Annotated in this window: 204 protein-coding genes and 4 riboswitches (2 of these 208 cut by a window edge); of the genes, 140 read left to right on the top strand and 64 right to left on the bottom strand. The window is 52.4% G+C overall.

Annotated elements, in window-relative coordinates:
- From LY85_RS06080 to LY85_RS06030, 11 genes are all read left to right on the top strand, one after another.
- On the top strand, positions 1 to 1,654 hold the 3' portion of the coding sequence (locus LY85_RS06080; protein WP_141825898.1) for a glycosyl hydrolase family 65 protein. Its footprint begins 644 nt before the window's first position; only the last 1,654 of its 2,298 coding nucleotides appear in the window; its start codon lies off the left edge, out of view; the stop codon is at positions 1,652 to 1,654.
- On the top strand, positions 1,655 to 2,302 hold the full coding sequence (pgmB, locus tag LY85_RS06075) for a beta-phosphoglucomutase (RefSeq protein WP_141825897.1): 648 nt from the start codon (positions 1,655 to 1,657) through the stop codon (positions 2,300 to 2,302).
- A gap of 349 nt (positions 2,303 to 2,651) precedes the next feature.
- Positions 2,652 to 2,798 (top strand): DUF255 domain-containing protein, encoded by a 147-nt coding sequence (locus LY85_RS06070; RefSeq protein WP_141825896.1) that lies wholly within the window; start codon positions 2,652 to 2,654, stop codon positions 2,796 to 2,798.
- Positions 2,799 to 3,346: 548 nt separating this feature from the next.
- Positions 3,347 to 5,734 carry a pyruvate formate lyase family protein gene (locus tag LY85_RS06065; protein ID WP_141825895.1) on the top strand — a complete coding sequence of 796 codons (2,388 nt, stop codon included), beginning with the start codon at positions 3,347 to 3,349 and terminating at the stop codon, positions 5,732 to 5,734.
- Positions 5,715 to 6,698, top strand: coding sequence for a glycyl-radical enzyme activating protein (locus LY85_RS06060; protein ID WP_141825894.1), 984 nt, complete (start codon positions 5,715 to 5,717; stop codon positions 6,696 to 6,698). The genes LY85_RS06065 and LY85_RS06060 overlap by 20 nt, the downstream gene beginning before the upstream one ends.
- 257 nt (positions 6,699 to 6,955) lie before the next feature.
- Positions 6,956 to 7,600, top strand: a complete 645-nt coding sequence (locus tag LY85_RS06055; protein WP_141825893.1) for an N-acetyltransferase — start codon at positions 6,956 to 6,958, stop codon at positions 7,598 to 7,600.
- 158 nt (positions 7,601 to 7,758) lie between these two features.
- Positions 7,759 to 8,289: a GNAT family N-acetyltransferase gene (locus LY85_RS06050; protein ID WP_185741125.1), complete on the top strand. Its 531-nt coding sequence runs from the start codon at positions 7,759 to 7,761 to the stop codon at positions 8,287 to 8,289.
- 95 nt (positions 8,290 to 8,384) lie between these two features.
- Positions 8,385 to 8,885, top strand: coding sequence for a hypothetical protein (locus LY85_RS06045; RefSeq protein ID WP_141825891.1), 501 nt, complete (start codon positions 8,385 to 8,387; stop codon positions 8,883 to 8,885).
- Positions 8,886 to 9,056: 171 nt separating this feature from the next.
- Complete coding sequence (locus LY85_RS06040; protein ID WP_141825890.1) at positions 9,057 to 9,917, top strand: PhzF family phenazine biosynthesis protein; 861 nt, start codon at positions 9,057 to 9,059, stop codon at positions 9,915 to 9,917.
- Positions 9,918 to 10,105: 188 nt separating this feature from the next.
- On the top strand, positions 10,106 to 12,145 hold the full coding sequence (locus LY85_RS06035; protein ID WP_141825889.1) for a thioredoxin domain-containing protein: 2,040 nt from the start codon (positions 10,106 to 10,108) through the stop codon (positions 12,143 to 12,145).
- A gap of 63 nt (positions 12,146 to 12,208) precedes the next feature.
- The gene (locus LY85_RS06030) at positions 12,209 to 12,652 is read left to right on the top strand and encodes an NUDIX domain-containing protein (RefSeq protein WP_141825888.1); all 444 of its coding nucleotides are present in this window, start codon (positions 12,209 to 12,211) and stop codon (positions 12,650 to 12,652) included.
- On the opposite strand, the gene LY85_RS06025 is transcribed toward LY85_RS06030, so the two are convergent.
- Complete coding sequence (locus LY85_RS06025; protein ID WP_141825887.1) at positions 12,649 to 13,221, bottom strand: HD domain-containing protein; 573 nt, start codon at positions 13,219 to 13,221, stop codon at positions 12,649 to 12,651. The two genes, LY85_RS06030 and LY85_RS06025, sit on opposite strands and share 4 nt — an antisense overlap.
- A 252-nt stretch (positions 13,222 to 13,473) precedes the next feature.
- Between LY85_RS06025 and LY85_RS06020 the strand changes: the two genes are divergently transcribed.
- Positions 13,474 to 14,229, top strand: a complete 756-nt coding sequence (locus LY85_RS06020; protein WP_038325317.1) for a tRNA threonylcarbamoyladenosine dehydratase — start codon at positions 13,474 to 13,476, stop codon at positions 14,227 to 14,229.
- Positions 14,230 to 14,252: 23 nt separating this feature from the next.
- On the opposite strand, the gene LY85_RS06015 is transcribed toward LY85_RS06020, so the two are convergent.
- On the bottom strand, positions 14,253 to 14,948 hold the full coding sequence (locus LY85_RS06015; RefSeq protein ID WP_185741124.1) for a response regulator transcription factor: 696 nt from the start codon (positions 14,946 to 14,948) through the stop codon (positions 14,253 to 14,255).
- Between the two features lie 167 nt (positions 14,949 to 15,115).
- Here LY85_RS06015 and LY85_RS06010 point away from each other — a divergent pair, with 167 nt between their 5' ends.
- From LY85_RS06010 to LY85_RS05950, 13 genes are all read left to right on the top strand, one after another.
- Positions 15,116 to 16,963: an efflux RND transporter periplasmic adaptor subunit gene (locus LY85_RS06010; RefSeq protein ID WP_141825885.1), complete on the top strand. Its 1,848-nt coding sequence runs from the start codon at positions 15,116 to 15,118 to the stop codon at positions 16,961 to 16,963.
- Entirely contained in the window at positions 16,960 to 18,321 is a 1,362-nt protein-coding gene (locus LY85_RS06005; RefSeq protein WP_141825884.1) for an ABC transporter permease, read from the top strand. Before LY85_RS06010 ends, LY85_RS06005 begins: the two co-directional genes overlap by 4 nt.
- A gap of 14 nt (positions 18,322 to 18,335) precedes the next feature.
- On the top strand, positions 18,336 to 18,998 hold the full coding sequence (locus LY85_RS06000) for a hypothetical protein (protein WP_141825883.1): 663 nt from the start codon (positions 18,336 to 18,338) through the stop codon (positions 18,996 to 18,998).
- Between the two features lie 17 nt (positions 18,999 to 19,015).
- The gene (locus tag LY85_RS05995) at positions 19,016 to 19,705 is read left to right on the top strand and encodes an ABC transporter ATP-binding protein (protein WP_038325314.1); all 690 of its coding nucleotides are present in this window, start codon (positions 19,016 to 19,018) and stop codon (positions 19,703 to 19,705) included.
- A gap of 19 nt (positions 19,706 to 19,724) precedes the next feature.
- Complete coding sequence (locus tag LY85_RS05990; RefSeq protein ID WP_141825882.1) at positions 19,725 to 20,351, top strand: hypothetical protein; 627 nt, start codon at positions 19,725 to 19,727, stop codon at positions 20,349 to 20,351.
- A gap of 477 nt (positions 20,352 to 20,828) precedes the next feature.
- Positions 20,829 to 22,427, top strand: a complete 1,599-nt coding sequence (locus LY85_RS05985) for an ABC transporter substrate-binding protein (RefSeq protein WP_141825881.1) — start codon at positions 20,829 to 20,831, stop codon at positions 22,425 to 22,427.
- A 120-nt stretch (positions 22,428 to 22,547) separates the two neighbouring features.
- Positions 22,548 to 23,564 (top strand): ABC transporter permease, encoded by a 1,017-nt coding sequence (locus LY85_RS05980; RefSeq protein ID WP_038325311.1) that lies wholly within the window; start codon positions 22,548 to 22,550, stop codon positions 23,562 to 23,564.
- A gap of 6 nt (positions 23,565 to 23,570) precedes the next feature.
- The gene (gene nikC / locus LY85_RS05975) at positions 23,571 to 24,485 is read left to right on the top strand and encodes a nickel transporter permease (RefSeq protein WP_141825880.1); all 915 of its coding nucleotides are present in this window, start codon (positions 23,571 to 23,573) and stop codon (positions 24,483 to 24,485) included.
- 15 nt (positions 24,486 to 24,500) lie between these two features.
- Complete coding sequence (locus tag LY85_RS05970) at positions 24,501 to 25,487, top strand: ABC transporter ATP-binding protein (RefSeq protein WP_141825879.1); 987 nt, start codon at positions 24,501 to 24,503, stop codon at positions 25,485 to 25,487.
- Positions 25,480 to 26,463 (top strand): oligopeptide/dipeptide ABC transporter ATP-binding protein, encoded by a 984-nt coding sequence (locus LY85_RS05965; RefSeq protein ID WP_141825878.1) that lies wholly within the window; start codon positions 25,480 to 25,482, stop codon positions 26,461 to 26,463. The genes LY85_RS05970 and LY85_RS05965 overlap by 8 nt, the downstream gene beginning before the upstream one ends.
- 194 nt (positions 26,464 to 26,657) lie before the next feature.
- A complete protein-coding gene (locus LY85_RS05960; protein ID WP_141825877.1) occupies positions 26,658 to 27,263 on the top strand; it encodes a DUF4879 domain-containing protein in 606 nt (201 codons plus the stop codon).
- A 34-nt stretch (positions 27,264 to 27,297) separates the two neighbouring features.
- A complete protein-coding gene (locus tag LY85_RS05955; protein WP_141825876.1) occupies positions 27,298 to 27,735 on the top strand; it encodes a hypothetical protein in 438 nt (145 codons plus the stop codon).
- 423 nt (positions 27,736 to 28,158) lie between these two features.
- Entirely contained in the window at positions 28,159 to 29,328 is a 1,170-nt protein-coding gene (locus LY85_RS05950; protein WP_141825875.1) for an iron-containing alcohol dehydrogenase, read from the top strand.
- Between the two features lie 111 nt (positions 29,329 to 29,439).
- On the opposite strand, the gene LY85_RS05945 is transcribed toward LY85_RS05950, so the two are convergent.
- A complete protein-coding gene (locus LY85_RS05945) occupies positions 29,440 to 30,510 on the bottom strand; it encodes a kelch repeat-containing protein (RefSeq protein ID WP_185741123.1) in 1,071 nt (356 codons plus the stop codon).
- A gap of 161 nt (positions 30,511 to 30,671) precedes the next feature.
- Between LY85_RS05945 and LY85_RS05940 the strand changes: the two genes are divergently transcribed.
- The 15 genes from LY85_RS05940 (at position 30,672) to LY85_RS05870 (ending at position 47,910) form a co-directional block, all read left to right on the top strand.
- Entirely contained in the window at positions 30,672 to 31,373 is a 702-nt protein-coding gene (locus LY85_RS05940; RefSeq protein ID WP_141825873.1) for a 4Fe-4S binding protein, read from the top strand.
- A gap of 19 nt (positions 31,374 to 31,392) precedes the next feature.
- Entirely contained in the window at positions 31,393 to 32,979 is a 1,587-nt protein-coding gene (gene hcp, locus LY85_RS05935; RefSeq protein ID WP_141825872.1) for a hydroxylamine reductase, read from the top strand.
- Between the two features lie 11 nt (positions 32,980 to 32,990).
- On the top strand, positions 32,991 to 33,332 hold the full coding sequence (locus LY85_RS05930; protein WP_141825871.1) for a cupin domain-containing protein: 342 nt from the start codon (positions 32,991 to 32,993) through the stop codon (positions 33,330 to 33,332).
- 255 nt (positions 33,333 to 33,587) lie between these two features.
- Entirely contained in the window at positions 33,588 to 34,013 is a 426-nt protein-coding gene (locus LY85_RS05925; RefSeq protein ID WP_347562412.1) for an Hsp20/alpha crystallin family protein, read from the top strand.
- A gap of 161 nt (positions 34,014 to 34,174) precedes the next feature.
- Positions 34,175 to 35,314 (top strand): DNA repair exonuclease, encoded by a 1,140-nt coding sequence (locus tag LY85_RS05920; protein ID WP_141825870.1) that lies wholly within the window; start codon positions 34,175 to 34,177, stop codon positions 35,312 to 35,314.
- Positions 35,304 to 38,384 carry an AAA family ATPase gene (locus LY85_RS05915; protein ID WP_141825869.1) on the top strand — a complete coding sequence of 1,027 codons (3,081 nt, stop codon included), beginning with the start codon at positions 35,304 to 35,306 and terminating at the stop codon, positions 38,382 to 38,384. Before LY85_RS05920 ends, LY85_RS05915 begins: the two co-directional genes overlap by 11 nt.
- A 271-nt stretch (positions 38,385 to 38,655) precedes the next feature.
- Positions 38,656 to 41,211 (top strand): diguanylate cyclase, encoded by a 2,556-nt coding sequence (locus LY85_RS05910; protein ID WP_185741122.1) that lies wholly within the window; start codon positions 38,656 to 38,658, stop codon positions 41,209 to 41,211.
- Between the two features lie 240 nt (positions 41,212 to 41,451).
- Positions 41,452 to 42,393, top strand: coding sequence for an alpha/beta hydrolase (locus tag LY85_RS05905; RefSeq protein ID WP_038325298.1), 942 nt, complete (start codon positions 41,452 to 41,454; stop codon positions 42,391 to 42,393).
- A gap of 78 nt (positions 42,394 to 42,471) precedes the next feature.
- Positions 42,472 to 43,233 (top strand): ParA family protein, encoded by a 762-nt coding sequence (locus LY85_RS05900; protein WP_038325297.1) that lies wholly within the window; start codon positions 42,472 to 42,474, stop codon positions 43,231 to 43,233.
- A 6-nt stretch (positions 43,234 to 43,239) separates the two neighbouring features.
- Positions 43,240 to 43,704 (top strand): late competence development ComFB family protein, encoded by a 465-nt coding sequence (locus LY85_RS05895; protein ID WP_141825867.1) that lies wholly within the window; start codon positions 43,240 to 43,242, stop codon positions 43,702 to 43,704.
- A gap of 26 nt (positions 43,705 to 43,730) precedes the next feature.
- Positions 43,731 to 44,693 (top strand): YegS/Rv2252/BmrU family lipid kinase, encoded by a 963-nt coding sequence (locus LY85_RS05890; RefSeq protein WP_141825866.1) that lies wholly within the window; start codon positions 43,731 to 43,733, stop codon positions 44,691 to 44,693.
- On the top strand, positions 44,690 to 45,466 hold the full coding sequence (locus tag LY85_RS05885; protein ID WP_141825865.1) for a phosphatase PAP2 family protein: 777 nt from the start codon (positions 44,690 to 44,692) through the stop codon (positions 45,464 to 45,466). The genes LY85_RS05890 and LY85_RS05885 overlap by 4 nt, the downstream gene beginning before the upstream one ends.
- Positions 45,467 to 45,559: 93 nt before the next feature.
- Positions 45,560 to 46,576: a peptide-methionine (R)-S-oxide reductase MsrB gene (gene msrB / locus LY85_RS05880; RefSeq protein WP_141825864.1), complete on the top strand. Its 1,017-nt coding sequence runs from the start codon at positions 45,560 to 45,562 to the stop codon at positions 46,574 to 46,576.
- 51 nt (positions 46,577 to 46,627) lie between these two features.
- The gene (locus LY85_RS05875; protein WP_141825863.1) at positions 46,628 to 47,137 is read left to right on the top strand and encodes a GNAT family N-acetyltransferase; all 510 of its coding nucleotides are present in this window, start codon (positions 46,628 to 46,630) and stop codon (positions 47,135 to 47,137) included.
- 44 nt (positions 47,138 to 47,181) lie between these two features.
- Entirely contained in the window at positions 47,182 to 47,910 is a 729-nt protein-coding gene (locus tag LY85_RS05870) for an HAD-IB family hydrolase (RefSeq protein ID WP_141825862.1), read from the top strand.
- Between the two features lie 129 nt (positions 47,911 to 48,039).
- Here the strand turns inward: LY85_RS05870 and ilvD are convergent, their stop codons facing one another.
- From ilvD to LY85_RS05855, 3 genes are all read right to left on the bottom strand, one after another.
- Positions 48,040 to 49,695 (bottom strand): dihydroxy-acid dehydratase, encoded by a 1,656-nt coding sequence (ilvD, locus tag LY85_RS05865; protein WP_141825861.1) that lies wholly within the window; start codon positions 49,693 to 49,695, stop codon positions 48,040 to 48,042.
- A 136-nt stretch (positions 49,696 to 49,831) separates the two neighbouring features.
- Positions 49,832 to 50,518, bottom strand: coding sequence for a FadR/GntR family transcriptional regulator (locus tag LY85_RS05860; protein ID WP_141825860.1), 687 nt, complete (start codon positions 50,516 to 50,518; stop codon positions 49,832 to 49,834).
- A 155-nt stretch (positions 50,519 to 50,673) separates the two neighbouring features.
- Positions 50,674 to 51,276, bottom strand: coding sequence for an XRE family transcriptional regulator (locus LY85_RS05855; RefSeq protein ID WP_141825859.1), 603 nt, complete (start codon positions 51,274 to 51,276; stop codon positions 50,674 to 50,676).
- A gap of 158 nt (positions 51,277 to 51,434) precedes the next feature.
- Here LY85_RS05855 and LY85_RS19220 point away from each other — a divergent pair, with 158 nt between their 5' ends.
- The 4 genes from LY85_RS19220 to LY85_RS05840 all read left to right on the top strand — a co-directional run bounded on the left by LY85_RS19220 (position 51,435) and on the right by LY85_RS05840 (position 55,497).
- Complete coding sequence (locus LY85_RS19220; protein ID WP_185741121.1) at positions 51,435 to 51,602, top strand: hypothetical protein; 168 nt, start codon at positions 51,435 to 51,437, stop codon at positions 51,600 to 51,602.
- Positions 51,603 to 51,672: 70 nt separating this feature from the next.
- Positions 51,673 to 53,448 carry a methyl-accepting chemotaxis protein gene (locus tag LY85_RS05850; protein ID WP_185741120.1) on the top strand — a complete coding sequence of 592 codons (1,776 nt, stop codon included), beginning with the start codon at positions 51,673 to 51,675 and terminating at the stop codon, positions 53,446 to 53,448.
- 65 nt (positions 53,449 to 53,513) lie between these two features.
- Positions 53,514 to 54,209, top strand: a complete 696-nt coding sequence (locus tag LY85_RS05845; protein ID WP_038325291.1) for a TrmB family transcriptional regulator — start codon at positions 53,514 to 53,516, stop codon at positions 54,207 to 54,209.
- A 7-nt stretch (positions 54,210 to 54,216) separates the two neighbouring features.
- On the top strand, positions 54,217 to 55,497 hold the full coding sequence (locus LY85_RS05840; RefSeq protein WP_141825857.1) for a diaminopimelate decarboxylase: 1,281 nt from the start codon (positions 54,217 to 54,219) through the stop codon (positions 55,495 to 55,497).
- A 78-nt stretch (positions 55,498 to 55,575) separates the two neighbouring features.
- Here LY85_RS05840 and LY85_RS05835 read toward each other — a convergent pair whose 3' ends face one another.
- The 3 genes from LY85_RS05835 to LY85_RS05825 all read right to left on the bottom strand — a co-directional run bounded on the left by LY85_RS05835 (position 55,576) and on the right by LY85_RS05825 (position 57,243).
- Entirely contained in the window at positions 55,576 to 55,950 is a 375-nt protein-coding gene (locus tag LY85_RS05835) for a desulfoferrodoxin family protein (protein ID WP_141825856.1), read from the bottom strand.
- Positions 55,951 to 56,033: 83 nt separating this feature from the next.
- On the bottom strand, positions 56,034 to 56,849 hold the full coding sequence (locus LY85_RS05830; protein ID WP_141825855.1) for a family 1 encapsulin nanocompartment shell protein: 816 nt from the start codon (positions 56,847 to 56,849) through the stop codon (positions 56,034 to 56,036).
- 25 nt (positions 56,850 to 56,874) lie between these two features.
- Positions 56,875 to 57,243, bottom strand: a complete 369-nt coding sequence (locus LY85_RS05825) for a demethoxyubiquinone hydroxylase family protein (protein WP_141825854.1) — start codon at positions 57,241 to 57,243, stop codon at positions 56,875 to 56,877.
- A 237-nt stretch (positions 57,244 to 57,480) separates the two neighbouring features.
- Positions 57,481 to 57,565, top strand: a riboswitch (ZMP/ZTP riboswitch).
- A 74-nt stretch (positions 57,566 to 57,639) separates the two neighbouring features.
- Between LY85_RS05825 and pflB the strand changes: the two genes are divergently transcribed.
- The 5 genes from pflB to LY85_RS05800 all read left to right on the top strand — a co-directional run bounded on the left by pflB (position 57,640) and on the right by LY85_RS05800 (position 62,334).
- A complete protein-coding gene (gene pflB / locus LY85_RS05820) occupies positions 57,640 to 59,871 on the top strand; it encodes a formate C-acetyltransferase (protein WP_141825853.1) in 2,232 nt (743 codons plus the stop codon).
- On the top strand, positions 59,871 to 60,587 hold the full coding sequence (gene pflA, locus LY85_RS05815; RefSeq protein WP_141825852.1) for a pyruvate formate-lyase-activating protein: 717 nt from the start codon (positions 59,871 to 59,873) through the stop codon (positions 60,585 to 60,587). The genes pflB and pflA overlap by 1 nt, the downstream gene beginning before the upstream one ends.
- A gap of 200 nt (positions 60,588 to 60,787) precedes the next feature.
- Entirely contained in the window at positions 60,788 to 61,282 is a 495-nt protein-coding gene (locus LY85_RS05810) for a flavodoxin (protein ID WP_141825851.1), read from the top strand.
- A 49-nt stretch (positions 61,283 to 61,331) separates the two neighbouring features.
- Complete coding sequence (locus tag LY85_RS05805) at positions 61,332 to 61,874, top strand: glutathione peroxidase (RefSeq protein ID WP_141825850.1); 543 nt, start codon at positions 61,332 to 61,334, stop codon at positions 61,872 to 61,874.
- 7 nt (positions 61,875 to 61,881) lie between these two features.
- Positions 61,882 to 62,334, top strand: a complete 453-nt coding sequence (locus LY85_RS05800) for a MarR family transcriptional regulator (protein WP_141827992.1) — start codon at positions 61,882 to 61,884, stop codon at positions 62,332 to 62,334.
- Between the two features lie 81 nt (positions 62,335 to 62,415).
- On the opposite strand, the gene LY85_RS05795 is transcribed toward LY85_RS05800, so the two are convergent.
- Positions 62,416 to 62,889 (bottom strand): GNAT family N-acetyltransferase, encoded by a 474-nt coding sequence (locus LY85_RS05795; RefSeq protein WP_141825849.1) that lies wholly within the window; start codon positions 62,887 to 62,889, stop codon positions 62,416 to 62,418.
- A gap of 63 nt (positions 62,890 to 62,952) precedes the next feature.
- The gene (locus LY85_RS05790) at positions 62,953 to 63,867 is read right to left on the bottom strand and encodes a ketopantoate reductase family protein (RefSeq protein WP_141825848.1); all 915 of its coding nucleotides are present in this window, start codon (positions 63,865 to 63,867) and stop codon (positions 62,953 to 62,955) included.
- A gap of 407 nt (positions 63,868 to 64,274) precedes the next feature.
- Here LY85_RS05790 and LY85_RS05785 point away from each other — a divergent pair, with 407 nt between their 5' ends.
- The 5 genes from LY85_RS05785 (at position 64,275) to LY85_RS05765 (ending at position 73,378) form a co-directional block, all read left to right on the top strand.
- Positions 64,275 to 66,926, top strand: a complete 2,652-nt coding sequence (locus LY85_RS05785; RefSeq protein ID WP_185741119.1) for a cation-translocating P-type ATPase — start codon at positions 64,275 to 64,277, stop codon at positions 66,924 to 66,926.
- Positions 66,927 to 67,680: 754 nt separating this feature from the next.
- Positions 67,681 to 69,951: a diguanylate cyclase gene (locus tag LY85_RS05780; protein ID WP_185741118.1), complete on the top strand. Its 2,271-nt coding sequence runs from the start codon at positions 67,681 to 67,683 to the stop codon at positions 69,949 to 69,951.
- A gap of 71 nt (positions 69,952 to 70,022) precedes the next feature.
- A riboswitch (Fluoride riboswitch) is annotated at positions 70,023 to 70,096 on the top strand.
- Positions 70,097 to 70,159: 63 nt separating this feature from the next.
- The gene (locus tag LY85_RS05775; protein WP_141825845.1) at positions 70,160 to 70,699 is read left to right on the top strand and encodes an inorganic diphosphatase; all 540 of its coding nucleotides are present in this window, start codon (positions 70,160 to 70,162) and stop codon (positions 70,697 to 70,699) included.
- 141 nt (positions 70,700 to 70,840) lie between these two features.
- On the top strand, positions 70,841 to 72,637 hold the full coding sequence (gene ade, locus LY85_RS05770; protein ID WP_141825844.1) for an adenine deaminase: 1,797 nt from the start codon (positions 70,841 to 70,843) through the stop codon (positions 72,635 to 72,637).
- 51 nt (positions 72,638 to 72,688) lie between these two features.
- Positions 72,689 to 73,378 carry an aspartate/glutamate racemase family protein gene (locus LY85_RS05765; protein WP_141825843.1) on the top strand — a complete coding sequence of 230 codons (690 nt, stop codon included), beginning with the start codon at positions 72,689 to 72,691 and terminating at the stop codon, positions 73,376 to 73,378.
- Positions 73,379 to 73,611: 233 nt separating this feature from the next.
- On the opposite strand, the gene ileS is transcribed toward LY85_RS05765, so the two are convergent.
- Positions 73,612 to 76,722: an isoleucine--tRNA ligase gene (ileS, locus tag LY85_RS05760; RefSeq protein WP_141825842.1), complete on the bottom strand. Its 3,111-nt coding sequence runs from the start codon at positions 76,720 to 76,722 to the stop codon at positions 73,612 to 73,614.
- Between the two features lie 607 nt (positions 76,723 to 77,329).
- Between ileS and LY85_RS05755 the strand changes: the two genes are divergently transcribed.
- Entirely contained in the window at positions 77,330 to 79,069 is a 1,740-nt protein-coding gene (locus LY85_RS05755; RefSeq protein WP_243122495.1) for a bifunctional diguanylate cyclase/phosphodiesterase, read from the top strand.
- Positions 79,070 to 79,087: 18 nt separating this feature from the next.
- On the opposite strand, the gene LY85_RS05750 is transcribed toward LY85_RS05755, so the two are convergent.
- Both LY85_RS05750 and LY85_RS05745 read right to left on the bottom strand, forming a co-directional pair.
- Complete coding sequence (locus tag LY85_RS05750) at positions 79,088 to 79,708, bottom strand: response regulator transcription factor (protein ID WP_141827990.1); 621 nt, start codon at positions 79,706 to 79,708, stop codon at positions 79,088 to 79,090.
- Positions 79,708 to 80,775 (bottom strand): histidine kinase, encoded by a 1,068-nt coding sequence (locus tag LY85_RS05745; RefSeq protein ID WP_141825840.1) that lies wholly within the window; start codon positions 80,773 to 80,775, stop codon positions 79,708 to 79,710. The genes LY85_RS05750 and LY85_RS05745 overlap by 1 nt, the downstream gene beginning before the upstream one ends.
- Before the next feature lie 195 nt (positions 80,776 to 80,970).
- Here LY85_RS05745 and LY85_RS05740 point away from each other — a divergent pair, with 195 nt between their 5' ends.
- From LY85_RS05740 to LY85_RS05730, 3 genes are read left to right on the top strand one after another with little or no spacing between them, the layout of a single operon-like run.
- Positions 80,971 to 81,903 carry an ABC transporter ATP-binding protein gene (locus tag LY85_RS05740; protein ID WP_141825839.1) on the top strand — a complete coding sequence of 311 codons (933 nt, stop codon included), beginning with the start codon at positions 80,971 to 80,973 and terminating at the stop codon, positions 81,901 to 81,903.
- 11 nt (positions 81,904 to 81,914) lie between these two features.
- A complete protein-coding gene (locus LY85_RS05735; protein ID WP_141825838.1) occupies positions 81,915 to 83,054 on the top strand; it encodes an ABC transporter permease in 1,140 nt (379 codons plus the stop codon).
- Entirely contained in the window at positions 83,041 to 84,204 is a 1,164-nt protein-coding gene (locus LY85_RS05730; protein ID WP_141825837.1) for an ABC transporter permease, read from the top strand. The genes LY85_RS05735 and LY85_RS05730 overlap by 14 nt, the downstream gene beginning before the upstream one ends.
- 166 nt (positions 84,205 to 84,370) lie before the next feature.
- Here LY85_RS05730 and LY85_RS05725 read toward each other — a convergent pair whose 3' ends face one another.
- Complete coding sequence (locus tag LY85_RS05725) at positions 84,371 to 84,733, bottom strand: YccF domain-containing protein (RefSeq protein WP_038325272.1); 363 nt, start codon at positions 84,731 to 84,733, stop codon at positions 84,371 to 84,373.
- 168 nt (positions 84,734 to 84,901) lie between these two features.
- Between LY85_RS05725 and LY85_RS05720 the strand changes: the two genes are divergently transcribed.
- The 6 genes from LY85_RS05720 to LY85_RS05695 all read left to right on the top strand — a co-directional run bounded on the left by LY85_RS05720 (position 84,902) and on the right by LY85_RS05695 (position 91,401).
- On the top strand, positions 84,902 to 85,423 hold the full coding sequence (locus LY85_RS05720; RefSeq protein WP_038325271.1) for a type 1 glutamine amidotransferase domain-containing protein: 522 nt from the start codon (positions 84,902 to 84,904) through the stop codon (positions 85,421 to 85,423).
- A 60-nt stretch (positions 85,424 to 85,483) separates the two neighbouring features.
- A complete protein-coding gene (locus tag LY85_RS05715; RefSeq protein WP_141825836.1) occupies positions 85,484 to 86,680 on the top strand; it encodes an aldo/keto reductase in 1,197 nt (398 codons plus the stop codon).
- A 175-nt stretch (positions 86,681 to 86,855) separates the two neighbouring features.
- Positions 86,856 to 88,214, top strand: a complete 1,359-nt coding sequence (locus LY85_RS05710; RefSeq protein ID WP_243122494.1) for an MATE family efflux transporter — start codon at positions 86,856 to 86,858, stop codon at positions 88,212 to 88,214.
- A 181-nt stretch (positions 88,215 to 88,395) separates the two neighbouring features.
- The gene (locus LY85_RS05705; protein ID WP_141825835.1) at positions 88,396 to 89,484 is read left to right on the top strand and encodes an NAD(P)/FAD-dependent oxidoreductase; all 1,089 of its coding nucleotides are present in this window, start codon (positions 88,396 to 88,398) and stop codon (positions 89,482 to 89,484) included.
- A 211-nt stretch (positions 89,485 to 89,695) separates the two neighbouring features.
- Entirely contained in the window at positions 89,696 to 90,724 is a 1,029-nt protein-coding gene (locus LY85_RS05700; protein WP_185741117.1) for a lysylphosphatidylglycerol synthase transmembrane domain-containing protein, read from the top strand.
- A gap of 62 nt (positions 90,725 to 90,786) precedes the next feature.
- Positions 90,787 to 91,401, top strand: coding sequence for a DedA family protein (locus tag LY85_RS05695; RefSeq protein ID WP_038325267.1), 615 nt, complete (start codon positions 90,787 to 90,789; stop codon positions 91,399 to 91,401).
- A 60-nt stretch (positions 91,402 to 91,461) separates the two neighbouring features.
- On the opposite strand, the gene LY85_RS05690 is transcribed toward LY85_RS05695, so the two are convergent.
- Positions 91,462 to 91,944, bottom strand: coding sequence for a chemotaxis protein CheW (locus tag LY85_RS05690; RefSeq protein ID WP_141825833.1), 483 nt, complete (start codon positions 91,942 to 91,944; stop codon positions 91,462 to 91,464).
- Between the two features lie 306 nt (positions 91,945 to 92,250).
- On the opposite strand from LY85_RS05690, the gene LY85_RS05685 reads away from it, so the two are divergent.
- From LY85_RS05685 to LY85_RS19210, 4 genes are all read left to right on the top strand, one after another.
- Entirely contained in the window at positions 92,251 to 93,360 is a 1,110-nt protein-coding gene (locus LY85_RS05685; protein ID WP_141825832.1) for a DUF362 domain-containing protein, read from the top strand.
- A gap of 143 nt (positions 93,361 to 93,503) precedes the next feature.
- Positions 93,504 to 93,668 carry a hypothetical protein gene (locus LY85_RS19215; RefSeq protein ID WP_170949920.1) on the top strand — a complete coding sequence of 55 codons (165 nt, stop codon included), beginning with the start codon at positions 93,504 to 93,506 and terminating at the stop codon, positions 93,666 to 93,668.
- A complete protein-coding gene (locus tag LY85_RS05680; protein WP_141825831.1) occupies positions 93,665 to 93,874 on the top strand; it encodes a heavy metal-associated domain-containing protein in 210 nt (69 codons plus the stop codon). Before LY85_RS19215 ends, LY85_RS05680 begins: the two co-directional genes overlap by 4 nt.
- Positions 93,875 to 93,892: 18 nt before the next feature.
- Positions 93,893 to 94,036, top strand: coding sequence for a CPC_1213 family protein (locus LY85_RS19210; RefSeq protein WP_185741116.1), 144 nt, complete (start codon positions 93,893 to 93,895; stop codon positions 94,034 to 94,036).
- Between the two features lie 62 nt (positions 94,037 to 94,098).
- Here LY85_RS19210 and LY85_RS05675 read toward each other — a convergent pair whose 3' ends face one another.
- Positions 94,099 to 95,394 (bottom strand): phosphodiester glycosidase family protein, encoded by a 1,296-nt coding sequence (locus tag LY85_RS05675; RefSeq protein ID WP_141825830.1) that lies wholly within the window; start codon positions 95,392 to 95,394, stop codon positions 94,099 to 94,101.
- Positions 95,395 to 95,853: 459 nt separating this feature from the next.
- Here LY85_RS05675 and LY85_RS05670 point away from each other — a divergent pair, with 459 nt between their 5' ends.
- From LY85_RS05670 to LY85_RS05650, 5 genes are read left to right on the top strand one after another with little or no spacing between them, the layout of a single operon-like run.
- Complete coding sequence (locus LY85_RS05670; protein WP_243122493.1) at positions 95,854 to 96,687, top strand: bifunctional hydroxymethylpyrimidine kinase/phosphomethylpyrimidine kinase; 834 nt, start codon at positions 95,854 to 95,856, stop codon at positions 96,685 to 96,687.
- Between the two features lie 18 nt (positions 96,688 to 96,705).
- Positions 96,706 to 97,371, top strand: coding sequence for an amino acid ABC transporter permease (locus LY85_RS05665; protein WP_038325262.1), 666 nt, complete (start codon positions 96,706 to 96,708; stop codon positions 97,369 to 97,371).
- Positions 97,352 to 98,017: an amino acid ABC transporter permease gene (locus LY85_RS05660; RefSeq protein WP_141825828.1), complete on the top strand. Its 666-nt coding sequence runs from the start codon at positions 97,352 to 97,354 to the stop codon at positions 98,015 to 98,017. Before LY85_RS05665 ends, LY85_RS05660 begins: the two co-directional genes overlap by 20 nt.
- 11 nt (positions 98,018 to 98,028) lie before the next feature.
- Positions 98,029 to 98,784: an amino acid ABC transporter ATP-binding protein gene (locus LY85_RS05655; protein WP_141825827.1), complete on the top strand. Its 756-nt coding sequence runs from the start codon at positions 98,029 to 98,031 to the stop codon at positions 98,782 to 98,784.
- 2 nt (positions 98,785 to 98,786) lie between these two features.
- Positions 98,787 to 99,635 (top strand): cysteine ABC transporter substrate-binding protein, encoded by an 849-nt coding sequence (locus tag LY85_RS05650; RefSeq protein ID WP_141825826.1) that lies wholly within the window; start codon positions 98,787 to 98,789, stop codon positions 99,633 to 99,635.
- Between the two features lie 50 nt (positions 99,636 to 99,685).
- Here the strand turns inward: LY85_RS05650 and LY85_RS05645 are convergent, their stop codons facing one another.
- The 5 genes from LY85_RS05645 to LY85_RS05630 form a co-directional block, all read right to left on the bottom strand.
- A complete protein-coding gene (locus LY85_RS05645) occupies positions 99,686 to 100,285 on the bottom strand; it encodes a nitroreductase family protein (protein ID WP_141825825.1) in 600 nt (199 codons plus the stop codon).
- Between the two features lie 61 nt (positions 100,286 to 100,346).
- On the bottom strand, positions 100,347 to 100,490 hold the full coding sequence (locus tag LY85_RS19205; RefSeq protein ID WP_185741115.1) for a hypothetical protein: 144 nt from the start codon (positions 100,488 to 100,490) through the stop codon (positions 100,347 to 100,349).
- Between the two features lie 269 nt (positions 100,491 to 100,759).
- Positions 100,760 to 102,238 (bottom strand): HAMP domain-containing sensor histidine kinase, encoded by a 1,479-nt coding sequence (locus LY85_RS05640; RefSeq protein WP_243122492.1) that lies wholly within the window; start codon positions 102,236 to 102,238, stop codon positions 100,760 to 100,762.
- Positions 102,216 to 102,896, bottom strand: a complete 681-nt coding sequence (locus LY85_RS05635; RefSeq protein WP_141825824.1) for a response regulator transcription factor — start codon at positions 102,894 to 102,896, stop codon at positions 102,216 to 102,218. The genes LY85_RS05640 and LY85_RS05635 overlap by 23 nt, the downstream gene beginning before the upstream one ends.
- 21 nt (positions 102,897 to 102,917) lie before the next feature.
- Positions 102,918 to 103,469, bottom strand: coding sequence for a ubiquitin (locus tag LY85_RS05630; RefSeq protein ID WP_141825823.1), 552 nt, complete (start codon positions 103,467 to 103,469; stop codon positions 102,918 to 102,920).
- Positions 103,470 to 103,893: 424 nt separating this feature from the next.
- On the opposite strand from LY85_RS05630, the gene glpK reads away from it, so the two are divergent.
- From glpK to LY85_RS05600, 6 genes are read left to right on the top strand one after another with little or no spacing between them, the layout of a single operon-like run.
- Entirely contained in the window at positions 103,894 to 105,384 is a 1,491-nt protein-coding gene (glpK, locus tag LY85_RS05625; RefSeq protein ID WP_141825822.1) for a glycerol kinase GlpK, read from the top strand.
- A gap of 54 nt (positions 105,385 to 105,438) precedes the next feature.
- On the top strand, positions 105,439 to 107,166 hold the full coding sequence (locus tag LY85_RS05620; RefSeq protein ID WP_243122491.1) for an NAD(P)/FAD-dependent oxidoreductase: 1,728 nt from the start codon (positions 105,439 to 105,441) through the stop codon (positions 107,164 to 107,166).
- Positions 107,163 to 108,410, top strand: a complete 1,248-nt coding sequence (locus LY85_RS05615) for an FAD-dependent oxidoreductase (RefSeq protein ID WP_141825820.1) — start codon at positions 107,163 to 107,165, stop codon at positions 108,408 to 108,410. The genes LY85_RS05620 and LY85_RS05615 overlap by 4 nt, the downstream gene beginning before the upstream one ends.
- 12 nt (positions 108,411 to 108,422) lie before the next feature.
- Positions 108,423 to 108,782, top strand: a complete 360-nt coding sequence (locus LY85_RS05610) for a DUF1667 domain-containing protein (RefSeq protein ID WP_141825819.1) — start codon at positions 108,423 to 108,425, stop codon at positions 108,780 to 108,782.
- 48 nt (positions 108,783 to 108,830) lie between these two features.
- Entirely contained in the window at positions 108,831 to 110,240 is a 1,410-nt protein-coding gene (locus LY85_RS05605) for an FAD-binding oxidoreductase (RefSeq protein WP_038325249.1), read from the top strand.
- Complete coding sequence (locus tag LY85_RS05600; RefSeq protein ID WP_141825818.1) at positions 110,237 to 111,361, top strand: hypothetical protein; 1,125 nt, start codon at positions 110,237 to 110,239, stop codon at positions 111,359 to 111,361. Before LY85_RS05605 ends, LY85_RS05600 begins: the two co-directional genes overlap by 4 nt.
- 91 nt (positions 111,362 to 111,452) lie before the next feature.
- On the opposite strand, the gene LY85_RS05595 is transcribed toward LY85_RS05600, so the two are convergent.
- A complete protein-coding gene (locus tag LY85_RS05595) occupies positions 111,453 to 112,220 on the bottom strand; it encodes a DeoR/GlpR family DNA-binding transcription regulator (RefSeq protein ID WP_038325247.1) in 768 nt (255 codons plus the stop codon).
- Between the two features lie 588 nt (positions 112,221 to 112,808).
- Here LY85_RS05595 and LY85_RS05590 point away from each other — a divergent pair.
- Both LY85_RS05590 and LY85_RS05585 read left to right on the top strand, forming a co-directional pair.
- A complete protein-coding gene (locus LY85_RS05590) occupies positions 112,809 to 113,831 on the top strand; it encodes a hypothetical protein (RefSeq protein ID WP_141825817.1) in 1,023 nt (340 codons plus the stop codon).
- 177 nt (positions 113,832 to 114,008) lie between these two features.
- A complete protein-coding gene (locus LY85_RS05585; RefSeq protein ID WP_038325246.1) occupies positions 114,009 to 114,191 on the top strand; it encodes a hypothetical protein in 183 nt (60 codons plus the stop codon).
- A 33-nt stretch (positions 114,192 to 114,224) separates the two neighbouring features.
- Here LY85_RS05585 and LY85_RS19200 read toward each other — a convergent pair whose 3' ends face one another.
- Positions 114,225 to 114,398 (bottom strand): hypothetical protein, encoded by a 174-nt coding sequence (locus LY85_RS19200; protein ID WP_185741114.1) that lies wholly within the window; start codon positions 114,396 to 114,398, stop codon positions 114,225 to 114,227.
- A gap of 160 nt (positions 114,399 to 114,558) precedes the next feature.
- Here LY85_RS19200 and LY85_RS05580 point away from each other — a divergent pair, with 160 nt between their 5' ends.
- Positions 114,559 to 114,816, top strand: coding sequence for a hypothetical protein (locus tag LY85_RS05580; RefSeq protein ID WP_038325245.1), 258 nt, complete (start codon positions 114,559 to 114,561; stop codon positions 114,814 to 114,816).
- Between the two features lie 153 nt (positions 114,817 to 114,969).
- Here LY85_RS05580 and LY85_RS05575 read toward each other — a convergent pair whose 3' ends face one another.
- Positions 114,970 to 115,401 carry a hypothetical protein gene (locus LY85_RS05575; protein ID WP_141825816.1) on the bottom strand — a complete coding sequence of 144 codons (432 nt, stop codon included), beginning with the start codon at positions 115,399 to 115,401 and terminating at the stop codon, positions 114,970 to 114,972.
- Between the two features lie 317 nt (positions 115,402 to 115,718).
- Between LY85_RS05575 and LY85_RS05570 the strand changes: the two genes are divergently transcribed.
- The 16 genes from LY85_RS05570 (at position 115,719) to LY85_RS05495 (ending at position 132,877) form a co-directional block, all read left to right on the top strand.
- The gene (locus tag LY85_RS05570; protein WP_141825815.1) at positions 115,719 to 116,702 is read left to right on the top strand and encodes an ROK family protein; all 984 of its coding nucleotides are present in this window, start codon (positions 115,719 to 115,721) and stop codon (positions 116,700 to 116,702) included.
- On the top strand, positions 116,699 to 117,346 hold the full coding sequence (locus LY85_RS05565) for an SIS domain-containing protein (protein ID WP_141825814.1): 648 nt from the start codon (positions 116,699 to 116,701) through the stop codon (positions 117,344 to 117,346). Before LY85_RS05570 ends, LY85_RS05565 begins: the two co-directional genes overlap by 4 nt.
- Before the next feature lie 34 nt (positions 117,347 to 117,380).
- Positions 117,381 to 118,994 (top strand): response regulator, encoded by a 1,614-nt coding sequence (locus LY85_RS05560; protein WP_141825813.1) that lies wholly within the window; start codon positions 117,381 to 117,383, stop codon positions 118,992 to 118,994.
- Positions 118,995 to 119,009: 15 nt separating this feature from the next.
- Positions 119,010 to 120,035 carry a sensor histidine kinase gene (locus LY85_RS05555; RefSeq protein WP_141825812.1) on the top strand — a complete coding sequence of 342 codons (1,026 nt, stop codon included), beginning with the start codon at positions 119,010 to 119,012 and terminating at the stop codon, positions 120,033 to 120,035.
- 1 nt (position 120,036) lies between these two features.
- Positions 120,037 to 121,518 carry an ATP-binding cassette domain-containing protein gene (locus tag LY85_RS05550; protein WP_141825811.1) on the top strand — a complete coding sequence of 494 codons (1,482 nt, stop codon included), beginning with the start codon at positions 120,037 to 120,039 and terminating at the stop codon, positions 121,516 to 121,518.
- A gap of 164 nt (positions 121,519 to 121,682) precedes the next feature.
- Positions 121,683 to 123,200 (top strand): sugar ABC transporter ATP-binding protein, encoded by a 1,518-nt coding sequence (locus LY85_RS05545; RefSeq protein ID WP_141825810.1) that lies wholly within the window; start codon positions 121,683 to 121,685, stop codon positions 123,198 to 123,200.
- A gap of 27 nt (positions 123,201 to 123,227) precedes the next feature.
- Positions 123,228 to 124,262 carry an ABC transporter permease gene (locus LY85_RS05540; protein ID WP_038325224.1) on the top strand — a complete coding sequence of 345 codons (1,035 nt, stop codon included), beginning with the start codon at positions 123,228 to 123,230 and terminating at the stop codon, positions 124,260 to 124,262.
- A gap of 42 nt (positions 124,263 to 124,304) precedes the next feature.
- On the top strand, positions 124,305 to 125,291 hold the full coding sequence (locus tag LY85_RS05535) for a substrate-binding domain-containing protein (RefSeq protein WP_141825809.1): 987 nt from the start codon (positions 124,305 to 124,307) through the stop codon (positions 125,289 to 125,291).
- Between the two features lie 118 nt (positions 125,292 to 125,409).
- Positions 125,410 to 126,378 (top strand): ROK family glucokinase, encoded by a 969-nt coding sequence (locus tag LY85_RS05530; protein ID WP_141825808.1) that lies wholly within the window; start codon positions 125,410 to 125,412, stop codon positions 126,376 to 126,378.
- A 249-nt stretch (positions 126,379 to 126,627) separates the two neighbouring features.
- The gene (locus tag LY85_RS05525) at positions 126,628 to 127,863 is read left to right on the top strand and encodes an ammonium transporter (RefSeq protein ID WP_185741113.1); all 1,236 of its coding nucleotides are present in this window, start codon (positions 126,628 to 126,630) and stop codon (positions 127,861 to 127,863) included.
- Between the two features lie 20 nt (positions 127,864 to 127,883).
- Positions 127,884 to 128,225 carry a P-II family nitrogen regulator gene (locus tag LY85_RS05520; RefSeq protein ID WP_141825806.1) on the top strand — a complete coding sequence of 114 codons (342 nt, stop codon included), beginning with the start codon at positions 127,884 to 127,886 and terminating at the stop codon, positions 128,223 to 128,225.
- A gap of 141 nt (positions 128,226 to 128,366) precedes the next feature.
- Positions 128,367 to 128,464: riboswitch (TPP riboswitch) on the top strand.
- A 30-nt stretch (positions 128,465 to 128,494) separates the two neighbouring features.
- Positions 128,495 to 128,592, top strand: a riboswitch (TPP riboswitch).
- 51 nt (positions 128,593 to 128,643) lie between these two features.
- Positions 128,644 to 129,447: a bifunctional hydroxymethylpyrimidine kinase/phosphomethylpyrimidine kinase gene (gene thiD, locus LY85_RS05515; protein ID WP_141827985.1), complete on the top strand. Its 804-nt coding sequence runs from the start codon at positions 128,644 to 128,646 to the stop codon at positions 129,445 to 129,447.
- On the top strand, positions 129,444 to 130,757 hold the full coding sequence (thiC, locus tag LY85_RS05510; protein ID WP_141825805.1) for a phosphomethylpyrimidine synthase ThiC: 1,314 nt from the start codon (positions 129,444 to 129,446) through the stop codon (positions 130,755 to 130,757). The genes thiD and thiC overlap by 4 nt, the downstream gene beginning before the upstream one ends.
- A gap of 29 nt (positions 130,758 to 130,786) precedes the next feature.
- A complete protein-coding gene (gene thiM, locus LY85_RS05505; protein WP_141825804.1) occupies positions 130,787 to 131,605 on the top strand; it encodes a hydroxyethylthiazole kinase in 819 nt (272 codons plus the stop codon).
- Positions 131,595 to 132,230: a thiamine phosphate synthase gene (gene thiE / locus LY85_RS05500; RefSeq protein ID WP_141825803.1), complete on the top strand. Its 636-nt coding sequence runs from the start codon at positions 131,595 to 131,597 to the stop codon at positions 132,228 to 132,230. The genes thiM and thiE overlap by 11 nt, the downstream gene beginning before the upstream one ends.
- A complete protein-coding gene (locus LY85_RS05495) occupies positions 132,227 to 132,877 on the top strand; it encodes an HAD family phosphatase (protein WP_141825802.1) in 651 nt (216 codons plus the stop codon). Before thiE ends, LY85_RS05495 begins: the two co-directional genes overlap by 4 nt.
- Positions 132,878 to 132,906: 29 nt before the next feature.
- Here LY85_RS05495 and LY85_RS05490 read toward each other — a convergent pair whose 3' ends face one another.
- The 5 genes from LY85_RS05490 to LY85_RS05470 all read right to left on the bottom strand — a co-directional run bounded on the left by LY85_RS05490 (position 132,907) and on the right by LY85_RS05470 (position 138,755).
- Complete coding sequence (locus LY85_RS05490) at positions 132,907 to 134,262, bottom strand: GH1 family beta-glucosidase (protein ID WP_141825801.1); 1,356 nt, start codon at positions 134,260 to 134,262, stop codon at positions 132,907 to 132,909.
- A 40-nt stretch (positions 134,263 to 134,302) separates the two neighbouring features.
- A complete protein-coding gene (locus LY85_RS05485) occupies positions 134,303 to 135,163 on the bottom strand; it encodes a carbohydrate ABC transporter permease (RefSeq protein ID WP_141825800.1) in 861 nt (286 codons plus the stop codon).
- Positions 135,160 to 136,113 carry a sugar ABC transporter permease gene (locus LY85_RS05480; RefSeq protein ID WP_141825799.1) on the bottom strand — a complete coding sequence of 318 codons (954 nt, stop codon included), beginning with the start codon at positions 136,111 to 136,113 and terminating at the stop codon, positions 135,160 to 135,162. Before LY85_RS05480 ends, LY85_RS05485 begins: the two co-directional genes overlap by 4 nt.
- 90 nt (positions 136,114 to 136,203) lie before the next feature.
- Positions 136,204 to 137,652, bottom strand: coding sequence for a carbohydrate ABC transporter substrate-binding protein (locus LY85_RS05475; protein ID WP_141825798.1), 1,449 nt, complete (start codon positions 137,650 to 137,652; stop codon positions 136,204 to 136,206).
- Between the two features lie 74 nt (positions 137,653 to 137,726).
- Positions 137,727 to 138,755, bottom strand: coding sequence for a LacI family DNA-binding transcriptional regulator (locus LY85_RS05470; protein ID WP_038325202.1), 1,029 nt, complete (start codon positions 138,753 to 138,755; stop codon positions 137,727 to 137,729).
- Positions 138,756 to 139,185: 430 nt separating this feature from the next.
- Here LY85_RS05470 and LY85_RS05465 point away from each other — a divergent pair, with 430 nt between their 5' ends.
- Positions 139,186 to 141,621: a glycosyl transferase gene (locus tag LY85_RS05465; protein ID WP_141825797.1), complete on the top strand. Its 2,436-nt coding sequence runs from the start codon at positions 139,186 to 139,188 to the stop codon at positions 141,619 to 141,621.
- Between the two features lie 273 nt (positions 141,622 to 141,894).
- On the opposite strand, the gene LY85_RS05460 is transcribed toward LY85_RS05465, so the two are convergent.
- The 4 genes from LY85_RS05460 to LY85_RS05445 all read right to left on the bottom strand — a co-directional run bounded on the left by LY85_RS05460 (position 141,895) and on the right by LY85_RS05445 (position 146,373).
- Positions 141,895 to 142,728: a carbohydrate ABC transporter permease gene (locus LY85_RS05460; RefSeq protein ID WP_038325199.1), complete on the bottom strand. Its 834-nt coding sequence runs from the start codon at positions 142,726 to 142,728 to the stop codon at positions 141,895 to 141,897.
- Between the two features lies 1 nt (position 142,729).
- Positions 142,730 to 143,605 carry a sugar ABC transporter permease gene (locus LY85_RS05455; protein WP_038325198.1) on the bottom strand — a complete coding sequence of 292 codons (876 nt, stop codon included), beginning with the start codon at positions 143,603 to 143,605 and terminating at the stop codon, positions 142,730 to 142,732.
- Between the two features lie 70 nt (positions 143,606 to 143,675).
- Positions 143,676 to 144,968, bottom strand: a complete 1,293-nt coding sequence (locus LY85_RS05450) for an extracellular solute-binding protein (RefSeq protein ID WP_141825796.1) — start codon at positions 144,966 to 144,968, stop codon at positions 143,676 to 143,678.
- A gap of 73 nt (positions 144,969 to 145,041) precedes the next feature.
- A complete protein-coding gene (locus tag LY85_RS05445) occupies positions 145,042 to 146,373 on the bottom strand; it encodes an alpha-glucosidase/alpha-galactosidase (RefSeq protein ID WP_141825795.1) in 1,332 nt (443 codons plus the stop codon).
- 452 nt (positions 146,374 to 146,825) lie between these two features.
- On the opposite strand from LY85_RS05445, the gene LY85_RS05440 reads away from it, so the two are divergent.
- The 4 genes from LY85_RS05440 to LY85_RS05425 all read left to right on the top strand — a co-directional run bounded on the left by LY85_RS05440 (position 146,826) and on the right by LY85_RS05425 (position 151,410).
- Positions 146,826 to 147,821: a LacI family DNA-binding transcriptional regulator gene (locus LY85_RS05440; protein WP_141825794.1), complete on the top strand. Its 996-nt coding sequence runs from the start codon at positions 146,826 to 146,828 to the stop codon at positions 147,819 to 147,821.
- 108 nt (positions 147,822 to 147,929) lie between these two features.
- Positions 147,930 to 150,479 carry a PEP/pyruvate-binding domain-containing protein gene (locus LY85_RS05435; RefSeq protein WP_141825793.1) on the top strand — a complete coding sequence of 850 codons (2,550 nt, stop codon included), beginning with the start codon at positions 147,930 to 147,932 and terminating at the stop codon, positions 150,477 to 150,479.
- A gap of 195 nt (positions 150,480 to 150,674) precedes the next feature.
- Positions 150,675 to 151,160, top strand: a complete 486-nt coding sequence (locus tag LY85_RS05430) for a methylglyoxal synthase (RefSeq protein WP_141825792.1) — start codon at positions 150,675 to 150,677, stop codon at positions 151,158 to 151,160.
- 19 nt (positions 151,161 to 151,179) lie between these two features.
- A complete protein-coding gene (locus tag LY85_RS05425; RefSeq protein WP_141825791.1) occupies positions 151,180 to 151,410 on the top strand; it encodes an HPr family phosphocarrier protein in 231 nt (76 codons plus the stop codon).
- A gap of 124 nt (positions 151,411 to 151,534) precedes the next feature.
- Here LY85_RS05425 and LY85_RS05420 read toward each other — a convergent pair whose 3' ends face one another.
- The 6 genes from LY85_RS05420 to LY85_RS05395 form a co-directional block, all read right to left on the bottom strand.
- Positions 151,535 to 151,897, bottom strand: coding sequence for a NifB/NifX family molybdenum-iron cluster-binding protein (locus LY85_RS05420; protein WP_141825790.1), 363 nt, complete (start codon positions 151,895 to 151,897; stop codon positions 151,535 to 151,537).
- A 167-nt stretch (positions 151,898 to 152,064) separates the two neighbouring features.
- Positions 152,065 to 152,541, bottom strand: coding sequence for a DUF134 domain-containing protein (locus tag LY85_RS05415; RefSeq protein WP_141827984.1), 477 nt, complete (start codon positions 152,539 to 152,541; stop codon positions 152,065 to 152,067).
- Between the two features lie 130 nt (positions 152,542 to 152,671).
- A complete protein-coding gene (locus LY85_RS05410; RefSeq protein ID WP_141825789.1) occupies positions 152,672 to 153,778 on the bottom strand; it encodes a GTP-binding protein in 1,107 nt (368 codons plus the stop codon).
- Positions 153,779 to 153,866: 88 nt separating this feature from the next.
- Positions 153,867 to 154,688, bottom strand: coding sequence for a TIGR03943 family protein (locus LY85_RS05405; RefSeq protein WP_141825788.1), 822 nt, complete (start codon positions 154,686 to 154,688; stop codon positions 153,867 to 153,869).
- Entirely contained in the window at positions 154,688 to 156,256 is a 1,569-nt protein-coding gene (locus LY85_RS05400) for a permease (RefSeq protein WP_141825787.1), read from the bottom strand. Before LY85_RS05400 ends, LY85_RS05405 begins: the two co-directional genes overlap by 1 nt.
- A gap of 216 nt (positions 156,257 to 156,472) precedes the next feature.
- Entirely contained in the window at positions 156,473 to 157,465 is a 993-nt protein-coding gene (locus LY85_RS05395; protein WP_141825786.1) for a YeiH family protein, read from the bottom strand.
- A 203-nt stretch (positions 157,466 to 157,668) separates the two neighbouring features.
- Between LY85_RS05395 and LY85_RS05390 the strand changes: the two genes are divergently transcribed.
- The 6 genes from LY85_RS05390 to LY85_RS05365 all read left to right on the top strand — a co-directional run bounded on the left by LY85_RS05390 (position 157,669) and on the right by LY85_RS05365 (position 164,626).
- On the top strand, positions 157,669 to 158,550 hold the full coding sequence (locus LY85_RS05390) for a LysR family transcriptional regulator (protein WP_141825785.1): 882 nt from the start codon (positions 157,669 to 157,671) through the stop codon (positions 158,548 to 158,550).
- A gap of 186 nt (positions 158,551 to 158,736) precedes the next feature.
- Positions 158,737 to 159,681, top strand: coding sequence for an AraC family transcriptional regulator (locus tag LY85_RS05385; protein ID WP_141825784.1), 945 nt, complete (start codon positions 158,737 to 158,739; stop codon positions 159,679 to 159,681).
- A gap of 117 nt (positions 159,682 to 159,798) precedes the next feature.
- A complete protein-coding gene (locus LY85_RS05380; protein WP_141825783.1) occupies positions 159,799 to 161,595 on the top strand; it encodes an ABC transporter ATP-binding protein in 1,797 nt (598 codons plus the stop codon).
- The gene (locus tag LY85_RS05375; RefSeq protein WP_141825782.1) at positions 161,585 to 163,321 is read left to right on the top strand and encodes an ABC transporter ATP-binding protein; all 1,737 of its coding nucleotides are present in this window, start codon (positions 161,585 to 161,587) and stop codon (positions 163,319 to 163,321) included. The genes LY85_RS05380 and LY85_RS05375 overlap by 11 nt, the downstream gene beginning before the upstream one ends.
- 154 nt (positions 163,322 to 163,475) lie before the next feature.
- Entirely contained in the window at positions 163,476 to 164,174 is a 699-nt protein-coding gene (locus LY85_RS05370) for a 2'-5' RNA ligase family protein (RefSeq protein WP_141825781.1), read from the top strand.
- Positions 164,175 to 164,179: 5 nt separating this feature from the next.
- Positions 164,180 to 164,626 (top strand): low molecular weight protein-tyrosine-phosphatase, encoded by a 447-nt coding sequence (locus tag LY85_RS05365; RefSeq protein WP_141825780.1) that lies wholly within the window; start codon positions 164,180 to 164,182, stop codon positions 164,624 to 164,626.
- Between the two features lie 80 nt (positions 164,627 to 164,706).
- Here LY85_RS05365 and LY85_RS05360 read toward each other — a convergent pair whose 3' ends face one another.
- The gene (locus LY85_RS05360) at positions 164,707 to 166,074 is read right to left on the bottom strand and encodes an FAD-binding oxidoreductase (RefSeq protein WP_141825779.1); all 1,368 of its coding nucleotides are present in this window, start codon (positions 166,072 to 166,074) and stop codon (positions 164,707 to 164,709) included.
- Positions 166,075 to 166,323: 249 nt separating this feature from the next.
- Here LY85_RS05360 and LY85_RS05355 point away from each other — a divergent pair, with 249 nt between their 5' ends.
- Together LY85_RS05355 and LY85_RS05350 are read left to right on the top strand one after the other, a co-directional pair.
- Complete coding sequence (locus LY85_RS05355) at positions 166,324 to 167,052, top strand: nitroreductase family protein (protein WP_141825778.1); 729 nt, start codon at positions 166,324 to 166,326, stop codon at positions 167,050 to 167,052.
- Positions 167,053 to 167,156: 104 nt separating this feature from the next.
- Positions 167,157 to 168,362 carry a YibE/F family protein gene (locus LY85_RS05350; protein ID WP_185741112.1) on the top strand — a complete coding sequence of 402 codons (1,206 nt, stop codon included), beginning with the start codon at positions 167,157 to 167,159 and terminating at the stop codon, positions 168,360 to 168,362.
- Between the two features lie 274 nt (positions 168,363 to 168,636).
- Here the strand turns inward: LY85_RS05350 and LY85_RS05345 are convergent, their stop codons facing one another.
- Positions 168,637 to 170,493: a cation-translocating P-type ATPase gene (locus tag LY85_RS05345; protein ID WP_141825776.1), complete on the bottom strand. Its 1,857-nt coding sequence runs from the start codon at positions 170,491 to 170,493 to the stop codon at positions 168,637 to 168,639.
- A gap of 122 nt (positions 170,494 to 170,615) precedes the next feature.
- Positions 170,616 to 170,891: a metal-sensing transcriptional repressor gene (locus LY85_RS05340; protein ID WP_141825775.1), complete on the bottom strand. Its 276-nt coding sequence runs from the start codon at positions 170,889 to 170,891 to the stop codon at positions 170,616 to 170,618.
- Between the two features lie 453 nt (positions 170,892 to 171,344).
- Here LY85_RS05340 and LY85_RS05335 point away from each other — a divergent pair, with 453 nt between their 5' ends.
- The 5 genes from LY85_RS05335 to LY85_RS05315 all read left to right on the top strand — a co-directional run bounded on the left by LY85_RS05335 (position 171,345) and on the right by LY85_RS05315 (position 177,597).
- A complete protein-coding gene (locus tag LY85_RS05335; protein WP_141825774.1) occupies positions 171,345 to 171,566 on the top strand; it encodes a hypothetical protein in 222 nt (73 codons plus the stop codon).
- 162 nt (positions 171,567 to 171,728) lie between these two features.
- Entirely contained in the window at positions 171,729 to 173,105 is a 1,377-nt protein-coding gene (locus tag LY85_RS05330; RefSeq protein WP_141825773.1) for a PhoH family protein, read from the top strand.
- A 178-nt stretch (positions 173,106 to 173,283) separates the two neighbouring features.
- Positions 173,284 to 175,017 (top strand): metallophosphoesterase family protein, encoded by a 1,734-nt coding sequence (locus LY85_RS05325; protein ID WP_141825772.1) that lies wholly within the window; start codon positions 173,284 to 173,286, stop codon positions 175,015 to 175,017.
- A gap of 145 nt (positions 175,018 to 175,162) precedes the next feature.
- Positions 175,163 to 177,232, top strand: coding sequence for a class B sortase (gene srtB / locus LY85_RS05320; RefSeq protein ID WP_141825771.1), 2,070 nt, complete (start codon positions 175,163 to 175,165; stop codon positions 177,230 to 177,232).
- A gap of 185 nt (positions 177,233 to 177,417) precedes the next feature.
- The gene (locus LY85_RS05315; RefSeq protein ID WP_141825770.1) at positions 177,418 to 177,597 is read left to right on the top strand and encodes a TraY domain-containing protein; all 180 of its coding nucleotides are present in this window, start codon (positions 177,418 to 177,420) and stop codon (positions 177,595 to 177,597) included.
- Between the two features lie 219 nt (positions 177,598 to 177,816).
- On the opposite strand, the gene LY85_RS05310 is transcribed toward LY85_RS05315, so the two are convergent.
- The gene (locus LY85_RS05310) at positions 177,817 to 178,272 is read right to left on the bottom strand and encodes a DMT family transporter (RefSeq protein WP_243122489.1); all 456 of its coding nucleotides are present in this window, start codon (positions 178,270 to 178,272) and stop codon (positions 177,817 to 177,819) included.
- 14 nt (positions 178,273 to 178,286) lie between these two features.
- The gene (locus tag LY85_RS05305; RefSeq protein ID WP_141825769.1) at positions 178,287 to 178,709 is read right to left on the bottom strand and encodes a DMT family transporter; all 423 of its coding nucleotides are present in this window, start codon (positions 178,707 to 178,709) and stop codon (positions 178,287 to 178,289) included.
- A 151-nt stretch (positions 178,710 to 178,860) separates the two neighbouring features.
- Between LY85_RS05305 and LY85_RS05300 the strand changes: the two genes are divergently transcribed.
- Both LY85_RS05300 and LY85_RS05295 read left to right on the top strand, forming a co-directional pair.
- On the top strand, positions 178,861 to 179,532 hold the full coding sequence (locus LY85_RS05300; protein ID WP_141825768.1) for a cyclic nucleotide-binding domain-containing protein: 672 nt from the start codon (positions 178,861 to 178,863) through the stop codon (positions 179,530 to 179,532).
- 66 nt (positions 179,533 to 179,598) lie between these two features.
- On the top strand, positions 179,599 to 180,834 hold the full coding sequence (locus LY85_RS05295; RefSeq protein ID WP_141825767.1) for an MFS transporter: 1,236 nt from the start codon (positions 179,599 to 179,601) through the stop codon (positions 180,832 to 180,834).
- A gap of 103 nt (positions 180,835 to 180,937) precedes the next feature.
- Here LY85_RS05295 and LY85_RS05290 read toward each other — a convergent pair whose 3' ends face one another.
- Positions 180,938 to 181,174, bottom strand: a complete 237-nt coding sequence (locus LY85_RS05290) for a hypothetical protein (RefSeq protein WP_141825766.1) — start codon at positions 181,172 to 181,174, stop codon at positions 180,938 to 180,940.
- Between the two features lie 157 nt (positions 181,175 to 181,331).
- Here LY85_RS05290 and LY85_RS05285 point away from each other — a divergent pair, with 157 nt between their 5' ends.
- The 6 genes from LY85_RS05285 (at position 181,332) to LY85_RS05260 (ending at position 190,553) form a co-directional block, all read left to right on the top strand.
- Positions 181,332 to 182,285 (top strand): 2-dehydropantoate 2-reductase N-terminal domain-containing protein, encoded by a 954-nt coding sequence (locus LY85_RS05285; RefSeq protein ID WP_141825765.1) that lies wholly within the window; start codon positions 181,332 to 181,334, stop codon positions 182,283 to 182,285.
- 411 nt (positions 182,286 to 182,696) lie between these two features.
- Complete coding sequence (gene kdpA / locus LY85_RS05280; protein ID WP_141825764.1) at positions 182,697 to 184,436, top strand: potassium-transporting ATPase subunit KdpA; 1,740 nt, start codon at positions 182,697 to 182,699, stop codon at positions 184,434 to 184,436.
- Between the two features lie 12 nt (positions 184,437 to 184,448).
- Positions 184,449 to 186,518: a potassium-transporting ATPase subunit KdpB gene (gene kdpB / locus LY85_RS05275; RefSeq protein ID WP_141825763.1), complete on the top strand. Its 2,070-nt coding sequence runs from the start codon at positions 184,449 to 184,451 to the stop codon at positions 186,516 to 186,518.
- A 14-nt stretch (positions 186,519 to 186,532) separates the two neighbouring features.
- Complete coding sequence (kdpC, locus tag LY85_RS05270) at positions 186,533 to 187,138, top strand: potassium-transporting ATPase subunit KdpC (protein WP_141825762.1); 606 nt, start codon at positions 186,533 to 186,535, stop codon at positions 187,136 to 187,138.
- Positions 187,139 to 187,153: 15 nt separating this feature from the next.
- Positions 187,154 to 189,856: a sensor histidine kinase KdpD gene (locus tag LY85_RS05265; RefSeq protein ID WP_141825761.1), complete on the top strand. Its 2,703-nt coding sequence runs from the start codon at positions 187,154 to 187,156 to the stop codon at positions 189,854 to 189,856.
- Entirely contained in the window at positions 189,849 to 190,553 is a 705-nt protein-coding gene (locus LY85_RS05260) for a response regulator transcription factor (protein ID WP_038325137.1), read from the top strand. Before LY85_RS05265 ends, LY85_RS05260 begins: the two co-directional genes overlap by 8 nt.
- 91 nt (positions 190,554 to 190,644) lie before the next feature.
- On the opposite strand, the gene LY85_RS05255 is transcribed toward LY85_RS05260, so the two are convergent.
- From LY85_RS05255 to LY85_RS05235, 5 genes are all read right to left on the bottom strand, one after another.
- A complete protein-coding gene (locus tag LY85_RS05255) occupies positions 190,645 to 191,772 on the bottom strand; it encodes a DUF4317 domain-containing protein (RefSeq protein ID WP_141825760.1) in 1,128 nt (375 codons plus the stop codon).
- Between the two features lie 318 nt (positions 191,773 to 192,090).
- Entirely contained in the window at positions 192,091 to 193,323 is a 1,233-nt protein-coding gene (locus LY85_RS05250; protein WP_141825759.1) for a TolC family protein, read from the bottom strand.
- A 69-nt stretch (positions 193,324 to 193,392) separates the two neighbouring features.
- Positions 193,393 to 194,562, bottom strand: a complete 1,170-nt coding sequence (locus LY85_RS05245; RefSeq protein ID WP_243122488.1) for an HlyD family efflux transporter periplasmic adaptor subunit — start codon at positions 194,560 to 194,562, stop codon at positions 193,393 to 193,395.
- A gap of 18 nt (positions 194,563 to 194,580) precedes the next feature.
- Positions 194,581 to 196,896 (bottom strand): ABC transporter permease, encoded by a 2,316-nt coding sequence (locus LY85_RS05240; RefSeq protein ID WP_141825758.1) that lies wholly within the window; start codon positions 196,894 to 196,896, stop codon positions 194,581 to 194,583.
- Positions 196,890 to 197,591 carry an ABC transporter ATP-binding protein gene (locus tag LY85_RS05235; protein WP_038325129.1) on the bottom strand — a complete coding sequence of 234 codons (702 nt, stop codon included), beginning with the start codon at positions 197,589 to 197,591 and terminating at the stop codon, positions 196,890 to 196,892. Before LY85_RS05235 ends, LY85_RS05240 begins: the two co-directional genes overlap by 7 nt.
- Positions 197,592 to 197,925: 334 nt before the next feature.
- Between LY85_RS05235 and LY85_RS05230 the strand changes: the two genes are divergently transcribed.
- Together LY85_RS05230 and LY85_RS05225 are read left to right on the top strand one after the other, a co-directional pair.
- Positions 197,926 to 198,486 (top strand): TetR-like C-terminal domain-containing protein, encoded by a 561-nt coding sequence (locus tag LY85_RS05230; protein WP_141825757.1) that lies wholly within the window; start codon positions 197,926 to 197,928, stop codon positions 198,484 to 198,486.
- Positions 198,487 to 198,759: 273 nt separating this feature from the next.
- Complete coding sequence (locus tag LY85_RS05225; RefSeq protein ID WP_141825756.1) at positions 198,760 to 200,724, top strand: methyl-accepting chemotaxis protein; 1,965 nt, start codon at positions 198,760 to 198,762, stop codon at positions 200,722 to 200,724.
- A gap of 136 nt (positions 200,725 to 200,860) precedes the next feature.
- Here the strand turns inward: LY85_RS05225 and LY85_RS05220 are convergent, their stop codons facing one another.
- Together LY85_RS05220 and LY85_RS05215 are read right to left on the bottom strand one after the other, a co-directional pair.
- Positions 200,861 to 201,766 carry a CFI-box-CTERM domain-containing protein gene (locus LY85_RS05220; protein WP_141825755.1) on the bottom strand — a complete coding sequence of 302 codons (906 nt, stop codon included), beginning with the start codon at positions 201,764 to 201,766 and terminating at the stop codon, positions 200,861 to 200,863.
- On the bottom strand, positions 201,763 to 202,152 hold the full coding sequence (locus tag LY85_RS05215; RefSeq protein WP_038325126.1) for a metal-dependent transcriptional regulator: 390 nt from the start codon (positions 202,150 to 202,152) through the stop codon (positions 201,763 to 201,765). The genes LY85_RS05220 and LY85_RS05215 overlap by 4 nt, the downstream gene beginning before the upstream one ends.
- Positions 202,153 to 202,328: 176 nt before the next feature.
- On the opposite strand from LY85_RS05215, the gene LY85_RS05210 reads away from it, so the two are divergent.
- From LY85_RS05210 to LY85_RS05195, 4 genes are all read left to right on the top strand, one after another.
- Positions 202,329 to 203,927: an ABC-F family ATP-binding cassette domain-containing protein gene (locus tag LY85_RS05210; RefSeq protein WP_141825754.1), complete on the top strand. Its 1,599-nt coding sequence runs from the start codon at positions 202,329 to 202,331 to the stop codon at positions 203,925 to 203,927.
- Positions 203,928 to 204,047: 120 nt separating this feature from the next.
- Entirely contained in the window at positions 204,048 to 204,914 is an 867-nt protein-coding gene (locus LY85_RS05205) for a MurR/RpiR family transcriptional regulator (RefSeq protein ID WP_141825753.1), read from the top strand.
- Between the two features lie 177 nt (positions 204,915 to 205,091).
- Positions 205,092 to 205,541, top strand: coding sequence for a MarR family transcriptional regulator (locus tag LY85_RS05200; RefSeq protein ID WP_185741111.1), 450 nt, complete (start codon positions 205,092 to 205,094; stop codon positions 205,539 to 205,541).
- Between the two features lie 31 nt (positions 205,542 to 205,572).
- Positions 205,573 to 206,949 carry a citrate/2-methylcitrate synthase gene (locus LY85_RS05195; protein WP_141825751.1) on the top strand — a complete coding sequence of 459 codons (1,377 nt, stop codon included), beginning with the start codon at positions 205,573 to 205,575 and terminating at the stop codon, positions 206,947 to 206,949.
- 135 nt (positions 206,950 to 207,084) lie between these two features.
- Here LY85_RS05195 and LY85_RS05190 read toward each other — a convergent pair whose 3' ends face one another.
- The 6 genes from LY85_RS05190 to LY85_RS05165 form a co-directional block, all read right to left on the bottom strand.
- A complete protein-coding gene (locus LY85_RS05190) occupies positions 207,085 to 208,719 on the bottom strand; it encodes an L-serine ammonia-lyase, iron-sulfur-dependent, subunit alpha (protein ID WP_141825750.1) in 1,635 nt (544 codons plus the stop codon).
- Position 208,720: 1 nt separating this feature from the next.
- Positions 208,721 to 209,875, bottom strand: coding sequence for an amidohydrolase (locus LY85_RS05185; protein WP_141825749.1), 1,155 nt, complete (start codon positions 209,873 to 209,875; stop codon positions 208,721 to 208,723).
- Between the two features lie 111 nt (positions 209,876 to 209,986).
- Positions 209,987 to 210,727: an amino acid ABC transporter ATP-binding protein gene (locus tag LY85_RS05180; protein WP_141825748.1), complete on the bottom strand. Its 741-nt coding sequence runs from the start codon at positions 210,725 to 210,727 to the stop codon at positions 209,987 to 209,989.
- The gene (locus tag LY85_RS05175; RefSeq protein ID WP_141825747.1) at positions 210,724 to 211,440 is read right to left on the bottom strand and encodes an amino acid ABC transporter permease; all 717 of its coding nucleotides are present in this window, start codon (positions 211,438 to 211,440) and stop codon (positions 210,724 to 210,726) included. Before LY85_RS05175 ends, LY85_RS05180 begins: the two co-directional genes overlap by 4 nt.
- 111 nt (positions 211,441 to 211,551) lie before the next feature.
- Positions 211,552 to 212,448, bottom strand: coding sequence for a transporter substrate-binding domain-containing protein (locus LY85_RS05170; protein ID WP_052010671.1), 897 nt, complete (start codon positions 212,446 to 212,448; stop codon positions 211,552 to 211,554).
- A gap of 609 nt (positions 212,449 to 213,057) precedes the next feature.
- Complete coding sequence (locus tag LY85_RS05165) at positions 213,058 to 213,363, bottom strand: DUF3892 domain-containing protein (RefSeq protein WP_038325113.1); 306 nt, start codon at positions 213,361 to 213,363, stop codon at positions 213,058 to 213,060.
- Between the two features lie 260 nt (positions 213,364 to 213,623).
- Here LY85_RS05165 and LY85_RS05160 point away from each other — a divergent pair, with 260 nt between their 5' ends.
- Complete coding sequence (locus LY85_RS05160; RefSeq protein ID WP_185741110.1) at positions 213,624 to 214,052, top strand: phosphatase PAP2 family protein; 429 nt, start codon at positions 213,624 to 213,626, stop codon at positions 214,050 to 214,052.
- 94 nt (positions 214,053 to 214,146) lie between these two features.
- On the opposite strand, the gene LY85_RS05155 is transcribed toward LY85_RS05160, so the two are convergent.
- From LY85_RS05155 to LY85_RS05140, 4 genes are all read right to left on the bottom strand, one after another.
- On the bottom strand, positions 214,147 to 214,665 hold the full coding sequence (locus tag LY85_RS05155) for a VanZ family protein (protein ID WP_141825745.1): 519 nt from the start codon (positions 214,663 to 214,665) through the stop codon (positions 214,147 to 214,149).
- Positions 214,666 to 215,055: 390 nt separating this feature from the next.
- The gene (locus tag LY85_RS05150; protein ID WP_141825744.1) at positions 215,056 to 215,430 is read right to left on the bottom strand and encodes a hypothetical protein; all 375 of its coding nucleotides are present in this window, start codon (positions 215,428 to 215,430) and stop codon (positions 215,056 to 215,058) included.
- A 29-nt stretch (positions 215,431 to 215,459) separates the two neighbouring features.
- Positions 215,460 to 216,878 carry a 4Fe-4S dicluster domain-containing protein gene (locus tag LY85_RS05145; protein ID WP_185741109.1) on the bottom strand — a complete coding sequence of 473 codons (1,419 nt, stop codon included), beginning with the start codon at positions 216,876 to 216,878 and terminating at the stop codon, positions 215,460 to 215,462.
- A gap of 53 nt (positions 216,879 to 216,931) precedes the next feature.
- On the bottom strand, positions 216,932 to 217,183 hold the full coding sequence (locus LY85_RS05140) for a hypothetical protein (RefSeq protein WP_141825742.1): 252 nt from the start codon (positions 217,181 to 217,183) through the stop codon (positions 216,932 to 216,934).
- A gap of 365 nt (positions 217,184 to 217,548) precedes the next feature.
- Between LY85_RS05140 and LY85_RS05135 the strand changes: the two genes are divergently transcribed.
- The 9 genes from LY85_RS05135 to LY85_RS05095 all read left to right on the top strand — a co-directional run bounded on the left by LY85_RS05135 (position 217,549) and on the right by LY85_RS05095 (position 230,354).
- Entirely contained in the window at positions 217,549 to 219,276 is a 1,728-nt protein-coding gene (locus tag LY85_RS05135; RefSeq protein WP_141825741.1) for a [Fe-Fe] hydrogenase large subunit C-terminal domain-containing protein, read from the top strand.
- Positions 219,260 to 219,937 carry a SpoIIE family protein phosphatase gene (locus LY85_RS05130; protein WP_141825740.1) on the top strand — a complete coding sequence of 226 codons (678 nt, stop codon included), beginning with the start codon at positions 219,260 to 219,262 and terminating at the stop codon, positions 219,935 to 219,937. Before LY85_RS05135 ends, LY85_RS05130 begins: the two co-directional genes overlap by 17 nt.
- A 30-nt stretch (positions 219,938 to 219,967) precedes the next feature.
- Complete coding sequence (locus LY85_RS05125; protein WP_141825739.1) at positions 219,968 to 221,512, top strand: zinc ribbon domain-containing protein; 1,545 nt, start codon at positions 219,968 to 219,970, stop codon at positions 221,510 to 221,512.
- A 191-nt stretch (positions 221,513 to 221,703) separates the two neighbouring features.
- Positions 221,704 to 222,261: a GNAT family N-acetyltransferase gene (locus LY85_RS05120; protein ID WP_185741298.1), complete on the top strand. Its 558-nt coding sequence runs from the start codon at positions 221,704 to 221,706 to the stop codon at positions 222,259 to 222,261.
- 375 nt (positions 222,262 to 222,636) lie between these two features.
- Complete coding sequence (locus LY85_RS05115) at positions 222,637 to 225,165, top strand: glycyl radical protein (RefSeq protein ID WP_141825738.1); 2,529 nt, start codon at positions 222,637 to 222,639, stop codon at positions 225,163 to 225,165.
- Positions 225,166 to 225,413: 248 nt separating this feature from the next.
- Positions 225,414 to 226,322 carry a LysR family transcriptional regulator gene (locus LY85_RS05110; protein ID WP_141825737.1) on the top strand — a complete coding sequence of 303 codons (909 nt, stop codon included), beginning with the start codon at positions 225,414 to 225,416 and terminating at the stop codon, positions 226,320 to 226,322.
- A gap of 102 nt (positions 226,323 to 226,424) precedes the next feature.
- Positions 226,425 to 227,561: a 5-methyltetrahydropteroyltriglutamate--homocysteine S-methyltransferase gene (locus LY85_RS05105; RefSeq protein ID WP_141827978.1), complete on the top strand. Its 1,137-nt coding sequence runs from the start codon at positions 226,425 to 226,427 to the stop codon at positions 227,559 to 227,561.
- A 211-nt stretch (positions 227,562 to 227,772) separates the two neighbouring features.
- Positions 227,773 to 228,648 (top strand): MerR family transcriptional regulator, encoded by an 876-nt coding sequence (locus LY85_RS05100; RefSeq protein ID WP_141825736.1) that lies wholly within the window; start codon positions 227,773 to 227,775, stop codon positions 228,646 to 228,648.
- Between the two features lie 524 nt (positions 228,649 to 229,172).
- Positions 229,173 to 230,354, top strand: coding sequence for a MalY/PatB family protein (locus LY85_RS05095; protein WP_141825735.1), 1,182 nt, complete (start codon positions 229,173 to 229,175; stop codon positions 230,352 to 230,354).
- A gap of 67 nt (positions 230,355 to 230,421) precedes the next feature.
- Here LY85_RS05095 and feoB read toward each other — a convergent pair whose 3' ends face one another.
- Positions 230,422 to 230,686: the 3' portion of a ferrous iron transport protein B gene (feoB, locus tag LY85_RS05090; protein WP_141825734.1), read on the bottom strand. 1,895 nt of this gene lie beyond the right edge of the window; only the last 265 of its 2,160 coding nucleotides appear in the window; its start codon lies off the right edge, out of view; its stop codon occupies positions 230,422 to 230,424.

The following is a 230,686-nucleotide window of genomic DNA, read 5'->3' as shown; positions in this document are numbered from 1 at the left end:
CTCGCTGCAGGCAGCCAGCGCGGTGAAAAATCTGCTGTCGAAGCCGGCCAAGGAAGAACGCTTGAAAAGAGACAGCACCGCTGCGCAAAAATTTACGGCGGAGGCGGAAGACGGCGAAACCGTCACGCTGACCAAATATACGGTTTTGTGCGATTCCATCCGATACCCGGACTGCCGCGCGGCCGCGCTGGAACATTTGGAACGGGCCTGTTCGGTCCCGCTTGCGCATTGGTACCGGATGCAGGAACAATATCTGAAGAAGTATTGGGAAAGCTGTGCCGTCCATGTAAAAGGCAATGACGAGCTGAGCAACGCGATTACCTATAACCTGTATCAGCTCATTCAGTCCGTCGGAAAAGACCCCCACAGCAATATCGCGGCGAAGGGGCTTTCCGGCGAGGGCTACGAGGGCCATTATTTCTGGGATACCGAAATGTACATTCAGCCTTGTTTTTTGCTTACCCAGCCCCAAATCGCGAAAAATCTGATCGAATACCGTTACACCACCCTGGATGCGGCAAGGGAAAACGCGCGTATTCTGGGGCACAAAAACGGCGCGCTGTTTCCGTGGCGCACCATTATGGGAAAGGAATGTTCCGGGTATTTTCCCTCCGGCAGCGCCCAGTACCATATCAACGGCGATATCGCCTATTCCGTCATCAACTATTATCTTCTGACAAAGGATATCGAGTTTATCGCCCGATGCGGGGCGGAGATCGTTTTTGAGACCGCGCGGCTCTGGCTGGATGTGGGAAACGACTGCGGCGGAAAATTCCTCATCAACAGTGTGACCGGACCGGACGAATATACCTGCCTTGTCAACAACAACTATTACACCAATGTTTTGGCACAGCACAATTTAAACTGGGCGGTCAAATTTTATGAATTGCTGAAAACAAAGGGACTTCTGACGCCCGTCAGGGAGAAGATCGGCCTGAGGGAAACGGAGATTTCCAATTTTAAGCATGCGGCGGAGAGCATGTATCTGCCCTATGACAAAGGAATGGATATCAATCCGCAGGATGACTCGTTTCTATCAAAAGCAGTATGGGATTTAAAAAAGACACCGCAGCAGGATTTTCCGCTGCTGCTTCACTATCATCCGCTCTACCTTTACCGCCATCAGGTATGCAAGCAGGCGGACACGGTGCTGGCGCATTTCGTTCTGGAAGACGCACAGACGCTGGCCACGATGAGGCATTCCTTCAATTACTATGAGCGGGTCACGACACATGATTCCTCGCTTTCCACCTGTATTTTCAGTATCATGGCATCCCGGTTGGGAATGCCTGAAAAAGCCTACGATTATTTCGGGAAATCCTCTGAACTGGATTTGTTCAATACCCATAAAAATACAAAAGACGGAATTCATACCGCAAATATGGGAGGCACTTACATGGCGATCGTATATGGATTTGGGGGACTGCGCATTAAGGAGGACGGGCTGCACCTTGCTCCGGCTCTGCCCAGACAATGGGAGGAATACGATTTTAAGATACACGACGAAGACAGCCTGATTCAGGTTTTGGTAAATCGTCAGGGATGTGAAGTTTCGCTGCTGAGCGGTACGGAAAAAATGATTTTTATCTACGGCAGAAATTATCTGCTGCGGGACAGGCTGCAGCTTTCGCTGGAAGAATGGGGGAAGGTGTAAGTGAGCTTTCGCTGCGCGATTTTCGACCTGGACGGCGTATTGGTCGACACTGCGAAATATCACTATCTCGCGTGGAAAGAACTGGCCAATCAGCTTGGATTTGAATTTTCACCGGAACAGAATGAACAGCTGAAAGGCGTGTCACGCATGACGTCGTGTAATCTTCTGTTGAAAATCGGCGGGATGCAGGACCGCTTTTCCGACGCGGAGAAAGAGCGGATGGCGGCAAGGAAAAACGCCAGATATGTGGAGTACATTTCCGGCATGGATCGGTCCGAGCTTTTGGACGGCGCGCCGGAGCTTTTACAAAAACTGAAAAAGAAAGGCGTGAAAATCGCACTTGGGTCCGCCAGCAGGAATGCCCTTCTTATTCTGAAAAATGTCGAGATCGCTTCCCTGTTTGATGCGGTCATCGACGGCAACCGCATTTCCAGCGCAAAACCGGATCCGGAGGTGTTTACACTGGGCGCGGACAGTCTTCATATTCCCTATCCGGCTTGCCTGGTGTTCGAGGATTCCGAGGCTGGCCTTCAAGCGGCAAAACGCGCCGGTATGTATGCGGTCGGCATCGGCAACAGGAAGCACCTTCCATCTGCGGATGTCATATACCCCGGTATAAAAGAATTTCCAACAGACAAATACTTTTAAAAGAACGCATCAGGGGCTGCGTATCATCCGGTGGCCGTGAAATAAATACAGGTAAATAAAGCAGTCAATTCAGCCGTAAATCCCATGAACCGAGGATTTGCGGCTCTTATTCTGCCTACAGCAATTCCAGTTGTGTTTGCGAGACAAAACATGTTTCTCCCCCGCCTTCGGCGGGGGAGAAACGCAACCTTGTTGCAGAATCAACTGGATGCTGTAAACTCACTTTGAGTTTTGTCTGGCAAACTGAGATGAAATTGATGCAGAATTCAAGTGTTAAAGAATCAATATGGCATTCTTTTTCCTTTTGGGATACACTTAACGAAATAACAAAAAGAAGGAAGGTGATAATATGCCTACAGATAATGATAGAGTACCCAATAGATTGATTCATGAAAAATCGCCTTATCTGCTGCAGCACGCCTATAATCCGGTCAACTGGTACCCGTGGGGAAAGGACGCTTTTGAAAAGGCGAAAGGGTTTGAGAATAATTGTTAGATATATGGTTCTGTCAAAAGAAATAATTTGGTGAGGAAAAATCCAGCTTTGAAATGATTGTTTGTTGTTAAAAGTATCTTTCAAATGTTGTAAATTTAAATAGCAGAATGAGCTTGTGGATTCATGTAACCCATAGGCTCATTTTTATTATCTACAAAATAATATTTGGTATCTTAATAAGGTTTTTTATTCACTGTTTATTGTTTATATTCGATATCTGCAGTATAATGAAGTCAAATTATGTCAGAAGTAAATTCCTAAAGTTGGATGTGGATGCTCCATGTCACGTTCTGCTGGGCTAAGTTTATTGTATTTGGCACATATTGGACAATTTCACGATTTGGATTTTTTGATTGCTGAAACTAGATACAGAAAAATATATCCACCAGATCAACCAGCTGCTGGAATTCGAGAATATTGCATGAATAATTGGAATAGTTATCACTTAGTTTATAGTGCACGGCTCAAAGGCCTCTCTGAACTTCGCAGTAGACCAGATAACCTATAATCAATCATAGGCAAATAAAATAAGGGAGGAGATATTCATTATGGCTATGACTAGGACGCAGCGCATCAAAGCTTATATTTTAGAAAATGTACCGGAGATTTGCACGGAACGCGCGCGGATTTACACGGAAGAATGCCTTCGGTTTCCCGCACAGCCAACGGTGATTGGCAGGGCACGTGCATTTTATCATTTTTTGAGCGAAATGACTCTCTATATCGGGCCGGACGACCTGCTCCTGGGGAATACGGCGAGCAAGCCGCTTGCCGCCTCCCTTTTCCCGGAGTATGCAGTAAACTGGATTCAGGAGGAACTGGATACCTTTGGAGCCCGTCCGCGGCAGCGTTTTTTTGTGTCAGAAGGGAAGAAAAAAGAAATTTCAAACATCTGTAGACAGTGGGACGGAAAGACCCACTTTGACCGAGTCGATTATATGCTTAAGGATACGCTCGGAGATATTTTGATGAGCTCCGACGGCACTCATCGGAACATTAATCAGGCAATGTCCATTGAGCACAACCAAAACGGCGACGGACATATTATTCCAGACTATGAAAGTCTGCTTCTTACCGGTTTTAATTCTGTGTTAGTTCATGCAAAGACGAAGCTGATGGCCCTCGATGAAAACGACGCGGAATATCTGGATCAGCGCGCTTTCTTAAAAGCGGTTATCCTCTGCCTGGAAGGTGCGGAGAAATATGCGGAACGCCTGTCATGCCTGGCAAAAGAGACGGCCGGGAAAGAGACTGACGCAAACCGCAGGGCGGAATTGCTGGAGCTTTCCCGTATTTGTCATAAGATTTCAACCCAAAAGCCCGATACTTTCTACGAGGCACTGCAGCTTGTCCTGATGGTGCATCTGCTGATCCAAATCGAATCCAATGGGCACAGCATATCATTGGGCCGTATGGATTCTTATCTTTATCCCTTCTATCAACATGACCTTCAGAACGGAGTATTGGATGATGCCCGGGCGCAGCAGCTCTATGAATGCTTTTTGCTGAAATGCTTTGAGGCGAATAAGCTTCGCGACTGGGGTACAACAGAGATATTGGGTGGAAATCAGCTCTTTCAGACCATTACTTTGGGTGGACAAACAGAGGATGGAGAAACTGCTGTTAACCCACTTTCCTATCTGTTTTTAAAGGCGTTGGGCAATACCAATATGAATATCCCTACAGTGGTTGTCAGTATCGGCAAAAAGACCCCCCTTGAATTCATTGAGGCCAGCCTTAAAGCATTGGTTGCCCACGGCGGCGGTATGCCGGCCTTCTTTAACGACGATGTTGCCGTCGATATGCTGACTCGTATAGGCATAGAGCTGAAGGATTCACGCAACTGGGGTTCGATGGGTTGCTCTGAGGTGCGCGTACCCGGTAAGCATGGTACGGGCGTCACACCGGTGTATATCAATTTGCTCAAGCTGTTGGAGCTAACGCTATACAACGGATGGAACCCTTCTACGGGCAAAACTTTTTGTCCTGCCACCCGCAGAGTGGAAGAATGCACCTCCGTCGACCAAATCATAGCTCTGTTTCAGGAGCAGATTGATTATTACCTGCCGTTTATCCCTAAAATTGAACGGGCCATTGCGGAAAGTTATTTTACTCTCACTCCAACACCTTTCCTGTCTGCCCTGACAGATTACCGCATCGATATGGCAAAGGATGTTTCGTGGGGACGCGGACCCAATTACAACGATACCATCATTCATGTACACGGTATTCCCAATGTAGCCAACACTCTGTCTGCGCTTAACGAGGTGGTTTTCCGCAAAAAGCAGTATACGCTGAAGCAGATTGTGCAGGCGATAAAGGTGGATTTCGAAGGGCAGGAAAACAACGCTATCCGAAAAGCGTTGCTGAATTGCCCGAAATTCGGCAATGACATCGATGATGTAGATAATCTGTGCAGAAGTGTTTATGAGATCATCCCAAGAAAGATGAAAGCATTTCTTCCCCTGCGCGGCGGCCAATTCGGCTGCACCTCACAGACGGTTGTAATGAACGTCATTGACGGTGAGGTAATCGGCGCCACCCCAGACGGACGGAAGAGCGGCGAGGCTATTGCCGATAATCTGTCTCCCGTGCCGGGAACAGATAGGAACGGGATCACGGCGGTATTTAATTCAGTTTCTAAAGTGGACCACGCACTGATGGATAACGGCTCGATCCTCAACATCAAGTTCCATCCGTCCGCCTTTTCCAGCGATGAGAAAATTGTAAAAATCGCACATGCAGTTCGTATTTATTTTCAGAAGGGTGGATTTCAGGCCCAGTTTAACGTGATTGGAAGAGAAACCCTGTTGAGCGCACAGCAGCACCCGGAACAATATCGCCACCTGGTTGTAAAGGTAGCCGGGTTCAGCGCATTTTACACGGAACTGGAAAGGCGCTGGCAGGATCAGCTGATTGCCCGTACAGAGTACTAATCCGGTTTCGCCGGGATTACGGGGGGGGGGGGGGGGGACAAATACGATTAAAGCAGAGGATACACAAAAAACAGGATGTGTTTTTGATATTCAAAGATTTTCTTTGGATGACGGGCCGGGTATCCGCACGACTGTTTTTCTGAAAGGCTGCAATCAGGTTTGCCCCTGGTGCCATAACCCGGAGTCGATCAGTCCCCTTCCACAGTTGTTCTATGCACAGAACCTGTGTGTAAAGTGCGGGAAATGTATTGCCAGCTGCCCGGAAAAAGCAATCTCTCTAGAAAATGGAAGATGCGTCACCGATTTCTTCCGGTGCAATTTCTGCCGGACCTGTATTGAGGTATGTCCCGTCAGCTGCCGGAGGGTGATTGGCGCTGAAATGTCGGTACGGCAGGTCATGGAAACCGTAATGAAAGATGAATCCTACTACCGTGAATCCCGGGGCGGAGTAACATTCAGCGGTGGGGAACCCACATTACAGGCGGATTTTCTGTTTGATTTGCTGCGCTGCTCGAAAGAAGAAGGGCTGCATACTGCGATTGAAACCAATGGAAACTGTGACTGGAGTGTTTACGATAAGCTTCTTCCTTATTTGGACCTGGTTCTGATTGACCTCAAGCACGCGGACGATGCTATCCACAGGGATGTAATCGGCGTCAGTAACCACACTGTTCTGAAAACGCTGAAGGAATTGAGAGGCAGAGTGGAAACGGAGGTACGTGTTCCTGTTATCCCACAGTTTAATGACACGGAAAAACAACTACAGGATATCGTGGATATCGTCGGAGGTCTCTGCTTTTCAACGATCCGGTTCCTTCCGTATCATACCTTCGGTATCAGCAAATATAACGGGTTGGGAATGCAATATGAATATCCTGTTCAACAATCGCTTCCAGTGGAATCTCTGGTCAAGTTGGTGGGAGCGTTAGATACAGATCGTCTGACCGTATCAATTGGCAATTAAGCGAAGTGCAATAGAAGGATTGGACGTGGAAATGTCTTTATCGTCTGGAAAAATATAATTAACATTGAGAATGCGACATCCAGTTACCTACATAAAAGGTAGCGCTTAGAGCTTCCTGAACTTCGCATTATGTTTATGATGTGTTGCGGGTAAGACCTAATAATATATAACATAGATAAACAATAATGTATTGAGCGGATATCCATAATGGAAAGCACAAAATAATTGATTTTAGGTAAATTATCGGAGGTCTATAAATGAACAAAATGATAAGGATTAGGAAAGAAAAAGAAACAGATTATGAGAAAGTTGAAGAAATCACAAGGAAAGCTTTTTGGAATTTATATATTCCAGGATGCATTGAACATTATTTAGTTCATGTTATGAGACCCCATAAAGATTTTCTGCCGGAGTTGGATTTGGTGATTGAAGTTGATAATCAAATCATCGGGAATATCATGTATACGAAAACAAAACTAATCGGTGAGTCCGGGGAAGAAAAAGACATCCTTACTTTCGGTCCGGTTTGCATTTTGCCGAAATATCAGAGAAAGGGGTATGGAAAAAAACTAATGGAGTATTCCTTTGAACAGGCGATAGCACTTGGTTATGATGTGATTGTAATATTTGGAAGCCCGAATAATTATGTAAGTTGTGGCTTTAAAAGTTGTAAAAGATACAATGTCTGTCTTGAGAACGAGACATATCCAGCGGCAATGATGGTAAAAGAACTCAAACCAGATGCCTTGGACGGAAGAAGATGGGTTTACTATCAAAGTCCTGTATTTGAGATAGACGAACAAGAAGCACAACACTTTGACGAGGGTTTGGAAAGTCTGGAGAAAAAATACCAGCCAAGTCAGGAAGAATTTTATATTCACAGTCATTCTATTATACAGTGAGTTTCCTTTATGTATAAGGATAAACTTCAACTTTCAATTTAACAGGCCTGAATTGCCGTTATGAACAATTGCCTCCCCTTTTCTGTTTGAAGCTTCGCAGTTTGTTTATATGGTACTCATAGATAAGCAGATTCGTAATACAAAAAGGAGTTAAAATTTTGCGGCAATACTTTATGGAAACAGAACGAATTGGTTTCTCAAAATGGAAAAGTAGCGATAGAAAGCTGGCTGATTTGCTTTGGGGAGATACGGATGTCACGCACTTTATTTGCGCAAGCGGTGTTTTTACACAACAGGACATTAAAAATCGATTGGATACAGAAATCCAAAATGATACAAAGTATCGAATTCAGTACTGGCCTATATTTGAACTGAGTAATTCGGAGCTGATTGGATGCTGTGGACTTCGTCCCTGCAAGGATGAACAGTACATATTTGAAATTGGCTTTCACTTGCAAAAAAAATATTGGGGAAATGGTTTTGCTTCAGAGGCAGCCCGTGCGGTAATCCGGTATGCCTTTTCTTCGCTCAGCGCAAAAGAGCTACGAGCAGGTCATCATCCTGAGAACGTTGCTTCTAGAAAACTGTTGACAAAACTGGGATTCCAATATGTGACCGACTGTTATTATGCACCGACTGGATTGTACCATCCATCCTATCTTCTGCTGAACCGTAATGTGGAGAATTAGTCAAGTCCATTTTGCAATGAGCCTGGCTTACATTATGTTTATGATATTCTTTGAGAACACGATCCGTTTATTTGTATTTTGAGAAAGGCTATACTATGGAGCACTACAAATCTTGGGCAGGTCTTAATAAGCAACTGAGCGAAACCCTATGCGATGAATTAGTTGATAGGGTTACATACTTTCTAACACGATATCATGATGTTCACAATTCTTATGGGAGAGCGGCCATCCGATTAGATGGTAAAGAACTTGTCTGCTTTTCATGGATAGAAATGTATCATCAAGAATTTGATATTTCTGCTTTACATAAAGAAGAACAGGAAAGTTCTTATGAAGAAATGATTGCAAGGATGAAGCCAAAATGGGAGACTGACTGCACTTATTGTGAAATGGACTTCTTAGACGCAGTGCTTCAATTTCGTAACATGCCTGTTCGAACTGCATTGGAGTCTGAAAACTACATTATCAAAATATTGGCAATCATGGACAGACGCATTGGCAAAAGAACGCTGTTGCGAATTGCCGATGCAAAAGAATATGAAAAATATCCGGCTTGGGTAAGACAATTTTACGAATTGCGACTGCTGAATCAATAGTAAAATTGTGAGCACCCGTTCCTTTGAGCTTCGCAGTTTGTTTATGAAATGCAATAACTATGAAAATGGAAAAGGGGAAAAAGCGTGATACTATTCATCGTCACTTTTGTATTCACTTTTCCAAAAAGAAAGATGTTTCGTAATTAATTATTTGACAAGAAAGGTTAATAAATGGAATTATACGTTGTGGATGCATTTACCGAACATATTTATGGGGGAAATCAGGCCGGTGTTGTCTTGTTGGACAGGACGGCAGAATTCCCAGACGCTGCCCTGATGCAACAAATTGCCGCGGAGCTGAAGCATTCTGAAACGGCGTTTGTGAAAAGAATCGATTCGCATCTCTTCAGTATCCGGTATTTTACCCCCGAAGGTGAAGTGGATTTATGTGGACATGCCACAATTTCTGCGTTTACGGCTCTGCGGGAGGAAAAAGCATTGCCAAGTGGCAAGTATACAGCTAAAACGGCGGCAGGGGAAATTCCGGTTACAATAGAACCGGACTGTATCTGGATGGGAATGGCGCCGGGCAAGTTAATAAAAGTATTATCTGATGAGGAAGCCTCCGCTTTCTACCGGGCCTATGGGCTTTGCATAGATGATAAGCCTTCGACATTGCAGCCGTGCATTGTCAGTACAGGCTTACCAGATATTCTTCTGCCAGTCGACAGCATAGATAAGCTCACACGCTCTGTTCAAAGCAAGGAAGAGGTCATCCGGCTTTCTCAAAAACATCAAGTGGTTGGTGTTCATATGTATTATCCTGCATTGTCCGCCCAAGTCACGGCTCGATGCCGAAACTTTGCTCCGCTTTATGGAATTGACGAAGAGGCGGCAACCGGCACGTCGAATGGTGCGCTGACCTATTATCTTCACAGCCAAGGTCGGATTTCAGAACAGGATGAGAATACTTTTATTCAGGGAGAAAGTATGGGGAAACCGTCAATCATAAAAAGCCGAATTGGCCGGGATAAAATAATTTGTGTTGGAGGCAGTGCGGTCATTTCAATACGTGGCTGGCTTAAAGATTAATTTGTATATGAAAAAACAATAGAATTGGTAACGATTCGAGAACTGCGACTTATTCATACTTATAACATCTGCGATGCTGATAAATGCCGGGAAGGAATTACAATATTACTGTCACAAGCGGTTCCATATTATCCTTTTTACTTTTGGGATACACTAAACGAAATAACAAAAAGAAGGAAGATGATAATATGCCTACAGATAAAGATAGAGTACCCAATAGATTGATCCATGAAAAATCGCCTTATCTGCTGCAGCACGCCTATAATCCGGTCAACTGGTACCCGTGGGGAAAGGACGCTTTTGAAAAGGCGAAAGCACAGGACAAGCCGGTCTTCCTCTCCATCGGCTATTCGACCTGCCATTGGTGCCATGTGATGGAACGCGAAAGCTTCGAGGATGACGAGGTCGCACAGGAGCTGAACCGGAATTTTATCGCAATCAAAGTGGACAAGGAGGAGCGGCCGGACGTGGACGCGGTTTATATGACGGTCTGTCAGGCGCTCACCGGCAGCGGCGGGTGGCCACTGACGATCCTGATGACCCCGGACCAGCATCCGTTTTATGCGGGAACGTATTTCCCGAAGCATTCCCGGTATTCCGTGCCCGGGCTGATGGATCTGCTTGCTTCCGCCGCGCAGCAGTGGCGGGAAAACCGGAAAGAGCTTCTCGGCTCCGGCGAACGCATTGCCATGGCGCTCCGGGGACAGGCGGTGAAAAAAGAGGGCAGGCTCACAAAGGACCTTTTGCTTTCCGCCCGGTCATGGTTCCGGCAGACCTTTGACCGTCAGTACGGCGGGTTCGGAGCCAGCCCGAAATTTCCGTCTCCGCACAACTTGCTGTTTCTGCTTCGGTATGCTATGCTGGAAAAAGAAGGGGACACTCTTCAGATGGCGGAAAAAACCCTGCGGCAGATGTACCGCGGCGGAATTTTCGACCACGTGGGCTTCGGTTTTTCCCGTTATTCCACAGATGACAAATGGCTGGTCCCCCATTTTGAAAAAATGCTCTATGACAATGCCCTGCTGACCATCGCGTATCTGGAAGCGTTCCGGATCACCCAAAATGATTTCTATAAAACCGTCGCCGTAAAGACAATGGAGTATATTCTGCGGGAAATGACGGACGAAAACGGCGGCTTTTACTGTGCGCAGGATGCCGACAGCGACGGTCAGGAGGGCAAATACTACGTTTTTATCCCGGATGAGATCGTTTCCCTTTTGGGGGAAAGCGACGGCCGAACTTTTATCGAATATTTCGGCATGACGCCCGGGGGCAATTTTGAAGGAAAAAATATTCTGAATCTGATCGGAAACCCCGATGCCGAGCGTCCGGACGAGGCGATCGAACGGCTGATTCCGAAGGTGTATGAATACCGCCTGACGCGTACGAAGCTGCATAAGGATGATAAAATCCTGACCTCCTGGAACGCGCTGATGATCACGGCGTTTGCCGATGCCTACCGGATTCTGGAGGATAACCGTTATCTTGACGCGGCGGGAAAGGCGATGCGTTTTCTCCAAAGCAGCCTGACGGACGAACAGGGCGGCCTGCGGGTACGTTACCGTGACGGAGAAGCCGTGGGTACGGGCGGGCTGGACGACTACGCGTTTACCGTATGGGCTTTGCTGAGCCTTTACGACGCGACCTACGATGCCGATTATCTTCAGCAGGCGGCGGAACTGAACCGGACCATGCTGGACCGGTTTTTTGACGGGGAAAACGGCGGCTTTTATCTTTCCGCAAGCGACGCGGAACCGCTTATTTACCGTCCGAAGGAAACCTATGACGGCGCGATTCCGTCCGGCAACTCCGCAGCGTCCCTCTGTCTGGTAAAGCTGGCGGCGCTTACCGGAAATCCGGCTCTGCAGGAGGCCGCGGATCAGCAGCTCCGCTTTATGGCGGGTGCCGCGCAGGAATTTCCGGCGGGGCACAGCTTTGCGCTGACGGCAATGACGGCCGCGCTGTACCCTTCCAGGGAAATCGTGTGCGTGGTAAAGGACGGCGCCGATTTTGAACGGGTCAAATCCCTGCTGCATAAAAAAAGTATGCCCAACACCACCGTACTCGTAAAAAGTGCGGAAAACGCGGAGCAGCTGGCAAAGCTTGCGGAATTTACGGCGGAATATCCGTTCGGGGAAGGCCGGAGCGCTTATTATATCTGTCAGAACAACGCCTGCTCGCCCCCGATTTACGATCTGAAAGAGCTGGACCAAAAACTGTCGCAATAAAATACTCCGTGCGGAACCTGCTGGTTCCGCACGGAGCGATTTTTGAAAAGAGGAAAAGAACTTATGGTAAAAGTAGGATTTCATGATTTGGACTATGTGAAGAACGAAAGCCTCAAATATGCCATCATTGCGGCGCGCATGGGAGAAAAATGGATTCTCTGCCGCCACAAAGAACGGACAACCTGGGAAATTCCCGGCGGCCACCGCGAGAAGGGCGAAGATATCCGTGACACCGCAAAACGGGAGCTGTATGAAGAAACAGGCGCGGTGAAATTTCAGATCAAGCCCGTCTGCATTTATTCGGTGGAAGGGGAGGACGACCTGATACATAATGCGAAACCCACTTACGGTATGCTGTTTTACGCACAGGTGGAATCCCTTTCCGATTTGCCCGCCGATATGGAAATGGCCGAAATCCAATTTTGCGCGGCGCTGCCGCAAAACCTTACCTATCCGCAGATTCAGCCCGTGCTGTGGCGGTGGGTCGTCAAAAACGAGAAGCTTTAAACGCTTTGCACCGCGTCCTCGCAGGAACGCATGGCCAGAATGGTCTGTTCGATCAGGTAATCCAGCTCCCAGCCAAGCATCTCCGCGCCGCGCCCGATCACTTCCCGGGAGCAGCCCGCCGCAAAATTCAGAGTCTTGTACTTCTTTTTGACCGATTTCAGCTCCAGGTCCTGTACACTCTTCGAAGGGCGCATCAGCGCCACGGCGCCGATCAGCCCGGTGAGCTCGTCGACGGCGTAAAGCACCTTTTCCATCGTGTGCTCCGGCTTGATATCCACGGTCAGCTGGTACCCGTGGCTTGCGGTCGCGTGGATGATATCCTCGCTGACTCCTTTTTCGCGCAGAATGGCCTGCCCGCGAATGCAGTGCTCGTCCGGGAAAAGCTCAAAATCCAGGTCGTGCAGAAGTCCGACGATGCTCCAGAAGTCCTGTTCCTCCTCAAAGCCGAGCAGTTTGGCGAAATATCTCATGGTCCCCTCCACAGTGAGGGCGTGTTTCAGATGAAACGGGTCCTTGTTGTACTCCGTAAGGAGGGCCCAGGCCTGCTCCCGCGTAATATTCAAATCCATTTGCTACATCCTTTCCGCAATCAGCCCGCTTGCTACCGGCGGCTCTTCTGCCGGACGGGGTTTTGCCGACATTTTATTATTTTGTCTTTTATCATACTGTCGCCCGGATAAAATGTCAATATATTACCTCTTTGATAGGAAAAGACTTTTTATTTCAATAACCGATTGATAAAGGCCGGATGTTACGGTATAATTTGTTCCGTGAAATCAATGATAAAATTGATGATGACTGAATATACAGGTGGGAAAGAAATGTTAAATGAATTTTCGAGGACGGAGCTTTTACTGGGGGCTCCCGCAATGAAAAAGCTGCAGGAAGCGGCGGTGGCGGTGTTCGGGATCGGCGGGGTCGGTTCCTACACGGCTGAGGCGCTCGCAAGAAGCGGAATCGGCGGCATTGCGCTGTTTGACGACGACAAGGTCTGCCTGACCAATATCAACCGTCAGCTGATCGCCACGCGCAAAACGGTCGGCAAGGCAAAGGTAGAGGTGATGCGCGACCGGATACTGGAAATCAATCCTTCCGCAAAGGTGGAGATTTTCCCTATGTTTTACACGGCGGAGAACGCCGATACCGTCGACCTGTCCCAATATTCCTATGTGGTGGACGCGATCGACACCATTTCCGCCAAGCTGATCCTGATTGAAAGGGCAAAGGCCGCCGGTGTGCCCATCATCAGCTGTATGGGGGCGGGGAATAAGCTCGACCCTACAAAATTCGAGGTCGCCGATATCTATCAGACCTCCGTCTGTCCCCTTGCGAGGGTGATGCGCAATGAGCTGCGCAAACGGAACATCCCTTCGCTGAAGGTGGTGTACTCCAAGGAGCCGCCGATGACGCCGATCGACGACGACGCCACCAGCTGTAAATATCACTGTATCTGCCCGCCGGGCACAAAGCGCAAATGCTCCATCCGCCGTCAGGTGCCGGGCAGCATTTCCTTTGTCCCTTCCGTCGCGGGGCTGATTCTGGCTGGGGAAGTCATCAAGGATATCGTCCGGGAATAAAACAGAAAACAGCAGGAGCGGGATCAAAACCCCGCTCCTGCTGTTTTTTCGCCGGTAATCAGCTGGTAGCCGACGTTTTTGATGCAGTGAATCCGGATGCCGGAATGAATCCGTTTCAGCTTGTGGCGCAGATAGGTGATATGTACCTCAAGGCTGTTTTCCGCCGTGGAATTTTCAAAGCCCCAGAATTTTGTCAGTAAATTTTCCTTGCTGCTGACATTGTGTCCCTGCAAAAGAAAGAATTTCATCAGCTCGAATTCCTTGTTGGAAAGGGGGACGCTTTCTCCGGTGTCGGACAGCTCGTAGGTGCTCAGGTTCAGTTTCAATTCACCGAAGGCCAAGGTGTCCGTAATCAGCTCTCCCTTCCTGCGGGAAACCGCGCAGAGCCTTGCGAGCAGCTCGGCTTCCGCAAACGGCCTTTCCATAAAGTCGTCGGCGCCGCCGTTCAGCCCGCGGACCTTGTCGCTGACGCCGCATTTCGGCGACAGCATCAGGATGGGGATGGAATGGCCGGATTTCCGTATCTGCTTGAGTACCTCCAGTCCGCTGCAGTCCGGCAGCGAGACGTCCAGGATCACCGCGTCGTAGATGCCGCTCATCGCTTCATCGGCTCCGTTTTCTCCGCTGGAAACGGAGAAATATTCAAAACGGTTCCGGATCAGCAGCCTGCCGATTTTTTCCGCAATTTTTTTATCATTCTCTATAAGCAATATTTTCATCCGAATCCCTCCACCCGTCTTTCCTGTATTATAGCAGAAGCGCATTTTTCGCATGTGATGGTCTTGTGAAGATGCGCTTAAATTTATGTGAAGCGCCGAAAATTTAGGTTTCGGTTAAGATTAAATTCCTATAATTGGATGTAGAAAGCGGAAATTGGAGGTCAGTTATGAAAGATAAAGCACTCAAAATAAAGAATAAAGTATTCAGTTTGGTTCAGAATCACAGGAAATTGTGTATCATCATCGCCTCGGGCACCGTCCTGGGTGTTGCTGTTCTGACAACGGTTCTGCTGTATCTCCATCAGATCAAGGCTTCGCAGAATACGGTCAATTACCGCGAGTATACCGTTGAAAAGGGCGACGTAACCGTGGGGACCAGCGAAAGCGGTACGGTTGCGCTGGATGAGCAAACCGTTTCGTTCCCGGTGGATGTCACCATCGACAGCGTGCTTGTGAAGGTGGGCTATTCGGTCAAGGACGGAGAGTCGCTGGTAAAGCTGGACCAGAACAGCGTGACCGACGGGACGCTGGATTCCCGCACGAAGCTGGCGGAGGCGAAGCTATCTCTTGAACAGGCTCTTGCCGATCAGGACAGCAAGCTGAAGACCGCAAAGCTTACTTATGAAAAAAGCAGGTCTGACGCCGCCAACGCGTATACGCAGGAATATCTGGACAAGGCGCAGATTCAGAACGACATCGCTTCCGCCAAGGAGGACCTCAAGGAAAAGCAGGACGACCTTACGAAATACCTTGCTTTGCAGAAAAGCTACCCCACGGATTACGCAAAGCTGAAGCAGCTGAAAAAGTGGAGGGACGACACGGAAACGACAAAGAGCAGCTACGAGGATCAGCTGGAGCAGTATGAAAAGGACCACAAAGCGGCTCTGGATGGGCTCAGCTCGCTGGAGTCGGCGAAGAATTCCGCGTATTCCGCGTGGGTCCTGGCCAAAGCACAGGACGACGGGGAAGATGAGGCAGAAACGGAATACGACGCGGCAAAGGACGCCTACAACGATTATGCCGACTACATAGCCTCTACGGTTTCCGCAAAAGAGGCGCTGGAAACGAAGGTGTCCCTTTACACAGCGGAATATGACAACTATTCCTCAGCTTATGACGATTACAATGAAACCTTCCGGAGCAAGTACGGTTCCAGCTCCAGCAGCAGCGACGACAGCGATACGGCGGCTTCATCGGATGAAATCGACTCCAAAGTGACCTCGCTCCAAAATGAAGTAAAAACGGCTCAGTTTGCACTGGAGAAAGCGCAGAAGTCCGCGTCGGGGAGCATTGACGAAGCGGAGCAGACGCTGCAGAGCAGCCTGATCGACGGCTCCGGCGCCGAAGCGACCTATGAACTGACGGCCAACCAACTCGCGCAGGCGGTTTCCACCCAGCAGGAGACGTACGACAGCCTGCAAAGGGAACTGGACGACGTCAACAGCGCGATTAACGGAGACGGCGTGCTTACCTCTCCCTGCGACGGGATCGTCGTCTCAGTCAGCTACACCGACGGAAGCGACGTAAAGGCGGGGGAAGCGATTATCACGATTGCCAAAACCTCCTCCGTCAGCATGTCCGTTTCCCTGTCGGAAGAGGACGTCACCGACCTGTCCATCGGTCAGGACGCGGAAATTACGCTGACCTCGTATGAGGGCCAGACCTTCCCCGCAGCGGTGGAAAGCATCGCCGCTTCCCCCTCGCGCAGCGGGTCCGCTTCCGTTACCTATGCGGTCACGGCAAAGATGACCGACTCCAATACGAAGAAAGTGTTTGTAGGCATGAGCGGGGAAGTCGAGTTTATCAAGAAGCAGAAAAAGGATGTGCTGTATGTTTCCGATCAGGCCGTTACCTTTGAGGACGGCGTTTCCAGCGTGCTGGTGAAAAACGCGGACGGTACGACCAAAAAGATGACGGTGACAACCGGGTTCTCCAACGGGCAGTACGTTGAAATCGTAAGCGGCCTGCAGGAAGGAGAAACCGTTCTGGTCGAAAGCGCGGTGACGAAGTCATGAGATTCAGTGAAATCCTTCATCTGGTATGGATCAATATTATGGAAAGCAAAACCAAGGTTATGCTGACCTCCCTCGGGATTATCGTCGGCGCCGCGACCATCGTACTGGTCATTGCCATTGGGCACGGCGGAGAGGTGGACGTTCAGGAGCAGTTTAAAACCCTGAACGTCGGCGCGATCAATGTGACCGTCAGCACGGAAGCCGATATGGCCGACGCGATGGCGGGCGGTATGATGCCCCCGGGTGATATAGGCGGCGGCTTCGGCGGAGGCGGAAGCTTTGGAGGAGGAACCCGCACAGGCGGGGGCAGCGGCGGAGGAAGCCGGAGCGGAGGCGGCGGAATGCCGGGCGGAGGCCAGATGGGCGGGGGAAGTACCAGACAAAAGGGCGTGACCCTTACCACGACGGACGTCGAGGATATCCTCTCTTATGTGCCCGACCTTTCATCCGCGTCGATCGTCCTCAGCGGAACGGGCGCGGTGCTGACGGATAATCTGGACGAGGAAACAGACGAGACGATCGTCGGCTGCCTGCCGGAGTACCAGAATATCAGCAATCTGGAGCTGCTGCAGGGCGATTTTATTACGCAGGACGACGAGGACAGCAAGAATAAGGTCGCGGTCATCGGCAACAGTCTGGCGAAAACACTGTTCGGCAGCGCCTACGCCGCTTACGGCGATGTGCTGACGATCGAGGGGAAAACCTATACGGTGGTCGGCGTGCTTTCGGAAATCGGAACGGTCTCGTCCGGCGTCAGCCCCGACGATTCCATTTATCTTCCTTATTCCACGGCGCAGAAATTCGTACTCGGCAGCACGGCCACCCCGTCCATCATGGCGATCGCTTCAGATGTGAAAGAGGTTTCCAGCGCCATGACCAATATTACGGCGGTACTGACGGAAAATTATCCGAACGGAAGATTTACCCTGACGGACGCGGGCAGCGAAATGGAGGCGGCGACCACTTCGGCTAATACGCTTTCCATGCTGCTGATCGCCGTCGCGATCATCGTATTTATCGTGGGCGGTATCGGCATTATGAATGTGCTGTTTGTGTCGGTCAGAGAGCGCACGCAGGAGATCGGCATTTTAAAGGCACTGGGATGCAGCAAGAGGGAAATCCTGATGGAATTTCTGGTGGAAGCAAACTTTATGAGCACCTTCGGCGGAGTGCTCGGCGTCATTGCCGGGTTTGCCCTTGTCCCGGCGGTGCGCATGGCAGGAATGACGGTGGAACCGCTTGCCGTGAGCGGCGTTCTCGCGCTTGCGTTCGCAGTGGTGACCGGCACGGTGTTCGGGTTTTATCCCGCCTATAAGGCGGCCCAGCTTACGCCGATCGAAGCTTTGCAGCAGGAATAAAAGGAGGAGTAAACATGATAAAAAGAAGAACTTTATGCGTCCTCATGGTTCTGCTGGTTGCGGTATCCGCCCTCACCGGCTGCTCGTCGGGGAAGACCTCCCAGAGCGAGGGGGAGCGGACGACGTCCGGGCTGAGCCGTGAAAACCGGCAGGAAGGGACGCGCAGGGGCACAAAAGACAGCGGCGCGCAGGGAGACTCCTCTTCGCAGTCGCAGGATCAGATCATCGGGAAGGTGACTTCCATTGTCGGGAATGAAGTGGAGCTGGAGCTCGGAACGATGTCCGGGGCAAGCGGCTCTTCCTCGGGGGAATTCGTATCCTCCGGCGAAACAAAGACGCTGCTGATACCCGTGGGGCTTTCCCTGTCGGGTTCCGGTACGGGGGGTACGGCGCAGGCCGGGGGAACGGCCGGAGCAGGCACGGGGAACGCCCAGCAGGGAGGAACGCCGGGCGGAACTGCCGCCGGGCAGACCGGAACGGGGACCTCCGCCAACCGGTCGGGTTCGTCCAAATCTGGCTCTACCACCAAGACAACGGCCGGTACCGCCACAGCGGGAACGACCACGAAACGCACGAGCGGATTTTCCAGTATTAGCGCGGGAATGGTTCTGCGGATCTCACAGAAGGAAGTCAACGGGACGCTGACGGTCGTCAAAGTGGCCGTTGTATCGAAATAAACGAAGGGGCGCCGGAAATGGAAAATATCATTACCATGAATAAAATCCACAAATGCTATAAGGTCGGCGGCGATACCCTGGATGTGCTCAAGCATATTTCACTCGATGTGGAGTCGGGCGAATACCTTGCGGTTCTGGGGCCCTCCGGCTCCGGAAAAAGCACGCTGATGAACATCATAGGCTGCATGGACAGCTTTCAGGACGGAGAATATTTTTTGACCGGACAGCCGGTCCATCAGATGAACGACGCGCAGCTGACGCATCTCAGAAATCAGCAGATCGGGTTTATCTTTCAGAAATATCACCTGATACAGAAGTACGACGTGCTGCAGAACACCATGCTTCCTCTGCTGATCCGCGGGGAAACCCGTAAAAAGGCGGAGGCTCTTTCCAGAGAAAGACTGGAGATGCTGGAAATGGATCAAAGAATCCACCATAAGCCGAACGAGCTTTCCGGCGGCCAGCAGCAGCGGGTCGCCATTGCCCGCGCGCTGGTCGGCAGGCCGAAGCTCCTTTTGGCGGATGAACCGACGGGCGCGCTCGATTCCGCAACCGGCAAGGAGGTCCTGAAGCTGTTCAGCCAGCTCAATGAAATGGGAAACACCATCGTGATGATTACCCATGACCTGCACGTGGCGTCCCACGCGAAACGGGTCATCAATATTATCGACGGCGAGCTTTTTGAAAACGAGACGGCTACGGCCTAGTGAGAATGGAGGAACTGCCATGATAAAGAAAATGAGGACCGCGGTGCTGGTTCCGGTCATCGCGCTGCTGCTCGCAAGCTTTTCCGCCGCCGCTTTTGCGGATTCGGCGCTGAACGATGAAAACTGCGCCGCGTCGGTCACACTGAATGAGATTTCGCTGGTGCAGAACACCAGCTATGTCAGCGAAGCGTATTTCGGGGTCATTTATCTGCGGGTCGACGACGACAGTATCATCAAGGCTTCGGCGGACTCACAGGGGCATGTGGTGATGACCGCCGTCGCCGCCGGTACCACCAAGGTGCGGTACTATTACAGGACCCTTGCGGAGAGCGACTGGACAAGCGCGACGGTGCCCGTCACCGTAACGGGTTCCTCCGCAGCTCCTGCCGTTTCCTCTTCGGGGCTTGTGTTTTCCCAGAGCAGTGTAAAAATCGCGAAATTCGGCGACTATACGCCGGACAATATTACGCTGAACGGAAATAAGGTGGAGGCTTCCTCGCTTTTGTGGGTGTCCTCTTCCACCGGCGTGGCTGCCGTAGACGCGTCCACCGGAAAAATTACGGCAGTGGGCGGGGGGACTGCGGTCATTTATGCCATAGACCCTACGACAAAAGCCGCGGCGGACATCAGTGTTTCCGTCTATTAGTGCAATTCCATTTCAGTTTGCGAGATAAAATGCGCTCCTCCCCGCCGAAGGCGGGGAGGAGCGCAACCTTGCTGCAGAATCAGCTGGAAATGCTCTAAGCTCGGTTATCAGGACGGAAAACGCGGGGAAATTTTTGGGAATATACCCTTTGTTCCGGTCGTGAAAAAATCATCGAAACAGGTCTGTCAGGAATATTCTTTGCTGCTTTGTGCAAATGTTCTATAGGAACCTGTAATTTCCATAAACTATTGGCATTATTCTGCAACTTTACTCTTGCAAACTTGCAAATAAAATGATAAAATAGGCTTGTTTAAAGCAAAGGCGCTTGACTGATGGTGTTAGGCGCCTGTCTTTTTATCCCGTTGCTTTCCCCATTTACAGTGTTTTGGCTTAAAAGCGTGACTACGAAACCCTATCAAAGCGAAATCCTGTTAAAGCAAAAAATTGGATAAAAGAATGATGAAGAGAGGTTTTACAATGAAAAAGAGCAAAAGACTGCTGGCTGCCGTTCTTGCGGCAGTGATTGCCTGCGTCGGTTTGACGGCTTGCTCGGGCGGCAGCAAAAGCAGCACCGCGGCGGAGAGTGGCGCGGCATCTGCGGCAGATACCGGCAAAAGCAGAGCACAGGACACCCTGATCTACGCACAGGGCGCCGATCCCAGAGGTCTGGACCCGGCACTTGTGGATGACGGTGAATCCGCGAAGATCATGGTAAACATTTACGAAGGTCTTTTAAAGTACGACAAAGATTCCACAAAGGTTCTCCCTTCCCTTGCGGAAAGCTGGGATGTCAGCGACGACGGTCTTACATATACCTTCCATCTGAAAAAGGGCGTCAAGTTCCAGGACGGCACCGATTTTAACGCAGAAGCCGTTAAATTCAACATTGACCGTCAGCTTGCCCCGAACGTAACGGAAGATATGGGCTACGCCGGATTCGTATTCGGCTCCGTCAAGGATGTTGAAGCCGTGGATGAAAACACGGTCAAAATCAACATGAAAGCCGCCTGCACACCGTTCTTAAACAACCTCGCCATGTGCCTGGGCGCACCGATGGTCAGCCCCAAAGCGCTGAAGGACAACAGCAATAACGTCAATGAGCATCCTGTCGGCACCGGCCCGTACAAATTCGTAAGCTGGACCAAGGGCCAGAACGTTGTTCTGACACGCAACGACGAGTACTGGGGCACCAAGGCTCTGACAAAGAACGTTATCTTCAAGTTCATCAAAGACAACTCCGCAAGAGTGGTTGCCCTGAGCAACGGCGAAGCCGATATGATCGACGGAATCGACGCAACGGTCGTCAGCCAGATTGAAAGCGCGGGCAACAAGATTTACGAAGCTCCGGGCATGAACATCAACTATCTGGCTTACAATACTACCAAAGCGCCCTTCACCGACGCGAAGGTCCGCGCGGCAGTTTCCCAGGCCATTAATGTTCCCGAACTGGTCAAGAGCCTTTATCAGGGCTATGCAGACCCCGCCACTTCCGTCCTGCCTACCTTTATGGAGGGCTACGACGCAAGCATCAAGCAGGTTTCTTTTGATCAGGCGGCCGCGAAATCCGCCCTCGCCGCAGCAGGCGTAAAAACGCTTCACATGATTACCTACACCAACCCGAGACCGTATAATACCGCAAACGGCCAGGCGCTTGCAGAAGCCATCCAGGGCTACCTGCGCAACGCGGGCGTGGAAGCCACGATCGACGCTTATGACTGGACCACCTACAAAGAGAAGGTCAAGGCAGGCGATTACGATGTCTGCTTCTACGGCTGGACGGGCGACAACGGCGACCCGGATAATTTCATGAACCTGATGGCCGACAAAGACCCGACCATGAACGTTGCCCGCTATGACAACGCCGACTATAAAGCACTGATTGCGAAAGGCCTCGCCACAAAGGCCGGCGACGACCGCAACAAGATTTATACGGATCTTGAAAAGAAAGCTGCCGAAGAAGCCGTATGGCTCCCGATTTCCCATGGCAAGACTCTTTGCGGCTACAGAAGCAACGTAAAGGATTTCTACTACCACATGACCGGTGTTGTGTTCCTTTCCGGTGTTTCCAAGAGCTAAACTGGTGTTTGTAGACAAAACGCAGATTTTTGTTTGAAATGATTCTATGAATTGCCGGAGGTTGTTCAATACGACTTCCGGCATCCTTGTTTGTTATGATGCAACGAAAGGTTGTTTTAAATGTTCAAGTATATCGTCAAGCGCATATTGATGCTGATTCCCGTGCTGCTGGGAGTTTCGGTCATTGTGTTCTTAATCATGCGGGTTTTTTCACCGGACCCGGCTCCGATCGTTCTGGGGCAGCACGCTACGGTGGAAGCCGCCAACGCGTGGCGCGCGGCAAACGGCCTGGACGCCCCGCTTTATATCCAGTTCTTTAACTTTATCAAGGGCGCCGTCACCGGCGACCTCGGAACGTCTTACTATACAAAAACTCCTGTTACACAGGAGATTTTCTCGCGTTTCCCGGCTACGATCGAGCTTGCGATTGCCGCTATTATTTTCGCGTCTCTTTTCGGCATCATCATCGGCGTTATTTCCGCGGTGAAAAAGAATTCCTTTTTTGACCACGCGGGAATGGTGCTCGCGCTGATCGGCGTTTCCATGCCGATCTTCTGGCTGGGCATTCTGCTGATCATTTTATTTGCCGGTGTGTGGCATATCCTGCCCTCCGGCGGCCGGATCGACCCGCTTCTGCAACCCATGGCGGCTTCGGGCTTTTACCTGTTCGACACGCTTGCCATCGGGGATACGGAGGCTTTTGTCGACGTGCTCCGGCATTTGATTCTGCCGGCGCTGGCGCTCGGCATGTACTCCATGGCGATTATCACCAGGATGACCCGTTCCAGCATGCTGGAAACGCTCAATCAGGATTACATACGTACGGCGCGGGCGAAGGGTGTGTCCGAAGGGAAAGTGATTACCCACCACGCGCTGCGCAACGCGATGATCCCCGTCACAACGGTCATCGGTCTCCAGCTCGGCTCTCTTCTGGGCGGAGCGGTTTTGACGGAAACCGTGTTTTCCTGGCCGGGTATCGGCAATTATACCGTGGAATGCATTCTGAAATCCGATTTCCCCGTCGTACAGGGAGTCGTGCTTCTGATCGCGTGCATTTTCGTGCTCATTAATCTTGTCGTAGACGTTGTTTACGCGTTTATTGATCCCCGCATCAAATTTTCAAAGAAAGAAGGTTAGCTTGTTATGACACAGAATAAAGCAGAGCAGCCGCAAACGGAATCTTCATCACAGGCAGCCGTCGTTCTCGAGAAACCGGAATCCCAGTTAAAAGAGATGTGGGAATCGCTTTGTGAGGACAAAGCGGCGATTACGGGCCTCATTGTCATTGGGTTCCTCGCGCTGCTGGCGATTTTCGGACCGCTGATCATGCCGTACGATCCGAATTTATCGGATATGACGAAGAGCTTTATCCAGCCGAACGCCGAGCACTGGTTCGGAACCGATCAGCTTGGCCGCGATATTTTCAGCAGAATTATTGCCGGAACGCGTATTTCTCTTACCGTTGGCCTGAGCGCGGTCGCCCTTTCCCTGACGGTCGGCGTCGTGCTGGGTTCCGTTGCCGGTTATCAGGGAGGAAAAACGGATACGATTATCATGCGCTTCATGGACATGATGCTCGCCATTCCCTCCATCCTGCTGGCCATCGCCTTTATGGCGGCTCTGGGCAAGGGCATCGATAAGGCGGTTATCGCCATCGGCCTGGTTTCCATCCCCGAATACGCGCGCATTGTGCGCGGCTGTATCCTGTCCGTCAAGGAAAACGACTATGTACAGGCGGCCAGGGTCATCGGAAACAAAAATAGCCGCATTATTTTCAAGCATATTCTTCCGAATGTGCTTTCCTCCATTGTGGTCAGGGCAACGCTGGGGATTTCCACCGCGGTTCTTGACACCGCCGCTCTGGGCTTCCTGGGCCTCGGCGTACAGCCACCGGCGGCTGAGTGGGGCGATATGTTAGGCAGAGCGAGGGGCTTTATCTTCACCGCGCCCTACACGCTCATTTTTCCGGGTGTTGCCATTACCCTGACGGTTCTGGCGTTTAATTTGCTGGGCGACGGTCTACGCGACGCGCTCGACCCGAAATCTAGAAAGAATTAGAGGCGGTGAAGTTTTATGTTGCTTGAAGTAAACCATTTAAAAACGAAATTTCAGCTGAAACATGGCACCGTCAACGCCGTGGACGATATCAGCTTCTCATTAAATAAAGGGGAAATCCTGGCGATCGTGGGAGAGTCCGGTTCCGGAAAGAGCGTAACGTCGCTTTCCGTCATGGGCCTTGTGCAGGAACCGGGCAAGGTAACGGAGGGGGAGATCCTGTTCAAGGGCGAGGACCTCCTGAAAAAGAGCAAGTCGGAGATGCAGGCGATCCGCGGGGACCAGATCTCCATGATTTTTCAGGAGCCGATGACTTCGCTCAACCCCGTATACCGCATTAAGGACCAGATCATGGAGAGCATCATGACGCATATGAAGCTCTCTAAAAAAGAGGCGTGGGAACGCGCCGTCCATATGCTCGACATCGTGGGCATTCCTTCCCCGGCGGAGCGCGCCAAGGATTACCCGCACCAGATGAGCGGCGGTATGCGCCAGAGGGTCATGACCGCCATGGCGCTCTCGTGCCGCCCGGAGCTGCTGATCGCCGACGAACCGACCACCGCGCTGGACGTGACGATCCAGGCGCAGATTCTCGACCTGCTTTATCACATGCGTGAAAAATTCAACATGGCCGTCCTGCTGATCACCCATGACCTTGGCGTGGTGTCGGAGGCCGCCGACCGCGTCATCGTAATGTACTGCGGGAAAATCGTTGAGGAAGCGGATGTGAAAACACTGTTTGAAGAGACGATGCATCCCTATACGCTCGGCCTGCTCCGCTCCATCCCCAGACTGGAGGATGAGAGCAGCGAACCTCTCTATATGATCAAGGGCATGGTGCCGAATCCGCTGAAAATGCCGTCCGGCTGTGCTTTCTCCGACCGCTGTGACCGGTGCATGGACTGCTGCCGCGAAAAGATGCCGGCACTGGTTGAAAGGGACGGCCATAAGGTGCGCTGCTTCCTTTACGGAACGGAAACAGAGGAGGCGGAAAATCATGAGTGAAGTATTGGTAGAAGTAAAAAATCTGGCCAAGTATTTTAATCTGGAAAACGACTTTTTCGGCCGCCCGACCAGCGTCCTGAAAGCGGTGGACGACGTGTCGTTTGCCATTCATAAGGGCGAGGCCTTCGGCCTTGTCGGCGAATCCGGCTGCGGGAAAACGACGATCGGCAAAATGCTGGTCAATCTTTATACCCCTACGCGCGGACAGATTATTTTTGAAGGCACCGACCTGACCAAGCTGTCCGAAGAAAAGCGCCGCGGATTCTGCAAGGACATTCAGCTGATTTTCCAGGACCCCTATGCTTCGTTAAACCCGAGAATGACGATCGGCGATATCATTGCGGAGCCGATCAAAATCAACAAGCTGCTCCCCAGCAATGAAATTGAAAAAAGGGTCACTTATCTTCTGAACTGTGTCGGGCTGGCCAACCATCAGAGGAACCGCTACCCGCATGAGTTTTCCGGCGGACAGCGTCAGCGTGTCGGCATTGCGCGCGCGCTCGCCGTACAGCCAAAACTGATCGTATGCGACGAGCCGGTTTCCGCGCTGGACGTTTCAATTCAGGCACAGGTGCTGAACCTTCTGGATGAACTGAAGGCGGAATTCGGCCTGACCTATCTGTTCATTGCACACGGCCTGAACGTCGTGAAGCATATCAGCGATCGTGTGGGCGTGATGTATCTGGGAAAGCTGGTGGAAATCGCGCCAAAAAAAGAGCTGTATTCCAACCCGCTCCATCCTTATACGCAGGCTCTGCTTTCCGCGATTCCGTTTATTGGCCCGACAAAATCCAAGCAGCGCATTATCCTGACCGGCGACGTGCCGAGCCCGATCAATCCCCCCGAGGGGTGCCGTTTCTGCTCGCGCTGCTTCAAAAAGACGGACGAGTGCGACGGATATACGCCGCAGCTCCGCGAAGTGTCCCCGGGACATTTCGTTTCCTGCCGCCTTTACGACGAGTCGGCGCCCTCCTGATTGATAAACCGGCAACCGGACTGCTTTTCAGCAGTCCGGTTTTTTTATGTAAAATAATTCGATTATGTTATTAAATTTGACAATTGTGTTCATAAGTTTTATTATGAGAATAAAGAACAGTCAATTATATACGAGGTGATATATCCAATAAACGACTGTCTAATTTTTGGATGAACAGAAAGAAGGTATAGTTCGTGAAAAGGTTGAAAAAAATATTGACTATTGTGCTTGCAGTGTCTGCTTGCGTTGCTTTTAACACGACAGTACTTGCCAAAAGCACGGAGAAAGCTTCATTGAAGCAGGCTGGTCTTGAACAATCTTCTGCGGTGATGGTCAATCAGGCTAAAGAAGAGATAGCGAAAGCGGTAAAGGAGAAGTCTCAGGAACAGGATAACTCAGTTACACCATTAAGTGCCGCACCACCGTTGACAGCGGTATATATAAATAGTATTGTATCAGATCAGTCGATTGAAGAACATGGCAGCGATGTTAATCAGGGAATCGAGTTTTTTAACTGGAATACAGTTGGAAAAGGAACCGTTTATGACCATGGTGGCGAAGCTATGATTTGTACCTATGAGATTGGCTATGCTGATACTTCGAGCCGGAAACCCATGTATAAAGGAGTTAAGGCGGAATTATACTCTAATCAAGCATATGATCCAAACGGGGATCGTATTGCAGATGGATTTATTCAACTCTGGATTTTGGAGAATGTAGACAGCGGTTCATTTACGTATGAAGCGAAATCCGATATATATCCATACTATACGCAAAATGATTGGCTGGTAATCCAGTAATCATAAAATAAATAACTTGAAGGAGTTGTATCCTATGCAGATAAATTCAGTGGCCGCTTCCCCGGTCTGGAAGTATTCTTCAAGCGAAAAGGGCAAGACTTCACAGACGGCTCAGAATCAAAACTACCTGATCTTTGATTCTACGCCGAAAGAAGTGGTTTCCAAATATAATATCAATCAAATCAGCGAAGAGGAATACGACCAAATGACACGGGAACTCTGGCTGAATAAAAATGAAGAATCAAAACAATTGGGAAGAGCTTTGATAGGGAATCAGCTGATGGATGATCCAACAACCAATTTCTCTGCTACCGATGGACAAAATATGCTTTGTTTTGCCAACGGCGGAAACGGTACAAATATGCTTGATGCGGTTTTGGAAAAGTACAAACAGCAGCTTTCTTTAAACAGCGACATTGCATCGACTTATTTGAAATTATATCAAACTTTATGGGATCTAAGCAAAAAGTAGTCGGAATTATCTGCTTATTTCTCCGTAACCAAAGATTCCATCGGTGTAAACCGGTGGAATCTTTGGTTATTAAAAAAATAATTTTTAGATACTCCCTGTCAGGAGTATTTTCCGCGGGGATAATTACAGCATTTCCGGCTGATTCTGCAATTAAGATTGCGTTCCTCCCCCGCCGAAGGCGGGGGAGGAACGCGTTTTTTTTGCAAACTGAAACGGAATTGCTGTAAAGCTGATCTACAAACAAGAGGGCGGAAAGCGACTTTTTTATTTGGAATTACATAAAAATCCAACTGGGAAATCATACTAAATAAAATGAATAAAACACCTTGAAAATTGTGGAACAAAGTGGTATGATAATAATCAAACAAAGATTGTTATACTTTTAACAATTATGAATAAAAAATGAATTTAGGAGGAACATTTATGGCACGATTCACCTTACCAAGAGACATCTACTTCGGACCGAACGCAATCAGCGAGCTGAAAAATTTGAAAGGCTATCAGAAAGCTTTTATTGTGACCGGCGGCCATTCCATGAGAAAAACCGGATTCCTGCAGAAGCTGGATGATGTTTTGAAAGATGCCGGCCTGCAGACCCTGATCTATGACGGTGTCGAGCCGGACCCGTCTATCGAAAGAGTATACGACGGCGCCAAGGCCATGCGCGAGTTTGAGCCGGACGTGATCGTTGCCATCGGCGGCGGTTCCCCCATGGACGCTGCAAAGGCAATGTGGGTGTTCTACGAATATCCGGAGAAAACCTTTGACGATATCAAAAATCCTTTCACCATGCCGAAGCTCAGAAAGAAAGCAATTTTCGTCGGCATCCCCTCCACGAGCGGAACCGCTTCGGAAGTGACGGCTTTCTCCGTAATCACGGACTATTCCACCGATATCAAGTATCCTCTTGCCGACTTTGAAATTACACCGGATATTGCGGTTCTGGATTCCGATATCCCGATGACCATGCCGAAAACCCTGACCGCACATACCGGTATGGACGCCCTGACCCATGCGATCGAAGCCTATGTTGCCTCCGCCCGTTCGGACTTTTCGGACGCACTGGCACTCAAGGCGATTTCCAGCATCTTTGACAGTATCCTTGATTCCTATCACGGCGACGCCGAGGCGCGCGGCAAAATGCATATCGCCCAGTGCCTTGCCGGTATGGCGTTTTCCAACGCGCTTCTGGGAATCTCTCACAGCCTTGCCCATAAGACGGGTGCGGTGTTCCATATTCCGCACGGCTGCTGCAACGCCATCCTGCTGCCGAACGTCATCCAGTACAACTCCAGAGTCTGCATGGAAAGATACGCTCAGATTGCCAGGGAAGTCGGCCTGCCGGGCGCTACGGACAAGCAGCTGACCAATTCCCTTGTGGAAGCGGTCCGCGAGCTGAACAAAAAGCTCAATATTGCCCAGACCTATCAGGCAAACGGCGTCAGCGAGGAAGACTTCAAGGCGCACTGCAAGGAAATTGCGGTCAACGCCGTCGGCGACCCCTGCACGGGCTCCAACCCAAGAGAGACCGACGCGGACAATATGTTGAAAGTCCTTACCTGCGCCTATTACGGCGAAGATGTCACCTTCTGATTACAAGTTCATTAACCATAACAAAGCAAAGCGGCCGGGAACGATATCGTTCCCGGCCGCTTTGCTTTGCAGACAATAGGTTTTTTCCGCGCAAATGGGCTGCGTCGGTATTTACGGAACATATTTTTCCACGGAAGAAAGCGCCGTTCCAATATTCCAGCCGCCAATCGCGAAAATCTTACCCTTCAGGTCTTTTGTACCGAACCAGGTCCTGGGGACTGTCATAGGCGCCTTTTCCGTCCATTTATTCAAATTCGGGTCGTATTCCTCTACGGAAGAGAGAACGTCCTCTCCGTTGCTTCCGCCGAACACATCGATTTTTCCTTCGACAGCCTCTGTCTGAAATTCCATCCGAGACACGGCCATGGGGGCGCGTTCTGTCCATTTGTCGGTTTTGGGATCGTATTCTTCCACGGTGGGTAAAAGGTTCCCGCCGCCGTCACATCCGCCCATCGTAAAAATTTCCTCTCCCACCGCCTGTAGCTCAAACTTATATCTTGCTGTCGGCATGGGTGCCCTGACCGTCCATGCGTCCGTCTGGGGATCGTATTCCTGTACGGTCTTACCGAATGCGAAAATTTTACCGTCTAACACGGCGGTACGGCAGTCATAGGCGGAAATCTTCACAGGAATCTGTGCTTTGCGGGACCATGTATCGGTTTCCGGGTCATACGCTTCCATTGTATTGGCCGATTCCGCTCCGCCCATTGCGTAAAGGATTCCATTGACCGTTTCCGTTAAAAAAGCGGATCTGGGAACGGACATCGGTGCTTTTTCCGTCCAGAGGTCCGCGGCCGGGTCGTACGCTTCCAAAGAAGACAAACCGCCGATTTTATCCTGATCGGTTTGTTTTGTGCTGCTCCAGCCGCCGAACGCGTAAATCTTTCCGTTTACCGTCCGGGTCTGAAATTCCGTTCTGGCGTTAAGCATAGGTTTTCTTGCTGTCCACTGGTTAGACACCGGGTCGTAGCATTCCACAGAGGACAGGCTTTTGGAATCCGACCCCAGACCGCCCAGCACATAAAGCTTATCCCCGACGGCTTCTATCTGGAACTGGTCTCTCGGAACAGCCATAGAAGGGCTTTTTGTCCATCCGGGAATCGCTTCAGCAGGTGCGCATCCTTGCGCAAAGAGCATGATTCCCGCCGTAAGCACGGAAAGTATCTTTTTTGTTGCTTTCATATCATTCCTCCGCTGCATGGTCAATCGCAATATTTCTTAAAATTCAGTATATTCCGTTGTCAAAAAAATTTCAAATAAATTAAATTTTGTAGCCGTGGATACCGAAATAACAAAAGCAGAATGATATACTGAGGCCAACAAAACAAATGGAGGAACGTTGAATGAAAAGACATATCGTTCAGATTGATTCTGATAAATGCAATGGCTGTGGCCTGTGCATCAGCGCCTGCCACGAAGGCGCTTTGCAGCTGATAGATGGAAAAGCAACCCTGATCAGCGACAGCTACTGCGACGGACTCGGAAACTGTCTCCCCGAATGCCCGACCGGCGCGATTCAGATTATTGAGCGCGAAGCCGGGGAGTACGATCAGGAAATGGTAGACGCCAAAATGAAACAGAAGGCGGTCCAGCCTCCTTTCGGGGGATGTCCGTCCATGCGCATGAAGACGTTTGACCGTGCGCCCGCCCCGGTCCAGCCGGCGGCTCCGGCAGCCGCCCGCTCGGAGCTGCGCCAGTGGCCGTGCCAGCTGAAGCTGGTCGCGCCGAACGCCCCGTATTTTGAAAACGCGCACATTGTCATCTGCGCGGACTGCACGGCTTATGCCTGCCCGAATATTCATCAGTTTATGAAAAATAAAATCACGCTGATCGGCTGTCCGAAACTGGACGACCTCGATTACAGTGAAAAGCTGACGGATATTTTGAACCTGAACGACATTCAAAGCGTCACCGTTGTGCGTATGGAAGTGCCCTGCTGCGGCGGAATGGTCAACTATGTAAAGACCGCTCTGCAGAATTCCGGGAAAATGATCCCGTGGCGTGTCATTACCGTCGCCACCGACGGTGAAATATTAGAAGATTAATTGAAGGAGGAAAAGGAAGATGTTTTGTTTTCAGTGTGAACAAACCGCCGGAGGAACCGGATGCACAAAAATGGGGGTGTGCGGAAAAAGCAGCGTGACCGCCGATTTTCAGGATGAACTGACCGGCGCGCTGGTCGGCCTGGCCAAAGCGGCTGGGAATTCCGGAAGGACCCCAAAATCGGATGAGCTGATTTTGCGCGGCCTGTTTATGTGCATTACCAACGTGAATTTCGACAATAAGGCAATTGAGGCGCTTACCGCCGAGATCAGGAAGGAAAAGGATTCGCTGACGCCCGGCTGCGCTGCCTGCAGTTCAAAATGCGGAGGTACCGACGACCTTGATCTGGAACAGCTTTGGAACAGCGACGAGGATATCCGTTCGCTGAAATCTCTGCTTCTGCTCGGCATGAGAGGAATGGCGGCGTACGCGTATCACGCCTATGTGCTGGGTTATACCGACGACGAGGTGACCGGCTGGTTCTACAAGGGGCTGACGGCGATCGACTGCGAACAGGACCCGTCCCGCCTGCTGGAGCTTGTGATGGAATTCGGCCAGGTTAACCTGAAGTGCATGGCCCTGCTGGATCAGGCCAATACGGAGTCGTTCGGCAATCCCGTACCGACCGAAGTGAGCAATACCATTGAAAAAGGCCCGTTCATTGTTGTTTCCGGCCATGACCTTTACGATTTGAAACAGCTTCTGGAGCAGACAAAGGACAAGGGGATCAACATCTATACGCACGGTGAAATGCTGCCCGCGCACGGCTATCCAGAACTGAAAAAGTATTCGCATCTGAAGGGCAATTTCGGTACCGCGTGGCAGAATCAGCAGAAGGAATTCCTAAATGTTCCGGCGCCGTTCCTGTTTACGACAAACTGCCTGATGCGCCCCATGCCGTCCTATGCCGACAGGGTTTATACGACCGCGGTGGTCGGCTATCCCGAAATGCCCCACATCGGCGAAGTGAATGGTAAAAAGGATTTCAGCATTGTGATCGAAAAAGCGCTGGAGCTCGGCGGATACGAGCAGGACGTGCATATGCCCGGCATCAACGGCGGCGAAAAGCTGATGACCGGCTTCGGCCACAACACCGTGCTGTCGGTTGCCGATCAGGTGATCGAGGCGGTGAAATCCGGCGCTCTGCGCCACATTTTCCTCATTGGCGGCTGCGACGGCGCAAAGCCCGGCAGAAACTATTTCACCAAGCTGGTGGAGCTTACCCCGCCGGACTCCGTCGTTCTGACCTGCGCGTGCGGGAAATACCGCTTTAACGACCTCGATATGGGGACGCTCGGCGGCCTGCCGCACATTATGGATATGGGCCAGTGCAACGACGCCTACTCCGCGATCAAGGTTGCGGTCGCTCTTTCCGAGGCTTTCGGCTGCGGCGTCAACGACCTGCCGCTGTCCATCGTGCTTTCCTGGTATGAGCAGAAAGCGGTCTGCATCCTGCTGACCCTGCTGTCGCTCGGGATTACCAATATCCGCCTGGGCCCGACGCTTCCCGCGTTTGTATCCCCGAACGTTTTTAAAATACTGGTAGAGAAGTTCAACATCATGCCGATCACCACACCTGAACAGGATCTGGCCGCCATGCTGAAATAGGAGGTCACCGTATGCAAAAAAATTATATCAGAAATATCGATTTTTCGACCGCGCTGACTTTGGCGGAGCTGGTAACCTATCAGCCGGGTCAGGTCGTCAGCAAGACGCTGGCGCAGAACCCGGCGGTCAGCCTGACGCTTTTCGCTTTTGACCAGGGGGAGGAGATCAGCTCCCACGAGTCGAACGGCGACGCGATGGTCATCGCGCTGGACGGAGAGGGCGAAATTACCATCGGTTCCGAAAAGCATCTTCTCAAAGCCGGACAGACCATCGTTATGCCCGCGAAAACGCCCCACGCGGTCTATGCTTCCCAGCAGTTCAAAATGTTTCTGGTCGTCGTGTTCCCCAATTGATCCTTCCTCCGTCAGAACCGGCCCTTCGGTGATTCCGTATCGCCTGAAGGCCGGTTTTCCTTTTGCCTGAAACGTGATTCTTCCCATTCTAATCGGAAATTTTGATTAATTTTAGCACTCTAAACTTAAGAGTGCTAAAATTAATAATTTGGTCATATTTTATATGATTATTTTTCATAATCATCGGATATAGTAAGAATTGTAAAAGGAAGCAATGCTTCCGAAGAAATCAAATGAATGAATATGGAGGTTTTGATGATGTTTGATTTAATGCCGTTTGGACGCAGGGAAAACAACTTGTTCAACTATTTTGATAACATGGAGAAAAACTTCTTCGGCGATCTGTCGCAAAGCTTTTCCGCTTTCCGTACGGATGTGATCGATAATGGCGACAAGTATTTGCTGAAGGCGGAGCTGCCGGGCTTTAAGAAGGAAGATATCAAGATCGATATCGAGGGCGACAGGCTTACCGTCAGCGCGGAACACAAGGACGAAACCGAGGAGACAAAGGACAATTACATTCGCAGGGAGCGCAGGTACGGCTCGTTCTCCCGCAGCTTTGATATCTCCGATGTCAAAGCCAAGGAGATCTCCGCGGAGTACAAGGACGGAGTTCTGGAGCTGAGTATGCCGAAGGTGGAAACCGTGGTGCCCGAAAGCCGCAGAATAGAAATCCGTTAACAGCAAAGGCCAAAGGCCGCCCGGGATTTTCCCGGGCGGCCTTTTTCGTCTGCTTTGGGGGCCTTCCGCTCCGTCGGCAAAGCCGCCCGGCAATTGCTTTCCCCTGCTGATTTTGATATAATAGAAACAATTAAAGGAATATTGTCCGGGGGCGTATAGGAATGAATAAAATAAAAATACTGCACTGCGCTGACCTGCACCTCGGCGCGGAGCTTACCTCGCTGGGGAGCAAAGCGGGCCAGCGCAGGGAAGAAATGCTGATGACGTTTGACAGGATCGTCTCCCTCTGCAAAGAAGAAGGCGTGGAGCTGCTTCTGATCGCCGGGGATTTTTTTGAAAGCTCCGGTACGGATGCCGCGACGGTCCGTTCCGTAAAAAAGGCGCTGTCCGAAATTCCGGAAACGGCGGTTGCCGTTGCACCGGGGAACCACGACTATGTTTCTCTGGATTCCCCGTACGCCGACCCGGACTGGCCGGCAAACGTACATATTTTTCAGTCCGGCTTCGACTGTTTTGAGCTGCCCGGAAAGGGCGTGCGCGTGTGGGGCGCGGGATTTACGGGAACCTATGTCACGGAACCTCTTTTGGGAGAAACCGGCGCGCCCCAGGGCGACCTGCTGAATATCTGCGTCCTGCACGGGGATCTGGTCGCCGAGAACCAGTCGAGCAATTACAACCCGATCACCCCTTCCCGGATTCGTTTCAGCGGCATGGATTACCTTGCGCTCGGCCATATTCATATGCGTACCGAAATCCTGCACAGCGGAAGGACCGCTTACGCCTACTGCGGCTGTCCGGAGGGCAGGGGCTTTGACGAGCTGGGGGACAAGGGCGTTTATATCGGTACCGTGAGCAGGGACAGGCTTGACCTCGCTTTCCGCCCGGTGTGCCGAAGGAAAAATTTAGAGGTCCGCGTCGATATCGGCGGGGTGTCGGCAAACAACGAAGCGGCGGCCGTCGTCCTTCACACGCTGCAGCGGCAGTTTGGGGAGACGTATGCGGACAATCTTTATAAAATCATTCTGGAGGGCGCGCTGGACGCTTCCTTTTCGCCGGACTGCGCCGCGATTGCGGCAAGGCTGGAAAACGGGCTGTATTTTGTGAAGCTCAGGGACGAAACGCGTCTGCGGGCCGACCTGAACGCGCTGTCCAAGGAAACCTCCCTAAAGGGGATTTTTGTCCGGCGCATGCTGGAAAAAATCGGCGCCGCGGCGGGCGAAGCGCAGAAGGAACAACTCCGGCGCGCGCTCGATATCGGCCTGAAAGCGTTTGACAGCGAGGTAAAGCTGAATGAAAATTAACAGGATTTACATTGGACACTTTGGCAAACTGAGGGAGTATACGCTCGATCTGACGGACGGCCTCCATATCCTCTATGGAAATAACGAGGACGGAAAAAGCACCATCATGGCGTTTATCAGAATGATGTTTTACGGTTCCGAAGGCAGAAGCGGCGACCTTTCCAAAAATATCCGCAAAAAATATCAGCCCTGGGACGGGGCTAAAATGTCGGGATTTCTTGAATTTGGGGATAACGGGACCGTCTATCGGCTGGAAAGACTGTTCGGCGCATCCAACGCGACGGATAAAATCAGCCTGTGGAATACGGCGACCGGGGAAAAAGAGAAGATCGCCAGCAACACCGATCTTGGCCAGCGCTTTTTTGGAATCGGGGCCGCGGCGTTTGAAAAAAGCGTCTTTATCGGGCAGGCCGGGAGCATGGCCGGTGCGGACAGGGACGATGAAATTACCCAGAAGCTTCTGAACCTGGTCTCCACCGGGGATGAAAGCGTGTCGCAGAAACGGGTGGAAACCCGTCTGCAGGCCGCCATGAACGAGCTGAAATCCAAAAGCGGTAGGATCGGCGTGCTGGATAAAGGCTATCAGCAGCAGGAACAGCTTGCTCAGGAGCGGGCGGCGGCTCTGGAGGACGAGGAAGAAAAAAAGCGGATGGAGCGCCGGTATGCCGAGCTGAACGAAAAGAAAGAAGCTTTGGAACAGAAATATCAGTATTATACAACTCAGTCTGATCTGCAAAAAAAGCTTATTCAGCTTCAGAATCTGGACAAAGTCGTTCAGAAGCAAAGGGAGCTCAACGCGCAGATCAAAGAATATGAGGAGAAAGCCGGGCGCCTTACTTCAGGCGGCACTGTCTTTAACGAGGAATTTGTTCAGAACGCGGAAGAAAGGATCACTCAGGTCCGGTCTCTTCAGCAGCTTCTGGAGGAGAGAAACAGGAATGTCCTTACCCTGGAGCAGGAGGACCCGTCCTCCGGCGAGCCGGTTGAGGAAATTTCACCGGAAGTGCCGGAGGAAGTAAAGAAACGGGACCAGGAGCGTGCACAGGTAAGCCGGGACATTCTTGCTCTTCGGGAAACCATTCGCCTCGCTGCCGAAACGGAGAAAAAACGGTCGGCTCTGGCGGAAGCAGAAAAGGCGCTGCAAACGCAGATACGGCAGAAGCAGGAGCAGGAAAACGCCTGCAAAGAGGCTTCTCTGGAGCTGGAAGAAGCGCGGCGGTCCTGTCAGACCTGCCGGGAGGACCTTGACCGGAAAAAGAAAGAGCTTGCGCTCGCCGGACAGCGCAGGGAAAGCGCGAACACGGCGTATCAGGCCGCCGGGCAGCATTTGAAATCCGTACAGGCTCTTTCCGCGCAAAAAATCGAAACGGCGCAGGAGCGGCTGAAACAGGCCGGTACTCCCCGGCAGGTAATGGTCAACGAAAATGCCGGGCGCGAAATCAGAAAAGGGCTGCTGATCGGGGCGATTCTGATCGCCGCCGCATCGGTTGCGCTGGGAATCGCCCTGTCGCCCGTCTGCTTTGCCGGTTTGGCCCTCGCCGGAGTGACGGCGGTTCTCTCTGTTGGGAAGACCAGAACCAGAGCCGTGGCCACGACGGTCGTGGACGAGGCCGAAGCCGCGGCGGCAAAAGCAAATCTGGAAAGCGTGCGTCTTGCCGCGGAACGGGAAGCAGAAGCCGCAAAGCGGGCGGAAGAGGAAGCCGCGGGCGAATGGCAGGCGGTGTCGGCCAGAGAGGAACAGGTACGGAAGTCGGCCGCTCAGGCGGAAGAGCTCTGCCGCATGGCGGAGGAGCAGATGTCCGCCGCGGAACGTGGGAATCGTGAACTGGAGCTGAAACTCGGGTTTATCGAGGAAAAGCTTGACGGCCTTTCAAAGGATGTGCGGGAAAAACGCGCGGAGCTCCCGGCGGACGGCCCGGAACAGCGGACCGATCTATCCGCTCTGCGGGAGGAGCTGAACGCGAAAACGGCCCGGGAAGCGGCGCTTGCGGACAGGATAAATTCTCAGCTTCAGGCGCTGGGGTGCCGGACAGTGGAGGAGCTTCAGGACAAGCTGATGCGGTTCCGGAGCGTTCAGGCGCGGGCGGCCATGAGACGGGAAAATCTGGACAGGGCGAATGAGGCCCTGGCTCAGGCGCAGGAAAGCCTGCGGGAGCAAACCGGCGCCTTCCTTTCCTTTGTCAGTACATACCGGCCGGTCTCCTCTTTTGAGGAAGCGGCGAGCGCCGTACAGGAGCTGAAAAATCGGATGGAGGAGCTCCGTTCCATGCGGCAGAAAATCGAAAGCCAGTCGGAATCCCTCAAGGAGCAGGGACAGGGGAAGCCCGCCGAACAGCTTGAGCAGGAAGCCGGGGCGGCGCGGGAAGAGATTCTCAGTGCCGGCGCAGGGCAGCTGCCGGAGCCCCTGGACGATCAGGGTGCGGAGAACCTCAGGCGGCTCGGTGCCGAATGCTTTCAGCAGCTCCAGCAAACAAGGGAAGAATTGATTCAGACGGGCTCCGAAATCAAAAACCGGTTCGCGGGGAAAAAGAATGTCAGTGAGCTGGAAGAGGAAACGGAGGAACTGCAACAGGAAATTGCGGAAAAGGAATCGGAGTATCAGTCCCTCAGCCTTGCAAAGGAAACGCTCACAGAGGCCTTCAATGAAATCCGCCAGAGCTTCGGTCCCCTTCTGAACGAAAAAACCGCCCGGATCTTCAGCAGCATCACGGGCGGAAAATATCAGAATGTGATCGTTTCCAAGAATTTCGATATCAACGTGCAGGACGCGGAAAACGCGGTTTCACACGAATGGCAGTATCTGAGCAGCGGCACGATCGATCAGGCGTATTTCGCGCTCAGGCTGGCGGTCGCGGAGCTGCTTTCGGAAGAGGGTCCGAAGCTCCCGCTGCTGCTGGACGACGTTTTTCTGCAGTACGACGACGAACGGACAGGACAGGGACTGAAATTCCTCGCCGATTATGCCGGGAACAGCGGCGGCGCCCAGATCATCCTGTTTACCTGTCACAGGAACATTCCGGAAATGGTCAGCCGGGAAGGCCTGAGCGCCGTGACGAAAAAGATCGGCTAAACCGTATGTGCCTGCTATTTTGCCAAAAGAACCGATATGCCGCGCTTTTAAATGGAAATTGGAAATAAATGGTTTCTTTTACATTCATTTTATGATATTATAAGTATAGGTATGGAATTATCTTTAGTAATCCTGCTGGGGACTGGTGGAAATTTCGTCGTCTTGGAGGAGTATTTCAGTGAAAAGAAGAATCAATACGCCCATAACAGCAATTTTGATAATCGCTATTTTTGTTGGGTTTATGATTCTGTCTTTCAGCAGATATTCTTTTTTGCTAAACCGAACTTTTGAAGAAGAAGTGCAGGAAAATCTGCTGTCTGATACCCAGCATAATGCCAAAATGGTCAACATAGAACTGAACAACACGATTTCCTCCATGGAACTGGCCGCTCAGGCAATCGGCGCGAAAAATGCCGCGCTGGACAAGGCCTCTGTGAAGGACCTGCTGGTTGATTTGAAGAAAGCGGATCAGTCGGCTGCGGTCGGGGTGGGGCTGCCGGACGGAACCTGTTGCCTTGCCGGGGGACAAACCATCCAAATCGGCGACCGTCCCTATTTTCAGCAGGCACTGAACGGCAAAACGACCGTTTCGGTGGTGTCCCAGTCCAGAACGGACGGTACCCGCAGCATCGTCGTGGCCGTGCCTGTCCGTCACGGGGGAAAAATTACCGGCGCCATCAGCTCCATTATCCCTGCAAAATCGTTCAGCAGCCTGCTGAACGCGGAAAGCTCCGGGGAAAAGGGAGAATGCTGGCTTGCACGCGGGGACGGAACGGTGATCGCCTCGCCGGATTCCCGGCAGACGGAGGAGAATATTTTTACGGACACGCAGCTGGCACTGGAGGACCCATCCGCTCTCGGCCAGATCAAGTCGGCCATGGGAAACGGACAGAAGGGGAGCTCTCACTATTACTCCAATATGGGGGAGTATTATGTTTCCTATACGCCGATCGGTATGGAGGACTGGTATGTGATCGGTACGGTTTCCATCAATGCCGTTACCTCGAAATCCAACAAAATTCTGACGTATACCGTCTCTTTGGTAATCAAGCTTACCATTGGACTGATTTTGTTTGCGGCTTATGTTATTCTGTCGGAAAGAAAGAACAGGGAGCGGCTCCGCAGGAAGAACGACGAGCTGAAAAGCACCAAGGTGGAGCTGGAAACCTTCATCGCCAACCTGCCGGGCGGCGCGTTCCGCTTCAGCGCCGACGAAAAGGCGGAGTTCCAGTTTGTGAGCAACGGGCTTCTGAAAATGCTGGGATATACCCTGGACCAGTTTCTCGGCGCCTATGACCGTTCCTTCTACAACATGATTTATGAAGAAGACCGTATGCAGACCATCAGCAGCATTCACCATCAGATTTCCAAAGAGAATTTCGCGGAGGTAAAATACCGGATCGTCACGGCGGACGGGAATATCCGCTGGCTGCTCAACCGGGCTAAAATTGTGACGCATGAGAACGGGTACCGGGAATTTTTCGCCGTCGTTGTGGATATTACCGAGTCGAAACAGGCGCATAAAAAAGCGAATGAGATCATGACGCAGCTGCAGACGCTGGCAAACAGCATCCCCGGCGGCGTGGCGCAGTACCTGTACGACGGGGGACTGAAGCTGGTCTACGCGAGCGACGGGTTCTATAAGCTGTGCGGATATACCAAAGAAGAATACGCCCGGCTCCCGGGCGAAGAAGGAATCCGCAATGTGCACGCCGAAGATGCCCAGCTTGTGTCGATTCTGCTGAAAAGGCAGATCGAGGAAAACAGGCCCGTTACCGCGGAATTCCGCATGGTAAAGAAAGACGGCGGCGTCATCTGGGTCTCCCTGAGCGGAACGCACACCGTCAATCAGAACAATCAGGTGATTTACCAGTGCGTTTACACGGATATTACCTCGCTCAAGCAGACGCAGGAAGAGCTGGAAGTGGAAAGGGAGCGTTACCAGATCGCGGAGAACCTCTCCGACGATATCATGTTTGAATACGATATCATAACCGACCGGATGGATTTTTCCCCGCTTTTCACCGCTCTGACCGGGCAGTATCCGCACATCCAGAATTTCATGAAGGATATTCTAAACAACCAGAGCATTTGCATGGAAGACCTGCAGCAGTTTCGGACTCTGTTAAAGGAGTTCCAGCTGGGCAATACGGAGTATGAAATCGAATTCCGTTTCATTACCAAAACGGGCCGGCTTGTCTGGCACCGCGTGAAAGCGAAAATCATGTACGACTCCTACGGTAAACCGAGCAAAGCGGTTGGCAAGGCGTATAATATCGACAGCCAGAAGAAGGAAATGCAAAGGCTGATGGACAAGTCGCAGCGCGACGCGCTGACGAATCTTTACAATAAGACCGCCACGCAGTCCCAGATCGAGGATCATCTGTCGGGTGCGGATACATCGGGAATCCACGCGCTGATGATGATCGATATTGACAATTTTAAATCCATCAACGACCAGTTCGGACACATGGCCGGGGACAAGGTGATCTGCGACATTTCCGCGAAGCTCCAGAAGCTGTTCCGTACTTCCGATGTGGTCGGGCGTATCGGCGGGGACGAGTTCCTCGTGTTTCTGCGCGATATCTCTACAGACGACCTGATCGCGGAAAAGGCGGAAGCGATGTGCGACATCTTCCGCAATACCCATGCGGACGGCCATATGGAATACAGCATTTCCGGCAGCATCGGCATCGCCATGTATCCGGCCGACGGGAGAACGTATCCGGAGCTTTATCCCAAAGCGGACAGCGCGCTTTACAAGGCGAAAAAGCAGGGCAAGGACTGTTTTGCTTTTTATTCCGATTCATCGGACTGCGAAAAATAAAGAATGACGGGCGCGCGGCATGGAATACTGAAAATTCCATGCCGCTTTTTCGTTTCCGGATGTCGATAAAATGCAGCCGGGCTGTCAATACTATAGCGATCGCATTTCAGTTTGCAAGACAAAACGCGTTCCTCCCCCGCCTTCGGCGGGGGAGGAACGCAACCTTGTTGCAGGAACAACCGGAAATGCTGTCAATACGCTTGCGGCGGAAAATTACGAATGATCGGAAGGCGAAGGATAATGGCGGTAAAAAGGCTGATGCGTGTTGCATTAAGAGCGCTTTCCTATACGGATATCGGAGAAAAGGAAAGCGAACGGCTTCACCGCACGGTCATTCGTATCAGAGGGCTTCATCTTGGAAAGCTCCCTTATCAGACTTGGGATCATGTCGTGTCCTATGAAAACCATGATATCCCCGTACGGATATTTGCTCCCGGCGAAAACCGGCTTGATTCCCTGCTGATTTTCTTTCACGGGAGCGGCTGGGTCGCCGGAACCATCGACGGTTACAACCGGATCTGCGCGAATATGGCCAATATGACCGGCAGCACCGTGGTGTCGGTCGATTACCGGCTTGCGCCGGAATACCATTTCCCGGCCGCACCGGAGGACTGCTACCGTGTGGTGCGGGAGATTTTTCTGCACACGGAGCTGCTAAAGGTCCCCGCCGAAAAAATCACGGTGGCCGGGGACAGCGCCGGGGGAAACCTTGCGGCGGCCGTCTCCCTGATGGCGCGCGACAGGGGCGAATTTCTGCCCGAGCGCCAAATCCTGATCTACCCCTCCACTTACTCCGACCATACGACAAAATCGCCCTATGCTTCCGTGCGCGACAACGGGAGCAAGTATCTGCTGACCTCAAAAAGTATCTGCGATTATATGAAGCTGTATCAGGCCAGCGACGAGGATCTGCAAAACCCCTACTTCGCGCCGCTGGCCTCCAAGGATTTCAGCCGTCAGCCGAAAACGCTGATTATTACGGCGGAATACGACCCGCTCCGGGACGAGGCGGAGGATTACGGGCAGCGCCTGAAGGAAGCGGGCAACGAAGTGGAGGTCCGCCGCATCCCCGGTGCGCTGCACGGCTTCTTTTCGCTTCCGCCGGTTTTTCGTCAGGTCCGCGAGTGCTATCGCCTGATCGACGATTTTTTGAACCGGGAGGGTGAAGGAAAAGCCTTATAGGATTGAAAATATTGTAAAATTATAATATGATAAGAATAATTGTTTCGTTGCAGACATTCATACGAAGGGGACATGAAAATGAGCAGGATTATTTCAATTTCCAATCAGAAGGGCGGGGTAGGCAAAACGACTACCGTCTGCAGTCTGGCGGCGGGATTAAAGAGGAAGGGTTTTCGTGTTCTGATGATCGATCTTGACCCGCAGGGAAACCTTGGCTTCAGCGTAGGCGCTGAAACCGAAACCTGCGCCACCATTTATGATGTGCTGAAAGGCGGCGTAAAAACGCAGTATGCCATTCAGAAATTGGATACGGCCGACATCATTATATCCAGCATTTTGCTCAGCGGGATCGAGCTTGAATTTACCAATACCGGACGCGAGTTTTTGCTGAAAGAGGCGCTGAAGCCGATTCTTGGCCTCTACGACTATATCCTTCTGGACACGCCGCCCGCGCTAGGCATCCTGACCATCAACGCGTTCACCGCGTCGGATACGATCGTGATTCCGATGCTTTCGGATATTTTCAGCCTGCAGGGAATCACAAAGCTGTATGAGGCCGTTGAGCGTGTCAAAAAATACTGCAATCCCTCTCTGACCGTCTCGGGAATCCTTCTGACAAAATTCAACCCCCGTACCCTCCTGAGCAGGGAAATCCGGGGTACGGCGGAACTGATCGCACAGGATTTGAACATTCCGCTGTTTGATTCCTACATACGCGGCAGCGTCGTCATCAGCGAGGCTCAGTCCATCCAGCAGAACATTCTGGACTACTCGCCGAGAAACAATATTGCGAAAGATTACCTTAAATTTACGGATGAGCTGCTGGAGAAGGAGGAATAATGACTGATGGCAAGGACGAAGAAAGATATCGATAAAGACCTGATGTATAAAATGCTGATGCCCTCCGGTTCCAGAACGGCAAAGGCTTCGCAGGACGCGGAAAGCCCGAGCGGCCTCAGCGACGAACAGAACACGCGCGCCGCGCTGGAGGAACCGCTGAACCAGCACAAAACCATTATGCGCCGCGAAGTGGGCGTCGCGTTTATGGATACCCAGCCGACCATCCTTGTCAATACGATGGAAAGCATCGTGCTGGAAAAGCTGGAATCGGCGCTTGCGCGTTTTCAGTGCTGCAAATGCGACCGGTGCAAAAAGGACATTGTCGCGATGGCGCTGAACAAGCTTCCCCCGAAATATATGGTTTTGCAGGAGGGCCAGCCCACGCCGGATATCGATCCCCAGACCAACGCACAGGTGGTCACGGCGGTCATTCAGGCGATTCTGGCGGTCCGTGCGCATCCCAGGCATTAAGGAAAGAAAGGGCTTTGCGGGACAAAATGGAAAAAGAAACGTATTTTACGGATAAACGGCGCAGACGCGTCAAGCTTATTTTCAACCCGGCCTCCGGTTCTTCAAACGCTTCCCCGATTCAGCTGATGGATGTCATCAGCATGCTGCAGCAGTGGAAGTATGTGCCGGAGGTGTATTTGACGGAACCGGACAGCGATTTTTCGCAGATGGTAAAAGACACGATGGCGCAGGGCGTCAACATGTTTGTCGTCTGCGGCGGCGACGGCACCGTTTCCGCCGTTGCCAAAGAAATGAAGGGTCTGCCCGCGACGCTGGGCATTATCCCCACGGGCACCCAGAATAATGTGGCGCTCAGCCTGAGCATCCCGCAGGATATTCCGTCCGCCATCGCCCTTCTGCGCACCGGGGAACGCACCAAGATCGATATGGGGCTTCTTGACTGCGCAGCGGGCCGCACCTCTTTTCTGGAAATCTGCTCGGCGGGCCTGCTGTCTTCGATTTTTTCGGCGGGAGACGATATCCAGCACGGGCATCTGGAACGGGTGGGCGATTTCCTCTCCACCCTTGTGTCGCTGACGCCCTCCAAGATTAAAATTCTGCTGGACGGAAAACGGGAGATCGTCAGGATGGGTCATCTGGTCCTCGTTACCAATATGCCGTACGTCGGACGGCATTACCAGGTGGGAGAAACGGCAGCTTTCCGGGACGGACTGCTGGACATCCTGATTTTTTCCAATTTATCCAAGCTGAAGCTGCTGGGCCGCGCGTTCAAGGGGGCAAAACTCGGTGAACCGGAGGATTCCGGCATTGAGCATTTCCATGCCCGTACGGTGGACATGGAAGCCACCCCTTCCATGCAGCTGATGGCGGACGGCATTACGCTGGGGGAAGGGCCGGTCCATATTGAGCTGCAGCGCCGGACACTGGCGGTGATGACGAAAGCGCCGGAGCCGAAAAGAACAAAAAGATCAATTGGGGACGGGAAATGAAGCTGATCGATCAATTAAAAAAGAATCAATGGGTACAGCGGTGTGAACGGCTGATCGGCAGGATTCGCCATCTCCGGCCGGTTTTTTGGGTACCCGTTCTCGTTGTCGCGCTGTCCCTCTATGTTGTTTTTGTCCCCCATACCTTCTGGAAAAACGTGTGGATCAGCATCAAGGGGAACACTCCGCTGATCTGCATGCTCTTTGTGTTCTGCCTGCTGCTGCTTTCTCTGGTGTGGTCAACAGGGCAGAGCATAGACGCCTATGTGTTTTCTCTTTTCAACCGGCACGGCACCCGTCCGCGCTGGCTCGACCGGACAATGCTCCTTCTTACCGAGCTGGGGAACGGCATTGTTACGCTGATCATAGCGTTTGTCCTCTATTTTGCCGTCAATGCCCACCTTGCGTATGAATTCGTTCTGGGTACGCTGACCCTGTGGCTGGTTGTGGAATTGATGAAGGCCGTCATCCGGCGGCCCAGGCCGTTTATCTATCTTGAGGATGTCCGCGTGGTGGGTATCCGGGCGCGGGGAAAGTCCTTTCCCAGCGGCCATACCAGTCAGGCGTTTTATATGGCGACGATGCTTCTGCAGTATTTTCAGGGCAACTTTGCGGCGGCGCTTGTGCTTTACGTGCTCGCCTCGCTGGTCGGCGCCACGCGCATGTATATGGGGATGCATTACCCGCGCGACGTGCTGGCGGGCGCCATCCTGGGCACCTTCTGGGGATTCATCGGCGTGCTGGTCAACGCGGTGATCTTCCGGCTCGTCATCTGAATTCCCGTCGAAAAAAGATAAAATCCTTGCCAAATCGGCTGATACTATCTATAATAGAAGAAATTTAATCCTAACAGCGAAAGGAAGGTTCTTATGCAGAAATATGGCGTGAAGTCCGGCCTTCCGGCCAACCCGAATGCCGGAACGGATTACAGCAACAGAAAATTAAAGGAAATCTGGCTTGCGGGCGGATGCTTCTGGGGGGTACAGGCCTATTTTGCCCGTATATACGGCGTGGCGAAAACAGATGTCGGCTACGCGAACGGCAGGACGGCGAATCCTTCCTACCATGACCTGAAGGTTACCGGCCACGCGGAAACGGTTCATATTTTCTATGATCCGGAGAAGACCGGTCTGCCGACGCTGCTGGATTTCTATTTTAAAATCATCGACCCTGCCAGTGTCAACCGTCAGGGAAACGATATCGGAACCCAGTACCGCACGGGAATCTATTATCGGGATGAGGCGGATTTTCCGGTGATTCGGGAATATATCGCGAAGGAACAGAAAAAATACGACGCGCCGATCGCGGTTGAAGTCGGCCGGCTGGAAAATTACTATCCGGCGGAGGAGTACCATCAGGATTATCTGGAAAAGAATCCCGGCGGCTACTGCCATGTGGACTTTTCCTCCCTCCGGGAGCAGACCCCGCCCGCCGGGAAGACGGCTTACCCAAAACCTGCCCCGGAAAAGCTGAAGGCTTCCCTTACGGAAATGCAGTATCGCGTCACGCAGCAGAACGCCACCGAACCGCCGTTCGACAACGAATACTGGGACAACCGCAGAAAGGGGATTTATGTGGACGTCGTGACCGGAGAGCCCCTTTTCGTTTCCAGCGACCAGTTTGAATCGGGCTGCGGCTGGCCCAGCTTTACGAAACCCATCCGCGCCGACTCCCTGACGGAGAATCGGGATACCAGCCATTCCATGGTGCGCACCGAGGTGCGCAGCCGTCACGGGGATTCCCACCTTGGCCATGTTTTCCCCGACGGCCCGAAGGAGCAGGGCGGCCTTCGCTACTGTATCAACAGTGCGTCCCTCCGCTTTATCCCGCTTCAGGAAATGGAAGAACAGGGATACGGGCAGTTTATAAAACTGATAGAAGAATAATGCGTTTCCAGCCGCATATAAAGCTGAAAACGGAAAAGAGGAGGGATCGGTATGGAATTTACCATTCGCCCGATTTGTTTGAAGGACGCGCCGGATATCAATGAAATCCGGCGCATGAGCGGAGTGATGGAAAACATTCTGGGTGTTCCGTCCGAAACTGTTTCTCACAGTGAACGGTTTATTTCCAATATAAACGAAAATACCCATCAGTTCGTTGCGGTGACGACGGATGAAAACGGCGTGGAAAAAGCCATCGGCTGCGCGGGCCTGAGCATTTACGCAAGCCCGCGCATGCGCCACTCGGCGGGAATCGGCATCATGGTGCATAGGGCGTATCAGGGAATGGGCGTGGGTCAAAAGCTGATGGAAGCCTTACTCGACATGGCGGACAACTGGCTGATGCTGGTCCGGGTCGAGCTTACGGTCTACACGGATAATGAGAAGGCCATCCGGCTTTATGAAAAGATGGGCTTTGTGCGGGAGGGCGTCAAACGGAAGGCGGCGATCCGCCGGGGACAGTACGCCGATGAGTACATAATGGCGAGAATCAGGGACGACTGAATTTTTGCGGTTTTTTGGCACGAACTCGGAAAGGAGGATTCATCATGAAAAGAATCGCGGCTTTTTTTGATATTGACGGGACCATCTCCCGGGAAGGTCTCATCAGCGAGATGTTCAAGAAGATGATTAAATACGAACTGATCGACAACAGCAAATGGGACAACGAAGTCGAGCCCGCTTTTACCAGATGGGACAAACGCGTGGGCGATTACGATATCTACCTGCAGAAAATGGTGGATATCTATACGGAGACCGTCAAAAACACCAGTGCTTTTCACATTGCCTATATCGCGAAAAAGGTGATCGAGCAAAAGGGAGAGCGCGTATATACTTATTCGCGGGAACGAATCCGGTGGCATAAGAAGCAGGGCCATATCGTCATCGCCATTTCCGGTTCGCCGATCGAGCTGGTCAGCGAGGTTTCCCGGATGTACGGCATGGACGATTACCGGGGAACCATTTATCAGGTCGGAAAGAACGGTAGCTACAACGGGGAAATTATCCCGATGTGGGATTCCCAGAGCAAACGCAAGGCGGTTCTGGAAATGGCGGAGAAGCACGATATCGATCTGTCCCAAAGCTATGCCTACGGCGACACCAACGGCGATTATTCCATGCTGCAGCTCGTCGGGAATCCGGTCGCGGTCAATCCCACGCGCGAACTGCTTTCCCACATCGAAAACGACGATCAGCTCAAAGAAAAATTTACGGTGATCGTGGAGCGTAAGGACGTGACCTATCGCCTGAATATCAATACGCTGGACCTTGTTTAAAAAAGTCTGAAAATACAGGAACGGAGGAACCCTTGCCCGCATATTCTGATAGCAGGGGGATTCCGTCCCGAAACAAAAAGCGGCCGTCAACGGATTTGATCCGTTGACGGCCGCAGTTCACATGGTTCCTTATTTCAGTTCCAGAACGGCGCCCCTGTTTGCAGAGGTGACCAAAGCGGCGTATCTGGAAAGGCAGCCCTCCGTAATGCGGGGGGTTCTCGGCTTCCAGTTTTCCCTGCGTTTTTTCAGTTCTTCGTCGCTGACGGCAAAATCGATGGTGTTGGCCATAATGTCGATTTTGATGATGTCGCCTTCCTCAACCAGCGCGATATTTCCGCCCACAGCGGCTTCCGGGGAAACGTGTCCGATCGCCGCACCTCTGGTCGCGCCGCTGAAACGGCCGTCCGTAATCAGGGCGACGCTTCCGCCCAGACCGCTTCCCATAATGGCGGAGGTCGGGTTCAGCATTTCCCTCATGCCCGGGCCGCCCTTGGGGCCTTCGTACCGGATGACGACGACGTCGCCCGCCACGATTTTCCCGGAGGTGATCGCCTCGATCGCGTCCTCTTCACAGTCAAACACCCTGGCGGGGCCTTCGTGTTTCAGCATTTCGGGAGCGACCGCGGAGCGCTTGACCACGCAGGCGTCGGGGGCCAGATTCCCCTTCAGCACGGCGATGCCGCCGGTTTTGCTGTACGGATTTTCCACGGAGCGAATCACGCCGTAGTCCAGAACGGGGCAGTCCGCAATGTTTTCCCCGACCGTTTTGCCCGTGCAGGTAATTAGGTCGGTTTTGAGCAGGCCGAGCTTGCTGATTTCATTCATCACGGCGTAAACGCCGCCCGCGACATTCAAATCCTCCATGTATGTATGTCCCGCCGGGGCAAGATGGCAGAGGTTCGGCGTTTTGTCGCTGATTTCGTTCGCAATGTTCAGATCGATGGAGATGCCGCATTCGTGCGCGATGGCCGGCAGGTGCAGCATGCTGTTGGTGCTGCAGCCCAGCGCCATATCGATGGTGAGCGCGTTTTTGAACGCATCCTCCGTCATGATGTCCCTGGGGCGGATGTTCTTTTTCAGCAGCTCCATAATCTGCATGCCCGCGTGCTTGGCAAGCTGAAGGCGCTGTGAGTAAACGGCGGGAACGGTCCCGTTGCCCCTTAACCCCATTCCAAGGGCCTCCGTCAGGCAGTTCATGCTGTTTGCCGTGTACATGCCGGAGCAGGAGCCGCAGGTGGGGCAGACCTTGTTTTCAAATTCCAGCAGCTTTTCTTTTGTGATCTTACCGGCGCGGTACGCTCCGGAAGCCTCCGAAACGCTGGAAAAGCTGGTCTTCTGCCCGTCCACCAGTCCGGCGAGCATCGGCCCGCCGCTGACAAAGATGGTGGGTATGTTGAGGCGCGCCGCCGCCATCAGCAGGCCGGGTACGTTTTTGTCGCAGTTCGGCACCATCACCAGCGCGTCAAAGGCGTGGGCAAGAGCCATCGCCTCGGTCGAGTCGGCAATCAGCTCCCTTGTAATCAGTGAATACTTCATGCCGCGGTGCCCCATGGCAAGACCGTCGCAAACCGCAATGGCCGGGAACACGATCGGGGTTCCCCCCGCTATCGAAACGCCCGTCTTGACGGCTTCCACGATTTTGTCCAAATTCATATGCCCCGGAACGATCTCATTCTGCGAGCTGACGATTCCGATGATCGGACGCTCCAATTCTTCATTGGTAAAACCCAGCGCGTGAAACAGCGCGCGCTGCGGTACGCTTTTGGTTACTGCATCACTGTTCATTTTACAAGCACCTCACTCTTTGATTGACAGCAGCGAGCCGAAGCAGGGTGGTTCCGGCTGCTGTAGTTGTATAATTTATTATATATTGTATGATGTCTTATGTCAATTGATAAAAAATACTATTTATTCCGCTCTTTTATTCCTCTATGATGCCAAACCCCCGCATCGCGTGGATAATATGCAGCTCCATGGCGGTCTTTGCGCCCAATGCGTCCCGCTTTGATAAAAATTCCATAATCATGCGGTGATCGTTCAGCGTATTCTGCACGATCTCCTCTTTGGTGTTGGATAAGATGACCCCCTTGCCGATGGCCTGATACAGGATGGGCATCAGGCGGTTCATAAATTCGTTGTGGGTCGCCTTTGCGATGGACTTGTGAAAGGCCTGCTCTATCTCCGTACGGTCCTGCTTCTTTAAAATCAGGTCTTCCTCCAGCCTGCCGTAGTGCAGAATGCGCTCCAACTCCTTGTCGGAGGCCCTTTTTGCGGCAAGGTAGGCAGACTGCGGCTCGAAGATCAGGCGCATTTCATACAGGTCCTTTACATCCATCGGGAAAGCGGAAAGCGGGTTCAGGTCAATTCCCCGGTCCAGGGCCTGATTGTCCTTGACATAGGTGCCCTTTCCGCGGCGGATCTCCAATATGTTGTGCGCCACCAAAATACGGATTGCTTCCCGCAGAGTGGTCCGGCTGACCTTTAAGTCGGCGGACAGCTCGTTTTCATTGGGCAGCTTGTCTCCGGCCGAATATATTTTATCAATGGTGATCCTTGCGACAATATCGTCCGCGATATTTTCCGCAAGGCTTTTTTCTTTTGCCTTCATTGCTGATTCCTCCGCATTTCTGATGTTTTCAGCATGATTATACCGCAAAAGACATCCTATTTCAATAAGGATGTCTGATGTCTATAAGAGCGGCAATAAAATACCGCACCGGCTGCTGGCCAATGCGGCGTTACTATATGATTTTTCCGCATTACCTAACACTTTCCTCTTAATTGTACCGCCTTGCCAAGAATGACGACCGGCAGCCTGGTTAGTTCTTCCGCTGAAAAGGAGAGCAGTTCATATTTGGGGTTATAGGGAATCAGGGTGATCCCGCTTTCATATTTTGCTATCTTTTTAACGGTCGCTTCGTCCCCTCTGATGGAAACAACCGCAATGTCCCCGGTTTCCACCATGGAACGGTTCTGCACAATCACGGTGTCTCCGTCCTGAATGCGCGGTTCCATACTGTCCCCATGCATCTTGATCGCGAAAAAATCCCCCTGTTTTGCCATTTCTCCGCTGATCTCCTCATATCCAACCACATCTTTCGCGGATTCGGCCGATACCTCCGCGCGCAGGCTTCGGAGTACGGGTATTTTTTTGGAGGTGCCGGGCGGGTCGGGAACGGAGTCCTTTCCCAGCAGATAATCCGTGGTCACGCCGAAAAAAGCCGCCAGATTCAGCAGGGTTTTATTGTCGGGCTCGTACTTTCCGCTTTCGTATCCGGAGAGGGACGCCTGACTGACATTGATGATTTTCGACAGCTCTTGCTGCTTTAATTTATTTTTCATTCTTAGTATTTTGATTCGATTCAATGAAGTCAACTCCTTTCATTATGAATTTTAATTGTGCCGTAAAAAAAGGTAAACTATATATAAGCAAAACAAATATATTGTGATCGATTAAAAAAATAATAAACAAAAATATAAATATAATTGATATACGGGTCGATAAATTAAAAAGAAGAAGCGGAATGGACCGAAGCGAAAAAACAGACAAAAAATGTGACCGGCACTACAGCCGGAGAAATGGCCGCCGGCCGCGTTTGGGAAAGGGGAGAAACGAAAAGCAGGTGGAGCAGAACATTGCTGCGGAGGGAAAGCGTCCGGAAAGGGAAACCGGGCGGGCAGCGGAAGTATGAGTGCACGACCCGGACAAAGCGGAATCGTGAAAAAGAGTCCAGCATGGAAAATGAGAAATGGAGAAAAATTATGAAGAATCTTAAAATTGCGAAGAAACTGATCCTGTCGTTTCTGGCGATATCCTTGATTACGGTCATTGTCGGCGCCACCGGCATTTACAGCATGCGGCAAATGGAAGCTTCCAGTACAAAGCTCTATGAGCAGCAGACCGCACCGCTGCCGGTCATGTCGGATATCCTTTTGAACCTCGACCGTTTAAGAGGGCTGTCCAGAGATTACATATTATATTATGATAACCCGGAAGAGCTCAAGACAGCTGCCGCAAATACTGAAAAATATAAAAAGCAATATGACGATGCGGTTAAACAGTACGAACCCACTATTTCGACGGCGGCGACGAAAGAGCTGTTTGCTCAGACGAAAACCATGTTTGACGAAGAATTCTGGCCAACCTTTGAAGCCATCGTTCAGGAAACCGGGCAGAAGAATGTCGGCGAAGCCATGACCAACCTGAAAAAGCTGATGGAAATCAACATCAAGGTGACCGACAATTACACCCAGTGCATGCAGAACCGGGTCAATAACGCAAAGGCAAACAACGACGCCAATCAGCAGCTTGGTAATACGATGATGCTGGCAATGGTTGCGGTTATTATTCTTGGCGCAGCCATCTCCATTGTGTGGGGCTTGTGGCTTTCCAGGGCGCTGAGCAGGCCGGTTAATGAAATGGCCGCCGCTGCCGAGAGAATCGCGCAGGGCAAGCTGGACGTAGATGTCACCTATTCGTCCAAGGATGAAATCGGTTCCCTTGCCCGGTCGCTGCAGTCGGCTGCCGGGACCCTGAAACTGTATGTCGCGGATATTTCGGACAAGCTGGGACGGATGGCAAAGGGGGATATGACCGCGGATATTACACAGGAATATGCGGGGGATTTTGCTCCGATCAAACAGGCGCTGATGCAGATATCCGACGAGCTGAATAATACTCTCGCGGCTATCGATACCTCCGCGGAACAGGTCAACAGCGGAGCGGCCCAGGTTTCCGACGGTTCCCAGGAGCTTGCGCAGGGCGCGACAGAGCAGGCAAGCTCCGTGGAAGAGCTGGCGGCCTCCGTTACCGAGGTTTCCGGAAAAGTCAGCGAGACGGCGGACAATGTCAGGGTAATGGCGGGCTACGTGAAAGATACCGTCGCACAGGTGGAACAGGGCAACGAACAGATGCGGCAGATGCTCTCCTCCATGGAGGAAATCAGCGATACCTCCAATGAGATCGGAAAAATCATCAAGGTGATCGACGACATTGCGTTCCAGACCAATATCCTTGCCCTGAACGCCGCCGTGGAGGCGGCAAGGGCCGGCAGCGCCGGAAAAGGGTTTGCCGTGGTGGCCGACGAGGTGCGGAATCTGGCAAGCAAGTCCGCCAACGCGGCCAAGCAGACCACCAGCCTGATCGAGGGTTCCATCCAGAGCGTAAAAAACGGCACCGCTATCGCCGGACGTACGGCGAAAGAGCTGAATGAGATAGCGGCCAAGGTGGGGCTTGTGGGAGAAACGATCGTCAAAATCGATATGGCGTCTTCCGATCAGGCCGCCGCGATCGAACAGATCACAACCGGTGTGGATCAGGTTTCCGCGGTTGTCCAGACGAATTCCGCCACGGCGGAGGAAAGCGCGGCGGCGAGCGAAGAACTGTCCGCACAGGCGGATATGCTCAGGAAGCTGGTCGGTGCCTTTCAGCTGAAAAAGAGAAAGCTTACGGTGATCGAAGGAGGCCCGGAAACCGGCGCGAAAGCTGAAAATAATCTTTCATACCTGACGTCGGAGGCGGCGGGCCAGAAATATTAATTGACAAATCAGGATAAATATTGTATAGTGTTCCTATAGAGAAACACTATACAGGGGGCGGCACGATGGATCTGGTGGAACTGCTGGGATATTACAATCTTACACGGCAGGAATCGGCCCTGTATCTTCTGCTCTGCTCCGAAGGAAAACTGACGGGATATGAGGCCGCGAAAGCGTCCGGCATATCCCGTTCCAATACCTATACGGCGCTGGCCGGTCTGGTTGAAAAAGGCGCGGCCCTGGTTGAGGAAGACACGGCCACCCGGTATCTTCCCGTTCCGGTCGAGGAATTCTGCAGCAACCGTATCCGGCGCATGCAGGAGTACCGGGAGCTGCTGATCAAGGCGGCGCCCAAGCGCCGGGAAGCCGGCGAGGGGTACATCACCGTCAAGGGCGAGGCCAACATCATGGATAAAATGAAGAACATGATCGACGCGGCGAAAGAGCGTATTTACCTTGCCGTGTCCGAACAGACGCTTTCGTTGCTTCTGCCGCAGCTCTGTTCGGCTTTGCGCCGGGAGCTGAAGGTCGTCGTTATTACCGACCCTCCGTTTGAACTGGAAGGCGCGCTGGTGTACCACACGGAAACCGAGCGGCATCAGATTCGCCTGATTGCCGATTCCAAAAGCGTTTTGACCGGCGATATCGCTGCGGGTTCCGAGTCCACCTGCCTGTATTCTCAAAAGCGCAATCTGGTTGAGCTTTTCAAAGAGGCGCTGAAAAATGAAATCACACTGATTACCGTAACGAAAGGGAGCTGAAACTGTTTTGAAAAATACCTTTGTAAACAAAGAACAACTTGAAAAGATCGCAGCCCGATTTCCGACTCCGTTTTATCTTTATGATGAAAAGGGAATCCGGGAGAACGTGCGCAAGCTGCAGAAGGCTTTTGCGTGGAACAGCGGCTTCCGTGAGTATTTTGCGGTGAAGGCAACGCCCAATCCGGTCATTTTGAAAATCATGAAGGAAGAGGGCTGCGGGGTCGACTGCTCCTCGCTGACCGAGCTGATGCTTTCCGACGCGGTGGGCTTTCACGGACAGAGCATCATGTTTTCGTCCAACGAAACGCCACCCGAGGAATTTGAGCTGGCAAAAAAGCTGGGTGCTTTGATCAATCTGGACGATTTTACGCATATCGATTTTCTGAAATCCACAGCGGGCATTCCGGAAACCATTTGCTGCCGCTTCAATCCGGGCGGAACCTTTCAGATCAGCAACGCCATTATGGACACGCCGGGGGAAGCTAAATACGGCTTTACCCGCGAACAGCTGGAGGAAGGGTTTGTGAAGCTGAAGGAGCTGGGGGCCAGGCGCTTCGGCATCCACGCTTTCCTCGCCAGCAATACGACGGACGACGGGTATTACCCGACGCTGGCCGGTATCCTGTTCCGTACGGCTGTCGATCTCTACCATAAAACGGGCATTGCGGTTTCCTTCATCAATCTGTCCGGCGGCGTGGGGATTCCTTACCGTCCCGAACAAAAACCGGCCAATATCGCAAAAATCGGGGAAGGCGTCCGCAAAGCCTTTGAGGAAATCCTTGTTCCGGCGGGTCTGAAGGACGTGGCTATCTACACCGAGCTTGGCCGCTTTATGCTTGGGCCGTACGGCTGTCTGGTAACGAAAGCAATCCATGAAAAACATATTTATAAGGAATATATCGGGGTGGACGCCTGCGCGGCCAACCTTCTGCGTCCCGCCATGTACGGCGCGTACCACCACATTACGGTAATGGGGAAGGAAAACGCCCCCTGCGACCACCAATACGATATTGTCGGAAGCCTGTGTGAGAACAACGACAAATTTGCCATTGACCGCATGTTCCCGAAAATAGACATGGGGGACCTTCTGGTGATCCATGACGCCGGCGCGCACGGCCATGCCATGGGCTACAACTACAACGGCAGGCTGCGCTCCGCGGAAGTGCTGCTGAAAGAGGACGGGTCGGCGCAGCTCATCCGCCGCGCGGAAACCCCGGCCGATTATTTCGCGACCCTTGATTTTATGGGGCTGTTTCCGGAAAACGGCGGCCGCGGGAAAGAAAATTGATTTTATCCTGCCAAAATGGATGATATAACAAAAATGGCTTTGCGGAAAATCCGCAAAGCCATTTTTCATCTTAATAAATTAGAATTCAGCTTTCCAAAGGCCGTGAAGGTTGCAGTACTCGTAAACCGTGCCGGATTCGGCGTCGTTGAACTCCGCTTTCGGGTCCATGCCGGGCTTCAGATACGCGATTTCCAGCCTGTCGCCGGACTCCAGCGCAATCCATTCAATATGATGCTCCGGAAGCATGGGATGAATGGTGGAACCGATCTGAACTTTGATTTTTCCGTCTTCCCTTGTGATAAACGGAACGTGCTTTTCGGTTGCGGCATCGGTGGTGTTTGCTTCCAGCTTCGTCATGCTCTGGCCGCAGCAGGTAAGTGTGCCGCCGCCGCTCCTGATCAGCGCTACCATGTTTCCGCAAATTTCACAACGATAAAAAACAACTTTTGACATTTTTACAACCTCATTTCCATCATTTGATTATTATAAATGAAACAGCAAATAAAAGAGATGCCGTGCGGTGGCAAAGCTTCGGGTCATTCAAAAACCACGATGGCCTGTCTGCGCTTGATGCGGAGCAGGACGGTTTCCAGAATACGGAAGCAGTGATTGAGGTCCTTCTGCTCCAGATAGGCGGCGGCAAGGTCTTGCCCGATCACCAGGTCGATATTTCTGGGCTCGGTGCAGACGAGCACTGCTTTGTCATTTCCCAATACCGGGCTGCTGACAACATTGCCGTTCAGCAGCTTTTTCACACGCTCAATTTCCAGTAAACCCGTTCCGGGCTGAATCCGCTGCATCTGCAGGTACAGGTCGGGGCTGACCGCGAGCGCATAAGTGCCGTAAACGTTTTTGGAAGTCAACAGCTGGATTGCCGCGGCGATATCGGTAAACGCGTTTTCTCCCTCGGACCAGTCTTTCTTTTCGATCCGGTTTGTTCCCGCCGCGGTAAGAAGCCCTTCATAGCCCAGTTCCTCGGCTCCGAAGAAAATCAGCCGGTCCTCTTTCAGGGCGCAGGCCTCAGCGGAAGCCATAACGGCGGATAAATCCACCGGATAACCCGATTTGCGGCTGCTTTCCAGATCTTTTGCCAAAAGGGTGACGTCGTCGTAAACGGTGGGGATTTCCACATGCTTTCTGCCGGCGGTAACCGTCAGTCCGTCTTTGGTGATTTCCCCGATTTTGTCCGCGTCGTCAATCGCGATGCTGTCCGCTCCGATGCCGAGAGGCCCGAAAATATGTAAGAATCTTCTGCCCGCCAGAATACGGCGCGCCGATTCCACTACGGCGGTGTCAATTTGTTTCCAAAGCTCCTGCGATACGGGGGAACCTTCTCTTGAAAGATAATCCATATGATCAGCTCCTTTACAGATTTATTTATTCGCCCAGCAGACTGCCTACCGTCTGTTCGGGGGCGCCGGCAGCGGGCTCTGCGGACGGCTCGGTAATTCCCAGCCCCTCCAGCATCTCTCTTACTTCCGCTTCACCGGAGGCGAACAGTTCTGCTTCTTTCGGGTCCAGCTGCCGAAGCAGCGTCATCAATTCACCGATATGGGCCTTTTCTTCATCGCGGATATCACTGATGACCGTTTTGGCCAGTTCATTGTCCGTGGCCTGAACATGGGCGTCATAAAGATAGATGGCCTCCAGTTCCCCCGCAATGTCCAGACGGATGGCCTGAACGAGTTCCTCATGTGTTAATTTTCTTTCAACGTTTGCCTGAAAAGGATTTGCAAAAGCCGGCATTTTTCTCAACCTCCTGTTATAATTGTTATTTTTTGACAGATTCGACGGAATCAAATTTGTTTTCTGTAAATATCCGTCAAAATGCCTTTTCTATATTATAGCAATATTTTTACAAACAGCAAAGAGATTTCCAAAATATTTTATATTCTCTTTACAGTTCTGCAATATATTTTGAAATCCGTACGGGCCGGTTGACAGCGGCCGCACGGATATATTATAATCAGGTCATAAAAACATAAAGGCTTTTATTACTGACGGATAATTGTGGGTTCACCACAGTGGAATAAAGGCCTTCTTTCAGCCGACCGTCTGGGCAGCATTTGGTTTTACCGGGTGTTGCTCTTTTTTTATTGAAAAGAGCGGCCAGATGCTTTGTTTAATCGGAAGGAGTCAACAATGGACCATCGGGCATGGAAGAATTTCAAGGGCGGAAGCTGGCAGGAAAGTATTGACGTCAGAAACTTTATCCAGACCAATTACAGGCCGTATTCGGGGGATGAGGCGTTTCTCGTCCCCGCCACGGAGCGCACCCGCGGGCTGATGAGAAAACTCGGCCGCCTGCTGGAGCTGGAACGGGAGTTCGGCGGCGTGCTGGACATCGACACGCAGACGGTCAGCTCGCTTACCACCTATCGGCCCGGCTATCTGGATAAGGAGAAGGAAATCATTGTGGGTCTGCAGACCGACCGCCCTCTCAAAAGGGGCGTGAACCCTTTTGGCGGCCTGAACATGACGCGCAAGGCGTGCGAAGCTTACGGTTACCGGCTCTCCGAAAAGGTCGAGCAGGAATTCCGGTACAGGACGACCCACAACGAGGGTGTTTTCCGGGCCTACAGCGACGAGATCAAAGCAGCCCGCCACTGCGGTATCATCACCGGGCTGCCGGACGCCTACGGCAGGGGAAGGATCATCGGCGACTATCGCCGCGTCGCGCTGTACGGCATCGACCGGCTCATTGAGGAAAAGAAAAGGGACAGGCGGAAGGTGGCCTCACAGGGCATGGAAACAGATAACGTCCGTCTACTGGAGGAGCTGTATCAGCAGATCACCTTTCTGGGGTATCTGAAGGAGATGGCGGCCCTGTACGGCTTTGATATCTCCCAACCCGCGCAGAACGCAGGGGAAGCGGTGCAGTGGCTGTACTTTGCCTATCTCGGTGCCATCAAGGAGCAAAACGGCGCCGCCATGAGCCTGGGCCGCGTCAGCACCTTCCTGGACATCTATTTTGAGCGCGACCTGCAAAGCGGTTTGCTGGCGGAGGAACAGGCACAGGAGATTATCGACGATTTTGTCATGAAGCTGCGCATGGCCCGCCATCTGCGCACCCCGGAGTACAACGAACTTTTTGCGGGCGACCCGATGTGGATCACGGAAGCGGTCGGCGGCATGGGCGAGGACGGCAGGACCCTTGTCACCAAAAGCTCCTACCGGATTCTGCACACGCTCTATAATTTGGGGCCTTCGGCGGAACCGAACCTGACCGTGCTGTGGTCAGCGGATTTGCCAGAAGCCTTTCAGCGCTACGCCGCGAAGGTCTCCTGCGACACGGACGCGATCCAGTACGAAAACGACGACGTGATGCGCCCCGTGTTCGGCGACGATTACGCCATCGCCTGCTGCGTTTCCGCCATGCGGGTAGGAAAGGACATGCAGTTCTTCGGCGCGCGTGCCAATCTGGCAAAGCTGCTGCTGATGAGCCTGAACGGCGGCAGGGACGAAAAGAGCGGTATTCAGGTCGCCCCCGCACACTCCCCCTATGAGGGCGAATACCTCGAATATGGCAGGGTGCTCAGGCTGATGGACGTCTACCGGGAATGGCTTGCAAAGACCTATGTGGGCGCAATGAACATTATCCATTATATGCATGACAAATATGCTTATGAAAAAACACAGATGGCCCTGCACGATACCGACGTTCACCGCTTTATGGCGTTTGGGATCGCGGGAATGTCCGTCCTTGCGGATTCGCTGTCCGCGATCAAATATGCAAAGGTAAAATGTATCCGTGATGAAACCGGGCTGATTACGGATTTTGAGACCGTCGGGGAATATCCCGCCTTCGGGAACGACGACGACCGGGTGGATTCCATTGCGCAGGAGCAGGTCAGGCTGTTCTATGAAGAACTGAAAAAGGTCCCCGCCTATCGCAATGCCGAACATACGCTGTCCATCCTGACGATTACGTCCAACGTCGTCTACGGCAAAAAGACCGGAGCCACCCCGGACGGCAGAAAGGCGGGGGAACCCTTCGCGCCCGGCGCGAACCCCATGCACAACCGCGAGAAAAGCGGCGCGCTCGCCGCGCTGAACTCCGTCGCGAAGCTCCCCTACGAGATCTGTAAGGACGGCATTTCCAATACGTTCTCCATTGTTCCGCAGGCACTCGGACACACGGAGGAGCAGCGTTACGGCAATCTGGTCGCTATTCTGGACGGATACTTCCGGCAGAAGGCGCACCATATCAATGTCAATGTGCTGAACAGGGAAACGCTGCTGAAAGCCTATGAGAACCCGGAATACTGTCCCAACCTGACCATCCGCGTCTCCGGCTACGCCGTGAACTTCCACAAGCTGTCCCGGCAGCAGCAGCGCGAAGTGCTTTCCAGAACCTTCCACGAGGCGATGTGATGAAAGGCGTCGTTCATTCCGTTCAAAGCCTGGGGGCTGTGGACGGCCCGGGGCTGCGCTGCGTGGTGTTCCTGCAGGGGTGTACGCTCCGCTGTGCGTACTGCCACAATCCCGACACCTGGAGCACCGCAGGGCGGGAGTACAGCGTGGAGGAGGTCTTTGAGAAGGTCGTTCGCTTCCGGCCCTATTTCGGAACAACAGGCGGCGTGACCGTTTCCGGCGGGGAACCGCTTTTGCAGTGGGAATTTGTCGCGGAGCTGTTTTCCCGGTTAAAGGAGGCGGGTGTCCACACCGCGCTGGATACCGCCGGAATCGGGGACATCGGCGGAGCCCGCGCCGTGCTGAGGTTTACGGATCTGGTTCTGTGCGATCTGAAATTTTCCCGTAAGGAGGATTATCTCCGCTACAGCGGGGCGGACGGAAACCGGGTGTTTGCTTTTCTGAAGCTGACGGAAGAAATGGGGGTTCCGCTGTGGGTCCGGCATGTCGTCGTGCCGAACCTGACGGACGGCCGCGGCCATATTTTGAAAATCGCCGCCCTCGCGCGGCAATATTCCAACCTGCAAAAGCTGGAGCTGCTGCCGTTCAGAAAAATCTGCCTGACAAAATACGAGCAGATGGGGCTTCCGTTTCCGCTGCGCGATTATGATGAATGCCCGGAAGAAAAAATACGCGCCCTTTACAAACTGACGGAGGAACCCTCTTCATCCGGTTAAGAAATATCCCGGCGTACGCCGGGATATTTCTGGACGGCCACAATTTTAATAAATTCCAAACAAAATTTTATACCATTCCTCTTTTAATTATGCTATTATCTAAATAATCTTACCGGACAGTCCCATCACTAATGAAAATTTCCGGTTAAAAAACATCAGCCCGGAACAAAATAAGAAGAATACGGAAAGGATGCTGAAAGATGAAGAATCTGGTTGTCTATTATTCCTGGAAAGGGAACACGGAGGTCGCGGCGAAAGAGCTGTCCGAGTTAATTGGCGGGGATCTAAAACGGATCGAAGAGACAAAACCGCGGAAATCCTTCGGTATGGCAGCATGCTCGGCGGTCTTTGGCCTGAAAAGCAAAATCAGGCCGATGGATTTTTCCCTGAACGGCTATGATTCCGTTTTTCTCGGCGGCCCGGTCTGGGCGGGCCGGAGTACGCCCGCCGTCAATGCCTTTCTGGAACAGGCGGATTTTTCCGGGAAAAAGGTCTATTTATTTGTCACGCAGGCGGACGAGCATGAGCCGCAGTCCGTTTTTCAGTCCCTGACGCAGAGAGTGAAGCTGCATGGCGGGGAAGCAGCCGGCTGCTTCTTTCTTCAGACCGTCATGAAAACCCCCCTTTCCCCGGATAAGGCCCGGAAGTCCCTGACGGACTGGGTGAAAAATTTAACTCTTGACAAAACAAATTAAATTGTATACAATCAAATTGTAAAAAATACAATTTGAAAGGTGATCCTTTATGACAATTTATGATTATTCCATTCAGACGATCGAGGGAAAGACCGTTCCGCTTTCAGAATTAAAGGGCAAGGTTCTGGTTCTCGTCAATACGGCAAGCAAATGCGGCTTTACTCCGCAGTACGAAGGCCTGGAAAAGCTTTATCAGGCCTATCGCGAGCAGGGCCTTACGGTGATCGGTTTCCCCTGCAATCAGTTTGCGGAGCAGGAGCCGGGAACAAACAGCGAGGTGCAGGAATTCTGTAAGCTGCGGTATGGGGTTACTTTTCCGCTTTCGGTGAAAATTGACGTTCGCGGGGAAAACGCAGACCCGATCTTCCGCTACCTGACCGGCCACACAACCTTTGAAGGGTTTGGAAAGGGCGTAAAAAACAGGACGCTGGAACTGATGCTGAAAACGAAATACGGAAAAGAGTTCAACGACAGCTCCATCAAATGGAATTTTACGAAATTCCTGATTGACAGGGAAGGAAATATTGCCGGACGTTTTGAACCGACAACGACACCCGAGGAAATGGAATCCGCAATTAAGGAGTGTTTGTAATTTGGATGTGCGGCCCGACGATCTGTTAAAGCTTGACAGCCAGCTTTGTTTTGCGCTTTATGCGTGCTCAAAGGAAGTGATCCGTCTGTACAAGCCGTACCTGGAACCGTACGGACTTACGTATACGCAGTACATCACTTTGCTGGTGCTGTGGGAAAAGGACGATCTCAGCGTATCGGAGCTGGGAAGCCGGCTGCTTCTGGATTCCGGCACCCTGACCCCGCTTCTGAAAAAGCTGGAAAAGCTGGAACTCGTCGAACGCGTGCGCAGCGCCCGCGATGAGCGGAGTGTACAGGTTTGTCTGACGGAAAAGGGCAGAAGCCTCAAAGAACATTTTCTGGACCTTCCTCAGAAAATGTTCTGCTCTACGGGCCTTGCTCCGGAAGAGGCCCTTCGTCTCAAGGAAATGCTTTCTCAGCTTCTCGGGAACATACGGGCCGTACAGAAGGATACCGTCTGAAAGCATTATAAAAACGGCGCTGATTCCTCTTGGAATCAGCGCCGTTTTGCGGGAAGAGCTTCTCCGGCCGACCGATACCGATCAAAAGCTCAGAGAATACTCCATATTATTTTTTGCCTCCTGAAAACCGTATTTTTCATACAGCGGCTTTCCCATTTCGGAAGCGTTCAGCGTAATTTTCGTGCAGTTTCTGGCACGTGTTTCCTCCAGCAGACGGCTTAAAAGAGCGGAAGCGATCCCTTTGTTCCGGTGCGTCGGTTTCGTATACATGTTCATGATGTACGCCACCGACCCCGTAATATTGGAATAGACCGGGGGAATCGAATAGAACACGATTCCGCTGGTCGCGATGATTTCTTCGTCCTGAACCGCAACCCATGCGACAAAGCTGTCGTTTGCAAGATGCTGTTCAAAATACCGATAGGTGTTCGCGTAAAATTCGGCGGTGCCGGAATTTTGAGGATTTTCCCTTTCGTTTCGCATCTCCACTCTGATTCCTGCCAGCTGGCCAACATCGTGGATCGTCGCCCTTCGATACTCCATAGCTTCACTCACTTTCTGATGTCCTGAATTTTTTTATCAATGTTTTTATAACGGTTGCCGCCATGCGCAAAATACTCAGTAAAGCTGTTCCATGGATTTGATAATACAGTATAAAACGTGATTGACGGGAGTGGAAACCTGATATTTCCGGCCCAGTTCCACGACGGTACCGGCAAAATAATCCACCTCGGTGCGCCGCTTTGCCTCCACATCCTGCAGCATGGAGGTTTTCCCCAGCGGTGAAAACGTGGACATCAGATTTTCGTATTCGAGGGCGTCCTGTTCGGTTAAATCGATCTGGAGGGCCTTTGCCAGGGCGACGACCTCCATCATGGCTTCATGAAAAAGGATTCCGTTGGTTTCTATGCCGGTCATTTTTCCGTAGGGCGCGCCGGTGATGGCGGAAACCTGGTTGCAGCCCACGTTGAGCATCCACTTTTTCCATACGGTGCGGATCATGTCCGAAGGGGCTTCGCATTCAATCCCGGCCGCGGCCAGAAAATCTTTGACTGCGGTCACCTCCGGCGAAGGAACCGTGTTGTCCGCGTCCCCGAAATCGATCACGCCGTCCACAGTGTTTTGCACGCCGTCGGCGGTTCGCACCGCGTCTATGTAAATGGAAAGCCCGTAAAAGACGCGGTTGTCCGGAAAGACCGACAGGATTCTGTCCCTGACGGTGACTCCGTTCAAAAGGGGAAGAATTACGGTGCCTTCACCGACGAAGCTGCGCATATCCTCCAGCGCTTTGCTCAGCTGGTCGTTTTTTACGCTGACAATGACGAGGTCGGCCGGGAAACTCTGCTCCCCCGGCGAAAGCACCCGCGGGTAAAACACATTGCCGTTAAACCGGATTCCGTTTGCTTTCAGCTTTTCTTTCCGCTCTCCGCCGGCGATCACGGCAAAATCGGCGCCGTAGCGGTCGTGCAGCAATTTCCCATAAACGGTGCCAATCGCACCCATTCCGATGAGGGCGGCCTTTTTGATCTTCATCTTCCATTCCTCATTCCTGTGTTTCGTTTCTGTTTCCCTGTTCCTTCTCCGCTGAAATATATTCAAATTATACTATTTCCTTAGCCGCTGTCAATTCCTTTTTTTCTGCGACCGAATGTTGTAAAATTCAGCTTAAAAGCATGTAAATTACGGGATTTGTTGATGAAATCCTGTTGACAGAGCGCCTGATAGATGATATGATAAAAAAACACAAAAACAATATCTCTTGAGGGAGTAGTTTGCATGCGGTTCGCCGCATGTGTCAAGTCAACAGCATGGCCGTTTCGGTCTGGCTTGCCTTAATGAACAAGACTCATGTATAGCTTTGTATGGGCTGTACATGAGTTTTTTTTATTATAATACATATCATAATCATCAGTTGAATGAATGAGAGGAAGAAACTACGCATGAAGTACTATTTAGCAGATTTGGATCAGGTCCTTGAGCAGGTCCAAAGCAGCCCGCAGGGCCTGTCACAGGCCGACGCGGATTCCCGTTTGCAGCGAGACGGAAAGAACAAGCTGGCCGAAGGCAAAAAGGTTTCCGTATTCAGGCGGTTTATTCAGCAGCTCGGCGACCCGATGACCATCATCCTGATTGTCGCCGCGGTCATTTCGGGTATTACCGCGTCTTACGCGCACGAATCCTTTGCGGATGTCTTCATCATTATGATCGTTGTCGTGATCAACGCGGTGCTCGGCGTCTATCAGGAAAGCAAGGCGGAAAAAGCGATCGAAGCGCTGCAGGAAATGTCCGCCGCGACCTCCAAGGTCCTGCGCGGGGGCAGCGTCGTCACGATGAAAAGCGAAGATTTGGTCACCGGCGACGTGGTTCTGCTGGAAGCGGGAGACGCCGTCCCGGCCGACTGCCGCATGATTGAAAGCGCAAGCGTAAAAATCGAGGAGGCCGCCCTGACGGGAGAGTCGGTGCCGGTCAACAAGATCATCCGGACGCTGACGCTGAAGAAAGAGAAGGAAGTGCCGCTCGGCGACCGTAAAAACATGGCGTACATGGGCAGCACCGTCGTTTACGGCCGCGGAAAAGCGGTAGTCGTTGCGACCGGTATGGATACCGAAATGGGAAAGATCGCCGACGCGCTCGCAAACGCGAAGGACAACGTTACCCCGCTCCAGATCAAATTGAATCAGCTCAGCAAAATCCTGAGCCGTCTGGTCATCGGCATCTGTATTTTCATCTTTGCGTTCAGCCTGATTAAATCGGGCGATTTCAGCGGTCAGGTCGTACTGAACACCTTCATGGTCGCGGTCAGCCTTGCCGTCGCGGCGATTCCCGAGGGACTCGCCACCGTCGTGACGATTGTGCTCTCCATCGGCGTTACCAACATGTCCAAGCGAAACGCCGTCATCCGGAAGCTGACGGCGGTGGAAACGCTCGGCTGCGCGCAGGTGATCTGTTCCGACAAAACCGGAACTCTGACACAAAACAAAATGACCGTTGTGGAGCATTACGCCGAAGACGAGCCGCTGCTTGCCACCGCAATGGCCCTGTGCAGCGACGCCGAGCTGGGCAAAGACGGCGAAGTTACCGGGGAACCGACGGAAGCGGCGCTTGTCAGCTATGCCGCCGGCCTGAAGCTCGATAAAAACGAGCTGAAAAAGACGAATCCGCGCGTCGGTGAAGCACCATTCGATTCCATGCGCAAAATGATGTCCACCGTTCATTCTCTCGCGGACGGAAGCTATATCCAGTATACGAAGGGCGCCCCGGACGAGGTCATCAAAAAATGCACCCATGTTTTGAAAAACGGCCAGGTCGTTCCGATGACGGAGGCCCTGCACGGGGAGATCCACTCGCAGAACAAGGCGATGGCGGGCAAGGCCCTGCGCGTGCTTTGCGCGGCATTCAGAAAATACGACGGCATGCCCGATTCCTTTGAGCCGTCCGATCTGGAAAACGGCCTGACCCTGATCGGTCTGACTGGAATGATCGACCCCATCCGTCCCGAGGTTGTGGACGCGATTCAGGAGTGCAGGGAGGCCGGAATCCGCCCGGTCATGATCACAGGCGATCACCGCGATACGGCGGTGGCGATTGCGACCCAGCTCGGAATCATCACGGATGAGTCTCAGGCGATTACCGGCGCCCGGCTGGACGAAATCAGCGACGACGAGCTGAAGGATACCATCGGGAATTATTCGGTTTACGCCAGAGTCCAGCCGGAACATAAGGTCCGCATTGTCAACGCGTGGAAAACCAACGGGATGATTACCGCCATGACCGGCGACGGCGTCAACGACGCTCCGTCGATCAAAAGCGCCGATATCGGCGTGGGCATGGGAATTACGGGTACCGACGTCACCAAAAATGTGGCGGACATGGTGCTTGCGGACGACAACTTCGCCACCATCGTTTCCGCGGTGGAAGAGGGCAGAAGAATCTACGACAATATCAGGAAGGCCATTCAGTTTCTGCTGGCTTCCAACCTGAGCGAAGTGCTTTCCATTTTTGTCGCCACGCTTTTGGGTTTTGTCATTCTGAAGCCAGTGCACCTGCTCTGGATCAATCTGATTACCGACTGCTTTCCGGCTCTGGCGCTCGGGATGGAGGAGGGTGAGAAAGACCTCATGCAGCGCAGTCCCCGCAATCCCCGCGACGGCATTTTTGCCGGAGGACTCGGCACGGATGTCGCCTATCAGGGGGTTCTGGTTACGATCGTCACCCTGTCCGCGTATTTCATCGGCCATTTTCTCGAGTCCGGAATCTGGGAAATCACCAACAGCGCCGACGGCATGACCATGGCTTTTCTGACCATGTCGATGGCGGAGATTTTCCACTCCTTCAACATGCGTTCCCAGCGCCATTCGATTTTCAGCATGAGGAAACAGAACGGATACCTGATCGGTGCCATGCTCGTGTCGCTGCTGCTGACCACGGCCGTGATCTATATCCCCGCTCTGGCGTTCGCTTTCCAGTTTGAAGAAATCTCCCTGCTGGAGTATTCGGTCGCTCTGCTGCTTGCTTTCTCGGTGATTCCGATTGTGGAAATCGTGAAAGCGTTTCAAAGAAAATTTGCAAAAGCTTCCACTTATGGGAATTAATTTCTCTTCGGGACAGCGGAATAAAAACGAGTCGGGCGCACATAATAAGTCCTGGGTACATTGAATGATTCCTGGTGAATCAGTACCCCTTAAAAAAACAGATTGGCAAGCAAAGATTTAATCATGAATATTGGGAGATGGTTAAGTTGAACAGATCAGTCTGGGAACCTATCATGATCCGTGCAGTAATGCCTTTATGAAGACCCAAAGATAAGTTTGGCTGAACTCATTGATTCTCAAGTTTTGAAAATTAAATACGAGCTTGGAGGGGCGGAAATTCCAAATCGGATTTCCGTCTCTTTTCTTTTCAGCGTTTGTCCGATCTACAGCAATTCCATTTCAGTTTGCGAGACAAAACACGTTTCTCCCCGCCAAAGGCGGGGGAGAAACGCAACCTCGTTGCGTAATCCACTGGCAATGCTGAATACATAAAGAAAACGCAGGATCAAAAATGGAAAATTTTAACAAATTTAAGACCTGATATAGTTATTGAAAGAAATCTGTGCTAAAATATAGATGTTTTTATGGCAATTCCATTTCAGCTTGCGAGACAAAATGTGTTCCTCCCCCGCCGAAGGCGGGGGAGGAACACAACCTTGTTGAAGATTCACTGGAAATGCTGTAGTACATATAGCAGAGTCGTATTCATTCATTTGCAGTAATATACCAACCGGATACTGTAACGCCGAAAACCATGCGGTTCGATTTTCGGCCGGGTGCCGGCCGGCGGTTTTTGTGTTTTTGGGGGGTATCCATGAAAAGGTTTATCAAATTTGCCGACGGGCTGCTGATTGTATCCTTCTGCCTGATTCTGCTTTCGGTCTTTTCGGGGACCGGCCGGCGCGGGAATGTTGTTTCGAACGGCGTTTTGGATATCGGCAGCGTCGGCCTTTCCTCACCTGTTCCGATGACCGGGGCATGGGAGTTTTATTGGGGACGGCAGGTAAGCCCGCAGGGAAAAATAACGGATGCGGACAATAAACAGCTGGTTCAGGTTCCCGCAAACTGGACGGCGTACCGTGATGCGGACAATCAAGCCTGTTCACAGGAGGGATACGCCGTCTACCGGGTGGTGCTGAAAGCACGGAAGGGCCTTTTTCTTGGGGTGAAAATTCCCCAGATCGGTTCTTCCTACCGGCTGTGGATCGACGGAAACGTACGTTTCGAAAGCGGACGGGTCGGGAAAAACGCGGCGGAATCCAGACCGGAGTGGACGACGCAGTCGGTTTTCTTTCAGACGCAGCGGGAGGACACAGAAATTCTGATAGAGGTTTCCAACTTCGATTATTTCCGTTCCGGACTGACGATTCCCGTTGTGGTGGGAACCCAGCAGCAGATCCAGCGGCTGGGCGATCAGGGCCTGTTTATGGACACCTTTCTCTTTTCATCCCTGTTTGTAATGGCGGTGTTTTTCCTTCTGCTGTATTTTGTGCGTTCCCACGATAAGGCCCATATCTGTCTGGCGCTTTTTGCAGCGGCCATCTCCCTGCGTCCGCTGCTTTACGGCGAGTGCTATTTCAATAAGATTTTCCCTGGCATCAATTTTGAATTCAACACCAAACTGTACCTGGTCAATTTCCTGGTGATCCAGCTGATGTGCCTGTTCTTTTACTATCAGTATGAAGGACTGTCGAGCAGGAGGTTTATGCGCGTCAGCGGAGCAGCGGTGTTCGCCATTGTTTTTGTGGGCGTTTTTCTCCCGGCCCGGTATATGATTTATCCCGTTGTTCTGCTGGAAGCGATGATTCCCGTCGCCGTTGCCAATTGTCTTGTGACACTGGTGCGCGCCATGAGAAAAAAATACGAAAGCGCCGAAATCAACCTTTTGAGCGTCCTGCTCCTGTTTTTCCTGTCCGTTGTGGATATCCTGAAAAATAACGGGCTTACCGAAATCAGCCTTTACTACACTCCGATTGCAATGCTCGTCGTCACATTCATTCAGGTCTTCCTGCAGGTGGGAAGATTCAGGGAAAGCGACCTTCTGAACGAAAAGCTGGTGAATGAGGTCAGAATCAAAAATCTGAAGCTGGAATATGAAATGAAGCAAAGGAGCATTACGGAAAAACTGAACAACGGGCTGAGAGCGATGGTTTCGGCTCTGGAAACCGAGGACCTTCTGGTCAGCATTCTGGAAAATCTATATCAGATTATCGAATTTGAGAGCGCCGTCATGGTTTTGCGGGTGAATGAGAACCTGGGTTACATCGTGACCAAACGGAATCATGAAAAAGTGGTCTGCCGCAGGCATTCCGGAAAAATCGTCCTCAGGGATCAAAATCGGTCCGAGAGCCAAAACGGCAGCGAAAAGGTTCGCATGCACGATCTTTACACCCGGGACAAGGAGGGGAAAAGCCTGATTGCAAAGCCTCTTTATTATAATCAAAATCTGTTCTGCGTTATAAAGATGATTGTCAGCAAAAGCAGGGAGATTTCTGTCGGCGATCTGGAACTGGTGGATATCTATACGGAGCAGTCGATTTTAGCGCTTCAAAACGCAAAATCCTATGAAAAAATCAAAGAATTTGCCCTGTATGACGAGCTGAGCGGTATTTACAACCGAAGGCAGCTGATGAAGCTCGGCATTATGGAATATATTTCGGCCAAAGAAGCCGGCTGCGATTTTTACGCAATGATGCTGGACATCGATCTTTTTAAGACCATCAACGATACGTACGGCCATCTGTTCGGGGATAAAATCATTAAAAATATTGCGAATATCTGCAAACGGTGTATCCCGGTCAGCGCGGTGGTCGGGCGTTACGGCGGCGAGGAATTCCTCATTTTCCTCAAGGATATGGAAAAGGCGTCCGTCAGCAGGCTGGCGGAAAAGCTGAACAGGGAAGTAAAAAGCTGCAGCTATTCCTATGAGGGCCACGACGATATTCGTGTGACGGTCAGTATCGGCGTCGCGAAAGGGAAAAAGGAGCTGGTGAACCTGTACGACCTGATCAATCGCGCGGACAAGGCGCTGTACCTGGCGAAAAATGAAGGGCGCGACTGTGTACGGTGGTTTGAGCAGGAATGAGAATCCTTCGAGGGGCTTCTGCCGTTTCTCTTTTTTCTATTTATTGACAGGATGTTTTTCATTGTGCTATAATAAAAACAGGGAATGAAGTTCTCCCGTAGCGAACGCTAAAATTGCTTTTTAAGCTGATGACTTCTGTGGTATGCACAGCGGGTTGTCGGCTTTTTTATTTACAAATCAGAAAATTGAATATGCAGGAGGGACTTTTTTGAATATTTGGCACGAGATTTCTCAGGACAGAATTCATGCGGACAGCTTTTTCGCGGTGATTGAAATTCCCAAGGGCTGCAAGACAAAATATGAGCTGGATAAGGAATCTGGCTTTCTCTCCATGGATCGTATCCTGTACACTTCCGCGCATTATCCGGCGAATTACGGCTTTATTCCGCGTACCTACGCGGCGGATCACGATCCGCTGGACGTGCTGGTGCTCTGTTCCGAGGACATTCAGCCGCTCTCTCTGGTGCGCTGCTACCCCATCGGGGTGATCTCCATGGAGGACGGGGGATTCGTGGACGACAAGATCATCGCGATTCCGTTCGGCGACCCGACCTTCAACGAATACCGGAACATCGACGAGCTGCCCTCACATATTTTTGACGAAATGATTCACTTTTTTGCGGTGTATAAGGAGCTGGAGGGCAAGGCCACCGCGGTGGACTACATCCGCAGCGTGCAGGACGCAAAACGGATTGTACAGGAAAGCATCGACGCTTACACTGAAAAATTCGGCGGGACCAACCCCTGATCTCTCCCTGTGAAGAACGGACGCTCCGGCGGCTTTTGACCGCTGCGGAGCGTCTTTTTTATTTTAAGGCAGTAAAAGATGCTTGACAGGCATTTTGATGACGTTTAATATAGAATGAAAAACAGATTAAGGGGTGCTGTGATGATTAACAAGTTTTGTACTTCTCCGCTGTGGGAATCCGGCAGGACGCTTGCCGCGGTCGCGCAGGGCGCCGTTCCGGCGGAAACCGTGATTATCAACGCCAGGCTGGTGAATGTCTGTACCGGGGAAATTCTGCCGGATACCGACGTGGCCATTTCCTGCGGCAGGATTGCCCTTGTCGGCGACGCGAAGCACTGCATCGGAGAAGGCACAACCGTCCTGGATGCAGCCGGTCAGTATATCGCCCCCGGATTTTTGGACGGGCATATCCATGTGGAATCCTCCATGATGAGCGTGGGGGAATACGCCCGGGCGGTCATTCCCCACGGCACGGTGGGAATCTATATGGACCCGCATGAAATCTGCAATGTCCTCGGCCTGGACGGGGTTTCCTGCATGATCGAGGACTCCAAAAGGACTGCGCTGAAAACAATGGTCACCACACCTGCCTGCGTTCCCGCCGTTCCCGGCTTTGAGGATACCGGTTCCTCCATCGGCCCGGCGGAGATCGCCGAGACCATGCGGTGGGACAGCGTGGTGGGCCTTGGGGAACTGATGAATTTTCCGGGCGTGCTGAACGCGGACCCGCAGATGCACGGCGAGGTCGCCGAAACGCTCAGGGCGGGCAAGATCGTGACCGGCCATTACTCCATGCCGGAGACGGGGCGCGGGCTGAACGCCTATATTGCTTCCGGCGTGCGCTGCTGCCACGAGTCCACCCGCGCGCAGGACGCGCTGGCGAAGATGCGGCTCGGCATGTACGCCATGCTGCGGGAAGGTTCGGCGTGGCGCGACCTTCATGAGGTGGCGAAGAGCATTACCGAAAATCAAATCGATACCCGGTTCGGGGTGCTGATTTCCGACGATACCCATCCGCACACCCTGCTGAGCCAGGGGCATCTGGACCACATCGTCCGCCGCGCGGTGGAAGAGGGAATCGATGTGATGATCGCCATTCAGATGGTCACCATCAACTGCGCCCAGTGCTTTCAGATGGACCATGAGCTGGGGTCCATTACGCCCGGGAAATGCGCGGATATTGTTTTTATCGGCAGCTTGGACAAGCTGGACGTCACACGGGTGCTGATCAACGGCGCCGTTGCGGCGGAAAACGGAAGGCTTGCCGCGGAGCTTCCGCCCTATCATTACCCGAAATGGGCGACGGAATCCATGCATATCAAAAATCCCATTACGCCGGAGTCCTTTGCCATTCCCGCGAAGGGAGACCGGGTGACCGCCCGCGTCATTGAAGTGATCCCCGCCAGGGTTGGTTCCTACAAACGGCATGTTTCACTCAGAGTGGAGAACGGGCGGGTCGGTTCCGACGTTGAACAGGACGTCCTGAAAACGGCGGTCTTTGAGCGGCACCATGAAACGGGAAAGGTCGGCTTCGGCTTTGTCAAAGGGTTTGGTATTCGCTGCGGGGCCATGGCTTCCACCGTGGCGCATGACGCGCACAACCTGCTGGTGATCGGCACCAACGACGAGGACATGGCGCTGGCCGCCAATACGCTGATCGCGTGCGGCGGGGGAATGACCGCCGTGCAGAACGGCAAGGTTCTGGGGACGGTTCCGCTCCCGATCGCCGGCCTAATGAACGACAAGCCGGTGGAGGAAATGGCTGAAATCGTCGGAAAGCTGAGCGAGGCGTGGGAAAAGATCGGGTGCAGCATGGTTTCTCCCTTTATGACCATGGCGCTGATCCCGCTTGCCTGCCTGCCCGAATTGCGCCTGACCGACAGGGGGCTGGTGGACTGTACGGAATTCCGGTTTACCCCTTTGTTTGTGGAAGAATAGATTTGAAAAAATTGAGCAGGTAATAGAAGAGTATCGGGAGGGTGAGTCAATATGAAAACAATCGGCCTGATCGGCGGAATGAGCTGGGAAAGCACCGTCGGTTACTATCAGATTATCAACCGTACGGTTCAGCAGAAGCTGGGAGGGTTCCACTCCGCTCAATGCCTGCTCTACAGTGTGGATTTTCATGAAATAGAAAAGTGCCAGGAGGAGGGTGACTGGGAAAAATGCGCGGGAATCCTGTCTTCCGCCGCGCGGAGTCTGGAAAAAGGCGGCGCCGATTTCCTTGTGATCTGTACCAATACCATGCATAAGGTAGCCGGGCAGATTCAAAGCGCCGTTTCCATCCCGGTGCTTCACATTGCCGAGGTGACCGCGGCGGAGCTCCTGCAGAATCGAATTGGAAAAGTAGCCCTGCTTGGAACGATTTACACCATGGAGCAGGATTTTTACAAGGAAAAGCTGGCGGAAAAGAATCTGGAAGTCCTCATCCCGGATGAAGAAGACAGAAAATTCATCAATCATACAATTTTTCAGGAGCTTTGCCTCGGCATCGTTTCCGCTGAATCGAAAGCGGCGTTCCTGAAAATCATCGGGAAAATGTCGGAGCGGGGCGCGCAGGGCGTGATTCTCGGCTGTACGGAGATCGGAATGCTGGTTCATCAGAAGGACACGCCCGTGCCGCTGTTCGACACGACCGAAATCCATGCGAAACGCGCGGCCCTGTACGCGCTGTCCTGACTGAAGGGGCTGTTGCTCAATAACCCTTTAACAAAATAATGCATAAAAAATTGCACCTTGAGCGGGCTTTTAAAACCCTGCTTTCAGGTGCATTTCTTTCTTATCAAAGCGGTTGTCCTGTGCAATTACGACAATTCTATTTCAGTTTGCGGGACAAAACGTCGCCCCCCGCCTTCGGCGGGGGGCGACGCAATCTTGTGGAAATGCGGCGGCTGCTGTAAATTTATTTTACATTAGATTTTCTGAACGCCCAGCTCTACTGCTTCGCCGTTCAGGTCCCATTCCTTGGCAAAGCCCGCCATCTCGTTCAGCCTGACTTCTTCGGCCAGCACATCGTTCTGAATGGAGGCAAGATTGTCGGAGATAATCTTCGCGATCCGGTCGTTTCCCTTTTCATAGACGACGATATGGTCGGTCACGTCAAAGCCCGCGTCCTTGCGCATGGTCTGGATTTTGCTGATGATTTCGCGGACAAAGCCTTCTTCGATCAGCGCTTCGGTCAGATGAGTGTCGATGACCACCGTGATTCCGTTGTCCGCCATGGAAACGTAATTTTCGGCCTGCGCGGTTTCAATCAGCAGCTCCTCGGGGGTCAGGGAGATTTCCCCGTCCGTAAGGGAGAGGGTCAGCGCACCGTTGGCGTCAAGCTCTTTCTTTGCCGTGCTTCCGTTGAGTCCGGCGAGCGCGGTGCGGATTTCGCCGATTTTCTTGCCGTATTTCTGCCCCAGAATTCGAAGCTGCGGCTTGAAGTGGTAGGAGGTGAAGTCCGAGACATCCTCGGTAAACAGGATTTCCTTGCTGTTCAGCTCGTCGCGGATGATGGTCCGGTAGAACTCGCTCAGCGGCTTTTCCGAACGGACATACATTTTCGCGATCGGCTGGCGGTTCTTGATGTTGGCGGTATTCCTCGCCGCGCGGCCCAGCACGACGATGTCGAGCACCAGCTCCATGTTTTCTTCCAGCTCCGTGTCGATCAGGCCTTCGTCGACGCTCGGAAAATCGCAGAGATGGACGCTTTCCGGCGCGGAGGGGTCGATCTTGCAGACCAGATTGCGGTAAATGTCCTCCGCCATGAACGGAATCATGGGAGAGGCGGTTTTCGCTATGGTGACAAGCGCGGTGTACAGCGTCATGTAGGCGTTGATCTTGTCCTGCGGCATCCCTTTGACCCAGAAGCGCTCGCGGCTTCTTCTGACATACCAGTTGCTCATTTCGTCGACAAAATCCTGTAAGGCGCGCGCCGCCTCCGGAATCCGGTAGTTTTCCAGATGGCCGTCGATGGCTTTCACGGAGGTGTTCAGGCGGGACAGCAGCCATTTGTCCATGACGGTCAGGCTGCCGCGGTCCAGGGTGTATTTGGTAGCGTCAAACTCGTCGATATTCGCGTACAGTACGAAGAACGCATAGGTGTTCCACAGCGTCCCCATGAATTTGCGCTGGCCTTCCGTCACGGCCTTGCCGTGGAAACGGTTCGGGAGCCAAGGGGCGGAGTTGCTGTAGAAGTACCAGCGGATCGCGTCCGCGCCGTAGGTCTCCAGCGCCTCGAACGGGTCGACCGCGTTGCCCTTGGATTTGGACATCTTCTGCCCGTTTTCGTCCTGCACATGGCCGAGGACGATGACGTTTTTATAGGGAGCCTTGTTGAAAATCAGCGTGGAAATCGCAAGAAGGGAATAGAACCATCCTCTTGTCTGGTCCACCGCCTCGGAAATGAAGTCGGCGGGGAACTGCTGATGGAAAAGCTCCTGATTCTCGAACGGATAGTGATGCTGCGCAAACGGCATGGAACCGGAGTCGAACCAGCAGTCGATCACTTCCGGCACGCGTTTCATCTGCTTGCCGCATTTCGGGCAGGTAATTGTCACCGCGTCAATGTACGGCCGGTGCAGCTCAATATCCTCCGGGCAGTTGGGGGACATGGCTTTCAGCTCTTCAATGCTGCCGATCGAGTGCTTGTGCCCGCACTCGCATTCCCAGATGTTCAGCGGGGTGCCCCAGTAGCGGTTGCGGCTGATGCCCCAGTCCTGCACGTTTTCCAGCCAGTCGCCGAAGCGGCCCTTGCCGATGCTTTCCGGAATCCAGTGGATGGTGTTGTTGTTGCGGATCAAATCGTCCTTGACCGCCGTCATTTTAATGAACCAGGAATCTCTGGCGTAATAGATCAGCGGGGTGTCGCAGCGCCAGCAGAACGGATAGCTGTGCTCAAAGGCGGGCGCGGAAAACAGAAGCCCGCGCTGGTTCAGGTTCTTCAGGATTTCCTTGTCGGCATCCTTGCAGAACATGCCCGGCCAAAGGGTCTCTTTGGTCATCTCGCCTTTCCCGTCTACCAGCTGCACGAAGGGAAGGTCGTATTTGCGGCCGACATTCGCGTCGTCCTCGCCGAAGGCGGGCGCGATATGAACCACACCGGTGCCGTCCGTCAGCGTGACGTAGCGGTCGCAGGTGACGTACCAGCACTTTTTGTCCGGTTTCACAAAGTCAAAGAGCGGCTCGTATTCCTTATATTCCAAATCTTTTCCGACATACGTTTCCAGTACGGTGTATTCTTCCCCCAGCACCTTGGGGGCAAGGGCCTCCGCCAGATAATAGACGGCGGAAGCCGTTTTTACCTTCACGTAGCTTTCGTCGGGATTCACGCACAAAGCCACGTTGGACGGCAGCGTCCAGGGGGTGGTTGTCCACGCCAGAATAAAGGCGTCCTCGTCCTTTACTTTAAATTTCGCAATCGCGGATTTCTCCTTGACGTCCTTGTACCCCTGAGCCACCTCGTGGCTGGAAAGGGGAGTCCCGCACCGCGGGCAGTAGGGGACGATCTTAAAGCCCTTGTACAAAAGGCCTTTTTCCCAGATCTGCTTTAAGGCCCACCATTCGGACTCAATATAATCGTTTTCATAGGTCACGTAAGGGTGCTCCATGTCCGCCCAGAAGCCGACGGTCCGGGAGAAATCCTCCCACATCCCCTTGTATTTCCACACGCTTTCGCGGCACTGCTTGATGAAGGGTTCCAGCCCGTACTGCTCGATCTGATCCTTGCCGTCCAGATGAAGGAGTTTTTCCACCTCCAGCTCCACGGGAAGCCCGTGCGTGTCCCAGCCGGCCTTCCGGGGAACCTGATATCCCTTCATCGTCCGGTATCGGGGAATCATATCCTTGATGACCCTTGTCAGGACATGGCCGATGTGGGGCTTGCCGTTTGCGGTCGGCGGGCCGTCGTAAAACATATAGGTTTTTCCGTCTTTGCGGCTGTCGATGCTCTTTTCAAAGATTTTGTTTTCTTCCCAGAACTTTTCAATCTTTTTTTCGCGTTCTACAAAATTTAAATTTGCAGGAACCTTGTCGTACATTGCTGAAACCTCCCAAAATAAAAAAACCTCCGCCCTGAGAACAGGACGAAAGCTTCGCTTCGTTATACCACCTATTGCTGCATACTGTCATATGTGTTCCCGGTAACGGGGGAAGACCGCCAAAGCTTAATCGAAGAACTCTTTCAGCCTGGAACTCAAGAGTGATGTTCGGAAATAAACGACTCAGGCCGGACTCTCACTGTCACCGGCTCGCTTTGCTTTTTGTCTGAATCCTACTGTCTCTTTCAACGTTTTTATCATATTTTTAGAAATTAATCATAGCACAGGAATCAAAAAAAGTCAAACATCCTCTCGCTGCAACTCCGCTGTACCGGATATGCCGGGGAATTACTGAAATCCGGTTATATTTTATTCCCGAAATTTGATTTTATACAAATTTCCTGATAAAATGAGACCAATGAAACTTTTGCAGAATTTAACAGTTTTTAACCGAATCCTAATGAAACAGCGCCGGTTCAGGCGATATTGTATAAACGGCAGGCATGATGTTCCAAAAAAACAGGCCGCCGTTTTTTCGGCGGCACAGGTACCATCATGGATCAACATTCTGTTTTGGAGGTAGCCAGAAAAGGGTATGGATGAAAAAATGAAATCGGAACTGGATAAAATTATCGACGGGAAATATATTAAGACTGTTTTTCAGCCCATTGTATCCCTGCGCGACGGTTCCGTAATCGGATATGAGGCGTTGAGCAGAGTTACGTGTGAAAGCGCCATCGCAAATCCTGAGGAGCTGTTCCGGATCGCCGGAGAAAGCAGCCGCCTCTGGGACCTGGAGCTTCTCTGCCGGTCCACGGCGCTCCAGACAGCCTATCTGAAGACGGGGATCACGCTGAAAAAGAAGCTTTTTCTCAATGTAAATCCCGATGTGATGCACGACACGAAATTCAGACAGGGCTTTACCAAGGAATATCTGAAAAATTACGGCGCGGTGCCGGAGGATATCATTTTTGAGATCACGGAGCGGAACGCGGCCTCCGACATGGAGGGCTTTCACGGGGCCGTTTCCCATTATAAGGACCAGAACTACAAAATCGCCATCGACGACGCGGGCGCCGGGTACTCCGGGCTGAACCTGATCAGCGACATCAACCCGCACTACATCAAGCTGGACATGAATCTCATCCGCAATATCGATAAGGACAGCATTAAGTTTGCCCTTGTAAAAAGCATGACGGAGCTTTCTCACGTGGCCAATATCAGCCTTGTCGCGGAGGGGGTGGAAACGCAGGAGGAGCTCGCCACCCTGATCGACCTGGGGGTGCAGTACGCACAGGGATACTATCTGCAGCGGCCGGACGAGCAGATGAAGGAGCCCGCGCCCGACGTCCTCGGCTTCATCATCGAGGCCAACCGCCGGAAAAACCATGTTCTGGGCAGTCAGGCGAGCAATATCTATATCCAGAATATCTGCACCCAAACGAAAACGATTGCTCCGCAGGCAAAGGTGGAGGATGTTTTCGAGGAGCTCAAAAAGGACCCATCGTCCTTTGGGATGTGCGTGGTGGAAGACGGCACGGTGCTGGGCGTGGTGACAAAGGCCGATCTGGTGCTCAAGCTCAGCGGGCGGTACGGGTTCAGCCTGAACCAGAAAAGGCCGGTTTCCTGCCTGATGGACCGGCAGTTCCTGGCGGTGGCCCACGATACCCCGATCAGCGACGTTTCGCACATCGCCATGTCCCGCCCTCCGGAAAAGCTGTATGACTTTATCGTCGTGACCATGGACGAAAAATATCTGGGGACCGTTACCATCAAGGACCTTCTGGAAAAAACAACGGAAATTGAAGTGGCGAACGCGAAATATCAGAATCCCCTGACCGGCCTGCCCGGGAATCTGGTGATCGAGCAGAAAATCCGAGCCTGTGTCGAAAGGGATACGCCCTACAGCGTCGTCTATTTCGATATCGATAACTTTAAGGCGTATAACGATGTTTACGGCTTTGAAAACGGAGACAGGATCATCAAGCTGCTTGCGAAAACGATCGTGTCCCATGTGCCGGAAAAGCAGTTTGCCGGCCACGTGGGCGGAGACGATTTTGTAGCGGTGCTGAGCGATTTCAGCTGCGCCGAGCTGTGTGCCGGAATCATCAGCGATTTTGACAAAAATGTGCTGCAGTACTATAACCCCAGGGATATTCAAAACGGATATATCCTCGCGGAAAACAGACGGGGGGAACCGGAAAAATTTCCGCTCATTTCCCTGTCCGTCGCGGGGGTCAGCAACCGCACCCGCCGCTTCGGCACGATGCAGGAGCTGACGGAGGAACTGGCGAAAATAAAAAAGAAAACCAAGCAGCAGTGCGGAAGCTCCTGCTGCCTGGAGTAATGCGGAGAAAACGGAAAATCAGGAATGCTTATAATAGAAAATGGCAAGCTGCGTTCTGTCGCGGAGCCCCAGTTTTTCGAGGATGACACTGATGTAATTGCGCACGGTTCCCTCGCTCAAAAACAGGGTTTCCGCGATTTCTTTATTGGACAGGCCGTTTGCGACCTGTGTGAGAATTTCCGTTTCTTTTTCACTCAGGCCGAATTCTTTGAAATCGTCCTTCGGGCTGCCGCTGAGCATGGCGGGGATTCTGGTGATGATTTCATCCCCGAACACCCGCTGACCGATCGCGACCGTCTTGATGGAAGGCACAATGCTCTCGAAATTTTGCTTTAAAAGATAGCCCTTTGCGCCGATCCGCAGCGCCTTGATGATGTAGTCATCGTCGGAGAAGGTGGTCAAAAACAGGATTTTCGCGCCGGGGTCCCGTTTCAGCAGAATTTCCGCTACCTCTATGCCAGTCATCCCGTCCATACGGATATCCATCAGCAGGATGTCCGGACTGCACTCGCCGTACAGCGCGATCGCCTGACTGCCGCTGCCGCCCGTTCCCACCACTTCGATATCGCCGTCCGCTTCCAGAATGGTTTTAAGCGAACTGGAAACAAGCCTGTCGTCGTCTACAACCAGTACTCTGATCAATTTGCCGCCTCCTTCGGGATGGTGATAAAAATTTTAAAACCGTGATCGGTCGTGATGTTGATGTTTCCGTGAAAAGCGTCCACCCGGTCGGTGATGTTTTTCAGACCAATCCCGCTTCCCGCGTCGTAATCTTTCACGGTCCCGTTGTCTTCTATAATCAGCTGATAAAGCGCGGGATGTTCGCGGCAGGTGATGCTTGCCCGGCTTGCGTCGGAGTGCCGGATAATGTTTGCCAGCGCTTCCTTTACAATGGAGAGGAACGCGTATTTCAGCCGGATGTCCGGGTTGCTGTGGATGTCGTAGTCCAAGCTCAGCTCGCAGAAAGTGAATTTACGCGCCAGCTCTTCCATCTGTCCGTACAGGTCAATGGACTCGTCGTATAGGTTGTGTACGCTGGAACGGATGCTTTCCATGGCCCGCGTCAGGGTGTCCTTTACCGCCAGCAGGCTTTCCTTTTCCTTCTCATCCTTGTTGACGGCGAGCAGCGCGCCGACCTGCAGCAGCGAACTGGACAGCAGATGCCCCACATTATCGTGGATTTCCCGCGCGATGCGGTTGCGCTCGTTCAAGGTGGCGATGCTGATTTCATAATCCTGCTTTTCCAGCAGGTCGCTGTTCTGCTGGTTCAGCCGGAGCGTCATTTCCCTTGTGGTGTCACGCAGATCGTTGTAATCCGCTCTCAGCTTTTCCAGCCGGACGGTACGGTGCTTCAGCAATACGCAGAGCAGAGAGAGAATGGTCGTTACCGCACTGACGGTAGTGTACGCGCCCTGCCAGAGAAAAACGAGCGGGACCAGCGCGGCCAGACAGAGAAACTGGAATCTTTCAAACAGCAGGTCGTAGCAGATCAGTGGCAGAAATACGGTCAGTCCGGGAAGAAACACGCTTGCCGCAATAAATCCGCCGGTCAGTACGGCGCGAAGAAGCGGTTTTTCAAAATAGCTCAGGAAGCACGTGAAAACAACGGCGGTCAGCACAGGCACCACGCTTGCGCCGAAACCGGGTTCGCACAGGTAAAGGACAAAGCAGCAGATCAGAAGGATGATTTTATCGATGAGAATCATTCGTCCAACTCCTCCTATCTTTCGGACAGCCCGCGGTTTCCTTTATAGTATCATCTTTTTTTTCGGTTCACAATCGCAATTTACGGGCGTCACGGAAGAACATGACATCTGTCACGGCAAACACTGACAGGCGGCACTGATAATCCCCGTTATTATGCGCTAAAATAAGAGCATGAAAACAAGGAGGTTCCGCTTATGATTATCAGGGTGAACAATCTGGTAAAGAGATACGGCGACCTGGTCGCGCTGGATCATCTTTCGCTGGAAGTGAAGGAGGGAGAAATATTCGGGCTGCTCGGGCCGAACGGTTCCGGAAAGACGACGGTCATCAACTGTATTTTATCCCTTTTAAAATACGACAAGGGCGAAATCGAAATTTTTGACCGGCCCATGGCTCCGGACGCTTACGACATCAAGCGGGACATCGGAATCATTATGCAGAATGTCGCCGTGTTCGAGGAGCTGACGGTGTACGAAAACATCGATTATTTCTGCGGGCTGTATGTCCCGGACAAAGCAAAACGAAAAAAGCTGGTGGAAGACGCCGTCGATTTTGTAGGGCTGAACGATTTCCGGAAGTTTTATCCCAAAAAGCTGAGCGGCGGCCTGCTTCGCCGGCTGAACATTGCCTGCGGAATCGCGCACCGGCCGAAGCTGATCATTCTGGACGAGCCGACGGTAGCGGTCGATCCCCAGAGCCGGAACAATATTCTGGAAGGCATTGTGCGGCTGAACCGGGAAGGCGCCACCATTGTCTATACTTCCCATTATATGGAGGAAGTGGAACAGATCTGTACCAGAATCATGATTCTGGATAAGGGCAGGATGATCGCCGACGGCACCAAGGAGGAGCTGAAGGCCATGATCACGCTCGGGGAGAAAATCACGGTCGAGACCTTCTCCCTCCGGGAGGAGCATCTGGCAGCCCTGAAAAAGCTCCCGAATATCGTTTCCGCCGAGTACCGCGACCATCTGCTGGTCGTAAAGTCCGGGAAGGGGCAGAACAATCTGGAAGCCGTACTGGACTTTTTGAAAAGGAATGAAATCACCTTCGGGAAGATTTATTCCGAGCTGCCCACCCTCAACGACGTGTTTCTGGAAATTACCGGAAAACAGCTCAGGGATTAGGGGGGAGAAGAATGTTTCAGCATCTTTTCACGGCAAGGCTGAAATGCCTGACCCGCGACAGGCAGATGATGTTCTGGACCCTGCTTTTTCCGCTGCTGCTTGCCACCTTCTTCAATATGGCTTTCTCCAATCTGAACAATACGGAAGCCTTTCATCCCATCGATATCGCCGTGGTGGACAACGACCGGTACCGCCAGAATAAGGATTTTCAGTCGGTGCTGGAGGAGGTGTCCCAAGGGGAAGACCGGATTTTCAACCTGACAAAAACCGACGGGGAAAAGGCGGAAAAGCTGCTTGACGACGGGAAAATCAAGGCGTATGTTACGGTGGGTACGGAGATCGGGATGACGGTCCGGGAATCGGGTCTCAGCCAGAACATTGTCCGGGCTTTCCTGAACAGCTACAGCCAGACATCCTCCGCGGTGGCTTCGATTGTCAGGGAGAATCCCGCTTCCGTTAAAAACGGGCTGCTCGAGGCTGTTTCCGACCGCGGGGAATACACCCGGGAGGTTTCCGGCAGCAGCGCGGAGCCGAACAATGTGCTCAATTATTTTTACTCCCTGATCGCCATGAGCTGCCTGTACGGCGGTTTCTGGGGACTGAAGGAAGTGACGGATATTCAGGCCGATCTTTCCCAGCGGGCGGCGCGCGTCAACGTGGCCCCGGTCCATAAGCTGAAAATCTTTCTTTATAACATGTGCGCGGCAATCCTGCTCCATTTCTCGGAAATGCTGGTGCTTCTCGCTTATCTGTATTTCGGGCTGAAAATCGATTTTGGGTCAAAAACCCTGTTCGTCCTTCTGACGACCTTTGCCGGCAGTGTGTTGGGGGTTTCCTTCGGCGCTTTTGTCAGTGCGCTGGTAAAGAAGGGGGAGGGAGTCAAGGTCGCGGTTCTGCTGGCGGTCAGCATGGCCGGTTCGTTTCTGGCGGGAATGATGTCCGAGGAGATGAAGTATATCGTCGCGCAGAACGTGCCGGTTCTCTCTTACCTGAATCCGGTGAACCTGCTTACGGACGCCCTTTATTCCCTGTACTATTACGACGTCATGACCCGGTACGGGTGGAATATGGCGGCGGTCTGCGCCTTTGCGCTGCTGTTCTGTCTGGGGTCGTATTTCATGATAAGGAGGCAGAAATATGCCAGTCTTTAAGCTCTGTATGAAAATTATTCAAAAAAATCTGTCCTCCATGATGATCTATGTAGCCGTTTTTCTGATCGTTGCCACGCTCCTTTCGCTGAACGGCTCAAAAGTGCAGGAAGCCGGTTTTTCTCAGGAAAAAACCAATATCGCCTTTCTCAGCGAAGAAGACAGCCCCCTGATCGACGGCTTTCAGGCGGAGCTGGCCAAAACAGCCAACTTCGTAGAGGTTCCGGACGAAACGGAAAAGCTTCAGGACGCCCTTTTCTTCCGCTCCGTCAGCTATATTCTCCGTATCCCCAAAGGCTTTACCCAGAGCTTTATGCGGGGAGAAGACGTGCGGATTGAGAAAACCACCGTGCCGAATTCCGTCAGCAACGCCTATCTCGATCTAAATATCAACCAGTATTTCAACACGGCGGCGCTCTATGTAAAAACAGTACCCGGCATTACGCAGGAGGACCTGGTCCGGCATTTGAAAGCGGATATGGAAAGCAATACCCCTGTCGCAATGAAAGCAGATGCACGGCAGGACACCGACAACGGCTTTTCCGCGAATTACTTCAATTACCTTGCCTATGCGCTTTCTTCCGTGCTCGTTCTGGGCATCTCCGCCATTATGCTGGTGTTCAACGACCGGGACCTGAGCCGCCGGAATTTCTGTTCTCCCCAGAGCGCGGGAAAGATTAATTTCCAGTTTATTCTTGCGAACCTGGTTTTTACCGTCGTTTGCTGGGCGGCCATGGTCGGCTTCTGCTTCCTGTTCGATCACCGGAACATGATGACCCGCAATACGGTTTATCTGGTCCTGAACTCGTTTGTGTTCACGCTCAGCATGTCCAGCATCAGCTTTCTTATCGGCAATCTGCTGAAAAATCGCGGAGCGATTTCGGCGGTCTGCAACGTTGTTACCCTTGGCCCCTGCTTTATCAGCGGAGTGTTTGTACCGCAGGAGTTTCTGAATTCCACCGTGCTGAAAATCGCCAGCTTTACCCCGACTTACTGGTATGTCAAAGCGAATAACCAGATTTCCTCACTGGCCAGCTTCAGCTTCTCCAGCCTTTCCGAAACCTATACCGCCATGCTGATTGAGGCAGGATTCGCAGTCGCATTTTTCGCGGTCTCCATGGTTGTGGGGAAGAAAAAAAGAATGAGTTCTTAAAAGGGAATGCTGAATGAATTTGCAATGGCAAATTACAAAAAGCAGCAAGCGCAAAAACAAAGAAGCGCGCCTTGAAACGGCTGTCAGCCGATCAAGGCGCGCTTCTTGTGCATCAGGCAGTCGATAAAACCGCGCAGACGCAAAGTCGCTTTGCAATATTTGAAAATTAGGAATGGACGCTGGCGCCGAACGGCATCAGCGCCAGCTTTGCGATCTTGAAGCACTGCAGCCCGAAAGGAATTCCGACGATTGTCAGGCAGAACAGCCCGCCGATCGCGGCGGCTTCCACCGCCAGCGCGAAACCGCCGAAGACAAGCCAAAGGATGTTCAGCAAAAACGAGCCGACACCGCCGCCGAAGGAGACCTCTTTCCCGAACGGGAAAAACGCCAGCTCCGCGAATTTAAAGCACTGGATTCCGACGGGAATCCCCACAATGGTAATACACCACAGAATGCCGACCAGAAGCCAGCTCAAACCCATAATCAGGCCGCCGAAGACGAACCAGATCAAATTTCCCAGACATCCCATAACATAACGCTCCGATTTGACCGCCGGTCGGACGGTTTATTTTTTATATGATACCATAAATATGCCGGGGAATAAAATCCTGTTCCGCACAAAATCCTTGTTTTCTTATTGATAAATCCGGGCTGCAATATTATAATCAACATAAACAGAAAAAAAGGAGGTAATTCCATGAAAAAGGACTTGAAAGCCGTTTGCCTGATTTCGGACGATTTTGAGGATCTGGAGCTGTGGTATCCGGTGCTGAGGCTCCGGGAAGAGGGAGTCACCGTCCATCTGGTCGGCGAAAAGGCAAACCAAAAGTATGTCGGCAAATACGGTGTTCCGGCGGTTTCCGATTATGCGTTCGGGGATATCCGTATTGAGGATTACGACGCGCTTCTGGTACCCGGCGGCTGGGCTCCGGACAAATTAAGGCGTTTTCCGGAGGTTCTGGAAATGGTCCGCTCTATGGACCGGCAGCAAAAGCCCATCGGGCATATCTGCCACGCGGGCTGGGTTCTGGCTTCCGCGGATATCCTGCAGGGCAAAAAGGTCACGAGTACCCCGGGTATCAAGGATGACCTGATTCATGCCGGGGCCACATGGTACGACCTTCCGGTGGTTGTGGACGGCAATATCGTTTCCAGCCGCCGCCCGCCGGATTTGCCGGAATATATGAAGGCGTTCATTGAACTGCTTGGAAAACAGTGACGGTACACATGGTGACAGACGGGGCGCTTTCCGCGCCCCGCAATTTCCGGAGGGATTCATTTGAAGACAAGAGTAAACGCGAAAAACGGCGATGAGCTTTCCATTCTGGGGTTCGGGTGTATGCGGCTTCCTACAAAGAACGGTTCGATCGATGAAACGAGATCGATTCAGATGATTCACGACGCCATTGAAAAGGGCGTGAACTATTTTGATACGGCCTATATCTATCAGAACGGGAAAGACGAACTGCTGCTGGGCCTGGCTTTGGCCGGGGGCTACCGCGACCGGGTGAAAATCGCCACAAAGCTGCCGCCTTTTCTGGTCGGAAAGCTGGAAAATGCAAAGAAAATCTTTGCAACGGAGCTTCAGCGGCTGCAGACGGACCATATCGATTATTATCTGCTGCACATGCTGACCGACAAGCCGGGGTATGACCGCCTTGCTTCGCTCGGCGTTATGGAATGGCTGGAAGAACTGAAGGCACAGGGCAAAATCAGAAATATCGGCTTTTCTTTCCACGGGAGCCGGACGGACTTTGAACTGATTTTAAAAGCGTATCCGTGGGATTTCTGCCAGATTCAGTACAACTATATGGATGAAAACAATCAGGCGACGAAAGCCGGGCTGCAAACCGCGGCGGCGATGGGAATCCCCGTGATCGTCATGGAGCCTCTGCGCGGCGGAAAGCTGGTCACGCACCTGCCGGAGCTGGTGACGAAGGCGTTTCAGAGCTACGACAAAAACCGTTCCCCGGCGGAGTGGGCTTTGCGCTGGGTATGGAACCATCCCGAAATAAACGTGGTGCTTTCCGGTATGAGCGACGAGGAGCAGATGGAGGAAAATATCCGCATCGCGGGGGAGGCGGAACCCAATTCCCTCTCCGCGGAGGAACTGGATGTGTTCCGGACGGTCAGAAAGGAAATCAGCGAAAAGACGAAAATCCCCTGTACGGGCTGCGGGTACTGTATGCCCTGCCCCGCTGGGGTGAACATTCCCGGATGCTTTTCCTGTTACAACGACAAGTACCTGATGCAGGATAAATCGGCGCGGCGCCGGTATTTTCAGTCGCTGGGCGCCCTGTCGGCCAAACCGGCCGTCGCATCCCAGTGCAGGCAGTGCGGAAAATGCGAAAGCCACTGTCCGCAGAAAATAGCCATCCGGAAGGAACTGAAAACAGTCAGCCATGAGATGGAAGGCGTTCTCTATAAACCGCTGGTTACCGTTGTCAGGAAAATAATGAGGATAAAATCAAATTAAAACCCGGCCGCGCTTCGGTATGGATTCCTTTCTGGAAGAAATACCCGGCGCGGTTTCTTTTTTTGTACGGCGGCTCAAAATTTCCCGAAGAAACGCGAAAAGAAGGGCTTTCTGTCTTGAAAACCTGATTTTATCATGATACAATGAAAACTCACAGACAGAAAGCGGGTTTAGATTGAAATTTGAATTTTTACATCAGAGTACCGAACAACGGCGGGACCTGATTCTGCACGGAAATATATTGAGAACGCTCATGATGCTGTCGCTGCCAACGCTGATGATGAGCGTCATACAGTCCCTGATGCCGCTGACGGACGGACTTTTTATCAATAATGCGGCGGGAACGCTGGTCGCGAGCGCGGTCACCTACAGCGAACCCGTCATCAACATGATGACGGCGCTGGCCCAGGGGCTGAGCGTAGCGGCGATGGCCATTATCGGCCAGGCGAACGGCCACGGCGATTTTGACCGGGTACGGATAATTTCCGCGCAGATCGTCGTGTTTGCCTTTACCATGGGCTTTTGTATCGCGCCCCTGTCCGCGCTGGTGGCGTTTCCGATTTCGGCCAATGTGGATCCGGAAATATCGCACAACGTCATGCTGTATATCAGCCTTTATGCCTTTGTTCTGCCGTTTTCCTTTTTGGAAAGCATCTACAACGCGATCAAAAACGCTACCGGAAAGCCGGAGGCCACCTTTATCCGCATGCTGCTCATGCTCTTTCTGAAAATTATTTTTAATGTCGTGTTTGTCGTCTGGCTGCGGCTGGAGGTAGTGGGCTGTGTTCTCTCTTCCTTCTGTGCCAATTTCCTGATCTGCGGCTGGATGTTCTATGAACTGTTTGTCAGGCAGGGGGAAGATAAGCTTACCCTGAAAGGATTCCGGTTTGACAAACAGCTGATTTTTCAGCTCTTTCGTGTGGGCGTTCCCGCTATGCTGACCAGCCTGATGCTGAATCTGGGGTTTTTCCTGATTAATAACGAAACCCAGAAATACGGCGCGGTGGTCTTAAACGGGCAGGGTATCGCAAACAATATTACCGCCGTGTGCTTCAATCTGCCGGCGGCTTTCGGCTCGGCCGTAACGACCATGGTCAGCCTGAATATCGGGGCGGAGCAGCCGGACAAAGCGAAGCGTTCCTGCCTGATCGGGTGCGTGGCCAGCGCGGTGACGGCCGTCGCCATCATCGGCCTGATCGTGCCGCTGTCCCCTTTCCTCACGGTCTTGTTCACGCAGAGGGCGGACGTGCTGGAGATCGCCAACCGGGCGCTGCATATCTACACCTATTCCGTGGTGGGCTTCGGCGTCTGTATGGCGGTGCAGGGCGCGTTTATCGGCCTTGGCCGGACCGGCGTGCCGCTGGTGCTGGGGGTTTTGCGAATCTGGCTTTTGCGGTATCTTTTTATTCTGGCTACGGAACAGGCACTGCAGTTTTATTCCGTTTTCTGGGGCAACCTGTTTTCCAATTATGCCGCCGCGGTCATTTCCATTGTCCTGATTCTGCGGGTAAAATGGTCCTCCGTGCTGCGTTAGAGCTTGCATGCACGCTCTAGCCCTCGATATCGTTTTTATAATTTTAATTGATAAGCGCCGCATTGGCTGTTCCAATGCGGCGCTTTGTTCGTCGTAAGGCGGTTTTTTCGGGTTTATGTATGTTGTTTGCCGGATAGAGCAATAATAAAATAATCATTACAGAATATAAGGAGGAAGCGGAATGGTTGTTGCCATACTGGGCGCGGGACTTTCCGGGCTTTCCTGCGCGATCACACTGGAAAGACAGGGAATTAAACCCGTTATTTTTGAAAAGCGGAGCTGTGTCGGCGACCGGTTCGTCAACGCGGAGGCGATGTTCAGCATTTTAAACAGGCCGGTTAAGGACTGTATTCCCTATTTGGCGGACGAATACCATATCGTCCTGAAGCCTATTGACAAAGTCAACAGGCTGGTGCTTCATTCTAAAAATCATACGGCCTGCGTTGACGGATATATCGGCTGTACCAATATCAGGGGGCGGCACGACGATTCCTTTGAATGCCAGATGGAAAGACAGGTAAAAAGTGAAATCCACTTTCACTCGACGGAAGATTACGAGGACCTTACCAAAAATTTTGACTGTGTCGTTCTGGCGACCGGGGACGGAGCCTATGCGATTCAGCAGAACAATTACCGGTGCGACCTCACCTGTGCCATCAAAGGAGCAACGGTGGAGGGGAATTTCCAAACCGATATGCCCCACGTATGGTTCAATTATGGAATCATACCGAAAGGCTACGCCTGGCTGATTCCCTTTACAGAAAAAGAAGCAAATCTTGTCATCGCTTTTCCGGACAGCCCCGCGCCGGATATTTACGATATCAAAAAAATGTGGAACCTGTTTTACGATCTGGCACGCAGGGACCTCGATCAGGATTTAAAGATCACGGATCAGTTCCAGATCCAAAAATATATGATGGGAATCTGCAGAAGGCCCAAAATCAAAAACACCTATTTTACCGGAAACTGTTTTGGAGCGCTTTCCCCGGGGCTCGGCTTCGGACAGTTTACGTCCGTTTTAACCGGCGTCTACGCCGCGTACGATATCTGCTCAATCGAGCGCTACGGCGAACTGGCAAAGCCCCTGTTCTCCAACTACAACCATTCGCTGGCGCTCAGGCGCAAGCTGGAAAAGATGGACGACGCGTCGTTTGACCGCATCGCCGGATTTTTTGAGCTGAAGACGGTCAGCGCCCTGAACACCCGGATCTTCGGTTCAGGCAGCAGCTTCGACCTGCTGAAATGGATGACGCTTTTAAAACGCGCCTGATGCCTCTGACTGCAGGGAGCTGTTAAATTGGCTGAAAAGCTGCTTTAATGGCTTCCTGCAGCCGGTTTTGGCGTAAATAAAAGCTTGTACATAAAGTTTTAATGTATTGTTTATAAATGTACGCTGTTTTTTTAAGACTTTCTGTTGTATAATATAAACTCATGCTATGATTAATGATAGAAGACAGTATTTCAAATCTGAAGGGGATGCCATGCAGAATCAAAAAAAATCGGCAACTGCCAAAAATATTTTTTCGGCGGCGACCATTTTACTTTCAATAGGAATCCTTGCTTTCTTCCTGTTTACCGAAGACGGTATGAAAAGTATGGGGCATGTTCTTTCGGAGCTTCAGCCGATCTGGCTTCTCTGGATTCTGGTGGGGGTGCTTGCCGGATGGTTTCTGGAGGGATATGTGCTTCATCTGCTCTGCAACCATCTTGACAAAGCATGGACCCTGGGAGAATCGCTTTATATCGGCATGGTCGAAATTTTTTACAGTGCCCTTGCCCCTTTCGGGACGGGGGAGCCAATGGAAGTCTACTGTATGACAAAGATGGGAATGGAAACAGGCGCCGCTACTTCCATCGTGACCGTAAAGTCCCTGATCCATCATGGGGTTACGTTTGTGTACTCCTTCATTCTGGTGGCGTTTGAGCTGAATTATTTTCAGACTAAAGTAAGTAATTTTGCCGTGATCGCCGTTTTCGGGCTGGTTACAAACAGCCTTTTTATTTTGTTTGCGCTGGTTTTTATGATGAATGAAAGGCTTACCGATTTGATCCTGCGGGCGGTTGTCCGCTTTATGGACAAAATACACCTTCATAAGCTTTCCCAGAAATTTTACGATCAGGTGCACGGCCAGCTTCTTGTTTTCCACGACAGCTCCAAAATTTTCGGGAAAAATTACGCCCTGTATGCGATCACGATTTTTCTCACGCTGATTCAGATTACGATTGCCAGCCTCTTATCCTTCTTTGTTTACCGCAGCTTCAACCTGAAGGGGGAGCCGGTGTTTACTATGGTCGCGGCGGACACTTTTGTCATGATGGCCGCGTCGTTCATTCCGCTGCCGGGTTCTTCCGGCGGTGCGGAGGGAGGCTTCTATCTCTTCTTCCGGGAATTTTTCGGCCCGTATATCATTCCGGGAATTACCCTTTGGAGATTTTCAAGCTATTATCTTAATATTCTTCTGGGAAGCGTGCTCGTTTATTTCGGAGGGAAGAAATATCTTCCCGATTGACGGCGGCGGATGCCATGTCCGAAAAATGATAGGAATTCAGGTGAGGCAAGGAGTTTGATTAAATGCAGGATTGGATCATAGGGATTATCAACCAATACGGCTATTTTGGAATTGCACTGCTGATTGCAGTTGAAAATATATTTCCTCCCATTCCGTCGGAGGTGATTTTGACCTTCAGCGGATTCATGACCACGGTAACGGACCTGAAAATATGGGGCGTGGTGCTGTCGGCGACCATTGGCTCCGTTCTGGGCGCCGTGGTTTTGTACAGCGTGGGCAGGCTGATGAGCCCGCAGCGGCTGGAGCGTCTGCTGGGCGGCAAGCTGGGGAGAGTCCTTCATTTAAAAAGGGAGGACGTCCACCACGCAGGAGCGTGGTTTGCCCGGCGGGGAAAGTTTACAGTGTTTTTCTGCCGGTTTATTCCCGTCGTGCGCAGCCTTATTTCCATCCCTGCCGGAATGGCAAAAATGAGGATGGGGATGTTTTTGCTGCTGACCGCGCTGGGAACGTTTCTGTGGAATGTCGTTCTGGTTTATCTGGGGGCTTTTTTCGGCGCTTCCTGGGAAACGGTGGTACGGTATGTGGATACTTACTCGATGGCTGCGATCGCGGTCGTCGCCGTATCCCTGGTTGTTTTCTGTGCGTGGTACTTTTTCAGAAGGTCAAAGCGCCGGTAACACCGGCTTTCCTTATCAGAAACAGCGGCGGAATTTTCCGCCGCTGTTCTGTATGGATGTTTAAGAGACAAGCTGGGCCAGATCGAATATACCGTCTTCCATCAGTATCTTTTTGCAGTCCAGAACCATTGCCGGGCTGCCGCTGACCTTTATGATGCCCTTAAAATACGGATTCGATTTTGAAAGGCATTCCTCATACCCGTCCTGGCATCCGGGGCTTACGGTCAGAACCTCCGCCAGTGTGTCTACGATCAGCCCGCTTTGTGCCCCTTCCAGATTGACCATGATGATCTGTGTCTCATCATTGTAGGGGATGCAGTTTTTGCGCAATTTTAAGCGCATGTCGATGACCGGAAGGAGCTTTCCCTCTACTTTGGCAATTCCCTTGCAGTATTCCGGGGTGCCGGGCAGGGGAGAAATCATCAGCATTTTGGAGATAGCCGTTACATACATGCTTTCAATTGCAAAAATTTCATTGTCCAGCCTGAATGGCAGGAACTGTCCGCTCGTAGAATTTTCAGATAATTGATACGGTGTTAACATAAAATGTCTCCTTTTTGCAATTCAATTCTATGTTCTGTATCGGATTTTTCGAAAAAATAATGATAGAATTTTGTTGAATTGTGTAATTTTTTTAATTTCTTAATGAAATCTTTATATATTATGAATCTCCGGTTGTTTTTTGTGCCGCGGCGGGAGCAGGGGTACGGGGGAGCTCCTTCCGGTTTCCGCGGAGAGAATGTTTCCCTTCTGAAAAAACTTATGCTATAATGAATGAAAATCGGTCCTGCTTAATCTGCCTTGCGGCAGAGGAATCAGGCCGCGTTAAGCTGAAAAGGAGAACAGAATATGGGAGCTTCAAAAGTATATTTTACGGATTTCAGCGCGACACAAAGCTGCAATTTGCTGCAAAAGCTGGAAAAGCTGGTTAAAAAAGCGGGAATGGAATCCATTGATTTCAAAGACAAATATACGGCCATCAAAATTCATTTCGGGGAGCCGGGCAATCTTTCGTACCTGCGCCCGAATTACGCGAAGGTCATTGTGGACCTCATTAAAGAGCAGGGCGGAAAGGTCTTTCTGACCGACTGCAATACCCTGTATGTGGGCAGAAGGAAGAACGCGCTCGACCACCTTGACGCGGCGTATGAAAACGGCTTTAACCCCTTCGCGACCGGCTGTCATGCGATCATTGCGGACGGCTTGAAAGGAACCGACGAGGCCCTGGTCCCGATCGACGGCGAATACGTCAAGGAAGCCAAAATCGGCCGCGCGATGATGGACGCCGATATTTTCCTCACCCTGACCCATTTTAAGGGCCATGAGTCCACCGGCTTCGGCGGCACGCTGAAAAATGTGGGAATGGGCTGCGGTTCCCGTGCGGGAAAAATGGAAATGCACAGCGCGGGCAAGCCGATTGTGGATAAAGAGCTTTGCAGAAGCTGTGGGATGTGCCGCAAAAACTGCGCGCACGACGCGATTTCCTTTGATGAAAACAAAAAGGCGCAGATTGACCACGATAAGTGCGTCGGCTGCGGCCGCTGCATCGGCGCCTGTAATTTCGACGCGGTAAATCCCATGGGCGACGAAACGAACGATATTCTGAACTGCAAAATTGCGGAATACGCGTACGCTGTTTTAAAGGACCGTCCGCAGTTCCATATCAGTCTTGTGGTGGATGTTTCCCCGTACTGTGACTGTCACCCCGAAAACGATATCCCGATCGTTCCGGATGTCGGGATGTTTGCTTCCTTTGACCCGGTGGCGCTGGATGTCGCCTGTGCCGACGCGGTCAACCGCCAGCCCGTCCTCAGCGGCAGCCTCCTGTCGAAGAAACCGCACGACCATCACGACCATTTTACCGACACGCATCCGGAAACCAACTGGAACAGCTGCATCGATCACGCAGTAAAAATCGGTCTGGGCAGCCGGGAATATGAATTGATCACTGTAAAGTAGCTGTATTTTAAAACAGTATCCTATGTGAAGCCGCATTGGTTGGTGCAATGCGGCTTTTCTGTGTTCCGGAGCACCTGTATAAATTTTTTCATTCCATGAATACTAAATAGGCGGCACAATACCATAACGGGAAGGGAAAAAAGATGGACAATAACAAAAACAGAAGGAAAGACCGGGAAAAGAGCAACCCGGAGCTGAGAAAGATGAAACCTAGGGAAAATGCGGACGCCGGGATGATAGACGGCCGCAAACTGGGCATGCATGACGGCAGGCATGAAAAGAACAACAACGAGGGGGAGAAAAAATGAATACGATGCTTTGCAGCGTATCGGGAATTCAGAATAAAGAGTGCAAAACCCAAATCAAAAACGCGCTGGATAAAATCAGGGGAGTCCAGGAAGTCGGCGTGAACCTGACGACCGGTTCGGTCAAGGTGGAGTACAATGAACCCGCGACGGAAGAGGAGATCAAGGACTGCATTGAACACACCGGCTTTAAAATCGAGTACGAATAAGGCGGAAAGGGGATTTCAATGAGCCATACACAGAAGGACAAGAAAAGCGGCAGCGATAAGAAACAGGCAAAAACGGATAAGAAGCACATCAAGCACGACCCTCAGGCCGAGAGCGCCAGAGCGAAATTCGGCAAAGAAGGGCAGAGCGGATACGGAAACTGACGTTTTCCCGATAAAAATGCTGTCCCGGTTTTTAACCGGGACAGCATTTTTGTGTCTGAAAATTACCAGTTCGATTTATTCATGGTCAGGATGACCTCGCGTCCCTGATAGGTGGCCGTCAGGCCTGCGTCTTTCCCGGCGTTCGGGGAGACGGTGCCGACGGAGACATAATTGTCCGGTGTGGCGATCTCAACGTAGGTGGAACCGACGATCCGGCCGTTGTACCAAAGCTGTACCTGTACCTGCCCCTCTTGGCCGTTGGAGGAAAAAACACCGTTTTGGTCAATGCTGCCGAAGCTGAAATCGGACAGCGCCCAGCTTAACCCGCTCTTGGGAAGGGCGGTCGGAGCGCCCGAGAAATCCAGCCCCTTCGCTGTGATCGGAACGATGGATTTCGGGGAATAGGTTTTGTCGTAAGGCGTCAGCGCGGCGGAGACAAAGACGCCGTCCGGCTTCGGATTGGCGAGGAAGAGCCACGAATTGGCTACGGCGCGCTCCCATCCGTCGGAAGGATGGTTCTTTACGGTCAGCGCGGTTTCTCCGGGGGTCCTGGTCATCAGGGTGGACGAGCCGCCGCCATCCAGGTTGCCGGCCCACACCGCTCCCAGGTCTTTCATAAGCTGCGCGGTCTGCTGCAGTGTCAGTCCGTGGGAATACGGGTCCTTTCTGCCGTCCGCCAGCAGGAAGAAAACGGAATTGTCACTGCGCACGCCTACGGCGTTGCGGGGGGCAAGCGTGGCAGTCAGGTCCGTGTTGACGACGATGCCGCCGTCGACCAGAATACTGTGAATGCCCAGCGCCTGCTGAATATTTCCCTTGTTGGCTTCGTAAGTCTGGCGGTCGCCGTAAATCGGGTAGCCGTCTTTTTTAACGCCGAAAAACTTCCACCAGGTGCGCACCGGCGCATAGGAGTGGATTTCGGCTCCGTCCTTGACCACTACGCCCCACGGATCGCCCGTGCTCATATTGTACATATCCGCATTGATGGCGGCGACCACCTGTTTTCCGTTTTGAACCGCGGCGCTTGCCTGATCCCGTACGGTGGCCAGGCCGATCTTCGTTCCGTCGTGCGGAGTGCCCGCCGCAAGGGTCACGCCGGCCTGCTGCGGATTATACTCCATGGTAAAGCAGGTCAGCCTTTTGCCGGCCTGATCGGTGTATATAAATTCCTTCTGGGTGAGTCCGTACGCGATGGTGGTTTTGATCTCATCCACCAGAGAGGACGCCGTGCTGATGGAAATATCCGGAGCGCCGAGGGCCTGCACCGGGCTTGCCGATGTGACCTGCAGGGCGGCCAGACAAAGAACCGCCGCGCAAACGATTCCTTTTTTCGCTTTCGATTTTGTTCTGATATTCATGAATTGATATCCCCTTCCGTGCGATCATGAACCTTCTCTGTTTTCAAACTCTTCCGTTTGCTGGAAAATACGATTACAGCGATTCCATTTCAGTTTGAGAGACAGAACATGTTTCTCCCCCGCCGAAGGCGGGGGAGAAACGCAAACTTGTTGCAGAATCAACTGTAGATGCTGTAAATAATATTATATCCCATTTTCAATCTTATTCTGTTAAAAATTTATTAATAGTTTATGTCGCTCGGGAAATAATCCGGTTTTCCTGATCTTCCCACACATCGTCATTTTCAGGGAATCTTGGTTTTCCTGTTGACAAAAGAGAGGATAGCGCATATAATAACTACTAAAAATATATGTTTAATATAGACGCGAGGCGGTGGCAAGATGCGGTCCCAATTCATAAACACCCTGTTTAGACGAACTGATCAAACCGGAGCAAGGGAAAGACCCCGGAAGAGGGCTTTGGCGATCCATGATCTGCCCTGCTTCGGGAAAGGCCTGCTGACGGCTGCGCTGCCCATCCTTTCGGCGGCGGGAATCGAAACGGCCGTGCTTCCCACCGCGGTGCTGTCCGCCCGCAGGGACGGATTCCCGGACGGTACATATCGCGGCCTTGCGGGGGATATCCCCAAAATTCAGGAGCACTGGAAAAGCCTTGGGCTGAAATTTGACGGAATCTGTACCGGTGATCTGAGCTCCCCGGAACAGGTAAAAGCCGTATCCGCCCTGATCGGTGGGTTTCGGAAGGAAGATGCGCCCGTTCTTGTGAACCCTGACATGGCGGACGGCGGAAAGCTGTATCCGCACCTGGACGGCACGTTCCCGTCGGAGATGAGAAACCTCTGCGGCAAAGCGAATATCCTCGTGCTGAATCTGACGGAAGCCTCTCTGCTGCTGAACGAACCCTACCTGAAAGGGCCGTACAAAAGAGTTTATGTTGACAGTATTTTAAAGAAGCTGGGCGGGCTTGGCCCGGAGAAAATTGTTTTGACCGGCGTCTGCTTTGACGCGGCCCATCCGGGCGCCGCGGCCTATGACACGAAAAACGGAGAAATCGATTATGTCCTTTCCGACTGTACGGAAGGCGACTGCCGCGGGGCGGAGGATGTTTTCGCAAGCGCATTGTTCGCCGCGCTTCTCAATGATTTCCCGCTTGTGAAGGCGGCCCGGATCGCCGCCGACTTTACGGTGGAAGGGATCCGCCGGACCTGGGCGGCGGGTTCGGATTTCTGTTTCGGGATCAGCTTTGAAGCCGGTATCCCGGATTTTCTCAAAGCATTGAAGCTTTTCGGCTAAATCACAAAAGGAAGGCGGATTTTATTGAATTTCGGCTTTATTGTACAGAGCCTGCCTCTCTATTGGAAAGCGGCGCAGCTGACGCTGACCATTTCCGTGTGGGCAATTGCACTGTCGCTTTTGGTGGGTTTCCTCTGCAGCCTGGCGATTTATTACCGGGTCCGCGTGCTGAAATCCATTGTGAAGGTTTATATTGAGTTTTCCAGGAATACCCCGTCGCTGATACAGCTGTTCTTCCTGTATTACGGACTGACGCAGATCGGGCTGAAGCTGGAAGCGGAGCTTTGCGCGGTTGCGGGGCTGACCTTTCTGGGCGGAAGCTATATGGCGGAAGCGTTCCGCAGCGGACTGGAGGCAGTGGGGAAGACCCAGATCGAATCGGGGCTCAGCATCGGCCTTTCCCGCGCGCAGCTGGTCCGCTATGTCATTTTCCCGCAGGCGTTTTCCGTTTCCATGCCCGCGCTGGAAGCCAACGCGATTTTCCTGATGAAAGAGACGTCGATCGTCAGCGCGGTGGCGCTGCCGGATTTGATGTTTGTCGCCAAGGACCTGATCGGCATGTATTATTCGACTACGGAGGCGCTTACCCTGCTTGTGCTGTTCTATCTGCTGCTTCTGCTGCCGGTATCCCTGCTTCTGTCCGCTCTGGAAAGGAAGGTGCGTTATGGCCAGTTCGGGAATTAACGTTATTTTTGAAGGCGCGAACCTTCTTCGCCTGCTGAATGGGCTGCTGGTAACGGCGCGGATCGCGCTGGTTTCCGTTCTGATCTCCGGCGTTCTCGGGATTGTACTGGGCATTGTGATGACGTCGAAATGGAAGGCTGTTCGTTCCGTCTGCCGGGTTTATCTGGAAGCGGTGCGCATCATTCCGATTCTTGTGTGGCTGTTTATCTTCTATTTTACCCTGAACCTGGAGCTGGGCGGAGAGGTCGTCTCCATCATGGTCTTTTCCCTCTGGGGCACGGCGGAAATGGGGGACATTGTCCGCGGCGCGGTGGAATCCCTGCCGAAACATCAAAGGGAATCCGGCGCCGCCCTTGGGCTGACCAACGTGCAGATTTACCGCTATGTCATTATTCCGCAGACCGTGCGGCGTCTGCTGCCCGCCGCGATCAACCTTGCGACGCGCATGATCAAGACCACCTCGCTGGTGGTGCTGATCGGGGTGGTGGAGGTCCTGAAGGTGGGCCAGCAGATTATCGAGCGGTCCATTTTAGAGGTGCCCACGGCATCCTTCTGGATATACGGCTTTATATTCCTGCTGTATTTTGCAGTCTGTTATCCTGTTTCGCTCCTGTCCAAACGGCTGGAACGGAAATGGCAGTCCTGAGGAGGTAAAAAATGGAGAAAGATATTCTTCTTGAAATCAAACAGCTTCATAAAAGCTACGACGACAGAACCGTGCTGGGCGGGATCGACCTGCAGGTCCACAAGGGCGAGGTCGTCGTCATTCTCGGGCCTTCCGGCTGCGGGAAAAGCACTCTGCTGCGATGTATCAACGGCCTTGAGCCGATACAGTCGGGGGAGATCAGCCTTGACGGTCAGTCTATTTCCTCCGCCGGAACACAGTGGCATCTGGTCCGGCAGAAAATCGGGATGGTTTTTCAGAGCTATGATCTTTTCCCGCATATGACGATTCTGGAAAACGTTCTGCTCGGCCCTCTGAAGGTGCAGAAGAGGAGCCGGGAAGAAGCCCGGCGGCAGGCGGAAACACTGTTGGAGCGCATCGGGCTTCTGGACAGAAAAAACGCGTATCCCCGCCAGCTTTCCGGCGGACAGAAGCAGCGTGTGGCCATCGTGCGCGCTTTGTGTATGAATCCGGAGGTAATGCTGTTCGACGAAGTCACGGCGGCGCTCGACCCCGAAATGGTGCGCGAGGTGCTCGACGTGATGCTCGGCCTTGCGAAGCAGGGCATGACGATGGTGATTGTTACCCATGAAATGGGTTTTGCCAGAGCGGTCGCGGATAAGGTCGTATTTATTGACGAAGGGAAGATTGTAGAGGAATCCAATGCGGAGCTCTTTTTTACCGATCCGAAAACCGACAGGGCAAAACAGTTTCTGAATATTTTTAATTTTGATGAAGAGAAGGGTTAATTATGAAAAAGACAGGCAGAATTCTTGCCGCCGTGCTGGCGGTCGTATTGGCATTGGGAACATTTGCGGGCTGCTCCCAGCAGGGGACTCAGAAGTCCTCGCTGGAAACCATTAAGCAGAACGGAAAAATCAAGGTCGGAGTGTTCAGCGACAAACCTCCTTTCGGGTATGTCGACGCTCAGGGAAAAAATCAGGGATTTGACGTTTACATTGCGAAGCGCTTTGCAAAAGACCTTCTGGGTGACGAAAACAAGGTCGAATTTGTCCTTGTGGAAGCCGCGAGCCGCGTAGAGTATCTGCAGTCCGGCAAGGTGGACCTGATTATGGCCAACTTTACCGTAACGGACGAGAGAAAAGAGAAGGTCGATTTCGCAAATCCGTACATGAAGGTCGCGCTCGGCGTGGTTTCTCCGGACGGCAGCCAGATTACCGATGTCTCCCAGCTCAAGGGCAAAAAGCTGATCGTCAACAAGGGAACGACGGCGGAAACGTACTTCACGAAAAACTATCCGGATATCGAACTGCTGAAATACGACCAGAATACCGAGGCTTTTCAGGCGCTGAAGGACGGCCGCGGCGCCGCTCTTGCGCACGACAACACCCTGCTGTTTGCCTGGGCGAGAGAAAACAGCGGCTATACGGTCGGCGTTTCCTCGCTGGGCGAACAGGACACGATCGCGCCCGCAGTGAAGAAGGGCGACAAGGAGCTTCTTGACTGGGTCAACAATGAGCTGACCGCACTGGGCAAGGAAAACTTCATTCACGAGGCCTATGACGCCACACTGAAACCAGCCTACGGCGACTCCGTCGCCGCGGATGACGTGGTGATTGAGGGCGGAAAAATCCAGTAACGGAACACAAAAAAACAACGCCGGAAAACCGGCGTTGTTTTTTTTGTGTGTTATCTGTATATTTTGACTCTGTCTTCAAGGGGAAGGAAGGTCTTTTCATCGGGGGAAGCGGTGGGTTTGCCGAACGGCATTTGTGCGAGAAGCTTCCAGCCTTTCGGAATGTTCCAGCCTGCGGCGACTTTTTCGTCGATCAGCGGGTTGTAGTGCTGAAGGCTTGCGCCGTAGCCGCTGGACTCAAGAGCCGTCCAGATGACGAGCTGCAGCATACCCGAGGATTCCAGCGACCAGACCGGGAAATTATCCTTATAAAGCGGGAATTGCTCCTGCAGCCCGGTAACAATGCTCTGGTCCTCAAAGTAAAGAATGGTGCCGTATCCGCCGCGGAAGGAATTGATTTTCTCTTCCGTAGATGCGAAATTCTTCGCGGGGACAATGCTTCTTAATATTTCCATTGTGGTATCCCAAAGCTTGTCGTGTTCCTTGCCGAAAAGAACGACCGTGCGTGCGCTTTGCGAATTGAAAGCGCTGGGGGTGTATTTCACGGCATCCTCAACCAGGCTGACAATCTCTTCATCGGAGAGAACTTTTTCTTTGCTGATTGCGTAATAGGACCTTCGCTTTTTCAGGGCTTCCATAAAATCCCTTTCCATACAATCTCTGCCTTTCTGATGTACCTGTCAATTTCGTAATAGTGGGAGGAATCCCCTCCGCTTATTCGCCGATGCAGCCGTTGGAAAACTCCATGGAGCAGCTGATTTCATCCGGAATTTCGTATTCGTCCTGACGGTAAACCGACTTTCCGTAGTTATTTTCCTGAGCCGGACTCAATTTTTTATTTATATTCTTTTCATTCATAATAAGAACCTCCTGTCGATTCATTTTTTTCTGTGACTATAGTATAGCCTGTTATTGGTATTTAATCTATACGCAAAAGGTAGATTTTAAATGGGAAAAAGCATCCTCTTTTGTATAAAATAATAATAATTACTAATATTGAATTTTTCTCTTGAATTTTTATTTCTTTCATTATATAATAAAAATACTGATGAAATTTAACCATCCTGTTTCGGATTGATATAAAAACAGGCCTGAACCCTCCGTTGGGGATCAGGCCTTAGCTTTGCCTATTTTTCCGCGGCGGCGTGAAGGATCATGGAAATGCGGGTGCCGATGTCCTCCCGGCTCAGAACCTCCAGATGCCCCCCGTGGCGCTCCGCGATCCATTTCGCGATGGACAGCCCCAGCCCCGTTCCGCCCGTAGCCCTTGCGCGGGATTCGTCGGCGCGGTAGAAGCGGTCAAAAATGCGGGGGACCGCTTCGGACGGAATTCCGATGCCTTCATCCTGTACCGTCAGCCTGGCGCGGCCTTCTTCACCGGAAACGGAGATCGTAATCTTTTTCCCGACGGGGGAGTATTTGATGGCGTTGTCCGTCAGGATCCGCAGCGCCTGTTTGATCAGCCCCTCGTCCGCGTTGATGAAAACGGGGGAGAGATGGGATTCGTACTCGTGCCCCGAATCGATCATCTGTGTTTCCCGAAGCACCTCCGCGGCAAGGGCGGACAGGTCGAACCGTTCGATCTGAAGAGCCATGGTGTTGTTGTCGCCCCGGGCCAGAAATAAAAGCTGTTCCACCAGCGCCTTCATGTTTGCGGTTTCGTCCTTAATGGCGTCGATGGATTCCTGCAAGGTTTTCGCATCGTTTTTTCCCCAGCGGTCCAGCAGGTTTGCGTAGCCCTGAATCACGGAAATCGGCGTTCTTAACTCGTGGGACGCGTCCGAAACAAAACGCACCTGGGACCGGTAGGACTCGTTGATCCGGTCCAGCATCCCGTTGATGGCGGATGCAAGCGTTTTCAGCTCGTTCTGCGTTTCACCCACCGCAATCCGTGTGTCCAGTCTGGCGGCGTTGATTCCGTCCAGCTTGCCCGCCAGCGTTTCCAGCTGTTCGGGAGTGAGCGCGTCGCCGGTGTTGAGGTTCCTCGCGGTTTCAGCCAGTTCTTCGATCGGCCGCAGGGTTCTCCGTATCACTCTGGCTCCGCGGGAAATCCCTCCCAGAAGCAGGAGCAGTTCCAGCACGACAAAAATGAGAAAGGCGGATTCCATCATCCGGATGGCGGCGGCGTTTGTGACGGAAATCAGGTAGGTTTGCCCGCTGATTTCGGCCGAAACCCTGTAAACGGCGCCCTCCAGATATTTCCCGAAAGGAATCCCGGGTGCAGCCGGAAACACAATGCTGCGCACGCCTTTCGCTGTCAGCTTTGAAAAGCGGCTCTGCAGAAAGCCGGGGATTGCGAACCGAATCCCCTCCGGCTTTCCCTGATTTACCGATACATCGATTCCCGCCTCGGCAAGCCATGCCCGATCCGACTGCGGGGGCAGCCCGTTTTTGCTCAGAATTTCGGCGGCATTTCCAGCCGACTGCTCGCTAAGCATGGCGAGGCCCGTCGCGCAGAGAATGCACAGAAGGATGTCGAGGGTGAGAAACAGGCTGAGGACGCGCAGGAAAAGCCGCGCGTTGAGCTTCAGGACAATGGAGAATTTAAATTTGTCGCCCAGCCGGCTGGCGGGGCTGGCCGGCTCACTGTTCATCTTTGATGACATACCCCACTCCTCTGACGGTCTGAATCAGTTTCAGCCCGAAGACATCGTCGATTTTTCCGCGCAGGTACCGCACATAGACGTCGACGGCGTTGGTCTCGCCCGTGAAATCGAAGCCCCAGACGTTTTCGAGCAGTGTTTCGCGGGAAATCACCAGTCCCTTGTTCTTCATCAGGTAATGAAGAAGGTCAAACTCCCTTTTGGTCAGTTCCACGGGCGTGCCGTTCACCGTAACGGTGCGCCGCGCAGTATCCAGCGTGACGCCGCAGCAGGAAAGCACCGTGCTTTCCTGCTGCGGCATTGTTTTTCTCAGCGCGGTGCGGATTCTTGCGAGGAGCTCTTCAATGGCAAAGGGCTTGGTAATATAATCGCTCGCCCCGCTGTCCAGCCCGGAGACCTTATCCATCACGCTGTCGCGCGCCGTCAGCATGATCACCGGCACGGAGGAGGTCCGGCGCAGTCTGCGCAGCACCTCCATTCCGCTCAGCTTTGGCAGCATGATATCCAGCAGAACGAGGTCGAACCTGCCGGATTCGGCAAGCTCGAGCCCCGTTCTTCCATCAAATGCTTTCGTTGTGGCATAGCCCTCGTAGCCGAGCTCCAACTCGACAAAGCGGGCGATTTTTTCTTCGTCCTCAACAATCAGTATGTTCGCACCCATTGTCAGTCCTGCCGTTTCCCGTTATTTTTGGTTGATGGAATTCTTGATGCTTTCCGCGGCGTCCGCAGCGCTGTCCATAGCGTGGTTTACCGTGTCACCGCTGAAATTGGGGCCGCTGAAGCGGTAGCGCAGGCCAAAGAACAGCCCCACGATCATCAGCGGGATGGTCACCCAGAACGCGAAGATGAGAAGAAGCGCGAGAACGGAAACCGGGATGCACGCTTTGCTTTCCGGCCCCTTCAGGACTTCAAAATAGTTGGTGTTGCCTATGCGGACAATCTTCATCAGAAATCTCCCGAACTTTCTCATCAGGGAAGAAAAGGATTCTCCGCTATTATATTTCGGGTCTGCATACGCCCGGCCCGGTTCCGCGCCCGCCGCCGGATTCTGGTCCTCGGTTTTCGCGCTGCTGTAGTAGCCGCCGCCGGCCGGGGCCGTCACTTTTCCCTGTTTCTCCAGATAGATCAGTGCTTCCAGCAGGTCGCCGTTTGTCGCGTCCAATGCCGCTTTTGCCTCGTCATAGCTTACGTTTGCCTTTTCGCGCAGTTTTTCTACTTGCTCCAGTGTAGTCATAAAAATTTCTCCTTCGTTAGTTTGTTGGAATCCCTCATGCAAATCATTTATTTCACGATCGGTTTTCTCTCAGCCGAGCATGCTTGAATTCTAACAAATAAAACTTTAAAGGGAATTTGTCAAAAATTAAAATCACATTAAAATCATTCTATCCTATCTTAAGGCACATTTCAATACGCCGCGGCGGGAATGTCCCGCCGCTTCCTGTGGGATTTCCGCCCTGTAAAATAGCCTCTCCTTATTTTTTTCAATAATTCACGGTTTCTCTATTGACAATGCAATATAATATTGATATTATGTTGTCATAAACCAACATTATTTTAATAATAAACTCTCTAAAACCACATTATTTGCACATGATCGATCTGTTTTGCTTCCATTGTCGCTATTTTGCGGATTATATAAAGAGAGGAAGTTGTTTGTGTTGAAAAGTTTTGTAATGGTCATCGATGAAGGCACTACCGGAACCCGCGCACTGATATTCGACCAAGGGCTGAATATTGTGGCGCAAAGCTACGAAGAGTTTACCCAGTACACCCCCAGTGAGGAAAGAGTGGAGCACGACGCGGAAGAGATCTACGAGAAGAGCATGAAGCACTGTAAACTGGCCATGGAGCAGGCGGGGCTGACAGCGGCGGATATCGCCGCCATCGGCATCACCAATCAGAGGGCCACAAGCGTGGTCTGGGACAAGGCGACGGGGAAGCCGCTGTACAAGGCGATTGTATGGCAGGACAGCCGTACCGGTCCTCGGTGCGCCGAGCTGAACGCGAGCGAATGGGGAGAAAAAGCCAAAAAAGCGACCGGCTGGACAATCGCGCCCGTTTATTCTTCCCTTTCACTGGAATGGCTTCTGAAAAACGTACCGGAAGTAAAGGAGAAGGTCGACCGCGGCGAAGCGCTGTTCGGTACGATCGACACCTGGCTGGTCTGGAAAATGACCGGAGGCAGAACGCATGCCATCAGTTATTCCAACGCTTCCGTGACCGGCAGCCTCAATCTGGAGACCGGCGAGTGGTACAAGGAATTTCTGGATTACCTTGGCGTTCCCGTTTCCATCTATCCCACCGTGACGGACGACTCCGGGGATTACGGCATGACGGAACCCGAACTGTTCGGAGGGCCCATTCAGATCGGCGGCTGTATTGCCGACCAGCACGCCGCGCTTTACGCGCAGGGCTGCCGTACCGCGGGAACCGCAAAGCTGACAAACGGCACCGGCTCTTTCCTGGATGTGAACATCGGGGAAAAATGCGTGGTGCTTGACGGCGGCATCAACACCGTGATCGCGTGGAGAATCAAAGGCAAAACGCAGTATGCGATGGAGGGCTATGCGGCCGTGACAGGCTCCGCTATCCAGTGGCTGCGCGACGGGCTGAACATTATCGAAAAATCCGGGGAATCGGAAACCCTTGCGCGCAGCGTTGAAAATTCCAACGGAATCTTTTTTGTACCGGCTTTAACGGGACTGGGTGCGCCGTATTGGGACCCGTTCGCCCGCGGTATGATTATCGGCATCAGCCGCGGCACCACCAAAGCGCACATCTGCCGCGCCACGCTGGAAGCGATCGCGTTCAGCATCAAGGACATCACGGACTCTATCGGCGCGTACACGAAAACCGCAATGACGAATGTCAAAATCGACGGAGGCGCTTCCCGCAACAATCTGCTCGCGCAATTCTTTGCGGATATCCTCGACTGCAGGGTGGACCGCCCGGCGTCTGTGGAAGCAACCAGCCTGGGCGCCGCTGAAATGGCCGGACTGTTTGCGGGGCTGTGGCAGGAATCCGATTTCGATAAGGCCGTCGAATACGACGCGACGTTCACCTGTCAGATAACGGACGAAAACCGCAGTCAGCGGTATTCCGACTGGCAGGAGGCGGTAAAACGCTCCTCGAACTGGATTCGGCATTAAAACAAAGGAAACAGCAAAGGGAAGAATACGAGACAACAATAGGAGATGAGAGATTTGACTGCAAATAAGCAGGAGATATTGGCCGCTTTTTCAGAGGGGCTGAAAAAATTTGATCTGGATCCCAGCGCAGTCTCCGCCCGTATTGAAGATGACGGAATCCTCACGCTTGAAGGCAGTACAAAAACATGGCAGACGGCTGTCGATATCGGCCATATGGCGGCAAAGCTTCCCGGTGTACATAATGTGGTCAGCGATCTGACCGCCCCCGGCGCTGTCCCCCTGAAAAGGAAGGACAGCGCCCCGTACCGGGCGATGGGGGTCGTGGACAAAGCGGACGCAGTGATTATCGGCGGCGGGGTGACGGGATGCGCCATCGCAAGGCAGCTGACGCAGTACCGGGTGAACATCCTCCTGCTCGAAAAGGAAGAGGACCTCTGTGAGGGAAGCTCCAAGGCGAATAACGGAATGGTGCATTCCGGTTATGATTCCAAGCCCGCCAGCCTGAAGGCCCGCCTCAACGTCCGGGGAAACGCCCAATATACCAAGTGGGCCCAGCAGCTGGGCTTTCAGTTCAACCGTACCGGTTCCTTTGTCTGCGGCTTCGGGGAAGAGGACCGGGTGGCCATCGAAAGCCTGTATGACAACGGCGTGACCAACGGCGTGCCGGGAATCGAAATCATCAGCGGGGACCGCGCGCGGGAACTGGAGCCCGGGCTTTCCGACGGCGTTCAGTTTGCTCTCTGGACTCCTTCCGCCGGCTACGCGGAGCCCTACGAGGTCACCCTTGCGCTGGCGGAAAACGCGGTGGACAACGGCGCCCGGTTCCGCCTCGGCTGCGAGGCGGTGGATATCCTGACGGAGGACGGGCGCGTGCGGGGCGTGGTTACCACACAGGGCGTAATTTTGTGTGACTGTGTCATCAACGCCGCCGGGCTTTACGCGGACGAAATCGCGGAAATGGCGGGGGACCGCTTTTATTCCATTCATCCGCGGCGCGGCGCGCTGGTGATCTTCGATAAGGAAAACAAGGGGAAAATCCATACTTTTTCGGGTGTTGCCCCAAACAATTATACAAAGGGCGGCGGGCCGGAAGAAACGCCGGAAGGAACGCTGCTCTGGGGCCCCTCCGCACTTGAGGTGCCGGATAAGGAAGACAGGGACGTTGACAGGGAAGACGTGGAATTCATATTGGAAAAGGGAATGCACCTGACGAAGGGCATTGACCCCAGGTCCGTCATTACCTATTTCAGCGGAAACCGCGCGGCGACCTACAGCGAGGATTTTGTGATTCAGAATTCCCGTAAAATCAAGGGCTTTATCCATGTGGCGGGCATCCAGTCCCCCGGCTTCGCTTCCGCTCCGGCAATCGCGGAGCTGGTGGAAAGCCTGTATCTCGGACAGAATCCGAATGCCCCGATCAACACGGCGTTCAACCCCATCCGGAAGCCGGAACCCGCTTTCCGTGACTGCACGCAGGAGGAACGCGACCGGCTTATCGCCGAAAACCCCGCTTACGGCCGCGTGATCTGTCGCTGTGAAACCGTCACGGAGGCGGAGATTCTCCGCGCCGTCCACGGTAAGATTCCCGCGCGGACGATGGACGCCGTAAAGCGCCGCACACGGGCCGGCATGGGCCGCTGCCAAAGCGGTTTCTGCGGTTCCCGTGTGCTGGAACTGCTGGCCCGCGAGTGGAAGCTCGACCCTTCGGAGGTAACCCTGAAAGGGAAGGGCTCTGAAATACTGGTCCGGCCTTCGCGGAATACAGGGAGGAATGCAGAATGAACACACTTTCGTATGATATCGCCGTGATCGGCGGAGGACCGGCCGGCCTCGCGGCTGCGGTAAAGGCGAGAGAACTCGGAATGGACCGGATTCTGCTGGTCGAGCGGGACTACGAGCTTGGAGGAATCCTTCAGCAGTGCATCCATGACGGATTCGGACTGCTCCGTTTCAAAAAGCAGCTTTCCGGATGTCAATATGCACAGAAATTTATCGATCTGGTTGCCGAGGGCGGCATCGACGTCCTTTGCGATACCATGGTCCTGGAGCTGACGGACGACCGCAGAATTTACGCGGTCAGCGCGCAGGAAGGGCTGCTGGAAATCCGGGCGCAGGCGGTCATCCTCGCCATGGGATGCCGGGAACGCACCCGCCCCCAGGTCAGCATCATGGGTTCCCGCCCGGCGGGAGTCCTGACAGCCGGTTCCGTGCAGCGTTACATCAACATGGAAGGCTACCTTCCCGGAAAGAAGGCGGTGATTCTCGGCTCCGGCGACATCGGCCTCATCATGGCGCGCCGCATGACCCTGGAAGGCATTGAGGTGGAAGGCGTCTACGAAGTGATGTCATCCCTCGGCGGACTGCGCCGCAACAAGGTGCAGTGCCTGGACGACTACGGGATTCCGCTCCACCTGTCCACCACGGTGACGAAAATACACGGAAACAAGCGGGTGGAAGCGGTGACGGTCGCGCTGGTCGGATCGGACGGGAAACCCGTCCGGGAGACGGAGCGCGTGATCCCGTGCGACCTTCTGGTGCTGTCCGTGGGCCTGATCCCCGAAAACGAGCTGAGCCGGAAAGCGGGGGTGCAGCTGCACCCCGTGACGCGCGGCCCCGTTGTGGACGATACGATGATGACCTCGGTTCCGGGCGTTTTTGCCGCGGGAAACGTGGTGGCCGTGTTTGACCTGGTGGATTATGTTTCGCGCTCCGGCGAAATTGCCGCGCAGGGAGCGGCGGACTTTATCCGCCGTCAGAGTGCGCAGGGAAATATGGTCGATACGGTTGCGGGCAGCAATGTGGGCTTTGTTCTTCCCCAGCGCGTGAGCGCGGACTGCGGGGGAAAGGAAATCAACCTTTATCTGCGCGTCCGCAAGCCGATGAAGGACGTCAGGGCGGATATTGTGTGCAACGGGAAGATTTTGAAATCCACGCATTACGGGGTGGCAAACCCGCCCGAAATGATTGCGCTCAGGTTTGTTCCGGACGGTCCGCTGGACGGTCCGCTGACAGTCGACGTGCGGTAAGGAGGATGGAAAATGACCACAAAACAATATGTGTGTATTGTCTGCCCGATGAGCTGCTCCATTGAGCTGACCGACGACAGCGGCATGCTGACAGTGAAGGGGAACACCTGCAAACGCGGGGAGGAATACGCGAAGAACGAGTATACGGACCCCAAGAGGATGATTACGACCACCGTGGGGCTGCGGGGCTCGCGGCTGCGCTGCCTGCCGGTGATCAGCAGGGAGGCCGTGCCGAAGAAGCTGCTGCGGGACTGCATGAAGCAGCTGTACGCAACAGTGGTGGACGCGCCCGTCCGGCAGGGGGACGTCATTGTCGCCAATATCCTGGGAACAGGTGTGGATATCATAGCTGCGCGCAGCATTACCCTTTGAGCAGCGATTTACCAGTGAAATACCAATGGCAGGAAAGGAAGAATTTGAATGCAGAAAAACACAACAGCTTTTTTTGAGAAAGTAACCGAGCAATGTCCTCAAACGGAAATACTGACACAGCCTGAGGAAAGACTGATTTATTCCCACGGATGTTATCCCCGCGAATATAAATGGATGCTTCAGGGAACGTATCCGTATCTGACCGACGGCGTTCTTCGTCCTGCGGATACCGAAGAAATCAGCAGAATCCTGAAGCTTGCCGTACAGTGCCATATCGGTGTCATCCCCTACGGCGGCGGCAGCGGCATCGTGGGCGGAACAATCCCCTACGACGGGCAGATCATGATTGACACCAAACGCATCCGCCATTTTTCCATCAATCCGGTCAACGCGACCGCCGTGGGCGGCTGCGGCCTTTCGGGCGCCGAGTTTGAAAATATGCTCAATGAGCGCGGCTATACCTGCGGCCAATATCCACAGTCCTTTCAGAGCGCCTGTCTGGGCGGTATGGCTGCGACCCGCGCTGTGGGGACGTTCTCCACAAAATACGGCAAAATGGACGATATGGTCACCTCTCTGGAGGTAGTCCTTCCGGATGGGGACATTCTTTCCACCCACAAAGCGCCGAAGCGGTCCACCGGGCCGGAGCTGAACCAGCTTTTCCTTGGCAGCGAGGGTGTTTACGGCATCGTCACTTCCGTTGAAATGCGTATTTTTCCGGTGGCGGAAAAGCGGATTTTCAAAGCCTATACCTTTGCCACTACGGAAGAAGGGCTCGACTCCATCCGCCGGTTTGTCCAGAAGGGCCTGCACCCAGCGGTCGTCCGCCTGTACGACGAGGTGGAGGCACAGGGGAAAATCAGCCAGTACGGCCTTGAAAAGGGCTTTGCCCTCCTGATCCTGGTATTTGAGGGAATCGATGAAATGACGGAGCTGGAGGAACGGCTGACGGACGAAATCTGCCGTGCGGGCGGCGGACGGCCAAAGACTTCCCAAATCGCGGAGGACTGGTTCGCCACACGCTTTTCCACGAAAAAAATGCTTGATTATGACGCGGTAAAGGGCGGAACGGCGGATGCCATTGAAGTGGCCGCCCCGTGGGATTCCATCGCGGCCGTATGGAAGGAAATGCGCAGCGCGCTGGCTCCCTACTGCGAAGTGATAGATTGTCATTTTTCCCATGTCTACCATACCGGCGCGAGCGTATATGTCATTTTCCACGCGAAGACAAACGGCGACGACAAGGCGGGCGAGCAGAGGTACCTTGACTGCCTGCGCATTGCCTTGGAAACAAGCCTGAAGTATGGCGGAAACGTTTCCCATCACCATGGCGTGGGAACGGCGAAAGCGGAATTCCTTCCCCTGGAGCACGGCGCAGCCGGCGTAAAGGTGATGAAGGCGATCAAAGACGCGCTGGACCCGGACGGCATTTTGAATAAAGGAGTACTTGGATTATGAGAGAGTTTTCGTTGGATGCATACCGCTTTCAGATAGACAGACAGTCGGTCCACATGGATCAGGGCGCCTGCTACTGCCCCGAATACCTTGCCGCGAGGGCAATGTGCCACTATCCTTCCCGTGTGGCCCAGATTGCGCGCGCCGTCTGGCTCGGGCAGCTTCCGCCTTCGGAATACGGCGCGGACATTGTTTTTTCTTCCATCCTTTCCGGACAGGGAGAGCGCTGGCAGAATTTCGGGGAAGATCAGAACGATTACCTTCTGTGCATGATGCTGTTCAGGGAATTGTTTGTCAATCAGAATTTCAAGCCCGACGCGGTGGCTTCCCTTCACGATACCGTGAAAAAGAATGACGGGCATATCATAAAGGCCGGGGAAAACGCGTACGAACTCTGGAAGGAAGCCGTCCCCGCTGCGGACGGCAGCACGACATGCCTTTTCGTGGATGACGCCACCTTTGCGTTTACTTCCCGCTGCGCGTATGATCTGGGCGTTTTCCTGAAATCGCGCGGAATTGCGGTGCAGCCCCAGTTCGGCCCGTTCTTCGGCGGCTTTGAGTATTTCGCCGCGGGGCTGATCGACGAAGGGTATCGGCATCTTTCCGGTCTGGTGCAGGCTCTGCAGGAAAAAGGCGTGCGCAGGGTCATTACGCTGAGCGGACAGAGCCAGTACCTGCTGACGACACTGTGCGATAAGCTCGGCATCCGCCATGATCTCCACGTGGAAAGTATCCTTTCCCTTTGCGGCAGCCTTGCCGTCGACAAGGGATATCTTTACGGCGGAAGCTTTTTCACGCGCTACCTGCGCATGGACGGACTCCTTAACCGCCTGTCCGGCGTTCCCGGCGAGCGCGACGTCCCGAACAGCTGGGAATTTGTCCCTCTGGTGCAGGGAGGCAAACGCACCAACAGGGTCACTATCTGGCAGGCTCCGGTTTCTGCCGAATATGTTCCCTTTGGAGCGCAGCAGGAAATTCTTGAAAAAATCTATAAAGCCGGTGTGGAGGAAATCCACAGGGCGAGCCACCGGCAGCTGGTCGTCTGCGACCCGTATGCCTATGATGCGCTGGTGAAACACGGCTGCACGGATCACCTTGTTTACTTCACCTCAATCTTGAAATAAATTACCCCTAAAAGTTCCGATCATGGAAAAAGCCTCCGGCCGCACGGTTAGCACCTGCGGCCGGAGGCTTTTTCAAATTTTGAAAAACAGTCTAGATGACTTCAATCCCATTTAACGCCATATATTTGCGGTAATTCTGGGGGAACACGTCGTCCACAATAAACGCGTCCATTTCCTCCAGCTTTGCCATTCGGACAAGGGACTGTTTGTCAAGCTTGGAGGAATCGGCAACGACATAATTTTTGGAGGAGACGGAAAGCAGCGCGCGGTTGCTTTCCACTTCCTCCATGACCGGGTGGGTAATCCCGTGGGAAAGGTTGATTGCCGATACGCCGAAGAAACATTTGTCGATCGTAAACGTGCCGATGAAATCCGTGGAGGACGGCCCGACGGTCATCCCCGAGCTGCTGCGCACCCTTCCGCCGGGAAGATAAATGTTGATGCCGGGAATAGCCAGCGCTTTGGACGCGACATTGACGTTCAGCGTGATGATGTTCAACGGCGTTTTTCCCGCCAGATAATCGAGGATATACTCCACCGTGCTTCCCGAATTCAGCGCGATGGTATCGCCCGGGGAAACAAGGGCCGCGGCCTTTCGGGCGATGATCTGCTTTGCTTCATAGTTTTCACTGCGCTTCATCGCCATCGTCTGCTCGTGAACACTGATGCTGTTTGTGGCGTTTTTCATATATGCTCCGCCGTAAATCAGCTCGATATCCCATTCCGCGGCCAGCGCCTTCAAATCTCTGCGTATCGTTTCGGCTCCTACTCCGAACTGGTCGGCCAGCTCGGAAACCTTGACGGACCCTGTCCGGTAAAGCATGTCCAAAATATTTTTCTGACGATCTACGTTTAACACGAGAATAACCTCCTGGAATTGTAATGCAGTATAATTTTAAGATTATATGAATATGCTGTTTTCGTTTTTGTCATTATAGCAGATTATAGCCTGAAATACAACAAGATTTGCTGATGAATCAGGGAATGGATTCCGATTTCGAGCGCAATTCGATATATTCAGACATGAAATCTGTAAATCAACCATAAAAATAATATAAAATTATTATAAAACCTATCAATACTCTAAAATTATTAGCATAAAATTTATATAATACTCAATAAATCAAATAAATTATCATATATTTTTATGAAATCTTATTGACAACGATCTGATTTTAATATAAAATCAAATTATCACAGAAGTTATATGCAATATTTATATAATTATAAAAATATAATAAGAGATTATATTAATATTATAGACGTTTCAGACCCTTTCCAATTGATCTGTCTCACTGTTAATCAATCATAAAGGAGGTAAGGAGAGAAGTTTGACATTGGGCAGATGATCAATAAATTTTCCGTTTACGCTGTTTGACGGCAGAAACGGAAACAGGATCAATGATATTGATACCAGTTGAGAATGAAAATTTTGGGAGGATTGAAAATGACATTGATTATGGTCGTGCTGGCTTTCTGCGGCGGCGTATTCGGCGCTATCCTCGGTGCGCTGGAAGCGTTTATCTTTACCGGTATTACCGGCCTGATCGGGATTGCTTTAGCGTGCGCCGGGGTGCCGTTTGATTTTTTGGGAGTCATTGCGTTCGGGCCGTTCTTTGCCCCGAACATCGCTTTTGCCGGGGGTGTGGGCGCCGCGGCGTTTGCAAAAAAGATCAAGGTGCTGGATTCGGGCAAAAACATTTCCCTGCCGCTGCTGAGCCTTAAAAAGATCAGTGTGCCGCTGGTGGGCGGCGTGTTCGGCGTATTTGGGTACATTGTCGCCTACGGTGTGGGACAGGCCCTGCCCGGCCAGATTGATGCAGGCGGCTTTACCGTGGTCGTTTCGGCGATCATTGCCAAAATCGTGTTTTCAGGAGAACTGTTCGGCAAGGTCACCGAAGAGGACAAAAAGCTGGGCGGCAGATACAGCCCCCTCGCGAAAACGGCGTGGGTCCCCTACATGACGGCCGCCGCGGAAAAAACAGTTTTGTCCGTAGCGGTGGGCGGCCTTTCCGCCTATGTCACCTATCAGATGCTCCAGAATCAGCAGACGGCGGGGGCCGCACCCTTTGTGGGCTTCTGCATCTCGGCCGTTTCCCTGATTTTCTCACAGTTTGGGGCACCCGTTCCGGTGACGCACCATATCACCCTTTGCGCGTCTTATGCCGTTCTTGCCAGCGGGAATCTGTACTGGGGAATCGTAGCGGCAATTTTTGCGGCATTTGCGGGCGACTTTCTGGCAAGAAGCTTGTACAATTACGGCGATGTACATATCGATCCCCCGGCAATGACCATTGCGTTAACGTCGTTTTTGTTTTTGGGGCTGTTCAAAACGGCGGGGCTGTATCAGATTCCGGGTGAAGCTGCTGCCGCCGTTATTCTGATCGTTGCGGTAATTTACAGCTTTCTGGAGTACAGCTGGATACAGAAGAAAACCGCAGGCCATCAGGGAACAAAATCTGCAGCTTGATATTTTAGTGGATGAAAATAAAAAAGAGGCTTTTTCGCAGCAGCGAAAAAGCCTCTTTTGCGTCGGCGGACACGATATAAAATGGCGATTTGATCCATCAGCCGATATTCCCGGAATTTATGGAAAAACTGATAGGGTTTCATCCATAAAAGAAAAGGAGGGACAACAGACAGCGATATGTATATTTATCAAAAATCCGAACCGGGAATCTGGGCGGTGGGATATTATACGGATTCCGGAACCTGGAAACAGGAAAGCAAATGGAACAGCGCGGCGGAGGCCATGGAACACGCCCACAGCCTCAATGAAGGAGAAAATTCCGACGATACGGAAAACGCGAGAATGAAAGGAAGAATATAGCCTTTCAATGGCCTGTCCGGATTTTCGGCGGCATTATTTTTTGCTCCGCTTCCAGATAAGATATTCGCGCAGTACGGCTTCTTCGGTAATATCCTTTTTTACGGCCATTTCCCAAACTATTCTTTGAAAGGAAGGGAACCCTTTCCCGAAAGGATCTGAAATTGCACGCATCTTTTTGTCAAGTTTTTTAATTTCTTCTTGTGTCATCGCTGATTCCTCCCACTATATATTCGGCGGAAGTTCTGCATTTTTAGGGTACGTAACAAAATGTGACAAATTTATTTTTGGCCGTACATCGATGAGGAAATCGTATGGACTGCATTTTATTTTAAAAATGGAGAAGATATAAACAGAAAGGAGGGACAATATGAAAAAACAAATGGTTTTCCTGTTGATCATCACAGTTCTTATCATCTCCGCATTTTCCGGATGCCGGTATTTGCCGGGCGCATCCAGCGGAGCAAATCTGAACAGTACGGTGTCCGGTGTTGTGTCGAAAGTGGAATCCGATACCAAAGGTCTGGGCAGTCAGGTTTCCGAAGTGGTTTCCGACGTGCAGTCCGGCGGCCAGGAGCTTGCCAGCCAGGCCTCCGGAACGATTTCAGCAATGACATCCAGCAAATAAATAAAATGATTGAAAATGCTGTTTACAGCTTAAGAACGCCCTCTCAGGAAAATGAGAGGGCGTTCTCAAACACGGCGGGTTTTCGTTTTATCGGAATCGTTTGAAAAATCCGCAATAAAAAAGCAGAGTACAAAAGCACTCTGCATCGGAAAATCAGTCTGTGGGGGAGTAAAAGAAGGTGCTGCCGTCCACGATCTTACACCAGCTCTGATGCTCCAGCACATGGAGGATGTCGCTGCGTTTTACACCCTTTCCAAGGTCCTTTGTAATTTCGGAAATATGGATGAGCTTATTGGCATTCTGCTGAAAAACGACCAGCAGAAGGTCCGGCAGGTCGTCCATTTTCGAAGAAGCCCTTGCTTTTGACGGTTTTGAAGCGGCGCGGCATTCCGGATGCTTTTTAAAATAAAGGACGCATATGGCCCTGATGCGGCTGAGCAGGATAGAGGAAATGCCGAGCAGCTCCGGCAGCTCTTCAAACCGGCAGCTCATCAGGTCGGACATGCGCTTGTAATTGTGAAGCTCGCAGTAATCCAGAAACGGGGTATAGCTGTCACCACAAAATATTTCGTTAATTTCATCCATCGAATCAATCCTTTCCACTATGTGACACGAAAAATAATTATACCCGAAATTTTTTCCCGATACAAGGCTTGACTTTTGGCTCAAAGGTGCTTTGCCGGTCGGCCGGAGCCCTGTATCAGTCCCGGCTGCCGCAGGAAGAAATCCCCCGCGGCCCTGTGAACGGCAACTTTGTTTCTTGAAAATGATATTCTATTAGAATATACTAAATACAAAATGGAAAAGGCTGTACGGAAGGGTGGTTCTGAAATTGAACGGATGAAATTCGTTCAGCAAAGATGTGCTGAATGAGGAGCCTTCATCTGATGGGAGGAAAAAATATGCTGGTAATAGGCATCGATATCGGGGGAACGAAATGTGCCGTCAATCTGGGAGAACTGTCGCACAACGGCGCCGAAGTCTTACATAAGTGCGAAGTCAGGAAAACAGCGGCGTATTCCCCGGCGGAAATGCTGAAAGCTTTGGCGCAGGACGTTCGTTCCTGTGTGGAAAAAGGAAACGGGCAAAAAATTGAAGGGATCGGGATCAGCTGCGGGGGCCCGCTGGACAGCCGGACGGGGACCATCCTTTCCCCGCCGAATCTGCCGGGCTGGGACAAAATTCGCGTTACGGAGTATTTTCAGCGGGAAACCGGGATTCCCGCCTGGCTCTGCAATGACGCCAACGCCTGCGCCCTCGCGGAATGGAAGCTGGGTGCGGGAAAAGGAACGTCCAGCATGATCTTTATCACCTTCGGCACGGGGCTGGGGGCCGGACTGATTCTGGACAACCGCCTGTACGCCGGCGCCTGTGACATGGCGGGGGAAATCGGCCATATCCGCCTTTCGGACTACGGCCCGGCGGGATACGGAAAAATGGGGTCGTTCGAAGGCTTTTGCAGCGGCGGGGGCATCGCCCAGCTGGCCCGGTCCATGATCCGGGAAGAGCTTCAGGCGGGCCGGAAACCGGAGCTTTGCGGGAGCCCGGAGGAGCTTGAGCGGATAACGGCGGCACAGGTCGGAACGGCCGCGAAAGACGGCGACCCGCTGGCAAGGAAAATTTTAAAGAGGGTTGGATTACAACTGGGGAAGGGCCTGTCCGTCTTAATGGACATTCTCAATCCGGAGTGTATTGTGATCGGAAGCATTTTTGTACGGAACTACGACGAAATCTGGCCCTACGCACAGGAGGTAATCGAGCGGGAAACGCTCCCCGCAGTCCGCGGGGCGTGCAGAATCCTGCCGAGCCGGCTTTCGGAATCGGTCGGTGATATCGCCGGCTTAGTCGTCGCCGGCTATCATTTGGGATGGGAGGAATGGATATGAAAGAGCGTACACTGGAATTTTGCCGGCAGTTTTTTGACCGGCATCGGGATTTGCTGCCTTTGCAGGAAAATATCCGCCGTGTTTGCGAAACGCTTATGGGGGTGTATCGCAGCGGAGGAAAGCTGCTGGTCTGCGGCAACGGGGGAAGCTGCGCGGACGGCGGCCATATCGTAGGTGAGCTGATGAAGGGCTTTCTGCTGAAAAGGCCGCTGGACCCGGACACACAGGGGCGGCTGAGGGAAGATTTCGGCAAGGAGGGGGCCCTGCTGGCGGAAAAGCTGCAGGGCGGGCTTCCCGCCATTTCGCTGAACGCCCATGCCGCGCTGCTGTCGGCTTTCAGCAACGACGTGGACCCGGAGCTGGTTTACGCGCAGCAGGTGATGGGCTACGCGAAAAAAGGGGATGCGGTCATCGGAATCAGCACTTCGGGCAACGCGACCAATGTGGCCTACGCGCTGATGGCGGCAAAAACGGCGGGCGCGGTATCGGTTGCCCTGACGGGGCGGGACGGCGGGAAGATCGCCCTGCTTGCCGACTGCAGCCTGATTGTCCCCGCGCAGGAAACCTACCGCATTCAGGAATATCATCTGGCCGTTTACCATTTGATCTGCGCGGTCGTTGAGTCGGAGCTGTTTTCTTGCTGACGGTCATTTTTCGGGCGGACAGAAGGAGGAAGGTATGATAAAGGTCATTATAGCGGACGATGAGGAAAACGTATGCCAGCTGATCCGCGGTCTGATCGACTGGGCTTCGCTGGATATGGAAATCGTGGGAATTGCGCATAACGGCGTGGAAGCGCTGGACAAGGTGGAAAAGCTTCTGCCCGATCTGATGATTACGGATATCCGCATGCCGGGCTACGACGGGCTGGAAATGATCCGGCGCGCCACAAACATCAAGCAGGATCTGGACTTTATTATTATCAGCGGATACCATCATTTCGAATATGCGCAGAACGCAATCAAGTACGGGGTGAGCGACTACCTTTTAAAGCCGATCAGGAAGGAGGATTTTTTGGCCTCCCTCAACAAGATGCGCGACCGGTACCTGAAGCGCACGGAGCGGCTGAACAATGAGGAACAGCTGAAAAAACGTTTGAAAAACGACGTGAACAAGCTGCGTACAGGCCTGTTTACGGAACGGCTGCTGAAAAAGGGGATGACCACGCAGGACCTGACGATAGAAGAGGTCAACGAAAGCTATCATTACGCTTTTCAGCCGGGACTGTTCCAGGTCTGCGCGGTAAAAATCGACTGTGGATTTGAAGACGAGTACAACAACACCATTCAGATTCTGGAAGAAACGATCATGAGGATTCTGAACACGCAGCTGAAAGAACTGTGTTTCGATATGGAAATGGATTTGGATGACAGCATCACCTACTGCGTTTTAAACTATGGCCCGGAAAACAGAAAGACCGTGCGAAAGCAGATCAAAGCGGTCTTTGACGAGCTGATGGTACAGAAGACTTCGTTTGAACAGCACGACTTTACAATCAGCGCGGGCAGCGTGGTGGAAGACGTCGGCGAACTGAAAGAAAGCTTCCGGGCGGCCCGGTACGCCGTGGGGCAAAGGCTGATCGAGGGCACGGGCAGGCTGATTGAGGATGTAACCGTACATAAGGACCCCCAGAGGGTGGACGTTCTGCTGGCGGAGCTGAATAAAACGATGGGCGCGGCAGTGGAAGTGCTGAAAAAAGACGCCGTGCTGAACTGCATCACGGGGTTAAAGAAGCAGATCGAGACGGAGAACCTGAGCGGGGCGGAAATTTTCTCTCTGGTCAAGCACGTCTGTGAAATGTACCTGCTCCATCTTCGCAACAACCAGATTCAGATTCAGTACGGGCAGGAATTTTACGAGAAATTCTGCATTCACGCGGCACGCTGCAGCTCCATTGACCGGCTGTTTGAATACCTGTCCGTCATGGTGGGCGAATCCATGGAAGTGATTATTGAGGAGAAAGAGCAGGCGGACACCAGACCGATCCGGGTGGCAAAGGAATATATTCAGGAAAATTTCAGCAAGCCGATCACGCTGGAGGAAGTCAGCGGGATCGTGGGATTCAATCCCACCTATTTCAGTACGCTGTTTAAAAAGGAGACCGGAAACAATTTTGTGAATTACCTTTCCGAAATCCGTATGAACCGGGCGAAAGAACTCCTGCGGGAATCCAATCTCACTGTTGCCGCCATCTGTGAGCAGGTGGGCTACAGCGACCTCAAAAATTTTACCAAAGGCTTTACAAAAAGCGTTGGATTAAAGCCGAACGAGTACCGAAAACTCTACTCTTGATCCGGGGCTGATGAAATGAAAATACAAAAAATAAGGTATCTTTCCAGCCGTGCCGCGTGGATGTTCCTGCTCCTGTTTGCGCTTCTGCTGGTCTTCCTGACCGTTTTTACGGCGACTGCCGTCCGGGAGGGACGCCATCTCTTTTTTGCCGTCGCCGGGTATGCCGTGCTGGGCGCGGCGGCGTATATTTTTTACCGGTGGATTTACCGGCCTTATCTGGAAAGCGCAAAGGTCCTGCGCCTGTTTTTAACGGGCTATACCATCGACGCCCTTTTTGACCAGAAGGTGCTGCTGAGCCCGGAAATCGAAGAGATGACCCAAAAAGTGGAGCAGATCATGAATACGGACGAGCTGGTGAACGCGACCAAAAAGCAGGCGCAGTACCTTGCCCTGCAGAATCAGATCAACCCCCACTTCCTTTACAATACGCTGGAGGGAATCCGCGGGGAAACTCTGAACGCCGGTCTTGAAAACGTGTCCAAAATGACGGAGGCTCTGGCTACCTTCTTCCGCTATACCATTTCCAATGTGGAAAATCTGGTCACGCTGGAGGAGGAGCTCACCAACGTCAACAATTACTACATCATCCAGCGCTACCGTTTTGGGGAAAGGCTGAACCTCAGCGTGGAATACGACCCGGAAAGCGAAAGGGAAATCATGTCCTGCAAGCTGCCGAAGCTGACCCTTCAGCCGATTGTGGAAAATGCGATTTACCACGGGATCGAGCGGAAAATCGGGGACGGCAATGTGAGCATCAAAATAGAAACGACCGCGACCCGGCTGATTATCACGATCTCCGACAACGGAATCGGCATGACGGAGGAACGGCTCCGGGAGATCGACGACAAGCTGAGCCGCACGATTCTGGATTACATCAAGCCGGACAGCGAGGCCCACGGAGGCATCGCCGTTGTCAATGTCAATAACAGAATCAAGCTCCTGTTCGGGGAAGAATACGGAATCTGCATGTACAGCACGCTGAACGTGGGCACGGATGTGGAGATTACCCTTCCGCTGGTGAAAAAGGATACGGGAAAATAAAATGAAGAATGAAATTTTAAGGCTGGAAAGGGTCACCGTCATCCGGGACGAGGTGACTCTGCTGGATAATTTTAACCTGCATATTTTTCAGGGCGAAATCATGGGACTGGTGTGCATCAACGCGAACGGTAAGGAACCCCTCATTCAGCTCATCAGCCAGAATCTGCCCATTCATTACGGCCGCGTCTATTTCAACGAGGTGCTTGTGAACAATTATCAGCACAGCCCGATGACGATGAACAAGGTGGCCGTTATCGAGCAGAAAAGCAGGCTGATTGAAGATCTGAGCGTTGCCGACAACGTTTTCGTTTTACGCAGGGGATTTCGGAAATACGTCATCAGCCCCCGTGTTCTGAACGAACAGTTCCGCCAGTTTGCACAGGAAATCGACGCCGATATCGACGGCCGGGACCTGGTGGCGCATTTAAGCCCTTACCAAAAATGTGTCGTGGAGCTTCTTCGCGCCGTCATCATGGGCGCGAAGCTCATTGTCATCAGGGATGTCAGCAACTGCATCGGTGCGGCGGACCTGATCCGTTTTCACGAACTGCTCCGGTATTACTGCGGAAAGGGTTTTTCTTTCCTGTACATCTGCAACCATCACGAGGAAGCGTTTAAGATCTGTACCCGGATGTCGCTGATGAAGGACGGGAAAATTCTGCGGGTATTTGACCGCAATCAGTTTCAGAACGACAATATTGTTCCGTATTATGTCGGGGAATTTTCCGACCTTGCCGCCCTGGAAACGGACGTCGGGAGAAAAGACAGCATCCTCGCTTTTCAGAATGTCTGTACGGAAAATCTGAGGGACATGAATTTTTCGGTGGCCAGGGGAGAGTGTACGGTGCTGTTCGATATGGACAACACCGTACTGTCGGATATTATGCAGATTATGAACGGCAGGCTGCATCCGGACAGCGGGACTGTTTTTCTGGAAGGCGCCGTTTTTACGCAGGAAGCGGCGCAGCACGCGCTGGAGGGCGCGGTAGCCTTTATCGGAGAGGACCCCATCCACACCATGCTCTTTAAAGAAATGAGCTATCTGGACAATCTGTGCTTTCTGCTTGACCAGAAGAACAACGGGGTGCGGCTGAACAAAAGAATCGTCCGGAGCATCGCCCGCGAGTACGAACCCGTGATCGGCCCGGAAATCTACGAAACCAATATCATGAATCTGAAAATACAGTCGCTTTACGATTTGATCTATTACCGGATTCAGTTGTTCCATCCCAGAATCGTGTTCTGCGTCCAGCCCTTTGCGGGTGCGGATATGTATCTGCGCCGGCACCTGATCGAGCTCATCAACAGGCTGAAGCAAAAGGGCATCACGGTTATTTTCCTTTCGGTCAATATTGCGGACTCCCTTGTGGTGGCGGACAAGCTGATCCGGCTGGAAAAAGGACGGTTCAGCAGCGAATATCTGCGTTCGGAATTTAACATCTTTCAGTCGGAAGGAATCACTCTGGAAGAATTGTTTAAATGATGCATAAAATACGGATCGATTTTTGATGGTTTATGGTGATTTAACATAAACCATCAAAAGAAATACCCCCTTATTCGAAATGTAACCCCCTTATGAAAAACAAAAGCCAATGCTATACTGGTCACATGGAAACGAGTTCCACAGATAAGGACGGGTGAGTTAAAATGGGGGAATACATAGCAGAACTGAATCATATCCACAAAAGTTTCCCCGGAGTCAAGGCATTGGACGATGTGTCGTTTGATCTGAAATCCGGAGAGGTTCTTGCATTGCTGGGGGAAAACGGCGCCGGAAAGTCAACACTGGTAAAGGTGCTGAGCGGCGTTTACACAAAGGATGAAGGCGAAATCAAAATCTTCGGTCAGACGGTCGAGGATTTAACGCCGAAAAAGGCGCAGGAGCTGGGGATAGCGATTATCCATCAGGAGCTGAACATGTGCGCGCACCTTTCGGTGGCGGAAAATATTTTTCTGGCGAGGGAGAAAACACATTCCGGCATCCTTTCCAACCGGGAGATGAACAAAGACGCGGCGGCGCTGCTGGCCCGTCTGAACATTGACCTGGACCCCACTACGATTGTCGGGGATCTGGCCGTGTCCAAGCAGCAGATGGTGGAAATCGCCAAAGCGCTGTCCACCAACGCCAAAATACTGATTATGGATGAACCGACCTCGGCACTGACTTCCAACGAGATTGACGATTTGTTCAAAATCATCCGCAAGCTGAAATCGGAGGGCTGCGGAATCGTATACATATCGCACCGGCTGGAGGAGCTGCAGAACATTGTCGACCGCGTCATCATCATGCGCGACGGCAGATACATTACCTCCATGGATTTCAAGGACACGACGATGTCCGAAATCATTTCCTACATGGTCGGACGTGAAATCAAGGAAAAATTCCCGCGCGTCACCTGTGAACGGGGGAAAAAGATTTTTGAAGTAAAGAGCCTGAACGCGGGCAGGATGGTCCGGAACGTCAATCTCGAATTGTACGAAGGCGAGATCGTCGGTATCGCGGGGCTGATGGGCGCCGGTCGGACGGAAACCACACGCGCGATTTTCGGCGCGGACCCCAAAGAATCCGGTCAGATTTTTGTGGACGGCAGGGAAGCTGTGATCCGCCGGCCGATTGACGCGATCCGCGCGGGAATCGTCCTTGCGCCGGAAGACCGGAAAAAAGACGGCCTGTGCGTCAAACTCAGCGTGGAGGATAATATCGCTTTGCCCAATCTGGACCTGCTCTGCAGCAAATTCGGCGTGGTGGACAGAAAAAAGGAAAAAACGATGACCGACGAAGCGGTCAAGAGCCTGAGCATTAAGCTTGTCAGCGCGGACATGGACGCCGCGACCCTCTCCGGCGGCAATCAGCAGAAGCTGGTGGTCGCCAAGTGGCTGGCGCGCAATTCCCGCGTAGTGATGTTCGACGAACCGACACGGGGAATAGACGTAGCCGCGAAGGTCGAAATCTACAACCTGATGAACGAACTGAAAAAGCAGGGGATCGGCGTGCTTTTCGTCTCCTCCGAAATGCCGGAGATCATGGGGATCAGCGACAGGATTCTGGTCATGTGCGACGGAAAAATCACCGGCGAATTCGCAGCAGGCGAAGCGACCCAGGACCTTATTCTGCAGTACGCGACAAAATTTGAATCCAAATATGAGCAAAAAGAAGCTATCTAGCAATAAAGAAAGTCGGGAGCGTTTGAAATGGAAAATAGAGAGAAACAGAACGCATGGAAAAAATTAATGGCTATCCGGGGCATGGGACAGGTGGTCACCGTTACGGCCGGACTGATCGTCCTCTGCATTGTGTTTGCGGTTTTGAATCCGTCCTTCTATTCGGGGAGGAATGTCGGGAATCTTCTGCGGCAGGTTGCGCCGATCCTGATTATCGGCATCGGCCAGTCCTATGTCCTGATTACGGGGAACATCGACCTGTCGATCGGCTCCGTCGTCGGCATGAGCTGCATGATTTCCGCGACCCTGATGACCAAGGGGATGAATCCGTGGGCCGCCATGCTGCTGACCCTGGTCCTCTGTGTCGGCGTGGGCGTCCTGAACGGCTTACTGGTGGCGCAGTGCAAGCTGCCGCCTTTCATCGCCACGCTGGGCACCATGACGGTCGCCAGAGGCGTCGCCCAGATCGTCAACAACAACTACAACACGGACGCTATCGGGGAAGCGGCACAGGGCTACCGGAATCTGTTCTACTACGGCAGCACGTTCGGCCTTTACAACACCATCTGGATTGCACTTGTTCTCTTTCTGGGATTCAATTTCCTGCTCAGCAAGACGCGCACGGGGCGCCATATCTACGCGGTGGGCAGCAATATTGAGGCATCCAAGCTGTCGGGCATCAATACGGACAGCACGACCATCAAGGTGTATATTGTGAGCGCGTTCTGTGCCGGTGTGGTCGGCCTGATCACAAGCGCGACGGCCGGTATGGGAACCATGGACGCCGGAAACATGTACGAAATGTACGCGGTCGCGGCTTCGGTCATCGGCGGCGTTTCCACTCTGGGCGGTCAGGGCCTTCTGGTCGGTACGGTGGTCGGCGCTGCGATTTGGGGCGTGCTTCAGAACGGTCTTCAGTTCGCGGGAGCGCCGGTCGCCATGAGAAATATCGTGATCGGCACCATCGTGGTCATCTCCGTTTTGCTGGATGTCGTCATCCGCACCGGAAAACCGAAGAAGGCAAAGAACAATACCAAACTGGTAACGGCACAAAAAGAAAGTTAAAGCAGATGCTTTAATGTATAAAAATTAGGGAGGCTTAATGTAATGAAAAAGAAGATCTTGGCTATTCTACTTTGCGCGGCAATGGCAGTAACTGCATTCGCCGGCTGTGGTCAGGCGGCCAACCCGGCATCCGCGGAGAACAACGCTTCAGCGGGGGATGCGGGCTCAGCGGCGGCTCCGGCTTCCGACAAAAAGATCAAAGTCATTTTGATTACCATGGACAGTCTGGATCAGCACTGGGTTTCTGTCGACAAAGGCGCGCAGAAGGCAGTTGCCGAGCTCGGCAACATCGAGTACAAATGGATGGCTCCGGACAAGAAGGATGACGCGCAGCAGATCGAGCGTGTCAACAATGCAATCGCCGACGGCGCAGACGCGATCATGATCGCCGCCAACGGCCCGGACGCTATCTCCGCTTCTCTGGAAGATGCAAAGGCAAAGGGAATTAAAATTATCTATGTGGACTCCCCGGCAAAGACCGAAGGCATCGCTACCTTCGCAACGGACAACGAAGCAGCCGGTAAGACGGCGGGCGAGGAAATGCTCAAAGCGCTGGAAGCGGCCGGAAAGAAAGACGGAAAAATCGGTATCGTCAATGTCAACTCCGCCACAGCTTCCACTGTAGCGCGTGAAAAGGGCTTCCGTGCGGCGTTCGATGGCAAGGGCTACACCCTGCTCCAGACCCAGTACGGCGAAGGCGACGCAACAAAATCACAGGATATCGCAGATAACTACATAACAGAGGGTGCTGTCGGTATCTTCGGCTGTAACGAAGGCAGCACTGTCGGCGCTGGAAATGCCATCAAAGGCTCCGGCAAGAAAGATATCGTCGGCGTTGGCTTTGATAAGTCCGACTCTATTTTCTCTCTGATTAAAGACGGTTCCCTGCTCTGCGCAATGGCTCAGAACCCGGACGTCATGGGCTACGAAGGCATGAAGGCCGCCGTGAAAGCGGTCAAGGGCGAAACCATTGAAAAGACCTCCGTTGACACCGGCGTTTCCGTACTGAACAAAGATACGATCAAATAAGAGTTTAAAAATGCATAACAGGGTCGCTGTTTGCCAGTGGCCCTGTTTCTGTATTGACCGCCCGTATTGATGCTGTTGAAAACAGGCCGGGCTGTTTCTGAAAAGGAGGGATTGACAGATGGAAGGAACGGAATCTTTACCGGCTGTTTACCGGGTCGGAATCGACCTAGGCGGGACCAATATCGCGGTGGGGGTGGTGGATGAGGACTTTCACATTGTCGCCAAATACTCCACCCCGACGGGGGCGGACCGTCCTTATGAGCAAATTGTCGGGGATATGGCGAAAGCCGTAAGAAAGGCCCTGAGCAATGCCGGGGTTCCCGTGGAACAGTGCTGTTCCGTCGGAATCGGCAGCCCGGGCATCTGCGATTCCGGAACGGGTACGGTGCTGTACTCGAACAATCTTGGCTGGAAGGGAGTCCCTTTGACCTCCGCCCTGCAAAAATGGATCGACCTGCCCTGCCGTCTCAGTAATGATGCGAACTGTGCGGCGCTGGGAGAGGTTGCGGCGGGCGCGGCAAAGGGCTGCAAAAATGCCGTCCTGATCACGCTGGGGACCGGCGTCGGCGGCGGCGTGGTGTTGGACGGCAAAATATTTTCCGGCTGCCATTCCGCGGGTGCGGAGCTAGGGCATACGGTTCTTGTCAAGGATGGGGAGCTCTGTACCTGCGGGCGGCGCGGATGTCTGGAAGCGTATGCGTCGGCTACCGCGCTGATCCGGCAGACAAAGCGCGCCGCGCAGGAGCACCCGGAGTCGCTGATCTGGAAGCTGTGCGAAGGGAATCCGGAGCGTATCAGCGGCCGGACTTCCTTTGAAGCGGAAAGGCAGGGCGACGAAACGGGACGGCGGGTGGTGGACAGCTATCTGTCCTATCTCAGCGAGGGCGTCGTCGATTTTGTCAATATTTTCCGCCCGGAGTGTCTTATCCTCGGCGGCGGAATCTGCAACGAGGGGGCGCGTCTGCTCGACCCCATCAACACGTTTGTCCGTCATTTCTGCTTTGGCGGGGAGCTGGTGGAAGCGCCAGCGGTGATTCGGGCGGCTCTCGGCAACGACGCCGGCATTATCGGCGCAGCGCTTCTGTAACGAAATTTTATAAAAAATGAATTTACGGCGATAAAAGCGCATAAAAATTTTCAACCGTTGATTTTGAATTTTACCGCTTGACAGATGCTCCAAAATAGATTAATATATTTTGGTAATAAAGGCGGCTATAAGCAGAAGGCTGCCTGACGACGCGTCTTATTGGCAATGAGGTCAATAAAGCTTTACTTTGTGTATTGCTTTATTGGCCTTTTTATTTTCTGCAAAAAACAAAAGAATAGGAGTTTGAACATGGATCATGGCGATGTGGCGTGGATGCTGACCTCCTCAGCTCTGGTACTTCTTATGACACCGGGCCTGGCATTTTTTTACGGCGGCTTTGTTAAGCGGAAAAATATTATCAATACGTTGATGTCTTCGGTTATTCTGATGGGGGTGGCTTCCATTTTATGGGTGCTGGTCGGCTTTTCCCTTTCCTTCAGCGGGGATATCGCCGGTATCATCGGAAATCTGAAATGGGTGGGAATGAATTTTGACGGCTTTACGGATACAACGCTTCCTTACCCCAACACGCTGACTTTTGCCGTTTTCCAGATGATGTTTGCCATCATCACGCCCGCGCTGATGACCGGCGCGGTTGCCGAGAGAATGAAGTTTTCCTCTCTCGTTGTTTTTACGGCCATCTGGTCCGTGATCGTTTACTATCCCCTTGCACACATGGTCTGGGGCGGAGGGTTCCTGTTCGACATCGGTTCCGTGGATTTTGCGGGGGGCAACGTGGTACATATCAGCTCCGGCGTCAGCGCCCTTGTCCTTGCCATCTTTCTCGGCAGGCGGAAAAATTACGGAAAGGCGACTTACCGCCCACACAACGCGCCGATGATTTTTATGGGCGCCGCGCTTCTGTGGTTCGGCTGGTTCGGCTTTAACGCGGGCAGCGCACTGGCGGCGAACGAGCTTGCCGTTCACGCTTTTCTGACAACGAATACCTCGGCCGCGGCGGCCATGCTTTCCTGGCTGGTGATCGAAGTGGTCACAAGCGGAAAACCGACGATTGTGGGCGCTTCCACCGGCCTGGTGATCGGCCTTGTGGCGATTACCCCCGGAGCGGGCTTTGTCCCCGTCTGGGCGGCTTTGGTCATCGGGGCCATGGTCAGTCCCATCTGCTATTTCTTCATTACCGTTGTGAAGCCGAAATTCGGCTATGACGACGCGCTGGATGTGTTCGGGTGCCATGGCGTCGGCGGAATATGGGGCGGTATTGCGACGGGTATTTTTGCGCAGAAATCCATTAATTCCGCGGCGGCGTGGAACGGGCTGATCTTCGGCGATGCAAACCTGTTCCTGCGCCAGCTTGCGGCAATCGCCATCACCGTTGTCATCGCGGTTGTCGGTACCTTGATCGCCGGCAGCATCACTTCGGCTGTTACGGGCGGCATCAAGGTTTCCCAGAAAGACGAGAATGTGGGGCTCGACGCTTCCCAGCACGGGGAATCCGCTTACCCGGCGTTTAACGGGATGGATTAAGAAATGAGAATGGTGAAGATATGAAAAAAATTGAAGCGTTTATACGTCCGGATCAGCTGGAAGAAATCAAAGAAATCCTCGATTCTCTCCAGCTCAACGGCCTGAGCATTATGCAGGTCATGGGCTGCGGCAATCAAAAGGGCTGGAAGGAATTTGTTAGGGGGACGGAGGTCGACTACCAGTTCCTGCCGAAAATCAAAATTGAAATGATCGTTCTGGACGAACAGGCCGATACGGTGGTGGACAGCATCGTCGAAAAGGCGTACACCGGGGAATACGGCGACGGAAAAATCTTTATTTCCGACATCAGCGACGCCGTCCGTATCCGTACGGGGGAACGCGGCAGGGAGGCAATCCAATAGCGTTCATAACCGGGTTCCACGGGATAAAAAGTTCGCCGGACTGCCGGTCTCCTTCCGTTTACGGTGTTCCCTGCACCAAAGCGGCATGGAAAAATACGGACGGAAGACGGATTGACAGGCATTCCAATACAGTATATAATAAAATACAACTGGGGGAACTCATGGAGTTGAGAAGGTAAAACCTGACCCTTTGAACCTGTCGGCTAATACCGAAGTAGGGAACGTTGATTGATTCGCGTTCACCTGTTTGGGTGGACGCTTTTTTAATTGAATAGACGCGGGGGGACTCATCCGAGTTGAGAAGGTAAAACCTGACCCTTTGAACCTGTCAGTTAACGCTGTCGTAGGGAGCAAAATCCGATGTTTTATGCTCGCCTTGACGGTGGGCATTTTTTTATTTCAGAAGGAGGAGTTAGCCATTAAAAATTTACTGACCATTGCAGGTTCCGACTGCAGCGGCGGAGCCGGAATCCAGGCCGATCTGAAAACCTTTGCCGCGCACGGGGCCTTTGGCATGAGCGTCATTGTTTCGGTGGTGGCGGAAAACACCAGCCGCGTGATTTCCATTCAGGATATCCCGCCGCGGATTGTCGCCGACCAGATCGACGCCGTGTTTGAGGATATAGCGGTGGACGGGGTAAAAATCGGGATGCTTTCCGGCGCGGAGCAGATGAAGACGGTCGCCGAAAGGCTGCGTTTTTACCGGCCCGGCGGCGTGGTGCTGGACCCGGTGATGGTCGCGAAGGGCGGCCGCGCCCTGATGCACCCGGACGCGCTGGAAACGCTGAAAGCCGAAATGCTGCCGCAGGCTTTTCTGCTCACGCCCAATATCCCGGAGGCGGAAGCGATCACCGGTCTGGAAATCCGCGCTGTCGGGGATATGGAAAAAGCCGCCGCTGTTCTAAGGAGCATGGGGCCCCGGTATGTGCTGGTCAAGGGTGGGCATCTGGAGGGCGACGCGGTGGACATTTTGTTTGACGGAGAAAAAATCCGTGCGTTTCGGACAGAGAGGATTCCCACAAAAAATACCCATGGTACGGGCTGCACCCTTTCCTCCGCCATCGCGGCAAACCTTGCGAACGGAATGGAGGTTTCCGAGGCTGTCGGCGCCGCGAAAGAATACGTTACTACAGCCATCCGGCACGCGCTGCCGATCGGCAAAGGCCACGGCCCGACCAATCATTTTTACAATTTGTATAAAAATGGAGGATTATTACAATGAGAACATATCAGACGCAGATGGAAGCGGCTAAAAAAGGCATTGTCACCAAGGAGATGTCCGTGGTGGCGGAAAAAGAATCCATGGAGCCCGAAAAGCTGCGGGAGCTGGTAGCGTCCGGGCAGGTCGCCATTCCGGCCAATATTCACCATGCGGCCCTGTCTCCGGAGGGAATCGGCGCGGGACTGAAAACAAAAATCAACGTCAATCTGGGGATTTCGGGCGACTGCAAAAATTACGATGTGGAAATGCAGAAGGTGGACATGGCGCTCCGCTTCGGCACGGAAGCGATCATGGACCTGAGCAATTATGGCAAAACCAATACCTTCCGGCAGGAGCTGATTGCAAAATCCTCCGCGATGATCGGCACGGTGCCCATGTATGATGCGATCGGGTATCTGGAAAAGGATTTGCTGGAAATCTCCGCAAAGGATTTTCTGAAGGTGGTGGAGGCGCACGCGAAGGAAGGCGTGGATTTCATGACGATTCACGCGGGCATCAACCGCCGCGCGGTGGAGGGCTTCCGCAGGGAGGGCCGCACCATGAACATTGTTTCCCGGGGCGGGTCTCTGCTTTTCGCGTGGATGGAGATGACGGGCAATGAAAACCCGTTTTACGAGTACTATGATGAAGTGCTGGAAATTCTGCACGAATACGACGTGACCATCAGCCTTGGCGACGCGCTTCGTCCCGGCTGTCTGGACGACAGCACCGACGCGGGGCAGATCGGGGAGCTGGTCGAGCTGGGAAACCTGACCAGACGCGCGTGGGAAAAGGACGTGCAGGTCATGGTGGAAGGTCCGGGCCACATGGCCATGAATGAGATCGCGGCCAATATGACGCTGCAGAAGCGGCTTTGTCACAACGCGCCGTTCTATGTGCTGGGACCTCTGGTCACCGATATCGCTCCCGGCTACGACCACATCACTTCCGCCATCGGCGGAGCGATTGCGGCGGCCAGCGGCGCGGACTTCCTGTGCTACGTCACCCCGGCGGAGCATCTTCGCCTGCCGGATCTGAACGATGTCAAGGAGGGAATCATCGCCAGCAAAATTGCCGCGCACGCGGCGGATATCGCAAAAGGCGTTCCCCATGCGCGCGACCTCGACAATCAGATGGCGGACGCGCGCCACAGGATGGACTGGGACGAAATGTTCCGGGTCGCCATAGACGGGGAAAAAGCAAGGGACTACTTTGAAAGCACCCCTCCCGCCGACCGCCACACCTGCTCTATGTGCGGAAAAATGTGCGCCGTCCGTACGACCAACCTGATTCTGGAAGGCAAAAAAGTAGAGTTCTGCTCTGAAAAATAAAAAAAATAAAATATCCGGAGGATGAAACAATGAATCAGATCACCAAAGAAGTATCAAACGCAATCCGTGTCCTGAGGGAAAAGATTCCGCTGGTACATAATATTACCAACTATGTGACGGTCAACGACTGTGCAAACGCGCTGCTTGCCATCGGCGCTTCGCCCATCATGGCGGACGACATTGCGGAAGCGGCCGATATTTCCGCTATTTCTTCCGCTCTGGTGCTGAACATCGGCACACTGAACCAGCGCACCGTCGCTTCCATGCTTGCGGCGGGGAAAAGGGCAAACGAACTCGGGATTCCCGTTGTGTTTGACCCGGTCGGTGCGGGCGCGTCCAAACTGCGCAACGACGCGACCAGAGAGATTCTGGAGCAGGTCAGGCTTACGGTCCTGCGCGGGAATATTTCCGAAGTCTCCTTTGTCGCGGGGCTGGCCGCTTCGACGAAAGGGGTGGATGCTTCCGAGGCCGACGGCGGCAACGACGCGGTTGCCGTTGCAAAAGCCGTTGCGGAAAAGCTGGGCTGTACGGCCGCCGTTACCGGTGCGGTCGACGTGATTGCCGACGGGAAAAGAGTCGTCCAAATACGCAACGGACATCCCATGCTCAGCAGGGTGACCGGTACCGGCTGCATGACCTCCTCGCTGGTCGGCGCCTACGCGGGCACGCTGCGGGACGGCTTTACGGCGGCGGTCGCCGGAATCGCTTCCATGGGAATCGCGGGAGAGCTTGCGTACGAAGCGGCGGGGCAGACCGGCACCGGCAGCTTTCATATCGCGATTATCGACGCGCTGAGCCGCCTGAATCCTGTTTTATTGGAAGAGAGGGCGAAGTTGGATGAAATCTGAAATCGATTATTCCCTGTACCTCTGTACGGACAGGGAACTGATGAGCACCTCTACGGTGGAGGAATCGGTGGAACAGGCGATTCAGGGGGGCTGTACGGTCATCCAGCTGAGGGAAAAGAATATTTCTTCCCGCCTGTTTTACGACACGGCCCTTGCGGTGAAAAGGGTGACGGAACATTACGGCGTCCCTCTGCTTATCAACGACCGGCTGGACATTGCGCTTGCAGTCAATGCGGACGGCGTGCACGTGGGGCAGAGCGATTTACCCTGCGGCGTGCTGCGCCGTATTTTGGGGGAAGAAAAAATCATCGGGGTATCCGCGTCCACACTGGAAGAAGCCGTTCAGGCCGAGAAGGACGGCGCGGATTATGTCGGCGTGGGCGCCATGTACGCGACCGGGACGAAAACGGACGCCGAAATCGTCTCTATGGAAGAATTGCACGCCATCCGCAGGGCGGTTCGAATCCCGATTGTCGTCATCGGGGGAATCAACCGGGAAACCGCCCCCGCATTCTGTAAGATCGGTATCGACGGCCTGGCGGTGGTTTCCGCAGTGATCGCACAGCCCGACATCCGCGAAGCCGCCCGCGGGCTTTTACAGATTTTCCAGGGAGGGAATCCATGAAGGAATTGAAAGGCGCGATTTTTGACCTTGACGGCACTTTGCTGGATTCCATGGGAATCTGGGCGCAGATCGATCAGCGGTTCCTTGCGAAACGGGGAATCCCTCTGCCGGACGACTATGTCGAAAAGGTTACACCCATGAACTACCGGGACGCGGCGGCGTACACCATCGCGCGGTTTTCCCTGTCGGAAACGGCTGAGGAGGTCATCCGTGACTGGATGGAAATGTCCGAACAGGCCTACCGCTTTGAAATCGCACTGAAGCCCCGGGCCGGGGAATTCCTCCGGAAGTTAAAAAGCCGTGGAGTCAGGCTGGCGGTCGCAACCGCGCAGGCCCCGGAGCTGTACGAACCGGCACTGAAAAACAACGGCGTTTTTGACCTGTTCGACGCTTTTGCCCATCTGGGCGAGGTGGAGAGGGGGAAGGGCTTCCCCGATATCTATTTTCTGGCGGCGCAGCGGCTCTGCCTTTCCGCACGGGACTGCGTGGTGTTTGAGGACATTTCGGCGGGCATCCGGGGAGCAAAGGCGGGCGGCTTCCGGACCTGCGGGGTTTACGATCCGTACTCGGACTATGAAAAAGAGACCATCCTCCGGGAAGCGGATGAGTACATTGATTCGTTTGCGGAACTGCTGGAACCGGACTGAATGGATACGAACAAAACGGAGAGAGGCTTTCAAAGCCTCTCTCCGTTTTGTTCAATCGTTTTTTGGTACCAGTAAGCGCTGTCCTTCGGGATTCGCTCTTGTGTTTCATAATCGACATAGATGATGCCGAAGCGTTCGTGATAACCGGAATCCCATTCAAAATTATCCATCAGGGACCAGACGAAGTAACCTGCGACATCAATACCCTCATTTACCGCCATCCTTAAATAACGGAGATAGCGGCGCAGATAATCGATCCGGTTCGGGTCGTGTACCCGCCCGTCCAGTGAGATGGCGTCGTGAGCGGACATTCCGTTTTCGCTGATAATGATTTTTTTGCGGTATTCTCCATACAGAAATTTACTGCACCAGTACATGCATTCCGGGGTCACGGGCCAGTTCATGGCCGTTTTTGTCATCCCCACGGGGAACGGTACCGGTTCCCAGCCGCCCTTCGCCGCCCGGACGCGGGCGGCGTGGTAAATATTCTGCCCGTAAAAATCGATTGGCTGATGGATGAGCTCCATGTCCCCCGCGCTGATTTCGGGCAGCACATCGGAAAATTTCTGCAGGAAGTCTTTGGGGTACTCCCCCTTCAGAATCGGGTCGCTCCAGAGGGAGACGCTGAAAAGAGCGTCAAGATAGTCGCCGGGGACCTCGAAGGTAGCGCGCCGCGCGGCTTCGGCGTCCTCGGTCCGGTCGGTCTGCGGAACGAAAATCCGCCCGCACTGAGCCAGTCCCACACTGACAGGACCGCCGTATTCCCTCAGCGCACGGACTGCTCTTCCGTGCGCCAGCAGAACGTGGTGGACCGCCAGAAAATTATCCGCGGCGGAAAGCTTCAGGCCGGGCGCGTGCGTGCCGCGGCCGTAGCCCAGTCCGATAAAGCACTGCGGTTCATTGATGGTGAAATAATGCTGGATTCTGCCTTTAAACCGTCTCGCAATGGTTTCGGCATACTGTTCGAACCACAGCGGGCTCTGTGGGTTCAGCCAGCCGCCCTGCTTCTGCAGGACGGCCGGATAATCCCAATGAAAAAGAGTGGCATAGGGTGTAATCTGATTTTGCAGGAGTTCCTCTACAAGGTCTTCATAGAAACGCATTCCCGCTTCGTTTACTTCTCCCGTTCCGTCCGGCAGAATGCGGGGCCAGGAGAAGGAGAAGCGGTAAGCGCGGATACCCAGCTGCTTCATCATGGCGATATCTTCCCGGAAGCGGTGATAATGGTCGCAGGCGTCGTCGCCTGTCTGACCCTCAAAAACAGCGCCCGGAACACGGCAGAACTCATCCCAGACAGAGTCGCTTTTGCCCCCTTCCCGCGGGGCTCCCTCAATCTGGTAGGAGGCAGTTGCGGCGCCCCAGATGAAATTTTCAGGAAATCCCATTTGCTTCATCCCCAGCTCAGTTTATTTTGCGGCGGACCGGTTATCCCTTTACGCCGCCCAGCGCAACGCCGCGCACAATATATTTGGAGAGAATCAGGTAAATAATAATGACCGGAATGATCGCGATCGTGACCATCATGTAGACCTGCCCCATGTCGAATTTGAGGAAATCCGCGCTGCGCAGCTGCGCAATCAGGATGGGCAGAGTCTTTTTGTCAGCTTTGTCAATCAGCAGGGCGGGAATAAAGAAGTTATTCCACGCGGTCACAAAGGTGAAAATCGCCTGTACGGCCATCGCCGGCTTCATGATCGGCAGCACGATGGTGTTAAAGGTGTGAAACTCGCCGCTGCCGTCAATGCGCGCGGCCTCCACGATTTCCATCGGCATATTGCTGTCAAGATACTGTTTCATAAAGAAAAATACAGTGGGGGAAGCAATGGAGGGCAAAAACAGCGGAATCAGGGAATTGCGCAGCCCCATCGCCTGCATCTGATTGACGAAGCCCACCGCCGAAATCTGCGTCGGCATCATCATAATCAGCAAAATAACCGTGAAAGCGGCTTTTTTAAATCTGAAATCGTAAGCGTAAATCCCATAGGCGGTCAGCGCCGAGAAATAGGACGCCAGAAGCGCTGTCAGCGCGGAGACGACAAGGCTGTTATAAATACCGCTCAGCACGGGGATGTTCGCGTTTTTCAGAAGATTTTTCAGGTTTACGACAAAGGATTTTCCCGGAAGGAACGAGAACCCCTGCTGAATCTGATAGGTGTTCCGGGAAGAGTTAATCAGCAGCATGTAAAAGAAAAACAGGCACAAAAAGCAAAGAACAGCCAAAACAAGATAGCAGGCGCCCCGTGTGACGGAAAGTCCGGCTTTGCCGGATTTAGAATGGTTATTCATCCATGGACACCCCTTTTCTTTTTGTTTCCGGCAGCGCCATCCTTGTTTGTCATCATGAAATAAATTAGGAAGCAGAGCGCCGCGCAGATCAGGAAAAGCACGGTGGAAACCGCTCCGGCCATCCCGTAATTTTTGCTGTACATATGATTGTTCAGGTACATAATCATCGTGGTCGCGCTGCGGTCCGGATTACCGGAGCCGTTGGTCAGAATCTGGGGCACATCGAACATCTGCAGGCCGCCGATGAGCGAAGTGACCAGGACATACGCCATAATGGGACGGATCAGCGGAATGGTGATCCGCCAGAACATCTGGTTGGAGGAGGCGCCGTCAATTTCGGCCGCCTCGTAAAGTCCGGGGTCGACGCCCATAATCGCCGCCATCAGCAGAATCGTGGTATTACCGAACCACATCAGAAAATTCATGAAGCTGATCAGGCCGCGAGTGCCGGCTATGCTGGCCAGAAAACGGAAGGGCTGGCTGAAAATACCGAGGGACACCAAGCTTCCGTTGACGGGGCCGTTGTCGGAGAACAGCGCGAAAAACAGCATCGCAAAAGCGGAAGCCATGATCAGATTCGGCATATAGATCACGGTTTTAAAGAACCCCTGCCCGCGCAGGTTCAGGCGCTGGTTGGTAAACCACGCCGCCAGCAGCAGCGAGATAATGATCTGGGGGACAAAGCCGATGAACCAGATCAGAAGGGTGTTTCCCAGATAATTCGGCAGGTCCGTCTGAAATAATTTGACATAATTCGCCATGCCCGTAAAGGTCGGTCCAATGATTTTCAGCCCCTGGCGGTAATATTGAAAGAAGCTGTAATAAATGGTGGAGCACAGAGGAATCAATGAAAAGACAATAAATACGATAAAAAATGGAGAGATAAAAAGATAACCCCATTTCGTGTAGCGGCTGCGCTTCCTCTTTTTCGGCGTACTCTCAGCGTTCATGAAGTCGAAGCCCCCTTTCCCTAATAAAGCCGCACGGCCGCGGTCCGGGGAAACCCCCTTTGGCAGCCGTGCGTCCGGCTCAAAAAATCTTTATGATGGCCATTTTATCTCTGTGATTTCAGGATATTTCTCCTTGACTGTCTTTTCAAAGTTTGCCTTTGCTTTTTCAAGGTCGACAGTGCCGTCGAAATAATCCTTAAAGCATTTCTGCATGCTTTCGTTCATTCCCTGATCGTAGGGACCGGCGTTGCTCATGTCGATCTTCGGCGCCACTTCGGCAAAGAGCTTAATGTGGTTCTGGCCGCCGAGGAACGCGGATTTGAAGTCGCTGTTCGCGATTTCTTCCATGGCCTCTTTGTTATTGGTATAATCCTGTGTGTCGGTTGTGATCTTCTTCATGATCGTGCTGTCGCTGGTGAGGGACTTCATGACATTCTTGATCGTGCCGATGTTGTCGCTTCCCTTGGCGCCGCAGATCCATGTGCCGCCCCAGTAGTAGCTCTGCGGGCCCTGGCAGACGGCATAGTCGCCGTAAACGCCGTTGCCGACTTCTTCCTTGCCGCCCTCCGCGACCGGTGTTTTCAGGGAGTTGCCCAGCAGGGTAAAGTTAATGCCCCAGGTGGAGTAGAAGAATCCGAGTACTTTTCCGCTCGGCCCCTGGTCGGCCTGCCACTTGTCGTCCCAGAGGGAGGTCTTGTTGTTGTAGCCCTTTTGCGCATATTCTTTCGTCTGTTTTACCCAATTCATCAGGTTGGCGTCAACCGTGGCCGTCGTGTCCGTTACCCACGGTGCGGATACGTTGTTAGAGAAGGTGCGGTAGCTGTCGTCATAACCGGAAAGCATCTTGTAGCCTTTGGCGCTGGCCTGTGCCGCTACGCTGTTGAACTTATCCCAGTCGGAGAGAGATTCCTGTACCTTTGCGGGGTCGTCCGTGCCCAGCACCGCTTTGGCGATGGAACGGCGGTAAGCGAACAGACCGGGGGTCGCCTGCCAGGTGGTGCCTTTCAGGGCGCCGTTTTTGTCAGTGACGATATCCTGTGTGTACTGGTATTGGTTGGACAGGTCGCTGTCCGTCAGCCCTATGTCTTTCTTTACATCCAATGTGTATTCACTGTCGACGTACTTTAATGCGTAATCGGCTTCCACCAGGAAAATATCGATTTTGTCGTCGGCAGCGGCGCTTTCCTGAGAAAGCAGCGCCTGATCCAGTTTGTTCTGATAGTTGTTGTTGTCGTTCGGATTGATGGTCCATTTGACGACGGTGCCGTCGTTTAAGGTAGTGGTGGATTTGTCGCTGGCCACTTCCTTTACTTCCGGATAATAATCGTTGAACCTGCTTTGGAACTCATCGTTCCAGCACCAAATGTTGAGCGTTTTTCCTTCCGCTGCCGGAGCTTCGCTGTTTGCGGCTTCCTGGCTTGCGACGGGAGCTGCCGACGACGCGGCCGGCCCGCTCTGGCAGCCGGAAGCGGTTGCCATGACGCCTGTCATCATCGCGAGAGCCAGAAGCGTTGCGGTGATTTTTCTTGCCTTTTTCATGTTTACGAAATCCTCCTTTAATCTGGCGGACAATCCGCTAAAATTTATCAGCATGGCAGTTACTCTGCCAAAACTTACTCGATGGAGGGATCCACCCTTCCGACCGACTGGCCTTCTATCAGCTGGCCCATCACCGTAACGTTCTCCGTTATGGTGGTAAGGGGATTCTCTATTTGGCCGATCAGCCTGCGCGCGGCTTCGCGGCCGAGCATTTTTGTGTCCTGTTTCAGCGTGGTGAGCCGCGGCTTGATTACCTGGGAAAGGGAGATTCCGTCATATCCCGCGATGGAAATATCCTCCGGAATCCTCAGCCCCGCGGCCTCAATCGCCTCAATGCCCCCGAGCGCAGCGTAATCGTCGGGCATGACGATGCAGGTCGGGCGGTTCGGCAGGCTCAAAAGCTGTCTGACGCTGTGCCGGGTGGCGGCAGTGTCGTGGTAGGCTGCGCGTGCAAGATATTCCTGGGGAGTCTCGATCCCCAAATCCATCAGCGACTTGCAGAAGCTGGTCAGACGCTGTTCGGTGACCGCCGATCTTTCGCCGTGCACATAGGCGATTCTCCGGTGGCCCATGTCATATATGTACTGTACAAGCTCGTGCATCCCCCGCACGTTCGCCGAGTTGATGCTTGTGTGGTTGTTGAACACGTGATCGATGGTCACGACGGGAATACTGCTGCTTACCAGCTCGATGACCTCCGGTTTCTGGAAGTCGATACAGGCGATGCACACGCCGTCGAAATTGCGGTATCTGCAGTGCTCCAGAAAAGTCATCGGCCGGTTTCCAATGTTGATATTGTGATTGATAAAGGTGATGTCGTAGCCGTGCTTTTCCGCTTCCACCTTAAAGCTGTCCAAAACGGCGGCAAAATAATCGTGCGTCAGTCCGCTTTGGGCGTCGTCCACAAACAGCACTCCTAAATTATGGGTACGGTTCGTTTTCAGGGCCCTTGCGTTGGAATTTGGGAAGTAGCCGAACTGCTCTGCGGTTTCCAGAACGCGCTGGCGGGTTTCCTTGCTGATGTCGCTGTAGCTGTTCAGCGCTTTGCTGACCGTTGAAACGGACAATCCGCATTTCAACGCAATATCTTTTATGTTTGCCATATGACTTTCTCCTGTCTGAGAAATTTTCTAAATCGTTTTCGTAAGTTATTATAATCCATAATTAACAGTTTTTCAATAGTGATTTAAATTTTAATATTAAATTTTTAAATAAAATTCATTTTATAATATATTTTGGGAGAAAACGGGTTTGTATTTTTCTATCATTAATATTATATACGAAAATGTTTTCGTAAAAATCGAGATTTTTTAAAAAATATGAAAATTTCTGTGATTTGGCTCTTTTTTACTGTTTTGGTTTAAAATTGTATGATCTATCGATTGATATTCGTGTAATATGCTGAATATTAAAAAACACTTGATTTTATCCGAGATACCTATTACTATAAAGAAAATGGATTTCGTGTTTTGTGAAATTACTAAATCGTTTTCGTAATTTGTAGTCAAACAAAGCATTGGGAGGAACTTGCCTATGAAATTCGGATATTTTGACGACGTCCGCAGGGAGTATGTCATTACCCGGCCGGACACCCCCTATCCCTGGATCAACTATCTTGGAAACGAAGACTTTTTTTCACTGATCTCAAACACATCGGGGGGATATTGTTTTTATAAAGACGCACGCATGCTCCGCCTTACGCGGTACCGGTATAATAATGTTCCCACGGATGCGGGAGGGCGCTACTTTTATATAAATGACGAAGGCACCGTCTGGAATCCGGGCTGGGCGCCGACGAAAACGCCGCTGGACTCTTACGGGTGCCGCCACGGGCTGGGATACAGCATTTTTGATTCCAGCAAAAACGGCCTGCAGGTGACGCAGACCGTTTTTGTCCCGATCGGCGCGGACTGCGAAGTGACCCGCCTGACTATGAAGAACACCTCCTCAGAGCCAAAGAGCTTTCAGGTGTTCTCTTTTGTTGAATTCTGCCTTTGGAACGCCTACGACGACATGACGAACTTCCAGCGCAATTTCAATATCGGGGAAGTGGAAGTGACCGGAAGGGCGATCTATCACAAATCGGAATACCGCGAGCGGCGCAACCATTACGCGGTGTTCGGCGTGAACACTGCGATCGACGGTTTCGACACGGACCGGGAATCCTTTTTAGGGGCCTACAACGGCTTTGACAGGCCGGACGCGGTGCTTGAGGGGAAGCCCCGCAACTCCGTCGCAAGCGGTTGGGCGCCCGTCGGCTCCCACTGCGTCCGTATGACCCTTGCTCCCGGAGAGGAAAAAAGTCTGATTTACGTTCTGGGCTACTGTGAAAACCCGGAAGATCAGAAATGGGAATCGCCGAATGTTGTCAATAAAGCGCCGGCAAAAAAGCTGCTGGACGCCTTTTCCACAGACGCGCAGGTGGACTCCGCGCTGTCCCGTATCAAAGAGTACTGGGACGGCCTGCTTTCCAATTTCCGCCTTGACAGCCGGGATGAAAAGCTGAACCGCATGGTGAATATCTGGAACCAGTACCAGTGCATGGTGACGTTCAACATGTCGCGCTCCGCCTCCTATTTTGAATCCGGGATCGGAAGGGGAATGGGCTTCCGGGATTCCACGCAGGACCTTCTTGGCTTTGTGCATCTGATTCCCTCCCGCGCAAGGACCCGTATTCTGGATATCGCCGCCACACAGATGGAGGACGGAAGCGCCTACCATCAGTACCAGCCGCTGACCAAACGAGGCAATCTTGAAGTCGGCAGCGGGTTTAACGACGATTCCCTGTGGCTGATTTTCGGGGTGATCGCGTATCTGAAGGAGACGGGGGACTGGCCGGTTCTGCAGGAGCAGGTTCCCTTCAACAACGAGGAGGGCACGGAGGTTCCCCTGCTGGAGCATTTGAAACGTTCGTTTGACCATGTGCTGAACAACCTTGGGCCGCACGGGCTTCCGCTGATCGGCCGCGCCGACTGGAACGACTGCCTCAACCTGAACTGCTTCTCCAAAACGCCAGGGGAATCCTTCCAGACCTGCGCGAATTTTGAAAGCGGGATCGCGGAATCGGTGTTTATCGCGGGGCTGTTTGTTTCGGTCGGCCCGGCGTACGCCGAAATTCTGAGCCGGTCGGGGTATGCGCAGGAAGCGGAGCGCGCGCTTTGCGAAGTAAACAATATGACCGACGCCATCCTCAGGGACGGTTGGGACGGCGAATGGTTTCTGCGTGCCTACGACGCCTTCGGGGACAAAGTCGGCAGCCGGGAATGCGACGAAGGCAAGCTGTTTATCGAACCGCAGGGCTTCTGCGTCATGGCCGGAGTCGGCGTAAAGGAAGGCTTGGCGCAGCGCGCGCTGGATTCCGTGCACCGACATCTTGATACGGAATTCGGTTTGGTTCTGAATTGGCCGTCCTATACCTCTTACCGGCTGAATTTGGGTGAAATATCCTCCTATCCTCCGGGGTACAAGGAAAACGGCGGCATTTTCTGCCACAACAATCCCTGGGTTTCCATTGCGGAAACCGTTCTCGGCCGCGGCGATCTGGCGTTTTCCGTTTACAAAAAAACCTGCCCCGCCTATACGGAGCAGATCAGTGAAGTACACCGCACCGAGCCCTATGTTTACGCGCAGATGATCGCCGGGCGCGACGCGCCGCGGCACGGCGAAGCGAAAAATTCCTGGCTGACCGGTACGGCGGCCTGGAGCTTTTACGATGTCTCCCAGTTCATTCTCGGTATCCGGCCCCAGTTCGACGGACTGGAAATCGATCCGTGTATTCCCGAGGATTTCGGCAGCTTTACGGTGGAACGCAAATTCCGCGGCTCCACGTACCGGATCGAAATCGACAATGCGGCGGGGAAGAGCAAAGGCGTAAAAAGCATGACGCTTGACGGCGAACCGGTACAGGGCAACGTCCTTCCGGTGTGCGGCGACGGGCAAAAGCATGTCGTCCGCGTGTGCATGGGCTGACATTTTCTTCAAGCGGGCAATATAGTCAATTAACTTCAAAACCATCCAGTCTTTGCGGTCTATTTTCCGTGTTGTTGCGTTATCCTCCTCGTCAGGCGCCAGCCTGACTTCGTCGTCTGCCTTACAGCACGAAAAATGTCCTCGCAGTCCTCGCAAATCCTTAGCCATTTTTAAAGTTAATCGACTATACGGAAATTTTTCATTGCGGCATAGGAATGTAAAAACAGGCGGATCGCCCGGAAAACGGGTCGATCCGCCTGTGTCTGTTTTTCTTTATTTCATGCCCGAGATGGTAACGCCCTTGATGAACTGCTTCTGGAAGCAGAGCAGAAGGATGGTCACCGGGAGCATAATCAGTGCGGAGGCCGCCATGACGGCGCTGATATCGGTGGAATGTGCGTCGGAGAAGTAGGTCAGCGCCAGAGGGAGCGTCATGCTCTTCAGTGTGGAGAGCATAATCAGAGGGTTCAGGTAATCGTTCCAGATATCCAGGAAGGTGAAAATCGCCAGAGCCGCAACGCAGGGCCGCAGCTGCGGCAGGATGATGCTGGCGTAGATGCGGAAATCTCCCGCGCCGTCCAGCTTCGCGGCTTCGCAAAGACTGTCCGGAATTTCGTCGCAGAACTGCCGGCAAAGGTAAATGCCGAACCCGGATACGATCGCCGGAATGATCAGCGCCTGCAGGCTGTTGTACAGGCCGACCTGATTGATAATCAGGAAGCGGGGGATCATGGTGATCTGGCTGGGAACCATCATAGTGCTCAGCACCAGCCAGAAAAGAAAGTTTTTCCCCTTGAAGCGGTATTTGGAAAACACATAGCCGGTGATCGTGCTTGTAAAGATGACCGCCGCCGTTACGGTCACGGACACGATCACGCTGTTTTTGAACCAGCTGAAGAACGGCGATTTTGTCAGAACGGTGATGTAACCGGAAAGCGTCCATTTGATCGGCATGACTTTTCCGGGGTTGTACAGAACCTCGCGGGTGCTCTTGAACGAGGTGAGCATCATCCAGATGTAGGGCGCAATAATGAGCAGGGCGAAAACCATCAGGATGACGGCGATCACAACATACAGCTTGTAGTATTTTCTGGAATTGCTTGCCATCTTAATACCCCCATTCCACGCGGTTGAGCCGCTGCTGAATGATTGTGACGATCATAATGAGAACGAAGAGAACGACCGCGATTGCGGACGCGTAGCCCATATCCTTGGTCTGGAAAGCGGTTTTGTAGATGTAATAGGTAAGAACGTTTCCCGAGTTTTCCGGACCGCCCAGCTTGGCAAGAACCTGGAACTGCGCGAACATCTGGAAGTGGGAGATAATCGTCATGGCCACGACGAAGCTGACGGTTCTTCCCAGAAGCGGCAAGGTGATATAAAAGAACTTTTTCACCATGCCCGCGCCGTCGATTTCGGCCGCCTCATAGAAATCCGTGGGGATTCCGTCCATACCTGCGGAAAACAGGATGATGTTGTAGCCGATATCGGCCCAAAGCGTGAAAATAATGATGGCGGGCATCACGTAGCTTGCGGTTCCCAACCAGTTTACCGGGGAAATCCCGAAGAAGGTTTTGAGCATATTGTTGATCAGGCCGTACTTGGTGGCATAGAGCCCGCCCCATACCACGCTGGAGGCGATCAGCGGCGCCACGCAGGGCATGAAGAAAATCACCCGGAAGAAGCTCCGGAATTTCGGCCACGGCAGCATACTGATCAGCTGCGCGAGCACAAGGGTGAGGAATATATTCAGAGTAACGGTAATGCCGACAAATATAAGCGTGTTTGCGGTGGATTTCAGGAAGATTTTATCCGACATCAGCTTACCGAAGTTTTCAAATCCAATAAAATGGTTGATGGCTCTGAGCGGGTTGTAATCAAAAAAGGAAATCGCAAGGCCGCCTACAATGGGGAGTACGAAGAAGACTGCCAGCAAAATAAAAATCGGGAGCAGCACAAGGTAGACAAAACGGTTGTTTTTCACGGGTCGATCCTCCTTAGAGAGACGGCGGGCTCTCTCCTTTGTCAAAAGCCCGCCGTATTTTCATGTGCAGTTATTTTTCCGCGTTCATTGTGCTGTCGAGTTTTTCAAGCGCTTCAGCCACAGGGGTCTTGTTGTTCACGATATCAATAAAGGTGTTTTTTACATTTTCCTTCAGCTTATCCGTGTTGAAATAACCGATGAACTTGCCGCCGTCCAGAATGTTTACCAGCGGCTCAAGATAAGGCATCGCTTTCAGCAGCTCCGGATTGTGGGCCGCGGTTTTGGATGCGGGCACCATGCCGCAGGCAATGTTGTAATCCAGCACTCTGTCGGGATCGGTCCAGAATTCAACGAATTTCCATGCCGCTTCCTGATTTTTCGAGGAAGCGTTGACTGCCAGCCCCCAGCCGGTTTCCGCTGCGAACAGCTTCTGCGAGCCGTAGAACGGCATTGCAACGTACTCGAAATCCTTGCCGTATTCCAGACCGTCAACATTGATGCCTTCCGAGACCGTCCACGGTCCGCGGGGAACCATCAGCTCCTCGTCGCTGGTGAAAAGCTTCTGATAGGGCTCCGTGTCGCTGGCGTTGGTCAGGCCGTCGAGGTTCGTGATCTTATCAACGGCAACATAGTCCACCAGCTTCTGCATGGTTTCAACGCCGACAGGATTGTTGAAGTTGAACTTGTCGCCCTCCATGTATTTGCCGCCGGAGGAAAGAATCATGGACAGCCAGGTGTAGGGAAGCGTATCCCATCCAACGAAATCCAGTCCGCGAAGGTGATACACCGCGCCGTCGGAGGAGGAATTCTTCTTGGCGATGTTGATCATATCGTCCCATGTGGTGGGGTACTGAATGCCCAGCTCCTTGAATTTCGGGGTGTTGACCAGCAGCCCGCCGTATTCGATGTTGAACTCCAGCGGAACGCCGTAGTACTTTCCGTTGTAGCCGAAGGACCCGATTACAGGCTCGTAGCTGTCCGCCTTGACCTTCTCCATGTATGTATCCGGTACAGGAGAGAAAGCGCCGGTCTTGGCGTAATCGATCGCCCAGCCGCCCCACAGCTGATAAACATCCGCCCCGCCTTCCTTGCTCAGCAGGGAGGTCTGCGTCTTGGATTCAAACTCGTCATAGGGAAAAGATTCACGTACCACTTTAATGTCGGGATTCGCCGCTTCAAAATCCGCGATCATTTTGTCCTGAGCGGGGTTCCAGTTTTCGTCGATATGGGACCACAGGGTAATCGTGGTGGTGCCCGATTTGCCTGCGGCCGAGGAATCGGAGTTTGCAGCGGGTGCACCGCACCCGGTCAGCAGGGAAGCTGCCAGAGCGACGGCAAGTACACAAGATGTAAACTTTTTCATTTCAATCCTCCATTGTTTGAATTTTATTGTATCTTACCTGCTGCGGGAGCAGGGCGAGCCAAAATAAATCGATTTAAATGGCGAGCGATTTGAAATAGGTCAGGTATTCCTTGTTTTTATCCAGCATTTCCTGGGTCATCTGTCTGGTTTCCGCCATGGAGAGTACGGCGGAGGTAAGGGGATCGAACAGAACCGCCTGGAAAATTTTCCACGGGTCCCCTTCGATTGCGCCGTCGATCGCCAGCTCCTCGCAGCGGGAAGAGGTGTTGACCAGAATCGCGAGGCCGTCGGGCAGGTTGCCGACGTGGAACGGGCGGATTCCGGCGCGGGAGGCCAGGACGGGTACTTCCACACAGGCTCCGGCGGGAAGATTGTCGACAAGGCCGAAATTCCTGAGGTTTCCGTTAAACTCGAACGGAGTGTGGTCGCCGAAAACGGCGTTGAAAATATTGGAAGCGTATTCGTCGCCCCTGCTGAGATCGAACTCTTCCTCTTCCAGCATCTTCTGGAATTCGCTTTCCCAGGAGCATTCCCTTTTCAGATACTCATCCAATATGTAGGCGTGGGCGCCCGGGTTCCAGCCCGTGCCGTGTGTGCAGTATTTTTCAATTAAATCCGGACGTTTGCGGAACCAGGCGTTGTACTCGGAATTGTGTCCGGACGACTCCGTCGGGTAATAGCCCAGATTGAGGAACATTTCGGACCTGACCGGTTCTTCCGCCGCGACCTCCGGCTTTTCCAGCACCGCTTTTTTCAGCAGCGGCAGCGCGTCCTGTCCCTTCCAGTCCATCTTCAGGTAAAACGCCTGATGGTTGATACCGGCACAGGTGTAGGTCAGTTCCTCCGGCTTCGCGCCGATAAAGCCGGCAAGCATTTCCGCGGTACCCTGTACGCTGTGGCACAGGCCGGTTACGTTTACCTTGGTCTGGCGTTGCAGGTATCCGCACAGAAGCGCCATGGGGTTTGTATAGTTCAGAACGATTGCGTCCGGGCACAGAGCCTCCACGTCGCGGATGATCTCCAGCATAACGGGCGCGGTCCTTAAAAACCGGAAAATACCGGACGGCCCTCTTGTATCGCCGACACAGATATCGACCCCGTATTTTGCGGGGATTTCAATATCGTGGCGCCATACGTCGACCCCGCCCTGCAGAATGGTGATCAGAACGCCGTCCGCCCCCTTCAGGGCCTCGCGGCGGTCCAAAGTCGCCGTTACCTTTGCGGGGTAGCTGCCTTTTTTAATTATTTTTTCCACTGCCTTCCTGGAATAGGAAAGCCTTTTGGAATCGATATCCATCAACGCGATTTCACAGTCCCGAAAATCGTCAAAGGTAAGGATATCACGAACCAGGTCTCTTGTAAATTCCAGGGATCCCGAACCGATGAAAGCAAATTTTTTTGACATATTACATACTCCTATCCGCGGTTGTAAATGAATCGATTAGTGAAACAATAATTTGTTTTCTTAACAACCTGAAAGTATTGTAGCATTGAAAAATCAATTTGTAAATCATATTTGTCAAAAATATCTCATTGAAATGTATTTTTGTGATTAATTTTAATAAATATATCTTAGCTCTGTGAAATATCACAAGGATTTTTCTGAAAATCTGCGGTAATATTTTAGGAAAATAAATTATTATTTTAGTAAACAAAGCTTAACGGTTATGATTTTCAGATTCGCCTGCTTTTAATTTGTCCTTATTCGGCCGCCAATATTGCAAAATAATCTTTCTTTTGAGAAAATCGCAGAAGGATAACTTTCCTTTTTCAGCTTTTTTACTTTGGATTGACATTTTATTGGCGAATGCTTATAATTTGTTTGGCAAACAACTGCGCATTGATAGGAGGAACACGATGTCGACAATCAGGGATGTGGCAAAATATGCGGATGTGTCCATTGCCACGGTATCGCGAATTTTGTCCGGGGATGCGAATTATAAGGCGACCGAAAAGACGCGCAAAAGAGTAAAGGACGCCGCCGTCGCTCTCAATTATTCTTATAAACGGCGGGTGCCGAAGGTGCAGGCTAAAAATATCTGCTGTATTTTGTCCATGACTGCGGAAAAATACGCAGACCCGTATTTTTCCTCCATTTTATCGGCGCTGGAAAGCAGGCTGCTGGAGCATAACTGCATCATTACCACAGTGCGCAACTACAGCGAGCTGAGCGATCCCCAGAAGCTGGATCTCACCTTAGGGCGGGACCTGGACGGGCTGGTCATCATGGACGACCTTCCAGAGGATGCCTTCCGCTACGTCTGCAGCCGTGTCAGGTATGTGGTGGGCTGCGACACGGCGTACGGCAATCTGGATAATATCGGCTTCGATCTGTTCAATGCGTCGGTTCAGGCTGTCCGCCATCTGATCGACCGGGGGTACCGCAAAATAGCCTATGTCGGCGGCGCCAATTTGAAGGATTTCCGCAGCGACAAGCGGCAGATCGCCATCCGTTCCACATTGGAGCTTGCCGGGCTGGAGTACCGTCCGGAGTGGATGCTCGACTGTAAATGGGACATCGGCGTTTGCCTGAATGATGTCCGCGGGCTTTTATCGCTGCCTGCGGAAGACCGCCCCGACGCGATCTTTGTCGGAAACGATACGCTGGCGTCCGCCGTGCTTCCCCTGATTAAGGAAATGGGACTTACCGTTCCGCAGGACGTCGCGGTGATCGGCTTCAACAACGACTCCATATCCTCCTACACTTTCCCCGGCCTTACGACTGTTTCCGTACCTGTTCAGGAGATGGGGAAAACAACGGCGGATGTTTTGTACAGCCGCATCTGCGGAGATGCCGGCATGGTCCGGAACATTGTGTTTCCGACGGAGCTGGTGATCCGGTCCTCCACCTGAATGCGATCATAACATAATAAAAAACGGCGCCGCAGAAATGCGGCGCTGTTTGTGTTATAATAAGAAAAAATTGTTTACGGAAAAGAATCGGCAAAACGGAGGTGCAGCATGAACATACATGAACGGGTAAGCACCGGGCTGGGCGGCTTTGACCGGGTGATCGACAGCCTCAGGCTGGGGGACAACGTGGTCTGGCAGGTGGATACTGCGGACGATTATCGGAAAATGGCGGAACCGTTTGTCGCACAGGCGAAGCGGGATCACAGAAGACTGATCTACGTCCGTTTTGCCGGACACGAACCGATTCTGCAGGACAGTCCGGATATCAGGCTCTATCGGATCGAGGCGAAGAAAGGCTTTGAAAGCTTTGTCGCCGAAGTATACAGTCTGGTGAAGCGGGAGGGCAGAAAAGCTTTCTATGTCTTTGACTGTCTGACCGATTTGCTGGAATACTGGCATTGCGACCTGATGATCGAAAACTTTTTTAAAGTGACCTGCCCGTTCCTGTACGAGCTGGACACGGTCGCCTATTTCGCGATCATGCGCAACATCCACACCTACGGCACCATTGCCGGAATCCGTGAGACGACGCAGCTTCTGCTCGACCTGTATCAGGTCGGCGGCAAATTCTATATCCATCCGCTCAAGGTGCTCAAGCGCTATTCCCCCACCATGTTTTTTCCCCATCTGATCCAGGAGGGGGAGGCGGTCTCCATCACGTCCAGCGCGGACGCCGCCGAGCTTTTTTCCGGAATCAGCCGCGGGGAAGAGCGGCTTGACTACTGGGACGTGATTTTCAACCGGGCGAAAGAGGCCGTCCACCTTGCCCCGGAACGGCAGGAAGAGGTCAAAAGGGACCTGATGTCCATGCTGATCGGGGAAAAGTCCAGAATGTTTGAGCTGTGCGACCGCTATTTTACCCTGAACGATATCCTGATGATCTATGCCCGGGAGGTCGGGACAGGGTTCGTCGGCGGCAAAAGCGTTGGTATGCTGCTCGCCCGGAAAATACTGGAGAAGGACGGCGGAAACCGGTTCACTCCCTTTCTGGAGCCCCACGACTCCTATTACCTCGGCTCCGATCTTTTTTATACCTATCTTGTTCAAAACGGCCTGTGGAAGCTGCGGATGAAGCAGAAAACGGAAGGGGGCTATTTCAAATACGCCCCTGAATTGAAGGAAAGGCTTCTGCACGGCAGGTTTTCGGAAACGATTCAGGAGCAGTTCCTCCAGATGCTCGAGCATTTCGGCCAGTCTCCCATTATCGTGCGTTCCAGCTCCCTGCTGGAGGACAATTTCGGTAATGCTTTCGCCGGGAAGTACGACAGCATCTTCTGCGTGAATCAGGGCACCCCCGAGGAGCGCTACGAAGCCTTTGAACGGGCGATCCGCACGGTTTACGCCAGCACGATGAACGAAGACGCGCTTTCCTACCGGATCAGCAGGGGGCTTTCCGAAAAGGATGAGCAGATGGCCATTCTGGTCCAGCGCGTTTCCGGGGATTACCACGGGGAGAACTTTTTCCCGCATCTTGCCGGCGTAGGGAACTCCTCCAATCTTTATGTCTGGGATAAAAGCGTCGACATGGAGGCAGGGATGCTCCGTCTGGTGTTCGGGCTCGGTACCCGGGCGGTGGACAGAACGGTCGGCGACTATGTCAAGATCGTCTGTCTGGACGACCCTCTGCGAACTCCGCCGACGGATTACGACGATCAGCAGAAATTTTCCCAGCACTTTGTCGATGTCCTTTCTCTTCCGGAAAACGCTTTGACCGGCAAGGGGCTGGAAGAAATTTTGTCGTATGACATCCATACGGACAGGGAGCTGTTCGCCGGACAGGACTTCCGGGCGGCCGCGCGGCTGCGCGAGCTGGGGTACAGCGACAAAAAAATACCGCATATCCTCCACTTTGAAAAGCTGCTGAAAACGACGGAGTTTCCCCGCTTCATGAAAGACCTGCTGGCGCTTCTGTCGAACGTATACAGCTATCCTGTGGATGTTGAATTTACGGCAAATTTCAGGCAGGACCGGTCCTTTAAAGTGAACCTTCTGCAGTGCCGTCCGCTGCAGACGCGGGGTCTGGGAAAATCCGTGGAAATTCCCGCACTCACGGATGAACACGACTGCTTTTTCGCTTCCGAGGGGAATTTCATGGGCGGGAACGTGCATTTGCTCATTGATTATGTCGTTTATGTACACGCGCCCGCGTATCTGAATCTGAGTGAACAGAATAAATATATGGTCGCGCGGCAGATCGGCATGATCAATACCGCACTGAAGGGGAAGAATGTCCTGTTGATGGGCCCCGGACGCTGGGGGACGACAACGCCGTCTTTGGGTGTCCCCGTGCATTTTTCAGAGCTCTGCAACATGGCGGCGATCTGTGAGGTTGCGTCGCCCGCGGAGGGACTGATGCCGGAGCTGTCCTATGGCAGCCACTTTTTTCAGGACCTTGTCGAAACGGGGATTTTTTATGTGGCGATTTTTAACGGACAAAAAAATGTGATTTTTCATCCGGAGCGGATTTTGGAAAAGAAAAATATCCTTTCGTCCATTCTGCCCCAGAGCGGCCAGTTTGACGATGCCGTCCGGATTGTACGAACGGACGGGATGGAAATCTTTTCAGATATCCTCACACAGCGCCTTTTATGCAGATGATTCCGGAAGGTTCTGCGGCTTTCAGCACCGCTCCGGAGCATTCGGATTCCCTTGAACTCCCTGTGGTCATCTGCTATAATATGGTAGATCGCCGAATGATTATCGGGATTTGATCCGGAGACTTTATAAACAATAGAAAAATCATTTCAGGATACGAGAAGAGCCGATGGAAACAATAAGACAGGAGAATGATTTATGGATAATGAGTTTATTACCTTTACAATCGGAAAACAGAAAAAAATCGCTCTGATTGCCCATGACGGAAAAAAACAGGAACTGATTGAGTGGTGCGCGAAAAATCAGGATGTTCTGAAAAACCATTTTTTGTGCGGCACCGGAACGACGGCAAGAATGGTGACCGACCGGACAGGCCTTCCCGTAAAGGGCTATAACAGCGGACCGCTTGGCGGCGATCAGCAGATCGGCGCTAAAATCGTGGAGGGAAATATCGACTTTGTGATCTTCTTTTCCGATCCTCTGGAAGCACAGCCGCATGATCCCGACGTAAAGGCATTGCTGAGAATCGCCCAGGTGTACGATATTCCGATAGCAAATAATAAGGCGACCGCCGATTTCATGATTAATTCCAGCCTGATGAATCAGGAATACGAGCATCAGGTCATTAATTTCCGGCAGAAGGTAATCGACAGGGCCAATAACCAAGGAAAATCCATTCAGTAAGGAGATAGGAAATCAGATTATGATGACTGTGAAAATACTTTTGGACAGCATTGAGAAGGTAAAAAAATTCACTTCCAGCATCAGCAATGAGGAAGTGGACTTTGAAATTATTGAAGGAATGCATATTGTGGACGCCAAATCGATTATGGGGATTTTCAGCATCGATTTGTCCAAGCCTCTTCAGCTGAACATTCATTCCGACGATCAGAAAATTCTGAATAAAATTAAGGATTATATTATTGAGAAATAAAAAGACGGCATGAATATTCATACGGAAGCTACTTTCAGCCGTTTCCGTCAAAAAGCATCTGGAAATAAGCAGTACCCGAAAAGGCGATTCGGCCTTTTCGGGTACTGTTCTTTTTCTGTCGGCGTTATTCTCCGCACTCATCCGCGTGCTGATGTTCGTGGCAAACCGAACCGGAAGACTTCAGTGTGCCGTTCAAATAGCTGTCGACCGCGGCTTCGGTCTCACCGGTCACTCCGGTAAAGATTTCGATCCCTTTCTCTTTAAAAATTTCCGCCGCCCCGTCGCCCATACTGCCGGAAATGACGACCTTTACTCCGCGATCGTTCAGGAAATTCGGCAAAAAACCCGGTTTATGGCCGGGATTTGGAACAAATTCCCTGTCCGTGATCTGCCGGTTTTCCGTTTCAAAGAGTGCAAATCCTTCACAATGGCCGAAGTGCCCCGTTACCAACCTGCCTTTGTCGTCGCTTGCAACTGCAATTTTCATTTTCCGTTCCTCCTGATTTTTTGTAATCTGTAATATTGCGATGCCCGAATTTTGATCTTATGCCCATAATTATAATGCGATAATGGGCATATGTCAATATCTGCCGATGAAATCGCATAAAAGAAGGCCAAAGGAATTTCCTTTGGCCTTTCTGTATCGTTCGTGTTTTATTCGTTGTTTCCGCCGAACCAGCAGCAGTTTCTGCGGCAGAATTTCCCTTTGCAGTTTTTGCCGCAGCTTACTTCCTTTGACCCACAGGAAGGGCAGGCGTAATCGCCGTTCCCAATCGGAGCAAGGCTTTCAAAGCTTTCCGTCCACTCTTTGCCGCAGCTCCGGCACTTTACCGGGCAGATATTACGCGTGAAGGTTCCGCCCTCCACATGGATGGTTTTTCCGTTAATCAGGCTGTCCGCGATCTTTTCCCTTGCGGAAAGCAGGATACGCTGAAAAGTCGGGCGGGATACTTCCATCCTTTCGGCGCATTCGCCCTGCTCCAGCCCTTCCAGGTCTTTCAGGCGTACGGCTTCCAGCTCCTCCAGCTTGAGGATGTTTTCCGGGACTTCCGCGGCCTCTGTTTCGGAGGGGACAAAATAGGGGATGGCAGGGATATTTTCAATTTTTCTCCACTTGGTTGGTCTTGCCAAAACGATCAGCTCCCTTTCGGGCAAATTCCCCAACTTGCCTGACAACATACCTGGTTTCTCCATCAGTTTACAGTCAAGGGAGCCGGATGTCAATATCCCGCAGAAATCGGGTCCGGCAAGGCAAAGGCCGTCAGACGCCGAAGAGCTCCGCCAGCGCCGGGCGGTTGAGTCCTACCCCGATCACGCACAGGCGGCCCGTATAGTCGGGGGCGATCGGACGAAGCTCGAACTCCTCCGGGACGAAATCGAACTGTGTCCAGTCCTTCTCATCCATGGGCACAATCCCCTTTGCGCGCAGAACCGTGCCGTATTTTTCGGAATCGGAGAGTATTTTCAGAATATCCCTGATTTCTTTTTCGGAGAAGGTGCGCGGCGTTTCCACACCCCAGTTCTCAAACACATCATCGGCGTGGTGATGTCCTTCGCAATGATGATCGTGCACATGGCCCTCCCCATGGTGGTCATGCTCATGCTCTTCGCAATGGCGGTCGTGCACATGGCCTTCCCAGTGGTGGTCATGGCCTTCACAGTGATCCCCGTGTTCATGCCCATGTCCTTCGCAATGGTGGTCGTGCTCATGATCCCCGCAGTGGCCGCCGTGCTTGTGCGGAGCTTCCTGTTCAATCAGCGGAACGGCGCCTTCCTGTTCCGCCGCGGTGATGATGGTCTCCGCGGAAAGCTCCTCCCACGGGGTCGTCATGATCTTGGCGAAAGGATTGCGGGCTTTGATATCCTTCACCACTTCCGAAAGCTTTTCCGCTTCGACTTTCTGAGTCCGGCTCAGAATGACTGTCTTTGCGCATTCGATTTGATTGCTGAAGAATTCTGAAAAGTTTTTGATATACATTTTGTATTTTATAGGATCAACAATTACTGCCTGTATATTGATTTCGCTGTCCGACTGAGCGATGACCTTTCTGCAGGCCTCTGTAATGTCGGAAAGCTTGCCGACGCCGGAGGGCTCAATGATGACCCTGTCCGGGTGGTATTTTTTCAATACATCCTTTAAAGCGGCGTCGAAGTTCCCCAAAAGGGTACAGCAAATACAGCCGGCGTTGATCTCTCTGATCTGGATTCCCGTGTTTTTCAGGATTCCCCCGTCGATCCCGATCTCTCCGAATTCATTTTCAATAATGACCACTTTTTCCGAGGACAGCTTCTCGTTCAGCAGTTTTTTAATCAGGGTCGTCTTTCCGGAACCCAGAAAGCCCGAAATAATATCGATTTTTGTGCTCATTGAGTTTCCTCACTTTCCTGTCATGGAATTTTTGCCGGCGTCCCAAAGCCGGTGCAGCCGTCCGCCGGGAATGCCAGCAGCCGCTGCGTCAGTAGGTGAAATAAATATACTCCTGCTTCGCCTTTTCCGCCTTTTCGATTTTGGTCACGTAACAGACGGGCATCGTCTGCCCCTGGTAGTTTTCAATCTTGATTTCCCCGGTCACCCAGAGCCATTCGCCGTCCTGATACTGGGAAGCCGCGCTGCTGCGGCACAGAACCCCGCAGGGCTGCAAATCGGCGGCACAGCAGACCATGGCGTAGCGCGCCGGGACAAATTCGCTGGCTCCGAACGTGTTCATGCGGAAAACCTGCCCTTTCATCTTCAGGGTTTTTCCCTCGTACTTTTTCATGTTTTCATTGATATCCTGATACCAGCTTGCGAACTGTTCGTCGGTGACGGTAATGACTCCGTTTTCATCCTCTCCGGGCACGTTGGAGGAAGGGGAGGAAACCTCGATCCCAATATCGTCTTTGCTGGTTGTGGTGTCCGGTATCACGGTCCCTTTGTCCGGCGCTGAAGAAACGGGGTTTTGCGCGGCAGCGCTGCTGAGCGTGCTTCCGGCGGAAATTCCGAAGGAAATCGCCTGGCTCTGGACCGCTCCCACCGGGATCAGGACCGCGGTGAGGATGGGAATTACCAGAATCATATTTTTGAGCGGCCTGGCATTGTGCTTCGGCGTTTTTGAGTAACGCAGCATAACGACGCCGATCAAAAACAGAAAGGCGGCGGCGAACCACAGAAACCCGAACAGCCGGGGATGAATATAATTGGAAGCCTTACCCGAAATCAGCGCAAAGACAAACAGGACGGAGAGCGCCATACAGATCAGCGCCTGAAAGATCAGTTCGGAATTCGCTTTTCGTTTCATTATTTGCCTCCTATCAGAAAAACGGAAAACAGTAAAAAGACGGGGTAAGCAATCGTCAGCAGAGTACAGGCCAGCCTTACGATAAAGCTCTTTTTAAAATTGCTGCCCAGCATCAATAAGTTGGAAAGGTCAAGCATGGGACCCATTACGATAAAGCCCATGACCGCCGCCATAGGAAAAATATTCAGAAAGCTTCTGCCGATAAACGCGTTGGAGGTGGAGCAGACCGACATGAAAAAGGCGGCCAGCAGCATCAGCAGCAGCGGAAGAATGATTCGGGAGCCCGTATTGCTGAAGTAGGAAACGGGGACCACCTGCTGCAGCACGGCGCATACGAAAGCACCGGCTACAATATATTTTCCCATCGTAAAAAATTCCTGGCCGGAAATCAGAAGCACCGACTCGGCCTTTGCCGCCGCGCCGCTTCCCTGTACATTGACCGTCGCCGCGGAACAGGAGCAGGCCGCGGAGGAAGAGAGAAAGACGTCTTCGGTCCGGACATGCGTCAGATTCAGGACCAGACCCGCGAGCAGCGCCACCACCGTTCCCAGCAGGACGCGGTACAGCGCGTATTGCGGCTGCCCCGGGAACGCGTAAATCGTAGACAGGATCGTAATGGGGTTCATGGCCGGGGCAGCCAGCATAAAGACCATGGCCTTTGATAAAGGGACGCCCTTCTGGGTCAGCCGTGAAGCGATCGGGACGATTCCGCAATCGCAGATGGGGAAGAAAAAGCCGGATACCACGGCCAGCGGATACCCCAGCCACTTATGGCCGGTAAACATCCGCACAAGAGTATCGTCCGAAACAAAAACCTGCAAAAGTCCGGAAACAAAAGAGCCGACCAGCAAAAACGGTACGGCCTGCATCAGAATGCCGATAAAGATCATGTTGATGCTTTTGATATAGGGAGGCGCGTTCAGAAAGAAATGGATGGCAAGGAAATACAGGGCGACCAGCGCGGCTGCCGTGCCGATTTGCTTTTTTTTGCGCAGGCTGTTTTCTTTCCGCACTTCCTCCGGCTTGAGGACCCGTGCAGCGTACTGTTCCGCCGCCGCCTCCGTAAAGCAAAGCTCCGCCGTGCGGTTGCAGCTTTTTACCGTTGCTTTCAGCGCGTCGGTATCCCCGCCGCAGCGGTTAAAAAAGACCGCGTCCGCGTTGCTCAGCTGATTCAGCATCATGCTTCCCGTATTTTTCATATAGAGAGGAAAGGTGGAAGCCTCGGCGCAGAACAGAATCCGGTCGATCCGGTAATCCGCAGGCAGCCGCACGCGCAGCAGCTGCTCGATCGGCCATGTCCCGTTGTACTCGATCAAAATGAGGTCGGGGTCAAGCTCTTCCTTCATTTTGCTGAACAGCCTTTTCCGTATTTTTTCCGGCTGTTCAATCTGTGCCAGAACAACGTCCTTATTTGCCATTGCGGAAGCGCGGAATTCCGTCAGCCCTTCTTCGCACTGTAGAATTACAATCCGGCGGTACTCTTTGCAGTATTCCTGTTCCAGTATCTTTTGGATCAGCGTGGTTTTTCCGCTTTCCAGAAAACCGCAGATGATTTCAATTTTCGTCATCTTCAGAGCCCTCCGCGGAAATTCTGTTTGCGGAGCTGCCCGCGTGCTGTTTTTATCATGATGCCTTCCTCCGCACAGAATAATATGGTCACAATGTCGGGAAATAGAAAGTCCATATGCAAATGATTTTCATTTACACATGGACTTATTGTAATAGCGGTTTTCCATTTTGTCAAGCCGCACGCTTGAGCGCGCAGAGGGGATAAAACGCTGAAATTATACTCGAAGTATAAAATGCTGTACCGCCAGAGAGGTGACCGAAAGGACCGCCCAGCAGAGAAAACCGAGCAGAATCGGTCTGCCGCCGCTCTTTACCAGCTTTACCAGATTGGTGTTCAGCCCGATTGCCGCCATAGCCATCACAATAACGAATTTGCCTGCCTGCGATAAAAAGCTCCCCATTCCGGCGGGCAGGGGCAGAAAGGTGTTGGCGACCGAAGCAAGAATGAATCCCAGCACGAACCACGGAAAAATTTTTGTGATGCTGTAGCCTCCCTTGCTGCTTCCGGCTTCCTTTTTTCCGGTATAAACCGCCAGCACAAGCGTAACGGGGACGATCATCAGCGTTCTGGTCAGCTTGACGATGACCGCCAGATTGCCAGCCGCGTTGCTGAATGTGTACCCGGCGGCGACAACGGAGGAGGTGTCGTTGACCGCGGTACCCGCCCAAAGGCCGAAGCTCTGGTCGCTCATGCCGAGAGCATGTCCCAGAAAGGGAAACAGGAAGGCGGCGATGACGTTGAACAGAAAGATCGTCGAAATGGAATGCGCGACTTCGTCGTCGTCCGCGTGAATGACGGGCGCGGTCGCCGCAATCGCCGACCCGCCGCAGATGGCGGAGCCGACCCCGATCAGCGTTTTGGTGTTGCCGTCCAGCTTTAAAAGCTTACCGGCAAAATAGGAGGTCAGAAAGGCCGCCGTAAGCGTAAAGGCCATTAACACGAGCGTTTGCTTCCCGACCTTAAAGACGTTGAACAGGTTCATTTCAAAGCCCAGCAGGATGATGGAGTACTGCAGCAGCTTTTTGGAAGTGTAGCCGATGCCGTCGTCGAACTGCCGCGGCCTTTTCCAGAAAGCCAGCAGCATGCCGAACAGGATACCCAGAACGGGGCTGCCCACAACGGGAATGATTTTTCCGATCAGCCACGCGGGGATGGCGATCACCGCCGTCAGGGCAATGCCCGGCAGCTTTTTGAGCAATTTATTCATTTCATTCTCTCCTTCGCCGTTTATCATACGCCTTGACTGACGATTAGTAAAATATTATTATCTTATTGATACTATTAGAAAATGATTATGATTACAGCAATTCCATTTCCATTTGAGAGACAAAATGTTCCTCCCCCGCCCTTGACAGGGGAGGAACACAACCTTGCTGCAGAACCAGCTGAAAAAGCTGTGGAGGAGAAAATATGACGTTAAGGCATTTTAAAATCTTTGTCGCGGTCTGCGATACCATGAATATGACAACGGCGGCGGAAAGGCTTTTTATCTCTCAGCCCGCGGTGAGCCAGGCGATCGCGGAGCTGGAAAACCACTACGGGGTCCGGCTTTTTGAGCGGCTGTCGCGAAAGCTTTATCTTACGCAGGCCGGGCGGAAGCTTTTGGGCTATGCGCGCCATATGATACGCATGAACGCCGAAGCGGAAAACGATATGAGGGCTCTTTGTCACAGCGAAACCGTCCGCCTCGGCGCGAGCGTCACCGTCGGCGCCCATGTCCTGCCGGAAGCCGTTTCAAGGTTCCGGACAATTAATCCGGCGGTAAGGATGGAAGTGGTCGAGGACAATACGGCGAAAATAGAGGATCTGATTCTGAAGGATGCCGTTGACCTTGGACTGGTCGAGGGCGAAACCGTTTCCCCGGACATTGTCAGCCGCGCCTTTATGGACGACGAGCTGGTTCTGATCTGCTCTCCCCGTCACCGTTTTGCCGCCTGCGGCGAAGTCGATCCGCGGGAACTGGGAACGGAAAATTTTATCATCAGGGAAAAAGGAAGCGGAACCCGAAAAACCTTTGAGGATAAAATGGCCGAAAACGGATTTCCCTGGGAAGCCGCCTGGACCTGCAACAACGCGGATACCATTAAAAACGCCGTGGCGGCGGGGCTGGGCGTTTCCGTCATCTCCGCGCGGGCCGTCCGGAATGAAGTGAAATCCGGACTGCTGTGCCGCAGGGATGTGAAAGGCATCCGCTTTCAGAGGCGGTTTAAACTGATTTATCATAAAAACAAGTACCTGACGGAGGCCATGAGGAATTTTATGTCGATGCTGGAGCAGGGGCCGGAACCATAGGCCTTTCAGAATTTTCTTGTATTTGAGGTTAGCATATGCTAACATAAAACTACATCAACCATTTCAGTTTGCAAGACAAAACACGTTCCTCCCCCGCCGAAGGCGGGGGAGGAACGTGACCTTGCTGCAGAATCAACTGGAAATGCTGTAAATTATTAAGATTGTTCCTGAAAGCGGGGGAATGCGATGGTATCGAGAACAAAACAGGCGTTTGGTCCGGAGGTAAGCATGGAGTCCCAAAGCGGAATCCGGACGGTTTACCATGTCGGGTATGAGGACGGGGAAGGGACCATGACGGTCCTGAGTCTGTTTCCGGGAGTGGACCTGATCTTGAATGATTTTTCCACGTTTCATTGCTTTCAGTCCGCGTCGCCCCAGCCCGGCATGATGGAAATCAATCACTGCCGGAGGGGCCGCTTTGAATGTGAGTTCAGGCGCGGTACCTATGCTTATATGGGAGAAGGGGACCTCGCGGTCAATATGCTGGAAAACGCCGCCAGCGGCAACTGTTTCCCCCTTAAAATGTATCAGGGCGTCTCCGTCTTTATGGACCTTTGGGTCGCCGAGAAATATTTTGAAGCACAGCTGTCCGGCTTCCAGATTCATCTGGACGGACTGCGCGAAAAGCTCTGTCCCGAAAACCGGTGCTTTGTTCTGAAATCCCCAGAACGGATACAGTGGATTTTTGACGAAATCTACCGGGCGGACTGGGAAATACAGGCGGGATATCTGCGGCTGAAAACGCTGGAGCTGCTTTCCCTGCTGGCAGATCTGCCGTCCTCCCCTTATGAAACAGTCCCTTATTATGACGCGAATCAGGTGCGGAAGGTAAAACATATCCGGGACCATCTGACGCGCTCCCTCGAAAAGAACATCACGCTGGCACAGTTGGCGCGGGAGCACAAAATCAGCCTGACAGGCTTAAAAAACTGTTTCAAATCCATTTACGGAAAGGGCGCTTCGGCTTACCGGCGGGAATACCGCATCCAGACCGCCGCCGAGCTGCTGCGCGACAGGGCGCTTACCGTAGCGGAAATCGCGGGCCGGGTGGGGTACGAGAATCCCAGCAAGTTTTCTTCCGCCTTTAAAGAAATCATGGGGATGAGCCCCTCGGAATACCGCAATAAATAGCTGGCCTTTCGGAGCAGCCGGGGCTTTTTGGAGTGGAAATCCCTTTTTGCATCTTTTACAATAGCTTGTAGTTAGCGTACGCTAACCGAACACTTTGTATATTGAAGGAGGAAATTTATGCATAAGCAAAAAACGGGGATTCCACGGCTGCTTGAGTTTGCGGGAAAGTACAAAGCTCTTGTTGTGACGGCCTGTGTCCTGTCGGGAATCAGTTCGGTATTTATGCTGCTGCCGTTCGTCTGCATTTGGTTATGTGTCCGGGAGGTTCTGCGTGCTGCTCCGGACATGTCCGCGCTCAACGGCGGTAGCCTTGCCATGTACGGCTGGTGGGCGGTGGCCGCTTTCGCGGTGGGCTTCGTTCTCTATTTTGCGGCGCTGATGTGCTCCCATCTTGCGGCGTTCCATACGGCCAGAAATATGAAATCACAGGCCCTGCGGCATCTGGTCACGCTTCCGCTGGGCTTTTTTTCGCTGAACAGCAGCGGAAAGCTGAGGAAAATCATCGATGAAAACTCCGGTCAGACCGAAACGTTTCTGGCGCATCAGATTCCCGACCTGAGCGGGACTGTTGTAACGGCGGTGACCATGCTGGTCTTATTGTTCATATTTGACTGGCGGCTCGGCCTTATCTGCCTGATTCCTATGGCCGCCGGATTTGTGATTCAGATGAAAATGATGACCGGGGAATCCATGGATTTTATGAAAGTGTATCAGGATTCTCTGGAGGAGATGAACAATGAGGCGGTGGAATACGTCCGCGGAGTGCCTGTTGTAAAGGTGTTCCAGCAGACCGTCTATTCCTTCAAGAGCTTCTACAGCTCTATCATGAAGTATAAAAAATACGTCTCCGCTTACGCTCTCTCCTTTAAGAAAGCGATGAGCGCTTTTACCACCATTCTGAACGGAACCTTTTTCCTTTTGATTCCGGCCGGGTTCCTTTTCGCCGTGTATGCGCCGGACATCCGCCTGTTTCTGCAGAACTATATTTTTTATCTCCTGTTTACTCCGGCCTGTTCCGCTATGATCAATAAGATCATGTATATGGCCAGCTATAAAATGATTGCGGAGGAATCGGTGCGCCGCATTGATTCCCTGCTGCAGGAAAAACCGCTTCCGAAGCCGGACGTGCCGAAAATGCCTTCCGGGTCGCAGATCGAATTCTCTCATGTTTCCTTCACCTATTCCGGTTCGGAAATCCCGGCTCTGAACGACGTCAGCTTTACCGTCCCGGCCGGCTCCACGGTCGCGCTGGTGGGTCCTTCCGGCGGCGGAAAGACCACGGCTGCCAGCCTGCTTCCCCGTTTTTGGGATGTAAATGCCGGAAGTGTCAAAATCGGCGGAGCAGACGTGCGGGACATCGAGCCGGACGTGCTGATGAAGCAGATCGCGTTTGTCTTTCAGGATTCCCGTCTATTTAAGGATACTGTTTTTAACAATATCCGCGCGGCGAAGCCGAACGCCGCTGCTGCGGAGGTGGAAAGGGCCGCCCGGGCGGCTCAGTGCGGCGATATTCTCGAAAAGCTGCCGCAAGGCCTGCAGACAGTGATCGGGACCAGGGGCATTTACCTGTCCGGCGGCGAACAGCAGCGGATCGCTCTGGCACGTGCGATTCTGAAGGACGCGCCGATTATCGTTCTGGATGAAGCCACCGCTTTTGCCGACCCGGAAAACGAACATAAGATTCAGGTGGCCTTTGAAAAGCTGACAAAGGGAAAGACGGTGCTGATGATTGCGCACCGGCTTTCCACGGTGAAAAATGCGGACGAAATTCTGGTGCTGTCCAACGGCACAATCGAGGAAAAGGGCCGGCACGAAGAGCTGCTCAAAAACGACGGAATTTACGCTTCGCTGTGGCGTGACTATCAGAGCTCCGTTTCCTGGAGCGTCGGCAAGGAGGTTTCCTATGTTTCGTAAGATATTTGCCCTGAGCGAGCAGGGCGCCAAAGACCTGAAAAAAGGGATCGCCGCCAGCACCGTGGCTGATATCAGCCTGATGCTGCCGGTCGGCCTGCTGATCCTGACCCTGCAGGAGCTCCTGAAACCGCTCTTCGGCGGCTCCTCCGATACCGGAAAGGTCTGGAAATACACGGCGATCGCCGTGGGGCTTCTGGTTGTTATTTTTATTCTGCACTACATTCAGTACTGCAACACCTATGTTTCCGCATACGAGGAAAGCGCGAACCGCCGGGTGACGCTTGCGGAAAAGCTGCGGATGCTGCCGCTCTCCTTTTTCGGACAGCGCGACCTGAGCGCGCTTACCATCACGCTGATGGGCGACTGCACGGAGCTGGAGCACACCTTCTCCCACGCGGTTCCCCAGCTGTTCGGGTCCGTGATTTCCATTGCTCTGGTGGGAATCGGGCTGTTCGTCATGGACTGGCGGATGGCGCTGGCGACGCTGATCGTCCTTCCCGCGGCGCTGATTGTGACCGTCGGGAGCAAAAGAATTCAGGATAAATGGGGGACTAAGAAGGTCGATATCAAGCTGGCCGCCGCCGACGGTGTGCAGGAATGTCTGGAGACTGTCCGCGATATCCGCGCGTGCGGGCGGGAAGAGGAATACCTTTCGGCGCTGGACCGGAAGCTGGACAGGGTCATTTCGGCGTCCATCCGTTCGGAGCTGATAACGGGTGTTTTTGTTTCCTCGTCCCAGCTGATTCTGCGGCTTGGATTCGCCATCGTTATTTTAGTGGGGGCCGGCCTGCTTTCGCAGGGGCGGACGGACTTTCTGACTTACCTGATCTTTTTAATGACGGTCTCCCGTCTGTATGACCCCCTGTCCGTCTGCCTGATGCATCTGGCGGAAATATTCAACGCGCAGATCCAGATACGGCGTATGAAGGAGCTGGAAAATCATCCGGTTCAGGCCGGAAGCAGCCGGTACAATCCCGATGGATACGACATCGTATTTGACCATGTGGGATTTTCCTACAACGACGGGGAAACGGTTCTTGATGATGTATCGTTTACGGCGAAGCAGGGGGAGGTTACGGCCCTGATCGGTCCCTCGGGCGGCGGCAAGAGCACGGCTGCCAAGCTGGCGGCCCGGTTCTGGGACGCGGACCGCGGGAAAATAACGGTCGGCGGCGTCGACGTGACCGGAGTGGAGCCGGAAACGCTTCTGAAAAGCTTTGCCATCGTCTTTCAGGACGTGGTGCTGTTCAACGATACGATCCTCAACAACATCCGTCTGGGGCGCAAGGGCGCGACGGATCAGGAGGTGTACGCCGCGGCCAAAGCCGCCAACTGTGACGAGTTTATCCGCCGCTTCCCCGACGGGTACCACACCGTGATCGGGGAAAACGGCTCCACCCTTTCCGGCGGGGAACGCCAGCGTATCTCCATTGCGCGCGCGTTGCTGAAGGACGCGCCGGTCATCCTGCTGGATGAAGCGACCGCCTCCCTCGACGTGGAAAACGAGACCCAGATTCAGACCGCAATTTCACGTCTGGTCAAGGACAAAACCGTGCTGATTATCGCACACAGGATGCGGACCGTCGCGGGCGCGGACCATCTGGTCGCGCTGGACAGCGGCGTCGTGGCCGAACAGGGAAAGCCGGAGGAACTGATGAAGCGCGGAAAGCTTTATCCCCGTATGGTTCAGCTGCAGCGGCAGAGCGCGGAGTGGACCCTGAAATAACAAAAGAATTTTCATCAATGAAGGGGCCGTTGCTAAACGGTCCCTTCATTGACTCACCGAAAAAACGGGGTTATAATTTGTTTATGCATACAAAAGGGGTACACAGCCTCTGGGTATGGCGATTAAAAAATGATCCTGATTTTGAGGTGATCGGATGGAGCAGGCCTCCCTTTATTCGGAAATCGCGGAGCGGGGTACTGACTGCATCCGGAATTCCAAAGAACAGATTGACCTCTGGCTGAAGCACCCGGAGGACGACACCCGCAGGGGCATCGCCCTGCTGATCCGTATTCCCGATGAAGCGAAGGAACAAATTTTGCGGATGGAGCAGGCGCTTCGGAAGGCGGAGCCGGATCAGTACTATTACCCGGCGTCCGATTTTCACATTACCGTGCTGGATATCCTTGCGGCAAAACCCGGCTTTCCCTGTACCCATGCTCTGGCGGAAAGCTACGGCGGGGTTTTGGCCGAGGTCTTATCCTGTTTCCAGCCATTTTTCGTTTCGCTTCGCGGAATCATTCCCAGCGAGGGCGCGCTTCTGGTAAAGGGATACAGTGAAGAGACGCTTGCACAAATCCGCCGGGCGCTGCGGAACGGACTGCGCAGCCATCACTTGGCACTGGATGAGCGCTATGAAACGGTCTCGTCCCATATCACCTTTGTCCGATTTATGGAACAACTGCAAAACAGGCGGGAACTGCTCCGCATTCTGGAGAAAAACGCCGAGCGGGGGTTTGGGCGTTTTGAAGTGAAGAGCCTGCAGCTGGTTTATCACGACTGGTACGATTCCAGAAAAACTGTTCTGGCAGAATACAGTCTGCAGATGCTGCAGAAACAAAAAATAATGGAGTGAATATAGTGCCTAAAATACTGTTTGTCTGTCACGGCAATATTTGCCGCAGCCCGATGGCTGAATATGTTTTAAAGCATCTGGTCGCCCAGAGAGGACAAAAAGAGGATTTTACCATTGCCTCTGCCGCGACCAGTACCGAGGAAATCGGGAACCCGGTTCACCGCGGCACAAAGCGGAAGCTGAGCGAGGCCGGTATTTCCATGGACCAAAGGTCGGCTGTTCAGCTCCGGAAATCCGATTATCATACATACGATTATCTCATTGGAATGGACAGCCACAATATCAGAAATATGCTGCGGATTCTGGGCGGCGACCCGGAAAAGAAGGTGTGCCGGCTGCTGGATTTTACCTCCTCGCCGCGGGACATTGCCGATCCGTGGTACACCGGTAATTTTGATATTACCTACAATGATATTATGGAAGGCTGCACATCCCTGCTTGAACAAATGTAAAGGCGGTTCCCGCCGCATGATAAAAACGCTCCCCGGCATATGCGGGTGAGCGTTTTTCTGTGGTACGGATTTCTCACACTTCAATGGCAGTGAGGACCGGTATAAAAAGGAATAATGCTCTGCGGAAACTGAAAAATGTTGTCGGGGTCATATTGATCCTTTATCTCTCTCAGTCTTCCTGCGTTCAGCCCGTAGTAGGCGTCCAGATAGTCCCTGAGTCCGCTGTAGGGGAAATTCACATAAGAGCCTTCCGTCACACTTTTCAGGTAACGGAATTGCCTGTTTACCCAATCAACATTACTGTGCTCATATGCCGGATTGGTCCATACGGATTGTATCCCGATGATATATCCGGCGTCACGATAGAAAAAGGCTGTCTCTCGACTGCTTTTTTCCTTCACCTTTCCACCGAGTGCGTAAAGCGTCAGCGCGCTGTACACAGAGCCCTGCGGGACTTCTTCAAGCAGACTTGTCACCCGGTACACTTCACTCTCATTGAACGGACGTATCACAAAGCGGCCGGTGGATTTGAACATCTGGGAGCTTGGGTAGCTGTTCCCGATGATGGTGACGGCTTCCCAAAAGGACATTTCCTCCATGCTTGCTTCATTTTCTTCCAAATCCGTAAACGGCTCCATAATGATACGTGCTTCCTGTGAAGCTCCGTAGAAAATGCCCCTGAGGTAGATGGCGTAGCCTTCCTCCTGCGAATGATAGATGCTGGCAATCAGTGTGATTCTTTCATCCGCCTGTGCAAGCCATCTCTGCCATGTTGTCAGAAATTGTGCTCTTCTCTCCTCGACGGTATTTTGATAATATACTTCCACAAACGTTACGCGGCTGATTTTCGGCGGCAGACGAAATGTCATGGATACAATAACGCCAAAGCTGCCGCCTCCCCCTCCGCGGCATGCCCAGAAGAGATCCGGATTGCATTCGCTGCTTGCGGTTAAGATTTTTCCTTTATAGTCGACGAGTTCCAGTTCGACCAGACTGTCGCATCCCAGTCCGAAACGTCTGCAGGAAAGGCCCCAGCCTCCGCCAAGTGCGTAACCGCTCAATCCCACGGTGGGACAGGTTCCGCCGGGGAAAGGATACCCCTTGGAAGAAACATACTCGTACAGTTCTCTGTTGCTGACTCCCCCCTCTACGGTAACTGTGTTTTCATGGATGGAAATAGCCTTCATGCGGCTGACGTCAATGATGAGAACAGAATTCCCCGTAGAGTATCCTTCGTAATTGTGCCCTCCGCTTCTGATTCTGAGAGGAACGCAGTGCTGTTCGGACCACAAAACGGCATTTGAAACGTCAAGTTTATGATAGCAATATACAATAATTAACGGGTATTTTTGAATAGCCCGGTTCCATTCCTGCCGGTCTTTCTGATACTCAGGGTCCTGCGAGGTTACGACTTCTCCCGTTAATCCGGAAAAATAACGATCGTTCAAATGAAACCCTCCTAAAACTGATAGTCTGTCTATCCACTTTATGTAAGGGAACCCGTTTGGTGAGTCTTTGTACCCGTCAGCGGAGCGCTAACTTCGGTCGCGATGACAGGTGGTCTTTTCGCAGGCCGTAAAGCTGTCCTTTCGCCCGATCGTTTGATTCTTAGAGGACATCGGGAAGAATTTGCAGCAATTTCCGGAGAAGCCCGGCGCAAATGTGCTATAATAAGCACAAAACCTGTCAGGAGGAAAATGAGATTGGAAAACGAAGTTTTAAAACAGCTGGGGGAGAGAAAATCGGTGCGGGTCTTTGAGAACCGGGAAGTTTCTCAGGATGTGAAAAACGAAATCATTGCCTCGGCGTTTGAGGCGCCTACGGCCGGAAACATGATGCTGTACACGATCATCGATGTGACGGACAGCAAGCGTAAGGAGCAGTTATCCGTCCTTTGCGACCATCAGCCGTTTATTGCCAAAGCCCCGGTGGTTCTGGTCTTTGCGGCGGATTATGACAAGTGGTATAAAATGTTCGGCGCCGCTGGCCTGTTCCCCCGCAAGCCCGGACCCGGCGACCTGCTGCTCGCCTGTTCCGATGCCCTGATCGCCGCGCAGAATTCCGTAACGGCGGCTCATTCGCTGGGGCTTGGCTCCTGCTATATCGGGGATATTCTGGAAAGTTGTGAAAAGGTCCGGGAACTTCTCTCTTTGCCCGAATATACACTCCCGGCTGTCATGGTGGTCTACGGATATCCCACTCAGCAGCAAAAGGAAAGGGGAAAGCCCGGACGTTTTGACAAGGAACATATCGTCCACACAAATTCGTACAGGGAAATGCAGCCGGAAGAACTGCTCCGTATGTACGGTGAGAATGGCTCGCGGGAGAGTCTGGAGGCTTTCTGCAAAAGAAAATATATGTCTGATTTTTCACTGGAAATGAACCGGTCCGTTTCGGAGTATCTGAAAAATTTCATGGACCGCTGAAAATTTTATATTGAGAAAAAAGCGTCTGATGAATGCCGCGTAAAATCAGTTACATAATTGTTGCCTTGTGGTCATACAAATTGATAACGAAGGTGATGATGAAGATGTACAAGCAGAACAGGACCGCTTATCTTTTTGTTTTGATTTTATCCATTCTGTTTCTTTACGGGGGCAACCGCATCGCGGAACAGCATAAACTCAGCATTATTGTTCAGAGCAGGGATTCGGAATTGGACGATCAGGTCTTTGCTCAGGTCACAGCCGTAAACAGTACCCAGCCCGATCAAAACGATTCCACAAGAAAAATCGTAACGTTTACTGCAAAAATCACAAGCGGACAAAACAAGGGTGAAATGGTACAGGCTACCCAATATTCCTATATCGATAATCCGACAATGCCCCCCGCGGTCAGCCAAAACAACAAAGTGGTCTTGGGGAAATTGACGCAGGACCAGAGTACGGAATGGGTGTTCGAAAATTATGAGAGAATCGATCAGATCATCCTTTTGTCCGTTATTCTGGCGGCGCTGATCCTGATTTTCGGCGGAAAAAAGGGAGTGCATACCGTCATTGCCTTACTTCTGACCTGCCTGTCCGTCTTTTATGTTTTTCTTCCGATGATTCTTGCGGGGTTCAATATCTACCTCTGTACGGTGCTGGTCAGCATCTATGTCATCTGTGTGACGTTCCTGCTGACGGGCGGGATGAACCGGAAGAGCCTGGCCGCGGCGCTGGGCTGCATCGGAGGGGTCGTTTTCTCCGGAGGCATTTATCTGGTGTTCAACCATACCATGAAGCTGACCGGTTTTTACAACGATCAGTCTTCCCGGCTGATAGAGCTGTTTGCAAACCAGCCGCTCAATCTTCAGGCGGTCGTTTTCGCCATGGTTACCATCGGAGCGCTTGGCGCCACCATGGACGTGGCGATGTCCATCGCCTCTTCGCTGGTGGAAATAAAATCAAACAGAGGCAGCCGTATTTCGCGGTATATCCTGATAAAATCGGGCCTGACCATCGGGCGGGACATTATGGGGACCATGATGAATACGCTGATCCTGGCTTACGTCGGAAGCAGCCTGGTCACTCTCATCATTTATGCCGCCTCCGATTATCCGATTATGCAGCTTGTGAATCAGGAGGAAATCATCGTTGAGTTCCTGCAGTCGCTGGTTGGCAGCCTCGGCATGCTTCTGACCATTCCGTGCACCACCTTTATTTCGGCAATGGTTTGGTCGGAACCGGGAGCGACGGAACCGGCAGCCCAAAATCAGCGCCGCGGCGGCCCTTCTGTGCATAAAAGGATATCTTGAATTTCCGGCTGCTTGTATTTGCAAGCGGCCATCAGGAATTCTACAGCAATTCCATTTCAGTTTGCGAGACAAAACACGTTTCTCCTCCGCCTTCGGCGGGGGAGAAGCGCAACCCTGTTGCAGAATCAACCACGTTTTTGTAACTCGGGACAGGAAGAATCTGCATATAAAGAAAGCCCTCTCAGCAAGGAAAAACTGAGAGGGCTTGAGATTCCGGGAATATATTTATGGTTAAACCATGATACTCGAATTGCTCAAAACGGAGTTCAGCTCTTTATTCCGTTTTTCTCCATTTTAAAAGCAGGGAAGAATTGATAATGACGGCGACTGACCCGACATTGTGGACCAGGGCGCCGACCACCGGATTCAGAATGCCGGTGATGGCAAGGGCAATCGCGATGAAATTCAGCGTCATAGAGGCAGTGAGATTTACTTTGATCGTCTTCATTGTCTTTTTTGAGAGCTGTAAAAGGTGAGGAATCTCCTTGATATCGTCGCCGACCAGCACGATATCCGCCGCGTCAATGGCGATGTCGCTGCCGATGCCGCCCATGGCAATCCCCACGTGGGCGGTTTTCAGCGCCGGGGCATCGTTGATACCGTCTCCCACCATGCAGACCGGCTCGCCCTTTTCCTGATACGCATGGATTTCCTGCAGTTTCTTCTCCGGCAGGCAATCCGCCCGCACATCCTGAATGTTCGCAGCCTGAGCGATATGAAATGCGGCCGGTTTTGCGTCTCCGGTCAGAAGGACGGTTTGAACCCCGGTCCGGTGAATGGCCTCCACCGTCCGGGCGGCGTCCGGACGAAGGGTATCGGAGAGGGCGATCATACCAACGGCGCTTCCGTTTCTTGCAAGGGAAATTACGGTGCAGCCGTCCGATTTGGCCTTTTCCTCCGCCTGCAGAAGCTCATCCGGAAGAATGATCCGGTGTTCCGCCATCAGCGCCTCGTTTCCCGCAAGAATGTCCTGCCCGGCGTAACGGATGGCTACGCCGCGCCCGGCCAGCATTTTAAATTCCTCCGGCTGCTCCGGCGGGGTTCCATGCTTTTGCAGGTAGTCCGCAACGATTGCCCGGCCAAGCGGATGTTCGGAGCGCAGCTCCGCGGCGGCCGCCAGTTCCAAAAGTGCCGTATCATTCAGCGCGGGATCGATGCTATGTATCTGTGTAACCGCCGGCTTGCCGTAGGTCAGGGTTCCGGTTTTATCGAAGGCGATCCGCTGCACCTGCGACAGCCGTTCCAGGGCGTCCCCTTCCCGGACAAGGATGCCGAACTTCGTCACGTTTCCGATTCCGGCCATGATCGCGGTAGGGGTGGCGAGTACCAGCGCACAGGGGCAGAACACTACCAGAATGGTAACGGAACGGATGATCTCTCCGGTGGCAAACCAGGTGATGAAGGCAGAAAGCAGTGCGGTCACCACGATCCATGTGGCCCAGCGGTCTGCGATTCCGACAATTTTTGTTTTTCCGGCGTCTGCGGATTCTACCAGGCGGATCATACGCTGCAGCGAGCTGTCCTCTCCGACCTTCCGCGCCGTCATGTCAAAGGTGCCGAACTGATTGACCGTCCCGCTGAACACCTCGTCGCCCTCGCCCTTGTCTACCGGCAGGGATTCGCCCGTCATGACGGACTGGTCGATGGAGGTTTGTCCTTTCAGAATCGTACCGTCCACGGCGACGGTTTCTCCGGCCAGGACGCGCAGGATATCTCCGATTTTCACCTGTTCCGCAGGGATATTCTGTTCCTTTCCGTCCCGAACGACTCTGGCGGAGGCGGGGGTCAGATGAACCAGTTTCTCGATTCCCGCGCGGGCTTTGGCTACGGTCCGTTCCTCCAGATAGCCGCCGATCGCCATGATGAAAGCCACCTCGCCGGCCGCGAAGGTCTCCCCAATAAAAATGGATGCGATCAGGGCGATGGACACTAAAACATCCGCTTTGATATCAAACTTTGTAATCAGCCCGACAAGGGCTCCTTTCAGAATCGGGAAACCGCACAACAGGATTGCCACCCATGCCGCGTCGATCGGAAGATTGCCGATATGAAAAAAACTGATGATCAGCGCGGGGGCGGAAAGGCAAAGAAAAAGTACGTCCCGTCTTTCCTTATCTTTTAACAGAGCCAAGCGAACACTCCTTTCTATACCTATGGGGGTATAGGTTTATTATACCCATGGGGGTATCTTCTGTCAATAAAAAAACAGCCGTTTTATACAAAACAGCTGTTTTTTGTTGTTTTTGATGGCTTCTATGACATCCTTGAAAAATGCTCCACCGCCTTGGCGAAATCCGCGATAGTCTTTTCCGCGTCGCCGTGCTCGATGCCCTCCCGGACACAATGGTTCAAATGACCTTCCAGAACGACCTGCCCCACCTTGTGCAGGGCGCTTTTTGCGGCGTTGATCTGGATCAGAATGTCTTCACAGGGGACGTCCTCATCCACCATTTTGTCGATAGCCTTGATTTGCCCCAAAATCTTGTTCAGCCGTCTGTGCAGATTATCGCAATCCATGCATTTGCGCATAATCCCACCTCCTTTATACCCATAGGGGTATGAAAATACTATATCATCTTTATTGCTTATCGTCAACCTGCAATCAAATTGCGGGCAGCCGATCCTGCCGGAGAAAAAACAATTCTGAAATTAAAAAAGCCGCTCCGTTTGGAGCGGTTCAGAAGAGAGGGGGGTAATGAAAAAGAATTTATATGAAGCCCCGCAAGGGGCAATTGCTGTTTGTCTGCCACCTTTTTATGGTTCGGTATTCCGTCCATACCCATCAGTGTGACAGTTTTTATTTGATGTGCTTATTGTACCCGTTCTCTGTTAAGATAAAATGAACGTCCTGTCAAAGTTATGTTAATTCGGGTGGCGAAAATCCAAAGCTTCCAGCCATTGGCATTGCCATCTTGGTTTTTTAATGGGTTTATAACGCAATCTGAACATGCTTCGCCTATGATAGGGAATGAGGTGATAGCAATGACAGAGCGTTTGGATGTAATATGGAATGAAAAAAACCAACGGGTTGACGAACCTGCGCTTGTCAGGAAAAACATACAGAGAATCCTGAACGAATGGAAGACCTTAAAAAGGGTCCAGCTGCAGTCCGGCAAAACAGAGGATTATCCCGAAATCGCTTTTCTGAATAAAAAAATTCAGGAATTCGAAAAAGATTTACGGACTCTGCAGACCAATCCATGACGGCGCCCCGTTCGCTTTTGCCCGAAAAGATCTCTGACAGTAGGGTAAAAGCAAAGCACCACGGCATCACATAGAAATGTGTGGTGTTTTTTTATTCGTTAAATATTTCCTTTCAGGTTTCGGGCTGCACTCCCTATTAATTTTTATTTTGGAGGCATTCTAATGCAACAAAAAAACGGAAACAGGAAAAATTATGTGCTGGATACGAACGTTTTGCTGCACGATCCCGCGTGCATCCATAATTTTAAAGGAAATAACGTCATTCTTCCCATGGTTGTGCTGGAGGAAATCGATTCTCTGAAATCGAGAGACGGGCTGTGCGGCTGTCAGGCGAGACAGGCCGTGCGGGAGCTTTCCCAAATGGTGGAGGGGAAGGCACAGCAAAGCATTCAGGACGGAATCGAGCTTGAGAAAAATATCATCCTCAAAATTGAAATGAACGGCTATCATAATGTGACGGAAATAACCGACGAGCTGGATTTGAAAAAAAATGACAACAGAATCCTGCTTACTACGCTGAGCATCAAAAAAAGGGATTTGGAAATCCCCACCATCCTTGTCTCCAAGGATATCTGCATGCGGCTCAAGGCGCAGGCCTTCGGCATTGAGACCGAGGACTATGAAACCGACCGGATCGCGCTTGACGACCTGTATCGGGGCTATGTGACGGCAACGCTTTCCTCGGAGAATATTGACAAGATCTACGATTCTGGGCTGGCCTGCCCGAAAAAGCTCAGGCTTTTCCCGAACCAGTTTCTTTTGATTCATGCAAAGGATTCTCCGGCGCGTTCGGTTGTCGCCCGGTTCGACGGTGAGAAGCTGGTCCCGCTTCAGTTTGAAAACAGGACCGCGTGGGGACTTACGCCGCTGAATCTGGAACAGAAAATGGCCTTCGAGCTGATGATGGACGACAGCGTTAAATTTGTCTCCCTGACGGGCGGCGCGGGTTCGGGGAAAACGATTCTCGCCACCGCCGTTGCGCTGGAAAAAGTAATCGAACAGCATGCGTACCGCAAAATCGTGTTTGTCCGTCCGGTGGTGCCGGCAGGGGACGACATCGGGTTTTTGCCGGGAAATGAGGAGGAAAAGCTCCGGCCCTGGATGGGCAGCTTCTATGACGCCTTTGAAAACCTGATGTACTGCGGCCGCAACCGCAAGCCCAGAAAAAATTGTATGGAGGACAACACCTCCGTCGACGCGATTATCGAAAACCTCAAGTGCGCGGGGACGATCGATATGAAAACCTTTACCTATATGAGGGGAAGAACGCTGACCGACGCATTCGTCATCGTGGATGAGGCGCAGGAAACGACGCCCCATATCGCCAAGCTGATGATGACACGGGCCGGGCAGAATTCCAAGTTCGTCTTTATCGGTGACCCGACGGATAATCAGATCGACAATGCTTTGGTCGACTCACGGTCCAACGGACTGGTGTATCTGGTTGAAAGGTTAAAAGAGTCCGCGCTGACAGGCCATGTGACGTTGAGCCAGGTGGAACGCAGCCCGCTCGCGCGCCTTGCCGAAAACGCGCTCTGATTCCGGACGGCAAGGCCTCTCGCGGCTTTTCGATAAGATATTCTAAGGCGGAACCTTTGTAAATTCCAATTTAAACTTTATTTAAGCTTCTGCGAATTCATTGAAATCGCTTGATTGGGTTCGTATACTGAAATCGATGACGATGTCAAATTTAACCAATGAATTTAAGGAGGGCAATATGAGACAAACATCCAGAATGATTTTATGCGGCGTTTTGGCGGCCGGTCTGGCAATGTCTTCCGTTACAGGCGCTTTTGCCGCAACGGAACACTTCTCCGACGCAACCACCGACCAGTCGTGGTCCGGCTGGACACAGCAGTGGGAAACGTCTGTCAGCACCAATTACGAGCAGGTTTCCCTGACCCCCGGAAGAAACCAGAGCGAACTGAATTTCGGCTGGTACTCCAATACGGGCGCCGCGGCGACTCCGGTTGTCAAGCTTGCCGCAAAGGAAGATATGAGCGATGCCAAAAGCTTTCAGGGAACGGCGGGTTCCGCGATCGACGGCTACCGCAGCAACAAGGTGACCGTCACCGGCCTGAAGGAAAACACCGCGTATTATTATACCTATCTGACGAATGGGGTGGAAAGCAAACCGGCAAAGTATTCCACAAAAAGCTTTTCCAGCTTTAAAATGCTGTTCTTCGGCGATCCCCAGATCGGCGCTTCCAAAGGGCAGACGGTTTCTACCGGCGACAAGCTTGAAAACACCTCCAGCCTGAACACTGCCGCCAGAAACGACGCCTTTAACTGGAACACCACGCTGAATGTCGCGTTAAAGGCCAATCCGGACACCAGCTTTGCCCTCTCCGCGGGTGACCAGATCAACAAAAACGTGAACGGAATCGACCCCGGCAACGAGATCGAATACGCCGGCTACCTGTCTCCGGCCGCGCTGAAGTCGCTGCCTGTCGCCACGACGATCGGCAACCACGACGCCACCAACAAGAGCTATGCGTTCCATTTCAACAACCCGAACTCCTTCACGGCGGAAACAAGCCCTTCCGCAGCCGGCAACGGTTACTACTACACCTATGGGAATGCGCTGTTTGTCGTGCTGAACACCAACAACTATAACTGCGCGGACCACGAAGCGCTGCTGAAAAAAGCGACGCAGGAAAATCCCAACACCCGCTGGAGGATCGTCATGTTCCATCAGGACATCTACGGCAGCGGCGCCGACCACTCCGAGTCGGACGGAATGGTTCTCAGAACCCAGCTTACTCCCATTCTGGACAAATATGACGTGGATGTCGTCCTTCAGGGCCATGACCACAGCTATTCCAGAAGTTACCTGCTCCAGGGCGACGGAAAGGTCCATGCCGCCTACGACGCCAATAAAACGAGCACCGGAGAATTTGACTGGGACAACGTGGTTGACAAGGCCACCGGAAAGGTGTACCCGTACTACCCGAAGGCGGACGATGCCGCCGGTAAAGCCGCCAACGCCGCTTTCATTCAGGGGAATAACTGCTATACGATCAACAATAACAAATCCGCCAAGGTGGTGAACCCCCAGGGCACCTTGTACATGACCGCCAATTCCGCCACGGGCAGTAAATTTTATGAGCTGATTTCCCAGCAGCAGAACTTCGTCGCTTACAGAAACCAGAACTGGAAGCCGAGCTATTCTGTCATTTCCATCAATGACAAGGATTTCAGCATCTCCACCTACAGCATTGTGGACGGAAATACAAGCCAGATCGATTCCACCTTTACAATCGAAAAAACCGTCAACAGAACGCCGGCCGCGGCCAGCACTTCAAATACAGGTACAAAAGGTCAGGCGCCTTTGACCGGTGACACAAACGATCTGACCGGGATGATCGCGCTTGCGGCTCTTGCCCTTCTCGGTCTCGTAACGGCGGTTATCGCCGCCGTAAAAGGCAAACGGGTCAAGGCAGTCAAATAATCGGAATAACAATGAACAGAACTGTTTCACGGGAGGCGTAAGCGCAGGCTTTCGCCTCCCTGCCTGTCGGTGCCGAAATGCCGCCGGTAAGAAAAAACCGGCCTGTGGCACGACTGAAAACTATAAAATCAGGGGATTGAAGAATATGCTGAAAAAATTGTTTGCAGATAAGCGGGCGAACGCGCGCAGGGCGGTGATTGCCGTACTGGCGGTGGGATTCCTCATTTTCGTCTATTTCATCAATCAGGTGCAGAAGCCGGAGCTTGTCACTACGGTGGGCCGCACCTTCGAGAGGGCCAAAGTGGTGGAGGTGGTCAAAGACAATCTGCAGGAGGACGGCCGGCGTTACGGCGAGCAGACCGTACGGCTTCTGATGCTCAGTGGTCTGCAGAAGGGCGAGACCGTGGAGGCCACCAGCTCGGCGGGATATCTGTTCGGCGCCGGCTGTACCCCCGGCATGGAGGTTATCACAATCCAGAGCGTTTCCGGCGATATTTCCGTTACCTCCGTCTACAGCGCCAATCGGGAGCCGGTTGTTTATGCCTTTGTGCTGCTGTTCTTCCTGATTCTCTGTGTCATCGGCGGAAAGCAGGGAGTCAAAGCGTCCATCGGGCTTATTTTTACTTTGGCCTGTATCATTCTGCTCTATATCCCTCTGATTTTCCGCGGATTTTCCCCCTTCTGGGCGGCCGTGCTGGTGGCGATTGTCACAACGCTCGTCACCATGTACCTGATCGGCGGGCCTTCGAAAAAAACGGCCTGCGCCATTGTCGGTTCTATTGCCGGTGTTATCATTGCGGGCTTGGCTGCCACCGGATTCGGCTATTTTGCGGGAATATCCGGCAACAACGTATCGGATATTGAAAATTTACTGTTCCTGGGGGAAAATACAAAAATTCAGGTCAGCGGCCTGCTGTTTTCCGGTCTGCTGATCGCCTCCCTCGGCGCCGTGATGGATGTGGCGATTTCCGTCGCCTCCACCATCAATGAAATTCAGGAACAGAACCCCAGCCTCAGCCGGATGGAGCTTTTCCGTTCCGGTATCAGCGTTGGGCGCGACATGATGGGCACCATGTCCAACACGCTGATTCTCGCCTTTGCGGGCGGTTCCGTCAGCGTGCTGGTGACAAACTATGTTTATAATCTTCCTTATGTACAAATTATCAATTCTTACGGAATCGGCATTGAAATCATGCAGGCGTTTTCCGGCAGCATGGGCGTTGTTCTGACGGTTCCCATCGTGGCCGCGGTTTCCGCTTTTTCCATGGCCTCCGCCCATACCGGTCCCGTTCCGGCGGAGGAAACGGGCGCCGGCCCTTTGACGCAGGCGGAAGCGTTCGCCGCGCCGCCTGAGGAAGAGGCTTTGCAGGTGACGGAAAAACCCGCGCTTTCTGAAAATCCCGACGCTTTTCGGGAGCTCTTTATTCTTGTAAAACGGAAAGCGGCCCCCGTTATCCGCGGATACTGGAAACCGGCGGTCGCCGTGATCTGTCTGCTGATTCTGGTGTTTTGCGGGTCGCGGTTCTACGCCGTTTACAGCGATTATGAAAACGGAAGAAAAGAGTATGAAAAGGCGGCTCAGACCATGTCCGAACCGTTCCCGCCGTCCTCTTCCGCCGCCGCACGGCAGAGCGGTGTGCCGGTGACTCCCGCGGCGGACGGCTTTGCCTTTGATTACCAAAAGCTGACCGCGCAGAACAGTGACGCCGTCGGCTGGCTGCGTTTGCCGAAAACAAACCTGAGCTACCCCATTGTGCAGGGGAAGGACAACGCCTACTATTTAAACCATACTTTTTACAAAAACAACAGCAGCATGGGAGCGATTTTTCTGGATTACCGGATTGAAAGCGGCCCCGGTTCAAAAAATTCGATTGTGTACGGGCACAATATGCGCAGCGGCGCCATGTTTGCCGCGCTTTGCAATTTTCGGGAGAAGGGTTACTATGAGCAGCATCCGGAAATGGAGCTTTACAGTAAAGCGGGAAAGGCCGACTGTAAAATCTTTTCTGTCCATGAAGCGAAGCCGGACAGCGAGACCTACACGTATTCCTTTTCTGACCAAAGCTCTTACGGCAGCTACCTGCAAAAAATGAAGAAGCTTTCTCTGTATGATACCGGAGTGGAAACGAACGCTGAAAGCCGCATTCTGACGCTGTCCACCTGTGTGAACGATGCGCGCGACATGCGCTTTGTGGTGCACGCCGTCATTCTTTAAAATATACTGGCTTCCGTTCGTGAGACTCCCTATGTCTTGAAAGGATTATATACTTTATATATGGAATAGTAAAGCAGGAAAATTCACCATATTTACACCATTTTACCACTGTTTTTGTTATGGTGCAATAAATCCACTATAATTGAACCATAATGACGCTGAAATAGTGAAAAAAAGGAGGATTTATGGAAGATAAATTATTAAGATATACCCTGCGTGTAGATCGGGCGTTTTTTCAAAAATTCCGTTATATTGCAGAATCGGAAGGCCGCTCTGCCAATAAGGAGATAGAGCAGTACATCAAAAAACGTGTTTCCGAATTTGAAGCTATTCACGGCAAAATTGAAGTGGGCGATGAAAAATAAAAACTTTTTTATCTCATAAAGCAAAAGAAGACAGACGATGAGCGAAATGCCGTCGTCTGTTATTTCTTTGTCAGGATTTCATATGCACAATTCTCCCGCACCCTGAGACCTACAGAAACAATTCCATATACTGGAAGAAACCGGTTGAATAAGATGAAAAATCAAAGTATAATAAAAAAAGAAATATGCGGTAAATTCAAAATGCGATGGAAAAATGATTTATATCGGCGTCGCTCCGTCGGACGGTTTATGAGATAAGGCCTTATCGATCACGACACCGATGATTACCAATAAGATGCCGAGTATTTTGAAAGGGACAATTTTTTGCGTAACGATAGAATCGATCATCAACCCGGCGCCCAGCTGTCCGACCAGAACGATAACGGTCGAATAAGCGATCTGGCTCTTGTTCATGCCGATCAGGATCAAAACCATGGAGAACAGGCCGAAAAGACCGCCTGAAAGGGATAGCGGCGGAACCGTATTCAGGTAAGATAAATCCATCAGCCTGGAACCGCCATAGAAAAACAGGACCGGCATGGAAATAACGGTTCCCTCCAAATAATTGATGAGCGTCCCGTTTGCTGTGCCAAGCGTGCGCTTTGCCTGTAAATTGATCATTTTGTTAATGATGTTAATCATGCCATTGAAAATGGCGATTACGATAAAAACCAATATTTCAGCCCCTCTCACGCATAAATCATAATCAATAAGCCGGCGGCGATGATCAGAAAAGCGGGGATCCGCTTCCAGTTGAACGGAACGCGCGGCACATGGAAAAATCCGAAATGGTCTATCACTGCGGAAATAAGCAGCTGTCCGCTTACCGACAGCGCCATCGTCAGGGTGGCACCGATCTTTGCGGCGCTGATACTGCCTGTGGCAACAAGCGCCACACCGAAGAATCCCACAAAATAAACGTAACCGGGAGCTCCCCCGATGCGGAGCTTTTCGCCTTTTTTAAAAAGGATATAGCCTAGCAGGATGACCGCCCCGATTGCGTGGACAAGGAAACTGATTTCAAATACGTTGAAATAAGAAGCCAATTGGCCGTTCATACTTGTCATCAGCCCCAGACAGATTCCACCCAACAATAAAACGAACAGACTCATTATGTACCCTCCAAAAGCCGGACAGATTCGTTGTTTTTAACTGACTTTTATGTCCTTGTATTGATTATTGCACAAAATGCTTTGCGTGCAGTATGACGGATGTCATAGTTGGTAAGGTTTTTATGGATTGGAAACGGAGAATGAAGAGACCATGGAATATTTGCAATCGACCGATTTTCCGGAATTGGAATCAAAGCTGAAATTTCTGCGCCAATGCTTGTCCAAAGAAGCATATGAGCAAATGCATTTTTGCCGCTTTCAAACCGGCGAATATCTTTTCAGGGAAGGAACAGAGTCGGATTATCTTTATATCATTTTAGACGGGAACTGCAAAGTGTTTCGGACATTGGAGAATGGAAAAACGCTCTTGGTATGCTGTTATCAGGATATTCAGCTCTTGGGAGAATTTGAGATTTTCGGTGATTCCGTAGCGAAAACAAATATACAGGCTTTGAAAGAGACCTATTGTCTTGCAATATCCGCCCGCAGGCATAAGGCTTTGCTGATGTCCGACAATCAGTTTTTACAGTTTGCCTGCAGCCAGATCTGTGAAAAAATCGAACGAAATAACAGGAATACCGGAATTAACCTGCTCTATCCGCTGGAGCAGCGGCTTGCGGGATACATTCTTATCATGCAGAATGAAGACGTTTTTTCAGGCAACTATACCATGCTTGCCGAATATTTAGGCTGCAGCCACCGGCATCTGCTAAGAACTTTTCATATGCTATGCGATAAAAATCTGCTTGAAAAAAGGAATACGGCCTATTGGATCAAAGATAAAAATGCATTGGAGCGCCTCGCAGGCGGAGTATATCAGTAATCATAAAACCAGTATCGCACATCCGGAAGGGAGATCAGGAACATCGATATCAATCTGAAATATACCATGAAGTATTCGGCTGCCCACAGCTTCTATTGGTCGGTTATGTGCAGCAGCATCGGCTTTGCATCCATATTTTTATTATCCAAGCATTTCAGCAACAGCCAGATCGGTCTGGTGCTTGCGCTGGCTAATATTTTCGCGGTACTGCTGCAGCCCGCGGTGGCGGCGTTTGCCGACAGGACCAGAAAAATATCGATGAAGGATTTAATTGTCGTCCTGACTGCAGCGGCGGGAGCGCTCGCGGCGGCCCGCTCCTTTTCGGCGGGGAGCTTTTTTGTGCTTGCGGTTCTGCTCACGCTTGAATCCGCCATTCTGTATACGCTGCAGCCTCTGGTCAATTCCCTCGGAATGCAGTTCATTAATAAAGGGGTCGGAATCAATTTCGGCCTTGCCAGAGGAATGGGTTCTATTTCCTACGCGGTATTATCCGTTTTGCTGGGAATCTTTGTGGACGGTTTCGGCACCGACCTTCTGCCGGTTATTTCCACGGGCTTCTACATAGCGCTGGGAATCGTCATTTATATGTTTACGAAGAAGCAATCCGCTGATACCGAAAGCGATACGGTTTGCCCGGAAAATAGGAAACTGACAAGCGGACCGAAAAACGCCGATACGAATCGTCTGGTTTCCTTTTTTACGCATAACAAAAAATTTGCCGCGCTGATGATCGCCGTATCCTTTACGTTTTGTTCGCATACCATGATCAACAATTACCTGATACAAATTACCGAAAATGTGGGCGGCACTGCGAAGGAAATGGGAATCGCCACCGGAATCGCGGCGGCGATAGAATTGCCCGCTATGATTTTATTCGGCTTTTTGGTGAAAAAGATTCGATGCAGTTCCATCCTGAAATTTTCCCTCTTTTTCTTTACCTTGAAAGCGGCGCTCACGATGTCGGCAACCAATGTGTGGATGCTGTATGTGGCACAAATATTTCAGTTCAGCTCCTATGCGCTGTTTATTCCTGCTTCCGTCTATTATGTAAATGAAATTATCTGTAAAGAGGACCTGGCAAAAGGGCAGGCTTTTATGACAAGCGCGATTACGCTTGGCGGTGTGGCCGCGAGTCTTCTCGGCGGATTTCTGCTGGATATTTCCGGTGTGAGAGGAATGATTTTTGCGGGATTGATCGCTACGGCACTGGGTCTGGTCATAGGGCTTTATGGGATTGAAAGAGTAGAAGTAAAAGGATGCAGATCAGAGGAAGTCTCCTCTCAGGAATCCTCTGTATCATAATATTTCAATTCAGGCGGCTCCCAACTTTACAAAAGTCGTAACCTTTCCTGAGCATAAAAAAAGCGGCAATGGCTTTTTGACCATTACCGTTTGCCTTGTGTTTTCACCCGGCTCTTTTTATCATTTCCAAAATTTCTTCAGGGCTTTTACCTGATTTAGAAATGAATTTTTGCAGTTCCTCCAGCTTTTTTTGTTTTTGCTGATGTAAAATAGCTTCTTTTCGTTTATTGAATCCTTCTATTTTTTCATCCATTTTTATTTTTCTGGATTCCAGTTTCGCAATTTCTTCATCCAGAATTTGAAGCCTTTCCTCATCTGTTTTTTGAGTTCCGCGGGACATAACAATCAGCTCCTTGATTTTAATTATTTCCTTAAATTAATTATATTCAATTCTAAGCAGGTTTATACATTTCAGAAAGTTGTTCATGGAAAGGAAATCGCTGAAACAACTATTTTCGAAAAAACGGCGATCAGCTGAAAAGAGGGAACTTCCATTTATGAAAATTTTAGTTTATGGCGCCGGGGTCATCGGCAGTTATTTAGCCCATGTGCTCTGCACGGCGGGACATGACGTTTCCCTGCTGGCCAGGGGAAAACGCAAAGAAGAACTGCAGCAAAAAGGACTGGAAATTCACCATTACCTTCAGCATAAAATTACAGTCGATCATCCGCAAATCGTGGGGCGGCTGAAACCGGAAGAGCATTATGACGCCGTCTTCGCCGTCATGCAGTACCAGCAAATGTGGGCAATATTGAACGATCTGGCCGCCTGCGACAGTCCTCTGGTGATGCTGGTGGGCAACAATCCTTCTGCGGCTCAGATGGAACGGTACCTACAGCATCATAGTCCCGCACCAAAGACCGTCCTTTTCGGGTTCCAGGCGACCGGAGGCCGTCGGGAAAACGGCGCAGTCGTCTGCGTCCGGCCGGGTGCCGGGGGATTGGAATGCGGTGCCCTGCACAGCGAGCCGGATGAAACGGATAAAGCCAGACTGGCTAAAATCTTTGCCGGAACAAAATATCAGCCGTCGTATTTTTCCGACATGGACGCCTGGTATCAGTGCCATCTGGCCATGGTGCTGCCCGTCGGGTACGTGTGCTATGCCAATGGATGCGACCTGAAAAAGGCTTCCGCCGCTCAGCGGCGGCAGATGGTGACGGCTGTCCGGGAGGGCTACGGTCTGCTTCAGGCTCTGGGGTATCCCGTTCTGCCGGAGGGCTGTGAGAAGTATCTCGAGAAAGGTCTCCGGCGATGCTTTTTGTCTGTCTTGCTCTGGATCATGGCCAAAACCGGCATCGGCCGTCTGGCCGCCAGCGATCACTGCCGTTGTGCCTTAACGGAAATGCAGGCGCTCGACAAGGCATTTCGTGCCATGCGGACCCGAAAGCCGGATTTTCCCATGCCGGTGTGGAGCGAACTGGAGCGGTACATGCCTTCAAAAAATCAATAATATCAAATATTTATAACAAACCTCCTTTTGCTTTCGTGCGGTTGAAAAAACCGCACTGATTTCGGCAAAGGGAGGTTTTTTTCTATTCAGGCTGCCGATGAAATCACAGTCCCCAAATTGCTTTGCAATTTATTTGCTGTAATAAAAAATAATGATTTAACGGCAGCGCTCTTTTTGAACGGATACATGTTCTGACACGATTTAGGAAAGCTGATGGTAATATCTCAAATTCATCTTTTCGCAATCTTTATATAATTGGTCAAATCCTAACGGCACCCTTATCATCCCAATGCTATACTGTCAAAAGAAACGGAGGGATATCATTTTGCAGGTTATTGTTGGAATAACGGGATTCATTTGTGCGGCACTGTTGATTTATCTGGTTACTATTCTGTTTAGGAGCGATAAAGTATGAATGGAGAAATACTGCAGGCGGTGCTTTGCCTTGTCCTTTTGATTGTTCTGGCCATCCCGCTTGGCGGCTATATTGGAAAGGTCATGAACGGCGAAAAAGTCTTTTTGTCCCGGATGATGCAACCGGTGGAGGGCTTTTTCTACAAAACGCTGAATATCGACCGGGACGAGCAGATGGGGTGGAAGAAATACGCCGGAGCAGTCCTCATTTTCAATCTGTTCGGGTTTCTGGCGGTATTCTTACTGAATCTTTTACAGGGCCTTTTCCCGCTGAACCCGCAGCATTTTGGAGCGGTCCCATGGGACCTGGCATTTAACAATGCCGTCAGCTTTGTTACCAACACAAACTGGCAGGCTTATTCCGGGGAAAGCTCCATGAGCTATTTCACGCAGATGCTCGGTTATACGGTACAGAACTTTTTATCCGCCGCGACGGGAATCGCCGTTCTGTTCGCCTTGATCCGCGGCTTTGTGAAGGTGCAGGAAACCGGGCTCGGAAGCTTCTGGACGGATCTTACGAGAAGCATCCTGTATATTTTGCTTCCGCTTTCTCTGGTCGTATCCATTGCTCTGGTTTCACAGGGCGTCGTTCAGAATTTCAACAGCTATGACCGGGTCGACCTTGTGCAGCCGATTACCCTTTCGGACGGCACCGTCATTACCAGTGAGGTGGTGCCGCAGGGTCCGGCGGCAAGCCAGCTTGCCATTAAGCAGCTGGGGACAAACGGCGGCGGTTTTTTTGGCGTGAATTCAGCACATCCGCTTGAAAACCCGACGGCGGCATCGAATCTGATTGAATTGATTTCCATCCTGCTGATTCCTGCGGCGCTGTGCTTTACGTTTGGACGAAACGTGAAGGATAAGCGGCAGGGGTGGGCTCTGTTTCTGGCAATGTTTCTTGTTCTGTCCGTGTGCCTGGGCGTCGTTCTTTTCAATGAAATGCAGGCGACCCCTCAGCTTGCCCAAAACGGGGCGGTGAACACCTCCTTTGCCGGTCAGTCGGGCGGCAATATGGAAGGAAAAGAAACGCGTTTCGGTATTGCCGCTTCCGGTACGTGGGCGGTCTTTACCACGGCGGCCTCAAACGGCTCCGTCAACGCCATGCACGACAGCTTTACGCCAATCGGCGGGTTGGTTCCCATGCTGCTGATCCAGCTAGGAGAAGTGATTTTCGGCGGCGTCGGCTCCGGCCTGTACGGGATGCTTGGATTTGCGATCTTCACCGTTTTCATCGCCGGTCTGATGGTCGGCAGAACGCCGGAGTATCTGGGCAAAAAGGTGGAACCGTATGAAATGAAAATGGCGGTTCTGCTCTGCCTTGCGACGCCGGTCGCCATTCTGGTCGGCAGCGGGGTGGCCTGTATGGTCCCCGGTATTTCATCCACGCTGACCAACACAGGGGCGCACGGATTCTCGGAGATTCTGTATAATTTTACGTCGGCGGGCGGAAACAACGGCTCCGCTTTCGCGGGAATGGCTTCGAATACGCTGTTTATGAATCTTTCCACCGGAATCGTCATGCTTTTTGCCCGGTATGTCCCGTTGGTGGCCGCGCTTGCCATGGCCGGCTCTCTGGCGCAGAAAAAGAAGGTAGCGGTTGGCGCGGGGACTCTGCCCACCCATGACGCCATGTTTGTGGGACTGTTGATATTCGTCATTCTTCTGATCGGCGCGCTCAGCTTTTTCCCGGCGCTGGCGCTTGGGCCGGTGGCCGATTTTTATCAGATGATTGGCTAAGGAGGTTGCCGTATGAGTACAAAACAAAAAAATGCTTTTGCTGATAAAAAGATGGTCGGCCGGGCTGTTCAGGATTCCTTTGCAAAATGCAATCCAAAAATACAGGTACAGAACCCGGTTATGTTTATTGTCTATGTCGCGGCGGTCCTGACAACGGCTCTTTACTTTGTCTCGCTGTTCGGGGTGAAGGACGCGCAGCCGGGCTTTATTCTGGCGATTGCCGTCATCCTTTGGTTCACCGTGCTGTTCGCGAATTTTGCGGAAGCCATTGCGGAAAGCCGCGGCAAAGCGCAGGCGGATTCGCTGCGCGCCGCGAAAAAGGACGTTCCGGCCAATAAGATTCCTTCGCCGGAGCAAAAGGACCATGTTGAAAAAGTTTCTTCGTCTGAACTGGTCAAGGACGATATCGTGATTGTGAAGGCCGGGGAGCAGATTCCCGCGGACGGCGAGGTGATCGACGGCGCGGCTTCGGTGGATGAAAGCGCGATCACCGGCGAATCCGCCCCGGTCATCCGGGAAAGCGGAGGCGACCGCAGCGCGGTGACGGGGGGAACCACCGTTATTTCCGACTGGCTGGTCGTTCGCGTCACCAGCGAGGCGGGGGAAAGCTTTCTGGACAAGATGATCGCCATGGTGGAGGGCGCGTCCCGCAAAAAAACGCCGAACGAAATCGCGCTTCAGATTCTGCTGGTCGCTCTGACGATCATCTTCCTGTTGGTCACGGCGGCGCTCTACCCCTATTCGGCGTTCGCCGCCGGGCAGGCGGGAATCCGGAACCCGAGCTCCATCACCGCGCTGATTGCGCTTCTGGTATGCCTTGCCCCGACCACGATCGGCGCGCTGCTTTCCTCCATCGGCATTGCGGGCATGAGCCGCCTGAATCAGGCCAATGTGCTTGCCATGAGCGGCAGGGCGATTGAAGCCGCCGGCGACGTGGATATTCTGATGCTGGATAAAACCGGCACCATCACGCTGGGGAACCGTCAGGCTGCGGAATTTATTCCCGTAGACGGGGTGGAGATCAGGGAACTGGCCGATGCCGCGCAGCTGTCCTCTCTGGCGGATGAAACGCCGGAGGGCAGAAGCGTTGTCGTTCTCGCGAAAAAGGAATTCGGTATCCGTGGACATGAATTCGGCGGTCAGTCCCCAAAGTTTATCCCGTTCACCGCGAAAACAAGAATGAGCGGCGTGAACCTTCCGGGCATGGAAATCCGCAAAGGCGCGGCGGACGCGGTAAAGGAGTATGTGCGGGCTCAGAACGGCATCTACTCCAAAGAATGTGAGGAAGCGGTCAGAAAGATCGCCGACAGCGGAGGAACGCCGCTGGTTGTCGCCAAAAACGGTAAAATCATGGGGGTCATCCATCTGAAGGATATCATCAAAAGCGGCGTAAAGGAAAAATTCGCCGACCTGAGAAAGATGGGAATCAAAACGATCATGATTACCGGCGACAATCCCATGACCGCGGCGGCCATTGCCGCGGAGGCGGGAGTGGACGACTTTCTGGCGGAGGCGACGCCGGAAGGCAAGCTGCAGATGATCCGGGATTTTCAGAAGCAGGGGCACCTGGTCGCCATGACGGGCGACGGTACGAACGACGCCCCCGCGCTCGCTCAGGCGGACGTGGCGGTGGCCATGAACACCGGGACGCAGGCGGCGAAGGAGGCGGGCAATATGGTTGACCTGGATTCCTCGCCGACAAAGCTGATCGACATTGTCCGCATCGGAAAACAGCTCTTAATGACCAGAGGCTCGCTGACGACCTTCAGCATCGCAAATGACGTGGCGAAGTATTTCGCTATTATTCCCGCCATGTTCATGACTTTGTACCCCGGTCTCGCGGCGCTGAATATCATGGGGCTTCACAGCGCGGACACAGCGATTCTGTCCGCGATCATCTACAACGCGCTGATTATTGTCGCCCTGATCCCGCTTGCGCTGAAGGGCGTGAAATACCGCGAGGTCCCCGCCAAAAAGCTGCTTTCCCGAAACCTTTTCCTCTATGGGCTGGGCGGTCTTGCGGCGCCGTTTGTTTTTGTCAAGCTTATCGATGTTTTACTGACTCTGTTCGGCGTTTCTTAAGGAGGAATCTTTTCATGAAACTGATAAAATCCGTTTGGAGAAAGGCGTTTGGCGCGTTATTGCTTTTTACCCTGCTGTGCGGGCTGCTTTATCCGCTGGCCGTTACAGGAATTTCACAACTCCTGTTCCATAATCAGGCAAATGGCAGTATAATTGAAATTAACGGAAAGAAATATGGAAGTGCGCTTCTGGCGCAGCAGTTTACGGGCGACGGTTATCTATGGGGACGGATTATGAATCTGGACACAAAGACGTACACCGACGCAAATGGAAAAGCAATGCTGTACGCTTCGCCGTCAAATCTGAGCCCGGCCAGCGACCGGTATCAAGAGCTGGTAAAAGAACGGGTGGAGAAAATCCGGGCCGCGCATCCGGAGAAAGCGGACACCCCTGTTCCGGAGGACCTTGTCACCTGCTCCGGCAGCGGGCTCGACCCCGATATTTCCCCCGCGGCGGCGGAGTATCAGGTGGAGCGGATCGCCAGGGCAAGAAACCTGCCTGCGCAGCAGGTTCGCGACATTGTCGCCAAATATACGAATGGGAAATTCCTGAAGGTGTTTGGGGAAGATACGGTCAACGTTCTGAAGGTCAACCTGGCGCTTGACGGTATTTTAAAATAAAACGAGGTGGATGGAATGAGCGACGAGCGTCCGACTCCCGAAACTTTGCTGAAAAGGATCAGCGATCATGAGGGGAAAGCCAAACGGGGAACACTCAAAATCTTTTTTGGCTACGCGGCCGGCGTGGGAAAAACCTACGCCATGCTGGACGCTGCCCGTTCCGAACAAAAGGCCGGGGCGGACGTGGTCCTGGGATATATCGAACCGCATTCCCGCCCCGATACCATGGCTCTGGCGCAGGGGTTTGAAGACATCCCCGTTAAAAAAGTCGCATACCGGGGGATTGTGCTGAATGAATTCGACCTGGACGCGGCGCTGAAGCGTAAGCCGGAACTGATTCTGGTGGACGAGCTCGCCCACACCAACGCGTCCGGATGCAGGCACGTCAAGCGCTATGACGATATCGAGGAGCTTTTGAATGCCGGAATCAACGTTTATACCACGCTGAACGTGCAGCATCTGGAAAGCCTGAACGATATTGTCGCCTCCGTCACCCACATTACGGTGAAGGAAAGAGTGCCGGATTTTATCTTCGACAGGGCCACGCAGGTGGAGCTGGTCGATATTGAGCCCGATGTTTTGATCGAGCGTTTAAACGCCAGAAAAATCTATAAGGAAACACAGGCAAAACGTGCGCTGCGCCATTTCTTTACACGGGACAACCTTGTGGCCCTGCGCGAGATCGCGCTGCGCAGGATCGCGGACAAGGTGAACAGGGAAGTGGAATCAAACCGGGCGGAAGTCCGGGACACTCCCTATTATACGGGCGAGCACATCCTTGTCTGTCTGAGCAGTTCTCCCTCCAACGCAAAGGTGATCCGCACCGCGGCCCGGTTCGCAAGCGCGTTCCACGCTTCCTTTACGGCGCTTTTCGTGGAAACGCCGCACACGAAGGAATTAAACGACAAAAACAGAGTGCGCCTGCGTGAAAATCTGAAGCTTGCCGAACAGCTCGGGGCCAAAATCGCAACCGTTTACGGTGACGACGTGGCATATCAGATTTCGGAATACGCCAATGCCGGCGGCGTTTCCAAAATCGTCATGGGGCGCTCCAACAATAAGCACGGACTTTTTTTTGCCAAACCGAATTTTGTGGAGCGGCTTACCGCGCTGGCGCCCAATATGGACGTATACATCATTCCGGACAATTTGCCGCCTCACCGTCCGGAAACGGTCCAAAGACACATTCAGGAGCATTTTTATCTGTCCGACCTGCTGAAAATGGCCGGGATTTTGGCCTTGTGTACTTTTGTCGGAGTTCTTTTCTCCAACCTTCATTATGTTCAGATCAATATCATCACTATTTATATTTTAGGCGTCCTCATTATTTCCAACCAGACGAATGGAAGAATCTACGGCTTGGGCTCCTCTGTTTTAAGCGTGCTGATTTACAATTATGTGTTTATCGATCCGAGGTTTACCTTCAGCGCCTATGGACCGGATTATCCGGTTACCTTTCTGATTATGCTGATTTCGTCCCTCATCACGAGCTCCCTTACCATGAGGGTGAAATATCAGGCGAAGGCGGCGTCCGTCAACGCGCACCGTACGGGGATTCTGCTGGAGACCAGCCGGAAGCTGCAGCGCGCGAATGAATTCCATGAAATTGTCGAGAAATCCTCTCAGCAGATATCCCGACTTCTGAACCAGTCGGTGATGTTTTTTGCGGTAAAGGACGGGGAGCTTCAAAAACCGTGGATTTACAGCGCCGACCCGTCCCGCCCTCTGCCGGCGGAGTATTCCGGCGAGGAAGAATATGCCGTCGCGGTCTGGGTCTACCATAACCGGAAGCCGGCGGGGATTTCGACGGATACGCTTCCGGGTGCAAAATCCCTGTATCTGCCCGTCAAGGGAAAGGATACGGTTCTGGCGGTTATCGGCATCCCGATGTGGAATGAGGAAGGGCTGGAGGTTTTCGGGCGTTCCCTTTTGGAAGGAATGATTTATGAAATTTCCTTCGCGATTGAAAAATATAATTTGAATGAAAAACAAAACCAGGCATCCATGAAAGCAGAAAAAGAGAGGCTGCGCGCAAACCTTCTGCGGGCCATTTCGCATGACCTGCGCACGCCTCTTACCAGCATCTCGGGGAATGCGAGCGTCCTTTTATCGGACGGAACCCAAATCGAAGAGGAACAGACGCACAGGCTTCTCGAAAATATTTACGAGGATTCCCTGTGGCTGATCAATCTGGTTGAAAACATCCTTGCCGTCACCAGAATCGACGACGGACGGCTGAGCATTGAAACGCAGCCGGAGCTGGTACAGGATCTGATTGCGGAAGCGCTGCTCCATACGGACAGGCACAGCGCGGAGCATCAGATCAGCACGGTTCTGGAGGATGACATGCTGATGGTTCGGGTGGACGCCCATCTGATCGTCCAGACGATCATCAACATCGTGAACAACGCGATCACCTATACGCCGGCCGGTTCCCAGATCGTGATCCACGCGTTCCAGCAAAAGCAATGGGTGATCGTTGAAATTTCAGATAACGGGAAGGGAATTCCGGACAAGGACAAAAAGCAGATATTTGATATGTTTTATACGGCCAATAATGAAATTGTCGACAGCAGAAGAGGGCTCGGGATCGGGCTTTCCCTGTGCAAATCGATCATCAATGCCCACGGCGGAGAAATTTACGTCAGAGATCATCAGCCGCACGGTACGGTGTTCGGCTTTTCTCTGCGGCTGGAGGAGGTAGATCATCATGGATAAAACTTCGATTTTGGTTGTGGAAGACGACAAGGCGGTACGCAATCTGCTTACCACCACTTTAAACGCGTCCCATTCGTATTCGCTGCTGACGGCTTCCACGGGGGAGTCGGCGATTTCCCAGGCCGCTTCCAAAAATCCGGACGTCATGATTCTGGATCTGGGGCTTCCGGACATAGACGGCATGAAGGTGATCCGGAAAATCCGCACGTGGTCAAACCGTCCGATTATTGTGGTAAGCGCCAGAAGCGAGGACAGGGATATCATCAGAGCCCTTGACGCAGGCGCCGACGATTACCTGACAAAGCCCTTCAGCGTGGAGGAGCTTTTGGCAAGAATCCGTGTCGCGGTCCGAAAAATGCAGTATGACAGCCGTCCCGTTCTGGATGAGGCGTCCTTTGAGAACGGAGCGTTAAAAATCGATTATTCCGCCGCATCGGTTTTTGTGGACGGACGGGAAGTGCACCTGACTCCTATCGAATATAAGCTGCTGTGCCTTCTGGCAAAAAACGTCGGCAAGGTGCTGACCTATCATTTTATCCTGACAAATGTCTGGCCAAATCCTCTGGAATCCGACTCTTCCCTGGTCAGGGTATTCATGGCGACGCTCAGGAAAAAAATAGAACCAGACCCCTCCAAACCGGTTTACATCCAGACCCGCATTGGGATCGGTTACAGGATGAGCCGGGTTATGGAGTGAAGTCTGGTTTAATAAAAGCATCCTTTAAAATTGATGTACGCATGATACCGGAAGAAGAGGACAGCACAGGAAGAAAGCGGTCAGGACGCCATTACGAAATATGGATGTTCACGCCGTTTACCTCGACACCTTCGTCCGCGCGGATCAAGATGTATTTGGTGCCGTCGATGATCCGCGTTTCAACCAGGTCGTTGCGCTCCGGATTTACACGGATCGTCACGTCGGGAGTACGGACCTCCAGCTGTTTTGTATCGATCAGATTCCGCGGGCTGATCTCGGTATCGGCACCGAATTCCATGTCGAATTTCTCTTCAAAGGCGGTCACGCGGTCTTCGGAAACGCCGCAGGATTCCAGAATCCCCTTTACCGTTTTTTTGGAGACGACCAGCGGATCTTCCTCTTTATTGTTTTTGTGCTCCTCGATCATTTCGGATAATTGCCCCTGAACCGCCTGCACGACGTCAAAGCTGCAGTCTTCGGCGACGGTCTCCTCCAAAACGGCCTGGAAGGTTTCCTTCTGTGCGGCGGCGGGCATCGGGATTTCGCTTTTGAATATGGTGTCGACAAATTCCGTGTGGTTCTCCGCGATGTTTCGGGAGTAGTAAAGGGCGTTGTAAATGTTGGCGCTGCGGTCGTTGAAAGCCGGAAACAGGAATCCAAGCTCCGGCGCCGACACGACCCAGTCCGTCCTGATGTTGCGGAAGCTGTTTTCGGAAACATAGTAGCCAAGCGCCGGTTTTGTTAATTTTACAGGGCAGACGCTGCACAGAAAGTACGAAAACACCTCCGAGGAATCCTCCTGCTTTTCTCCGTCTTTTGTATAGTAAGGAACGTCGTATTGATCGTAAGCCAGAAGAATCAGATAATGGACTTCCATGTCGAGCGTCTGAATCACGCGTCCGTAAAATTCCCTCACGGCATCATCACTTTCCAGCGAGGAATCTTTGAGCGCCATCAGCAGCTTGTGTTCCTCGCCTTCCAGAACCTGCTGAGTCGCAAATTCAATGTCGATCAGGTTCTTTCCGATCGCCCCGGACAGCGTCTTTTTCAGAATGGCCAGCAGCTCCTCGGTTTCCTCCTGGGGCATTAACCCCAGCGGCTGGCTGAACTCCGAAACAATTTCTCTCTGATCGTTCACGTAACAGCCGCGTATCCGGGTAATATTGCTCTTTTCCGGACGGAAGCGGCGGCGGATTTCTGCAATTTCTTTTTCGTTCATAGCATCCTCGTTCAATTCTATATGTAATTTGGTTCCAATGACGTATTTTTAATTATATCACGGAGAAATGTGGTTGTCATCCTAACAAGGGAAGCTTTGACTGCTCTTTTTTCTTCCCGGCTGCCGCGGCTTCCTCGGAACCTTGTGTGCAAGGCTTCCCGGTCACTATCGTTTACAATGGAAGCGTTTCATGAAAAGCCCGTCATCCCTGTTTAATCAGGATGACGGGCTTCTGTAATCTTATTTATGTTGAAAATCCGCGGTCGGCTGCTTTGAGCGGGCTCCGGATATGTGGAACCGTCACCCCTGTGCAGAGGACTATTCCTGTGTAGAGGTGCTGATCACGCCCCGAAGCGCCCAGCGGTACTGCTCCTGGGAAGAAAAAAGGTTGAGCTTTGCCTGATCGAGCGCGGCCTGGGCGCTGTCCAGGTCCATCTGCGCGTTTTTCAGTTCGAGTGCCGAGGCGACCCCCAGCGAATTCTGCAGCTTTACGGCGTCGAGCGCTTTTGCCTTCGCGTCGTATGCCGCCTGCGCCGAGGTAAGGCGGCCCTGCTTTTCCGCCACATCATTGTATACCTGCTGGAAGGAAGCGTTGAATGTGTTCAGCGCAAGGCCGTAATTTAGCGACGCCGCACGATAGTCGTCCACCGTTGAATCCAGGTCGGAATCCTTGTTGTCGTCGGCAATTTCCTTCGCCAGTTTCTTTTCTTTCAGCGTCCAGTTTGCGTCCTGTGCCGTCTGCCGGTCGGTAGTCTCATTCACTGCGGCGGAGAAATTTGCATCCGGTGACGGTGCGGAAGAAATCGAGAGGTCGTAATCGAACGAATATCCCAGAAGTACCTGAAGATTGTTTTTTACCGTCCGCATCTGGTTCGCCAGCGCGGTGAGGGTATCCGCCAATGTGTTTCTCTGCTGCCGGGCGTTGAGCAGCTCGGTCTGCGTAATGAGGCCGAGGTCTGCTTTCAGCTGCGTGATTTTCAGCGTGTCGTCCAGCGCCTGCTGCTGCTTGAGCAGCTGATTGCGCTCGGCGTTCAGGTAGTGAAACGTCACATAAAGCTTCTGCGCCGCCACGACGATCTGGTCGGCGGTGTCGTCCATCTGCAGCTCGGTCTGGTCGATAGTGTCCTCGCTCACGTCGAGCTGATCGCTTTGGGCGCTCAGAATCGAGCGGATCGCTGCGATTGACGCGAGACTGCCCTGGAGCGATGAGGCTATGGCCTGCCGCTCCGGCGAGGAGGGCAGAGCGGCGACGGCATTGTAAGCGCTTTGGAGCTGGTCGCTTACGCTTTGCAGGGAAGCGCGGCTGGCGGCGAGCTCCTGTTGCTTCTGTTCGGCCGCATCGTTGCTGTTCAGACTGTCCAGCGTTTTTTTGTTTGCGCGGATGGTCTGATTGCCCGAGCGCACGAGAAACTCAATGCCTTCGTAGTTTACATTTGCGATCTGGGGAGCGGCTGTGACCGGGCTGGAAGCCGTATCGGCAAACGCGGGAACCGGGGCCCCGGCCAGAAGAAGAACGGACAGCAGCCCTGCGGTGATTTTTTGAAAGTTCATAAGGCTTTCTCCCTTGTAATAAAACTTTTTCTTGTCTGATCGCTGTGAAAAAAATCATTCCGGGAATCTTTATTTTGTGAAATAAACATCCGCCGTATAACCCGGTTTCAGCAGACCGTTCGGGTCGTCGGGTTTTACCAGAACGCGCACGACGCGCTTGCCGTCCTTCTCCACGGCCAGGTCGGGAATCTGCATAACCGTGCCGGTAAGCGAGGCGTCCGGAGCCGAAGTCGGCACGATTCTGACGACTTCGCCGACCTTTACGCTGCCGATAAATTCCTCGTCGACCTCTGCGCTGACGGTGATGGAGTCCGCGTCGATGATCTGGAGCACCTTGGTCGGTGCGCCCTGCACGCCCAGATGGGCCGCGTTGCTGACTGTGATATTCTGTACGATCCCGTTTTTGATATCGGAGATGATCTGGTTCCCCTTGAGATAGGTTTTTGCGGTTTTGGCCGTCATGGCATCCAAATCCACCTGTGCGGCGGAGACGCCGCCCTGCTGCTTTACGGTGTTCGCGGTGTTGCCGAGCTTTAGCTGGGCGAGCTGCGCCTGCTTGGATTTGAGCGAGACGTTCAGCTGGTCAAGCTCGTCTTTCAGGGCGTTTTTGGCTTTTTGCAGGGTTTCCGTGGCTTGGGTCACAGCGTCCTTATACTGGTTCAGCGTTTCCTTTGAGGCTCCTCCCGCGTTGTAGAGCGCCTGGTAGTTCGAGAGGTTGCGCTTCGCGGCGTCGAGCTGTGTTTGGGCGAGCGCCAAATCGGGGCTCGTGCCCTTATTATATTCCGTTGTCTTGCGCGCGATCTGGCTCTGTGTCTGGGCAATGTCTGCCTCCAAAGCGGCGGTGTCCTGCGTGGCGGCGGGCAGCGCCGCCTGGTTCGCGGCAAGCTGCTGTTTCAGCTTTTCGACGTTCCCGCTGTATTCGGAAAGGTCCAGCGTTACGAGCTGCTGGCCAAGCGTGACCCGCTCGCCTTCCTTCACCAGTACATCCGTCACGATCGACGGGAAGTCGACGCTGATGTCCTCCATGCGAGTGTATTTCACCTCGCCCCACGCGTCGATTTCTCCGGACTGATTTGCCGAAGCCGCAGAATCCGTCTTCTGCGGAGCCGCGGGGGCGCTTTTCTGGTGAAAAAAGATTCCGAGTACGACGAAGAGTGCGGCGAGTGCGCACGCCCCGGCCAACGCCGTTTTTTTATGAGATAAAATCCAGTCCTTCACTGGTAGAAGCCAATCCTTCATGGGTTCCTCCATCTGTTTTTATTCGACGCTTTTCAGCGCTTCAAGCATGTCGATCTGTTTCATTTTCCGGGCTACGACGTTGTTGATGATCCAGGCGAAGCACAGGGTCGTCACTCCGGCAATCAGCACGTCCGGCAGCGTGATGTTGCCCATAAGGTCCAGCCGTTCGTCCAGGCTGCTGGCGATAATCCAGGAGATGAACCTTCCAATGGGGATGCCGGCCAGCATTCCGAGCAGTACGGAAAAATAATTTTCGATCAGCACCAGATTCCGGATTTCCCGGTGACGGAAGCCGAGTACCCGCAGGGTCGCAAGGTCCCGGACCCGCTCGACGAAATTCAAAATGCTGGTGTTGTACAGCACCACAAAGGCCAGCGACGCGCCCATGACGATCATCATGATCACCGCGAGGTTCACCACCTGCATGCTGGAGGACAGGCTGGACTGCTGGCTTTCGCGTGTCGCGGAATCCGCTACCGCGTCACTGGTAAGGAATTTCTCATCCGGCGTACCGTTCCATTTGACGAGCAGTGCCGTCGGCTTGAAGGTCTCCCCAAGGGATTCCCAGTAGGTATCTGTCATGTAAATTCCCTGTCCGGAAGCAAGATAGGCGACCTGAACGATCGGCACGGAAACATAGCCGTTGTTCGTACGCTTGATCCGGACGATGTCCCCGGCCTCTACCCCCAGTGATTTGCACAGCTTGCGGGTCATGAGAATCCCGTTTTCCGGCAGGGAAATCGGGTTCCCGGCGACATCCTGCATATGAATCAGCGGGCTGTCCTTTGGGGTGATGGTGACCGGCTCCATTTTCTGCTCGCCGTTCGGGCACACCACCTCGGCGGCGGATTCCTCCGCCTGCTGCGTGACGCCGTCCAGGTCCAGATTGCTGAGGTAGCGGGAATCGGCCTTTTTCGTATCCAGAATGATTTTTTGGTCATAAGTGAATGTCGTCCCGTACATCTGGTCGGTGATCCCGGAAAGCGTGCTTTTGATGGTCAGCGCCGAGATAATCACGCCGGTGCAGCCCATGACGCCGATGATGCTCATCAGAAGACGGATTTTATTCTTCACGGTGTTCCGCGCAATCAGCTTGCTGCTGAACTTCATTTTCCGCCAGAGGGAGGGGAGAGCTTCCAGAAAGATATGGTCGCCTTTTTTCGGCGGCTTTTCCCGGAGAAGCACCGCGGGGGTGTCCCCCTGAAGCTTCCAGCAGGCGTAAAACGAAACGCCGCCCGTACAAAGCAGAATCAGAAGAAAGACAAAAACGAAGTGTCCGAAATTGATGCTGAGCTTATAGTCGCTGAATGCCAGCTTCAGCTGCGGAACCAGAATCCGTCCGAACGCGTTCGGGCCGAGCAGAAGGCCGAACACGGAGCCGAGCACGCCGACCATGACCCCGTAGGAGGTGTAGTGCCAGAGAATGCTCCGCTTGCTGTACCCCAGTGCTTTCAGGACCCCGATTTGCGCGCGCTGATTTTCCACCAGCCGCATCATCGTGCTCTGCGTAATCAGCGCCGTCACCAGGAAAAACAAAAGGGGAAATACAATGGAGAGCGTTTTAAACTGCTGAATCCGGCCGTTTACACTGCTGACGCTGCTGCTGTCTTTCTGCAGGGTAATGCCGATCAGCTCCCTGCCGATCGCCGCGTCCGCCTGTTGCACCACCTGTGTAAGGTCGGTACCCGGCTTGGTTTTTACGCTGATCTGGTTGTAGACCTTCTGTCCGTACACGCTTTCCAGCACGCCGGTATGGACTACCACGAAACCATAGGCGGCCGGGTCCGGCACCAGGGTGGCGGAGTTTTTGACGGCGTGGACCTGTTCGCTGCTCAGCGCCAGCCCGTCAATGGAAAGGCGCAGCCAGACGCCGTTCAGCTTGATGGAAACCGTATCGCCGACTTTCAGGCCGTGTGCCTTTGCAAACCCACTGTCCAGCACCGCCCCGCCGCCGCTTTTGGCGAACTTTCCCTCCTGCAGCTCCGGCTGGTCGAGGGTGCTGCGGTCATTCAGCGCATAGACGTGGAGGGTGGGTCCGCCGGGCAGGTCCGTGTCGGCGTCGGCGGAAAAGCGTTTTTCCACCTGCGTCACCCCACCGATCTGACGGATGCCCCAGAGCTGCTGTTCCGAGGGATTCTGCACGGTCACCCAAAGGTCCGACAGGTTGGCCGCACGGTACATGGCGTCCGCGTGATTCTGGACGGTGAACCAGATGCTGTCAAGGCCCGTCATAATGGAGACGGCCAGAGTCGCCATGATAAAGATGGACAGGAACTGCGATTTCGACTTTTGCATATCGCGCAGGGATTTCCTGAACAGGGCACCCTTCACCATAGGATTTCCTCCACGTCTTTGGGGTGCTCGTGGAACTCCATTTCGGCGATTTTTCCGTCCCTCATATGCAGCACCGTCTGAGCCATCTCAGAAATCGGTGCGTTGTGTGTGACAATGATTACCGTCTTGCCAAGGTCGTTCGCGACGTCGCGGATGAGCCGCAGAACTTTGCGCCCCGTCTCGGAATCCAGCGCGCCGGTCGGTTCATCGCACAGCACGATCTGCGGGTTCTTTGCCAGCGCCCGCGCGATGGAGACGCGCTGCTGCTCGCCGCCCGACATCTGGCTGGGGAAATTGTCCATCCTCTTTTCAAGGCCGACGCGCCGCAGCATTTCCCGGGCGTCAAGCGGGTCGGTACAGATTTCCTCGGCAAGCTGCACATTTTCCAGTGCCGTCAGATTCGGAACCAGATTGTAAAACTGGAATACAAAGCCGATCTGCGTGCGGCGGTAGTCGGTAAGCTCCTGCTCCGACATGCCGGAGACTTCGTTTCCGTTGACAATGATCCTGCCGGCGGTCGGGGAATCCATGCCGCCCAGCATGTTGAGCACCGTGGTTTTTCCCGCGCCGCTCTGCCCGAGCACCACGTTGAACGTGCCGCTGCCGAGGCTGAAGCTGACGCCGTCCACCGCCATGATAACGGCGTCTCCGACGTGATATTCCCGTTCCACGTTTTCAAATGTAATAAAATCCATGAATGGTCTCCCTTGTTATGTAACTGCTTCTATTAAAATATCGGACCCCTTTACACCCTGACCCGGGTGGGACCATTGTAATTTCATGGCCCGCTGTTGAGACGCCCGATCCCATACCCCTGCACATTATGATTGTTTCGACCGGCAATATTCCAAAATTCTTCCTGAGATTCTTGACATTCGGCTAGGAACTCATTATAATGACACTGTGTTTATTTTGCAACCATCAGATGCTTATAGATTGTAATGTTTACAACAAAATGCCATGAAACTGTTGATTTCAGAACAGAATCCATTGTATTCGATTGTTGACTAAGGGGGAGAGACGAGCTTTATGAAGGAAATGAAAGAGAGCCGAAAAACACGTTATACGCGCATGACTTTGCAGGACAGCCTGTTTGAGTTAATGGAGAAAAAGCCGATTACAAAAATCACCATTAAAGAGCTGTGTGAAAACGCGGACATCAACCGTACGACTTTCTATGCGTATTATACCGACCAGTACGACCTTCTTCGTAAAATTGAGGACGAAACGCTTTCCTGGGTGAAGGAGGCGCTCACCAATCTGATCGGTAAAACGGACAAATACGAGTCGATGGAGGTTCTCGAAGGAATCTTCCAATATTTTGCTGAGAACAGGAAGCATATTCAGGTCCTGATGAGCGAGCAGGGCGATATCGATTTCCAGAAGCAGCTGTTCACCCTGATCTATCGGGAATGCGGGATTTCTCCCTCGGCCACAGCGGATGCGGGCGTAAGCACCAAAGAAGATTATTTCGTATTTGTCGTAAACGGAAGCATCGGGCTGATACAGTACTGGCTTAAAAACGGTCTGAGCAGGTCCGTGAAGGAAATGGCTGAAATTATTTACAGCATGTCTTCCAAGATCAGGTAAGCGGCTGCCTACAGTATTTCCAGTTGATTCTGCAACAAGTTTGCGTTTTCCCCCCGCCGAAAGCGGGGGGAAAACGTGTTTTGTCTCGTAAACTGAAATGGAATTGCTGTAGATACGGGCCTCTTTAAGAGAGAATCCGTCGGAATCCAACAAATCAATTCCAAAAAAAGAGCTTTAATCTGCTTTTTCGACTATTTACAGAATTTATAAAAGAAATTATACTATATTTATCCAGATTAATTGGATGATCATCTTTTAGGGGTAATTTTACAAATGAAACATTTAAAAACCAGGCTTTTGCTCTACATTTCCTTAATACTTGTTCTTACCATTCTTTCCCTTACGCTTATTTCTTCCATCCTTTACTATCAGAGTTCGATGTCCCAGCTGCAGCAGAATTCCTCCTATCTGGCAGCGGCGTACAAACAGGGGATCGATTCGGTGCTGGATTCCTACCGCGACGAATTGAAAATCACCGCGTCAAAGAGTTATCTGACAGACGGCCATACTGCTTCTGAGGAACAGAAGCGGCTTCTGGATGAGGAGGCGAAGGCGGCCGGTTTCAATTACATAGCGATCGCCGACGCGCAGGGGAGCAATGACAGGGGAGACGAGATCGGGGAGCAGACCTTTTTTCAGGAAGCAAAGAAAGGCGAAACTTCTCTCTCCAGCCCCGCGCTGAACAGCTCCAAGCAGTTAACGCTCCTGGTTGCGAGCCCAATCGCGGACTCAGGGAAAATACTGTATGGAGAATTTTCTTACGAGGCTCTCGGCAAAGCGCTTGACCAGATCAAGATCGGGGAAAGCGGATATGCGTTTGTGATTAACCGTGGCGGCTACACCGTGCTTCATCCGGAGCAAACAAATGTTGAAAGCCCGACGGATTATATCAAACTGGCGGAAAAGGATTCCTCTTACCTTCCCATTGCCAATATCTACCGTCAGATGATCGCCGGAAAAACCGGATTCGGCTACAGCAACTACAAGGGAGTACGGCGTCTTGTCGGCTATACTCCGCTTGACGGACCCGAGGGCTGGTCGGTTGCGGTTACCACGCCGGTTACGCAGGTTGAGGAAAATCTGCGCAATTCCCTGATGCTCTGTGTCGGCATGGGACTTCTGCTGATTCTCGCCGCCGTTTTCGTCACCGGTATCTTTTCTAAAAAGATCACCGACCCGATTGTCTCAGCAACCCGGCGTATTGAACTGCTGGCGCAGGGAAACCTTCAGGAGGACATTCAGCAGGTGAAAGGCAAAGACGAAAGCGCCCGCCTGATGCTGGCCCTGCAAAACACGATTCACAGCCTTCGCTCCTATATCATGGATATTTCCAACGTGCTCAACGCGGTTGCCGAAAAAAATCTGACCGTCAAAAGCACGGTCCAATACACAGGCGACTTTGTCTCCATCCAGACCTCGCTGGAGCAAATCGTCCGATCCCTCAATACCACGCTGGACGGAATCGCTCAGGCCACCGATCAGGTCCGTTCCGGTTCGGAGCAGGTCGCGCTGGGCGGACAGAATCTGGCCGAAAATTCTTCCGAGCAGGCTTCCACCACGGAACGTCTGACAAGCTCTCTGGAGCTCGTCTCCCGTCATGTCCGGGAAAACGCCGAATATTCCGCTTCCATGCAGAACACGGCTCAGGCCGCTCTGTCGGAAACCGATCAGGGAAATCAGGAAATGCAGAAGATGCTGCAGTCGATGGCAAGCATTGATTCCTCCTCTAAAAAGATTCAGGATATTATCCATATGATTGACGACGTTGCTTTCCAGACCAATATTCTGGCGTTGAATGCCGCGGTAGAAGCGTCCCATGCCGGAGAAGCCGGGAAAGGGTTCTCCGTTGTGGCCGACGAAGTCCGGCAGCTGGCGACCCGGAGCGCACAGGCCGCGAAAAGCACGGCTGAGTTGATCGAAACCACGATTCAATCGGTTTCCCAGGGAATGCGCAACGCCGAGCAGACTGCCTCCGCATTCGGAAAGATTGTGGAGCAGACCAACAGTATCAACGCTCTGATCGCTAAAATGTCCGAGTCGTTGAACAGCCAGTCCCAAAGCATTACCGAACTGAACGAGGGCATGAAGCAGATTTCCTACACTACACAGGCAAATTCGGCGACAGCGGAGGAAAGCGCGGCGACCAGCGAGGAGCTTTTGAGCCAAACGCAGCTGCTGAAAGAAATGGTCGCGGAATTTAAGACCGCGGAGCAGACTGAGCCGCCGGTCCTATTATAAAAATATTTTTTGTCCGGTGCTTCTTCCGGCATAAAACAGCACCCCAATCGTTATTCAGTATGCCATACTGTCTAACGATTGGGGTGCTGTTCAACAAGGCTGTTCCGGGTGCTTTCCCGTTCCTTTTCAACGCCGCTCAGCTCAGCCATTTTTGCTCGAGGGCCGTCATCATTTCTTCGTATTGCTCCGCGCATTGCCGCGGATTTCCGTCCTCCAGTGATTTCAGACAGGAGGACAGGTGATTTTCCCAGATTTCCCGGTAGACGGCCTGACGGTTGTCCGCCCGGTCAATTCCGCTGACAATCATCGGGGCGAAAAGATAGTATTCGCCGATTTTGGCTTTGCCCTGCGGCGTGGCCGCAAGCCAGCCGTCGCGGAAGCGGCGGAAAGCGTTCAGCTCCGGGCAGTCGTCCCCCTTGTCGAGCGAGGAGCAGACCGCGGTGGTGATAAAGCACAGCTTTTTACGGAAGCCGCTGCTGATGGTGTCATAGTTCGATTTCCCGAGCGGGTTTTTCGGGTAATGTTCGTTCCAGACCTTTAAAAAGCTGTCCGCAAGCGCTTCGGCGGCGGGAGTGTGCTGTTCCAGAATGGCGGGCACCGTAAAGGCCACAATCATGTAGCGGTATTCAAAAAGCCGGGCGTCGCTTTCCTTTTTGATCCCGCTTTCTTCAATCTTTTTCTGAAAGCGGTCAAAGAGAACGTTCGCAAAAAAGTCCGGCGCTTCGTCCTTGCCCGCCGCGGCAAGGCAGTATGCTTTCAAAGCGGGGGAAATCAGTTTGTTGTATTTTTCAAACTCGGCGGGATAAACGTTCTGCTTGACGTTTTTAAACCCGTTTTTCACGATGAAGCTCTCGTCCTTTAAGAGGGAAAAGGCTTCCTCCATCAGTCTCTGATAGTCGTCGTCCGCTGCCGGTTCGGTTTTCGAGAGCAGCGATTTCACATGAATGGGCTGTGCGCAGTACATGCACACAATATCTTCTGCGTCCTCCGGCAGCTGCAGTTCTTTTTTGCAGTGGGGGCACAGTGCGGTGATATAATTCATTCGGCACCTCCGTCGCGGCTATGCTCCCGCGTATATTGTTTGATACGGTCGAAGCTTTCTTCGCTGATAATATGCTCAATACGGCAGGAGTCCTGCAGCGCGATGTCGCTGCTGACCCCGAGGGTCATCTCCAGAAACTGCGCAATCAGGGTGTGGCGTTCATACACGGAACCGGCCTTTGTGCGGCCCAGCTCCGTGAGGACCAGGTTGCCGTTCGGCTCCATGGTAAGATAGCCCGCCTCTTTTAAGATGCTCATGGCCCGGCTGACGCTTGCCTTGGTAAAATCCAGGTAATTGGCAACGTCGATAGAACGGACATATCCGTTTTTATTCTGTAAAATCAGTATTGTTTCAAGATAATTTTCGCCCGATTCCTGTATTTTCACCGGTATACCTCCTAATTGGCGCGAAAATGCGGTCCGTATTTTTCATATTGTAGCATTGTTCCTCAAAAATGACAAGCGTTATTGCGATTAGTTCATAATTTCCGCTATATTTTTCTGAGCGGTTTTATGCTAAAATATTAAAACGTATACTTTTCTATTTTCACATTGGAGGAACTATGATTACTGTATCCGATCTTGGCCTTGGGTTTAACGGCCAAAACCTGTTTTCACACGTCAATCTGCTTTTTACCGCCGGGAACTGCTACGGTGTCATCGGGGCGAACGGCGCGGGAAAATCCACCTTCCTGAAAATTCTTTCCGGCGAACTGGAGCCCACGAAGGGCGAGGTTGTCATTGACTCCCGTCTGCGGATGTCCGTACTCAGTCAGGACCACCACGCCTACGACTCCTATACCGTTTTTGAGACCATCCTGATGGGCAACGCCCGTCTGTACGAAGTAAGGCAACAAAAGGACGCCATTTACGAAAAAGAGGACTTTACCGATGAGGACGGAATCCTCGCCGCGGAGCTGGAAGCGGAATTTGCCGAGCTGAACGGCTGGGAGGCCGAAACCGAAGCGGGGAAGCTTCTGCAGGGGCTCGGCCTGGACAATGCGCTGCTGGATTCCGTGATGGGCACCCTCACGGGCACGGAAAAGGTCCGCGTCCTGCTTGCCCGAGCGCTGTTCGGGCATCCGGATATCATTCTTCTGGACGAGCCCACCAACGACCTTGACAACAAATCCATCGCCTGGCTGGAAAGCTTTCTGATGGATTATGAGGGAACGGTGATCGTGGTGTCCCACGACCGTCATTTCCTGAATAACGTCTGTACCCATATCGTCGACATCGATTTCAACAAAATCAGGATGTATGTGGGCAACTACGATTTCTGGTATGAGTCCAGCCAGCTGATGCAGCGCGTCATGCGCGACCAGAACAGGAAGGCGGAGGATAAAATCAAGGAACTGCAGAGCTTTATCCAGCGTTTTTCCGCCAACAAGTCGAAATCAAAGCAGGCGACTTCCCGGAAGAAGCTGCTCGAAAAAATTTCCGTCGAGGAAATGCCCGCCTCTTCGCGCCGGTATCCTTATGTCGGCTTTACCATGGACCGTGAGCCGGGCAAGGAAATTCTTGAGGTCACGGACCTTTCCAAAACCGTTGACGGTGTAAAGGTGCTGAACAACGTCAGCTTCCGCGTAAACAAGGGCGACAAGATTGCCTTTGTCGGCTCCAATGAAATCGCCAACACCACGCTGTTTAAAATCCTGGTGGAGGAACTGGAACCGGACGAAGGCTCCTTCAAGTGGGGCGTTTCCACCAGCCAGTCCTATTTTCCCCAGGATAACTCCGCTTATTTTAACGGCTGTGAGGAAAGCATCCTCAAATGGCTGGAGCAGTATTCCAAAGATACGACGGAAACGTATCTGCGCGGCTTTCTGGGTAAGATGCTCTTTTCCGGCGAGGACGTTTTAAAGTCGGTGAACGTGCTTTCCGGCGGCGAAAAAGTGCGCTGCATGCTTTCGCGCATGATGATGTTCGGCGCCAATGTCCTTGTAGTGGACCAGCCGACCAACCATCTGGACCTGGAATCCATTACCGCCGTGAACAACGGCCTGACGGACTTTAAAGGCGTGGTGCTGTTTGCTTCCCACGACCACCAGTTTGTCCAGACGATTGCGAACCGTGTGATCGAAATTACGGAAGAAGGCGTCATTGACCGGGTTTCCACCTATGACGAATATCTGGAAGCACGCGACGGCATCCTTTCTTAAATCTGTCTGTGAAAAGCCGGGGTGGACAAACCCGGTTTTTTGATTTAAACTGTTTTTATCAGGCCGGGGTCCCGCAAAGAAAATCCGCCCGGCCATACCGCTGCGGAAGGGGACGGAAAGATGGCAAGCGGTGACTTTCTTTTAAAAATCAATGCCCGGTACAACCTTTTCACAAAGGCCGAGAAAAAGGTGGCCGATTATGTTCTTCAGGACCCGAAACGGGTTTTGTTCCTGTCCATTACCGACCTTGCGGAAGCGTGCGAGGTGGGGGACACCAGCGTGTTCCGGTTCTGCAAAACCATGCAGCTCCAGGGTTACCAGGAGTTTAAAATGCTGCTTTCGCTGAGCATCTCGGAGGATGAGGACAGCAGCCGGATTGCATCCATGCTGTCGGGCAGAATTACGCAGGAGGACACCCTTGAGGACGTAGCCAAAAAGGTGCTGCAGACCAATATCAACGCGCTGAACGAAACGTATTCGCTGCTGGATTTTCAGGAGCTGTCCTTAACCATTGATTATATGATCGGGGCGAAGCAGATTTATTTTTTCGGCGTGGGATCGTCCCTGCTGACCGCTATGGACGCGGTGGACAAATTTGTCCGGATTACGCCGAAGGTCCACAATTACGCCGACGCGCATTTACAGGCGATGGCGGCTTCCATTCTTTCGCCGGAGGACCTGGCGTTTGTCATCTCCTATTCTGGCGCAACAAAGGACACCATCCAGGTGGCGCAGCAGGCGAAAAAAGCGGGTGCCAGGGTGGTCTGTATCACCCGGTTTGCAAAATCGCCGCTGACCGCGTATTCCGATGTGGTGGTTTTGTGCGGTACGAACGAGGGCCCGCTTCAGGGCGGTTCCACGTCGGCCAGAATCAGCCAGATGCTTTTGATCGATCTGATCTACATGGAGTATTTCAAACGGACCTATGACGAGAGCAGCGCCAACAAGCAGAAAACCTCCGGTTCCGTTTTGAAGAAGCTCTATTGAACAGAGGCTCTATTGACAGAATACCTTCGCCGGGCTGCGGGGGTATTTTTTTACCCTTTTCTCAAAATTAACAGCACGTTCACAGAATTTTGGTTGAAATCCGGCCTCCAAAAAGTTATACTATGAAAATATCAACAAATGTTTATTATCATGAAAAGTTTATTAAGGGTGTGTAAAATGGCGAATCAATCCGGACGGGCCGATGAAGATATTTTTCATTTTCTGGTTTGTGTCCACAGCGCGTTGACAAAGCCGTTTGAAGATCATTTCAGGGGAAAATTCACAAGCCTGCAGCTGAACGCACTGTGCGTTCTGTGCGCAAACGGGCCGATGACGATGAGCGAGCTGGCCGCCAGCCTGCATACGCCGCGCCAGCAGATGAGCCGCATGATTGAAAAGCTGTATGAGGAAGGACATATTGTGCGGAGCCTGGACACAAGGGACAGACGAAAAATACGGATTTCCGTTTCGGAAACCACCGCAAAGGAAATCACCAACGGGCGCGAAAAATTTGATAAAGCGCTGAAATCTGCCTTGAATGGTTTCAGCGAAGCAGATTATAAGGACTTTAACGCCGCGGTTCGTATTGTTAACAGAATTCTCACCAAAATTCCCCAAAAGGAATAGCGTATAATGTAAAGAAAAGGAGATATGAAACATGGAGAAAAAAGCAAATGGAGACTTTTTTACGGTAACTCCCGAAATTCTGGAGCTGACGGACCTTTGTAAAAACCACAGTACGATCAACCCCGCCCTGTTTGCCCAATACGACGTGAAGCGCGGTCTGCGCGATATTAACGGAAAAGGCGTCCTGACCGGTTTAACCGAGATATCGGATATTATTTCTTCGAAGGAAATCGACGGAAAAAGTGTACCCTGCGAAGGGGAATTATATTACCGCGGCATCAATATTCACGATATTGTACGCGGCTTTATCGCGGAAAACCGCTTCGGATTTGAGGAGACGACCTATTTGCTCCTGTTCGGCGAACTGCCGGAAGAGGACAGGCTGCAGGAATTCAAAAGGCTCCTTTCCAAATACAGGACCCTACCCACCAATTTCGTGCGCGATATCATTATGAAGGCGCCGTCGTTCGATATGATGAATACGCTGGCGAGAAGCGTTCTCACCCTTTACGCCTACGATGAAAGGCCGAACGATACCTCGCTGCCGAATGTGCTGCGTCAGTGCCTGGAAATGATCGCGCTTTTCCCGCAGCTCGCGGTTTACGGCTATCAGGCCTACGCCCACGACATGGACCCGAACTACAGCTTTTTCATCCATGCGCCCAAGCCGGAGCTCTCCGTGGCGGAGAATATTCTGTACATGCTTCGAATCGACAATCAATACACCGCCCTGGAAGCCCGCATCCTTGACCTTGCGCTTGTCCTGCACGCCGAGCACGGCGGCGGCAACAATTCCAGCTTTACCACCCATGTGGTCGCGTCCTCCGGTACGGACGCCTACTCGGTCATTGCGGCGGCGCTCAGCTCGCTCAAGGGACCGAAGCACGGCGGCGCAAACATCAAGGTCATGATGATGTTTGAGGATATGAAGCAGAATATCGACGACTGGGAGGATGAGGACAAGGTAGCCGACTATCTGAGCAGGCTGCTGAATAAGCAGGCGTTTGACCGGGCCGGCCTGATTTACGGGATGGGTCACGCGGTTTATTCCCTTTCCGACCCGCGCGCGAATATTTTCAAGAAGTTTGTCAAGAGCCTTTCCGAAGAAAAGGGCCTTACCAAGGAGTACAAGCTCTATTCTCTGGTGGAACGGCTGGCGCCGGAGGTGATCGGGCGCGAGCGCAAAACCTATAAGGGCGTCAGCGCGAACATCGACTTTTACAGCGGGTTTGTCTACCATATGCTCGGCCTGCCGCCGGAGCTTTTCACCCCTGTTTTCGCCATGGCGCGTATCTCCGGATGGAGCGCCCATTTACTGGAGGAGCTGATCAACGTCGGCAAGATCATCCGCCCCGCGTACAAGAGCATATCCTCCCACAAGGACTATATTCCGCTCCACGAAAGATAAGAGCTTCTTTACGGATCAATCCTGAGAAATTCAAACGGCTGACCTTCCGCAAACCGGAAGGTCAGCCGTTTTTGTACGATGGGGTTTTGTCCGCATGGGAAGTCCCCGAAAAAGCCGGGCGGAGACGTTTCGGATTTATCGACCGGTTTCCGTCTCTTCCGCTTCAAATTTGATTTTGTCTCCCATGACCTCGTCCTGAAGAAAAGCCTTGCAGCGGCCCGCCGTGGGCGTGCAGTTGATCCCGCAGAGAGGGCCGCAAAGCTCCCCCGGCCTGCTGCTGCGGAAATTCTTTTCGATCGCTCCCAGCACTTCGTGATAGGGAACGAGAGGGTCGATTCCGCTTAGCGCCAGATCCGCGTAAAGGGGCGCGGTCACCGCTGCGCGAATCGTCCGTGTGATGCAGGGGAATTCAAGACCGCCGGGAATGGGGTCGCAGGGGATTCCAAGGTTGGCCTGCAGCGCCATGGAGGCGGCATGCTCGACCTGGTTTCCGTCGCCCCCCGCCATCCAGGTGACCGCGCCGGACGCCATTGCGCAGCAGACCCCGGATTCTCCGACACAGCCGACCTCGCCGGTCGCGTTGGTGTGTGTATAGGCCAAAGCGCCCAGCCCTGCCGCCACGACCAGTCCCTCGATCATCTTCCGGTGGGAAAAACCTCTTGCCTCCCGCACGGCGTCCAAAGCGGAAAACAGATATCCTCCTCCGGTCCCCATGGGGCCGGGTACAATCCGTACACCCGGCAGCTTTGCGTTGGTCGAAAAGGCGTGCACCAGAATATGGCGTGTGATCGGGTCCGACAGCGTCTGGTGGTTCTGCATGTATGTATTCCACTGTCTGCCGTAAATAGGCAGCATCGGAGTGTCCTTCGCATTGTCGTAGCCGATGGTCTCCAGAGCATGGATTTGGTGATTTAAAATATCCGCGATATTTTCAAAATACTGCCAGATGGTTTCATCCGTCCATCCGGAAAAATCCTTTTCGTATTCAATAGCGGCCTGAACAAAGGAAATTCCCCGCTGTTCCGCCACCCGGCGCCATTCCTCCACTGTTTTAAAAAGCTGCGGCTTTCTTTTCGCGGTGGTGACGACCGGAAGAAGGGCGGGGAATACCCTGACCTGCGTGTCGGGACCGAAATGCCGGAGCAGCCCGCCGGGCTCCGGGTTTTCGGAGAGCTCAAGGAATACGGCGTTCGCGCCGTCCGGGCGGGCGACGCGTTCCGCCGTAAGGAACGCTTCCCCCGCGCTTTGCTCAAAGCCGCGCAGCTGTTCCTCCGGAATGTCCTGTTTGGCATTTTGCAGCAGCACGCCGAAGGTATCCGCCCGCCAATGGATGGGGAAACCGGAAATTTCATAGGTTGCTACCATGCCGCCGCCGACCGATTTTGCGGTGAGGGAAGCGGTGTCCCCACCGGTTCCCATCAGCTCGAAGTGCACGCTCCCGGGATACGCGTTATCGGTTTCCAGCTCCCCGAATTCATACGATATCTTTTTTTTCCGGGCAAGCTCATGTGCGGAAAACAGGCGCACGTCGTCCGTGGCAAAATCCTGCAGGCCGCCCAGATAGCCCCGGTCGTCCATCATATTTCCGAGGTTCAGCATATGGTGGTCGCCGGGATTGAACAGGATGCGCACCCGTTTCGGTTCACTGAGCAGCGTATGCCGGGCAATCCGGCCCACCCGGCTGGTACCCGCGAAGCTTCCGCTGGAACCGGGCTGCATAATCGGCCCGAATACGTCGTTAAAAAAATCAGGATAAAAAATCTTTCCCATGTTACCTGTCCTTTCCGCTGTTGATTCTTGCAAGCGCCCTTTCCCCAAGTGAGGCCAGCAGCTTTGCCGCACCCGTCAGCCCACTCCGGTCCGCTTTGAAGGAAGGATTGTGCAGCGGGGAGGTATCGCCCACCCCGATCATCCAGAACGCCCCTCTGATTTTTTCCTGATAGCAGGAAAAATCTTCGCCTCCCATGGAGGGGACCGCCTCCTGTGTGCTCAGTCCCAATGATTCCGCGGTGTCTTTTACAAAAGCCGCCAGCTCTGCGTCGTTGTTTGTGGAGGGACAGCCGGGGTACCAGTGAAACCGGATGGACGTGCCGGATACCGTCGCGATTCCCTCGCAGATTTCCTTCATCCGGCGGACGATCTTTTGCCGGACTGTTTTGTCCAGCGTCCGAACGGTTCCCTCCAGCTGGGCGGAGGACGGGATTACATTCCACGTGCTGCCCGCTTCCACTCTGGTTACGCTGATGACGGCGCGGTCGAACGCGGAAAGACTGCGGCTCACGATGGTCTGATAAGCGATGGTCAGCTGGGAAGCCGCGAGAATCGGATCAATAACCAGCTCCGGGTGCGCCGCGTGGCCGCCCAGGCCCGTTACATCCACAACAAACCGGTCGACCGCCGCATGGTCGGCCCCCGCCGTCACCGCGACCGTACCGGCCGGCAGGTCCGCAGCCACGTGCAGTCCGTAGATTTCCTCCACGTTGTCCAAAGCTCCTGTTTTCAGAACATGCTCCGCTCCATGCCCCGCTTCCTCCGCAGGCTGAAACAGAAGCTTTACGGTGCCTTCCAGATTCGCTTCCTTCCGTTTCAGAAGCAGGGCGGCCCCCAGCATCGCCGTGGTATGGAAATCATGCCCGCAGGCGTGCATTTTTCCCGGGTTTTCAGACCGGTACGGTACATCCGCCGTCTCTTCGATCGGAAGAGCGTCAATATCACAGCGCAGCGCCACTGCGGGCTTCTCTTTTTTTCCCCGAAGGACGGCGACAAGGCCGGTTTGCAGGCCGCTGTCCAAAATTTCCACGCCGTTTTCCGTCAGGATCCGCTTGATATACGCCGTGGTTTCAAATTCCCTGAGCGCCGTTTCGGGGTGGCGGTGGAGCCATGAAAAATGCTCTTCCAGCGTATTCTGTAATGTCTTTTCGTCCATGTTTCTTCCTTTCCTGAATCTGCCGTGTTTTCCTATATAAAAAGCCGATAGGAGATTCTCCTACAGGCTTTTGAAGTGACTTTTTCATATCGCTGTCCGGTTTCCGCCTTTTCAGCCGTCAAGGCAGGCCTGTGACAAAAACTGCTTTGTGCGTTCGTTTTGCGGGTTGCGGAAGATCTGTTCGGGGGTGCCGTCCTCCTGAATCACGCCTTCATCAAAAAACAGGACGCGGTTGGACACGCTCCGTGCGAAGCGCATTTCGTGCGAAACCACCACCATCGTCATCCCTTCCGCCGCAATCTGGTTCATGACCGCCAGAACCTCGCCGACCCATTCCGGGTCCAGCGCGCTGGTCGGTTCGTCGAACAGCATCACCTTGGGGTCCACGGCAAGCGCGCGCGCAATACCCACACGCTGCTGCTGCCCGCCGGAAAGCCGGGAAGGATATTGGTCATGCTTTTCCTGCAGGCCGACCTTGCGCAAAAGCTCCATGCCGATTTCGTCCGCTTCCTTTTTTGCAAGCTTTTTCACATAGATCAGGCTTTCCGTAACATTCTCCAGGACCGTTTTATTGTGGAAAAGGTTGTAATGCTGAAACACCATGGAGCTTTGCGCGCGAAGATGGTAAATTTCTTTTTTGGTCGGATTTTTCGCGTCGATAGCGGCGTCCGCAATCCGGATGGTGCCTTCGTCCGGCAGCTCCAGCCAGTTGAGCATCCTCAGCAACGTCGTTTTTCCCGCGCCGCTGGGGCCGATTACCGTCACGATTTCCCCTTTTTTTATCTGGAGGCTGACCCCGCGAAGTACCTGATTGGTACCGTAGGCTTTTTTAAGATTTTCAATCTGTATCATCGGGCAACATCTCTTTCATATCGTCTTACATACCGTTCGATTATCCACAGAATCCGCTCAATTACAAAGCAGCACGCCCAGTAGATCAGCGATACCACAATGTAAATTTCAAAGAAACGGAAGGAGCGGGCGCCGATCAGCTTGGCCTGAGCCATGATGTCCACAATGGAAATGCTGAATGCCAGCGACGTTTCCTTCACCATGGAGATAAAGGAATTCCCCAGCGGGGGAAGCGCGACCTTGAACGCCTGCGGGATGATGATGCGGACCATCGCCTGCCTTGTGGTCATGTTGACGCTGTAGCATGCTTCCAGCTGTCCGGAATCGACCGAGAGCATGGCGCTCCGGATGGTTTCGGACATATACGCGCCGGAATTGAAGGAAAACGCCACGACGCCGAAAACCAGCGTCGGAATCCCGTCGACGTTCAGATTCCATTGGAACCGCTCGTTCAGCGCCTGAAGAAGGATCGGTGTTCCGTAATACACGAGGAAGAGCTGAACCAGCGTGGGGGTTCCGCGGATAAAAGACACATAGATTTTGCTGATTGGCTCCAGAACGCGGATATGAAAATAACGGATCAGCGCGATCCCCAGCGCGATCATCAGTCCGATCAGGGAGGAAACCACTGCAAGCCCGAGGGTAACCGGCAGATAGGACACAATTTCAGGCACGGTGGAAATCATAAATGCGGGGTCAAATAATTTATTCATAGAAAGTCAAGTCTCCTTGCAGATCTTTGCCAATTTCCTTTTCCGGTGAAAAGGCCGGCAGAAGGAACGCGGGCCGTTGCACCGTATTCCTTCTGCCGCCTGTATCTGAAATTAAGAGGTCCGGTCGGTAATGGCTTTTTCCGTTGAATAGTCCTCACCAAGATACTTTTTGGAGATTTCAACAAGCGTTCCGTTGTCGGTCAGGGTTTTCAGTGCTTTATCGATCAGTTTTTTATATTCGGTTCCCTTTTCATTTTTGGAGAAAAGGAAAAATTCCGGTTTTATTCCCAACTCCGGCGCCAATGCATAACCCAGGTCAAGGTTCTGTTTTTCGGCAATCAGCTTTGTGGTCACCTCACTGTTGATGGTGGCGTCCACACGGCCGGAGATGATGTCCTGAAGCATCAGGGTAACATCGCCGTCGTAGTATTTCAGCTTAATCGCGTTATTGTTTTTCTTGTTGTAGTCCTCCAGCCAGACTGTATTATTGGAACCGACGCCCGCCGCTACCGTTTTCCCATGAAGGTCTTTCAGGGAATGAATGTCCGTGCGGCCGCCTTTATAAATAATGGAGTTCCCGGCATAAGAATAGGGGAGCTCTGAAAATTGATATTTTTCTTCTCTGGATGGGTTTTTGGCAATTTGGCTGGCAATCATATCGAATTTCCCGGATTCCAGCGCGACAAAAATAGAATCCCACGCCGTAGGCTGAAATTTGAATTCCACTTCGGGGATCAGTTCGTCCAGCGCGCGGACAACCGCAATGTCGTACCCGTCAACGGTACCGTCCGAATTTACGTAGTTAAATGGCGGGTAGGCCCCTTCTGTTCCAACGACCACGGTTTCCACCTTGGTACCGGAAGAAGCCGGTGCTGCTGCGGCAGAGGATGCGGACGTGTCTGCCGCCGAACCGGTGGCTGCGGGTGCCGCGGTATTTGCGCAGGCGGCGGTCAGCAGAAGCAGAAGAGTAGCCAGGAAGAGAGAAATTGATTTTGCGCCCTTTTTCATATGTAAAACCTCTTTCATTTTTTAAGTATAAAACTTGGATTCTATTTTCCAATATAACAGCGGCTGCACCTTCTACACATTCGCGTATGGTGATGGATGCAGCGAATCATTTTTCCCTTCAAGCAGTTCATAAGTAACTTCCTTTCCCAAAATCTCATCCCTGTTTCATAAGCACCATATGCTTTTATGTAATAAAGCATACTTTTCATATAATTATTATATGAAATAGGGTTGCAATAAGGATAAAAGATTTTCACCTTTTTGTCAAGAGACTTTTTATCACTGAAACAGTTAAATACCAATTTAAAGCTCTTTCCTGCTGTTCTCCGGCGTTCATATTTCCATAAAGAGTATTTTTTGTAGCCTTCGGTGAAACAAAATGTATGAAAAGAAAAATACAGAGATCGGAAAAACCTTACATTTTAGAGCTTCACTCCCAAATAACAAAAAAGCGCAATGCCTGCATTCCAGACATTTGCGCCCTTTTTATTGAATTGTGATATTCCCGGAAGTATAATAGGATTGATAAAAATTGATGGCTGTCATGCTGTTGGGAAACATGAAAAAAGCTGCTGCGGGCAGCCCGGGAACAATCGCCACGCCGCTTGCTTATGACTGTTCAGAACGGGAAATGGAAGGTAAATTGCTCAGATTGTTGCCGTCGCTTCCGTCGGGAATGGACTTGAGATATTCGGTGTCGCCCCGATGGGCGATCCCCACGCCGGTTATTCCGCCCTGTCTGGCCAATTGAACGGCCTGTGCTTTATCCAGAACCGTGTTGTCGGAAAGCTGATAACCGGTCACTCTGCCACTTTCTTTTACCAGCCCTGTGATACTGCGGGCGTTGGGCGCGGGCGATGGAATATTGTCCAGCGTGTTCTGGGCAAGCGTATTCTGCTCCTGATTTTGTTCCATTTGAGTTCCTCCTTTGCTGTTTTTGATTAGTTTGCTCAGCTATTCAAAAATTATCGATTTGAAGGAATTCTTTCATCAGGACATCAACCTTAAAAGTGAATGTAAAACAACCATAAAATCCGCGTTTCGTTTAAGATCAGTCCTATATAGTTTGTGAAAGAAATTGAGCCATGATCGCAGAAAGGATATTTTTATTGAATAAGGAACGATATGACAAAATCAGGCAATGGTTTTTACTTCACCCGGTATGGTTGAGCAGTATGAAGCTGCTGAACCTCTGGCTGCCGCGAATTGTTTACTGCGCGTATCCCGTCCTGCTGGCGGTGCTGGCCATTCGGAGGGATGAGCGCTTCTTTCAGGTGCTGCTGATACCGGCTTTCGTTTTCGGCGCAGTGACTGTGATGCGAAAGCTCTGGAATCTGCCGCGGCTGTATGAAAAACTGGGGATAGAACCGCTGATTCCCCGCGAAAAGAGGGGGCATTCTTTTCCAAGCAGACACGTAGCTTCGGTCACCATTATCGCGGTTGCCTGCTGGTATATCTGGCCTCCCATTGGAATTGCAATGTCAGTGATCGCGCTGCTGATTGCCGTTATCCGGCCCCTTGCCGGAATCCATTTTCCTAAAGACGTGATTGCCGGTATGGTGTTTAGCCTCCTGACCGGCATCATCGGATTCTGGCTTGTGTAATCCGTTGTGGAAATCCGGTGTTTCTTTCCCGGCTGATCTGAACGCTGTCTTTCAAACCCTTTGCCTGCCAGCTTTCTTAATAAACCATAGACTTTTACAGATTTGATACGGTCAGAAACGCGAGCAGGGCGACGGCCAGCAGTGTTCCGACCAGCGCAATCGTGTTTAAAACCGCATTGGTTTTTCGCTGTGTTTTCAGCAGCCTGAGGGCAATGGCATAGACCGCGATCCCAAGGATTCCCCCGAACGTGTTGCCGATCAGGTCGGTGATATCGGACGCCCCGACTGCCAGAATAAACTGCATTGCCTCATAAAAGAAGCTTACACTGAAGATCGGGATGACTTTCTTCAGAAAAGACCAGCTGCTTTTCAGCATACTGACATAAAGCCCGAACGGCACGAAAATCAGGATATTTCCGTAGATTTCAGACCATTCAATCCTGCCGTTGACGACTACCGACTGATAAAAGGGGATCAGGTTGATACTGCGGAAGGGATAAAACGGCCCAAAAGGGGACTGCATCTTGAATAATATGATCCAGGTCATTACGAGCAGATAAACAGCCAATAAGCTTCCTGTCAGAATTTGCTGTCTGGTTTCTTTCTTTTCCATAGAGACCTCCTTAAACTTCTATAATATGATGATCCTTCGATTGTTTGTTTTCAACTGTATTAATAATACTAATACAGTAATACAATTATGTCAATACGAAATTTGGCTTACAGCATTTCCCGTTCATTCTGCAACCAGGCTGTCGATAAAGTTGACAACCGCAAAATTGTGAAACAATTTTGCTTACTGCCGTTGGATGTACTTGCTTTGTCTTGCACGATTTCTCGACAAGTTTCTCGACACTCTCTTAAACGGAAATGGGATTACTGTAAATCGGAAGCGATAGGAAGAATTATTTGAAATCAGCGAAAGGGCCGGAATCCCGTATTGAACAGGATTCCGGCCCTTTTATCCGTCTATTGGATTTCAGAATAATTTCAAAATAGATTTTTATCTTTTTCCGGCTTTCACCAGATCAGCGTGCGTTTCGCACAGAGTCCTGCTGGTTTCCGTATCCAGCTGTTTTTGAAAGCATTTGGATATGATTCCTTCCGGGAATTTTATCATGGATACCCCGCATTGTTTCAGCTCCCGGAACATTTCGGGGTCGACCAATTCCGCGGCCGCGGCAGGGTCGATGCTGTTCGCCGATTTTTTACGAAGGTAATCGTTGTAGCTCATTTCGCGGCACGGATATTCGGCTGTCATGTTTTCGGCGTCTTCAATGAACAGAAGATCGGTAAAATCGCAGATGCCGAGGTCCAGCCCATTGAAATCCCGGCCGGAAACCGCGTGATAATAATCGCATAATTTACAGTCCAACATAGAAATCCTCCTTTATTGAGTGGATAGATTTATCTTACCGGCACAAATTCACTGATTTCTCTGTGTGCCTGCTTCGCGTAATTGTCGATGTTCATTTTATTTTTTACCGCGTGGTTCAGGCTGATACAGGCGGCTCCACCGGCGCATCCGCCGACGCAGGCCATTCCCTCTATGAAGTTTTCAGCCAGCTTCCCCTTGGAAGCTTTGATCAGCGCGGCGCGGCATTCCTCCAGCCCGTCGCAGATCGCCGGGTCCACCTGGAAATCGAGATGCTTTTCCTCCAGCGCGTTGGAGACCGCCTCCGTCACGCCGCCATTCCTTGCAAAAATCCTGCCGAAGTAGGAAGCGTCGCTCAGCTTCCTTTCTTCCAGCTCTTCCAGACGGATATCCAGACCGCCGAAAATCGCCTGCAGTTCTTCAAAGGTAATCACGCTGTCGACGACGCCTTTCAGTTCTTCCTTCTGAAATTCCATCTTCTTTGCGATGCAGGGGCCGATGAACACGACCTTCGCCGTTTTGTCGACCGCCTTGATCAGCCTGGCCGTCTCGACCATAGGCGAAGCATTGCTTGAAATATTGTTCTCCAATTCCGGAAAATTTGCTTTGATATACTGGACAAAGGCCGGACAGCAGGAGGTTGTCAGAAACTCCTTTTCGACGAGCTCCTCCGCTTCTTTGTGCGCCACGATGTCCGCGCCGAGGGCCGCTTCAACGACCCGGTTAAAGCCCATTTTGTACAGGCCTGCCGCCACCTGACCGACCTTCGCGTAGGAGAACTGGCTCGCGATCGCCGGCGCGACCGCGGCGTATACCCGGAAGTTCTCCCCGTTGTTCGATTCCCGTATCATCCGAAGAACGTCCAGAACATACGATTTATCCACAATGGCGCCGAACGGGCACTGACGGACACATGCGCCGCAGCGGATGCATTTGTCCGGATCGATATCCGCCTTGTTCTGCTCATCCAGTAAGATCGCCTTTGCTTTGCACGCGTTGATGCACGGCCGTTCCTGCTCCGTAATCGCGTGATAGGGGCAGGCTCTCATGCACTGGCCGCACCCCTTGCATTTTTCGGGGTCGATGACCGCTTTATGGTTTACAAACGTAATCGCCTTCGCCGGACACGCGGATTGACAGCGGTGGGCAATACAGCCCTGACAGGTTTCCGTGACCAGAAAGCGCTTGCTCGGACATTCTTCACAGGCAATATCGATGACCTCTACAACATTTTTGTTGTCCGGGCTGCCGCCCATCGCCATCTTTACGCGCTCCTCCACAATTGCTCTTTCCCGGTAAATGCAGCACCGCATCGTCGCTTTAGGTCCCGGAACGATCGTGCGCGGAATATCATACAGCTTTGCGGGAAGCTCGTTCCTTGACGAAAGCCGGACCACCTCTTTCAGTACCCTGTATTTCAGTTCCTGTACGTTGGAATCAAAAATCAACAAATTACACACCCTCTCACAAGTCAAACCCGGATCATTCGGAAAACAGGGGCCGGTCAGCAGGGGCCGACTGTCTGAAGAACATATTCCCCGAACACATTTTCCAGATTTTCCGCTGAGACATAATCGGTAAATTTCTCTCCAAACCTGACCGGAATCCCGGACTGGCCGAAATCGCCGACACAAAGCGAAGCGCTGAGCAAGACCCTGTTTTCCAGATGATTTTCTTCAATCAGCCTGCGAAATCCATTTAATACATCCAGAGCCTTCTGCCGCAGCGATTTTCCAATGTATACTTCGATCACCATATAAAACCCCACCAATCCTTTTGAAACAATTTTTCAGAACTGAAAAATGATTCACTCTTTATTAAAGCAAAGGTAACACGGCAGGAAAAAACCGTCAACAAAATGCGGGGACGCGGCCCGTTTCCGAAAGCGGGAGCCCCGACAGGCGCAATTTGTCCATAGGCGAAAAAGTCCGATCAGCCGTGGATTTTTCAGGGATACCGCATCTTTTTTTTCAGCGGGAAATACTTCGAAATCAAAAACCATATTTATAATTCAGAGGATAAAATTGGGCAACACTGACGTTGCCTTTTCAAATGTTTTGTGGTAGGATAAAAAAACGTTAATTATAAATTGGATTTTCTTATTTATTTGGAGCATGCTTAATGGAAGAAATTATCGGTTTAAATCAATCAAACTGTAAGAACTGCTATAAGTGCATTCGCAACTGTCCGGTAAAATCGATTGCCTACCGGAACGAGCAGATTCACATTATTGGCGACGAATGTATTTATTGCGGAAACTGCCTGCTGATCTGTCCGCAGAACGCGAAATATATCAACAGCGATCTTTCCAAGGTGAAACAGGCGATCCGTGCGGGTGAAAAGCTGTATGTGTCCCTGGCGCCTTCCTATATTGCCGCCTTTCCCGAAACCGGCATCGCGAAAATATCCGCAGCGCTGAAGCAACTGGGGTTTGCCCATGTGGAAGAAACGGCGATCGGCGCCGAACAGGTTACCCGGGAATATGAAAAGCTGATCCGCGAACACAAAATGCAGAATATGATCACCACCTCGTGCCCGTCGGTGAATCTGCTGATCGAAAAGAATTATCCGTCGCTGATTCATCAGCTTGCCCCGGTGGTGACCCCTTTGATTGCGCATGCGCGCATGATCAAACAGATTTACGGCATCCGGGCCAAAATCGTTTTTATCGGGCCGTGCATCTCCAAAAAGTACGAATGCGTGGACCCCGATAACGGAAATCTGTTGTTTTCGGTCCTGACGTTTGACGAACTGGAAAAATGGTTTCGCGAAGAAAATGTGGATTTTTCGCAGGACGACCATAACAGCCGCACTCTGAAAAACACCTTGCCCCGCTACTATCCCGCGCCGGGGGGCATTATTAAAAATCTTCATCGGAAAGAGCGGGGTACTTATGAATGCCTGAGCGTCGACGGGGTGGACCGCTGCATTGAAATTCTGGATTCCGTCGTGCACGACAACCTTTCCGGCTATTTTCTGGAGCTGAACGCCTGTTCCGGGGGATGCCTGGGAGGCCCGATTCTCAAGCTGATGAATCTCAGCTTTTTAAACGCCAAAAATGTGCTGGTCGATAATGTGAAACGGGCGAATGAAGCTCCGCCCGCCCTTACGGAAGGGGTTGCGTCCCAGTTTACGAAAAGGTTCCGGAACCGCTCGGCAAAAAAGGAAATCATCGACGAGGAAAAAATCCGCAGCGTACTGGCTTCAACCGGAAAAACCTCGCCGGAGAAGGAACTGAACTGCGGCTGCTGCGGGTACAACACCTGCCGCGAAAAAGCGATCGCGGTGCTGCAGGGAAAAGCGAACATCAACATGTGTATCCCTTATATGCGCGAGCTGGCCGAAAGCATGTCCAATACGGTCGTGGAACACACTCCCACCGGCATTCTGGTCATCAACGACCATCTGCAAATCGAGCAGATCAATCCCTCCGCCACTCAGCTTTTGAAGCTCGGAAAGGACTGCGTCGGGCTTCCCGTTGAAGAACTCCTTCCCAGCAGGGATTTTGAGGAGGTCCTTCAAACCGGAAAAAATATATTGAACCATAAGCAGTATTACAAGGAACTCGGGCTGATTCTGGAGCAGACGGTGGTTCATGTGAGCAATAACCAGCTGATTTTTGTGCTTCTGAAAGATATTACCCAGCAGGAGCAGGTGCTGGAGGAACAGCGGAAGGTGACGGAGAAAACCGCCGCCTTTGCCAGGGAGGTCGTCAACAAACAAATGCGGGTAGTGCAGGAAATCGCTGACCTTCTCGGGGAAACAACCTGTGAAACCAAGGTGGCGCTGCTGCAGCTGACCGAAAATATCGTTCCGGGAGCGGAGGACAAAAATGGACATCAGCATTGAGACGTACAGTGATTCCGTTCCCAAGTATCATGAGGGCCTTTGCGACGATCAGATCAGAATTGTACGTGATGAGTCCGGCGTCGCGGCGATTCTTGCGGACGGAAGAAACGGCGGGGCGAGGGCAAGCCTTCTGACCTCCTTTGCCGCAAAGATGATGGTGGCGATGCGCGGTAGCGGCGCGTCCATTGACCGGGTCGCCGATATGATTGCGGAATCCCAGCCGTCCGGCGGGAAAAAGGGGAAGGCGGGGAATATCGCCTTTACGCTGATCCTCGCGCTTTTCGACGGAACGATCCGGGTGGAGCAGTTTGAAACGCCCGACGTGATCCTGCTCCGCAGGGGCAGGCCGGTTGAACTGCAGACGACCCAAAGGGCCGTGCAGGGCAGGACCATCCGCAGCGGGAGGATAACGGCGAAGAAAGCGGATATGATCGTCGCGGTCGGCAACGGGATGCTGACCGCCGGAAAGAACAGAAAGCTGAAGGACGGCTGGAATTTAAAAAATATAGAAACCTATATGGCGAATGCCTACGATTCCCGGATGTCGGCCGAAGACCCCGTCCGGCTGCTTCTTGCTGCGGGCAGTTCCCTTTCTTCCGGAAAACCGGCGAGCGATCTGTCGGCGCTGGCCTTCCGGATCAACTGCCTTCGCGTGCCGTAAGATGACTGCACTTTTTGAGGATGAAATGGCATGATGATTTTTAAAACGCTGATGCTTCAGCTTTATAAGCCCGGAAAACAGAAACGGGATTTGATGGATACGGCCCTTCTGCGCTATTCCCAGGCTTTGCAGTTCCTGATGGATACCTATCGAAATGAAATTATAGAGCTCTCTAAATCGGAGACCGATATTACACAGCACCTGATCCTGAAAATGATCGACAGGGAAACCGCCAAAAGCCTGAACCGCTTCGACATACAGCCTTTTAAGGATTCCCTGCTGCTGGAATTTTCCGCCGTCGCCGCCTCCTATCTTGCGCGCAGGAAAAATCATCCCAAAACCGGGTATCCTCTTCCTTTTCTGGACGCCCAGAGCTATTCCCGCGCAATGTCGGACTGCGTTGCGCAGTTTGACAGCGGGGAGATCGGCCCGCAAAGGTTTCAGCACCGCTCCTTTAAGCTGGTGGATAAGGCGGGAAAGCTGCGGTCCGTCTATTTCGGCCGGTACGCAACGAACCGCGATTACTGCCTGCTTTACGATGAGTTTAAGGACCGGTTCTATGCGAAGCTGTATCTGATGAACCGGGCGAACAGTATTCCGGGCGGGTATTGCGCAAGCGGGCTCAGCCTGAAATATGTCTGGGACGGAATGCCTTTCATGAGCAATCTGCCCGGACAGAGAAGATATATCGTCGTTCCGCTGGCCTTTGGAAAAGAGCAGTACGCCGACCTGAAGGAAGCGTTGAAAAATCCGCGCCTGCTGCATTCCTCCCGGCTGGTCAAAAAAGACCGGCAGTATTATCTGATGGTCAATATCGAGTGCAGCCGTCAGATCACCAGGGAAGCGGTCACGACCATGGGGATCGCGCGCGGCGTTCACGGGGGATTGAGTTATACGATCTGCGATAAAGGCGGCGGCGTCAGGGAAAGAAAACGGATTTCCGCGTGCCTGAAGCAGAGCGGCGCTCCCGACTTCTCCAATACGATTGCGGAAATCGCGGCAAAGAACCGCGCTCAGGTGGTGCTGGAGGCAAACGGCGGAAAAAACGACCGGATGCCCGTTCCCGCACAGAACCGGGAGCTTTGTTTTTCAGTCCGGGATTATCTGCTGCTTGCTCAAAAATTGAAATACAAGCTGCCCGGCAAAGGTCTGCCGCCGCCGGTCGAGGTGAGCTCGAACGGCCTTTTCCTCACCTGTCCCCGCTGCGGGACAAGGACGCAGAGAAACCGTGTGACTGAGGAGCTTTTCGCGTGTATCCGCTGCGGATATGCGGCTGAATTTGAGACGGTCGGAAGCGAGAACCTTGCGAAAAGGCTGGACAAATATCACAGCGACAAGGTTCCCATTACGGTCTCGAAAAAAGAGGACGGTTTTCTTTGCTGCAATAAAATTCTCGGCTTCCGATGCGAGCTTCCGCCGGACACGACGGATTATACGCCGATGTTTGAGGAGCTCGACCGGTTTATCGGCAGAATGCGGGAAACCTATATCGACGATTCCAAAAGGTACGCCGTCTGGAAAAAGCTTGCTCAGGCGCCCGACCTGCGGAAATCCGTCCACCTGCTTTTGAGGTGAATTCCTGTTTTGGGTGCATTAGCTACCGCATCATGATTCCGCACATGCGGGCAATCCCGTGTGCAGAGCGATTCCGCTGAGCGGAAACGGGTAACCGTTCAAGTGTAGCTATTTAAATAAAGCCTGACCCGGGAGGAAAGCTCCTTCCCGGCTCGGGCTTTTTCTAAAAGGAGTGAAGCAGATTGGGTGAGATAATATTAAAAACCGAACGGCTGATTTTAAGGCCGTGGCATATGGAGGACGCGCAGGCACTGTATGAATATGCCCGGGACCCCCGTGTAGGGCCGATCGCCGGCTGGCCGGTACATACCGGCGTTGATAACAGCAGAGAGATTATCAGGGATGTTCTTTCTAAAGAGGAAACCTACGCCGTCGCCCTGAAAGGGGACAGCCGCCCGGTCGGCAGTATCGGCCTGATTTCCTCCGAGGAGGATGGGTGGACTCTGGAAACCGGCAGCGGCGAGATCGGCTATTGGATCGGCGTGCCCTTCTGGGGAAGAGGGCTTATCCCCGAAGCCGTGCGGGAGCTTATGCGGCACGGTTTCGAGGACCTCGGGCTGAGAACTCTCTGGTGCGGCTATTATGAGGGCAACGACCGCTCCCGGCGGGTACAGGAGAAATGCGGGTTTGTCTATCATCATACCGAGCACGGCAGGCTATGCCCGCTGATGCATGAAACCCGTATAACGCACTTTTCCTGCATTACAAAGGAGCAGTGGCGTCAAAATATCTCAGGCGGCCGGCGCTGAAGGCGGAAAACCGACGGCGGACCTGCCTTTTTAAGCGTATAAAGGGATGGAACAGATCGGGCGAAACCCGGTCTGTTCGTTTTTTATCAATAGAAATGAGGGGGGGGTTAATTGCCCTGTCAGCTGTGGGAAAGCTCAGGCTGCAGGATGAATGGCCGCAGGAAAAGGCTTTATATAAAAATGTTAAAATTTTAAGTGGATATAATGTCTGGATTTTTCACTAAAGTTGTCATGCACTCATTTTTCTGGTTTGGAATTTATTGCTTAATGGTTTGGATTTCGCTCCCCGCTCCGTAAAGAATTCTATATAATGATAGATGGCAAGTAGTCTTGTATACAGAAGAAGTGTTTCATTTTGTAAGGGAGGTCAATAACGTGTTAGAAAAAGGATTTTCCAAACCGACCGCCAGAGTAGAGCGTCTGAAAGACATGATTATTCATGCCAAACCCTGTGTGGAATCTGAGCGCGCTATTCTGATTACCGAGTCCTATAAGGAAACAGAGGGACTCCCTATCATCATGAGGCGTGCAAAGGCAGTGGAGAAAATTTTCAACGAGCTGCCCGTGACGATCCGTGACGACGAGCTGATTGTCGGTTCCATGACGAAGAATCCGCGTTCGGCGGGAATCTATCCCGAATTTTCCTGTGAATGGGTGGAAAAGGAATTCGATACCATGACCGATCGTCTGGCCGATCCTTTCATCATCTCCGGGCAGACCAAAAAAGAGCTCCACGACGTTTTTACCTATTGGAAGGGCAGGACGGTCAACGAGCTGGCCGCCTCCTATATGTCGCAGGAGGCAAAGGACGCGATGGCGTCCGGCGTCTTTACCGTCGGAAACTACTTTTTCGGCGGAGTCGGCCATGTGAATGCCGACTATGGCAAGGTGCTGAAGATTGGCTTCCGGGGAATCCTTGCGGAAGCGGTCAACGCGATGGAAAAGCTGGATAAGCTGGAGCCCAACTATGTAAGAACCCAGCAGTTCTACCATGCTCTGATCATTACATATTGCGCGGCGATCACGTTCGCCCACCGGTACGCGGCTAAGGCAAAGGAGCTGGCCGCGTCCGAATCCGACCCCGTCAGGAAAACGGAGCTTCTTCAGATCGCCCGCAACTGTGAGCGGGTGCCGGAATACGGTGCGACCAATTTCTATGAGGCCTGCCAGTCGTTCTGGTTTGTTCAGGCGATGATCCAGATCGAGTCCAGCGGCCATTCCGTTTCCCCCGGGCGCTTCGACCAGTATATGTATCCGTATTACGCCGCGGATAAATCGGTTACCGAGGATTTCGCGAAAGAGCTGATCCACTGCCTGTGGGTCAAGTTCAATGACGTCAGCAAAATCCGCGACGAGGTTTCCGCACAGGCGTTCGCCGGTTACGGCGGGTTCCAGAACCTTTGCGTCGGCGGGCAGACCCCCGGCGGGATGGACGCTTCCAACGAACTGTCCTACCTCTGTATGGATGCCTGCGCCGCCGTGAAGATGCCGCAGCCTTCCTTCTCAATCCGCGTATGGCAGGGGACTCCGGATGAATTCCTTTACCGGGCGTGCGAGCTTGCCCGTCTCGGACTCGGCGTGCCGGCCATGTATAATGATGAGGTCATCATTCCGGCACTGGAAAACAGGGGCGTTTCTCTGGAGGACGCCCGCAATTATGCCTTAATCGGCTGCGTGGAGCCGCAGTGTCCCCATAAGACGGACGGCTGGCATGACGCTGCTTTCGTCAATGTCGCCAAAATACTGGAAATCACCCTCAATAACGGAAAAGCCGGCGGAAAGCAGCTCGGGCCCGTCACGGGGGATCCGACCGAATGGAAATCCACCGACGACCTGTTCGCGGCGTTTAAGAAACAGATTGAGTATTTTGTCTATTATGTGGCGGAGGCGGACAACTGCGTGGATGTCGCACATACGGAAAGATGTCCGTTGCCGTTCCTTTCCGCTTTGGTGGATGATTGTATTGCCAGAGGCAAATCGCTGCAGGAGGGCGGAGCCGTCTACAACTTTACCGGTCCGCAGGCATTCGGCGTTGCCGACTGCGGCGACTCCGTTTATGCGATACAGAAAAATGTTTTTGAGGATAAAAACATTACGCTCTCCCGTCTGAAGGAAGCAATGGACGCGAACTTCGGCTATGGCGACGGCGGCGTGCGACCCGCCTCCTCTTTGACGGAGGAGGAAATTGACAGAAGAATGTACCAGGCTCTTGCAAAGCTGGCGGGATGCCACTGCGGAATTGATCTGGCCTCTCTCAGAGACCGGGTAATGGCGGAAATCCAAGCTCCGCCCGCAGGGGATTACGAGTATATCCGCAGGCTGATGGACAGCACGCCGTGTTATGGAAATGACATTGACGAGATCGATATGATCGCTCGCAAGTGCGCGCTGCTCTACTGCAAAGAGGTTGAAAAGTACCGGAATCCGCGCGGCGGAATCTTCCAGCCGGGGATTTATCCGGTGTCGGCAAACGTCCTGTTCGGAAAGGACGTCGGCGCTATGCCGGACGGCAGACTCGCAAAGCAGCCCCTGGCGGACGGCTGTTCCCCCAGACCGGGCAAAGATGTCAAAGGCCCCACGGCGGCGGCGAATTCCGTTGCCAAGCTGGACCATACGCTCGTTTCCAACGGAAGCCTTTACAATATGAAATTCCTGCCCTCCGCCATTGCAGGGGATACGGGACTAAAGAATTTCGCCTCCGTTGTCAGAAGCTATTTTGACCATAAAGGCCAGCACATCCAGTTCAATGTCGTAGACAGGGAGACCCTGCTGGCAGCCCAGAAAAATCCCGACGATTACAGGGATCTGGTGGTGCGTGTCGCCGGTTACAGCGCGCACTTTGTGGTGCTGGCAAAAGAGGTTCAGGACGATATCATCAGCCGTACGGAGCAGACCTTCCGCTGACATCCTTTATTGATTCCTTTAACAGGCAATGTGAAGTGTTTGTGTTTTCTGTGCCGTAAAACGCGGCAGGAAAACCGTCCCGCTTTCACATTGCCTCCTTCTCTTTTTGCGTTTATTTGCCGGTTTTTTGGATATTGGTTGAAGGAAGGGGAAAACATCGGTATAATGGAGAAAAAGACGGCGGCAGGCTGGAGCAGCTTTCCATCGGCCAGCCGTCAAAAATTTGAAAATCCGGTCAAGGTGATGAAATGACATTACAACAGCTTCGATATGTGATTACAATCGCGCAGACAGGGTCCTTTCACACGGCCGCGAAGCTGCTTTTTGTTACGCAGCCCAGCCTTTCCAAAGCGATTGCAGAACTGGAAAAAGAGATGGGTGTCTTCCTATTTTTCCGCAGTAACCGAGGGGTTCTGCTGACGGAGGAGGGAACAAAATTCTTATCCTATGCCCGTCAGGTGGTGCAGCAGGCTGAGCTTCTGGAACAGCAGTATAAACACGGAGCGCCTGTGCGCAGAATGTTTGCCATTTCCGCCCAGCATTACGCCTTTGTGGTCAATGCGTTTGTGGCTCTGGTCCGGGAATACGGAAAAACCAGGTATGAGTTTTCCCTCCGGGAATCGCGCACCTATGACATTATTGAAGACGTGCGCACCCGCAGGAGCGAGCTCGGCATCCTCTATCTGAGCAATTTCAACAGGAAAGTGATCCTGCGGATGATCCGGAACAACGAGCTGCGCTTTGTTCCGCTGTTTACGGCGAGCCCCCATGTTTTTGTCAGCAGAAAAAATCCGCTGGTCGGAAGAGCGTCCGTTACCCTGAATGATCTGGAGCCATACCCGCGGTTAAGCTACGAACAGGGCAACAACTCTTTTTATTTTTCCGAAGAACTGCACAGCGTGGAACTCAGCCCGAAAAACATTGTGGTGACGGACCGGGCGACGCTGTTCAATCTCCTGATCGGGCTGGACGGGTACACCATTTCTTCCGGCATTCTCAGCAGCGACCTCAACGGGAACGAGATCGTGTCCATTCCGTTGGAGAGCGGGGAGACGATGGAGATCGGCTATCTCTGTGAAGAAGGCTACCCGCTTGGAGCGATCAGTGAACGGTATATCGCCCTGCTGCGGGATTATATTGCTTCTTATAAGCAGTGATAGCTTTTGCCTATTACAAAGAATTGAAATTATCAATTAACACATCACCGGGTATTTTGTGTATTATTAATTAAAATCCAATGTGATAAGGAGACAAAAATGATGAGTACACAGTTTACCGCACGTACGACCGCGCCGTTTCGATATGATATTGTCGGCAGCTTTTTGCGCCCGCAAGCTTTAAAGGAAGCCAGAGCATCTTTCACCGACGGTACATTATCAAAGCAGCAGCTTTCCGCTGTTGAGGACGACTGCATCCGCACGCTCGTGGAAAAGCAGATTGAGGCCGGGCTCCATTGTGTGACGGATGGGGAATTTCGCCGCAGTTATTGGCATCTGGACTTTATGTGGGGGCTGGATGGAATCGACCATGTGGTATTGGAGCATGGATATTTTTTCCACGGGGAAGAAACGCGGGCGGATTCCGCCAGAGTCAGTGGGAAAATCCGCTTTTCCCAGCATCCTTTTATTGCCCACTACCGGTTTTTACGGGATATCGTTGGCGATCGGGCTCTTATCAAGCAGACGATTCCCGCTCCCGCCCAGTGCTTTGCGGAGCTGGTCCGCGGGGAAAACGAGCGGTACCTGGACGCTGTCTATCCGGATCGGGAAGAGCTGTACAGGGACCTGTCCGCCGCATACCGCGATTTTATTCTTGCCCTGTACGAGGCCGGCTGCCGCGTTCTGCAGCTGGACGACTGCACTTGGGGAATGCTCTGCGATGAGAAGTTCTGGAGCGGCATGGCCGGCAGCGGATACAGCCCGGATGCGCTGCAAAAGCTTTACCTGCGCCTGAATAACGATGCCATTGCGGATTTGCCCGCCGATCTTACCGTTAATACGCACGTGTGCCGTGGAAACTATCACTCCACCTGGGCTACCAGCGGCGGTTACGCGCCGGTAGCGGATATCCTGTTCGGCGGCGAAAATGTCGGTGCCTATTATCTGGAATTTGACGACGACCGTTCCGGGGACTTTGCCCCTCTGGCTAAAGTCTCGGGGGAAAAGCTGGTGGTATTGGGCCTGGTTACTTCAAAAGGCCCCAAGCTGGAAAATAAGGCGGCTGTTATCGCCCGCATTCACGAAGCCGCTGCCTATGTGCCTCTCGACCGCCTGTGCCTGAGCCCGCAATGCGGCTTTGCCTCCACCGAAGAAGGCAACGTCCTCACCGAAGAGGAACAGTGGTCCAAAATCAGATGGATCAGGGAAATCGCCGAAGAAGTCTGGGGATCATTCTGATTCATAATCGTATCTGTGCTCAGCACCTCTTCGGAGGTGCTTTTTGTATTTCCGAAATAACTACCAGCAATATGATTGCTCTTTTTTTCTGATTTCAGTATCAATATTTTCTTTAATGGGAATGTCAAACGAAAATTCAAAAAAAGGATTGACTCTGACATCGTGTCATAGTGTAATATAAAACCAGACGGACAGGAGGTGAAGCTTGACGATGAAAACGATTAAACAGGTCTCGGATTTAACGGGGATCAGTGTCCGTATGCTGCATTATTACGATAAAATTGGCTTGTTAAAACCTTGTACAACAACAGAAGCGGGCTACAGATTATACGACAACGAAGCCTTGGAAACTTTACAGCAAATCCTTTTTTTCAAAGAGTTGGACATTCCGCTGAAAAGCATGAAAGAAATATTGGAAAGTCCGCGGTACGACAAGGTACGGGCGCTCCACGAGCAGAAAGAACTGCTGATGCTGAAACGGGACCGGCTGAACGAACTGATTGCACTGATTGAAAAGAAATTGAAAGGCGGCAGCACAATGAGCTTTAAAGAGTTTGATATGGGCGAATATTTTAATACACTGGAAACCTTTAAGCAGGAACATGCGGATGAAGTTGTTAAGTATTATGGCAGTGTGGAGGAATTTGATAAGAATATCCGGGACATGAAAACAAAGGAACTTGAGATTGCAAAGATGGCTATCAAGGAGTTTGGCAGTATTGAAAAATACACCGAAGCGATGAAAAACAATCTTGATCATCTGCCGTCCATTATGGAAGGGTTTCAGACAATAAAAGAGAATGCCGATGTTTATTTGGCTCAAACAAATCAGTTAATGGAACGTCTGACATCTGATATAAATAGAGACCCTTCTTCTGCGGATGTTCAGAAAATCGTAAAGGAAATGGATGATATGGTCAGGGAACACTATAAAATTCTCAAGATGGACATGGGCGAAAACTACTGGGGCATGATGGCAGACCTGTATCTAACAAAGCAAACGAAAGTCCATGATAAAAAGTATGGGAAGGGTGCGACAAAATTTATAGGGGAAGCCCTCAGGGTTTACAGTGAGAACAACAAATAAAAAGACGGAAGAGCTTTGAAATCCTCCTGCCGCAGTTCGGACCTTACCTTAAGGGGATTTTTCGCAATACCCTTTCAAGGGGTTCTGTTCGTATGCAGATGAGAGATAAAAGTTTCAATAAAAACATCTGCGGATTCGTGCAACAATCATGGTTGACTTTTTTTACGACTTCCTATATTATATAACATATATAATTAGTATGTTATTTATGAATTACAGCAATTCCATCCCAGTTTGCGGAACAAAACGCGTTTCTCCCCCGCCAAAGGCGGGGGAGAAACGCAAACTTGTTGCAGAATCAACTGGAAATGCTGTAAGAGGATGATGGAAAGAGGGATCATTTTAGCGTACTGTTTCCAAACAGGGTTTTAAACCCCTGTGTTTTTTGCTATAGTATTCAGGAATGTCGAACGCTGAAGGAATGCCTTTGGCCAGTACGGCCGAACGCCAAAAATAAGGAAAAATGATGGTGTGAGTTGGAACGTAAAAAAATCAAAACCGGAATTCTCACAGGAGGAATGGAAATGAACTGTCAGTTTGATCAGGTAATAGAGAGAAAGGGTACGAATTCCCTCAAATATGATTTTGCCGCCGAGCGCGGAAGACCGGAGGATGTTTTGCCTCTTTGGGTAGCCGACATGGACTTTAAAACGTCTCCTTTTATTGTTGATGCTTTACAGAAAGCCGCCGGGCATGGAATTTTCGGTTACTCCGAAAGCAAGTCGGGCTATTTTGATGCCCTGCAAAGCTGGTATGCCCAGTATTTCGACTGGAAGCTTCAGAGCGACTGGCTTGTAAAAACGCCGGGCGTTGTTTTCGCAATCTGTATGGCCATCCGTGCCCTGTCGAAGGAAGGGGACTCTGTCCTAATCCAGCGCCCGGTGTATTACCCGTTTTCCCAGTCTATTCTGGACAACGGCCGAAAGCTGGTGAATAACCCGCTCGTTTATCGCGACGGGAAATACGGGATCGATTTCGAGGATTTTGAAGAAGAAATCGTTCGTAACAAGGTGAAAATTTTTATTCTTTGCAATCCTCACAATCCGGTCGGCCGCGTGTGGACAAAGGAAGAGCTGATTCGCTTAGGCGATATTTGTGTAAAACACGGGGTCTATATTGTATCCGATGAAATCCATGCGGATTTTGTTTTTGAGGGACACCGTCATTCTGTTTTTGCAAGTCTGAAACCGGAGTATCTGGAGAGAACCATCACCTGCACGGCGCCAAGCAAGAGCTTCAACCTGGCGGGCCTGCAGGTATCCAATATTTTGATCGCCAACGGGGAGATCAGAAAAAAATTTCAGCTTGAGATCAACAGGTCAGGTTATTCCCAGCTAAACACAATGGGCCTTGTCGCCTGCCAGGCGGCCTATGAAAACGGAAGGCCGTGGCTTGAGGAGCTCAAACAATACCTTGCTGAAAATCTCGCGTTTATCAGGAGCTTTTTATCTGAAAAACTGCCGCAGATCGAAATGATCGAGCCGGAGGGGACTTATCTGGTATGGCTCGATTTCCGAAAACTCGGTCTGGATGACAGGCAGCTTGAAGATCTGATTGTGAATCGGGCAAAGCTGTGGCTGGACAGAGGTTCCATTTTCGGGCCGGAGGGGAAAGGCTTTGAGCGGGTCAATATCGCCTGCCCGAGGGCGACCCTGCAAAAAGCGCTGCTGCAGTTGGAGCAGGCGGTAAATCAGCAGAAAATCTGACAACCCCGCCGGAACGGAAACATTATTCAGCACCTCTTCGGAGGTGCTTTTGTTATATTCCTTTCCGTCATACCAACCCGAAAAGCCTTACCGTATTGGCGACGAGGAAACAGACCACAATACCCGTTGCTGTCGGGATCACAAACGACAGCAGTGTCCATTTCAAACTCTGTGTTTCTTTTTTAATCGTAAGACAGGTAGTGCCGCAGGGCCAGTGCAGAAGGGAGAAGAGCATGACGCAGACAGCGGTCAGCCAGGTCCATCCGTGACTGACAAAAAGCGAATGAAGCTGTGTAAGGCTTTCAAAATCGGTCAGGCTTCCCACCGCCATA

This window comes from Clostridium sp. KNHs216, from assembly GCF_006714885.1.
GTDB lineage: Bacteria > Bacillota > Clostridia > Oscillospirales > Acutalibacteraceae > Caproiciproducens.
The sequence above is the reverse complement of the archived record's forward strand: the minus strand, read 5'-3'. Positions and strand labels throughout refer to the sequence as shown.

Excerpts from the sequence above, each read along its gene's own strand:
- LY85_RS05740 (WP_141825839.1), top strand. The coding sequence starts at position 80,971 with ATGATTATCAGGGTGAACAATCTGGTAAAGAGATACGGCGACCTGGTC.
- LY85_RS05245 (WP_243122488.1), bottom strand. The coding sequence starts at position 194,562 with ATGAAGGATTGGCTTCTACCAGTGAAGGACTGGATTTTATCTCATAAA.
- LY85_RS05640 (WP_243122492.1), bottom strand. The coding sequence starts at position 102,238 with ATGTCATCAAAGATGAACAGTGAGCCGGCCAGCCCCGCCAGCCGGCTG.
- LY85_RS05685 (WP_141825832.1), top strand. The coding sequence starts at position 92,251 with ATGGGAGCTTCAAAAGTATATTTTACGGATTTCAGCGCGACACAAAGC.
- LY85_RS05285 (WP_141825765.1), top strand. The coding sequence starts at position 181,332 with ATGAAAATTTTAGTTTATGGCGCCGGGGTCATCGGCAGTTATTTAGCC.
- LY85_RS05400 (WP_141825787.1), bottom strand. The coding sequence starts at position 156,256 with ATGACGAAAATTGAAATCATCTGCGGTTTTCTGGAAAGCGGAAAAACC.
- LY85_RS05340 (WP_141825775.1), bottom strand. The coding sequence starts at position 170,891 with ATGCGCAAATGCATGGATTGCGATAATCTGCACAGACGGCTGAACAAG.
- LY85_RS05390 (WP_141825785.1), top strand. The coding sequence starts at position 157,669 with ATGACGTTAAGGCATTTTAAAATCTTTGTCGCGGTCTGCGATACCATG.
- LY85_RS05135 (WP_141825741.1), top strand. The coding sequence starts at position 217,549 with ATGGAAGAAATTATCGGTTTAAATCAATCAAACTGTAAGAACTGCTAT.
- LY85_RS06065 (WP_141825895.1), top strand. The coding sequence starts at position 3,347 with ATGGCTATGACTAGGACGCAGCGCATCAAAGCTTATATTTTAGAAAAT.
- LY85_RS05355 (WP_141825778.1), top strand. The coding sequence starts at position 166,324 with ATGAGATTGGAAAACGAAGTTTTAAAACAGCTGGGGGAGAGAAAATCG.
- LY85_RS05755 (WP_243122495.1), top strand. The coding sequence starts at position 77,330 with ATGAAATCGGAACTGGATAAAATTATCGACGGGAAATATATTAAGACT.
- LY85_RS05530 (WP_141825808.1), top strand. The coding sequence starts at position 125,410 with ATGGAAGGAACGGAATCTTTACCGGCTGTTTACCGGGTCGGAATCGAC.
- LY85_RS06020 (WP_038325317.1), top strand. The coding sequence starts at position 13,474 with ATGTTAAATGAATTTTCGAGGACGGAGCTTTTACTGGGGGCTCCCGCA.
- LY85_RS05450 (WP_141825796.1), bottom strand. The coding sequence starts at position 144,968 with ATGAAAAAGTTTACATCTTGTGTACTTGCCGTCGCTCTGGCAGCTTCC.
- LY85_RS05210 (WP_141825754.1), top strand. The coding sequence starts at position 202,329 with ATGATTACTGTATCCGATCTTGGCCTTGGGTTTAACGGCCAAAACCTG.
- hcp (WP_141825872.1), top strand. The coding sequence starts at position 31,393 with ATGTTTTGTTTTCAGTGTGAACAAACCGCCGGAGGAACCGGATGCACA.
- LY85_RS05550 (WP_141825811.1), top strand. The coding sequence starts at position 120,037 with ATGAAGAATGAAATTTTAAGGCTGGAAAGGGTCACCGTCATCCGGGAC.
- LY85_RS06040 (WP_141825890.1), top strand. The coding sequence starts at position 9,057 with ATGGAATTATACGTTGTGGATGCATTTACCGAACATATTTATGGGGGA.
- LY85_RS05690 (WP_141825833.1), bottom strand. The coding sequence starts at position 91,944 with ATGTTAACACCGTATCAATTATCTGAAAATTCTACGAGCGGACAGTTC.
- LY85_RS05790 (WP_141825848.1), bottom strand. The coding sequence starts at position 63,867 with ATGAAGATCAAAAAGGCCGCCCTCATCGGAATGGGTGCGATTGGCACC.
- LY85_RS05535 (WP_141825809.1), top strand. The coding sequence starts at position 124,305 with ATGAAAAAGAAGATCTTGGCTATTCTACTTTGCGCGGCAATGGCAGTA.
- LY85_RS05170 (WP_052010671.1), bottom strand. The coding sequence starts at position 212,448 with ATGAAAAAGGGCGCAAAATCAATTTCTCTCTTCCTGGCTACTCTTCTG.
- LY85_RS05430 (WP_141825792.1), top strand. The coding sequence starts at position 150,675 with ATGGATAATGAGTTTATTACCTTTACAATCGGAAAACAGAAAAAAATC.
- LY85_RS05630 (WP_141825823.1), bottom strand. The coding sequence starts at position 103,469 with ATGACTACACTGGAGCAAGTAGAAAAACTGCGCGAAAAGGCAAACGTA.
- LY85_RS05965 (WP_141825878.1), top strand. The coding sequence starts at position 25,480 with ATGAGTGAAGTATTGGTAGAAGTAAAAAATCTGGCCAAGTATTTTAAT.
- LY85_RS05920 (WP_141825870.1), top strand. The coding sequence starts at position 34,175 with ATGAATAAAATAAAAATACTGCACTGCGCTGACCTGCACCTCGGCGCG.
- LY85_RS05290 (WP_141825766.1), bottom strand. The coding sequence starts at position 181,174 with ATGTCCCGCGGAACTCAAAAAACAGATGAGGAAAGGCTTCAAATTCTG.
- LY85_RS05125 (WP_141825739.1), top strand. The coding sequence starts at position 219,968 with ATGATGATTTTTAAAACGCTGATGCTTCAGCTTTATAAGCCCGGAAAA.
- LY85_RS05495 (WP_141825802.1), top strand. The coding sequence starts at position 132,227 with ATGAAGGAATTGAAAGGCGCGATTTTTGACCTTGACGGCACTTTGCTG.
- LY85_RS05590 (WP_141825817.1), top strand. The coding sequence starts at position 112,809 with ATGACATTGATTATGGTCGTGCTGGCTTTCTGCGGCGGCGTATTCGGC.
- LY85_RS05575 (WP_141825816.1), bottom strand. The coding sequence starts at position 115,401 with ATGGATGAAATTAACGAAATATTTTGTGGTGACAGCTATACCCCGTTT.
- LY85_RS05765 (WP_141825843.1), top strand. The coding sequence starts at position 72,689 with ATGAAAACAATCGGCCTGATCGGCGGAATGAGCTGGGAAAGCACCGTC.
- LY85_RS19210 (WP_185741116.1), top strand. The coding sequence starts at position 93,893 with ATGAGCCATACACAGAAGGACAAGAAAAGCGGCAGCGATAAGAAACAG.
- LY85_RS05720 (WP_038325271.1), top strand. The coding sequence starts at position 84,902 with ATGAAAAAGGACTTGAAAGCCGTTTGCCTGATTTCGGACGATTTTGAG.
- LY85_RS05900 (WP_038325297.1), top strand. The coding sequence starts at position 42,472 with ATGAGCAGGATTATTTCAATTTCCAATCAGAAGGGCGGGGTAGGCAAA.
- LY85_RS05240 (WP_141825758.1), bottom strand. The coding sequence starts at position 196,896 with ATGGTGAAGGGTGCCCTGTTCAGGAAATCCCTGCGCGATATGCAAAAG.
- LY85_RS05180 (WP_141825748.1), bottom strand. The coding sequence starts at position 210,727 with ATGATACAGATTGAAAATCTTAAAAAAGCCTACGGTACCAATCAGGTA.
- LY85_RS05260 (WP_038325137.1), top strand. The coding sequence starts at position 189,849 with ATGGATAAAACTTCGATTTTGGTTGTGGAAGACGACAAGGCGGTACGC.
- LY85_RS05955 (WP_141825876.1), top strand. The coding sequence starts at position 27,298 with ATGCAGATAAATTCAGTGGCCGCTTCCCCGGTCTGGAAGTATTCTTCA.
- LY85_RS05490 (WP_141825801.1), bottom strand. The coding sequence starts at position 134,262 with ATGGGATTTCCTGAAAATTTCATCTGGGGCGCCGCAACTGCCTCCTAC.
- LY85_RS05990 (WP_141825882.1), top strand. The coding sequence starts at position 19,725 with ATGATAAAGAAAATGAGGACCGCGGTGCTGGTTCCGGTCATCGCGCTG.
- LY85_RS05950 (WP_141825875.1), top strand. The coding sequence starts at position 28,159 with ATGGCACGATTCACCTTACCAAGAGACATCTACTTCGGACCGAACGCA.
- thiM (WP_141825804.1), top strand. The coding sequence starts at position 130,787 with ATGAATCAGATCACCAAAGAAGTATCAAACGCAATCCGTGTCCTGAGG.
- LY85_RS05330 (WP_141825773.1), top strand. The coding sequence starts at position 171,729 with ATGCAACAAAAAAACGGAAACAGGAAAAATTATGTGCTGGATACGAAC.
- LY85_RS05615 (WP_141825820.1), top strand. The coding sequence starts at position 107,163 with ATGAACACACTTTCGTATGATATCGCCGTGATCGGCGGAGGACCGGCC.
- LY85_RS05410 (WP_141825789.1), bottom strand. The coding sequence starts at position 153,778 with ATGAGCACAAAAATCGATATTATTTCGGGCTTTCTGGGTTCCGGAAAG.
- kdpC (WP_141825762.1), top strand. The coding sequence starts at position 186,533 with ATGAAACTGATAAAATCCGTTTGGAGAAAGGCGTTTGGCGCGTTATTG.
- LY85_RS05610 (WP_141825819.1), top strand. The coding sequence starts at position 108,423 with ATGACCACAAAACAATATGTGTGTATTGTCTGCCCGATGAGCTGCTCC.
- LY85_RS05095 (WP_141825735.1), top strand. The coding sequence starts at position 229,173 with ATGAACTGTCAGTTTGATCAGGTAATAGAGAGAAAGGGTACGAATTCC.
- LY85_RS05165 (WP_038325113.1), bottom strand. The coding sequence starts at position 213,363 with ATGGAACAAAATCAGGAGCAGAATACGCTTGCCCAGAACACGCTGGAC.
- LY85_RS06030 (WP_141825888.1), top strand. The coding sequence starts at position 12,209 with ATGGTAAAAGTAGGATTTCATGATTTGGACTATGTGAAGAACGAAAGC.
- LY85_RS06000 (WP_141825883.1), top strand. The coding sequence starts at position 18,336 with ATGATAAAAAGAAGAACTTTATGCGTCCTCATGGTTCTGCTGGTTGCG.
- srtB (WP_141825771.1), top strand. The coding sequence starts at position 175,163 with ATGCTGAAAAAATTGTTTGCAGATAAGCGGGCGAACGCGCGCAGGGCG.
- ade (WP_141825844.1), top strand. The coding sequence starts at position 70,841 with ATGATTAACAAGTTTTGTACTTCTCCGCTGTGGGAATCCGGCAGGACG.
- LY85_RS05435 (WP_141825793.1), top strand. The coding sequence starts at position 147,930 with ATGAACATACATGAACGGGTAAGCACCGGGCTGGGCGGCTTTGACCGG.
- LY85_RS05230 (WP_141825757.1), top strand. The coding sequence starts at position 197,926 with ATGAAGGAAATGAAAGAGAGCCGAAAAACACGTTATACGCGCATGACT.
- LY85_RS05385 (WP_141825784.1), top strand. The coding sequence starts at position 158,737 with ATGGTATCGAGAACAAAACAGGCGTTTGGTCCGGAGGTAAGCATGGAG.
- LY85_RS05480 (WP_141825799.1), bottom strand. The coding sequence starts at position 136,113 with ATGAACGCTGAGAGTACGCCGAAAAAGAGGAAGCGCAGCCGCTACACG.
- LY85_RS05825 (WP_141825854.1), bottom strand. The coding sequence starts at position 57,243 with ATGCCGGCTTTTGCAAATCCTTTTCAGGCAAACGTTGAAAGAAAATTA.
- LY85_RS05485 (WP_141825800.1), bottom strand. The coding sequence starts at position 135,163 with ATGAATAACCATTCTAAATCCGGCAAAGCCGGACTTTCCGTCACACGG.
- LY85_RS05730 (WP_141825837.1), top strand. The coding sequence starts at position 83,041 with ATGCCAGTCTTTAAGCTCTGTATGAAAATTATTCAAAAAAATCTGTCC.
- LY85_RS05335 (WP_141825774.1), top strand. The coding sequence starts at position 171,345 with ATGACAGAGCGTTTGGATGTAATATGGAATGAAAAAAACCAACGGGTT.
- LY85_RS05220 (WP_141825755.1), bottom strand. The coding sequence starts at position 201,766 with ATGAATTATATCACCGCACTGTGCCCCCACTGCAAAAAAGAACTGCAG.
- LY85_RS05140 (WP_141825742.1), bottom strand. The coding sequence starts at position 217,183 with ATGGTGATCGAAGTATACATTGGAAAATCGCTGCGGCAGAAGGCTCTG.
- LY85_RS05150 (WP_141825744.1), bottom strand. The coding sequence starts at position 215,430 with ATGTTGGACTGTAAATTATGCGATTATTATCACGCGGTTTCCGGCCGG.
- LY85_RS05235 (WP_038325129.1), bottom strand. The coding sequence starts at position 197,591 with ATGGATTTTATTACATTTGAAAACGTGGAACGGGAATATCACGTCGGA.
- LY85_RS05225 (WP_141825756.1), top strand. The coding sequence starts at position 198,760 with ATGAAACATTTAAAAACCAGGCTTTTGCTCTACATTTCCTTAATACTT.
- LY85_RS05305 (WP_141825769.1), bottom strand. The coding sequence starts at position 178,709 with ATGAGTCTGTTCGTTTTATTGTTGGGTGGAATCTGTCTGGGGCTGATG.
- LY85_RS05660 (WP_141825828.1), top strand. The coding sequence starts at position 97,352 with ATGGCCAGTTCGGGAATTAACGTTATTTTTGAAGGCGCGAACCTTCTT.
- LY85_RS05885 (WP_141825865.1), top strand. The coding sequence starts at position 44,690 with ATGAAGCTGATCGATCAATTAAAAAAGAATCAATGGGTACAGCGGTGT.
- LY85_RS05875 (WP_141825863.1), top strand. The coding sequence starts at position 46,628 with ATGGAATTTACCATTCGCCCGATTTGTTTGAAGGACGCGCCGGATATC.
- LY85_RS19215 (WP_170949920.1), top strand. The coding sequence starts at position 93,504 with ATGGACAATAACAAAAACAGAAGGAAAGACCGGGAAAAGAGCAACCCG.
- LY85_RS05380 (WP_141825783.1), top strand. The coding sequence starts at position 159,799 with ATGCATAAGCAAAAAACGGGGATTCCACGGCTGCTTGAGTTTGCGGGA.
- LY85_RS05465 (WP_141825797.1), top strand. The coding sequence starts at position 139,186 with ATGAAATTCGGATATTTTGACGACGTCCGCAGGGAGTATGTCATTACC.
- LY85_RS05745 (WP_141825840.1), bottom strand. The coding sequence starts at position 80,775 with ATGATTCTCATCGATAAAATCATCCTTCTGATCTGCTGCTTTGTCCTT.
- LY85_RS05700 (WP_185741117.1), top strand. The coding sequence starts at position 89,696 with ATGCAGAATCAAAAAAAATCGGCAACTGCCAAAAATATTTTTTCGGCG.
- LY85_RS05650 (WP_141825826.1), top strand. The coding sequence starts at position 98,787 with ATGAAAAAGACAGGCAGAATTCTTGCCGCCGTGCTGGCGGTCGTATTG.
- LY85_RS05970 (WP_141825879.1), top strand. The coding sequence starts at position 24,501 with ATGTTGCTTGAAGTAAACCATTTAAAAACGAAATTTCAGCTGAAACAT.
- LY85_RS05945 (WP_185741123.1), bottom strand. The coding sequence starts at position 30,510 with ATGAAAGCAACAAAAAAGATACTTTCCGTGCTTACGGCGGGAATCATG.
- LY85_RS05205 (WP_141825753.1), top strand. The coding sequence starts at position 204,048 with ATGGCAAGCGGTGACTTTCTTTTAAAAATCAATGCCCGGTACAACCTT.
- LY85_RS05635 (WP_141825824.1), bottom strand. The coding sequence starts at position 102,896 with ATGGGTGCGAACATACTGATTGTTGAGGACGAAGAAAAAATCGCCCGC.
- LY85_RS05675 (WP_141825830.1), bottom strand. The coding sequence starts at position 95,394 with ATGAATATCAGAACAAAATCGAAAGCGAAAAAAGGAATCGTTTGCGCG.
- LY85_RS19220 (WP_185741121.1), top strand. The coding sequence starts at position 51,435 with ATGGACCGAAGCGAAAAAACAGACAAAAAATGTGACCGGCACTACAGC.
- LY85_RS06070 (WP_141825896.1), top strand. The coding sequence starts at position 2,652 with ATGCCTACAGATAATGATAGAGTACCCAATAGATTGATTCATGAAAAA.
- LY85_RS05905 (WP_038325298.1), top strand. The coding sequence starts at position 41,452 with ATGGCGGTAAAAAGGCTGATGCGTGTTGCATTAAGAGCGCTTTCCTAT.
- LY85_RS06035 (WP_141825889.1), top strand. The coding sequence starts at position 10,106 with ATGCCTACAGATAAAGATAGAGTACCCAATAGATTGATCCATGAAAAA.
- LY85_RS05785 (WP_185741119.1), top strand. The coding sequence starts at position 64,275 with ATGAAGTACTATTTAGCAGATTTGGATCAGGTCCTTGAGCAGGTCCAA.
- LY85_RS05980 (WP_038325311.1), top strand. The coding sequence starts at position 22,548 with ATGTTCAAGTATATCGTCAAGCGCATATTGATGCTGATTCCCGTGCTG.
- pflA (WP_141825852.1), top strand. The coding sequence starts at position 59,871 with ATGAAAGGCGTCGTTCATTCCGTTCAAAGCCTGGGGGCTGTGGACGGC.
- msrB (WP_141825864.1), top strand. The coding sequence starts at position 45,560 with ATGCAGAAATATGGCGTGAAGTCCGGCCTTCCGGCCAACCCGAATGCC.
- LY85_RS06055 (WP_141825893.1), top strand. The coding sequence starts at position 6,956 with ATGAACAAAATGATAAGGATTAGGAAAGAAAAAGAAACAGATTATGAG.
- LY85_RS05570 (WP_141825815.1), top strand. The coding sequence starts at position 115,719 with ATGCTGGTAATAGGCATCGATATCGGGGGAACGAAATGTGCCGTCAAT.
- LY85_RS05325 (WP_141825772.1), top strand. The coding sequence starts at position 173,284 with ATGAGACAAACATCCAGAATGATTTTATGCGGCGTTTTGGCGGCCGGT.
- LY85_RS05175 (WP_141825747.1), bottom strand. The coding sequence starts at position 211,440 with ATGAATAAATTATTTGACCCCGCATTTATGATTTCCACCGTGCCTGAA.
- LY85_RS05540 (WP_038325224.1), top strand. The coding sequence starts at position 123,228 with ATGGAAAATAGAGAGAAACAGAACGCATGGAAAAAATTAATGGCTATC.
- LY85_RS05580 (WP_038325245.1), top strand. The coding sequence starts at position 114,559 with ATGAAAAAACAAATGGTTTTCCTGTTGATCATCACAGTTCTTATCATC.
- LY85_RS05915 (WP_141825869.1), top strand. The coding sequence starts at position 35,304 with ATGAAAATTAACAGGATTTACATTGGACACTTTGGCAAACTGAGGGAG.
- LY85_RS05895 (WP_141825867.1), top strand. The coding sequence starts at position 43,240 with ATGGCAAGGACGAAGAAAGATATCGATAAAGACCTGATGTATAAAATG.
- LY85_RS05725 (WP_038325272.1), bottom strand. The coding sequence starts at position 84,733 with ATGGGATGTCTGGGAAATTTGATCTGGTTCGTCTTCGGCGGCCTGATT.
- ilvD (WP_141825861.1), bottom strand. The coding sequence starts at position 49,695 with ATGAACAGTGATGCAGTAACCAAAAGCGTACCGCAGCGCGCGCTGTTT.
- LY85_RS05995 (WP_038325314.1), top strand. The coding sequence starts at position 19,016 with ATGGAAAATATCATTACCATGAATAAAATCCACAAATGCTATAAGGTC.
- LY85_RS05605 (WP_038325249.1), top strand. The coding sequence starts at position 108,831 with ATGCAGAAAAACACAACAGCTTTTTTTGAGAAAGTAACCGAGCAATGT.
- LY85_RS05460 (WP_038325199.1), bottom strand. The coding sequence starts at position 142,728 with ATGGCAAGCAATTCCAGAAAATACTACAAGCTGTATGTTGTGATCGCC.
- LY85_RS05420 (WP_141825790.1), bottom strand. The coding sequence starts at position 151,897 with ATGAAAATTGCAGTTGCAAGCGACGACAAAGGCAGGTTGGTAACGGGG.
- LY85_RS05565 (WP_141825814.1), top strand. The coding sequence starts at position 116,699 with ATGAAAGAGCGTACACTGGAATTTTGCCGGCAGTTTTTTGACCGGCAT.
- LY85_RS05835 (WP_141825856.1), bottom strand. The coding sequence starts at position 55,950 with ATGTCAAAAGTTGTTTTTTATCGTTGTGAAATTTGCGGAAACATGGTA.
- LY85_RS06005 (WP_141825884.1), top strand. The coding sequence starts at position 16,960 with ATGAGATTCAGTGAAATCCTTCATCTGGTATGGATCAATATTATGGAA.
- LY85_RS05425 (WP_141825791.1), top strand. The coding sequence starts at position 151,180 with ATGATGACTGTGAAAATACTTTTGGACAGCATTGAGAAGGTAAAAAAA.
- LY85_RS05185 (WP_141825749.1), bottom strand. The coding sequence starts at position 209,875 with ATGGACGAAAAGACATTACAGAATACGCTGGAAGAGCATTTTTCATGG.
- LY85_RS05985 (WP_141825881.1), top strand. The coding sequence starts at position 20,829 with ATGAAAAAGAGCAAAAGACTGCTGGCTGCCGTTCTTGCGGCAGTGATT.
- LY85_RS05110 (WP_141825737.1), top strand. The coding sequence starts at position 225,414 with ATGACATTACAACAGCTTCGATATGTGATTACAATCGCGCAGACAGGG.
- nikC (WP_141825880.1), top strand. The coding sequence starts at position 23,571 with ATGACACAGAATAAAGCAGAGCAGCCGCAAACGGAATCTTCATCACAG.
- LY85_RS05555 (WP_141825812.1), top strand. The coding sequence starts at position 119,010 with ATGAAAATACAAAAAATAAGGTATCTTTCCAGCCGTGCCGCGTGGATG.
- LY85_RS05930 (WP_141825871.1), top strand. The coding sequence starts at position 32,991 with ATGCAAAAAAATTATATCAGAAATATCGATTTTTCGACCGCGCTGACT.
- pflB (WP_141825853.1), top strand. The coding sequence starts at position 57,640 with ATGGACCATCGGGCATGGAAGAATTTCAAGGGCGGAAGCTGGCAGGAA.
- LY85_RS19205 (WP_185741115.1), bottom strand. The coding sequence starts at position 100,490 with ATGAATGAAAAGAATATAAATAAAAAATTGAGTCCGGCTCAGGAAAAT.
- LY85_RS05860 (WP_141825860.1), bottom strand. The coding sequence starts at position 50,518 with ATGAAGGCAAAAGAAAAAAGCCTTGCGGAAAATATCGCGGACGATATT.
- LY85_RS06025 (WP_141825887.1), bottom strand. The coding sequence starts at position 13,221 with ATGGATTTGAATATTACGCGGGAGCAGGCCTGGGCCCTCCTTACGGAG.
- LY85_RS05735 (WP_141825838.1), top strand. The coding sequence starts at position 81,915 with ATGTTTCAGCATCTTTTCACGGCAAGGCTGAAATGCCTGACCCGCGAC.
- LY85_RS05810 (WP_141825851.1), top strand. The coding sequence starts at position 60,788 with ATGAAGAATCTGGTTGTCTATTATTCCTGGAAAGGGAACACGGAGGTC.
- thiE (WP_141825803.1), top strand. The coding sequence starts at position 131,595 with ATGAAATCTGAAATCGATTATTCCCTGTACCTCTGTACGGACAGGGAA.
- LY85_RS05440 (WP_141825794.1), top strand. The coding sequence starts at position 146,826 with ATGTCGACAATCAGGGATGTGGCAAAATATGCGGATGTGTCCATTGCC.
- LY85_RS06015 (WP_185741124.1), bottom strand. The coding sequence starts at position 14,948 with ATGAAAATATTGCTTATAGAGAATGATAAAAAAATTGCGGAAAAAATC.
- LY85_RS05350 (WP_185741112.1), top strand. The coding sequence starts at position 167,157 with ATGTACAAGCAGAACAGGACCGCTTATCTTTTTGTTTTGATTTTATCC.
- LY85_RS05845 (WP_038325291.1), top strand. The coding sequence starts at position 53,514 with ATGGATCTGGTGGAACTGCTGGGATATTACAATCTTACACGGCAGGAA.
- LY85_RS05375 (WP_141825782.1), top strand. The coding sequence starts at position 161,585 with ATGTTTCGTAAGATATTTGCCCTGAGCGAGCAGGGCGCCAAAGACCTG.
- LY85_RS05470 (WP_038325202.1), bottom strand. The coding sequence starts at position 138,755 with ATGGCAAACATAAAAGATATTGCGTTGAAATGCGGATTGTCCGTTTCA.
- LY85_RS05890 (WP_141825866.1), top strand. The coding sequence starts at position 43,731 with ATGGAAAAAGAAACGTATTTTACGGATAAACGGCGCAGACGCGTCAAG.
- kdpA (WP_141825764.1), top strand. The coding sequence starts at position 182,697 with ATGAATGGAGAAATACTGCAGGCGGTGCTTTGCCTTGTCCTTTTGATT.
- LY85_RS05200 (WP_185741111.1), top strand. The coding sequence starts at position 205,092 with ATGGCGAATCAATCCGGACGGGCCGATGAAGATATTTTTCATTTTCTG.
- LY85_RS05255 (WP_141825760.1), bottom strand. The coding sequence starts at position 191,772 with ATGAACGAAAAAGAAATTGCAGAAATCCGCCGCCGCTTCCGTCCGGAA.
- LY85_RS05600 (WP_141825818.1), top strand. The coding sequence starts at position 110,237 with ATGAGAGAGTTTTCGTTGGATGCATACCGCTTTCAGATAGACAGACAG.
- LY85_RS05705 (WP_141825835.1), top strand. The coding sequence starts at position 88,396 with ATGGTTGTTGCCATACTGGGCGCGGGACTTTCCGGGCTTTCCTGCGCG.
- LY85_RS05445 (WP_141825795.1), bottom strand. The coding sequence starts at position 146,373 with ATGTCAAAAAAATTTGCTTTCATCGGTTCGGGATCCCTGGAATTTACA.
- LY85_RS05830 (WP_141825855.1), bottom strand. The coding sequence starts at position 56,849 with ATGGATTATCTTTCAAGAGAAGGTTCCCCCGTATCGCAGGAGCTTTGG.
- LY85_RS05560 (WP_141825813.1), top strand. The coding sequence starts at position 117,381 with ATGATAAAGGTCATTATAGCGGACGATGAGGAAAACGTATGCCAGCTG.
- LY85_RS05525 (WP_185741113.1), top strand. The coding sequence starts at position 126,628 with ATGGATCATGGCGATGTGGCGTGGATGCTGACCTCCTCAGCTCTGGTA.
- LY85_RS05520 (WP_141825806.1), top strand. The coding sequence starts at position 127,884 with ATGAAAAAAATTGAAGCGTTTATACGTCCGGATCAGCTGGAAGAAATC.
- LY85_RS05300 (WP_141825768.1), top strand. The coding sequence starts at position 178,861 with ATGGAATATTTGCAATCGACCGATTTTCCGGAATTGGAATCAAAGCTG.
- LY85_RS05695 (WP_038325267.1), top strand. The coding sequence starts at position 90,787 with ATGCAGGATTGGATCATAGGGATTATCAACCAATACGGCTATTTTGGA.
- LY85_RS05940 (WP_141825873.1), top strand. The coding sequence starts at position 30,672 with ATGAAAAGACATATCGTTCAGATTGATTCTGATAAATGCAATGGCTGT.
- LY85_RS05190 (WP_141825750.1), bottom strand. The coding sequence starts at position 208,719 with ATGGGAAAGATTTTTTATCCTGATTTTTTTAACGACGTATTCGGGCCG.
- LY85_RS05585 (WP_038325246.1), top strand. The coding sequence starts at position 114,009 with ATGTATATTTATCAAAAATCCGAACCGGGAATCTGGGCGGTGGGATAT.
- kdpB (WP_141825763.1), top strand. The coding sequence starts at position 184,449 with ATGAGTACAAAACAAAAAAATGCTTTTGCTGATAAAAAGATGGTCGGC.
- LY85_RS05315 (WP_141825770.1), top strand. The coding sequence starts at position 177,418 with ATGGAAGATAAATTATTAAGATATACCCTGCGTGTAGATCGGGCGTTT.
- LY85_RS05850 (WP_185741120.1), top strand. The coding sequence starts at position 51,673 with ATGAAGAATCTTAAAATTGCGAAGAAACTGATCCTGTCGTTTCTGGCG.
- LY85_RS19200 (WP_185741114.1), bottom strand. The coding sequence starts at position 114,398 with ATGACACAAGAAGAAATTAAAAAACTTGACAAAAAGATGCGTGCAATT.
- LY85_RS05195 (WP_141825751.1), top strand. The coding sequence starts at position 205,573 with ATGGAGAAAAAAGCAAATGGAGACTTTTTTACGGTAACTCCCGAAATT.
- LY85_RS06010 (WP_141825885.1), top strand. The coding sequence starts at position 15,116 with ATGAAAGATAAAGCACTCAAAATAAAGAATAAAGTATTCAGTTTGGTT.
- LY85_RS05925 (WP_347562412.1), top strand. The coding sequence starts at position 33,588 with ATGATGTTTGATTTAATGCCGTTTGGACGCAGGGAAAACAACTTGTTC.
- LY85_RS05295 (WP_141825767.1), top strand. The coding sequence starts at position 179,599 with ATGAAGTATTCGGCTGCCCACAGCTTCTATTGGTCGGTTATGTGCAGC.
- LY85_RS05155 (WP_141825745.1), bottom strand. The coding sequence starts at position 214,665 with ATGGAAAAGAAAGAAACCAGACAGCAAATTCTGACAGGAAGCTTATTG.
- LY85_RS05870 (WP_141825862.1), top strand. The coding sequence starts at position 47,182 with ATGAAAAGAATCGCGGCTTTTTTTGATATTGACGGGACCATCTCCCGG.
- LY85_RS05545 (WP_141825810.1), top strand. The coding sequence starts at position 121,683 with ATGGGGGAATACATAGCAGAACTGAATCATATCCACAAAAGTTTCCCC.
- LY85_RS05475 (WP_141825798.1), bottom strand. The coding sequence starts at position 137,652 with ATGAAAAAGGCAAGAAAAATCACCGCAACGCTTCTGGCTCTCGCGATG.
- LY85_RS05130 (WP_141825740.1), top strand. The coding sequence starts at position 219,260 with ATGGACATCAGCATTGAGACGTACAGTGATTCCGTTCCCAAGTATCAT.
- LY85_RS05680 (WP_141825831.1), top strand. The coding sequence starts at position 93,665 with ATGAATACGATGCTTTGCAGCGTATCGGGAATTCAGAATAAAGAGTGC.
- LY85_RS05655 (WP_141825827.1), top strand. The coding sequence starts at position 98,029 with ATGGAGAAAGATATTCTTCTTGAAATCAAACAGCTTCATAAAAGCTAC.
- LY85_RS05105 (WP_141827978.1), top strand. The coding sequence starts at position 226,425 with ATGAGTACACAGTTTACCGCACGTACGACCGCGCCGTTTCGATATGAT.
- LY85_RS05370 (WP_141825781.1), top strand. The coding sequence starts at position 163,476 with ATGGAGCAGGCCTCCCTTTATTCGGAAATCGCGGAGCGGGGTACTGAC.
- LY85_RS05160 (WP_185741110.1), top strand. The coding sequence starts at position 213,624 with ATGAAGCTGCTGAACCTCTGGCTGCCGCGAATTGTTTACTGCGCGTAT.
- LY85_RS05805 (WP_141825850.1), top strand. The coding sequence starts at position 61,332 with ATGACAATTTATGATTATTCCATTCAGACGATCGAGGGAAAGACCGTT.
- thiC (WP_141825805.1), top strand. The coding sequence starts at position 129,444 with ATGAGAACATATCAGACGCAGATGGAAGCGGCTAAAAAAGGCATTGTC.
- ileS (WP_141825842.1), bottom strand. The coding sequence starts at position 76,722 with ATGTACGACAAGGTTCCTGCAAATTTAAATTTTGTAGAACGCGAAAAA.
- LY85_RS05395 (WP_141825786.1), bottom strand. The coding sequence starts at position 157,465 with ATGAATAAATTGCTCAAAAAGCTGCCGGGCATTGCCCTGACGGCGGTG.
- LY85_RS06045 (WP_141825891.1), top strand. The coding sequence starts at position 8,385 with ATGGAGCACTACAAATCTTGGGCAGGTCTTAATAAGCAACTGAGCGAA.
- LY85_RS05265 (WP_141825761.1), top strand. The coding sequence starts at position 187,154 with ATGAGCGACGAGCGTCCGACTCCCGAAACTTTGCTGAAAAGGATCAGC.
- LY85_RS05250 (WP_141825759.1), bottom strand. The coding sequence starts at position 193,323 with ATGAACTTTCAAAAAATCACCGCAGGGCTGCTGTCCGTTCTTCTTCTG.
- LY85_RS05780 (WP_185741118.1), top strand. The coding sequence starts at position 67,681 with ATGAAAAGGTTTATCAAATTTGCCGACGGGCTGCTGATTGTATCCTTC.
- LY85_RS05100 (WP_141825736.1), top strand. The coding sequence starts at position 227,773 with ATGAAAACGATTAAACAGGTCTCGGATTTAACGGGGATCAGTGTCCGT.
- LY85_RS05645 (WP_141825825.1), bottom strand. The coding sequence starts at position 100,285 with ATGGAAAGGGATTTTATGGAAGCCCTGAAAAAGCGAAGGTCCTATTAC.
- LY85_RS05405 (WP_141825788.1), bottom strand. The coding sequence starts at position 154,688 with ATGAAACGAAAAGCGAATTCCGAACTGATCTTTCAGGCGCTGATCTGT.